The sequence below is a fragment of the Flavobacterium gilvum genome (genome assembly GCF_001761465.1).
Classification (GTDB): domain Bacteria; phylum Bacteroidota; class Bacteroidia; order Flavobacteriales; family Flavobacteriaceae; genus Flavobacterium; species Flavobacterium gilvum.
In genome coordinates this window covers 748,569-979,254 of record NZ_CP017479.1, presented here as the reverse complement: position 1 = coordinate 979,254, position 230,686 = coordinate 748,569, and the positions used below count along the sequence as shown (strand labels likewise).

Genomic DNA, 230,686 nt, shown 5'->3' with positions numbered 1-230,686 from the left:
ATTATGTAATCCGATTCAAAACTCCGGTTGATGAAACATTGCATTTGCAGGACATTATTCGTGGAGAAGTAAAATTTGAAGCCAGTCTTTTGGATGATAAAGTGTTATTCAAAAGTGATGGAATGCCAACTTATCATTTAGCAAATATTGTTGATGATCATTTAATGGAAACTTCACACGTAATTCGTGGCGAAGAATGGTTGCCTTCTATGCCGCTACACGTTATGTTGTACCGCGCATTTGGATGGGAAGCTCCAGAATTTGCGCATTTACCATTAATACTAAAACCTATAGGAAACGGTAAATTATCCAAACGTGATGGGGATAAAATGGGATTCCCAGTATTCCCATTGGAATGGAAAACGGAAGAAGGAATTTCGTCAGGATACAGAGAAAAAGGATTCTTCCCAGAAACCGTTGTAAACTTCTTGGCACTATTAGGTTGGAACGATGGAACTGATAAAGAGCTTTTCAGTTTGGAAGAACTAACAGCAGCTTTTGACTTAAAAAGAGTACATAAATCTGGCGCAAAATTTGATCCTGAGAAAAACAAATGGTTCAATCATCAATATTTAATGAAAACGGATGATACAATTTTGGCAGAAGAATACTTAAAAATTCTTGCTGAAAAGAATATTGCTGAAAAATATTCTTTAGCAGAATTGACAAGAATTGTTTCACTAATAAAAGATAGAGCTCATTTTGTATCCGAATTTTGGGAAATGAGTGATTTCTTCTTTACTGCTCCAACAAGCTATGATGAAAAAGCAAGTAAAAACTGGAAAGCCGAAACACCAACTTTGATGCAGGAATTAATATCGGTAATCGAAGAAATTAGCGATTTTACATCTCTTAACATTGAAACAATCGTAAAAGACTGGATGACCAAAAACGAAATTGGAATGGGAAAAGTAATGCAACCATTCCGTTTAAGTTTGGTTGGAGCACTCAAAGGCCCTCACCTATTTGACATTGTCGAAGTCATTGGAAAACAAGAAACAATTACCAGAATCCAAAAAGCAATTGAAACATTATAAAACGAAAATCCCGATTCACATCGGGATTTTTTATTTTGTAACTTTAAATAAAATCTTACGTATAACTTAGAGTAACTTAAATACTAAAACTATGAGTCCTTTCTTAATTTTTATAATCATCTTCGCGTTGATTATTTTTCTTTCTTCGTTTTTTACGGTAAAACAACAAACGAGCATAATAATTGAACGTTTTGGAAAATTCCTAAGTGTTCGAAATTCGGGATTACAATTTAAAATTCCTTTGATTGATAGAATTGCCGGTCGTGTAAATTTAAGAATACAACAATTGGATGTTTTGATTGAAACAAAAACCAAAGACAATGTTTTTATCAAAATGAAGGTTTCTGTACAATTTAAAGTAATTCAAGAGCATGTTTATGAAGCCTTTTATAAATTGGAGTATCCGCATGATCAGATTACAGCCTACGTTTTTGACGTAGTTCGTGCCGAAGTTCCAAAGCTAATTTTGGACGATGTATTCGAAAGAAAAGATGATATCGCAATTGGTGTGAAACGTGAATTAAACGAAGCGATGATGACTTATGGATATGATATTATCAATACGTTAGTAACTGATATTGACCCAGATATTCAGGTAAAAAATGCCATGAACAGAATAAATGCAGCCGATAGAGAGAAAACAGCAGCTATGTTTGAATCGGAAGCACAAAGAATTAGAATTGTTGCCAAAGCCAAAGCCGAAGCTGAAAGTAAAAAACTGCAAGGACAAGGTATTGCCGATCAACGTCGTGAAATAGCTCGTGGATTGGTAGAAAGTGTCGAAGTTTTAAACAATGTTGGCATTAATTCACAAGAAGCATCTGCCCTTATCGTAATTACGCAACATTATGATACATTACAAGCAATTGGTGCAGATACAAATTCTAACCTGATTTTGTTACCAAACTCTCCACAAGCCGCGAGTGATATGCTAAACGGTATGGTGACCAGTTTTACAGCGTCGAATATGATTGGAGAAGAAATGAAAAAACAGCCAAAAAGGATTAAAAAATCAGATAGCACATCGATAGATTATAATCCTTCGGATACTACAAATCCAACAGAAGATCAATCATAACAAGTGATAAAATTCAATAAAAAAAGAGGCTTAATTGCCTCTTTTTCTATTTAAAAAATAACTCATAACGTATGGAGTAATCGTTTTGAATATAAAACGTAATGAATTTGGGATCTTAATTTTATAAGGCTCCAAAAAACCACTGACAATATTTTCAGGAGTTATAGAATCCTTAGTTCTTTGAACATTGAGAACCAATTTCTGATAACTAATTTGTCGCTCCAATTTTAAAATCTCCAAATCGTTTTCAATCTCAGCATAGGATGAATATTTCTTTTTTTCCATAGTTAATCATTAAAAAAGATTTCTGAAAATTTTTCTAATATTGGTCCTTCTACAACTTTGCTCTTAACAAAAGATAAAAGAATGGTAATAATCAGATAAAAACCGCCCACAGATAAAAAACCGATTGCATAACTGCCAAAATAAACACCAATCGCGAGAGCCGCTCCTACCGAACCAAATAACAAGACCATTGAAAAACACAACAAAATTAAAGAAAACTTCAAAATCATTGTCGTTGATTTCATAGCTACCTTGAAACCCCATAATTTATAATAGGATGCCGATTTTTCAATATAATCGTGAGCCTGCTCCTGAATGTTATCTGTGTTTTCTTTTATATTATCAAAAGCCATAGATGCTGTTTTTACTTCTGTAATTTAGCATTTTTTAATTTAAGATCAGCCAATTTATTTTCTAAAAATGAAATTGCATCTTCAGTCTTATGACTAAATGAGTTAACTATATTTTGATAATTACCGTCAACATCGTCTTTACCAATTAAATCCTTAGCTTTCGTAATCAATTTATCAGACACTTCGTGGTATTTGTCCTGAAAATTATGTTTGGCTTCATCCAAACCATCTTTTATTTTTTCACGGGTTTTCGATCCTTTATCCGGTGCAAACAAAATTCCCAAAGTTGCACCTACAGCAGCTCCTGCTAAAATGGCTACAATTGTATTTCCAGTGTTATTTGACATATTACTTAAATTTTTAAGGTTACTACTTATAAATTTACAACTTTATGAACAAAGTAATGTTAACAAGCAGTTAAAGTGGTAATTATTGAAGAATAATTGGATTTAAAGCCATTATTTAAACTAAAAATTAAAAATAATATCAGAACATACAAAACAAAAATAAATACTTTACAATTGATTTATTAAAGCTAAATTTAATCAATTTTAATTATTATTTTTTATTTTTTAATATTTAAAATAAATAATAACTATAAATTATTATTTTTAAAATTATTATAATAAAAAATAATATAAAATAAAAGACAATCGTAATTTTAAAAAAAGGAATGATAATTAATTTTTAATACTCAAAAGAGACCATTTTTTATAAAAAACTTCAAATAAAGGCTTACACTGAATTAAAATTTTAAAATAATGAATTCATATCAACAAATTAAAATATTAGCTTATAATAAAAATATAAAAGCTGTTTTTTATAAAAAATAATTATTTAAAATTTAATCATAATCAATATTATATATAATAAAAAAAGTGCTTTATATAAAGCACTTTTGATAGATAAAATTTATTTTTTAAATGGAATTTAGAACCTCTAAAACTTTTTCATTTTTCTCAATATTTCTTAATTCAGAAATCTGTGTTTCGAAAACTGAATTATTATTCAAATCTCTTTTTAAATTTAACAATACAAAAATACGTACTGCCGGCATTTGACTTTTCAGAGACATGGAATACAATTTTTGTAAAACAGCAATATCAATATCATTCTCTTTTACTTTATCTGAAAAATGCAAAATCAAATTGGCAAACAACAATGAGTTATTATCATTCTTTACATTTTTGACCAAAGTTTGACAAAGAAGACTAAAATTATTGATCGATTTAATATTGGTAACAATTCCATTTAAAAGAGAAGAAGCTGATTTATCGTCATTTTCTTTTACATATTTATTGATTTCTTTTTGTGTATTCAATAACAAATTTGCCTCTTTTTTGTCTTTTTCTTCCCAGGCATCTTTTAGTCCAACTGTTTTGTTAAATACTAATTTTGAGTCAGTTGCATCTTTGTCAACAACAAAATAACCTAAACGTTGAAACTGAAAATGATCTCCAATTTTAGCTTCAGACAAGCTTGGTTCTACAAAACCTTTTACGATTTGTAACGAAGCAGTATTCATAAATTCAAGGAAACTTTTCTCTTTATGGCTATCTGGAGATTCATCAATAAACAAGCGATCATACAAACGAACTTCGGCGGCAACAGCATGTGAAATTGAAACCCAATGCAATGTTCCGGCTACTTTACGTTTGCTAGCCTCACTCCCACTTCCGCTCAAAGAATCCGTATCGTACGTTACGTGAATTTCGCTAATAATTCCTTTTTTATCTTTTACAACTTTCTCTCCTTTAATGATATAACCATTTTTTAGTCGAACTTCATTGCCAATACTTAAACGGAAAAACTTAGCAGGAGCAACCTCAAGAAAGTCATCTCTTTCTATATATAATTCACGAGAAAAGGGTACTTTTCTGTATCCTGCCGATTCATCTTCCTGATTATTTTCGGCTTCAAGCCACTCCTCTACTCCTTCTGGATAATTGGTAATAACGACTTTTACAGGATCTAAAACAGCCATAACTCTTGGAGCATTTTTGTTCAAATCTTCTCTTAAACAAAAATCCAAAAGGGAAATATCAATAATATTTTCACGTTTTGCAACCCCAATTACCTCACAAAATTTACGAATAGAAGCAGCTGTATAACCACGTCTTCTTAAACCAGAAATAGTAGGCATTCTAGGATCATCCCAGCCGTTAACTATATTTTCCTGAACCAATTGCAGCAGCTTTCGCTTACTCATAACCGTATAATTCAGGTTCAAACGAGCGAACTCATATTGATTTGGTTTTACTTTATTTTCATCTAATATTTGTTCCAAAAACCAATCGTATAATTCACGATGCATCACAAATTCCAAAGTGCAAATCGAGTGTGAAATTTGCTCGATATAATCACTTTCTCCGTGTGCAAAATCATACATTGGATAAATATTCCATTCGTCTCCAGTACGGTGATGATGACGGTGTAATATTCTGTACATCAATGGATCACGCATTAACATATTAGAAGATGCCATATCAATTTTGGCTCTTAAAACATGACTCCCTTCTGGGAAATCACCATTCTTCATTCCTTCAAAAAGAGTTAAATTCTCCTCAATAGAACGGTTTCTATATGGTCCATCTACACCAGGTTGTGTGGGTGTTCCCTTTTGCGCAGCCATATCTTCAGAAGACTGGCTGTCTACATAGGCTTTTCCTTTTTTAATTAACAAAATAGCCCAATCGTACAGTTGCTGAAAATAATCAGAAGCATAACGCTCTTCTGCCCAATTAAAACCCAACCATTGCAAATCTTCTTTGATGGCATCTACATATTCCTGTTCTTCTTTGGCCGGATTGGTATCGTCAAACCTCAGATTTACAGGCGCATTATACCTTAGACCCAAACCAAAATTAAGGCAAATTGATTTGGCGTGTCCTATGTGTAAATATCCATTAGGTTCTGGTGGAAAACGAAAACGTAATTTATCTTGTGGAAAACCGTTTGCTAAACTGTCTTCTATAATTTGTTCAATAAAATGAAGTGATTTCTCTTCTGATGCCATTTTTAAAAATTTTAGCAAAGATAAAAAATAGAACACAGATAATAGACTATTAAGATAATAGACTTTAAAGAAAAAACACTAGTCAATTTTTAATACATTTGTATAAATATTCAACGTTTTGAAGTCAAAAAAAGATTATTATAACGTATAAAGTTTAAATAATTTGGATTCAAATCACGAATTAATTACTACTAAAATGGGAACAATAAGATTAAAAAACATCCGTACTTTTTCATACCACGGCTGTTTAATAGAAGAAGGAAAAATAGGCTCGGATTACAGCGTGGATTTGGAAATAAAAACCAATTTGAAACTTTCATCAGAATCAGATAACTTAAAAGATACCGTAGATTATGTCCATTTAAATAGAATTGTGGTTGAAGAAATGGCAATTCGTTCCAATTTACTCGAACATGTTGCTAAAAGAATTATCAACAGAGCTCTTGCAGAATTAGAAACTGTTTCAAAAATAAAGATTGCCGTTTCAAAAATAAATCCTCCTATAGGTGGTGATGTAGAAGCTGTTACCATAGAAATGGAAGAAGAACGTTATTACAAATTATAGTAATTGAGAGAAAAATAGAAAAAAGTTAACTTTAAACTTTTAAACTTTAAATTTTTAAGTTACTTTTGCCAACCGTTAAAGAATGGCGTCGTGGCCGAGCGGCTAGGCTGGGCTCTGCAAAAGCTCCTACTCCGGTTCGAATCCGGACGATGCCTCAAGAAGAGAGATACAGAAATGTATCTCTTTTTTTTTATGTTTAATTTTTAGAAAAAATTAGATAAAATTATAGTTCGAATCCGGACGATGCCTCAAGAAGAGAGATACAGAAATGTATCTCTTTTTTTTTATGTTTAATTTTTAGAAAAAATTAGATAAAATTATAGTTCGAATCCAGACGATACCTCAAGAAGAGAGATACAGAAATGTATCTCTTTTTTTTATGTTTAATTTTGTCATTCCGAATAAATCTCAACAATGTGAGTAGCAAGGTGAGATTCCTTCGGAATGACAAGTTTGCGGATTATTGGAATGTTGAAAAAACATCATTAGTAGAAAAGAAGCATTCACAATTAAAATAAAAAAAGGAACTCTAAAAGTTCCTTTTGTATTCTTATTTTTTTAAAAAAATTACTTTTCTATTTTTTCAAAAGCATTTTTTACCATTTGTTTTTCCTCAGGAAACCAACCTTGAAAAATTAAAGCAAAACCAAAAATCATCAACACAACACTGATTCCTCGCTTTATTTTATAAATATTAGTCGGCGTCATTTTATGTTTCAATTGTTTTGCCAAGACTATTTTTATACAATCAATTGCCAAATAAGTCAAAATAACTGAAATGAAAAAAGTCAATATTCTTGAGGTTTCCATCTCTAATTTTGGTCCTACCGAAATAATCACGGCCAACCAAAAACCAAGAACTCCGATATTAATAATATTCAAGAAAAAACCTTTGAAAAGGAGTCCAAAATAATTTGTTTTAATAATCTCATTGTCAATTGATCTTGTGTTTATTTTCTTTTCTTTTTTAATTCCAAGAAAAGAAATAAAACCATACGCCATCATGATAAATCCACCAAAAATAAATAATGAAGAATTATCATTTAAACTCTGAATCAATCGATAACTGCCTAAATAAGCAATTGTAATAAAAAAAACATCGCCTAAAATAACACCTAAATCAAATACAAAAGCGGCTCTAAATCCTTTAATTATACTCGTTTCAAGTAAAATAAAAAACACAGGACCAATCATAAAACTAAGAAGAACACCCCAGGGAATACCCGTTAAAACATCGTTTATCATTAAAAAATGACTTTAAAAAATTATTTTATTATTTCTGAACTACAGTTCCACCCATAAGCGTTTCCTGTTTTAGTTCCTTTGGTTTACCATAAACAAAAATGGTTCCTCCGGCTTTTACTTTAGCATCAACAAGTGTAGTCGCATTAACATCAGCGCTTCCTCCTGCAGATATGCTTACAGTTGTTTGAGAAGTTGCCAGTTCTCTTCCTTTAAAAATACCTCCAGAATTAACAATAACACTTTGTGTGACAGCTTTTCCTCTTACAACCACAATTCCTCCGGAAACAGCTTTAATTGCAGTTTTATCCACATCAATCACCACAGTAATCTTTGCTCCTTCCTGTGTGTTTAAATTCAAAGAAGTTTGTTTAAAAACATCAGCGCAATTTACGATACTTCCTTCATTCGCGTCAATAGTATGGATTCTTTTAAAATACAAAGTAACACTTGCTTCGTTTCCCGAAAGTATTTTTGTTAAAGGCATTCTTATTTTCAAAAGTCCATTTTTATTAACAATTTCTACTTTACTTTGCTCAGTCCCTGTAATTACAGCCTTTGTTTCATCAGAAGCTATTAAAGTAACTTTCAATTGATCAAACACTTTTACATCATCAAAATCAGCAAGAGTTATAGTGGTTTGTGCAAAAGTAAAGTGTGCCAGAAAAATAAAAACTACTGAAATTATTCTTTTCATTTTACTAAAATTTAATTGTTTATTATTTATTTAAAAAATAAAATTTTTTCTCTCTTAAAACCATTAAGAAATTAAGGTTCATTAAGACTAAAACTTTATTTTCTTAATTTCTTAATGGTAAAAAAATAATACTTTTTTGGTTCAAATTGTGGACAGTTATTTATTTAAAAATCATTTTCATTTCTTCTAACGAAATTAAAATCCAATTGTTTTTTAACCAAATCGGCATTTTTTACGGTTACATAAATTTCATCTCCAAGTTGTAACAATCGATTCGAATTGGCTCCTACCAAAGCGTACTGTTTTTCGTCAAAAGTATAATAATCCTCTTTAATTTCGCGGGTTCTTACCATACCTTCACATTTATTTTCGATGATTTCCACAAAAATACCATATTCGGTAACACCTGAAATTACACCCAAAAATTCCTCATCATTATGGTTTTGCATGTATTTTACCTGCATATATTTTACAGAATCTCTCTCTGCATTGGTAGCCAAACCTTCCATTGTGGAAGAATGCAAACATTTGGTTTCAAATTCTTCTTCATTAGCCGATTTTCCACCATCCAAATAATGCTGCAATAGTCTATGAACCATTACATCAGGATAACGTCTAATAGGCGAAGTAAAGTGTGAATAATATTCGAATGCCAATCCGTAATGACCAATGTTATCTGTAGAATATTTGGCTTTACTCATAGATCGAATGGCGAGCGTATCAATTAAATTCTGCTCTTTTTTACCATTTACCTCTTCCATCAAAGCATTCAATGACTTTGAAATATCTCCTTTATTTCTAAAATCAATTTTATAACCAAACTTAGCAATAACATTTTGCATCGCTATCAATTTATCTTCATTGGGTTCATCATGAATTCTATAGACAAAAGTTTTCTTTTGTTTTCCAATGAATTCGGCCACTTTTCTATTGGCTAATAACATGAATTCTTCAATCAGATGATTGGCATCTTTGGCTATTTTAAAATAAACGCCTTCTGGTTCTCCGTCCTGATCCAAGTTGAATTTTACTTCGACTTTGTCAAAAGAAATAGCACCTTCATTCATTCTTCTTTTTCGGAAAATTTTTGCTAGCTGATCCATTTTCAAAGTAGCTTCAACAATTGGCTCAGAAACCACATAAGAACTCCCTGTAATCGAAATTTCCTCAGGAATGGTATTGTCTTTGGTTTCTATGATATATTGCGCTTCTTCGTAAGCAAAACGCTGATCAGAATAAATAACAGTTCTTCCAAACCATTGATTTACAACCTGACATTTTTCGGTTATTTCAAAAACTGCCGAAAACGTATATTTCTCTTCCTGCGGACGCAAGGAACAAGCAAAATTAGAAAGGACTTCGGGCAACATTGGCACTACCCTATCCACAAGATAAACTGAAGTTGCTCTTTGATACGCTTCATCGTCAAGAATGGTTCCCTCTTCTAGATAATGTGACACATCGGCAATATGAATTCCTATTTCATAATTTCCATTTTCTAACTTTTTAAAAGACAATGCATCATCAAAATCTTTGGCATCTTTTGGGTCAATCGTAAACGTCAAAGTATCGCGCATATCACGACGCTTTTTGATTTCCTCTTCAGTAATAGAAGTATCTATTTTTTGAGCAAAAGTTTCAACCTCAATCGGAAATTCTGATGGCAAACCGTATTCCGCCAAAATCGCGTGAATTTCGGTATCATGTTCTCCAGGTCTTCCTAGAACTTTTATCACTTTTCCAAAAGGGCTATCTGCTCTTTTAGGCCAATCTTCGATATGAACCAAGACAACATCGCCTTGTTGTGCATCTCCTAATTTATCTTTTGGAATAAAAATATCGGTGTACATTTTTGGATTTGCCGTTGAAACAAAAGCAAAATTCTTTTGAATATCAATAACTCCAACAAAATCGGTTTTGTATCTTTCGATTACTTCAATTACTTCTCCTTCTGCCCTTCTGCCGCTTCTTTTGTTATAAACATACACTTTTACGGTATCATTATCCAGCGCATGATTTAGATTATTGCTAGGAATAAAAATGTCTTCTTCAAAATCAGGACAGATAAAATAAGCCGATTTTCGACCGGTCATATCAATTGTTCCTTCGTAATACTCTTTACTTGCGGCTTTAATTAAATATTTTCCGGGTTCGGATTCAATAATTTTTTTTGATGCTGCCAAAATCTTTAAATCCTTTATGATTTGATTACGGCTTTGTGTGTCATCCACTTCCAATTTAGCTGCTATTTGCTTATAATTAAAGGCTTTATTGGCACTATTCGATAATATTTTTATAATTTTATCCGAGAAATCTTTACCTTTCTTTATCGGCTTTCTTAATCTTTTACCCATGTATCTTTTCTTATAAGGTTTAAAATTACGAAATAGTATTCAGTATTCCCTATTCTCAAAGTGTTTTAAACTAATAATAACTTTATTACATTTATAAAAAATTCAAAATGAAAGGCTTCAAAACAATTGCTATTTTTAATTATCCACATGAAATTGTGGTTCTTAGACATATTTTGGATCAGGAAGAAATTCATTATTTTTTTGAAAACGAATATATAATCTCCATCGACCCATTGGCAAGTTTTGCATACGGTGGAATCCATCTCAAAGTACATCCAAACGATTTTGAACAAGTTCAAGAAATCCTTGACAATTTAAAACCAAAACTTTTCATCGTTTAAAAAGAATTCAGTAATTAGTAAAGAGTAATTAGCTATTTTTTATTTTTAAAAACAAATAACTAATCACTAAAATCTATTCACTAATTACTAAACATTTTTTTCAAATTTAAAAGTTGTCAACATATATTAAATACAACAAAAAGAAATTTTAAAATTTTAAAAAATATTTATTGTTATTATAGCTTGTTAATTGTTGCTATAATTTTTTTAAAAAATGTATTGAAATCAACTTTTAGGTTTTTATCTTGAGTTATTAACAGTGTTATTTATACTTATATTCTTGATTTTTAAGATTTTTTATGAAATAGTTAACAACTGTTGATATTTGAAAAATGAGGTGAATTGTAAATAAGTGTTTTTTATTTTCTTGTTAAGAAATCAAAATATAGTATTGATAACTTTTCTAAAAATTCCTCAAACTTTATTTGGATTTTAAATATCAGTTTTGGATTACTTATTTTTTGTTTACAAATGCAAAAAACTTCTAATTTTTTATTTAAAGTTATAAACATTTCACGTTAATTTAAAGTTATCTGAAAATCAAGTATTTGCATTTTACTATTAACAATACAAAAAATTAACATTTAAATTATATTCTGTTCACTGATTTGCAGTGTATTGTGAATTTATTAAAATGTTAATAAACTTCAAATTTTCTTATAATCAAGGAGTTAAAGTAATTAGTAATTAGTCATTAGTGATTAGTAAATAAAAAAGGTTTTTAAATTTTCAAAGAGGTCAAAAGCTAAACACTAAGGACTAATTACTAATCACTATTTTATGGTTTATATCTAAAATAGTTTGGCTAAATTTGCAACTACAACTAAATTATATAAAAATGAAAATTTCTATAGGAAATGACCACGCCGGACCAGATTATAAAAAAGCGATAGTTCAATATTTGGAATCAAAAGGACATCAGGTAACCAATTATGGAACAGATTCTGATGCTTCTGTAGATTATCCGGATTTTGGTCATCCTGTTGCAAGCGATGTTGAAGAAGGAAAAGCCGATTTTGGAATTGTTATTTGCGGAAGCGGAAACGGAATTGCCATGACTGTTAATAAACATGCCGGAGTTCGTGCGGGTTTGTGTTGGACCAAGGAAATAGCTTATTTAACACGTTTACATAATAATGCCAATATTGTTAGTATTCCAGCTCGTTATACTTCTATTCAACAAGCTATCGAAATTGTTGATACTTTCCTAAATACCGAATTTGAAGGTGGAAGACATCAAACTAGAGTCGATAAAATAAGCTGTTAGTATATTTTGGAGCATCATCACAATCATAATCACGGTCATCACCATCATGTAGAAGGTAAGAATCTGTTGTTTTCGATTGTTTTGAATATTGTAATAACGGTTGCACAAGCTATCGGAGGAGTTATTTCGGGAAGTTTGTCTTTGTTATCCGATGCATTGCATAATTTTTCAGATGTGCTTTCGTTGGTTTTTAGCTATGTAGCCCATAAATTATCCAGAAAAAAAGCTTCGAATGATCAAACTTTTGGTTATAAAAGGGCCGAATTAATTGCTGCTTTTGTCAATGCATTAACATTGATATCGGTGGCTTTATTTTTGGTTTATGAAGGTATTGAAAGGTTTTTTAATCCTCAACCCATTAAATTTGGATTGGTAATTTGGCTTTCCATTTTAGGAATTGTTGCCAATGGTTTATCTGCCGTAATGTTAAAAAATGATGCCGATAAAAACCTAAATATGAAATCGGCTTACCTGCATTTATTTACAGATATGTTGGCTTCGGTTGCCGTTTTAATCGGTGGTTTCCTGATGAAATATTACCAGTGGTTTTGGGTTGATAGTATATTAACTTTAATAATTGCCATTTATTTGATAATTGTTGGATTTGATTTACTCAAAGAATCGACACAAATGTTAATGCTTTTTACACCAAGTCATATTGATGTTAATGAAATTATAAGTGAAGTACATAAAATACCAGGTGTAAAAAAACTGCATCACATCCATGTTTGGTATCTTAATGAAGAGGAATTACATCTTGAAGCACATCTCGATTGTTCTGAAGACATAAAAATGTCCGAATTCAATATCCTTTTGGATAAAGTAGAACACATTTTATTCGAAAAATTCCACATCAATCACATCAATATTCAACCTGAATATAAAAAAGAAGAAGATTCAAAGGATTTTATCGTTCAGGATTAGGATTTTTATTTAGTAAAATAAAACCATCCCATCAAAACTTGTACAATTACAATTATCCAAAATTTTAAAAGATAGCTTTTTTTAACCGTTTTATGTCTAAAAATAAGCATTGCTAAACCCGAACCAATTGTTCCTCCCACAAAAACACTACCCAAAAGAGTACGCTCTGGAATTCTCATTTTTTGAGCTCTTGCCAAATATTTATCATAAGCTATCAGAATAAAAGCAACAGCGTTTACAATCAAAAAATAGTTGAATAAAACTTTCATTTAACTAAAATTAAGTTCCAAAGATATTATATTAGCTGTAAGAAAATTCAAAAAGTAATTTTTATTAATTAAATTATGATCGAAGATGAGTCCAGTGCAATTATTTGAGCAGAAAAAAGTAAGAAGTCATTATGATTCCGAAAAAGAAGTATGGTATTTCTCCGTTATTGATGTAATTCAAATTTTGACAGGAAGTACAATTCCTAAAAGATATTGGACTGATTTAAAAAAGAAATTAAAAAAGGAAGGAAGTGAAGCGTACGATAAAATCGTACAGTTGAAAATGCTTGCTGAAGATGGAAAAAATAGACTTACAGACTCCGCAGATACTGAAACGTTATTGCGTTTAATACAATCTATTCCATCGCCAAAAGCTGAGCCTTTTAAGCAATGGCTTGCTAAAGTAGGGTATGAACGAATGCAAGAATTAGCTGATCCGTCCCAAAGTTTAGATCGTGCTCGTGAAAATTGGCAAAATTTAGGACGTAGCGAAAAATGGATTCAACAGCGAATGACGGGACAGGAGACTCGTAATAAATTAACAGACTACTGGAAAGAATCAGGTGTGGAGAAACAAGATGAATTTGCAATATTAACAAATATTATTCATCAGGAATGGACGGGTTTGTCTGTGAAAAAACACAAAGAAGTAAAAGGGTTAAAATCTCAAAATTTAAGAGATCATATGTCTGAAGCAGAATTGATTTTTACCGCTTTGGCTGAACTTTCTACAAGACAAATTGCTGAAAGCGATGAAGCCAAAGGACTTTTAGAAAATGCAAAAGCAAGTAAAAAAGGAGGCGCAATTGCAAAAAATGCCCGATTAGCTTTGGAAGATAAAACGGGAAAAAGTGTCGTAACAGGGGAAAATTTTCTGCCTCCAAGTAAAAAAAGATTAGAGTAATTAAACACTAAATAAGAACATTTATTTTTGAACAAAAACCCTTGCAAACTTTACGAAAACTTCGCTTCTTTGTGATTAGAAAATTAAAAAAATGACCAATATACAATTCATATCCAAATCCGTTAACACGGTTGCCATAAATATTCAAAACACGGTTCAATTACTACAGGAAGATTGCACGATTCCGTTTATTTCCCGTTACCGAAAAGACAAAACCGGGAATCTCGACGAAATAGTTATTGAACAAATTGCCAAACTTCAAAAGGATTACGAAACTATCGTAAAAAGAAAAGAAGCGATTTTAAAATCGATTGAAGAGCAAAACGCCTTGACGCCCGAATTGGAGAAAAAAATCCAGCAAAGTTTCGATTTACAGGAATTGGAGGACTTTTATCTGCCTTACAAAAAGAAGAAAAGAACCAAGGCCGATGTGGCAAGAGAGAATGGATTGGAGCCCTTGGCAAAGATTATTATGAATCAAGGGAAGGACGATGTTGATTTCCTGGCGACACAATATCTGAATGAAAATGTGATTAATGAAGAAGCTGCTTTACAGGGAGCCAGAGATATTATTGCCGAATGGATTAATGAAAATATTTACGTTAGAAAACAACTCAGAAGATTGTTTGAACGAAAAGCGACCATTACCACAAAGGCTGTAAAATCCAAAAAAGAGGAGGAAGGCGCACAAAAATTCAATCAGTATTTTGATTGGTCGGAACCGCTGACCAAAGCGCCGTCACATCGATTATTAGCCATAATGCGTGCCGAAAATGAAGGTTTTATAAAATTTAAAGTGGATGTCGAAATCGATGATGCCTACGATATTATTGATGAAATAATCATAAAAGGAGATAACAGCACGACACCACACATACAATTGGCGATTGAGGACAGTTACAAACGCCTGCTGAATCCGGCGATTTCGAATGAAACGTTGCAGGAAGCCAAAGCCAAAGCCGATGTTAATTCGATTCAGGTATTTGCTAATAATTTAAGTCAATTATTGTTGGCACCGCCATTGGGCGAAAAACGTATTTTGGCAATAGATCCAGGATTTCGTTCGGGTTGTAAGATTGTTTGTCTGGACGAAAAAGGCGATTTATTGTACAATGAAACCATTTATCCGCACGCACCGCAGAACGAAACCGCAATGGCGATGAAAAAGATAAAATCGATGGTCAATGCTTATAGTATTGATGCAATTTCTATCGGAAACGGAACGGCTTCGAGAGAAACAGAATTCTTTATCAAGAAAATCGCTTTTGATAAACCGGTTCAGGTTTTCATCGTTTCAGAGGCAGGAGCTTCGGTTTATTCGGCTTCGAAAATTGCGCGAGAGGAGTTTCCAAATTTTGATGTTACGGTTCGTGGTTCGGTTTCCATCGGAAGACGATTGTCGGATCCGTTGGCCGAATTGGTAAAAATCGATCCAAAAGCGATAGGAGTGGGGCAGTACCAACACGATGTGGATCAAACCAAATTGAAAGAAGAACTGGATAATACGGTAATTCGTTGCGTAAACTCGGTTGGGATAAATATCAACACGGCGAGTAAACATTTGTTGAGTTATGTGAGTGGAATAGGAGAGAAGCTGGCCGAAAACATTGTTACGTATCGTTCTGAAAATGGTCCTTTTACGGATAGAAAAGAACTAAAAAAAGTGCCGAGATTGGGTGACAAGGCATATCAACAAGGTGTGGCTTTTATCCGAATTTCAAATGCGAAAAATCCATTGGATAATTCGGCAGTTCATCCCGAAGCATACGGAATTGTTGAGAAAATGGCAAAAGATTTGAAACTTTCGGTGAATGATTTGATTGCCAACAAAGAGAAAACAGCTTTGATTAAAGCAGAAAATTACATCACCTCTGAAATAGGTTTATTAACATTAAAAGACATTATCAAAGAGCTTGAAAAACCAGGATTGGATCCTAGAAAATCGGCCAAGGTTTTTGAATTTGACCCAAATGTAAAAACAATAAAAGACCTGAAAACCGGAATGATTCTTCCGGGAATTGTGAACAATATTACCAACTTCGGCTGTTTTGTTGATATCGGTATCAAAGAAAGCGGATTGGTTCATATTTCCCAACTCAAAGCTGGATTCGTAAGTGATGTCAACGAAGTGGTAAAATTACATCAACATGTTGAAGTAAAAGTGACTGAGGTTGATGAAGATAGAAAGCGAATTCAGTTGACGATGGTTATTTAAGACTATTTCTAGAGACTGAATTGACGGAATTTAATTGATTTCCGTCTTGTTATTGACGGAAATCAATTAAATTCCGTCAATACTGAGACGGAATTTAATAAATATGATTATCTTTGTGCTGTTTAAAGAAATCTAAATTTTATGGAAATAAATAGATTGGCACTTGATTTAGTTCTTCAAAAATTACAACCCAATAAAGTGGTTGTACTTTTGGGAGCAAGGCGCGTTGGCAAGACCGAACTGATTAAGAAACTGATGGGAAGTGTGAACGAAAAAGTACTTTTTTTGAACGGAGACGATATTGAATCCCATAACTTATTAGAAATTCAGAGTACGGCAAATTTTAAAAGACTGCTAGGTGACACCAAATTATTGATAATTGATGAAGCACAAGAAATTCCTGCTATTGGAAAAAAACTAAAATTGATGGTTGATACTATTGAAGATCTGAAAGTTTTGGTCACAGGTTCTTCAGCATTTGAAATAAACAATCAGTTGGGTGAGCCGTTAGTCGGGCGGATGAAAACCATAAATTTATATCCTATTGCGCAAATTGAGTATGCGAAGAATGAAAATTATCTTGACACCCGGAATAATCTCGAAGACAGATTAATATTGGGTAGTTATCCAGAATTGAGTCATATTACTAATCGGGAAGATAAAATAAGTTATTTAAAAGAGTTGGTAAATACTCAATTGTTGCGAGATGTTTTTGCTTTTGAAGGCATCAAAAAAAGAGATAAAATTATTGCTCTACTTCAGATTATTGCTTTTAGAACGGGTAGCGAATTATCTCTCGAAAGCGTGGGGCGTGATTTACAAATTAGCAAAAACACTGTTGAAAAGTATTTGGATTTATTTAGCAAAGTATTTATAATCTACAGTGTCTCAGGATTCAGCAGAAATAGGGATAACGAAATAACGAAGATGAAAAAATGGTATTTCGTTGATAACGGTATCCGAAACGCCATTATTAATTCGTTTAATCCTTTGAATACTAGAGAAGATGTTGGCAAACTTTGGGAAAACTATTTAAATTCCGAAAGGATAAAAAAAATGAGTTATGCCGAAAATTTTGTTCATGACTATTTTTGGAGAACTCATACCAAACAAGAAATCGATAGGATTGAAGAAAAAGACGAGCAGTTATCGGCTTTTGAATATAAATACGGAAAAGTAAAAGCAAAAATTCCAACTGAATTTGCAAAGTCGTATCCTCAAGCTACTTTTGAAATTATTAATCAGGATAACTATTTGGACTATATACTTTGATGTATTAAAAAAAAATTTCAGGTAAATAAAAAAGAAAACTCCCAAATTACTACTGTAATTTGGGAGTTTTTGGTTTTGGTTATTTTGTTTTTTTAAAGATCAAAAACTCCTCCTATGTTGAAGCTTGAACCACTGTTAGCTATTTGTTTAGGTGTTGATTTATTAATATTTGTCATACCAGCAAAGCCTTGAAAATCGACTAAAATTCCAAATTTTTGAGTAATTTCAATTTTATAACCAATTCCAAAAGTTAACCCCAATTGAAAAGATTCTATTGAGTTTTTAGGCATTTCCGTATTATTTACTTTAGCATCTAGTAAAAAAGAGGGACTTAATCCAAAATTCAAATTCCATTTACGAGTACTTCCAAAGTGCCAGTTGGCATTGATTGGAATGCTTAAATAATGTAATTTGTCTTCATAATATTGATATTGTTGTTGCGGAGGCGAATACATATCATATATGTAATCGATTGGTGCAGTTGCACTATATTCGCCCCCCATTTTGTCAAAAATTAATCCCGAACGTAAACTCCATCTGTCGCTGAAATAATAATCTGTAGTTACTCCAAATTCTACACCTGAGTTTTGATTTGTATCACCATGATCAGCAACTTCTGAAAATCTTGAGAATCCAATTTTCGGTGTCATTTCAAAAGTTCCTTTTTCTTTTATTTGGGAATTGGCAAAGCCAAAAGAGACCAAAGAAATTAATGTAAGTAATGTTTTTTTCATAAAAATGATTTTTTTTGTACCAAAATAAGGAGTAAAGATTTTGCAAACAATTAAATAATGTTAATGTTTGTATAATCGCAAAATTAAAATGTACACAAATCTAAAATGAAATGTACATTTTTTCACCTAAAACAAGCAAAGCCTGTACGTTACCGTGCAGGCTTTTTAACTACAATTTAAACACCATTTAACCAACGTTTAAATTAAATTTAACCGATTCGCCGCTCAATAGCTCCTTAGTCCCTTCAATATTATTCTCATACACATGAACGTTGCCCAGGAACAACGTAATAGACTTCAATGGCAGCGCAATTTGTTTGCTTATGAGATACAAGTGATAGATGTCCGCGGGTAAGCCTAGATTAGCGTCAGAACTACGTTGGTAAGCACTTACAACGAGCTTTCCTTTCTCTATTTGAAACTGTATTAGGCTAAGGCACGGCTGTTGGTTGCTCTCAGTGTTGTTGGAACCAAGGAACAACACATAGTTCTTTGAGGCGCGCTTTTCCTTATTGATGCGTTCAATAAGCCGTGGCAACTGCTCAAAGTACGTAGGATAGCTATTTACAAGGATAGGCCCGCAATAATCCCACCACGTTACGCCAATATCACGATATGCCTCCGTAGAGCGTTCACCGGCCATAAACAGACCTAATTCATCTTTTAGCTTTTTTCGTGCAACAGCGTGCCCCTCGAACAGCTCCAACAGGTCAATTGGCTTTAGTTCGAGCGGCTGGTTCAAAAGGTAAGTGATTGAACCCTTTTTGTTTTGTTGCACCTTTCCTTTGGTGATAATTTTGTTTAAGATTTGGTGATACTTATTCATTTGATTTTTGATTGATGATTGATTATTCTATATTTGCACCTCTCACGGATTATATAAAATAGCAAAAGCCAGCACTAGAAGACTTATGTCCTCCAACGCTGGCTTTGGTGCTAAAATTAAAATCCGTGAGAAGTTTTTAATTGTTGGAGGACTACTTTTTACTTCCCGTCTCCTGAGAAATACCTTCTAACTAATGGATTTCAAATATTGCATCCAAGCAATGTTTTTCACTCAAAATCCAAACGAGGACTTTCCCTGTTTTGGTCAATGATCCAAGTAGTATGTTTTTACCCAAAGCACTTGAAATCGTTTCTCCTTCCTTGCCGAACTTGTAACCGTTTTTGGTTATTAATTTTTTGTTCCAAAAGGTTCGAAACTCTCTACAGGCAAATATGTCAATTGATTTTGCTGATGAACGGAAATAGCCTTTTTTATCTTCTACAAAAAAGAAGTTTAGCAACGACAACGGCCAAAACAACAGGTAGGCGATTATGAAAAGTAGGAAGCCTAGCATTATTCTGACAACACCCAATTTTCGGGCAACAAATTGTAAATCGTGTGAATATTATCATCAAGTAAATCTGTTTGAACAAATGCTAATAGAGCTAATTTAGCTTTAAGCCATTCTCTTTCAAACTTTGGCATTGAAGCAAAATCAATCTCCAATGTGCTTAAATAAGCATCGAACTGATTTATCTCAACAATCTCTAATCTTTTTTGGCGTGAATTAATTAAGTGTTTTGCGCCACTCTCCAAAATAATTGAATCTTCAATTTCATAAATAGCAAAGTCTTTAAACATTTGCCAGTTTACTATTTCTACTAATAGAGTCCCTGTAAGGGAAACAGCGACTCCTGTGTGCGTGTAGGGGGTATTTGTTTGTATCATAATCGTGGTATTAAAATGATATATTAAAATTTATCTAGTATTTGTTATAGTACATATTGTAATTTGAAGCAGGTAATGTTGATAAATCGGAAGGTATTTGAGCATCAGATCCTATTATATCAGGAATATTAATTTTAGACAATTGCATTATTTGATTAGCCGCCCTCGGCGCAAAATATATTTTACCATTTGGAGCTAAAACACCAAATGCATATTTAGAAGAACTACTATAAATTCCACTTAATAATGATGTTGTATTAGTAGTCGGGTCTAATTGTAAAATTTGCGAAGCTCCATTAAATACAAAATATATTTTACCGTTTGGAGCTAAAACACCACCTGCATATTTATATGAGCCACCATACACACTTCCTATCAAAGAAGTAGTATTTGTGGCTGGGTCTAATTGTAAAATTTGTGAGGCCTGTAATGGCACAAAATATATTTTACCATTTGGAGCTAAAACACCGCCAGTATATTTTTCTACACCAGTGTACACACTTCCTATCAAAGAAGTAGTATTTGTGGCTGGGTCTAATTGTAAAATTTGCGAAGCTGAATATGGTGTAAAATATATTTTACCGTTTGGTGCTAAAACGCCACCTTGATATTTATTCGAGCCACTATACACACTTCCTATCAAAGAAGTAGTATTTGTAGATGGGTCTAATTCTAAAATTTGCGAAGTATCATGTGGCGCAAAATATATTTTACCATTTGGAGCTAAAACACCGCCAATCCATCTTGCTCCACCACCATACACACTTCCTATCAAAGAAGTAGTATTTGTAGATGGGTCTAATTGTAATACCTGATTAGCATTATTTGGCACAAAATATATTTTACCGTTTGGTGCTAAAACGCCACCTGCATATTTAAAAATGCCCATACTAGAATAATTACTTCCTATTAAAGAAGTAGTATTTGTAGATGGGTCTAATTGTAAAATTTGATTAGCCGCCCTCGGCGCAAAATATATTTTACCATTTGGAGCTAAAACACCGCCGTCCCATTTTTCAGAACCACTATACACACTTCCTATCAAAGAAGTATATTTTGATTTTCCAAAATAATATTTCTTTAATCCCATAATTAGAAATCTAATATTATCGTGTTAGTCGAACCTCTACGCATAAAATGACCTACTGTTTTCTCAGGGGTTGTGCTTGGTGTAGTCTCCCAAGTAAACGGAGCGGTAATAGCCCACGTAACGGTTACACCTGCCAATGTTCTAAAGACAAATCCAAGTGAGTTGTTCAATGTTGACGGTACAGTTATAGTGCAATTTGCTGCAAACAATACCGTTTGTCCGTGCCACGCATTAAGAACGTTGCTATTTGCCGAAACTTCTACTTGGTTGTCTTTGTCCTGTTTTAAATCATGTTGAGCCTTGGTCACGGCATGATTTGGCTTCGTTGCCGTTCCAACACCTACAGCTCCCGATCTTTCAATCTCATTATTTTTATTATTACCGGCATCTTTATTTGTGCCATATAAATAAAAAGTTGAAGCTTTTGAAGTAATGGTTTCTGCATCGTAAGTAAAAGTAGTTGCGTTATAAACCCAACTAGATGTATCCAATCCTATATATAAATTATTTACATCCGACTTTAACGAATTATCATTTGTTACCGGAGGATTGTTAGTGTCAAAAATTGTTGCTGTGGTAGGTGTATTTGCATTAACGTAAACTACCTTAGAATAATCTTTCGGAATTTTGGCTGATAGGCTATCAACCAACCCTTTCAACGTTTTTCCCATTTCAGCCGTTAAGGCTTTCGTGGTTCCACCAGTGGTCAGGTCATTCACCAGGATAGTACTAAGTGAAGATTGTACCGTCTCAATCGCATCCACAATCTCCTGGACAGTATCAAGATTAATATTGTCCGAAGTCAGTAAGGTATTGATGGCGTTGATTTGGGTTTTCAGTGTTTTAACGGTTTCGGCACTTGCCAAAGCAGTAGCCCCACCGGTAACCAAATCATTAACAATGGTCAAATATTCCGAAGACAGTTTCACAAATTCGTTGAGTGGTGCATAACCGCCAGCAACGCCTTTTTGAGTCTTATCTTCCTTGTCTTCAAACAATAAATTATGAGCAGTTTCATCTTCTAAATGATTCTCAAACGCTTCGGTTTCAGCTTTACCATTTATCGCTGCAACAACATCGTTAAACTCTCCCGCCATCAAGAAATACTTAGTATCCTTGCCAACGATTGCCGCCAATTTCTCAGGGCTGTCTTCTTTGGTTTCTATAATTAAAGTTCCCATTATGCTTCTGTTCCTACGTATCTGATATAATCAACTACTCTATATGGAGGCATGATTGAAAAAGCTTCGCCTCCTCCTGTTTTACCAGTTTTAGGTCCTGGTATCAATCTTTCGTCAGAACCCGAACTTTCGACAGAGGATTGCATATCGGCTCCACCGCCTCCATCAACAGGGGTTTGGGTATCATGATCGTGTTCCGGCATTTGGGCAATCGTCAAAGTGTGGTCCTTAGAACCTCCAACAGCTCCCACACCTTCCGTACTATCAAAATCAGGATCAGTTAAGTCTTTACCTATTGGCATTTTACCAAACAATGGCGCATGTTCCACCCAACCTGCGGGAATTTCATCCGCTGGTAATCCCCAAATAGCCACCAAACCAATTGGCACATTAGCCAAAGGCCTTTCCTCTAATGCAATAATTCTTTCAATTAAAGTTTGAGTATCTGGAATTCCGAAGTTTGGGTCAGTCACAATACCGTCAGGCTTATCGGCGATATTACCCCAAACCAAATTTTTAACCGTTTGGATTCGTGTAAATGCCGATAAGGCAACACCGTCAACCTCTACAACCATAGCGTTAGTCGCTCTGAAAACAGGCAAACTAGAACCTGATTTAAAAACTAAATTGGTATAGGCTACGTTCTTTTTTATCAAACTATCGGCAGTTCCAGGCGTTTCGGCAAACTCGCAAAGCTCACCATCTATGTACATCATACCGGACGTGATATTGTCACCAACAATCGTACAGCCACTAATAATAAAATTGCCTTCGTCTGGCATATCCAAATGCTTCACAAATGCTTTTAGAATTTCAAAATAAGCAGTCTGCATCTTACGAAGCGTTGCCTGCTTAAATCGATAACCACCCGCCTGTAATAAGTCTATTAAAATCATAATGTATAAGTTTGAATAATGTATTTTTTTCCAAAATATCGGTAGGTATCTACCAAAGCCCTTATGTTGTATTCCTGAAATTCGTAGGTATCTGGTATGTAGATAATGAACGAATAGCTAAGAAATCCCTCGTTGTCGCTATCCAAAAAAATATCATCTTCATTGTCGTCACCGTCATCTTCCAAAAAAATAACTTCGTCCTCTTCGTCCTGATAGATGTAGAGCTTGTCAGGCTGTGGCACATCTTCGATGTAAATAGTTTTTGTAGCATCATGGTTTTGATGATTATATCCAACTACTTGAAAATGCTCGTTAAGCATTTTTTCAAGACTTATCGTTGTGCCATCGTGTTGCATTTTATACAATGTTTCCTTGTATATTTCATCAAGGGGAGTAACTATTGACTGCAAGAACAAAAGCATACGATCATGTCGTAAGAATGTTGGTAGCAATTGTTCTCTGAGAACAAAAAAATTAATTACTTGCCAAAGCATAAGGTAGATAGGTTATAGTTAAGTTTTCGTCCAATAATTTAAAGTAACCTGCATCCGGTATCCTCCATTCACCCGTATCAATAAAAGGAAATCCAGCAAACTTGCTTTGAATGGAATTAATCACTACTAATTCAATTCCCTCCGCTTCTTTTAATGTTGTTCTGAAAAAATCCTTTACAAACGCACCGTCAAATTCCAAATTGGCCAAATACAATTGAATAGCGTCTTTTACAGGGTAAACATCTGTTGTGGCTGATAATAATTTACCTGTGGGTAAATCAATAACCAATGGATTAACATAAACCGTTAAATTGGCTTTTATCAAATCGGCTGTTTGGTTAATCAATGAAAAAGGAACACCAGGCATTTTCTTTTTTATGATATAAGCTTCAATCCTTATTTGTTGTGCAGGAGTTACCGGTTCAAGATTTCCTGCGTTATCGGTGGCAACTTTAAAAACCAAACCCTCATCGCTTTCAAGCACGGCACAACGATCAATAATTTTTCTTTCCTCAGCATCGGCAACACCTGTTAAATCATATTGCCAACCGCCGTTTATCCAAACCAAATCCAAACCGTCGTGATAATCCAACATAGTTTGTTTTAAATTTTGTTGGTTTTGTGGTCGGGTATTATTGGCGTTGGTTTCGACTATCTTTTCGTGAAAAGAAAGAATAAATGCTATAATAGAAAAAATGATGTTTTCTATACTTACTACCGAAAATTGTTGCTCAAAGGTTTGACCAGGCACTAATCCATACATCGCAATAACCGTTTCGTTAGAAATGTATGCCGTTGTAATGCTTAACTTTATATCTGTTGTACTTCTTGCCATATTAAAAACTATAAGGAAACTCTCCTGGTGATGTAAAAACGAATACTGGGTCTGTTGGTATTATAACTGCAACATAAGTCGCAGGTCTGTTATTATCTGTAAAATAGGAAACAACATCATAATCAGTGATTGCACTTTTTTTTAATGTTGTGGCTACTTGTAATTTATCAGTTATGGTTCGTGCGTTGAGTAGGGACATTTCAAAAGCGTTTTCAATATCTCCAGTACATTCAATGATTTTATCAAGAAATGATTGTCCGGCATAAGCGATCTCTTTACTCATAACTCGCATCAATTATTAATGGCTTCCCTTCCGATAATTCAATGTTTTTTACAATTAATCCATCCTTAGCAAAATGCTCTCTTATACGGTGCCTCATTCTTAAATAATCATTGTCCAAAATCAATTCGTCAATAGCAACTCCCAGCGTTGGATTAAACTTGAACTCTCCCGGATTAGCAATTAACATTAAAGCCTGATTTTGGTTCATTATTTCCCCAATCACCAAGCCTTGTGTTATTAATCCGTCGGCATCACGTATAACATCAATTTTTAAATCAATATTTTCAAGGGCGCTTGCGCTATCGTTAAGTTGAATGCCTCTGTTTTTCATTTTTAATCACTGTTTAAAACCGAATTAAATTGAGTTTTCAATTGATTCAGTTGTGTTTTGGTCGTGGCATTAATTGCACCAGGACCGCTTGGAGTATCAATTAAAGCATTTGAAATTGTATCAATGAGATTACCAATTAATTTTCCAAAGTTCACGCTCCCTTTTTTCAGCGTCACTTTTCCTGTAGTCCCATCGATAAGGAACTCGAAAGCTCCTTTTTTGTAAGCGACACTTTCAACAGCATCCATCTTCATAACCATTAAGCCGGAAAGCTTTCCTGTTTGACTCATTAGCACGACTTCAGAGCCAATTTTAGGAGCCATAACAAATAAATCCTCGCTTTGGTTAATCGTGGCACAAAGTCGAACATCGCTAAGAACCAACTCCGAAACAAGCTTCACCGTACAGGTTGTATTTTCAACCGAAACAACCTCGGCGGTAATGGCAAGGTTCGGATTGATCCCCAAAACTTCAATTAATGCCTGTTTTAGTTTGGCTGCTTTATCCATTTACACACTTACTTTAATTCCAAGTTTAACTGTTCTTTTAAATCCACTCTCATTAATTGAAGTGGTTACAGCTTCTACATAATATTTACCGTCCTTTTCAGGATAATCTTCGTCTTTTATTTTTGCCGAGTATGTAGGCTGTACAAATGGTATTGCCCACGTGTCAATTGTTCCCTCGTACATATCGGCAGATCGTCGTATGAGTTCTGCATTGGCAATTTTGGGCAAGTCTCCTGGACTCACAGAACCCACTTTCAAAGTGATTTTTTCGCCTCCAGTGGTTCCGGTTGTGTAACTTTCAACTTTTCCCGCTACGTTGGTGCTTTCAACTATAACCTCGACTTTCCGGTCAATCGCTTTTTTGTATTCCAGAGAACTGTTTTCGATATTTCTTTGCAGGCTGTAAATTACTTCACCTCCTTTTTCTATATAAGGCGGATGTATGTGTAATTCCTTTTTTTCTGTGTTGAAATAAATATTGGCTTTTGTTTCTTCAGCTAGTTTTTTCAAGACATCATAAGCCGTGGCTTGGTGGATGACAAATTTTTCGTAATTGATAGTATAATCACAAACCAATCTATAAGACGAATCTATTTGATTTATTAAAAGCTGTGCAATTTTGGGTACCGATGTGGGTTTCAGTTCTACATCTTTCACACCTTTTCTAAACAGAAAAAGAGCATCCTCACACATAATTTTCAATGAACTGTCATTGGTTACTATATCCTGGACAAAGCCCACAAATTCCGTTTTTAATTCATAATCATAGCCCGCCTTAATAACCACTTCAGAGCCTCGTTTGACCTCGTTGCCTATATTTAAAACTTGGTTCATTACAGCTTCGGGAAGCGTAATTACAGCCGTATCGCTCAAATTGTCAACACTGCACTCAATGTCTATCGAAGCAACAGTTTGCAAGGAGTAATTCACTCCTTCTGTTTTAAATCGTATGTCCCAAATGATGTTGTACATTTTAAAATTCTTCTTTTATCAAAAGGTTATACGAATAATCACTTGTGAGCTTCAATTCATACGCCTGCACATTTTCACCTTTGGTAAATGGAAAACTATAGTCTTCCACAACAACTTTATTGATTCCTAACAATAGCAAAGGATGACAGAATATGTATATTTCTTTGGAATGCTTTAAAAACTCAAAAAGTTGGATAAGCTGATCCTTTGGAAAACAATCCTCCGGCTTTCCCTGCATAATGCTTCCAATTAAAACCCCTGTTACTGTTATATCAAAGTCTTTTCGGCTCCAACGCTCCTTGATTGTACCGATAAGGTTACCTCCTTGTTTGGCAACATTCCTCTTCACAATGTTATTACCAGACGAAATGTTGATCATTGGTTCATAAGGAAACAACCAATTTGTACCAGCACCTCCAGTAAAGGAAAAGCTTAACGGAAAGAACTGCTTTTGCTCCTCTATCGAATCCCTTGTGGTCCAATTATCCTGCAGGTTAATAGCATGTCCTTTTTGAGACAAAACATTGTTTTGGTTTTTCAAAGGCAAAAAAGGAATAACCGGCAATACGCGATTAGCTAATTCATTATTCAGAATATTTGCATTCTGAATTAAATCAACCGAACGGCTTCCCATTAAACTGGCGAATAATATATCTTGATTATCTAATGTCATATTATCTTGTGGCACTTCCTGCCATTGCTAAAGTCCTTAATAGTTCATCTATTACGCCTTCACCTGATTGTTTTGCCGTGTCTTTTCCACCACTTACATTGTCAGCTTTTAAACCAATTAATTCTTCAATTTTGATGGTAATGTAGTTGTGCTTGGTTCCACCTGTGGCTACAGATTCATTGCTCTTTTTCATCTTGTCAGAACCACCACCGCCCAAACCACTGGCACCTCCTTTTCCAAAATCGGTTCCGGGTATTCCAGGTGCTGCAATACCGTTATCAGTTTTGGCTTTCTTTTCCTTTTTCCATTTTACGGAATCGTAAGCAGCCTTAAACTCACCCGCCGCCTGCATTGCGGTGTTACCCGCTTTTTTGTACCCGTCAGTAATTGACTTTTTACGGGCTTCAACTTGGGCGTTGAGCTGTCCTATTTGCGCAGTGTTTTCAGCTTTATTGCCTAAACCAACAACATTCTTAAACTTGTACCAGGCAATCTGAATCTTATTAATACCAATCATAAACCCATTGACCAATAAGTTGAATTGCGCTTTTGCCGTTTGCACATAAGCTGTAAACAAAAGCTTTGCCCCTGTAACCGTATGTTTCCACGCATTGCCCCATCCTTCAGTCTTAGAAATCACCAAGGCAATTGTCCCCACAAGAGCTATAACACCGGCAACAATCAAAACAACTGGATTCATTGCCATAACTGCATTAAAGCCCGCTTGAACTCCTGTCCACACACTTGTAGCTCCTGAAACGATGCCAGTCCATAATGCTTGAAGCTTTGTGGCACTTGTCATAATGGAAAATAATTTTCCGCCACCCTCCAATATTGGCATTAAGTTTGAAAAGTCTCTAGCGGTATTTCCCAAGACATTGGCATAACCTAACCATCCATTGGTACCATTAAATAGCGATATTTTAAAATTATCTATCTGTGCCTGGAGACGTTTATTTTTTTCTTCCGGCGCTTTCATGATGTCCGCCGCCTGACGATACGCATCGTTAGAACCCTGCACGGATTTTGTCAAAGTGTCCATAGAATTTCTTCCTTGGATCAATGCAATGGCAGCCGCGCTATTTTCTTTTCCAAACAACTTGGTAACCAAAGCCTGATCCCCCATTACTTTGTTTAATGGATCTAAGCGTTGTTTCAAAGTTTTGCTTTTGTCGGTTAGTGCATTGACGTCAACACCTGCCGCTTTCAATTCTGCTTTTACGTCTTTTGGCAAAAAACGGCCTTCTGATAATGTGGCCAATACATTTCGTAAAGCGACACCGCCTTCAGCTCCTTTTTTTCCGGCTTTATCCAAAACCTGAATAGCTGCGTTAGTTTCAGCAAATGAGACATTGGCTGTTTTGGCAGCTAATCCTGATTGTTCCAAAGCGCTTTTAATGCTTGGAAGCTCTGCAGAACCATCGGCAGCCGCTTTCGACATAATATTCATCATTGAAGACATGTCTTTGGATGCTCTGATTGGATCATCCAGCGACACTCCATATTGATTCATAGCCGTTGTAAGAACTTCCGCAGCTGCTGCATTGTCTCCTTTCATTTGTTTGGACAACACACTAACAGAATTACCCATAGCCTGTAAAGCTTTGGGTTGTTTTGCTAATTCAGGCGTTAATTGAGAAAGCAAAAGTTTGTAGGATTCGACTCCATCCGCAGCAGAACCACCAAAGGTTTTTGCATTTTGACGGGCGTAACCCTCAATTTCTTTTAAGCCATTACCTGTGACACCTGTAATTGCTTTCAATTCGGCAAGACTAGAACTCAACTTCATTCCAGGATCATTCATGCTATTAATTCCATCAGCGGCCGCACTTACATTTTGTATGAAGGCGTTCATATTGACGGCATTTAGTCGCTTTTGAACTTTGTCAATACTTCCAAGAACGTTATTTGAAAACTTATTAAAGCTATTATTAGCCTTATCAACATTGCTGTTGATTTGAATCATATAGCTTAAAGTATTGCTCATTACAATTGGTTATTTTCTGATTTTCTGATATAGATTAATTCGGCATATTTCGAGGCCCATTCTTCGTCCGTTAAGTCATCAGGATTAAGATGGAAGTAATATCTTAATTGGGCGTTCGCTATTCTGAGCCAGTCATTTTCATTAACTGCCGATGACTCTACAGCTTTTCCAACTCGAACTTTTCAAAGGCACATATTTCGTCCAGCATTGGACAGATTCCTAAAAACAAACTATCGTTTGTCATTATTTCTTCATCTCCGTGTAACCAACAGCTTTTTAAAATTGTGGTGTTAAAATTCAAAGGATCGGTTTCGCTTGCTTTAGTGGCATAGCTAAGTTCCTGACGTGTTGGCTTTCTTAGATAACATATTTTATCAGAGGTCGCAGCTTTTAGCGCATACACATTAATATGTTCTGCTTTCCATGCAGTGATTTGTTCCGGTGTTGCTGTTTTCATTGTTTGTTGTTGTTTTTTATAAAGGCACTCCCGAAAGAGTGCCTTTTAATTATGCTTGATTCACTACTGCCAAAGCGATAAAAGGAATAGTGATTTCCATGTTTTTGTCGCCTTGTTTCATTTCTTTCGCGGCTTCCGTAAAGCTGATTCCAACGATTCTGTCCGTTGTCATGGCATCGCCAAGGCTTGGATTACCATAAGCCACAACCGCATCAACATTAAGACCTATAACAGAACCGTTACCGGCTTTCTCCAGTGCGATCAATTCCGATTGTAAAACAGTGATTTCACCTTCTACGGTTATGTTACCGGTTTGAATGCTGTGAGCGTGTCTCCCTTTGGCAAACAAGGGTTCTTTTTCGCCTTTTTCGGTGTACTTAATTCCACGGAATCCGGTTACATCTCTACCGCCTAGAACGAGCGTCATGTCACCCCATTCGTATTGTCTTGAATTAAAACTCATAACTATTGACCTGTGTTAAATCCGATTGTAAACTCCAAGAATCTTCCGTATCCGTGAGGACGTACTCCAATTCTTCCTTTGATTGTTGAATCCTGTGCAATGTTATTGGTAACATCAATCACACAATTAACTCCTGTATCATTTGCGACAGTAACGTCTGCCGAAAGTTCCCCTTTAGCAGTCATTTCCTGTGCAATTACTCGCTCTACTTCAGCTTCTAATGCTTTTGCATACGCCGCTTGTATCTTACCCTCGTTTGTCAATGGAACGGTGTCCAGGATAAAGTTGGTTAAGGTTTGGTTTGCCAAAACATACGCTTTGTCAATTACACGTCTGCGGGTCAAAAAGTGGTAATCATCCTCCAGCTCACAAGCCAGCATGTCATCGACAAAGTAGTAACCGCTTTTACCTATGTGAGTGGTTAAAGTGATAAATCCTTTGTCATAAAGGGCGCCTACATTTACCTGTTCCACAGGAATGTCAACCACATAAAATGTCAATGGTTTCAATGCACCGTCTTTTACGCGTCCTACGTTTACATGCACTTGATTTTTGGCAATTCTACCCGCCAAAACCCCTACAGCCGCACCTTTTGAGGCAGTCGCTCCAGTTCTTTTTTCAGTATCACCAATCATCACAGCAACCCTGTTATATGTTGTGTCACCAAAACCAATTAAATCAGCCGGTACCCCTGAATAATTGTAAGCCTCCAATATGAAAACTACTGGATGGGTATTGTCAACTGTGAACTGTTCTGCAATTGCCTGAGCCGCTGCACAAGTAGCAGGGAAGCCCTCTCTTAATCCAGCCTCTACGTCTGTATCGGGAACCGATGGAGCATACTTTATCGTCACAAAACGGATTCGTCTGTTTGATGATGTCAAAACCGTCTCACTTGCTGCAACTAATTCATCAAGTGTTTTTGTTTTTGCAAGGCCATAAATCCAAAGCTCCATTCCGTTTCCCGCCTCAGCATAAAACTCTTTAATGGTTTTGTGCAGTTCGTAATTCCCCGCTATCGTGGGAATGATGCCCAAAGCTTCCGCTTCGTTCAACGAATACACCGTATAAGGCGTACTCAGGGCAAAGCCTGCATTGGCAACGGCACTCGAAACAATCACATTCACCCCGTCAGGGCTAGTGGTAACGGTTCCAATGTTGCCGTTTTCAAAGGCTATATTTACATGAGGTTTTCCCATTACTCTTGAGTATTAGCTCCTTGTTGTGCTTTGGCTTTTTCAGCTACTAACAAAGGATAGATTGTGTCTTTTTTCTCGTTTTCTGATTCCAATCCCAAAGCTTTGAACAATTTCAATGCTTCTGGATATTTTGTTGTTTCCGGATCAAATTCGGCTAATGATTTTTCCAATTCTGCTTTTGCCTCATCAGCTTCGTGCTTTGGAGCATCTTCTTTAGAACCTGAATCACCTAGATTCATTCTGTCTGCTGAGGGCACAAACGGAATTGTTTTATTGATTTCCTCTTTTGGTTCGTCATCACCGTCAACATCTTCAGCAATCGTGTCAATTAAAGACGGATTAATAACCAATTCCACATTTTTGTCTTCGAGCGTTTTGGCGTGCATTTTGGCATCGTTGTCGTTGTAAAATGCTTGACCGTCCGAGGTCAGGTGAACCTGCTTTAGGTTTGGGTTTGTTTCAAAAATTTCGTGTTTTTTCATTAGATCAATTTTTTAAAGTTGTATTTAAACACCGTATAAACCACTATTAAAAGCAGTATAACCATGAATCCCCAAAAGCCCTTGATTTGCGTTTGTTGCCACCAAGTCAGTTTATTTACTTCTATGGTTTTAGTAACAGTCAGTATTTTAGCTTCGTGAGTGTTTTTATAATGGGCTAATAGTTCCCGCGCCCTGGCTTCACAATCGACCTGCAGAACATTATCAGCAATCCGAACCCTTGGGCTTTTTAATGTGCGCCCTGGTTCGGACTGGACAATGTTTTTGACGACTACCTTACCGTTTTGGCACTCTAACAATGCTTTTAGCGAAGCGCTGTCTTTTTCAATCTTGAAAACAGTATCATGTACTGTTTGAGTAATGGTCTTGGTTTCATTCTGCACCACAACCGGTTTGTTGCTCCCGCAAGAAACCAGTAACGTGGTGAGAACAAAAAACAAACAACCTAGTTTTATAAAGTTTTTCATAATCTTAAAAATCCTTTTATTGTTGATAATTTTCTAACTCTTCGACAAACTTCATAGCCTTCACGGCTTCCTTCGTCGTTGGTATTCCCTTCAATAGTGTGAACATCGGTTCCGATCACCTTTTCGACTATTCCGGTGTGGCCTAATCCTTTTCCATAATCAAGGATCATTATATCGCCCGGTTGTGGATCAGTTACCACTGAATCCTTTTCTTTGTTGTACATGGCCAATACTCCGGCTGTTTTGAAAAGCGGGTTTTCTACCCCTAAATCTTTTGCTGCCTCTTTAGTACACCAGTAGATAAATGCCATGCACCAAGCGTAACCTTTGCCAAGTCCAACGGACTTTAAATATTTTTCTACCGCTGGCCCTGCATTGCTGTTTTTTGGTATTTCTTGAACTCCCAATTGGGTGATTGCAACTTCAAGTGTTTTTTTTCCTAATGCGATCATTACCCTTTTGTAATTTTTGACTTCACATATACCGAAGCCAGTTTAATTATTTGCTCGATTTCGTCTAAGATGAGTTTTGAGAACACTCCGGACAGACCACATAAAGCGAATACTATATTCTCATTTGTTATTTTGAGATAATCTTTACAAGCAATCCCCACACATACTGAAATGAAAATCGACACGACAACCGATTTAAAAAAAGCAATCCAAGACATCTCCGTTCTCATTCTGTGAATGATGGAACCAATTGCACCCCCTAATATGTATGGGCTGAATTTTTTCATAAAATCGAATGCGTAATCGTATATTTCTTGCACAGTGATAAGTTTTAAAAAAAGGCTACTACATGTTGCAGTAGCCTTTTTGGTTATAATCTAGTTGGGGGACTAGTAAATCGCTCCGATTGCTTTTGAATCAAAAGGCATTGCAATGAAGTAATGTCTGTAATTCAATAAATTGGTTTGCGCTTCTGGGTCGTTTTTCGCTTCTTTGAAGTACTGCTTTGTCATACCTGACTTTTTAGCAATTTGACCAGTCCAGAAAGCAAATGATCCTTGACGGTCTCCTGCAGCTTTAACAGCACCATACGCTTTCTTGGCTCCTGCATTGGTGTACAATGGATTCCCATTGTATTGATACAAGGCAAAACCTGCAATTACTGGCGCAGGCATACCTGTGTTGTAATTCACCAACTTGTCTCCAAAGTTTTTACGGTCAACCAATAGATCATTCCAGTGAGCTGTTGACAACACTAAACGTCTGCCTTCTGTCGAAACTTCAGCTGCATCCAATGCGTCTTTTAAGTTCACGATGTCCTCATAAGTCAATGATGCTGGACCGCCTGCAATTCTTGGCGCACCTGTAGCGGCAATAACCGGAGTAGCAGCAGTATGGGAAGCCGGAGCAATCGCGTGAGCTGCTTTTGTGTATTTTTTGGTGTTGATCGCATTAGTATGTGATTTTGTTGCTGGATCAATAACCGCATACGACGCACCGATGATTTTATCATCAGAGATTGATGTAGGCTTGGTTTGGTATTTATCCAAACTTACCACTGTCTCATCATCTGTATAGGCTTGAACAGCCAAAGGATAAGCAGTATTATTGATTAATACATCTGGGTTGAATGAGGTACGTGGAATGTGAATCACGTTCAATTCAGAAGCGTCACCCGAACCCATTTCCAACACGTTTGTGTCAAGTTCCGGGATTCCGTCCAACCAAGGAGCTACATCTTGTGTAGTTAGGTTCTGGCGCACTCTCGCTAACCAAACCTCTGCAAAATTTGCTGGCATATTTTCTTTTTTAAATTATCCTACTATTTTTTTGTACTCTTCTGGGTTGTCGTTTTTGAACGCTAATTGCGCATCGAATGAAAGTTTTTGGAAATCTTCCATTGTTTTCACTTCGGGTGCTCCATTTCCTGTCAGTGTTTTCACTCCTGCAGAAAAGTTTTGTTTTTCAGGGATCATTGCCAAAGTTGCTTCCAACACTTCTGGCGAAGTGATACCCAACTGGACAAAAGCTTCTTTTTTGTCTGCTGGAATTTTACCTTGGGTGATAGCCAAATCAACTTTTTGTGTAGCCGCCAACTTCGTTGCAGCTTCTTGTGCATCTTTGGCAGTTTTTGCAGCCAATTCCAGCGCTTCGTTTTTTACAGTTAGGTCGTTAACCTGCTTGGAAAGTCCCAACACTTTGGCTTCGACATCCGAAACATCCAGTCCGTCCGTCGGCTGGTCCTTAAAGCCCAATGCCATCAACGTGGCTACGCTTAAAATGATTTTCTTCATGTTATCAATGTTTAGATTTAATTCGGGATTTTTAATACCAGGAATAACAGATAAAGACAGCTCTTGAATTTCTTTCTCTTCCATCGGTTTACCATCGGCGTGCATCAAGCGCACGGCATTGGCATTGGAGGGAACCGGAACAATAGACACCTCCACAAGCTCGCACTTGGTCAAAATGACTTTTCCGGCCACTACAGTAAGATTTTCCCTGTCGAAGATGATGCCCATAGAACAGGCATTGATGTAACCGCGTTCGACTTTGCCGGAAATTGCGGCTGCGTCTTTGTCTTCGGTGTCAAAATCAGGCAGACCAGTTAAAATGGAGCCGTCTTTTTTCACATCAAACCATTTCCCAATAACATTCCAATTCGAATTCCAGTGGTCGGAGAGCATAACTGGATTTTTGCTAAATCGGGTTAAGTCTATTCCTTCGGTAAGGATTGAAAAACCATAGGTGTTCTCGATGGTTTCATCATTAAAAACAAACGGCTTGATTACAGGTGGTTTTGACATCTTCTTTTTTTCGATTTATCCTGGCGTTTTATCGCCTTATGAGATGACAAAGATTAAATGGTTTGGATTCTTAAAAAATTGAAAGCTAAGAAGCCGAACGCCTGTGTTTGCAATACCTACAGAGTTGTAAAGCAAGTAAACGGGTGTTTTTTTAAAAGGCTCTAATCTTTCAACTTTGCTACAAATAGATAGTATATGGCAGTTAAAAAACAAGTTGAAAAGGACCTCGCTAAAATTCTTTTTGTGAATGATAAGCTAGACCGAAAGGAAGTATCTATTCGGGTAAATGTTACCGAAAAAACCGTTGGTAAATGGGTAACAGAGGGGGATTGGGAAAAATTAAGGGTTTCATTATTAACAACAAAAGATAATGTTCTTAAAGACTTATACAGTCAACTTGATAACCTAAACAAGGAAATCGCTACACGCCCCATTGTTCGTGATATTCCTGCTAGTTTACTTAAACCAATCAAGCTAAAAACAAGCTCTGGAGACGAAGTTTTGGAATACCCAAAAATCAATGTATTGGATTACCCGATTAAAATAGGTAACATTCCAAACACACAAGACTCTTTGGTTTCAACACAAATCACCAACAATATTAAAAAATTGGAGACCGAGACTAATATTGGCGAAACCATATCAGTTGCTAAAGCTTTGGTACTGTTTGTTAGAAGTATTGATTCGGCTTTTGCTAATCAATTGACTACTTATTGTGATGCCTACATCAAACAAAAGATGACCGATGGCTCTAAGTAGAAAAGATAAAGAACAATTATTGGCTTGGGATGCTTTTGTAGTCAATCAATATCGTGCAACTCCTGTTGATTTGAACGAAACGGCATCCGAAAAACTTAAAAGGATTGCTCATTTGGAAGCCAATCCCGAAAAGTGGTATAAGTACTATTTCCCAAACTTCTACACCTCGGAACCAGCACCATTTCACATCAATGCCACAAAGCGAATACTTGCCAATCCCGAATGGTACGAAGTCCGTTCCTGGGCGCGTGACTTATCCAAGTCCGGTAGAACTATGATGGACGTTCTTTACCTCACAATGACAAGAAAAAAGAAAACGGTTGTACTAACATCCGCCACCTATGATGATGCTGAAAGGTTGTTAAAACCATATAAAACCATTTTGGAAGTTAATGACCGATTAATAAACGATTACGGCATTCAAAAAGCTTTAAGCGGTTGGGAAGAGGGCGATTTCACCACAAGAAAAGGAATCTCGTTTAGGGCGGTTGGAGCTGGCCAGTCTCCACGTGGTACCCGTAACGATGCGGCACGTCCTGACTTGATTTTGATTGATGATATTGATACGGATATTGACTGTAATAACCCAGATACCATTGAAAAAAAATACCAGTGGATCGAAACCGCATTAATCCCGACACGTTCCATATCTGTGCCGTTGTTGATAATTGCCTGTGGTAACATCATTGCAAAGTATTGCTGTATCACCGAAATGGCTAAAAAAGCCAATATACACGACATTGTTAATATTCGGGATAAGAATGGAGTTTCGACTTGGCCACAACGAAACACGGAGGCACTTATCGATTTAGCCTTTAGAACGATGACGACTAGCGCCATTCAAAAAGAGTATTTCAATAATCCTATACGTGTTGGTAAACTATTCAAAAAAGTGCATTGGGCGAAATGTCCACCGCTTAAGAGTTGTCAACATGTTTTGGTGTATTCTGACCCTGCCACAAGTAATAAAGACAACAAAAACAGCTCACGAAAATTCACGGGTGTTATTGGATACAAAGGTGGGAACTTCTATTTGTACAAAGTATGGCTCGACAATATGACCCAACAAACATTTGTAAACAACCTTTACCATGCTCACGACTGGGTTAAGGAAAGAAAGGTAGATACTTTCAAAAATTGGATTGAAAATAACTCCTTGCAAGAACCTTTTTGGGAGCAGGTTCTAAAACCTTTAATAAAAACAGTCGGCAGGCTATTAAATAGAATTCCTTTATTCATGTCTTTAGACAAACGAAAAAAGGATGACAAATACACTCGTATTGAGGGAACATTAGAGCCAAAATACAAGCAAGGCTGTTTGTATTTCAACGAAGACGAAAAGGACAATCCACACATGCAAAGAATGGAAGAGGAATTTTTGGGAGTTGCACCAAATTCAAAAATGATGGATGGTCCCGATGGTTTTGAGGGTGGTGTTTGGATCATTGAAAACATTGCGAGCAAGGAAAACACGGAGTACGTTGTTGGCCGTATTGATAACCGTAAATATTAACTATTAACTATGAAAAGAATTACATCCTATCAAGTAGGTGTTGATGTATTGGGTTTCCCTGTTTACGCTCAACACGAGATCCACCAGGACAAACCAACCGAAACCAAATTCGAGCCTAAAAAACGATGGTTAAAGGTTATTCAATCAATCATTAAACAGCATTAATATGTTTATAGAGAAAGCAGATTTAGGCAGTGTCCTATACGAATATCAAATAGACCAAATCACAGATGGGAACGATGGTTTAGTGATGCAGGCATGTAGCGCTGCCATTGAAGAGGCTAAAAGTTATTTAACTCCCAATCCCGACAATAAACAGTGGTTAGATGGCAGGTTATTGTATGATGTTGAAACCATTTTCAGCAAAACAGGAAACGACAGGCACTCACTAATCGTTCAGCATTGTTGTACAATGGCCAAATGGTATGTAGCCGAATTATGCAATGCTGATTTCATTTACGAAAAGGCAAAAGAACGCTATGACCGTGCCGTCGATTGGTTTACCAAAGTAGCCAAAGGAACAATTAATGTTTCGTCATTGCCACAATTAGTTAGGGACGAAACAACCGCAGGGGACAAACAGCCCTTTGAATTTGGTTCAAGAGCAAAATTTAATCACGATTATTAAGATGGGAGCAATTAGAAATTTTATCAAAGACCATTTTGGACACAAAGTTGAAGTTACGGAACTGGGAGCGACCCTCACAAAAAAAGGTACAGGTTATATCCAAAATATCGTACCAAAAACCGTTAGTCAAACTCGTCAAGACATCAAGTCGTACACTAATGCCCAAAATTCAGCGCAATTGGAAGAAAATCCAAAATTCTTTCCAATTCAAAACCTGTACGATAACATCTTAAGGGATTTGCACCTGCAGTCACAGGTTAATAACAGGATGCTGAAATCATTGAGCCGTCCTTTCAGTATCAAAAATGCCGATGGCAAAACCAATGATGAACTAACTACTTTACTACAGGATAAAGGTTTTGTGTTTCAGGTCAACAAAGCTATTTTGGAAACTATTTTCAGACGTCATTCTTTGGGTGAGTTTTCATATAAATTGGTAAACAACGAGCCTGTATTAAACTTTGATTGTATCCCAAGACAGAACGTTGATCCTGTAACCGGTTATCTTTATAACGACTATACTGATGACAAAAAAATTAAGTATCGCGAACAAAAAGAGTACGGTTCCTGGTTGATTGAATTTGGAGAAAAAAACACAACTTTAGGCTTATTGGATGGTTGTGTACCTATGGTATTGTTTAAACGTTTTGCTGGAAGTTGTTGGAGTGAATTATGTGAGATTTACGGCATTCCGCCTCGTGTTATGAAAACCAACACCCAAGACAAAGTAATGGTAAACCGTGCCAAGCAAATGATGCAAGACATGGGTTCGGCTGCCTACTTTATCATTGACGATTCCGAAAGTTTTGAGTTTGCCAAAGGCGTAAACACTAATGGTGATGTCTATAAAAACTTATTACAGTTTTGTAACAACGAGTTGTCAATGGGTATCTCTGGAACAGTAGTAGGTCAAGACACCAAAAACGGCTCCAACGGCAAAGAAAAGACATCCATTGGCATTCTTGATGATTTAGTGGACAGTGATTTATCATTGATTGAACAATGTTGGCGCGATACGGTTATTCCTGCATTGCAGGCTTTAGGAATCTTGCCTCCAGGCGTAATGTACAAGTACGATGCAACCGAAGATTTGGAAGTGCTGTGGAAAATGGTAACCGAAGCGGCTAACTTTTTAGAAGTTGATCCGAAGTGGGTAGAGACTAAATTTGGTATTAAAGTGATTGGAACCAAAAAGAGTGATCCGGCCACAAAGCTATCTTTGAATTTGGGCGAAGATTTTTTCGTTTAAGCCCTGATTATTTCAGGGCATTGCACGCCCGATTAGACAGTCTTTATAGTTGCAATTGCGAAGATTGCCAAAAGCAAAACACGGTTTTGAATTTGGGCGTGAGCGACAGTTTTAAACAGCTTTTAAAGGACGGTGAAAAGGCGTTTAAACACCTGCACAAAAAAGGAAGTTATAAGCCGGAAGACCTGAAAACCGAAAAACCGTATCAAAAACTGATTCAATCCACTTTTGATGCGTTTGATTTTGCTATTAAAGACAATGACATGCCTGAAGTGATGCGTGCAGCATTGCAGGAAGATGCGAGACTGTTTGGATCACTAAAAGCCAATGCGCAACTGTTTGAAGCGTCGAAATTGTTATTAAACAACGATGGAAGATTAAAGCCATTTTCTGAAGTAAGCAAGGACTTTGACAAGCTCAATGTAAACTACAACCAAAATTATTTGGAAGCAGAATATGAGTTTGCTGTTGCCAGTTCTCAGGCTGCTGCGCAATGGGCAAATCTTGGAGACCGTTACAATTTACAGTACAGAACCGCACAGGATGAACGTGTGAGAGCTTCACATCAAGTTTTAGCAGACATAACACTCCCAAAAGAAGATGCGTTTTGGGGTTCGTTTTATCCGCCTAACGGGTGGCGCTGCCGTTGTGTGGCGGTGGAGGTTCTAAAAGGAAAGTATGACGAAAGCGATTCGGCTAAGGCAATTACTGCAGGTGAAAAAGCCACCACCGAAATTGGGAAAGACGGCAAGAACCGCCTTGAAATTTTTAGGTTTAATCCTGGCGCGCAAAAAGTAGTTTTCCCGCCGGCACATCCTTATGGCAAAGTGAAAGGGGCTAAGCAAGTTGAAAAGCAATTGAAAACTGATAAAAATAAATTTATTCCAACCGGCATTGATGATTATGAAAATAAAACAGGAGTAAAGGTAAACAGGGCAATTTTCTCTTTTCTAAAAATGGAGACTCCTTTTCATATTGTGAGTCCTGATAGAGTTGGCACAAATGGCGCTTTTTTTCATCCTGATAAAAACTATGTTGTCATACCAATTGACAAGGCTAGGCTAAAAAGCAAATGGAAAGCGGAATCAGTTGTATATCACGAATTCGGTCACGCTGCCGATTGGCAAAACGAATTTAAATTCAATAAATCGGTTACTGATTTAATGAAGAAACATAGGTCTATTTTAAGACAAGATAACGGTTACTCACAAGTTGAAAGAAAAGCTTATGAGATGGGTTACAAATCACAAATGAATGAGGATTGGGATACCGCGAATAAATGTATGGCTGTATCAGACACTATAATGTCGTTAAATTCAAACTACGGACAAGGCCACTCAAAAGCGTATTTTAAAATAAAGGGAATGTCTGAAGCTGAATTTTTAGCTCATGCTTTTGAGAATAAATTTGCGGGGAACGATGTCTTTAAAGAAATAATGCCGGAGTTGTATGATGACACAATCAAGCTAATAGAGGAACTGAAAACTAAACTAAAATAATGTCTTCAATGGTGTATTCATCAACTAACACATCGCTGTTTAAAATTTCAGATTTTAGCGTTAATGTTTTTGATTCTTTGTGGGCAGATTCTAATAAGGGAAATAAGTCCTTACCTAAATGAAGAAAAAGAGACATCAAAAATTGTGCGTATTCATCAGCCGTAGAGCCTGAATAATCACGTTTTACAACCAAAGCGTTATATATGTCTTTTCCTTCCATAAAAACAAAATTACTAAATGTAATTTGAATAACAACATCTTAAGTTTAAAAATATGAATCCAAACGATTTTGTAAAAAACATTCTTTCGGACGTTCGGGTGGATTTAACGGAGGAGTTCGACAGGAATTTCGAGCGTAAAGCTTTCTTTGACAAGAAGTGGCGTGGTACCAACTTACCTAATCAAAGAGGTTCGTTGTTGATGCGTTCCGGTAAACTTAGGCGCTCCGTTATGTCGAAACAAACCGGAACATCGGTCTCCTGGTCCAGTGCTTTACCTTATGCCAGCATCAATAACAATGGCGGTGAAATTGAAGTAACCGCCAAAATGAAAAGCTTTTTTTGGGCTATGTATTACAAAGCGACAGGTGCAGCAGGAAAAGGGAAAAGCGAACGGAGCAAAAGGCTTTCTGCGGAGGCACAGCAATGGAAAAATTTAGCTTTAATGAAAGTCGGCCAAAAAATGAAGATTGAACAAAGGCAGTTTATTGGCGACCATCCTGTGGTTAGACAACGAATTGAAGATGTGATAGGCATCAACTTTAAGGAATTAGAAACGTATTATTACAACCAACTCAAACAAAGATGAAACCTTTTTTAGAAGCAATTCAAACCAAACTAGCCACCATACCGGCTTTAAAATACATTGACGAAGATTCGGGACAAATGGACAGTTACAGCCCCAATCCGCCTGCTAAATTCCCATGTGCTTTAATCGACATTACTGCGATGAATTTTAGCAACATTGGAAAAGACAATACTGCTGATCCAATTAACCGTCAAACAGGTGAAGGAACCGTAACCTTTATCATAGGCAACATGAAGTTAAGCAACACCAGCCAACGTGCGCCGCAATCACAAAAAGATAACGCCTGGAGCATTTGGACCATTATTGATGATTTACATAAAGCGGTACACGGATGGAAACCAATTGCGGAATCAGGGGCATTGATGCGAACCAGCCACAAAAGAATTAGGCGGGATGATGGAATTCAGGAATACCAAATAACATATTCCGTCGGATTTGCGAACGTCTAACTAAACAATTGCGTTTGACGTGCTTTCAACTGATTTTGTTTCTCAATTGCTGCCTCAACTTCTTTTAATTCAGTAGTTATTGAAGTACAAAGAATCTCGTATAAAGTAGTACGGGAAATAGGATAAATTGGAGCTATGTATATTTCCAAAATCTTAGTCGTTGGCGTATAAGGATGCTCTTGTACACTTTTTTGGTACAACTCCTTGATAAGCTTGTATCTTAACAGCTTATTTCTTTGAACACCAAGACTACGATTTAGGGTTACGGACATAAGACAAATGTAAGAAAGTTACTTTTTTTGTGCAACACGACTTTTTTGGACATAAAAAAACCGCTCGATTTGAGCGGTTTTTGTTTTATTACTAATTAAGGATGGACTTTAAAATAGTCATAAAGATTCGAGTTGTTAGTGAGCGTCCAAATCTCACCTTGTTTTTCAAGTTTGTAACGAATACCTACAGCTTTATGAACTAATTCTCTATTATTATAATCATTTAAAGTTTGTTCCAATTGGACATCTGGTCTAAATGTTTTTTGCCAAGTGGGAAATAAGTCCAAATATTTACCTGAAACATCCCTAAACCTATACTTCTTAATTCCTTTTATTTCAAGGTCTTTATTTTCACCCTCAAAATACAATCCAAAATCAACATATAAGCATTTATCACAGCTTTCAATACCTTTTATAATTTTTTCTTTTAAATCGGAAGGTATAGAAGAATCGATATATTTTACACTACAATATCCTTTCTTTTCATCTTCTATTGTCTTTACAAATTCCCATTTCGTTTTACCGGAATTAGCAACTTGATCAGCAAACGCCCTAACAGCGTTTTGATCTAACTTTTCCAGTGAAATAATAAAGTCTTTATTTGGATGGTCAAATATACTTGCTTTTCTGTCTTTTTCGTCTTGAATGGCTTTTCGTTCAGCCTCTCGTTGATTAACTCCCGCCATAATTACTTCAACATTCGTTTGTTGTGCCTGAGTAATAAAGCAGATAATAAGTGCAATAAACAATAATAGTTTTTTCATCGTTGTCATTTTAAGTTATTCAAATGTAGTATTTTTATTAATACCTCAAATCCGTCCAGTGAATAATTTTACCCGTGAAATCCTTATCGAAGTAAGCAAAGAAATCTTCAATAGTGTCGAAGCCGTCGTTTTGGGCTAAGTGTAGCATTTTATAGTTGCCTTCTAGCGAGAAATCTTGCATATACAAGCATTTATCATCGATAAAAACCATTGCTTTGTTTGTTTTGGTGTAGGTAATGAGAATCTTTTGAGTACTCACCACCGGCAGAACCGGAGCAAACCGAAACATAGTTGGTTGACGGCAATTGATAAAGAAATCAATTTTGTTTCCTTCTTTCCATCGGCCGTTTTTATCTTCCCGGATGGTGTGGAGTTTTGGTTTTGGTTTTTCCCATGTTAATAATCCTTTCTGTCCACATTCAATATACTCTTTCGGAAAGGTGAACTGGCAACTTCCTTTTAAATCAGAAGCGTAAAATTTACTCTCAATTCCCTGCCAAATTTTAGATACAAAATTGGTAGGCTTTCCGTTGATCTGTGTGCTAAATGGTAGTATCATAGTTATCGTTTTAAGTGAACTCTAAATGTTCTGATTCTTTTACAATTGTTGTTTTGAATGGAAATTTGTCTTCGGGGACTTGCTTTATCATTTGCATTAAAATGGTTGACCCTGTGAATAAAACGTGTTTGGTGCCTGATTTTTCGAGTTGAAGTATTAAGAGCTTTGTTCCCTGCTTTACTTTGGAATCTTCAATCTTATAGGCTAGTACTGATATTTCGGCGTTTAGTAATCTATCTACTTTTATTTTGTCACCTGTAAAAGTGGATAATTCGGCTTTTATTTTAAAATCTTTGAAATTATTCATTGGGTAGTATTTTTTTTAATAGGTGTTTGGAGTTGCAATGTTTTGCCCATCCGTTATAAGCGGCTATTGTGGCCTTGTTTTTTGTTTTGGATATTGCTTTGGCAAATCGTTTTTTGATGGATTTCCGAAGCAGTGTGTGCGTGTGGTAGAACTTGTAACCCACAAAATCGATTCCGCGAGCTTCAACGGGGAAAACTTGGTAATTATCTTTAACCTGCAGTTTTAAATTGGTGTTTAAATACTGTTTAATCTCAAATAAAACCTCGTGTAAATGGGGTTTGTTATTGGAAAGGATTACGATGTCATCGGCATAACGGAAGTAATATTTTATTTCCTTTTGTTCCTTTATCCAATGGTCAAAATAAGTGAGGTAAAAGTTAGCCAGGTATTGGCTTAAATAATTGCCAATCGGCAAACCGTCGGAGCTGTCAATGATTTCATCGAGTAACCAAAGTAGGTCATTGTCCTTGAACTTTTTTCGAAGTAACGCTTTTAGTATATCGTGATTTACGTTAGGGTAAAACTTGACAATGTCCAACTTCAAACAGTATTTTGTGTTCTCCTGGTCCCGCAATGCAGCTTTGATATTATTGGCCGCTGCATGTATGCCTTTTCTTTTAATGCAGGCGTAACTGTCATTGGTAAACACCTTTACAAATATGGGTTCCAAAACATTCATTACTGCGTGATGGGTGATTCGGTCAGGAAAGTAAGGAAGACGGAAAACAAGCCTTTCCTTTGGCTCAAAAACGGTGAAAGTGGTGTATTCCGATGTTTTATACCCTTTATTCAAAAGCATTTCGTGGAGTTTGAGAATATTGCTTTCGGGTTCTTTGTCAAAAATTTTGACACCGTATTGATTTGATTTGCCTTTTCTTGCTTTGGATTCGGCAATCCTTAAATTATCAATCGAAATGATTTGCTGATAGATATTGTTTAATCTTTTCATTGCTTTGCTTGTATTGGCTCGCTTTCGATTGCTCTACTAACGAACCTATTAAGATTGTGATTTTTTGCCGTGTTGGCAAGGTCTGCGGTGTTTTTTATTTTAAGCTCAGGTGCGAGCTGACATTCGAATTCGTGTTCCAGTTATCGTAGTCGTTGAACGAGAAACTGCCACCTGAAGGAGAACTACAGCAACGACACCACACAACCTGTATTATTATGCTTTTACAAAATAGGTTTTGTATAAGTCCTCAAACTGCTTTCCGGCATATTTTGCTTGATCTCTTGTCTCAAAGCAAAGGCGCGAGCCGACACCCGAATGCGCGCCCCAGCCAACGTAGTCGGCGAACGAGAAACCGCCACCCGAAGGAGAACCCATCTCGAACCAAGGATAGTATTTATACTGATCCCAATCATTCCAGTTTGGTACCCAGTCGCCATTGATGGCTTTGGCTATGATTACTAATTTGGCGTGAGCTATCATCGCCTCCTTATCTGACTCAGGGAACAATGAAAAGTCTGGGATAATAGTTGTTGAATCTAAGTTTAACACTTGGCAAGCGTCTTCGAATGTTTTAATGTCTGTGTACATAATATAGTTTTAGGCTGTTAAAAAATCTTTGTAAATACTCTCAAATAATTGTCCGGCATGTTTAGCTAAATCGGCAGATTTATAGCAAAGGCGCGAGCCGACAAGCGAATTCGCGAGCCAGTAATCGTAGCCGAAGAACGAGAAACCGCCACCCGAAGGAGAACCCATCTTAAACCATGGATAATACTTGCCTTGATTGCTGTTTGTCCAGTCGGGTGTCCAACCTTCGTTAAATGCTTTCACGATTTCCTTGACCATTTTATAAGCCACTTCATCAGGTTCTAAACCTTCACATGATTCCCTGAATTCCTTTTCTGAAATCCCATTTTCTCGAATCACATCACTAAGGTTTTTGATACGCTCCTTAATTTCCGGTTGAAAGGTTTTGGCTCCGAAAAGGTTTTCTAACATTACTTTTCTAGGGGATTTGGCTTTGGAATAAGCCGCTAATACTTTGTCTTTTGGGACTGTTAATGTTTCACTCATTTTTATTGTTGTTTTAATTGATTACTAAAAAAAATAGTCTTTCCCGCTGTCCGTCTCGCTATAATTTAAGAGGATAATGTTACATTACCTTATTCCACCTCTTTTTGACTCACGCATTATAACTAGCTACCTTACCGACCAGTAAAGATTCTTCTTATGGAATAGGCGTTATCTTGTTACTACTAATATTCGTCATTGAATCGTTTTTGATTGATCCATGTTACTAAATGGGCTTTGGCTTGACCTGTTTTGGCTAAAAATTCATCGTATTTTTTAAGAGCATTAAAACATTTAATTTTTTCGACCAGGCTTAACTTTTCGAAGGCTTTTTGTGAAGCTTCTTTTTTGACTTTTAAATTGTATTTAAGCCAAAAAGTTTCAAATGAATAGTCGTCAAGAACCAGCTCTATGGTTACTATGTTTTTATACTTTGTCCATTTTTCCATATCGGGAATGGTACCCGGAAACTGAACGTTTTCCAAAAGTTTCAGAACCCGCACTCCTTTGATGTTAAAAAAAGCGTGAATTACCTTGTCTGTGTCTCGGTACTGAAATACCCATTCGTCAGCCGTCTCCTTGAACGTTACTTTATAAGTTGTGAACTTTTCCATTACTTTAAAAGAAATTTTACTGGTTTGGTATGTTTGAAATTCTTAGCTATTTCTATAGCTTCTTTTTTTAGTCGTGCTTCGGTTTCAAAAATGGTTTCGTTCTTTGTTTCCGGCTTTCGACGTTTTTTATTGATGTACATCAGGCTAATTGTTGGTTAAGGATTGATTGTATCTGTCTGATGGCGTTACGGTCATATTCACTCAATGCCTGTCCACCTACAATTATGGTGAATTGTTCTAAAAAATGAGCTTCGTAGTATTCGAGCGTGAATCCGTGCTTTTTGTTTCGGTTAAAGAGATCGGAACCCTGCTGTACTTCGAGCTGTTTTTTCCTGAATTTCAATATCACTTTGTCAAGAACTGAACGAGCTACTTTTACTGTGCGCTCTTTATTCGGAGTTTTGTCGAAAAATCCAAAGGAATAGACTAAGGAGTTCAATTGTTTTTCAGATAGTTTTAGTTTTATTTTCATATCAACATTCTGTTTTTGGTTTTGATAATTGTTCGCCACATTCAATGCAAACGAGTACGGTTGTTTCGCAGGTGGCAACACTTTCTATTACTCGGGTTTCGGCTATGTCGTGGGGACATACTTCGGTGATGCTGTAAGTAGGTTCCATGTCTTAAACTGAGTTTTTCCATATTACGACACCATCCAAAGCCCTAATTATTTTCGAAACCTCGATAGCTGTCATTTGTTTTAAAGGCTTTTTAACGGGTGATTTATCACTCTTTAAAAAGCGGTCAAACCATCCTAGCATATCGGCTACTTCGCCCCACTTTTCGCTTTTTACAACTATATTGGCCGCTCTCAAATTGGCTTGTATTCGCCTGTGCTGGGTGTTGTTTGTGTCAAATAGCCCCCAGTTTTCGGCTTTTGGCTCATTGATTGGCGTTGAACCTTCCTGTGTCATGATGATTTTCTTTGCCTGAGCTTGGGTGATTGACTTTAAGCTCGAGCGTTTTACATCACCGGTTACCCATTGCACCCATTCGTTTTTGGTTTCCACTTGGTAGTGGCAGTTTTTCATTATCCGGTTGACCTGCCATAAGAGTATAGGGTGATTGTCGCCTATGACTTCGTTTGGTTTTACTTTAGTTTTTGTCATGGGTTATTTTTCTAAAATTCAACCCTCCGTTTAAGACGTGATCTAAGGCAGCTTCTTTGCTTCTCATTTTTAAACATTCGTGAAGCGAAGGACGATACCATTCGATTGTCGGTTGCTTATTAGGCACGATGTCGTTAAAAAATGTACTTCTTGCCCTTTGTCCGCATTTTTCACACGAAAAAAACATAGGTGTCACACCGGCATCAATGTCTTTTGTTTTTGTGATATTTCCACAACTGTCACATACATAGCAGTTCACACGGTTTTCTAAATTCACCTTTGTATAAAAATCGTTTGTTTTTACATCTTGGATTAACTTATAATAAAGCCTCTCGACTTCTCTTTGACTTTTCATTTTGCTTTTTGTTTTAAATGTTTGCTCCCGGAGCGGGATTCGAACCCGCAAGAACCATCGTGTCCAGGAAACCAAATTAACTAACCTTTGTACGTTGCTTTGGTGTGTGTTTTGAATGCTTTATTCTTGATTACTAGCTTTTCGTATCGGTGGAAGGCTTTCCATTCTTTTGCATTCATATCGGTTGCAGAAACATAAAATCCTTTATCGTCTTTATAAACTGCGTGGCCGTTTACGCTATACCTTTTGTGATCTTCCAGTGGAGTTATTGTTATGTTCATAATCTCGTATTTGTTTGAAATAGATTTTTAATTTGAACCGGAGCCACTCGAAATAGTTGTAAATGGCTTTTCCGTTGAGTACTGCCAGCACAATGGCTAGCAGTACGGCTATGGAGCTACTCGGATGCATCGGGCTTTTGAATGGTTTCACTAAAAAAATCAAACTTATAGGCTCCCGAAAATCCTACCGAAGACATAGACAGAGGCACGTTTGTTTTTGTGCCATCTTCGTTGATGATACTGGCTTCGATAAACCAAGACGAACGAACCGGTTTATATGCTGCGGCTATTATTGCCACGCCATCAGTAAACTCTTCGCTGTCGAAATCCTTTGTTAGCTTTTGAAGTTCCAAAACGCGTGAGCCTTTCAGGTTTCCTTTGGCATCTTTTTTCAATAAATTAAAAACGATTTTCACCAGTGCTGCCGTTTCATCGTTGGTGGCTAGCGATGTGATGTAATTTTGCACTTTCTCAATCCCTGCCGTTACGGTATCGTCCCAACCGTCATTGATGCGGTACCCGATTGTGATCTCTTCTTTGTCGGTCGAAAAAGTGTGAGACTGTTGTTTTTCTTTTAGTCCGTACACTTGGTTTTTCAAGTCTAAAATGTTTTCAAAGAATTGGAATGTTTCGGTTTTGGCGTTGCTTATTACTTCGGAAGCTGCGCAAAGTCTGAACATTGCTTTTGGTACCGTTTCGGCCACTAATGATTTATAGGATTCACGGTCTTTGTCTTTTTTGGCTTCGAGTTTTGCCAGGGCTTCTTTTAGTTGTTCCGGCGTTGCCTGACTTAAATCGATCGCTGGTTTTTCTAATGTTTGTGTATTCATGGTCTTACTTTGTTATTAAATGATTGTCTATTACTTTTTTTAGGATAAATTTTATTTTGCTTTCTAATTTGTCATGACATTGGTAGTACCTTTTTTCAGTCGTATGATCTTCGCTAAGTTGACTTAACCATGAACCTCGCTCTTGATTGATTAAGATTCTTTCGGCTGTTGTAAAACAGGGTGTTTTGCCTACTAGTTGTTGATCGGAGCAATACACAAGGACGTTGTGTAAGTCTGCTAGGCGTTGGTATATTTGGTTATTCATACGTTGTAAAAATTATGTTCTCGCAAATCGAAGGTGTCCCGCTCAACGGTTCTTGGGATTGACTCTTCTTTTAGTTTTCTTAAATCGGCTGCTATCTCAATTCGGTTTGGGTGGTTGGGATTGTCGCGTAACCATTGTTCTAATTCAGTTATTTTGTTTTGGCGTCGTTGTGGTGTCATAGGGTTAGTTGTGATTTATGGCGTTAAACATTGGAACTCCTTTGACTTTTGGCTTTACGATATTGGACAACAAAGCCATTGGACGATAATTGAAAAGGGTGTTGACACAATCGCGGTAGCAATTGGAAAAGTCAGCAGTAGTCACATTGGTATTAACATAGCGGTCTGTGAGCTTGTGAAATTCAGCCTCTCGTTTTGACAGTTCCACCAAGAACCATTTATTAATTGCACTGTTGGCTAATACTTGTTGGTACTCTCTTTGAGTAATACTCACGCTTTGACACCATTTGTTGTATAGGTCCCAAATGATAGATTCGTATTGCTCCGGGGTAATGGCTAATTTTTGAATTGTTGTCATGATGCTTTTGTTTTAGTCTTGTTTGCTTTCTCCTCTAATCTTATCGTAACCTTCTTTCCAGATTACGTATAGTCCCCCGTTGGGTCCTATGGTTCTACCTTTGCAGGATGCTAAATACCCCGAACAGAATATTTTTTTATTGGCATCGAACATGATTTTTTCCTCCATATAGGTAAGCGGGTTATTTCCCTTTGCCATTCCTGATATGATTATGATTTTCCTTCGTTTGTATTTCTTAGCAAAATCATAGTACTGCTGTAAGTCTTTAAAAAAGTAAGTTGCTGAATTAATGACCACCACTTTTGCGCTGTCCCTTCTGTCAAGATAAGCGCAAAGCTCATCGTGGTTGTATTGAGCCGTCAGGAAGTTATCTTTTACATCCTGCATGTTCTTAAGCTTCAATCGGTCTATAAAATCAACATCGTCTAAATCCTCTTCGTGTTCTACGTGTATGGCTTTTAAGTCTTTACAGAAAGCTTTTGTGATGTCTAAAAGCAGACTGCTTTTGCCTGAACCCGAACCACCCCACACAAACCAAATACCTTTATTTTGTGGATTTCCAAAGGCTTGGTATAACTCTTTTGCATGATCAGAAAATTGAATGAGCGTTACTTTTTGATTGATAACATTGGCAACCGTTAGGGCTTTTTTTATTACCATACCAAATTGCCCTCTGGTAGGTTAAACACCTTTCTAACTAAATCCAGTGAGAGCGGTTCTCCCAATCTTTCGGCCTCTCGTGATGCAGGCACAAGTACATCGTGCAACTCTCCATAATTTCCGCAATTGTTCAGAAGAAACTTTCTTAAATGACGATCTTCGATGTCTGCCAAAAACAGCTTATAGCTTCTGTCTATGTGTGGCAATAATCGTAGCCCAAATTTGATACGGCGGTGAAATTGCGGGATGCCTGATTTGTTGCGCTTTTTTAGTTTTTCGATGTTTTCAACCAATTGATCTGTACCAATGAAAACCAAAGAACAATAATCGGCTAAGTTGTCGTAGAGCTCTTTCATGGCGCAAAGAGCGGCTTGTTTTAAGTATTCACTTTCATCGATGATAAGTGTTGGTTTGTGTCCGTAGTTCTTAAGGAACTTCATTTTTGTGGCAATTTGTCGGATTTTGACAGACTTGCTTTTACCTGTAGCATGTATGTTCAATTCTGAAACAATTTTATCAATCAAGTCACCTAGCGTGTCGCTGGAACCTGCTGTAACGATAAATGTGTCAATAGGATTTTTGGAAGCAAACATTTTGGAAGTAAACGACTTTCCACACCCCGTTTCACCTATCAATACCACTGTTGAGTGATGGCTTCTTGCGTCTTCCAGGTGCGCTATAATAGCGGATGTTTGTGGGGTAGGTTGTAGGCTCCAATAGGCTTTTTCAATTTGGTAACCGCACATAGTGGCTAAGGCGTGGAAGTGGTGATTTGGGATAAATCCTCGTGTTCCTCCTGCATCATACATGAAATCGCTGTTTTCTTTCAGCATGATTGACAGGTACTCTTTTCTAACTCCTGTTTTGTTGGCAACGTCTGCCTGTTTTAAATTATGTTCCTGCATGTAAGCAGTAAGGCTTTGAATAATTTCTTTTTTAGTGATTTGGTCCATTAGATGTAATTGTTTAGGTCTATTTTGTTATTATGATATTCGTTTTGCTCGTCCTGCCACGACTTTTCAGCCGCTTTTTGTATGGTTCTTTCTTGTTTTAATAGCACCTTTTCGGCCTCCGGTTGTAATCGTTGTTGGCTTTTGTTGTCTTTGTGTTGTCCTCTCGAATCGGTTAGTAGGTGTTTGGCCAGTGTGTCATTGAGTAGAGGGTTTTGATTGAAAAACTGATCTAGCACATTGGCGTTGTCTTCCCTGGTATCGGTTATGAATTTGATAGCCGTATTGTTATACTCTTTCACTCTTTGTCGTTGCCAACCGTCGTCCTCATTATGTTCGGCAATGGCCATAGACTGGATGTATTTATCTTGAAGTACAAATCGGTACTTTTGGTCTGCGGATATTGCTAATACTTCGTTTAAGTTGTTGTCATCATACAGTATATTCCAGTTTTGGTGTGCTTGCTGTCTAAAATCTAATTCGAAGCAATCGTAAGTACGTTTAACACCATTAATTTTGATATGTAATCCTGATCCTTCCAGTTTATTAGTGTCTCCTGTTGTTTTACCTAAAGCCAGTAAATAGTTTTCGGTTGGCATTGGTAAACGGTGTGTTTCTTGTGTGTTTTCCCATTGCTCTAGGTACTGTTTTTGCTTTTTGGAACGTTCCGCTGCTATTATACTTTCCAACTGTTTGCGGCATCCTATTTCGTCAGGAAATGATCTGCTTAACTTGGCTAACATTTCTGAGTTGGGTTGGTTCTTTGAACCAGAACCAACGCCAAAACCACTCCAGTTGTCCATTAGCTTACAGTATGTTTTATTGATGTGGGCGAAATACGGTTCAATTACTTTAGCCTTAGCGTTTTTTACAGCTGCGGGCGTGTAATATTTGGTGCAAGCTTCATATACTGGTGTTAATGCCTTTTTTTGATAATTATCTGACTGCAATTGATACGGTTTGAAACGTTGGCCGAAAAGTTCAGCGGTGTGATTAAATGCATTTCGCAAAGCTTCTTTAATCAGTTCTGGGGTTTCGTGTGTTCCAATTGCATACCCAACAGGGTATTTATTGAAAGGATCAAGAACTACAACCATAGTCAAACGGTTGTGGTAGGTAGTAACGCTGTAGCCTTTTTTGTCGATTGTTGATTTTTGGTATAAAAGTTCCGCATCCCAACCGTCCAAAGTCCAGTATAACATTGGTGATGTTGGAGCCTGTCTTTTATTCTGCATCAAAATGTTATTTGACAAGGCAGACACTCCGTTACGACCGGCATAGATCACTAAGTTTGATTTTTCCTTACGGTTACCTACGGTTTGAGCTGTAATTGTTGGCCAATTCTTTTGTTCAGCAATAGCATTGTAAACCGTCGCAATCAAAGTGTTGTCCAAATTGGTGTGCTTCGCCAAAAGTTCATCAAGTAAAGCCTCTTGCTCACGTTCCTTAATTTTCAAGGCGTTTTGCATTCCGAACTTACCGGAAATCAAACCCGCATAACCTTCTTTAACGTACTTGTTTACTTTGTATCTCAAAGAATCCTTTGTAGTTGGTAAATTGTGGTCCACATCACGAAAAGCATTCACATCACGGCTCAAACTATCCCAAATATCAACCGAAGTATATCCCAAGGCTTTTAAATACTGCTTACGGTTATTTTTCATGATGAGAACCGTGTTTAAAACCGAAGCGTTGTAGCCGTATTGCTCAATAGTATCTAATTCAAGTTTTTTGCTGTTCTTTTCACCGTAACGGTACCCGATGTAGAAATCGAAGGCCTCACGATCGGCCACATAATGTTGCGCGAACCACGATTTTTTAACCTCTTCTTTCGGTTTTCCAAACTTTGTTGTGATTCTATCTTTCCAGTCTTGTGATAAACTGTCGAATACCACCAGAGCATCACAACCCAATGACCCCCTGCGTAGCTGTTTTTCGATGCAGGTGTCCGAGTTCATACGCCAATTAATAGCTCTATAACTAATCAGTTTTAAGCTGTCAACATGGTAATCACGATCATAAATCAAATACTTGATTTTAAATCCTAACTTCTTTTCGTAATACTTGTATGGTGTTTCCATGATTTTTTTTGTTCCCGCAATGGTGTCGAAATTATTCCTCTTTATTCTGATCTATTTCCTGTTGAAGAAGCCCTAAAGCCCTTTTCCGAATGGCTTTTGCTTTGTCTGAATCAAAGAAGTATTTAAGACTCATCGATACGGTTTGCATTGTTACTTTAAATTCTTTTGAGATTTGGGTTTTCATCTCTGGGTGTATTCGTATTTTTTTCATTACTTTGATTCTTGAATTTTGCTCAACAAATATATTACACAATTTGGGATAATACCAAATTATTTTTCACATTTTGGGAAATAAATTTTAATTTTATGGATAAATCTTTGATTTTAAAAGAGATAAAAAAGTATTATAACTTCAAAACTGATGGAGAGTTTGCTGATTTTTTAGGCATTAAGCAGAATACATTGTCTAATTGGGCATCTAGAAACTCAATAGATTATGATAGAATTATCTCAAAATGTGAAAATATTGACGCGAATTGGTTATTGACAGGAAAAGGAGAGATGTTAAAATCTAATAAAGACTCAATTGCTGAACCTGTTGAGAGTTATAGAAAAACTAAAGATCCTATTTACGAAATACAACGTGTGCCATTGTTTAATCTCGAAGCGACTATGGGGTTAGTTCCGTTAGTTGACGGTGATGGGGTGGATGAAGAAAAAGTTATTGATTATATAACCATTCCTAGTATGCCTAGCTGCGATGGCGCTATCTATGCTTCCGGGGATAGTATGTATCCTTTGTTAAAATCGGGCGATATGATTGCTTATAAACGTATTGCTGTTGAGCGTGCTCAAATTTTCTTTGGCGAAATGTATGTAGTCGCAGTCAAATTAGACGAATCCAGCACAATGAAAACCATAAAGTTTGTTCACCAGAGCGAATTGGGAGATGAATATGTAAAGCTAGTAAGTCATAATCAACATCATGCTCCTAAAGATGTAAAACTTAGTCAAATAGCCGCTATTGGACTTGTAAGAGCCTCAATTAGACTACATAATTAACTAAATACCTGATTTTCAATAGTTTATTAATACATAGATATATAAATCATTATATTAGGGGTATGTTAGTCCCCTTTTTTAATACTTTTAAAGGTTAAAATATGTTATTTCGGGGTGTTATTCAAAGTGCTTTTATACACTCAATACGTTACCCATTACGTTACCCATAGCGTTATCCATTACAAAAAAGATGCTTTTTTTGAATTATACAAAACCCTCAATTCATTCCACAAAAAAAGCCCTAATTAAAGGGCTTATTATTCTAGGTTAGTATCTCAAAAGCCTTGTTTTTACAGCTTTTAAGGTAGTATTACGGTATAGTATTGCTCGAAGTAGTAGTTAGTGTATTTAAACCGCCTTTAATTGCTATTTAAACAGTAGTTAAATGGTACTTAAAAGTAGTATAATGAACATTTTATTTTTAAATCTTTTTTGCCCTTTTTAGGTGTGAAACCTTGTATTTATTGGCTTTTTCGACCTTTTTTGGTTGGAGTGGTATTGGTTATATTAATTTATAGGCCGTATTTGTAGTTATCATATTATCAATTGTTTGTAAAGTAAATAATTTTTTTGAGGATATTGAAAAAGAACTCGAATTTGGCTTTTTGAGATGAATAAAATTTTCGTTATAGAAAAGAAATAAATAAAATGTGTAAGTAAAAAAATACAAACAATAAAAAACTACGTATTTTTACGTATTCACAAAGAATTACGAATATCTGAAAAACCCTCAATCTAAGTAGATGAAATGACAATTGAAGGTATTTCTTTGGGTTCATTACTAAAAAATGAATAAAAAAAGCGGCTTTTTTTTAATCTATTGGGTGGTTTATCGAGTTGTGCCAATTATTATTTATTGCGAAAAACGTATACATTTACTTCAAATAAAGATAGTTACAGTATAATTTTTACTGATTTTATAATTTAACCAAAGTTAATTCATTGAATTGAATAATTGGTTTCCGAAGAATTTAACAGAAAAAAACAATAAGCAGCTACAGATGAAAGAGAATCAAGCCATTTGCATAAGTTGTAGCAATGAAAATTGTTTTATCAAAAAGCATATTCATTTGCCCGAGATGCAAAGTTATATAGAGAAGAAGCACAGTTTTACCTGTAAGAAAGCGCAACAATTTATTATTGAGGGCGCGCCAATTCAGGGGCTTTATTTTGTGCAAAAAGGAAAGGTGAAAACCGTGAAAACAGGAATCAACGGCAGAGAACAAATTGTCCGTTTTACGACCAATGGAGACACAGTAGGTTTTAGAGGATTTGGGACTAGCAACCGATATTTAATAGGCGCTTACGCGCTTGAAGATACTGTTTTGTGCAATTTTAACAACGAAGTGATGTTGGATATTCTTAAAAACGTCCCCGAATTCACGTATGACATGATGCTTTTTTATGCCGAGGAATTGAACAAGAGCGAGAACAACATTCGAAAAATTGCCCACATGAATGTGCGAGAGCGCGTGATCGATACCTTATTATATATTCATCGAAAATTTGGTCAAACCAATGATTTAATCAATCTGGATTTGTCCCGAAAAGAAATCGCAGATTTTGCCGGAACGACAGAAGAACAAGTAACGCGAGTAATTTCAAGTCTGAAAAGGGAAACTTTGATAAAAACGGTAGGAAAGAAAATAGGATTGCAACAAATCAACAAATTAAAATCGGAAATTATGGAACATAAGTATGTATAAGTAGTTTTAAATTAAAATTTTGAATTAGTGAGCCCCTTTTTGGGGCTTTTTTTGTGGAAATAGATAGAAAAAGTTTTAAAGACAGTTTTCTAAGTAAGCGGTTTAGGTGAAAATTAAGTAAAGACAATCCCAATAAAAGTGGGTGTTTGCAAAATATACTTGCCAAAACGCAGTAAATAAATTGATTTCAGAATATTTTTTGTCGTAATAAAAAGAGGTTTTAGTTTGTAAAAAGTAAATACTTAAGTATAAATACGTATGTAAATTTGCTTCATACTAATCGAAACAAATTTTATCATGCAAAAGATTTCAACTACAATACAAAAAATAAAGAGACTAAGGGAAGGAAAAAAATCAAGGGCTGTTTTATTGGGAATGGCCATGAGCTTATTTGGATACAATGCGGCGAATGCACAGTTTACAGCATCCGGGCAATTCAGACCAAGAACCGAATTTAGAGATGGTTACAGCACGTTGCAAAAAAAGGATGCCGAAACAGCGGCATTTACTTCACAAAGAACCCGATTGAATGTTGGTTTTACAGGTTATAGATTCAGATTTTTTGTAGCAGTTCAGGATGTTCGAGTTTGGGGACAAGATGCTTCAACGATCAACAGAACTACTACTGCAGAAAATAACGGAATCCAGTTACACGAAGCCTGGGGCGAAATCATATTGAATGACACGGTAAGCAAAATCCAAAATTTATCCCTGAAAATAGGACGTCAAGAAATTTCTTATGATGACCAAAAGGTGATAGGAGGACTAGATTGGCTACAACAGGCGCGTTACCACGATGCGGTGGTTTTGAAATTCGCCAACAAAGGCTGGACAGCCGATTTTGGGGCCGCTTTCAATCAAAACAAAGAGCTATTGGAAGGAACAATTTACAATGGGGTTCCGCCTGTAACTGCCGGTTATACTGCGGGAACCAACGGTTTGGGAACTAATTACAAATCATTGGAATATGCGTATTTGGCAAGAAAGTTTTACTTTGGAGACATCTCCTTTTTATTCTTAAGTGATAATTTTAATAAATACAGTAATGTAACTTCGGGAACGCCTCCGGTAGTGACCAAAGTGAATGAACAAGGAATTTGGACTCGCAACACCACTGGTTTTTACTACAATATCAATCCAACCCGAAAACTGAAATTGGAAGGAAGTTTTTACCACCAATTTGGACATGACAAAAACGGACGCAGTTTGAGCAGTGATTTGGCTTCGCTTACGGCTACAGCTCAAGTGGGAAGAAAATTATTTTTAGCTCCGGGAATTGATTATTTATCAGGAAATGATGGGACAAAAGCCGTTACAGCGACTTCAACAAACAATCAATTTGATCCGCTTTATGGAACGCCTCACAAATTTTGGGGAAATATGGATTATTTCTATGCCTCGAGTGGTTTTGGTTCACAAGGTTTGTTAAACTACTTTCTTAAAACTAAATACAATTTAAAAGACAACCTGACTCTTTTTGCCGATTTGCACGCATTCGAAGCCGCCAATACTTTATCTGACGGAGCAGGAGGAACCCAAAACAGTTATTTAGGAACCGAATTGGATTTGAAAATGTCCTACAATTTCACAAAAATGGTCAATATCGAAGCTGGTTATTCTTACATGAAAGCAACCAATTCTATGGCTTCGGCACAAGTTAAAAATGTTGTCAACGCGAATCTGTCTCCACAATGGGCGTATGTAATGGTAAACATTAAACCTAATTTCTTGAACAAAAAGTAATAGAATCAATCTTTAAAAACTAAAAAAATGATACAGACTAAAAAACATATAAGTCCACTTTTTACCTTGTTGATTATGGTAATGTGCACGGTTTTATTTTCTTCTTTTACAACAAAACCAAACCCTCCCGCCAAAGAACCTGTAAAATTAGGCTTTATTCCGCTAACGGATTGTTCACCAATTGTAATGGCAAAAGAACTTGGATTATTTGCAAAATACGGCGTTGAGGTTGTCGTAACCAAAGAAACGTCTTGGGCGAATGTCCGCGACAAAATCCTAACAGGCGAATTGGACGGTGCGCACTGTTTGTACACCATGCCTTTTTCCGTTTACACCGGAGTAGGAGGAAAGGCCGGTTCCGAAATGAAAATTGCAATGATGCTCAACGAAAACGGACAGGCAATTACCCTATCAAATGATTTTTGCGGAAAAGTGGGATTCAAACAAATGAACAAAGTAACTCCCGTCGTGGCAGCCAAATTGAAAGCCGAAAAAGAAGTCACTTTTGCAATGACTTTCCCTGGCGGAACCCACGATTTATGGTTAAGAAACTGGATGTCCTTGGCAGGCCTAAACCAAAAAGCCGTAAAAATAATTACAATTCCGCCTCCGCAAATGGTGGCCAACATGAAAGTAGGCAACATGGACGGATACTGCGTTGGTGAGCCTTGGGGCGGTGTGGCGGTAAAACAGGGAATTGGGTTTACCCAAATTGCTACTCAGGATATTTGGAAAGACCATCCGGAAAAAGCATTGGTTGTCAACAAAGAATTCAGCGAAAGCCGTCGCGAAGATTTAAAGAAAGTAATGAAAGCAATTTTGGAAGCCTGCATTTGGCTAGATAATCCTGCCAATCGCAAAAAAGCCGCAGCCATTATCGGGAAAGCGCCTTATGTAAACGCTCCTGCCGATGTTATCGAAGGAAGATTGATGGGCGATTACAACTTGGGTTGCAACCAAGGAACCGAAGTTTATGACAATGACTATATGTTGTTTTACAAAGGCGGAACCGTAAATTATCCTCGTAAATCCTACGCCATTTGGGCTATGGCACAATACGTACGCTTCGGATATTTGAAAGAAGAACCCAATTACAAAGCAATCGCCGATAAGCTGATTCTACAAGATTTATACGAAGAAGTCGCCAAAAGCATGAAGATAAAGATCCCTACAGACGACATGAAACCTTTCTCGCTCACGATGGACAAAACGGTTTTCAACCCCTCAAATCCATCGGCATATTTAAAAGTGGTGAAGCATTAATAAAAGTTACTAAGTAGCTAAGTTTCTGAGTTACTAAGTTAAAAAAGCTTAGAATCTTAGCCTCTCAGAAGCTTAGAAACTTAAAAAAAAACAATTTGGGCGTGCCCCTGTTGAGCAAAGGGGCTTACTTATAGTGTCGCTTATACAGCCCCTTAGCTCAACAGGGTCGGGCTATCCGCGCTACTTCGGTAGCTAGCTTCTATCCCTCACGCGCAATGTCATTAAGTTAAGGGAAAATAAAAGTAATTAATACCTAACAGGTTAAAAAAACCTGTTAGGATGAGCGGTTTCCTAACAGGTTTTTTTAACCTGTTTGGTATTAGAATACTTAACTTAATGACATTGCCTTACGTGCTCGTAGAAACTTAGCCTCTCAGCAACTTAGAAACTTTAAAAAAAACAATTATGTCAAATTCAAATGCAGTAACAATAGAAACAGAAGGGGTAGCGGGAAGTTATCCTTATCTAAAAACGTTTGGTAAAGTAATCAAGAAAAAAAACCTTAAAAAAGCATCCAATTATATTTTTGAAAAAGCAAAATCAATCGCATTTGCTTGTATTGGATTACTCATTTTTTGCGGATTTTGGAGCTTATTGAGTTATTATACAAAGGAAGCGCTTCCCGGGCCAACAGCAACTTTAAAGGTATTGTACGAAATGTTGAGCGACCCGTTTTATGATTACGGGCCAAACGACAAAGGAATCGGATTGCAACTGTTTGTTTCCATCAAAACCGTTTTGACCGGATTTTTGTTGGGTTCTTTATTTGCTATCCCATTCGGAATCCTAATTGGGGCGAGTTCTTTTTTCAAAAAAATATTCTATCCTATTGTTCAGTTTCTGAAACCGGTTTCGCCTTTGGCTTGGTTCCCTATTGGTTTGGTAGTCTTCAAAGACACGGGAATGGCGACGATATTTATTGTGTTTATCACTTCTTTGTGGTCCACATTGATTAATACTGCTTTTGGTGTGGGAACTATTCCGCAAGACCATAAAAACGTTGCCAAAGCTTTTGGTTTTTCAAAATGGCGTTATTTATCCAAAGTCGTTTTTCCGTACACTTTGCCTCATATTATTACAGGATTGCGATTGAGTATCAGCGTGGCTTGGCTGGTGATTGTTGCCGGCGAAATGCTGTCTGGCGGAGCAGGAATTGGATTTTTTGTTTGGGACAGCTGGAACGCATTGAGCTTAGAAAAAGTGATTTCGGCGATTATCATCATTGGCTTTGTGGGAATTATTTTTGACGGATTTTTTACAATGATTGAGAATAAGGTGTCTTATAAAGGGTAAAGAACCTGATTTTCTAATATTTGTAAATTAGAATGATTAAATATTGATTATTAAGACTCAATATCACGCTAGTTTGTTCATTCCGAGAAACGAGGAATCACCGCAAGTAGCTCCCCAATCTTTGTCGATTTTGCAACGGGGATGCTTCCTCCGTCAGCATGACAAGTTTGCGGATAATAGGGATGTTCAGAAACTCTGCAACTTAAAAAAACAAAAAGCTGTTTTTTAGCCCCGATTGCAGTGGAAATCCCACGCTTTTGGGCGTGGATTGCAACGGAAAGCGGGAGGATACATCTTAAAAGAACAAATGCCTCTGCTCCAAAAAACTTAGAAACTTAGAATCTCAGAAACTTAAAAAGATGAGTTATTTAGAAATAAAAAATTTAGAAATATCATTTCCAACTCCAAAAGGGAAATACATTGCAGTAAGGGACATAAACCTTTCGATTAAAAAAGGGGAAATCATATCGATTATCGGGCATTCGGGTTGCGGAAAATCGACTATTATGAATGCGATAGGAGGAATGCTAACGCCAACGGGAGGTTCTGTTATATTGGACGATAAAAACATCAAAGGGCCGGGACCGGATCGCGGAATTGTTTTTCAAAACTATTCGTTATTGCCTTGGCTGACGGTGGAGAACAACATTTTTCAGGCTGTGGATTCGGTTATGAATTGTTCCAAAGAAGAGAAAAACGAAATCGTGATTAAAAACCTGAAAATGGTAAATCTTTATCAACATAAAGATAAATTGCCAGGACAACTTTCGGGCGGAATGAAGCAAAGAGTGGCCATTGCGAGGGCTTTTGCTATCAATCCCGGAGTATTGCTGATGGACGAACCGTTTGGAGCGCTTGATGCTTTAACAAAAGGCGCGATGCAACTCGAGGTTTTGAAATTGTGGAATCTGAATAATCGCGAAAAAACAATCGTGATGATTACGCACGATATCGAGGAAGCCTTGTTTCTCTCTGACCGAATTGTGGTTTTGCACAATGGTCCGGCTTCAACGATTCGCGAAATTGTGACAGTAAATTTACCAAGACCGCGAAATAAAATTGAAATCGTAAAAACCCCCGAATACATTAAGCTAAGAGATCATTTGCTGCATCTATTGACGGATCATTTCTCGATTGAGGATATGGGAGTTACGTATAAAAATTAGGTAGAGACGTTGCACTGCAACGTCTCTTTTGTAAAAACATTGCAGTGCAACATCTCTTTTTTTATTTATGGGGAGATAGAGACGTTGCAGTGCAACGTCTCTACGAAACGAATAATCCTAAAATAAAAAATTCCAAACTCCGTATATAAAAATACTGGAGTTTGGAATTTTTGTATTTAGAATTTCTAAAAAAATATTATTCTTTAGTTTCTTCTTTTTTGTCAGCTGGCTGATCGTCTTTGGCTGCGTTTTTAAATTCTTTAATACCGCTTCCTAGACCTTTCATTAATTCTGGAATTTTTTTACCTCCAAAAAGTAATAAAACAACTGCCAATATAACAAGGATTTCTGTAACACCTAATCTTCCCATGATTGAATATTTAATGCCTGCGCAAATTTGTAATGATTCTAATATGCAAATGTATATAGAATAACTCAATGCACATTCATTTTGGCTGATTTATTTGCTTTTGACCGCGTAAAAAAATTTTTAATCTCCGTTGTTTGTGTTTTTTTGTCTCAATTTCTTACGTTTAATATTGGGTGTATTTCAAAAGGCAACGACTAACTTTTATCCTCTAACCTATAAATTATTATATTTGTGAAATAAACAAATAGTATGTCCGGTAATCGATCAAGAAAGGGGAAGTTTTGGAAGAGATTATTAATCAAAAATCGATTGGTAATTTTGAACGAGGATACTTTTGAGGAAATTTTTTCTTTTAAATTGAATATTATGAGCGTTTTTGTAACGCTTACATTGGGCGCTATTATTTTGATTTCGATTACAACTGTTTTGATAGCTTTCACTCCTCTGCGTGAATTTATTCCGGGGTATTCATCTTCAAAGTTAAAAAGAGACGCGACGGTTTTGGCCTTAAAATCAGATTCACTTACCGTTGCCTTAAAGAAAAACGAAGCGTATATAAAATCGATTCAAAAGGTGTTGAATGGTGATTTGGAATATGCTAAATTCAACAAAGATTCGATACTTTCAAGCAGTAGCGAGTCAACAGAACCTGTGGATTTATCTCCTTCCCAAAACGAAAAAGAATTAAGGAACAGAGTGGCAAAAGAGGAAAAAATGGATTCGAAACTACAGAATACAAATTCCAGAAAAAAATAAAATTTGCGCATAACTTAATTCGCATTAACTTTTTTAAATAAAGTCCAAAAGAATGTCATTAAAATCGATTGCAGCAAAATTTTTTGCACAAAGAATATATAAAAAGACACAAGCCTGGGCCAATTCTCCCATTGAAACCCAGAAAGCTGTTTTTCAAAATTTAATACAAGACGCAAAGCAAACACAATTTGGTAAAGATCACCATTTTGATAAGATAAAAGCGTATGAAGATTTTGCCAATGAAGTGCCTGTCCGTGATTATGAAGCTCTGAAATCGTATGTGGACAGAGTAGTAAAAGGGGAAGAAAACATACTCTGGAAAGGAAAACCGCTGTATTTTGCCAAAACTTCGGGGACAACTTCGGGAGCGAAATATATTCCGCTTACGAAAGAATCGATGCCGTACCATATTGAAGCAGCCCGAAATGCCATTTTGCATTATATTCACGAATCAGGTAATGCCGATTTTGTGAATGGGAAAATGATTTTCCTGCAGGGAAGTCCTATTTTGGACGAAAAAAATGGAATAAAATTGGGGAGACTGTCTGGAATTGTGGCGCATTTTGTTCCAAAATACCTGCAAAAAAACCGTTTGCCATCATGGGAAACCAATTGTATTGAAGATTGGGAAACCAAAGTAGATGCGATTGTCGGGGAAACCATCAATGAAAATATGACCGTGATTTCGGGAATTCCTTCCTGGGTGCAAATGTATTTTGAAAAACTGCAGCAAAGAGCCGCTAAACCAGTTGGCGATATTTTCAAAAACTTCAATTTGTTTATTTATGGAGGTGTCAACTACGAACCTTACAGGGCCAAATTTGAAAATCTTATCGGCAGAAAAGTGGACAGCATAGAATTGTTTCCGGCTTCGGAAGGATTTTTTGCCTATCAGGATTCCCAAAAAGAGAAGGGAATGTTGCTGTTGCTGAATTCCGGAATTTTTTATGAATTTATAAAAACAGAAGATTTTTATTCTGAAAAACCCAAAAGATACACCATCGGCGAAGTGGAGTTGGGGGTAAATTATGTTTTGATTATTTCGACCAATGCCGGACTTTGGGGTTACAATATTGGCGATACTGTTCAGTTTACTTCTTTAAAACCGTATCGCGTTATCGTTTCGGGACGTATTAAACATTATATTTCGGCTTTTGGCGAACATGTTATTGGGAAAGAAGTCGAATCTGCTTTGCAGGAAGCAATGGAAGGAACCAATATCCGTGTCAACGAATTTACCGTTGCGCCACAAATTACACCAAAAGAAGGTTTGCCGTATCATGAATGGTTCATCGAATTTGAAAATGAACCGCAGGATTTTGAAATTTTTGCGGAAGCGCTAGATAATGCCATGCGCAAACAAAATATCTATTATGACGACCTGATTGTGGGTAACGTGCTGCGAAAAGTAGTAATTACCAAAGTGGCCAAAAACGGTTTTCAGAATTATATGAAATCCATGGGGAAATTGGGAGGGCAGAATAAAATTCCGAGACTTTCCAATGATAGAAAAATAGTAGATTTATTGGCTTGAAAGACAATAAATAATACACAAAAAACCTTACATTTGGTTTAAAAGTAAAATAAAATGAAAGAAACCAAACATATATCCAGATCAAGAGCACAGGAATCATCGGCAGCCATTGAGAAAATGTACATCACAATGCGCCATCTTTTTAATAGAGGTTTCTACAAACCAATGGGAATTTCGGGGGACACTTTGAGGGAAGCTTTATTGATTCTTAGACCCGAAATTTACGGAAGCATTGCAGATGAAAAAGTAGAATTGAACGGACTTTTATACGTTATTGAGCGACTTCCGATAGGGATTGAAGAATGTCGTTTTATAAATTTGACTTCGGATGAAGGCTATTCGAAATCGCATTTCAAGGCGATAGTTCCGCCAAAAAGACGCCGTAATTGTTATCGAATTGACGAAGAACAAATGAATGTCGAAATCACTCGAGGCCGTTCAGACATTTACGATATTCTGACGCATTTGACGTTTATTTTTATCGAATCACACAAAATAAAAGATAGAGTTTTACTAGATGATGCGGGAGAAGTTTCGCGTGATTGGGTAAAACTGGAAATAGCCGTTTCCCAACAAAAAAAATTAGCTCTTGTTGAAAAAGAAAAAGCCATTTCGCACGCTGCTAATATTCTTGGTAGAACTTTCGAGGAAGTTTTGGATATTTATGATGCATTTGGAACAGAAACAGCTCCAGATCGGTTTTTGCACGTGATTTATTGGTTGGGAAAACTGGCGATAGAAGAGGTTGTAGACAATCATAAAAGAACAATAACGTTCAGTCCTATTTTGAGAGAGCGTTTGGGTCACCACATTCATGGGGAGGTTTGGGCGACCAACATTAAGGAAGTTTTGAAAGCGAATCAGCTTTTGGATCGCCCTATTCACGTGATTAGCGCCAATATGCACTCGGTGATGAATTCTATTTTTGCAGTTCCCGTTTTGAGGACTAAATTCAAAGACAAATCCGATTTCTTTGTTTATGAGGAGTTGAGTAAGTCTGGGGCAAATGAGCTTCGCAATCAAGTAGAAGCTGTTGCATTAAAACAAGGCATGATTTCTTTACCAGATACTTCGGGGACCAATATTGACGTGCAGGTTTTTGACACAGCCAAAATAGATTGGTCAAAAACTTCTTTTCCAAATGCGACATTTGAGGGCAAAAAACCAGTTCTTATCGTGATGGATTATGCTTTTGGGGAACAGGCTTATGAAACCGTAGACGAGTTATTGAGACCGTATAAAAAAGAGATTTTGCTAAACGTAAAATCGGTTTCGATTATGGGGAAAGCTGGAATTCTTGAAGGAGGGAAAGGCGATATTATGATTCCAAATGCCCATATCAACGAAGGAACGGCCGATAATTATTTCTTCGAAAATGAATTAACAGCCGAGATGTTTGAAGGCAATGACATAGCAATTTATGCAGGACCAATGGTTACAGTACTAGGAACATCGTTGCAAAACAGGGATTTATTAAAGTTCTTCCATGAATCAACTTGGGCTGTAATAGGTCTGGAAATGGAAGGCTCTTATTACCAAAAAGCAGTTCAGGCGGCATCCAAAATAAGAAAAAGCGTTCCTCATGATATTAAAGTTCGCTATGCTTATTACGCCTCCGATAATCCGTTGGAAACCGGGAGCACTTTGGCATCGGGCGGTCTGGGAACCACAGGCGTAAAACCTACTTATCTGATTACCATTAAAATATTGGAACAAATTTTTAATATAAAATAAAAAAGTATTGTATTTTTTACCATTAAGATATTAAGAAAATTAAGTTTTAGCCTTAATGAACCTTAATTTCTTAATGGTTTCAAAAGAAAAAAAAACTTTATTTTTTGATAAGTCAACAAAATTTTAGATTGGTATTATAAACGTATAGTCTAAAATAAAATATTAATGTCCGCTTAGTAACCATTAAGAGATTAAGAAAATTAAGTTTTTGGCCTTAATGAACCTTAATTTCTTAATGGTTTAAAAAGAAAAAAACTTTATTTTTTGAAAGAAGATAAGATATAAAAATAGCGTAAGAGCATGGGTAAAAAGAAAGAAAAGAAATCGAAAAATCCTGAAATTGATCTGCTGACTGTTTTTGACAGAATAGGAGATTTCTTCGAATGGATTAAGACCTTGTTGTTCGGGATTATTCATTTTTTTGTGAAAAATGCAATTGTTGTAGTTGTTTTAATTATTCTTGGGTTTGGACTTGGTCTTTTAATCGCTAAAGTTGCTCCTCGTTTTGAACAAAAGATTATTGTGGCGCCCAATTTTAAATCTACCGATTATTTGTATTCCAAAATTGATTTATTGTCATCCAAAATCAGCTCGAATGACACGCTGTTTTTAAAATCTATCGGAATTCAAAAACCTTCCGAAATGGTGTCCATAACCATAGAACCGATTGTAGATGTTACCAATTTGATGAATGGCAATGAAAAAAACACGGAATTATTGGAATTGATGGCACAAAATGGGGACTTAAAATCAATTATCAAGGAGACCACAACCAATAAAAATTTTACACTTCATACTATTGTTCTCAATACCTCGAGCTTGGTTTCTTCCCAAAACATTGTTGAACCACTATTAAAATATTTGAATGCGAGTCCGTATTACGAGGCTTACAATAGAATTAATTCCCAAAATATTCAAAATAGTATTAAAAGAAAAGAAGAAACAATTCTTCAGATAGATGGAATTTTGAATCAGTTTTCGGGAACATACGGAAAGCTTTCTAGTAATGAAAAACTAGTTTATTATAACGAAAATATGAATTTGGATGAGGTTATTAAAACCAAAGATTCCTTGGCAAACGAAATTAATAAATTGAAAATTGAGCAGTACAACACCAGCAAAACGATAAAAGAAAAGGGAATTATTTTGAATGCTAAAAACACAAAAACAATAAAAGAAAAATTGATTTTTACCCTGCCATTGGTGTTTGTTGGACTTTTTGTTTTGTATAGCTTTTGTATATCTTTTTACAAAAAACAATCACTGAAGACAATTTAAAATAAGTTCTATGAGCAAACTATGGTAAAAAAACTAAGGAATCTGCTGCTCAAAACCAGACAAAACCCATTGGTGCAACAAAGTTTAGTCACGCTGGTTTTGAGGATTTTTGGTGTAATTACATTGTTTGGTTTCACTGTGTTTTTAACCAAAACGTATTCGCCCGAAATTGTAGGCCAGTATGATTTTGTACGTTCTTTTCTGTTGGTGGTGGGAAGTATTTGTTTGTTGGGTTGTGACCAGTCGATTTTGTATTTCAAAGGCAGGCTCAGCGGTTCGAACAGTTTGGAAGGAATCAAAAAAATATATTTCAAAATGGTGGGACTGTTACTATTGATGTCTGTTCTGTTTCTTTTTATTTTTTTGGCAATTGATAATGAGTTTGTAAATCATTACTTTGATGATCCCACAGTTTACGGAATTCTTTTGAAATCGATAATGACATTGTTTTTTTACGGGCTATCGACTTTGAATACCGAAGTTTTTAGAGCATTGGATCATTTTCATGTAGCCGAACTTTTTAGGAATATTATTAAATACATACCATTGATTCTTGGGGCAATTTTGCTCTCGTATTTTGATTCAGAAGTGTATTTGGCTGTCGTTTTTTTGATAGGATTTGTGTTTCTTTCGATTATAACAACAGGCCTTCTTTTGTTTTATTTCAGCAAAGCTAAAGTTGAAAAGGAGACTTTGAATTTCACTTATAAAGAAATAGTGGCAAAGTCTTATCCGATAGCCATCAGTGGAATGGCTATGTTTTTATTGATGAGTTTTGATATTTTTTTTCTGAAGAAATATTGGGATAATGCCACTGTGGCTTATTATTCGGTGGCGGTGAAGTTAATGACTATTTTGACAGTAATTATTTTGTCGGTGAACATTACGGTTTCGGCCAAAATATCAGAATCTTTTTTTAGCAAAAGAAAAGAGGATTTGGCCAAAACAGTACGGCATGCTTCCCGTCTGATTTTCCTGATGACTTTTCCGTTGACAGTTCTCATTTTTATTGCTCCTGTTCATCTTTTAAGTTTTTTTGGAAAAGGATACGTAAATGCCAAAGAAGCGTTATTGATTTTGATTGTCGGTCAAGGGATTTGCTCGGCGTTTGGAACCGCGACCGTTTATTTGAATATGACCGGAAGACAGCATATTTTTCAAATAATATTGATAGTTGCCGTGTTTATTAATTGTATTCTAAATAGGGTTTTAATCCCAGAATACGGCATGACTGGGGCTGCGATTGCATTTGTTATCAGTTCATTTTTTTGGAACAGTATTTCGGCACTTGTGATTTACAGAAAGGATAAAGTGAATGTTTTTTTACATTAGTTTTTTGAATTATAATGACCCGTTGATGAAATTGTTTGAATTTGAAAAAGTTACTGTTTTGTCATTCCGAGGTACGAGGAATCACATAATAAATTCACAAAATGCGATTTCTCGTGCCTCGAAATGACAAACCAATAAGTCTTAACCGTACTAGACACAAATTTTTTTGCAAAATTTATTACGTTCAACAGATTAAGAATCTGGATCACGTATAGAAATAACGACATTGTATTAAACGATAATATAATTATGCCCATTTTAATCAAAAGAAGTACCGCCACTTTTATTGTATTATTTGTACTCAATTTATTGGTAACAGTTTCGGCGTTCTATATTTTACCGAAGCGTTTTTTTTACGATGCCGTAATTATTGCCTTTGACAAAGGCAACGAAATAGGTTTTTTTGGCAGTTATCCGCTTACGATATTGTTTTATAAAATAACAGGTTTGCGGTATTTGCCCTTTCCGGTAGTAGGTTTGATTCAGTTTCCCATTTTGATGTATCTTCTTTATAAAATTGGTATTCCAGAGGATTTTGAAAAACTAAACATAAAGAACATTATCGTTTATCTGGGAATTTTTATGATTGCGGTTTATCTATCAATGCCCTCCAAAGAGTTTATTACTTTTCCGTATGTTTCGTTGGTAGTCTTTTTGTTTCTTAATCAAAGAATTGCCTTTCGGAAAGTATTGTATATATCATTATCATTGCTGATTATTTTTGGAATTTTTTACAGACCTTATTTTGTCTTGATTCCGATTATTGCCATCGGAATGTACGTTGCGAGTTTGATGAATTTTAAAAACAAGACCTTGACTGTCATTTTCTACGGATTGGTGCTTGCCATATTGTTGTCATTGTGTTATGGAGTTGTTTCTGGACATTATTTTTCGGAAGTTAGCAGGGAATTGGTCAATAGCCCCCGATTGGGTTCTGCCGATGCCAATTCGATGATAGTATCTCCCGTAAAGCCGGATACTTGGTATGGGGAAACGATAGGCATTCTTTATGGTTTTTTCTCTGTGAATGTTCCGGTCAACGGAATAAAATATATTTTTTCTCCCCAGATTTTGGTCTTTGTGATTTGGCAATTGTTTTTGTTTTACATTCTTTTGGTTCGTTTTTCCAGATGTATTCAGGCTAGAGAGAAATACAAAAAAGAACTTTGGGTTTTGCTTATTTTGTTTGCGTTTTTTATTGTGCAAGGTGTTTTTGAACCCGATTTGGGTTCGGCGGTTCGACATAAAATAGGTGTTTTTCCGTTAATCTATTATGCTTTATACTATGGCCATTTCAGAAAAAAACTTCAATAAAGCAATCAACGGTTTTTTGGCATTAATTGCCGTCATGATGATTTTCAGGAAACCCTGTACATTGCTGATAATTGTGTTTGCTGTTTTTAATTTGTTTTTTATCAAAAAACTGAATTATTCCAAGCAATCTTTGGTATTGGTGTTGCTTATTGCTTCTCCGTTATTGTTGGAAATTGTCATGTTTTGGAACAATGATTCTTTGTTCAAAGGGCTTAAATCATTGGAAAAATACATTTCGCTCTTGGTTTTTCCTTTGTTTATTTTGGGAAATTATCAGCGGATACATTTTTTGAAAATTCTTCGGTATTATTGCGTGACGACGACGATTATTTTGCTTTTTTTCTTTCTCCGTTTTGTGATTTATTTTCCCGAACTGATTCATAAATACATAAAAGGTGACGATTTATGGGAAATAGGATATGCCTTTTCAAACAGTGTTGGGATGCATGCTCCGGCGTTGAATATGCATTTGGCCTTTGTATCGATTGGTTGTCTTTTTTTTGTTTTCAAAGAATTAAGAACAAAAGGCGAATTGATGTTCAAAATGAGCAGTATCATCATTTTTGTTTTATCCTTTTTCTTTGTTCTTTTTGTAAATACCAGAATGGCTTTTTTTAATGTTTTGGTAGGTTTTGGATTGGTTTTTTTATCCGAAGTTATGCAGGTAAACAATTTAAAAAAAGTATTGCTAAACACGTTTTTTTTGACGGTTATACTGGCAGGAGTAATTTTTATTTTTGTTCAAATGAATCCGTATATGAAGGAAAAATATTCTTCGGTCACATTTGCCCATATGGATAAAATTGGAAAATTGGACGAAATTGAAAATCCCGAAGCCAAAGTATTCAATGCATTGGTAACACGAGTTTCCATTTGGAAATCGGGTTGGGAACTTGCTGTGAAAAATCTCCCGTTTGGGGTTGGCGCCTCAGATGGGAAACAGGAATTGGTAAAGTATTTTAAACAAACGAATCAACAGTTTTTGGCAAAATATGAATTCCCAACACACAATCAATTTCTTGATTTTTTGATAAAATTTGGAATATTAGGACCAATTGTGGTTTTGGTTTATATTGGCACTATTGGTTATTTGGGCATTGATTTGAAAAACGCAATTGTGTTTTCGTTCTTTTTTCTCTTTTTCACATCCAATCTTACCGATGATTTTTTGCTTCGTTTTGATGGAATCGCTTTCAGCGGATTGTGGATGTCTATTTTCGGGAGTTACTGGTTGCAACGGAAAATCACTGCTGATAAATCGTAATTAAGTTTTTAAAATTTTGATTAATATCAAATAATCGCTGGCAGCGTTCCAATCCTTTTTTTCCAAAATCGTTTCGAATAGTTTCTTCCTTCAGTATCTCAAAATAAGTATCGAGTTCTTCTATTTTGGTAAAAAGAAAACCAGTTTCATTGTGAACAACGATGTCTTTGTTGCCAATAATATTGGTTGCCAAAACGGGTTTTTGCAGTGCCATGGCTTCTAGAACAGCTATTGGTAATCCTTCCCAAAGCGAGGTTTGGATGTAGATGTCGATAGAGGATAGTTTTTGTAAGGCTTTATTTCGATCCATGAACCAGCCAGTAATCACTATATTTTTGGCAGTTAATTCATGTTTTAATTCTCCATCGCCAATCCAAGCAAAATTATATTGGGGGAAACCTAACGCAATTTCATTAAATAATTTGGGGGTTCTTGCGGTTGTTATTCTGGCAAGAATACCTATTGTCAGGGTTTTATTTTGAGGTTTTGTAAATTGTTGCTGCACAGCTTGAATATTGATACCATTTCGAATTAAATAGGATTTTCCCAATCCTTTGGCAATATTATACTCGGAGTCACCACAAGCAATTGTCGCTCCGCCGAATACCAACTGAAAACTTTTTTCTATAAACCAGTAAATTTTTTGGGTCAAAGGCGAAATATCTGTCCTGAGAAAAGCATAACCGTGAGGAGTGTAAAATATTTTTTTTCTTTTAAATAATAAAAAACAAGCTATTCTTCCTAGAACACCGGCTTTTGAAGAATGAAGATGAATGACATCTGGATTCAATTTTTTGAGTTCTTTTCGTAGTTGAAGTACGGATTTAAAATCCTGAACAGGCGAAATCTTGCGAACCATATTTATTTTTACCGACGAAACTCCTTTTGAAAATTCGGCCTCGATTTTTTCGGGGTCAATTTCTTTGCGATTTCCACTATAGATAATTGTTGTGGAAATGTCTTTTGCTATTTCATCTTCTCCAAAATAATGGGACAAGTCTTTGAAATACGTGTAAACGCCTCCGCCTAATGCTTCGATTATATGGACAACTTTCAAAATGGCCGTTTTTTATTGGAACAAAAATAGAGTAAAGATTATTAAACACCTATTTTTTTCAAGTACCCTCGAGTTATGTCGTTTTAAACTACAAATTAGCACAAATACAATCTGTGAAAATTTGTGTAATTTGTGGTTAAAACTAAGTTGTCCAAATTTGCATAGTTTCAGTTTAGCAAACTGAAACTATGAACTTCAAGTCTATAGTGGTTTATTTGATGAAAAGAAAAAAGAAATCTTCGTCTGTTAATCATTTGCAGGCAAATTAAAAGGCAAAATATTTTAGTACATTTGTACGTATTACAAAAGTTATTTACACCAGCATATATCAATATTATGAAAAGAATACTCATTACTGGAGCGGCAGGATTTTTGGGATCTCATTTATGTGACCGTTTTATCAAAGAAGGTTATCATGTAATAGGGATGGATAATCTTATAACGGGAGATTTAAAAAATATTGAGCATTTATTCAAATTGGAGAATTTTGAATTTTATCACCACGATATAACTAAGTTTGTTCATGTTCCAGGAAATCTGGATTATATTTTGCATTTTGCATCACCGGCAAGTCCAATAGATTATCTCAAAATCCCAATTCAAACCCTGAAAGTTGGTTCGCTTGGAACGCATAATTTATTGGGTTTGGCAAGAAATAAAAAAGCGAGAATACTTATAGCTTCAACATCTGAAGTGTATGGTGATCCTTTGGTTCATCCGCAAACAGAAGATTATTATGGAAATGTAAATACGATTGGACCCAGAGGAGTGTATGACGAAGCCAAACGTTTTCAGGAATCCATAACGATGGCGTATCATACTTTTCATGGAGTAGAGACAAGAATTGTCCGTATTTTTAATACTTACGGTCCAAGAATGCGCCTCAACGACGGGCGTGTTATTCCGGCGTTTATCGGGCAAGCGATTCGTGGCGAGGATTTAACAATTTTTGGGGACGGAATGCAAACGCGTTCTTTTTGCTATGTTGACGATCAGGTAGAAGGAATTTTCAGATTGCTGCATTCGGATTATGTTTATCCGGTAAATATTGGAAATCCAGACGAAATCACAATCAAAGATTTTGCCGAGGAAATTATAAAACTTACAGGAACAACGCAAAAAGTTGTGTATCATCCGTTACCTGTAAATGATCCTTTGCAACGCCAACCCGATACAACAAAAGCAAAAGAATTATTGGGCTGGGAAGCCAAAGTTTCAAGAGCAGAAGGAATGAAAATCACGTATGATTATTTTAAATCATTATCAAAAGAAGAATTGTCCAAAGAAGAGCACAAAGATTTTTCTAAGTATATTTTTTAGAGAATTTTTCTGAAGAATTTGAAAGCCCTCAAGTTTATTCCCGATAAAAAACAACAACTTTCTTTGGATATGGGTTACGAATACTACGATTATATTCCGGTAATTTCGCAGCGAACCATTTCTCTTGGTGATTGGTTTAATAAAATTATTAAACGTAGTTTTGACATCGTTTTTTCATTAGTGATTATTATTGGTTTATTGTCGTGGTTAATACCTATTTTGGGAATTATTATCAAATGGAATTCCGATGGGCCAGTATTTTTTATCCAAAAAAGAAACGGTTTGAACAATAGGGAATTTAAGTGTTTTAAGTTCCGATCTATGCAAGTAAACGAATTGGCAGACATAGAACAAGTATCCAAGAACGATAAACGAATTACCAGAGTTGGCAGATTCATCCGAAAAACGAGTATCGATGAACTTCCACAGTTTTTCAATGTTTTATTGGGAGATATGTCGGTAGTGGGACCAAGGCCACATATGGTGAGTCACACCAATTTGTATGCGGAACGGATAGATAAATTTATGGTGCGCCATTTCATAAAACCCGGCATAACCGGTTTAGCCCAAACTAAAGGATTTCGTGGTGAAATTGAAACCGATAAAGACATTATAAATAGAGTGCGATATGATCTTTTTTATATCGAAAAATGGTCATTATTATTAGATTTCAAAATCATTTTCAATACTATTTTCAACACTTTAAAAGGCGACAAAAAAGCGTATTAAAATGGCAAAAGCAGCTGTATCGATAATCACTCCATCGTTTAATTCTGAGAAATTTATTGCTGATACTATTCGGTCAGTGCAAAATCAAACGTATCCAAATTGGGAAATGATTATTGTAGATGATTGTTCTACAGATCAAACAGCATCTATTATTGAACATTTTGTTGCCAATGATGAACGAATTCGTTTTTTTCAACTGCCCAAGAATTCAGGTGCCGGAATAGCCAGAGAAGTAGCCCTGTCCAAAACCGAAGGCGATTATATTGCTTTCTTGGATGCTGATGATTTGTGGAAACCGTTAAAACTCGAAAAACAACTTCAATTTTTAAAAGACAATAAACAACATTTTACATTCTCCTTTTATGATTGCATGGATGAAGAAGGAAATCCATTAAATAGACGCGTTGAAGCACCGAAAGAACTCTCGTATCGCCAACTGTTTTTTTGTAATTATGTAGGCAATCTTACAGGTATTTATGAGAAGAATTATTTTGAAAAAATTGCCATTTCCTCCACACGAAAGCGTCAAGATTGGTTAGTTTGGCTTAGTATTTTAAAAAAAATAAAAAAGGCAAAACCCGTACCCGAAAGTTTGGCTTGGTATCGTATCAGAGACAATTCGCTCTCGGCCTCAAAAGTGGATTTGCTGAAACATAATTTTGCCGTTTATAGAAGTTTTCATGGTTTTACTTATGTAGTTTCTTTGTTTATTATGATTGGGTTTTTATTCACACAGTTATTGATAAAACCTCGATACATTAAGAAGATTTAGACAATCATTTTTTGTAACCAATTTTTGTTCTTGGTTGTTCATTTTCTTTTTTATCGCTCAATTCATCCAGATAAGAAAAGACCAATTCGATGTTTTTATCATGGTTTTCCAACTTTTTCTGAATCTGAAGAATATCAATTTTAATTTCGGTGTTATCCAAAAGCATTTGTCTTACTTTAGTAAAAATACGCATGATTTGAATGTTGGTCTGAATGGCTTTGTCGCTTTTCAGCACGCTAGACAGCATAAGAACTCCGTGTTCAGTGAATGCAGAAGGTAAATATTTTTGATGTTGTCCTCTTCCATTCTTTAAGATCACAAATTGTGATCTTAAAGAATCGTATTCTATTTTCGAAAGTTCAAACATAAAATCAGCGGGAAATCGAGAAAAGTTTCTTTTAACTGCTTGTTTCAAAACTCTTGTCTCAATTCCATAGAGTATTGCTAAATCAATATCGAGCATCACTTTTTGATTTCTAATAAAGTAAATTTTATTAGAAATCAATTCATCAGAAATCAGTATTTCATTTTCCATAAATTATTTTTTAATTTTCTTTAAGGTCACAATTTGTGACCTTAAACATTTTGAAGTCACAATGCGTGACTTCAAGATTCAATTTGGAGGCCGTAATTTGCGACCTCCAATTCGTAAATATAAAATCAGGGGGAAATAATTTCTTTAGAAAGTAAAGATAGGTCGCTCATCATTTGTTAATTCAAACGACAAACATACGAATTTATTTACGTTGTAAAAATGAAGTGAACTGTTTTAATTTGCCACGATTGGTTCTTTCCAAAACGGATTTTCGTGTAAAATGAAAATTCAAATTGGGTTCCAGATAAAGATCAATGGCTTCTTTAATCTTTTGAATTTGAACCGAATCCAATTCTTTTTCTGAAATATAATCAATTTCAAAAGAATCAATTTTTGTTTGTTTAATGACAAATTCTTTTACGTTTCCATCGTCTTCGATGATGCTTTTGGTCACATAATAAAAAGTCAAACCGGGCGATTTTTTGCCACTTGGTAAAATAGCAACATCATTGGTACGACCAATTAATTTTTTGAGAATAGGTATTTTTGGTGTGCTTTTTTCGTCCAAAATTCCAATATCTCCAATTTCGTATCGAATGAATGGATGCGCTTTGTTGAAAAGCGAAGTAATAACGACTCGTCCCGAAGTTCCGTTTGGAACAACTTGATTGTTTTCGTCCAGAATTTCGACAAATAGTGTTTCTGAATTGACCTGCCATTCTCCGTTGGGATTTTGAAACGCAATCAAATCCAGTTCCGAAGCTCCGTATTCATTGACGATGGGAATGCCAAATTGCTTTTCTAATAGCAGTTTATCTTTTTCAAAAAGCATTTCGGAGGTAACCATGCATACTTTTAGAGTGGGGCAAATGGTTTTTAAAACGATGTTTTTTTGCTGTAAAAATTTGGCAAACAAAACAATGGATGAGGTATAACCATTGATATAATCGAATTTTTTGGTTTTGAATTTTTGCAAAAATTTCTCCAGAATTTCATCAGATAAATCAAAAACAGGAAATCGATACCGATGGCTCAAAAAATCCTTGAAACGTTCTTTTCGTTTTCCGATAAAATCCAATGGAATACCATAAAAACGCGCTTGATAGGAAGAGTTAAAATCGATTCCGTACCACCCAAACCGATAAATATTGGAAGCCCAAGTCAAAGCATGGCAAAATTTATCTTTTGCAAAAATAAAAGGATGTCCACTAGAACCCGAAGTTTTGTTGAGGTAAACAGCTTTTTCAGTGCAGCCCAAAGAAAGCCTTTCTTTCAAGGGTTTCTGCAAATTTTGTTTGTTCAAAATGGGTAAATCATTCCAGTTTTGAAAAGATGCTGTCTGAGCCAATTCTTTGTAAAAAGGATTGTTTTTTAAATGAAAATTGACGATTTCTCTTTTTTTCTGTTCGATAAAATCTTCAAAATTTTCCTCAGGAATGGCAAGAATCTTTTGCAATTCAGCTTTGGCTTCCTTCATTGGGAAACCATTAATTTGAAGCGTTAAGTCAAATAGTTTGAGCATTTGCAAAAATAAATTTTCTCAAAAATACTATTTAGCTGTCACTATTAAGGCTCAAACGTTAACTTTTTAGAATATAATTATTTTTTACGTTCAAAACGGATTATTTTTGCACGACAATTTTATAAAACTACGCCATGAATATTTTACTATTAGGATCAGGAGGAAGAGAACATGCCTTTGCATGGAAAATGATTCAAAGTCCGCTTTGTGACACCCTTTTTGTAGCACCAGGAAATGCGGGAACTGCTCAAATTGCAAAAAATGTTGATATAAGTGCCACCGATTTTGAGGCTATAAAAGCATTGGTTATCAAGGAAAATATTAAAATGGTGGTGGTAGGACCAGAAGATCCATTGGTAAAAGGAGTTTATGATTTTTTCCTGAACGATCAGGATTTAAAAGAGATTCCGGTAATTGGGCCTTCAAAAATTGGAGCAACATTGGAAGGAAGTAAAGAGTTTGCCAAAGAATTCTTGATGAGACATAAAATCCCAACGGCGGCATATGATAGTTTTACTGCCGAAACGGTGGAAAATGGATGCAAATTCCTTGAAACATTGCAATCTCCCTATGTATTGAAAGCAGATGGATTGGCCGCTGGAAAAGGAGTTTTGATTATTCAGGATTTGGCTGAAGCACAAACCGAATTAAGAAATATGCTGGTAAACCAAAAATTTGGTGCCGCCAGTTCCAAAGTGGTTATAGAAGAATTCCTTGACGGAATAGAATTGAGTTGTTTTGTTTTGACAGACGGGAAAAGCTATAAAATTTTGCCAACGGCCAAGGATTACAAACGTATTGGTGAAGGCGATACCGGATTGAATACAGGCGGAATGGGAGCGGTTTCTCCGGTTCCTTATGTGGATGCTGTGTTGATGGAAAAAATTGAAACCCGAATTGTAAAACCAACTATTGAAGGTTTTCAAAAAGATGGAATTCCATATAAAGGTTTTGTATTCATTGGATTGATCAACGTAAATAACGAACCGATTGTTATTGAATACAATGTGAGAATGGGTGATCCCGAAACTGAAGTCGTTGTTCCAAGACTAAAATCGGATTTGGTGGAATTGTTTTTGGCGGTAGCCAATGAAAAATTAGGAGATTTCAATCTTGAAGTAGATCCAAGAAGTGCAACGACAGTAATGATGGTTTCTGGCGGATATCCGGAAGATTTTGAAAAAGGGAAAGTAATTACTGGTTTGGAGAATGTTGAAAACTCTATTGTTTTCCATGCAGGAACCAAACTTGATAATGGCAATGTAGTTACCAATGGCGGAAGGGTTATGGCGATTACTTCGTACGGAGACAATTTCCAGGAAGCTTTGAACCAATCGTATCAAAATGTGAGCAAAATACATTTTGATAAAATGAATTTCAGAAAAGATATCGGATTTGATTTAATCTAAGACATAAAAAAACACGAATTGAAAACTATTCAATTCGTGTTTTGGTTTTATTTTGATACTGTTATTATTCCAAAAAAGAATGAGCAGTAGTATCTTGAAAATCTTCTCCGTTTTCCTTGTGCAATTTCAATTGTTTTGTCCAATAAACGATCGCAACAGCACAGATAATCATGAAAATCCAGTTGATGGTATTGGCACCAAACCAGGTTTTTAGTTCTAATGAACGTAAAAAATCTAAAGGAGCGAATAAAATGTTTACAAATAAGTATTGAATTCCTTCAAAAAATGATGTCATAACGTATCTCTTTTATTTTTAGTTATTTTGGTTTTGGAATTTTAGACGTCAAAAAAAACAAATTTCTATTGAATCTTTTTTAATCTTGTTCTATTCCTTTTTAAACAAGTATTATATTTACAGTCACAAAAGTATAAAATATCCTTATGATAACAAGTGTTTTTAAAAAATCTACACCATTTAATTTTTCTTTGGTGGTAATTTTAATGCTGGTTTTCTTTTTTCTTTACCAAATCCAGGATGTTTCTTGGGCAAAATCAATTATTTCTATTTTGCAAAGGACTGGATTGTTATTGGTTTTATTGGCAACAATTTTCCTTGACAGTTTTATTTCAAAACGCAACGGATTGAGTAGAGACAGTACTTATACTGCTTTTTTTTATTTTTTATTTTTGCTTTTTTTTCCAAAAATATTGAATAACTCAAATCTGATTTTGTCTAATTTCTTTGTTTTATTAGCCATCAGACGATTAGTTTCTTTGCAAAGTTTGAAAGAGACCAAAGAGAAGCTTTTTGATGCTTCATTATGGATTTTTGTTGCGGCCTTATTTCAGTTTTGGAGTATTTTGTACATTCTTTTGGTTTTTATATCGGTAATATTCCACGTTTCCAGAGATTATAGAAACTGGGTTATTCCTTTTATAGCCCTTTTTGCAGTAACCATATTATTTGTTTCTTGCTCTTTAATTTTGGATTTTCATAGTATAGCTTTTTTGCAAAAGACCAGCAAAATAAGCCTGAGTTTAGATTATTTTACAAATAATTATCAAAATGCTGCCTTTTCTATTTATGCGACAGTTGCTTTGTTTTTTTTGGTATCAATGGTTTCAACTTTATCCAGCAGACCGTTGGTTTTGCTTTCTTCTTATAAAAAAGTGATAGCTTCGTTTTTTATTGGAATTTTGGTTTTTGTTTTATCAGCCAATAAAAGCAACGAATTACTGGTTTTTACTTTTGCACCACTGGCAATAATGGCTACAGCGCATATCGAAATATCGAAACCGCAATTGAAAGAGGAAATCGTTCTATTTGTTCTTATGGCCTGTAGCGTTTTTACTTTCTTTTCGCAGTTATAATTTAGAACCGTAAGCCAAATCTCCGGCATCTCCAAGTCCCGGAATAATATAACTTTTGTCGTTGAGTTTTTCATCAAGATCGGCAACCCAAAGATGACAATTTTCGGGTAAGTTCTCTTGTAGGTATGCAATGCCTTCGGGCGCAGCAATAGTCACGGCAATATGAATTTCTTTTGGAGTGCCTCTTTCCATTAGTCGATTAAAAACAGCTACCAGGGATTGTCCTGTTGCTAGCATAGGATCCACCAGCAAAAGATTTTTTCCATTAATATCTGGGATAGCTTGGTATTCAACCAATATATCAAAGAAATCATCATTGTTTGGATGATGCCTGTAGGCAGAAATGAATCCGTTTTCGGCGTCGTCAAAATAGTTCAAAAAGCCCTGGTGTAACGCTAAACCGGCTCTTAAAATAGAACAAATGACCAATTGATCGGCAATTTCTGTCGTTTTTTTAACACCTAGCGGAGTTGTTATTTCAATGTCTTTGTAGACAAAAGACTGACTCATTTCGTAAGCCATAATTTCGCCAATACGTTCAATGTTTCTACGAAAACGCATGCTGTCCTTTTGGACATTGACATTCCTGATTTGACCTAGAAAGTGATTTAAAACACTATTCTTTTCTGACAAATAATGTACTTCCATAATTTTAATATTAAGAACTTAATATGTGAAGTTTTTTTTATGCCATAAAAGTATAAAAAGTATCTTTGTATTTCTAAAATCATTAAAGATATGTTTTCAAAATTAGCTTATTCTGTATTTGAGCAAAGTATAAAAGATTATCATCAGTTTGATAATGTAGATCAACCGATAAACAATCCTTATCCAAAAGATAAATTTGAACATTTGTTGTATCTAAAAAATTGGATTGACACTGTGCAATGGCATTTTGAAGATATTATCCGTGATCCGAACATTGATCCGGTGGCTGCTTTGACTTTAAAAAGAAGAATCGATGCTTCAAATCAGGAGCGTACAGATATGGTTGAATATATCGATAGTTATTTTCTTCAAAAATACAGCCATATTGTGGTAAAAGATGATGCCAAAATCAATTCTGAAAGTCCAGCATGGGCATTCGATAGATTGTCTATTTTGGCCTTGAAAATTTATCACATGAATGAAGAAGCAACTCGTGCCGAAGCTTCACAGGATCATAGAGATAAATGTCAGGCAAAATTGAATATATTGTTGGAACAAAGAAGCGATTTATCTACAGCAATCGAAGATTTATTGAAGGATATCGAAAATGGTGATAAATTCATGAAAGTGTACAAACAGATGAAAATGTACAATGACGATGATTTGAATCCTGTTTTGTATCAAAATAAAAAGTAATTTTTGGAAACAAATTTGTCTTCAAAAATTCAACATATAGCCGTCATGAGACTATCCGCAATGGGAGATGTCGCCATGACGGTTCCTGTTTTAAGGGCTTTTGTACAACAAAATCCAAAAATAAAAATCACAGTTGTTTCCAGACCTTTTTTTAAACCTTTTTTTGAAGGAATTCCCAATCTTTCTTTTTTTGCTTTTGATGAAAAAGAACGACACAAAGGTTCTTTGGGATTACTGCGATTGTATCAGGATTTGAAAACATTAAAAATTGATGCTTTCGCCGATTTACATAATGTTTTACGTTCCAAAGTCGTTCGGACCCTTTTTGCTGTAAGCGGAAAAAAAGTGGCTTCGGTTGACAAAGGAAGAAAAGGGAAGAAGGAATTGACGCGTCCCGAAAACAAAATTTTCAAACAACAAACCACAATGTTTGAAAGACACGTTAAAGTCTTTGAACAACTTGGTTTTGTGGTCGATTTAACCAATCCAATATTTCCGAAGAAAGCAGATTTAGACAATGAAATAATTACTTTGATTGGTGAAAACAACCAAAAATTGATCGGAATTGCACCTTTTGCTCAATATGATTCCAAGGTTTATCCTTTGGATTTAATGCAACAAGTCATCGACCAATTAGCATCAATTAAAACGAATAAAATTTTGCTTTTTGGAGGAGGTAAAAAGGAAATTGAACTTTTAAATTCCTTTTCTGACGACAAAGAAAATGTGATTGTTGTGGCAGGAAAAATCAAGTTTCAGCAAGAATTACAACTCATCAGTAATCTTGATGTAATGCTTTCTATGGATTCCGGGAATGCACATATCGCTGCGATGCTTGGTGTAAAAGTGATTACACTTTGGGGAGCAACGCATCCTTTTACCGGTTTTTCGCCGTTTAATCAGCCATTGGAAAACGCTTTGGTTTCGGACAGAAATTTGTATCCAAAATTACCCACATCCGTTTATGGAAATAAAAAGGTGGAAGGTTATGATGATGCCATGCGGACGATTACTGTTGACAAAGTGGTTTCAAAAATTTAAGCAGTTCAAAAAAATAAAGCATCATACTCCAAGAGGTATAATGCTTTCAATTGTGATTTTTGACAAATGCTTAAATTTTACCAAAAGAGTCTAAGCCACTAAGTCATATTTTCCATCTTGGTCAAGAAGATAATGACCCATTATTTTCTTTTTCTTTTTGTCTACGACAATTACAACAAAATTATTTTCTTTTTCTGTAGATAGTAGAACGTGTTCGAATTCTTGAGTAGAATCTCTATAGACTTTATGAATCAATTCGCGTTCTTTGATTTTGTTCGATAGAACTTTGTTCGTTTGTAAATTACTTACATACGGCCAAATATTAAAAATACTTGTGTCAATTCGTGCTATTTCTAGCATTTTCCCAATCATTGTTGATTGATATTTCTCTTTTGTAAGCTGTTTTGTCTTTTTCTGTTTTTTCGTTATTTGAATTAAAACGAGAGTACATAGTAAAGCAGTTGTTACAAAAAGCAAAATAAAATGGAGATGAACGTAGTGAAGGATTTTCATGGTTTTTGGTATATTAGTTAGTGTATTATTATCAAATGCGATTCAATTAAATTTATCCTTAATAAAGAAGAATAGGATTGCTGTAAATGCACTACTAATATAGTAAAAATCAAGATATTTTAAAACAAAAAACTCCACTTTTCAGCGGAGTTTTCGTTTATTATTTAGATAGTTTTTTAAACATCATCATAATCCACACGTATTGTTGGAGTCGTAGGATGAGCCTGACAAGTAAGGATTAGTCCTTCTTCAATTTCGCTGTCAGAAAGAATAGAATTTTTCCTCATCAATGCTGCACCTTCTGTAACACGAGCGAGACAGCTGCTGCAAATTCCGCCTTGGCAGGAATACGGAGCGTCTACGCCTTGTTTTAATGCTGCTTCAAGAATGGTTTGTTTTAATGACATTTCGAAAGTCGTTTCTTCATCATCGACTAGAACGGTGATTTTAGAATGTCCTACTAATGCTTCCTGAATAGTGTTTTCGTGTGAAGAGGTTTTGAAAAGTTCAAATTTTATTGCCGAGTCTTTCACATTTTTTTCTTTCAAAACACTCGAAACAGAATTAATCATGTCTTCTGGACCACACAGGTAGAATTTTTCAAAATCCAATGCTGCGTGTTTATTGTTTAAGGCAAAATTCACCACAGATTTATCAATTCTGCCAAACAAAGCATTTTCGACATTAGCTTGACTATAAACATAATGTATAAACAAGCGACCTACATATTGCTGATGTAAATCGTGTAGTTCCTGATGGAAAATGGTTTGCTCTGGTGTTTTATTTCCATAAACCAAAACAAATGAACTTTTAGGTTCGTTTTTCAAAACCGATTTCAGAATGGACAAAACAGGAGTAATTCCGCTTCCGGCCACAAAAGCAATATAATTTTTTTGACGGTCGATTTCTGGTTCAAAAGTGAATTTTCCTTCTGGTTTTCCCACTTCAAGCACATCACCGGCTTTTAATTTATTGTTTGCAAATTGTGAAAAAAGACCATCTTTTACAGCTTTTACCGCAATTCGCAATTCACTGCTTCCGGGAGCCGAACAAATAGAATAGGCACGACGGATTTCGGTATTGTCCAACGTCAAACGTAAGTTTACGTACTGACCGGCTATGAAAGTATAATTGGATTTTAATTCTTCGGGGACATTAAAAAGTATCGAAACGGCATCATTGGTTTCGCGTTTTACTTCTTTTACAATCAGTTTAAGAAAATTTGGCATGAGACTGTTTTTTTTGCAAAAGTAATAAAACTATTTAGGATTGAAAGAATTTGATATAATTCACTTTTATTCGAATATATTTTGTAACATTTTCCTACTTTTAACTACTTATTTGAAAATCAAATACTAAACGATGATTGCAAAATTTATTTATCTAGAATGGAAATCTTTTACGCGATCGGCGTCTTTCGCGCAGAGTTTGGCCTTGAAAATTCTGATTGGATTTCTGGTAGCTTATTTTACGTTTGTTTTTCTGGCATTGGGAATAGGAAGTTTTTATATTCTAAGAGAAATGGGCTTGGAACCATTGGTTACGGTAAATAAATTTCTGGTGTATTATTTTTTGATAGACTTGATTATTCGGCTTTTGTTGCAGGCAATTCCGGTTATGAATATTCGGCCTTTATTGGTTTTACCATTTAAAAGAACAACAATTGTACATTTTTCATTGGGCAAAACGGCATTGTCATTTTTCAATTTGGTGCATGGTTTTTTCTTCCTTCCTTTTTGTGCCGTTTTGATGTACGAAGGCTACGATGTGATTAGTGTTCTATTATGGGGGATGGCTCTTTTTGCATTGGTTTACTGCAATAATTTTTTGAACATTATACTGAATAACAAAGACAATTTATTGGGAATTTTTCTTGGGATAATAGTCATTTTGGGAGCTTGTCAATATTACAGACTTTTTGATATTACCTTTTATACTTATCCATTTTTTGAGGGTTTATTCCATACCAAATGGGTTTTTATGATTCCGGTTTTGGTGTTGTCGGGATTGTATTTTTGGACGTATAATTATCTGAAAGGTGATTTGTATTTGGACGCAGGATTATCTGTGAAAAATGATGTTGCCAAAACAGAGAATCTTACTTGGCTGAATCAGTTTGGAACATTGGGAACATTTTTGAAAAATGACATCAAATTAATTAAAAGAAATAAACGTTCAAAATCTACTGTTGGTTTTAGTATAATGTTCTTGTTCTATGGGCTGATATTTTTTAACAGTCATTCACATCAGCCGCCGGTTATGCAGATTTTTGCAGGGATTTTTGTTTCGGGCGGATTTTTATTCACTTTCGGTCAGTTTGTTCCAAGTTGGGACAGCTCGTATTATCAGTTGATGATGACACAGAATATTCCGTATCGTGGCTATTTGAATTCAAAATGGTGGCTTATTGTTATAGGTACATTTATTTCCACAATTTTGGCATCTTTTTATCTCTATTTTGGATGGCAGGTATATCTCACAATAGTCGCAGGAGCCATTTATAATATTGGAGTAAACTCCCATTTGGTGTTGTTGGGCGGGGCTTTTACGAAAACGCCTATCGATTTATCAATGTCCAAAGGGGCTTTTGGAGACAAAAAAAGCTTTAACATAAATACAATGTTACTTTCTTTACCAAAATTGGTTTTGCCATTAGTATTATATTGGTTGGGATCCCACATAATGAATCCAAAACTGGGCTTGGCTTTTGTGGCATTGGCAGGTGTATTGGGGTTTATGTTCCGAAATATAGTTTTTTCGATGATAGAAAAAATTTATTTAAAGGAGAAATACAAAACTATTGAGGCTTACAAACAAAAAAGTTAATTAGATAAATTGACCGAATCAACAAATTAACGATTAAACTTAAAAAAATGATACAAGTAAATAAGCTTTCCAAAGTATATAATGTGACCACCGTATTGAAAATAGAATCACTGGAAATTCCAAAAGGACAAAGTTTTGGGTTGGTGGGTAATAACGGAGCGGGGAAAACCACTTTTTTCAGTTTATTATTGGATTTAATTCAGCCCACAACAGGACATATTTTAAATCATGGAATTCAGGTAAATAACAGTGAATCTTGGAAACCTTTTACAGCTTCTTTTCTGGACGAGAGCTTTTTGATAGGTTATTTAACTCCCGAAGAATATTTCTATTTCATCGGCGATTTGAGAGGTCAAAACAAAGCCGATGTCGATGCGTTATTGACTAAGCACGAAGAATTTTTTAATGGCGAAATCCTTAAAAACAAAAAATATTTACGTGATTTATCCAAAGGAAATCAAAAAAAGGTGGGAATCATTGCAACATTAATAGGGAATCCCGAAGTTGTTATTCTGGATGAACCTTTTGCCAATTTGGATCCAACAACGGTAATTCGGTTAAAAAAAATAATTAAAGAATTGTCCGAAAACCCAAACATTACAATATTAGTTTCCAGTCATGATTTGCAGCATACAGTTGATGTTTGCGACAGAATCGTTGTACTCAGCAAAGGAGAATTGGTCAAAGACATGATGACTTCCAAAGAAACGCTACAGGAATTGGAATTGTTTTTTGCTGTTTAAATTAATATTTTACAAAAAGAAACGTATTTTTACAAGTCATTATACTAAATTCTTTTTTTGCAAGTTTAATGCTTAAACGTTTTCCTTTGAAAAGAACTACTTCAAAATACATTTTAGTCACAGTATCAGTGTCTTTCTTGATAGCATGTTCTACCAAGAAAGATACTTTTTTGGCCAGAAATTCCCATGCGTTAAGCACAAAACTCAACATATTGTATAATGGACAAATTGCTTTGGATAAAGGTGTAAAAGAGGTCAATGACAATACAGTCGAAGATTTCTGGAAACGGCTGCCTGTTGAGAAAATGCAGTCTAATGAAGATGTACCCGTTGACGGAAAAACCAAAAATGCCAATTTTGAAATAGCCGAAGGAAAGGCAACCAAAGCCATTCAAAAACATTCGATGAACATTGGTGGCAACGAAAAAAATTACCAAATCGATGAAGCTTATTTATTGCTTGGAAAATCAAGATATTATGATCAACGATTCATACCGGCTTTAGACGCGTTTAATTATATTCTATATAAATATCCCAACAGCAGTAATATTTACAGTGCTAAAATTTGGCGTGAAAAAACCAATGTCCGTTTGGGAAATGATGCTTTGGCGATAAAAAACACCTCAAAACTCATCAAAGACAACGATTTAAAAAAACAAGAATTTGCCAATGCAAACGCAATTTTGGCAAGTGCTTTTTTGAATTTAGAACAAAAAGACAGCGCAATTGTTAAGTTAAAATTGGCGAATGATTTTACCAAAATTAACGAAGAAAAAGAACGTTATTCTTTTTTGTTGGGGCAATTGTATGAAGAAGCAGGCCAAAAAGACAGCGCCATTTATTTTTATCAGAAGGTGATTGATATGAATAGAAAGGCCGAAAGAAAATTTGTTATTCAGGCTTACGCCAAAAAAGCAAAGCTTAATAATTATCAGGGGGAAGACTATGATTTATTTGTCAAAAAATCCAAAAAAATTATGGAAGACAGAGAAAACAGACCCTATCTTGACGTGATTTACCACAGTATCGGAATTTTTTACGATAATAATAATGATAAGGAAAAGGCATTGGAGTTTTATAATGCTTCTTTGGACACCAAATCCAAAGACTCCTATTTGAATGCTTCGAATTACAGAAATATTGGGAATTTATACTTTAAGCATACGGATTATCCTTTGGCCGCCAAAAGCTATGACAAGTGTTTGGAATTGCTGAATCCAAAGACCAGAGAATACCTTCAGATTTCAAAAATCAGAAAAAATCTTGATGAAGCTATTGTCAATGAAACCATTGCCAAACGAAACGATAGTATTATTTACGTTGCTTCCTTAAACAACTCGGACAGAGTAATTTATTATGAAAATTATATTCAAAAATTAAAAAGCAGTGATGAACTGAAAAAATTGCTTGAAGAAAAACAAAAGAAAATAGAAGGGAATATTGCATTAAATACAGCGGGTAAAATGCAAAATGATGCGACTCCAACTCAAAATGGCCAAAAGATAAACCCGCCAGCTTTTGCACTACCTTCTAATAATAGTCCGACAGCAGCTTCGAATGTATTTTATTTTTATAACCCAAACACGGTCGCTTATGGGAAATTGGAATTTCAAAAAATATGGGGGAACAGATCACAAAATGGGTATTGGAGAGTTTCAGCAGCAAACACTTCAGATACTAATTTAGCAAATACCGATGCAGTTCCACAGCAGGATGCCAGTAAGGAAGTTGCGGTTTCTGAAGTAAATGAAAAGTACACTACAGATTATTATTTGAAACAATTGCCAAAATCACAGACAGCCATTGACAGTATCGTTAAAGAGAGAAATGAGATTTATTATCAATTAGGGGTTATTTACAAAGAAAAATTCAAGGAATATGATCTTGCCGTAGACCGATTGGAAAAACTGCTGACATTCCATCCAGAAGAAAAATTAATTCCACCTACAAAATACAACTTATATAAGATATATGAGATAAACAATCCGAATAAGGCTGCCGCAATCAAGAGCGAGATTGTGAGTCAATATCCGGATTCCCGTTATGCACAAATTATCACGAACTCAAAACTTCAGAAGGTTACGGCCAGTGATTCTCCCGAAGCGGAGTATGAAAGACTGTACCGATATTATGAGCAGGAAAATTTCGGTTTGGTTTCGGAGAGAATAGATGGTTTGATCAGCCATTTTGCAGGAGAAGCCATAGTGCCAAAATTTGAGTTGCTGAAAGCGTATAATATCGGAAAAACACAAGGATTGGATGCTTATAAAAAAGCGATAGAATATGTGGCTGATAATTATGCGAACAGTAAAGAAGGAAAAGATGCGATGGAAATTCTTAAAACGCAGATTCCGCTTTTGGAAAAAATGAGTTTCAGCACGGTTGATAACAAAAATTGGAAAGTGGTTTTCAGGATTGATAAATATGACACCAAAACTGAAGCTGCAATCGAGAAAAAATTGCTTTTATTTTTGGCCAATGAAAATGTAGAGAAGCTAAAATACAGTTGTGAATCTTATACTGAAAAAGAAAGTTTCATAACAATACAAGGCATTCATTCAGAATCGTATGCGCAATTCATAGTGGCGCTTTTTGCCGAAAATGAGAAATATAAAATAAACCAGCCTGGAGTTGTTATTTCAAACGAAAATTATAAAATCGTCCAGATTAAGAAAAATTTTGATGAGTTTCTTTCACTAAAAAAATCGTAATTATGTTTGATAAAAAACCAAAATCCTACACAGATCTTTTAGGAAAAACCAACAGAATTGTAGAAGGAACCACTATTCATGGTGATATAGTTTCCCCAGCCGATTTTAGATTGGATGGTGAACTGATAGGAAATTTTACTTCAAAAGGTAAACTGGTAATTGGGCCAGCAGGTAGTATCAAGGGCGATATTATTTGCAATACGGCAGATATTGAAGGAAAATTTGAAGGTAAAATTCAGGTAGAGGAAATTTTAAATGTTAAAGAATCAGCCAGTATTATTGGCGAGGCGGTTATTGGCAAACTATCTGTTGAACCCGGAGCCACTTTTAATGCAACTTGCGTTATGTTGACAAATAATTCTAAAGGGACAAAAAGTGCCAACGAATAAAGATCCCCAAAAAAACAACTATAATAAATGGTTGGCATTAATTAATATCCCAATCCAGATGGGTGCTATCATTTTCCTCTTTTCTTATTTAGGAAACTGGCTTGATGAAAATCATCCAAGCCCAAAAGTATATTATGTAAAAATACTGGTGTTGGTAGGGGTTTTTGTGGCATTATATAATGTAATTCGGCAAGTAAACGAAATCAATAAAAAACTATAATGATTCTTAAAAAAATTCTCCCATTTTTAACTTTATTGGGAATTGCATTCCTATTGTACGCTATCCACAAAACGGTTTTCCATAGTTTAGGCATCAACCAGGAGTCTTTTCATTATTCATTGGAAATGCTTTATTTATTTTTCTTTTCTTTTTCTGCAATTATTTTCATGGTTTTATTGATAGTCAAAAAAAGGAGTTTTGACAATGTTGGAATGTCATTTATGTTGGCTACAAGTATAAAGATGATTTTTTGTTATTTGATTTTGCGACCAATATTACACGTTCAAAAATCAGCAGATCCAACCGAGAAGATAAATTTTTTCATCCTATTTATTGTTTTCTTAATAATTGAGACTCTTTTTACGATACACTTGGTGAATGAAAAAAGGTAAACATTTTTTGGGTGTACCCAAATCTTAAAAAAATACTTTTTTTTTGCTTTTGAGTATTAATAAAAAATGTACCTTTGCGCCAAATTTTAGAATCGTTAAAAAATAAGTTATTCAAGAGATATGGTGATTTCCAACAAAGCACTTAGATTTATTATAGCGACTTTCGTTATATGTCTTCCTTTTAAAAGTATTGCGAATACTGAAACTGATACTACGGCTGTAGAAAAAGTAGTAGCACACGAAGGGGCTGAAGCAAACCATGAAGCACATGCTGAACCAACAGATGTGAAGTCTAAAGTAAAAGCATTTGTAAAACACCACGTTTTAGATTCTCACGAATTTTCTTTTTTCCAAGATGACGTTACAGGGGAACATTATGGTTTTTCATTACCAGTTATTCTTTGGGATAATGGATTGCAGGTTTTCTCTTCTTCAAAATTTGAACACGGAGAAGCTGTTGTTGAGTCAAACGGAAATTACTACGTATTAAATCACCACGACGGGAAAATATATAAAACAGATGCAGCCGGTACACTTACCGAAGACGAAGCAACAGGACATCCTACAAACGTGCGTCCTTTGGATTTTTCAATTACAAAAACTGTTTTGTCAATCATGATTGCGGCTGTTTTGATGTTTTTAATTTTTACAAGTTTAGCAAAATCCTATGTAAAAAATAATGGAATCGCTTCTGGAGCTTCCCGTATTTTTGAGCCGCTTGTATTATTTATCCGTGACGAAATTGCAATACCAAATATTGGCGAGAAACATTATAAGAAATATATGAGTTATTTACTGACTATCTTTTTCTTTATTTTGTTTTTGAATATTTTTGGTTTAATGCCTTTTGGTATTAACGCTACCGGAAATATTACAATTACTTTTTCATTAGCAATCCTTACTTTTTTAATCACAAACTTTACTGCCAACAAAAATTATTGGGGACACATATTTTGGATGCCTGGTGTACCAAAAGTGATGCGTCTGGTTTTGGCTCCAATTGAGTTATTGGGAGTTTTAATCAAACCTTTCTCATTGATGATACGTTTGTACGCTAATATTTTTGCAGGACATATTGTATTGATGAGCATTATTGGACTAATGTTTATTTTCAAAAGTTGGATAGGAAGCCCTTTATCATTTGGATTGTCATTTGCGCTTTCTATTCTTGAGATATTAGTGGCATTTTTACAAGCATATATTTTCACGATGCTGTCTGCTTTGTACTTCGGTTCAGCAGTAGAAGAACATCACCATGAGGAAGCTCATCACTAAAATGTTTATTGTTTGTTGTTTAGAGTTTGTTGTTTCGCAACAATAAACCATAGACAATAAAACATAAACCCAACAAAGAATTTTTAATTTTTAATACATATTTATTATGACAACTATTCCAAACATTATTGGTGCAGGTTTAATCGTTATCGGAGCAGGTTTAGGTATTGGTAGAATCGGTGGTTCAGCAATGGACGCTATCGCTCGTCAACCAGAAGCTTCTGGAAAAATCCAAACTGCTATGCTTATCGCTGCTGCACTTATTGAAGGTATTGGTTTTGCTGCGTTATTCGCATCTTAATTAAAACTAAAAAAACAATAGTTGCAACGGTTGGTTGTAACTATTGTTTTAATTAATTATTGAAAATTATAGTAAACAGATTAAATTTTATTTTTAAAATACAATTTACAATTTATAAAAAATGGAAAAGTTAATAAATCAGTTTGAGTTCGGTTTGTTTTTCTGGCAAGTATTGATATTTGTTGGGTTAATATTGTTATTGAAAAAATTTGCCTGGAAACCTATTCTTGATGCCGTAAACGATAGAGAAGAAGGAATTAAAAATGCATTGCTTTCTGCCGAAAACGCTAGAAAAGAAATGCAAAACTTGCAAGCTGACAACCAACGTATTTTGCAAGAAGCAAGATTGGAGCGTGATAACATGCTTAAAGATGCTCGTGAAATGAAAGATAAAATGGTTGAGGATGCAAAAACTGAAGCTCAGGCTCAAGGTCAAAAAATGATCGACCAAGCTAAAGTTGCTATCGAAAGCGAAAAAAATGCAGCTATGGCTGAATTGAAATTACAAGTTTCAACTTTGTCTTTAAGTATTGCTGAAAAATTATTAAAAGATGAATTGTCTAACAAAGAAGCTCAAACAAAATTGGTTGAGAAATTGTTAGGTGACGTAAAATTGAACTAATCATGGCAAGTACTAGAGCAGCAATTCGTTATGCAACCGCAATTTTAGATTTATCCAATACAAAAGGGGTATCTGAAGCTGTAAATAATGACATGAAATCTATTGCTTCGACGATTAAAGGTAATGAGGAATTGAGTACTTTTATTCAAAATCCAACCATTAAAGTAGAAGTGAAAGAGAAAGCACTTTTAGAAGTTTTTGCTGGTGTTGATAATGTAACCAAAGGTTTGCTTCATTTGTTATTTGAAAACAAAAGATTCGAAATCCTTGATGTTATCGCTGCAGAATACAGCAAATTGTTTGATATCAAGAATAATGTTGAAGTAGCAAAAGTAACTACAGCCGTTGCTATGGATGCGGCGCTTGAAGCTAAAGTTTTGGCTAAAATAGCAACACTTTCTGATAAAAAAATAACAATCGAAAATACTGTAGATCCTTCAATTATCGGTGGATTTATATTAAGAATAGGCGATCAGCAATACAATGCTTCTGTTGCCAACAGATTACAAATATTAAAAAGAGAGTTAAGTAATTAATTAGTTTTATTACACATAAGTGTCTAAATTATAAATTAAGATGGCGGAAATCAAACCAGCTGAAATTTCAGCAATATTAAGAAAGCAAGTAGAAGGTTTTGAATCTGGTGCTACACTAGAGGAAGTGGGGACAGTGCTTCAAGTTGGAGATGGTATTGCTCTTATTTATGGGCTTTCAAATGTTCAATATGGTGAGTTAGTTGAATTCGAAAACGGTTTAGAAGCAATCGTTTTGAACCTAGAACAAGACAATGTTGGTGTAGTACTTTTGGGACCTTCAACAGGAATCAAAGAAGGATCTACAGCAAAAAGAACACAACGTATCGCTTCCCTTAAAACAGGAGAAGGAATCGTTGGACGTGTTGTTAACACTCTTGGTCAGCCAATTGATGGTAAAGGTCCAATCACTGGAGAATTATACGAAATGCCTTTGGAAAGAAAAGCTCCTGGAGTTATCTTCCGTCAGCCAGTAACTGAGCCTTTGCAAACAGGTGTTAAAGCAGTTGATGCTATGATCCCAGTTGGTCGTGGACAACGTGAGCTTGTTATCGGTGACCGTCAAACAGGTAAATCTACCGTTTGTATTGATACCATCTTAAATCAAAAAGAATTTTACGATGCAGGAAAACCTGTATTTTGTATCTACGTAGCTATTGGTCAAAAAGCTTCAACTGTTGCTGCTATCGCAAAAACATTGGAAGAAAAAGGAGCTATGGCTTATACAGTGATTGTTGCTGCAAATGCTTCTGATCCAGCTCCAATGCAAGTTTATGCTCCTATGGCAGGTGCTGCAATTGGAGAATATTTTAGAGATTCTGGTCGTCCAGCTTTGATTGTTTATGATGATTTGTCTAAACAAGCAGTTGCTTACCGTGAGGTTTCTCTTTTGTTAAGAAGACCACCGGGACGTGAGGCATATCCTGGAGACGTTTTCTACTTACACTCTCGTTTATTAGAAAGAGCTTGTAAAGTGATTGCTGATGATAGTATCGCTAAAGACATGAACGACTTGCCAGATTCTTTAAAAGGAATTGTAAAAGGAGGAGGTTCTTTGACAGCTTTACCAATTATCGAAACACAAGCGGGTGACGTTTCTGCATATATTCCAACAAACGTAATTTCGATTACTGACGGACAGATTTTCTTGGATGGTGACTTGTTCAACTCTGGGGTTCGTCCAGCTATTAACGTAGGTATTTCTGTATCTCGTGTTGGAGGTAATGCTCAAATTAAATCAATGAAAAAAGTATCAGGTACATTAAAACTTGACCAAGCTCAATTCCGTGAATTGGAAGCGTTCGCTAAATTTGGTTCTGATCTTGATGCTGTTACTTTGAACGTGATCGAAAAAGGAAAAAGAAACGTTGAAATCTTGAAACAAGATTTGAACGATCCTTATACTGTTGAAGACCAAGTTGCTATTATCTATGCCGGTTCTAAAAACTTATTGAGAAATGTCCCTGTGAATAAAGTGAAAGAATTTGAGAAAGATTACTTGGAATTCTTGAACAATAAGCATAGAGATACTCTTGATGCTTTGAAAGCAGGAAAATTAACAGACGAAATTACAGACGTACTTGAGGCTGTTGCAAAAGAAGTTTCAGCGAAATATAACTAATTAGATAATTCGTGAATTAGATAATTAGAAAAGGTTTTACTTATTCTAATTATCTAATTCTCAAATTATCACATTTTCTAATTAACAAATGGCAAACTTAAAGGAAATCCGTAATAGAATTACTTCCATTTCATCTACGATGCAAATTACATCGGCAATGAAAATGGTTTCTGCAGCAAAGCTAAAGAAAGCACAAGATGCAATCACGGCAATGCGCCCTTATGCCGAAAAATTAACGGAATTATTACAGAATCTTTCTGCTTCACTTGATGGTGATGTTGGAGGAGAATTTACTACACAACGTGAAGTAAAAAAAGTTTTAATCGTGGCCATAACTTCAAACAGAGGTTTGTGTGGTGCTTTTAATGCGAATGTAATTAAGGAAGCTAAAAACCGTTCTGAATATTATGCCGGTAAACAGGTAGATGTTTTTGCTATAGGAAAAAAAGGAAACGATATTTTATCTAAAACGGCTACTGTAATAGATAATCAAAGTTCAGTTTTTGATAACTTAACATTTGAAAATGTTGCCGATATCGCAAAAACGTTAACTCAAAAATTCCTTGCTGGAGAATATGATAGAATAGAATTGATTTACAATCAATTTAAAAATGCTGCAACACAAATTGTACAAACAGAACAATTTTTACCGTTAGCACCTGTTCAATCAGATAAAGCTTCTGCAGGAGATTATATTTTTGAACCTGCTAAGGAAGAAATCGTGTTGACTTTGATTCCAAAAGCATTGAAAACGCAATTGTACAAATGTGTTCGCGATTCATTTGCTTCAGAGCACGGAGCTCGTATGACTGCGATGCACAAAGCAACTGACAATGCTACCGAATTAAGAAATCAATTGAAATTGACTTACAACAAAGCACGTCAAGCCGCTATTACTAATGAAATCCTTGAGATTGTTGGTGGAGCTGAAGCCTTGAAAGGATAAGTTTTAAAATAACAAAACAGAAAAAGAGCCTTTTGGCTCTTTTTTTATGCTTTGTTTTAAAAGGGAAAAATAGTTTTATAATTGCTTGTGCTTTTCACTAGAGGGTATTAGCTTTTTGTTTTTTCTTTTTACTTTGCATCAACATCTGCTGTCAAAGTTTTCAGAAAAGCTACCATATCGTTGGCGTCATTATCAGAAATGTCTTTATTCAATTGTAACTTGCCCATAATCTGAATAGCTTCCTTTAGCGAAGCAACGGAACCATCATGAAAGTAAGGAGCAGTTTTTTCAGCGTTTCTTAAACTTGGAACTTTGAACATGAATTGGTCTCCGTCTTGTTTGGTTCTGTCAAAAAGACCTTTGTCAATTTTGGTACTATGGGTTAGCTTGGCATATTCGCTGTAAATCCCGAACTTTTGGAACATTTGACCTCCCACCGCCACACCACTATGACAGGTAACACAACCATTGTCTATAAAATTTTCCAATCCTTTTTTCTCCTGTTGGTTCAAGGCGTTTTCTTTTCCTTCTAGGTAGTTATCAAATTTGCTTTTGGGGTGTAACTTGCTTTCAAAAGCCGCTATTGCTTTGGCAAGGTTGTCAAAAGTGATAGGTTCTTTGTCGTTGGGAAATACCTTTTTGAACATAGCTTGATATTCTGGTATTGCTCTTAATCTTTTCTCCAAAAATTCTTTGTTAGGAATTCCGTGTTCAACAGGATTAAGTAAAGGTCCCTTAGCTTGTTCTTCCACGTCTTTGGCACGTCCGTCCCAAAATTGCATAGAATGGAGAGAAGCGTATATCACCGAAGGGGAATTTCTCCCGCCTAGTTTCTTAGTGTCTCCCAAGGAAAATGATTGATTATCAACACCAAATGCAGCTAAATTATGACAAGAATTACAGCTGATGGATTCATTTTTTGATAAAGCTTTATCATAGAATAACTTCTTGCCCAAATCGATTTTTTCTTGTGGTATGTTATCTTCTGTTAATGTTGAAACTGATTTAAAGAAATTGGATGCTTTGACAGCTAATTCCGATTTATTAACTGTTGGAACTTTTGAAAAATCATTGTCAGCAGATTCTTTTTTGCAGGATACAAAAGCTAAGCCTGCTAAAATTAGTGTAATTTTTTTCATTTGAATATAAATTTAGTTTTTATAAAAATTAATATTTGAAATTCAAAATAGATTCATTTTGATTCTTTTCAACTTTTATAAACGAATGTGTAAAATTATACCTCAAATTTAAAGACATGGGCGGAAGATAAAACCGACTTTTATCATAAATTAAGTTTTTTTTGACAAAAAATACAGAATATATAAAAAACGAAAAAGAGCCAAAAGGCTCTTTTTTTATGCTTTGTTTTAAAAGGAACAAATAGCTTTATAGTCCTTATGCTCTATTTTTTAAGGGTAATATTAGCTTTTCCCCGAGGCTTTGTTATTTTTTTTGAGGCAACAATTAGCTTTATAAATCCCTATGCTCTGTTATTTTTTGGTAAAACTTAGCTTTGACCGTGTTTTGTTTTAGAAGGACAAATTGACTTTATAATCTTTGTTTATCTTTAACTTTGCAAATATCAGTCATTCAGTAAGTTCTCACAATACCCACTTTTGGTGATTTTTTTAATTATTCTAAAAGGATTAATTTTGCTTTTACAATTTTAAATTTTAAATATTTGAAAGTCGTCGAACTCGCCACTGTTACCGAAATGTTGGATCAAATAGGGACAATGAAACATTTGTACCCCAATATCACTTTGGAAAAGTATGAGGAATATTTAAATGAAATGGTCCCACACAATTACAAACAAGTAGCCGTTTTTGATGATGGAATTTGTATAGGATTAACCGGTTTTTGGACAGCTATCAAACTTTGGACAGGAAAATATATAGAAATTGATAATTTCATTGTCCATTCAGAACATCGTTCCAAAGGAGTTGGAAAAATGATGACTGATTATATTGATGCCAAAGCCAAAGCCGAGGGCTGCAATGCGATTGTTTTAGATGCTTTCACCGGAAACTTTACGGCACATCGTTTTTATTACAATCAAGGTTATGAACCAAGGGGATTTCATTTTGTAAAAATGTTGAACGAAGAGGGCCTGACATAGCATCTTTTATTTAGAAACTTTATTCAATTGCAAAAGACCGAAAATAACCAAAGAATTGGTTATTTTTGTTTTATAATAACTAACAGAAAAACATTTTGGGATTATACAAAAAGCTTTTACAACAGACTGCCATTTATGGGATTGCTACTGTAGTACCAAGAATATTCAGTTTCCTTTTGACGCCACTTTATACCCATATGCTTCCAAAAGATGAATATGGTAAAGTCTCCATCATTTTTGCCTGGATGATTTTTTTCAATGTTATTCTGGCTTATGGTATGGAAACCGCTTTTTTTAGATTTTATAATTCAGAAAAGAATAAGGAAAGCGTAATCGAAACCACGATTATTTCTATTTTCTGGTCCACAATACTTTTCGTTTTTTTGGCATTAATGTTTAGAAATACCTTGGCGGTTTGGTCGGGGGTAGATACGCAATATGTCACGTATTCTATTTGGATTTTAGCGCTGGATGCTTTGGTTATTGTCCCTTTTTCCAAATTAAGGGCTTACCAAAGACCAAAATTTTATGCCATGATAAAAATTGGAAATGTGGTGGTTAATTTGATATTAAATTTATTCTTCCTACTCTATTTACCGAGCATTTCAGAGTCGCAGCCAGACAGTTTCCTTAGCTCAGTTTATATCGAAAACTTTCAGGTAGGTTATATTTTTCTTGCCAATATCATTGCTAGTTTTATAACTTTTGTGGTACTTTTTCCTGATTATTTTACAATCAAATGGAAATTTGATTATGAACTCTGGAAACGAATGATGCGTTATGGATTACCTATCATGGTGGCAGGAATTGCCTTTGCAATAAACGAACAGTTTGACAAAATCCTTTTGGGAAAATTATTGCCAGATAATATTGCCGATGAACAAGTTGGGGTTTACTCTGCCTGTTACAAATTGGGGCTTTTTATGGTTCTCTATAGAACAGCTTATACCCTTGGGATTGAGCCATTCTTTTTCAGTCACGCTTCCAATGACAAAGCGCAGGAAACCTATGCGACGGTTACTAAATATTTTGTCATTTTCGGTTCTTTCATTCTATTGACTGTAATCGTTTTTGCCGATCTTTTGAAACAAGTCATGATTCCAAATTCATCCTATTGGGAAGCCATGAAAGTAGTTCCACTGATTATATTGGCCAATTTCTTTCTTGGAATCTATACCAATCTTTCCGTTTGGTACAAACTCATTGACAAGACGTATGTTGGCGCCTATATTTCGATAGTTGGAGCTGTTGTAACACTGATTTTAAATTATTTACTAATTCCAAAATACAGTTATTATGGTTCTGCGATTGCAACCCTTTCGGCCTACGGAAGCATGATGTTCATTTCCTATTATTTGGGGAATAAGTATTACCCGATTCCCTACGACAAGAAAAAAATAGGAGGCTACCTGTCTTTATCTACCGGGTTTTCATGTATTTCTTTTTATGGTTTTAACGGGAATTATTATATCGGAATTTCACTTTTGGCTATATTTTTAGGGTTTATTTATTACAATGAAAAAGCCTTACTTTTGCAAATTTTGAAAAGGTCAGCAAAAAATTAGGAGCTATTTCCTGCTATCCGTTACAATCTTGTTGACCGAACCCCGGTTAACAAGGATTTTCACTACACACGAGCGTAGCGAACTGGCGAAGCAATCAGGGCTAGGGCATACTAGAATCAACATCATTTTATATTAAAAAAATAATGACAATAAACATCATCAACAAATCACAGCACGCATTGCCAAATTACGAAACCATTGCGTCTGCCGGAATGGATTTAAGAGCAAATTTGGTCGAACCGATAACTTTGCTACCATTGGAAAGAACCATTGTAAAAACAGGGCTTTTCATTGAATTGCCAATTGGTTACGAAGCACAGGTGCGCCCAAGAAGCGGATTGGCTGCCAAAAACGGAATAACCGTCCTTAATGCTCCCGGAACCATCGATGCCGATTACAGAGGCGAAATAGGAGTAATTCTGGTAAATTTATCCAACACACCATTTGTTGTAGAAAATGGAGAACGTATTGCCCAACTTATTATCGCCAAACATGAGCGAGCAGAGTGGAACGAAGTCCATGAATTAACCGAAACGTCAAGAGGCGCAGGCGGATTTGGAAGCACAGGAGTAAAATAAAATTTAATAATTCAAATAGTTAATGATTAAAGATTTAGCCCCCCTAAATTTTTCAATCTTTTAATTTTTAATCTTTAATAAAATAAAAATGAAAATAATAGTACCTATGGCAGGACGTGGATCACGTCTTCGTCCACACACATTAACCATTCCAAAACCATTAATTCCTGTTGCAGGAAAACCAATTGTACATCGTTTAGTAGAGGATATTGCAGGAGTTTTAAATCAGCCTATAGAAGAAATAGCATTCGTTATTCACGAAAGTTTTGGAGCAAAAGTAGAAGAAGATTTAATTGCAATTGCCCAAAAATTAGGCGCCAAAGGAACTATCTACTATCAAAACGAAGCATTGGGAACGGGTCACGCAATTATGTGTGCCAAAGATTCTTTGAGCGGACCAGCAGTAATTGCTTACGCCGACACTTTAATCCGAGCCAATTTTGATTTGGATACCAATGCCGACAGCGTGATTTGGGTGAAACAAGTAGATCAGCCGGAAGCTTTTGGTGTGGTAAACTTAAATGAGGCAAACGAAATAATCGAATTGGTTGAAAAACCAAAAGAATTCGTGTCGGATCTTGCCGTTATCGGAATTTACTATTTTAAAGATGTTGCCGTTTTAAAAAATGAATTGCAATCAGTATTGGATAATAACATTATTCATGGCGGAGAATATCAAATCAACGACGGGATAAAACAAATGATGGCCAAAGGCATGATATTTGTTCCCGGAGAAGTTGATGAATGGATGGATTGCGGAAACAAAGATGTTACTGTCGAAACCAATTCCAGAATGTTAGGTTTCCTTCACAACGATGGAGAGCAATTGGTCGGGAAAAATGTAAAATTAGAAAACTCGACTATTATTCCTCCTTGCTATATTGGTGATGATGTGGTATTGATTAACGCTAATGTTGGTCCAAATGTGTCTTTGGGTAACGCATGTCATGTGCAAAACAGTTCTATAAAAAACAGTTTGGTACAAACGCATTCCCATATAAAAAATGCCAATTTGGACAACGCGATGATTGGTAACCACGCTAGTTTTGATGGGAAATTCACAAGTATAAGCATAGGTGATTATTCTGTTTTGGAATAATTAAAAACATAGCCCATTTGGTGAAATACGGTTTAAATAAAAAATGAAACACATAGATTAGCTATGTGAGAAGTAAAACGACTATCAAGTCTTTTTAAACATAATAAATTCTATGTTTCTATGTGTTAAAAATAATTCACCGAACGGTTAAAAACATAATTTAAAAACACAAAGCAGCATTATTTACGTTAATATTATGCTGCTTTGTCGTTTTTTTAATTTATTTTGCAAAGGGGAACCTTTAATGTTGATTTTGTTCCCAAAGACTTCCTTTTCGATGAAAAAAAAATGGGCTTTTATATTCGTTTCGTCAGTTTTGCTTTGCAATGCAACTATTGTATTGGCACAAACAGAACCGGAGGAAATCAAAGTAGATGGGGACAAATTTCAAGACCTTTTCTATGAGTCTATTTTTCAGAAGAGCATCGAAAATTATGATAAATCGCTCGTTGCTTTGGAGCAATGTTTAAAATTACAGCCCAATAATTCCACCATTTATTTCGAAATGGGTAAAAATTATTTGTACTCAAAAGATTATAAAAATGCCTATTCCGCTTTTGAACACGCCACTCAGATTGATTCCAATAACAAATGGTTTTGGGTAGGATTATATGATGTGTGTTATGAAACCAAAGATTTCAATCAGGCGATAAACATTGTCAACAAAATAATTCCTTTTGATGCCGAATACAAAGAAGATTTAGTTTCTCTTTACATGGCAACCAAACAACAGGACAAGGCTTTGGCGTTAATCAATGAGCTGAACGAGAAGGTTGGGAAAACGGAGAGAAGGGAAATGTATAAAATGGAAATCCTTTCAGAAGGGAAATATGAAAATTCGGAGGCAGACAATTTAAAAGTGCTAATTGACAAAAATCCTAAAGAAGAGTCTAATTATATTGCTTTGATATTTTTGTATTCTAATAATAATGAAGAGGATAAAGCACAGGAAGTTGCCAAAAAATTAGAAAAAGAAATTCCGGAATCGGTTTGGGCACAAGTGAGTTTGTTCAAAAATTATCTTGATAAAAACGATGGTGCCAATGCCGTAAAATCGATGAATATAGTTTTGGCAAGCACCAAAATTGATTCAAAAATAAAACACCGAATCCTGAATGAATTTTTGCTTTTTGCCAATGCAAGTCCGCAGTTTGTTCCCGATTTGGATAAAGCAATAGATTATTTTAAAAATGATCCCAAGGTAAATGTTGCCAAGGAAATAGGTAAATTTTACCATAACAAAAGAGAATGGGAAAAAGCAATTAAGTATTATAGCTTATCGGAGAAAAACAGTTCCGAAGTCGATTTGGAAACCAGTTTACTTTGGCTTCAAGCCAATACCGAATTAAAACAATTTGAACCTGTTGCCAAAAAAGCAATGGCATTGATTGATACTTATCCTGCAGAACCTCAATTTTATTATTATGCAGGTATGGCAAATAATCAGTTGCAATTGTATAAGAAAGCCAAGGACATTCTCGAAATGGGCATGGATTATGTTGTAGAAAACAAAAATTTAGAAATCAATTTCAATATACAATTGGGAGAAGCCTATAGTGGATTGGGGGATGCTTCCAAAAAAGAATTATATTTCAATAAAGCCAATCAATTATTAAAAGAGAAAAAATAATGAAACGATTTTTGGGAAGAGGACTTTTTATTTTCACGATGTGCCTGTGTACTTCTATGTCATTGGTATCTTGTAAAGCAAAGGGAAAAGTTGTAAGTGGTGAGAATAAAAGTGTAGATGAAAATCGCATGACGGCAGGAAAAATTATTAAAAATCATTATGCCAACAAAAATGATTTTAAAACATTGTACATAAAATCCAGCGTAAAATATAGTGACGAAAAACAGAATCAAAATTTAACCGCTGAAATTAAAATTAAGAAGAATGAACAGATTTTGGTGAGTATTCGTTTTCTTGGAATCACTATGGCAAAAGCGTTGATAACACCTTCGTCAGTAAGTTATTATGAGAAGTTGGGCGGAACCTATTTTGAAGGTGATTTTAGTACATTGAGCAAGTGGTTAGGCGCTGATTTGGATTATACCAAAGTACAAAATATATTGATTGGTCAGGCAATGGATGATTTGACAGTTGGCAATTATAAAGATTCGTTGGTTGACCAAACGTATCGATTGGAGGATATTTCGAAAAATAACATCAAAAAATATTTCTTTTTTGACAAAGATAAATTTCTTTTGAATAAACAAGAGATTTCACAAATTACCGAAAACAGAAAAATGGAGGTCTCTTATTCTGATTATAAAATCTATAATGAGTCTTCAATTCCCTCGGATATTGCCATAAATGCTGAACAGGATAAAGGGAAAACAGCCATTAATTTGGGGTACAATACTATAACTGTAAATGAGGAACTTACTTTTCCGTACAGTGTTCCAAGTGGTTATAAAAAGGTTTTAATTAAATAAATTTGAATAAAAAAGATTGTAAGATGCAAAAATTTCTCATAGGCTTATTTTTTTTATGCACGACCTCAATAATGTGGGGACAAGAATCGCAACAAGAAAAATTGGAAAAGCGAAAAGCCGAGATTCAACAAGAAATTCGTGATAATGAAAGGTTATTGCAAAGCGTTAAGAAAAAAGAAAAATCGGCAGTTAATGTAATCATTTTGCAAAACAATAAAATAAAGCTGAAAGAAAAACTGATTCGGACTACGGAGAAACAAACGAAGATCCTTAACAACGATATGTACATCAATCAGATGAAAATAAATAAGTTGAATAAGGAATTGGCAGAGCTTAAGGAAGATTACGCCAAGATGATTGTCAAGTCCTATAAAAGTAGATCCGAGCAAAGCCGGGCAATGTTTTTATTGTCTTCGGAGAATTTTTTGCAAGCCTACAAGCGAGCCCAGTATATGAAACAATATACGAGTTTCAGGAAAATGCAGGGTGAGGAAATCAAATCCAAAACGGATGAGCTTTTAGGATACAATGAAAAGCTGAATACTCAAAAGATAGCCAAAAAGAAATTGTTGGTCGAAAACACCAAAGAAAAAATGTCCCTTGAGCAAGAAAAGAAAGAACAACTAAAATTGGTGAATTCAATCAAAAAAGACAAGAAAAAAATCACAGCCGATATTAAGAAAAAGCAACAGGAGTCGAGAGCGATAGAACGTCAGATTGAGCGTTTAATCAGGGAAGCAATTGCCGAAGCCAATAGAAAGGCAGCAAGTGAAAATCCAAATGCTGCCGCCGGAACATACTCGTCGGCAAGAATTGTTTTAACAGCCGAAGCCAAAATATTGGCTGATAATTTTAGAGCAAACAGAGGGAAATTACCTTGGCCAGTTGAAAAAGGATTTGTGTCGTTAGGTTTTGGAAAACAACCACATCCTATATATCCAGATCTTGAGATTCAAAACAGCGGGGTGGAGATTACCACCGAGCAAGGTGCAAATGCAAGAGCGGTTTTTGAGGGCGAGGTGACCAGAGTTATGATTTTCTCACCAGTAAATAAGGGAGTCATGATTCAGCACGGGGATTACTTTACTGTTTATCAAAATTTAAGTTCGGTTTATGTGACCAAAGGAGAAAAAGTGAGTACCAAACAAAGTTTGGGAAAAATAAGAACCAATGGAGAAGGAAAGACCGTTCTGAAATTCACAATTTCTCAAAATACAACCTACAACAATCCGGCAAGTTGGCTGTATAATATGTAGTTAACAGGAAGAAAAAAGCGGTACTTTTTTTACCATTAAGATATTAAGAAAATTAAGTTTTTAGACTTAATTAACCTTAATCTCTTAATGGTTTGAAAAGAAAAAATAACTTTATCTTTTTAATAAACCAACTAAATTTTTAATTGGTGTTATAAATGGATAGTCGTTAAAAATAAAATAGTACCGCTTTTTAAGAAAATGATTCATTAAGTTTGCACTTTATTTAATTTGCGATGCTAAAAAATTTTCTGAGTTTAATTTTTTTAATTACAACGGCCTTAGTTTGGGGTCAGGACAACCAAAAAAAATTAGAAGAACGTAAAGTAAAAATCCAACAAGAGATTCGGGAAAACGAAACCAAACTTCAAGAAGTAAAGAAGCAGGAAAAAACAGCTACCAAAGCGATTGTCTTGCAAAGCAATAAAATCAAACTTAAGGAAGAATTGATTGCTACCACCGAAAAACAAACGACACTGCTTGGAAATTCAATTGCCACCAATCAAACCCAAATAGAAAAATTGGAGCAAGAGCTAAAATTGCTCAAAGAAGATTATTCCAAAATGATTGTCAAATCCTATAAAAGCCGTTCGGAAGAAAGTCGGGCGATGTTTTTATTGTCATCCAATAGTTTTTTGCAGGCCTACAAAAGAGCACAGTATATGAAACAGTATACGAACTACAGACGCATGCAAGGAAAAGAAATCCAATCAAAAACCAATGTGCTTTATGGTTTTAACGCAAAATTGGATGTTCAAAAAAGCGCCAAAGAGCAACTCATAGCCGAGAAAGAAAAAGAGCGATTGTCATTGGAACAAGAAAAGGTAGAACAAGAAAAATTGGTAGCGTCTTTGAAGAAAGACAAAAGCAAAATCATCGCAGATATCAAGAAAAAACAGCTTGAAGCCAAAGCCATCAATAGAAAAATTGACAAATTAATTCGCGAAGCCATCGCCGAAGCCAATAGAAAAGCAGCGATTGAAAAGGCAAAACGAGAAAAAGCCAAAGCAGATGCAGCGGCCAAAGCCAAAGCCGAAGCGCTTGCCAAAGCCATAGCCTTGGAAAAAGCAAAAGCTCTAGAAAAGAAAAAAGAAATTGAAAAAGCTAATGCATTAGCAGCAGCAAAAGCTAAAGCTGAAGCAAAGCCAGCACCAAAACCGATTCCGATTCCGAAAGAAGTCGAAAAAGCTATTGCCAAAGAAGTGCCAGTCGCCGTTAAGGAAGAATCTGTTGAAACGTCTAGCAAAGCAGTTTCGACCACAAAAATTGATTTGTCACCTGTAGGAAAAGTGGATTCGGATAATTTTAAAGCCAATAAAGGAAAACTACCGTGGCCTGTAGAACGAGGATTCATCTCCATGGGATTTGGTCTTCAAGCGCATCCAGTTTATAGAGACCTTCAAATTCCAAACAGCGGATTGGAGTTCACCACTGATTCAGGATCTAGTGCTAGAGCTGTTTTTGACGGAATTGTAGCGAGTGTTATTATTATTTCTCCAGTGAATAAAGTGGTTATGTTGCAGCACGGAGACTTTTTTACCTTGTACCAAAACTTAAGTTCCGTAAGTGTAAGCAAGGGAGATAAAATAGGAATTAAACAAGTCTTGGGTAAAATCAAGACAAATGGTGAGGGCAAAACAATATTGAAATTTGCGATAACCCAAAACACGACTTATACCAATCCAAGAGCGTGGTTGTCGGCGAGATAACCAAAATAAATTATAAAAATATAAACAGTTCTTCTAAAAAATATAAGTTATATTTGATAAAATTTAAATCAGAAAAATCATGAATTCGAATAACCCTTTTTTAAACAACAAGACATTTTCAAATGCTGTTTCAAGAAGAGACGAAGTGCATCAAGCCACTGTTATTGATCAAAATCAAGACATGACCTTGGCGGGAACAATCAACAGAAGTTTAATTTTGTTTTTATTGCTTGTTGCTTCAGCAACCGTAATCTGGTGGGCTACTTTCAACGGAATGAACCCAATAATTCCAGCATTTGGAGGAGCAATAGTTGGATTGATTTTGGTTGTAATTGCATCGTTCAAACCAGAAGCTTCACCTTATTTGGCTCCGGGATACGCCCTTTTTGAAGGATTGTTCATTGGTGGAGTTTCGGCCATTTTCGAAGTACAGTATCCGGGAATCGTGACTCAGGCCGTTGGTGCAACATTTGTAACTTTCGGAGTTTGTCTAGCTTTGTATAAGTATCAAATCGTAAAAGTAACAGAGCAATTCAAATCCGTTGTTGTAGCCGCAACATTGGCCATTGCTACTTATTATTTAATTTCGTGGTTGTTTTCACTGTTCACCAGTTTCACGCCGGTACACTACGGAAACTCCATGATGAGCATCGGAATTAGCGCATTTGTAATCATCATCGCTGCATTAAACCTGTTCCTTGATTTTGACAGAATCGAAAAAGGAGTAGAGCAAAAAATGCCAAAATACATGGAATGGTACGGAGCCATGGGATTAATAATTACATTAGTTTGGCTGTACATCGAATTTTTGAGATTACTTTCAAAATTGAACAAAAAATAATATTCAAATTTTTTATAAAAAAATACCCTTCAGAAATGAGGGGTATTTTTTTGATTAATACTTTTTAAAATCAATATATTAGTAGCATTCGAAGATTTTTAGAAAAAATCATAACTCACTTGATTAGATAGTTCAGTTTATACAAAGTATTTAACATAGGCTAATTAAAAAGGGCTCCGATTTTACAAAACGAAGCCTTAACTTTTCATCTCACATATTTTTTGTGATAGTGCCTTTTAAGATTTTAAAAGACCGGAAGAGGGAACTAAAAGCCCTCTCTTTCGAATCCTTTTCCATTAGCATAATCGATATTCCGCCAATTAATAATAATTATAATCCCCAAATCTGTCAACGATAACCCATTTTCCTTTCTCTTTTTTCATAATGACTAAGCAAATAGAGCTACCTCCATAAAGTAATCCCTTTTGGTATGTAAACAGAATGTATTTTTTATTCCAATAATATATTGGTTTCGAAATCCATATTACTTCATCATTAACTGAATAGGTATAATGAAAATTTTGAGTAAAAATGAATTTGTCACTTTCTAAAACAAAATTGTATTCTGGAAAATCTTCTTTTACCCAGTAACCAATAGTATCTTTTATATGTTTTTTATATAATTTTCTCCAATGTTTATCCTTATGTAAACCTTTTGTAAAATCTATAGGATCTAGTGGATCCATAATATGTTCAGCCCCGTCACCACCGTTAAAAATTCTTAAAGTAATTTTACTGCTTGTTTGTTCCTTTTGAAGAATGTATTTTTTGGTTTTATCAATTTTTTCTGTTTCCAGAAAAACTCTTATTGCTTCATAATTTTCATTACGCAAAGACTTGCATGAAAAGAGAGTCAGTGTCAATAATAATAAAATACAACTTGTTTTCATCTTGTTTATTATTTAGTGCAAGGTTTTCCTTTTACTGTTTGTCCACCATACGTGACACCCAATTTTTCAGCGTTAAATCTATTTAATATTCTTTTTCGATCTTCAAAGTTTTTATGTGTTTTGTCATTTGGATATATTTTATTAAAATAAGCTGTTTCTGACAGTCCTGCCCAAGCCATATCTAAATAGAGCTGATATGGATAATCTGAGCCAACGGTCGTGCCTGTATCAAATTGTTGGATGGTTTTGGCTATTTCATTAACATATTTCTCAGCCATTTCCTTATGAATTTCAGCTGGGACTATGTTGGGATTATTTGTGATTTTTTGTTGCACATAAGCCTCATAAACTGTTGGAAAATCACATATCCCTGAAGCTCCACAAGCTTGATTTTCACCCATCAGGTTTATTAAGTAGCCATGGATTATTTCATGGGCCATAGTTGTGGCAACAGATAAATCTGTAGGGCGAGAAGTATTACCAATTCCCTTAATATAATTTTCATCAAAAACCATATTAACAACATAATAGGAAGTTGCAGATCTTGTTGTTTCGGCTAAATCACCAGGGTACTTCATTGATCCTATGCTCATTTTAATATCATAAATTGATCCTTCAGGACTAAATCTTTCTAGCATATTCAAAATATCACCTTCATTAGTCAAATTTTCTAATTTATGTAAAACATCTTTGGTGCAATTATCCAAGTCGGTTTCATCAATCCTTTCTTGAAGCCTTTCAGCTATGGTTGGTGTAGGATAATATCCTCCAACTCCGCCACCACCGCCACCACCATTATCTCCATAGCCTCCTAAATAGCCACCTCCATAATCTTCACCGGTACCCGTGCAATATAGTAAAAATAGTGGTTTAAAAGTACCGTCGTCAAGCCACCACCCTAAATAGGTACAGTCTGCAGACTCATCCATTCGATCAGTCAACTTGTGAATTGGACGTTTCCCGTCTTTAAATTCTTGGGAATTTACTTTTTGCTTCGAGGGGTCATAAATAGTTACAAATCCATTAAAATCACCTTTGATGCTGTAATAATTGAAATTTTTATCAAGATTATCAAAGTTGTTTTCATTTGTTAAAATTTGAAGATCAAAGCATTTATAATTTTTATCATCAATTTTGGTAAAAAGCAACCTATGGTAGTCGTTTAATTTTGTTGAGTCATCGTCGCTGTTTGATTTTTTAGCTTTTTTATTAGTAGTAGTTATATAGTCTAATAGGGTTATTGGAACTTCAATAATTTGACCTTTTTCACCATTTGTTACAATCGCATCATTCCATCGAATTTCTTTGACGTAATCAAGAATTTTGAGATTTGTTTTGTTTAAATCGGTTTCAAACCAATTTTTAGTATCATTGACAGTTTGATTTGTTGATGATTGAGTCATGCTTTCTTCTGCGCTGCAGGCAGATAAAAGAAGTGCAACGAAAAATGTCACACCAACTAAAGTGGAAAGTTTTGTCATATTTTTAGTTTTAATAATTTAAGTTTTATCTAATTAATATAAGCTGCTAGTTAAGTTCGATTACTTACTATTACAATTGTACGGCTTAAATAATTAAGGCTTTGTAGTACAATCTACTAAAAAAATGTAGTGCTAATTCTATGGTTTATCTGTTTTGCTTCAAAGTCTATTCTATAAGGGGGAGTTTAATAGAAATATAAGATTTTATTTAGATGGCAACTTTTGTTGTTTTTTCAGCGTATTTATACTAGCAACTTGGGTTAATTAGGTTCCATTTAACTTTTTTGTAAAAGTTCTTTTTTATACAGTCATTAAAAGGATTGTAGCTGTCAAATCATTAAATTTGCATTCTTATTTAGAGATATGTTAGAAAAGGAAACAATAAATTTTGAAAAAACGGCCATCGTTGGGATAATTACCCAAAACCAAAGTGAAGAGAAACTCAATGAATATCTTGACGAATTGGAGTTCCTGACATTTACGGCAGGAGGCGAAGTGGTAAAACGTTTTTCGCAAAAAATGGATCGTCCAAATCCAAAAACTTTTGTAGGGACAGGAAAACTCGAAGAAATTTGTCTTTTTGTAAAAGAAAACAATGTTTCAACTTTGATATTTGATGATGAATTATCGCCTTCCCAACAAAAAAATATTTCAAGAATCATTGATTGCAAAATACTCGACCGTACGAATCTTATACTGGATATTTTTGCGCAAAGAGCCGAAACCTCATATGCAAGAACTCAGGTAGAACTAGCGCAATGCCAATATTTACTACCAAGACTTTCCGGAATGTGGACACACTTGGAACGTCAAAAAGGGGGTATCGGAATGCGTGGACCAGGAGAAACGGAGATTGAAACAGATAGACGTATCGTTCGTGACCGAATTTCGTTATTGAAAGAAAAGATTAAAACCATAGACAGGCAAATGGGCGTGCAACGCAGCAATCGTGGCGCAATGGTTCGTGTGGCGTTGGTGGGTTATACGAATGTGGGAAAATCGACTCTGATGAACGCAATCGGAAAAAGTGATGTATTTGTCGAAAACAAACTTTTTGCGACATTGGATACAACAGTTCGTAAAGTGGTTATCAAAAACTTACCATTTTTACTTTCGGATACCGTTGGGTTTATCAGAAAATTGCCTACTCAGCTAGTTGATTCGTTCAAGAGTACCTTGGATGAAGTTCGTGAAGCCGATTTGTTATTGCACATTGTCGATATTTCGCATCCCGAATTTGAAGATCATATTGAGTCGGTAAACCAAATTTTGCAGGACATTAAGGCTCATGATAAACCGGTTATAATGGTTTTCAATAAAATCGATGCCTATAAACATTTGACGATTGACGAAGATGATTTGATGACCGAAAAGACGCCAAGACACTTCACCTTAGAAGAATGGCAGCAAACCTGGATGCACCGTTTGGGAGAATCGAAAGCATTATTCATTTCGGCTTCCCAAAAGCAAAACTTCGAAGAGTTCAGGGAATGTGTGTATGAAGCAGTTCGACAAATTCATATTACTCGTTTTCCTTACAATAAATTTTTATACCCGGACTATAAAGATGCTGTGGAGAAAGAAGAAAATGAATAATCAAAAAGACCTTTTAGAATTTTCTAAAAGGTCTTTTTGATTATATTTCACAAAAAAAGAGATTAGTTTTTTGGCGATTTATACAAAGGCACTGCCGAACACGCTTCTCCATACATGATGCTTTTGGCGTAAGGTTGCAAGTATTGTGCTGCCAAAACATAAGCCCGCATAGGGACTGGTTTTCTGGAGCATCCTTTTATAATAACAGGCTTATCTTTGTAAACAGAATAATCAATTTTAGGGAGCAATTCTTCGTACAAAGAAGCATCTAAATCTTCGATGTTACCATTTATAATTTTTTTGGTAAAAGGAGCCAAATGCATCGTAATCAGAATCATTGCCCATTTTGGAACAATAGCATCTGTGCTACATAAAATGGCAACATATTGGTCTTGGTATTGTGACCAATCGTGATTTTTGAGCTCTTCCCTAAAGTCTTTTTCTTTTAACAAAAAACCTTCCAAAAGCCATTGTGAGAGATCAATTTGAATACGACTTCCCGCCGGATAGTAATCTTCAAGATCAAAAACTTCCAGAACGCTGTTTGCCACTTTATTGACTATTTCTTCCATTTGAAAAGTTTTTGGTTTGTTGTTTATAGTTTATTGTTTTTGGTTTATAGTTCGAAAACAACAAACCAAAAACAATAAACTATAGACTAATTTAAAGCATTCCTAATTCTAATTTTGCTTCTTCGCTCATCAAATCTTTGCTCCATGGCGGATCAAAAGTGATTTCCACTTCGGCATCTTTGATGTGTTCGATTGATTTCACTTTTTCTTCTACTTCTCTAGGTAAACTTTCCGCAACAGGACAGTTTGGAGAAGTTAGGGTCATTAGAATTTTTACTTCATAATCGGTGTTGACCATTACGTCATAAATCAATCCCAATTCGTAAATATCTACAGGAATCTCCGGGTCGTAAATGGTTTTTAATTTTTTTACGATTGATTCTCCTAATTCTTCGGTGTTTATTTCTTGTTCCATTTTTGTATTTGTTTTTCACCTTTGGGGTGATATTTTAAACAGCAAGCTTTTTTATTATTTCACCATTAAGATATTAAGGTCATAAAGTTAATTGTAAACTTAATTTTCCTTAATATCTTAATGGTTTAATTTTTTTTATTTGTTCTTAGCATCAAATGCCAAAGCATACATTTTAATATTTTTTATCATCGAGACTAAGCCATTGGCTCTTGTTGGCGAAAGATGCTCTTTCAAACCAATTTCATCAATAAAATCCGTGTCGGCATTTAATATGTCAATTGCTTTTTGGTTTGAAAAAGCGCGGATTAAAATTGCGATTATTCCTTTGGTCAAGATGGCGTCGCTATCTGCAGTGAAAACAATTTTGTCCTCGTTTTTTTCTCCCTGAAGCCATACTTTGGATTGGCATCCTTTGATTAAATTTTCGTCTGTTTTAAATTCTTCCTTAATTAAAGGGAGGTTTTTGCCTAATTCAATGATGTATTCATACCGTTGCATCCAGTCGTCAAACATGGAGAATTCATCAATGATTTCGTTTTGTACTTCTTTTATTGTCATTCTTCTTTTTTTGAAAAGGATAGTATTTTGTTTACTAAGTTCTTTATTTTTTCGGGGGGAAATCCATTGTCAAAAGTCTGACTTTCATAGTTTTTCCCTTTGTATGTTATTTTCAAATTGGCCATTGCCGCACCATCGTGGAAACGTTTTTTTGTAGGTGCTTTCAAACTCGGAATTTCCTCCAGATTTACTTTTTGAAATTCTTTTATCAAAGCATTCCATTGGGCATCGGTGAGAGAATTTGAAACAGGTTTTCCGTTTCGAGTATTCGTGACAAAAACTGTTTTATTCTCTACAACAATATTATTGTACAAACCTCTTGAATTGGCAGTATATTCTATTTTGGCGGAAGCCGAATCAATATTTTTCTGCCCCTGACAATTATTGCCAAGGATTATCGTCAAAAACAAGAGTGCTATAGCTTTCATATTTTCTGAGTTTAAGACAACATCATTTGCGCTTTTTTTACGGCTTCAACCATCGAGTCAATTTCTTCTTTGGTATTGTAAAAAGAAAAAGAAGCTCTTATCGTCCCCGGAATTCCATAGAAATTCATAATCGGTTGCGCACAATGGTGACCAGTTCTTACTGCGATTCCCAATTTGTCGATGATGGTTCCAATGTCATACGGATGAATACCATCAATATTAAAAGAGATTACCGAAGTTTTTGCTTCTGAAGTTCCAAAAATTCTCAAGCCTTCAATTTCTAATAATCTTTTTGTGGCGTACTCCAATAATTCTAATTCCTGCTTCTGAATGTTTTCAAAACCAATTTCATTCATATAATCAATGGCAGTTCCCAAAACGATTCCACCGGCAATATGAGGAGTTCCCGCTTCAAATTTATGTGGCAAATCGGCATAAGTAGTTTTTTCGAAACTCACTTCTTTAATCATTTCGCCGCCACCTTGGTAGGGAGGCAATTTATTGAGCCAAGCTTCTTTTCCGTATAAAATTCCGGTACCTGTTGGCCCACACATTTTATGTCCCGAAAAAGCATAGAAATCACAATCCAAAGCCTGAACATCGGGTTTTAAATGCGGTACCGCCTGAGCACCATCAATCAAAATCGCAGCTCCAACTTCGTGTGCTTTGTCAATCATATATTTGATAGGATTGATTGTTCCCAATGCATTCGAAATATGGTTAACCGTTACGATTTTAGTTTTTGACGAAAGCAACTTATCGTATTCGCTCATTATCAATTCTCCTTTTTCATTCATCGGAATTACTTTGAGCGTGGCGCCTGTTTTTTCGCAAAGCATTTGCCAAGGCACAATATTGCTGTGGTGTTCCAAATGGGAAACAATTACTTCATCACCTGGTTTTAGAATAGAAGCAAATCCGTTGGCTACTAAGTTGATGCCAAAAGTCGTCCCCGAGGTAAAAAGTACTTCGTGAGGGAACTTGGCGTTAATATGGTTTTGCACTTTGGCACGGGAAACTTCATATGCATCAGTTGCCAATTGGCTTAATGTATGAACTCCTCTGTGAATATTTGCATTTATTTCTTGATAATACTTCTCAATTGCATCAATAACCACTTGAGGTTTTTGAGAAGTAGCTCCATTATCAAAATATACTAGAGGCTTTCCGTTTACTTTTTGTGAAAGAATAGGAAAGTCGGTTCTTATTTTCTGAATATCTAACATTGTTTTATTTAGAATTTTTCTAAATACAAAAGTAATACAATTGATTTAGTTTTCTAAGAAACAATAGTTAATAATTGTAAAATTAGTACAGAATATACTCGTTTAAGTATAGTGAAAAATGAAATTTCAAATAGGCCACGGATAACGCAGATTAAACGGATTGAGACGGATTTTAATTTAAAACTTTTTTTTAAAATTTAATATCTGCGGAAATCTGCGAAATCTGCGTGAAAAAAAATCAAAATAGCTCTATCGTTGATTTTGGGTCAGAGTAAACGTATGAGATTTTAAAATAACCGCAGATTCGCAAATTTTTATAAAAATACTATTATAAACTAACCGCTTTCAGCGGAATTTCAGCGGATTAGTTCTTCTAAAATTACAAAATTCAAGTTTGTAAGGAATAAATCTGCGAATCTGCGGTTATTTTAAAAACTCATGCGTTTTCCCTGGATTTTAGGTTTAATTGTTTGGAGTTGGTGTTTCTTTTTTCACTAAATTGGTGTAATTATGTCTGTTATGAAAAAATATTTCAAAATAGGTGTTTTTCTTCTATTCCTGCTTGTGGGATATTTTGCTTTTACGAATTATTTAAAGTTGGAATTGATATCGGGCTTTTCGGCCAAAAGTACTGCTTCGGGATATTTTGTAGCCAATCGTTCGTTGGAAAGTATCGAAGAAAATGATAATAATTTTGATGTAATATCATGGGCATCAGATGGAATAGACAAACAAGGGAAATCTGCGACAGCGTCTGTTTTGGGTTTGAAAAAACGAAAAGCGATTTATAGACCTGGTTTGGGAGCGACTTTAATTGATGCTGATTTTGATGCTACAAAACCTTATGAAATTCCAAAAAGAATAAAATTAAACAATAATCTTCCTTTTCCTTATGGAGATGCAGAACCGAAAGATTCAATTTTTGAAAATATTGATTATGTCAAATTGAATCAGGCTGTCGCCAATGCGTTTGATGTCAAAGGGTATAATGATAAAAAAACACGTTCGGTTTTGGTTATTTACAAAGACAAAATCATCGCCGAGAAATATGTTGATGGTTTTACCAAAAACAGCGTTCTTCTGGGCTGGTCTATGACTAAAAGTATTACGGGAACTCTTTTTGGAATACTTCAAAAACAGGGAAAATATAATATTTACAAACCCGCTCCGATTACCGAATGGCAAAACGACGACCGTAAATACATTACGACCAACGATTTATTGCACATGAATTCGGGTTTGGAATGGGATGAGCATTATGACAGAATTAGTGATGTGACCAAAATGCTTTTCAAAACCGAAGATATGACTCGGTCACAGTTGCTAAAACCTGCGATTTACAAACCCAACACCCATTGGAGTTACTCTTCAGGAACAGCCAATTTACTTTCTGGAATTTTGCGGAAGCAATTCAAGACGCATCAAGAATATCTCGATTTTTGGTATTCGGCATTGATTGATAAAATCGGGATGAACTCAATGCTTGTCGAAACCGACATGGCGGGGAATTATGTGGGTTCGTCCTACGCCTGGGCAACGACAAGAGATTGGTCGAAACTGGGATTGCTCTATTTGCACAAAGGTAATTGGAACGGAGAACAATTATTTGATCCAAGTTGGGCAAAGTATGTTGCCACACCAGCAAGTACTTCCAACGGAAGATATGGTGCACATTTTTGGCTCAATGCTAGTGGTCATTTTCCGGATGTTCCAAGAGATATGTACTATTGCAGCGGTTTTCAGGGGCAAATGGTAGCCATTATTCCGTCGAAGGATTTGGTAGTTGTGCGATTGGGTTTGAAAGAGGAATTTGATTTTAATGGGTTGTTGAGTGGGGTTGTGGGGAGTTTGAAAAAAAAGTAACCGCAAGGTTCGCAAAGAATTACGCAAAGGGCGCTATTCTACGTATTTTCACTATTGACAGATGAGTTGATATTTTTAACTAAAAAAGTTCGCAAAGTTTATTATGAAACTTTGCGAACTTTGCGTAATTCTTTGCGAACCTTGCGGTTAAAAACTACAAATCAAATCCCAATTTCACTCCCAATTTCATAGCGATGATTTTGGTGATTCGTTGTTTCAATTCTGGTATTCTAATGTTTTCGATTACTGCGTTAGAGAAAGCGTACATCAATAATGCTTTGGCTTCTTTTTTCGGAATTCCACGTTGTTGCATGTAGAACATGGCTGTTTCGTCCAATTGTCCGACGGTACAACCGTGTGAACATTTTACGTCATCAGCAAAGATTTCCAATTGTGGTTTGGCGTTAATTGTTGCTTTGTCGCTCAAAATAATGTTATTACTTTTCTGGAAAGCATTTGTTTTTTGAGCTTCTCTTTCCACATATACTTTTCCGTTGAAAACTCCAGTAGAACGATCGTTGAAAATTCCTTTGTAATCTTGGAAACTTTCGCAATTTGGCGCAGCGTGGTTTACCAAAGTATAATGGTCAACGTGCTGGCTTTCGCCAATAATTGTGATCCCGTTCAAAGTACTCGTTAGTCTTTCCCCAAAATGATAGAAATTCAGATTGTTTCGGGTTAAGTTTCCTCCGAAAGAGAAAGTGTGAACTGAAACGTGACTTTCTTGTTTTTGTGAAACATACGTATTGTCAATTAAATTGGCTCCCAAGTTGTCATTCTGAATTTTGTAATAATCCACAATGGCTCTTTTTTGTGCAAAAATCTCGGTAACCGAATTGGTTAAAACCGGATTGTCATTCAAACTTTGATGACGTTCAATGATTTGCACATGTGAATTTTCGCCAACGATAATCAAATTTCGAGGTTGAACCAAAAGCGCAGTTTCGTTTCCTGTAGAGAAATACATGATTTCGATAGGCTTGTCGGCCACTTTGCTTTTCGGGATATTGATATAAGCTCCTTCATTGGCGAAAGCCGTATTCAACGAAGTCAAACTCTCGTCTTTACTGGCAATTTTATTGAAGTAATTATCAATAATCATTTTGTATTTTGGTTTGTTCAATGCCGATGACATCAAGCAAACATCGATACCGTCATGAGTTGTTGAAGATAAATGTGAGCTGAAAACGCCATCAACAAAAACTACTTTGTAAGTGTCTATTTCGTGTAAAAAATATTTTTTTACATCACTGTATTGAATGGCACTTTCGGTTTTTGGAAAAACGCTATAGTCATTTTTTAAGATAGCGTTTAGCGAAGTGTATTTCCAGCTTTCTTCTTTTTTGGTTGGAAATCCTTTATTTTCGAAGTTTTTTATAGCCGCTGTACGTACGTTGTGAAGTTCGGAATGAACATCGATACGCTCTTCAAAAGCCATAAAAGACGATAGTAATTTTTCTTTTAATTCCATATTCTCTAATTGTTTAAAGTTTAAGGTTTAAAAGTTTAAAGTTATATAGCACAACTTTAAACTTTAGACTTTAAACAAATTTTAATTATCTCCTTTAATCCAGTCGTATCCTTTTTCTTCCAATTCGTGAGCCAATTCAGCTCCACCAGATTTTACAATTTTTCCGTTGTGAAGAACATGAACAAAATCAGGAACGATATAATCCAATAATCTTTGGTAGTGAGTAATTACGATGACAGCGTTTTTGTCACTTTTCAATTTATTTACACCATTGGCAACAATTCTCAAGGCGTCGATGTCAAGACCAGAATCGGTTTCGTCAAGGATGGCCAGTTTTGGTTCCAGCATCGCCATTTGAAAAATTTCATTTCTTTTTTTCTCGCCACCGGAGAAACCTTCATTAAGGGAACGAGAAAGGAACTTTCTGTCGATTTCCAATAATTCTGATTTTTCACGAATTACTTTCAACATTTCGTTGGCAGGCATTTCTTCCTGTCCGTTGGCTTTGCGAGTTTCGTTGATAGCGGTTCTCATGAAGTTGGTTACCGAAACTCCTGGGATTTCCACAGGATATTGGAACGAAAGGAAAACTCCCTTGTGTGCTCTTTCCTCAGGAGCAAGATCTGATAAATCTTCACCATCCAAAAAGATTTCACCATCGGTTACTTCATAATTTTCGTTTCCGGCAATAACAGCCGAAAGGGTACTTTTCCCGGCACCATTTGGTCCCATTATCGCATGAACTTCTCCAGCTTTTACTTCAAGGTTTATTCCTTTTAATATTTCTTTGTCACCTATCGCGGCGTGTAAATTTTTTATGCTTAACATTTGTTTCTTTTTGTTTAAAGTTTAAAGTGTAAAGTTTGTTTGCTGAAACTTAGTGCCTTTAAAATCTTTCTTGTTTAAATATGTTATAAAATTGTTTATTTTTCCACTTAAATTCTCGTAACCTATTCTTAAAGCAGTAAATTTTTCTTCGTTAATATAATTGAAATCTAAAGCTCGGTATAATTGTGATCGAGATTCACCAGCTGAACCTTTAGCAATTGACAAAAATTGTCTAAACTCTAAATTTCCATTCCGTTCAAATCCTTCAGCAATATTGTCCATTACTGAACCAGATGATGCTTTTATTTGATCTCTAAATCTAAAATCATTTTTTAAATCGGTTTCAATACTAATTATATAAATTTCTTTAGCAAGTCTTCTAGCTTCTTGCCAAATTTCTAAATCTTCAAATCGTGTAATTGTTGCCATTATTTAAGTTTAAAGTTTCTTTATCTAAAGTTAATAATCGATTCCGGTTAAACAACTTTTAAACCTTAAACTTTAAACAATTTTCTATCCCACAGAGCCTTCCAATGAAATTTCCAATAATTTTTGTGCTTCCACAGCAAACTCCATTGGCAATTTGTTCAACACGTCTTTGCTGAAACCATTTACGATAAGCGCGATTGCTTTTTCGGTTGGGATTCCACGTTGGTTACAATAGAAAACTTGGTCTTCACCAATTTTACTCGTTGTAGCTTCATGTTCTACTTTGGCAGTTGGGTTTTTGCTTTCGATATATGGGAAAGTATGTGCACCGCAATTATTTCCCATTAACAATGAATCACATTGCGAAAAGTTTCTTGCGTTTTCGGCTCTAGCTCCAATTTGAACCAAACCTCTGTAACTATTTTGCGATTTTCCGGCTGATATACCTTTGGAAATAATGGTCGATTTTGAGTTTTTACCCAAATGAATCATTTTGGTTCCTGTATCGGCTTGTTGGAAATTATTGGTAACGGCGATGGAATAAAATTCTCCAATTGAGTTGTCTCCTTTTAAAATAACCGATGGATATTTCCAAGTAATTGCAGAACCAGTTTCTACTTGTGTCCAAGAAATTTTGGCATTATTCTCGCAAAATCCTCTTTTGGTTACAAAATTGAAAACCCCACCTTTACCTTCTTTGTTTCCAGGATACCAGTTTTGAACGGTAGAATATTTAATTTCGGCATTATCCAAGGCGATTAATTCTACAACTGCGGCGTGCAATTGATTTTCGTCACGCGTTGGTGCTGTACAGCCTTCCAAATAAGAAACGTAACTGCCTTCATCGGCAATTAATAATGTTCTCTCGAATTGTCCTGTTCCTGCTTGATTGATTCTAAAATAGGTAGAAAGTTCCATTGGACAACGAACGCCTTTTGGAATATAACAGAAAGATCCGTCTGAGAAAACAGCGGAATTCAATGCCGCATAAAAGTTGTCTCTTTGAGGAACGACAGAACCAATATATTTACGAACCAATTCCGGGTGCTCTTTGATGGCTTCGGAAATACTCATGAAGATAATTCCTTTTTCGGCCAAAGTCGCTTTGAATGTTGTTGCTACCGAAACAGAGTCAACCACGATATCCATAGCAATATTGTTCATCTTTTTTTGTTCGTCCAAAGAGATGCCTAATTTTTTGTACATCTCCAAAAGTTCCGGATCTACATCATCCAGTGTTTTGTTTGGATCGGCTTTTTTAGGGGCTGAGTAATAAGAAATGGCTTGAAAATCTGGTTTTTCATATTTTACATTAGCCCATTCCGGTTCTATCATTTCTTCCCAAGCGCGAAAAGCCTCAATGCGCCAATCGGTCATCCATTGTGGTTCTCCTTTCTTTTGAGAAATGGCTCGAACAATATCTTCATTTAAACCAATAGGAAACGTCTCCGACTCCAATTCGGTGTAAAATCCGTATTCATATTCTTTGGTCTCTAATTCGATTTTTAAATCGTCTTCGGTGTATTTTGACATTTTTTTTAGTATTGAAAGATTTAAAAATTGAAGGATTTAAAAATTAAAAACACTTCCGTAATCTTTAAATCTTTAAATTTTTGAATCATTTAATTGTTTTATAGCGAGAAACTTTCCCCGCAACCGCAGGTTCTATTGGCATTTGGATTGTTAAAAACAAATCCTTTTCCGTTTAAACCTCCAGAAAATTCCAATATTGTTCCTGCTAGATAAAGGAATGATTTTTTTTCGACAGCAATTGTTATATCGTTGTCTACAAATATTTTGTCGTCTTCGTTTTTATTTTTGTCAAATTTCAAATCATAAGACAAACCAGAGCAACCACCGCTTTTTACGCCGACTCTCACGAAGTCAACGGCGGCATCAAAACCATCGTCTTTCATCAAATCGATGATTTTCTTTTTGGCAGTATCAGAAACTTGTATCATGTGTTTGTAATATTTATTTTATTTTTTGGAGCTAAATGATTAATAATGAATCTGCAATAAAAGGAGCAGATTACAAAAACCACAAATAGACCCTATCTTTATTTCGTCTAAATTAACTGCAAAGATACGACATAAAATGCTTTTTTCCATAAATGATGACATTTATATAACTGATGTCAAAATAGAAATTTGTTATATAAGTGTAGCTAAGCCATAGGATTTTGTTAAATTGCAGTTTTATAAAATTAATTTAACAATGAAACTTTATCCCATAGAAACAGGCAATTTTAAACTCGATGGCGGAGCAATGTTTGGCGTGGTGCCAAAAACCATTTGGAACAAGACCAATCCAGCCGACGAAAATAATTTGATTGATATTGCCGGACGCTGTTTGCTGATTGAAGAAGGAAACCGATTGATTTTAATAGACACCGGAATGGGGAATAAGCAATCCGATAAGTTTTTTGGGTATTATTCGCTTTGGGGAAATTTTTCGATGGATAAATCATTGGCAAAATATGGTTTTCATCGTGATGATATTACCGATGTTTTTATGACGCATTTGCATTTTGACCATTGCGGCGGAAGTGTGCAGTGGAATAAGGACAAAACGGGTTATGAGCCTGCTTTTAAAAACGCTAAATTCTGGAGCAACGAAAATCATTGGGAATGGGCGACAAAACCAAATGCAAGGGAGAAAGCTTCTTTTTTATCCGAGAATATTTTGCCAATGCAGGAAAGCGGGCAATTGCACTTTATATCAAAACCAGGAAGCGATTTTGAAGTATCAAAAGAGTTGGATTTTGGAATTTTTTATGCCGATGGTCATACCGAGAAGCAAATGATTCCACATATTCAATTTCAGGATAAAACCATTGTTTTTTGTGCCGATTTATTGCCAACTGCCGGTCACCTGCCTTTGCCTTACGTAATGGGATATGATACGCGACCGTTATTGACCATGCCAGAGAAAGCTAAATTCTTGAACGCCGCCGCCGACAATAATTATTATTTGTTTTTGGAACATGACGCTCATAATGAAATCATAACCGTCGAACATACAGAGAAAGGTGTTCGTTTGAAAGAGCGATTCAGTTGTTCGGATATTTTTTAAAATAAGTATAAACAAATTTCATTTTAGCTAATTTGAAATGAAGACTTTATTATGTACAATCATAAACGTAACGAAATTACAATAATAACTACATATTGATTGTTCTAAAACTTAAATAAAAACAGCTTTGACGGTAAAGTTTTAATTCATAAAAAACCGTTAATAATAGCTTAATATCTAATAAACTTCCATTATTTTTGAGGCTTATTAGTAAAACTACAGACAGATGAAAAAAACTAATTTGACGGCATCGGCATTATTTGTGGCTTTGTCTTTATGCCTTTCGGCGAATGCGCAAACATCGGCAAACTATGTTGCGAAAAAAGGAGAATTGAGTGAGTCCGAATTGCAAAGATGGTCGCATCTGGATTTGGCCAAAGATAGTATTCCGGGAATGAGCGTGGATAAGGCTTACGCCGAATTACTAAAAGGCAAAAAAGGGGTCAAAGTCATTGTTGGAGTTGTTGATTCTGGGGTTGATATTGACCACGAAGATCTGAAATCGGTAGTTTGGACCAATAAGAAAGAGATTCCAGGAAACGGAATAGATGATGACAAAAACGGTTTTATAGATGATATTCACGGTTGGAATTTTCTTGGAGACGCTGTGCACGAAACGCTGGAAATGACCCGTATCATAAAAAAAGGAGATGACGGATCAGAAACTTACAAAAGAGCGTTGGCTGCTTACAATGAAAAAAATGACAAGGCATTGAAGGATAAGCAACAGGTTGATTTCTTGATTGCTGTTGATAAAGCCATTCAAAAACATTTGAATAAAGAAAATTATACGGTTGCGGATTTGAACGGAATCTCAACTACAGATCCTGATTTGAGCAAAAGCAAAATGATTATGACCCGCATCTTGAGCAATGCCGGGCCAGGTTTCAGAAGCGAATTAGAGGATTATAATAAATATGTTTACGATCAGCTTAATTATAATTTGAATAAAGAATTTGACGGGCGAAAAATATTGGGCGACAATCCCGAAGATATTACCAAAACCAAGTACGGAAACAATGTTGTTTACGGGCCAGATAAAGAAGAGGCACTACACGGAACCCACGTTGCTGGAATTATCGCTCAGGTAAGAGGTAACAATATTGGTGGCGACGGTGTTGCAGACAATGTTGCGATTATGGCCGTGAGAGCAGTTCCGGATGGTGACGAGTACGACAAAGATATTGCTTTGGCTATTCGCTATGCCGTAGATAATGGGGCAAAAGTAATCAACGGTAGTTTTGGAAAAAGTTATTCTCCTCACAAACAATGGGTTTATGATGCCATAAAATATGCCGAAAAGAAAGACGTATTATTTGTTCATGCTGCAGGGAATGATGGTGAGAATATTGATTTGAGTGAAAACTCAAGCTACCCAAATGATTCTGATGATAACAAAAAAGAATTTGCTTCGAATGTGCTAACTGTTGGAGCTTTGAATAATCATTATGGAGAAGGCGTTATCGCCGAGTTTTCAAATTATGGTAATTTCAACGTAGATGTATTTGCTCCTGGTGACCAAATTTACGCAACCATTCCAAACAACAAATACAAATATTTGCAAGGAACTTCGATGGCTGCACCAAATGCTGCTGGAGTTGCCGCTCTGATTCGTTCCTATTACCCAAAATTAAAAGCCTATCAAGTAAAACAAATCTTGATGGAATCAGGAACTCCTCTTCCAGCTGAAGTGGATTTGGGCGAAAGCCAAGATCCAAATCAAAAACCGGTACCGGTAGCTTCTGCTAAATCATCAAAATCAGCTAAAATGGTCAATGCATACAATGCATTATTGATGGCCGAAAAAATGTCTAAGAAATAATTTTTTACATAATTAATGCCCATGGAAGAGTTTATGGCTCTTCCATTTTTTTATTTTAAATACAATGCGCAAACTTTTTTTATTCGTTTTCCTCTCTCTAAATATTGGGAGTTTATTTGCCCAAAAACAAGGTTACTGGCAACAACATGTTGATTACAAAATGGACGTCACTATGAATGTCAAAACCTATCAGTATAAAGGAAAACAAGAATTGATTTATATCAATAATTCGAACGATACGCTAAAGAAAGTATTTTATCACTTATATGAAAATGCTTTTCAGCCGGGAAGCGAAATGGATGCTAGACTTCAGGCCATAAAAGATCCAGATGCCCGAATGGTTACCAAAATAAAAGTCGACGGAAAACACCTAAAAGAAAGTCGAATCAAAAACCTGAAACCAAATGAAACAGGATATTTGAAAATTTCAAATTTTAAACAAAATGGTGTTGCTACTGTTTCCAAAGAGGTAGGGACAATTCTGGAAGTGACTTTAGCAAAACCCATTTTACCAAAGTCAAAAACAACTTTAACTTTAGACTTTGAAGGGCAAGTACCTGTGCAAATCCGTCGTACTGGTCGAAATAATGTAGAAGGAATCGAATTGTCGATGGCGCAATGGTACCCGAAAATGGCCGAGTTTGATTTTGAGGGCTGGCATGCAGATCCCTACATTGGCAGAGAATTTCATGGAGTTTGGGGGAATTTTGATGTCAAAATCACAATCGATAAAGATTATACTCTAGGAGGTACCGGTTACTTGCAAAATCCAAACCAAATAGGACATGGTTATCAGGATACTGGAGTTAACGTAGTTTATCCCAAAAACACAGAAACCTTGACTTGGCATTTTGTGGCACCAATGGTACATGATTTCACTTGGGCTGCAGATAAGAATTACGTACACGATATCGTTAAAGGACCAAATAATGTCGATTTACATTTCTTGTACAAAAATAAACCAGCAGTAACCGAAAACTGGAAAAAACTGGAACCTTTGATGGTAAAGGTGATGGATTATTACAATACAACAGTTGGAAATTATCCATATAAACAATACTCGTTTATTCAGGGAGGCGACGGCGGAATGGAGTATGCCATGTGTACTTTGATGTTGGGTAACGGAAAACTAGAAGGACTTTTAGGGACTGCAACACACGAAATGGGACATTCTTGGTTTCAACATATTTTGGCTTCCAATGAATCAAAGCATCCTTGGATGGACGAAGGGTTTACAACTTATATCGAAGACTTAGCTTTGAATGAAATGAAAGATAAAAAAGAAGTAAATCCATTCAAGGGGAACTATGCCACCTATTATAAATTGGTAGAATCAGGGAAGGAGCAGCCATTATCCACTCACGGAGATCGTTATGACGAAAACCGTTCGTATAGCATTGCATCCTATGTAAAAGGAAGCATATTTCTTTCGCAATTGATTTATGTTATTGGTCAGGACAACGTGAACAAAACCTTGAAAAAATATTATCAAGATTTCAAATTCAAGCACCCATCTCCAAACGATATCAAGAGAACTGCCGAACGAGTTTCTGGAGCCAACCTGGATTGGTACTTGGTAGACTGGACCGAAACATTAAACACCATAGATTACGGAATCTCATATGTTGAAGAAAATGGAGACAAAACAACCGTAACGTTAGAACGCTTTGGGAGAATGCCAATGCCTATCGATCTTTTGGTAGAATATGCAGACGGAACCAAAGAAAGTTTCTACATCCCGTTGCGAATGATGAGTTTTATAAAAGAGAACCCAACTCCGGCCATTAAAAGAACCGTTCTTAATGATTGGGCCTGGGCGTATCCTACTTTTGAGTTCAATATTTCAAAACCTAAGACTGCTATCAAGAAAATTATCATAGATCCAAGCGGTTTAATGGCCGATATTAAACAAGATAATGATGTTTACGAAGTGAAGTAAATTTTTGTAAAGAATACTAAAAAGCTCTTTTAAAATGTTAGGTTTTGAAAGAGTTTTTTTGTGAAATTTTTTTGACCAAATCCAATCTCCGCAACGTTGTCATCCTGACGAAGGAAGGATCTCAACAAGTTGCTCCAGAATCTGAATCATTGGACAAGATAAAGCGAAAAGCCTTTGATAAATTTGTAGTTATTATTTTATATATTTGGGAAAATAAACCATTAATTGTCAGACCTATCTACCCGAATTGAGCGAATTGGAGTGATTTTATCAGACATATTAAAAGTTAGCCACAATAATGAAAAAACTACTCAATAAAATATTAGGAACTAAAGTACTATCTGAAAGTGAATTTACAGAAAAATATTTGGCGACTATTTCAAAAAGACATCCAAATGTAACTTATGAAATTATGGAACCATTAGTTATAAAGGCCAATTTTGGCGAAAATGGTGAAATAACTCATTTTTTGGATAATTCGTATCGGGAATATAAACTTGGACCTAAAGAATTAAACGAAACCATAGAAAGATATTCAAATGCAAGTACTAATCTATATAAAAAAAATGAACAAATTAACATCGATAGAATTGTTCCTGTAATAAAGCCAAGTGATTACTTTGAGCAGTTAAAAAATCTTGGTAGTTCAACAAAGGATTATAAGATTCCTGAATTAGTTTGGGAAAAATATAATGAAGATTTAATCATAGTTTATGCAGAGGATAGAGATAAAGACATTAATTATTTTACTCAAGACGAATTTGAAAAGTTAAATATTGATAGAATTACTTTACTAGAGAATTCTATAGAGAATCTCAATAATGTTGTCCCGAAAATAGAAAAAGTTGGAGAGAATGGAAATTTTGGACTAATTGCTGGCGGGGATTATGAAGTAAGCCTTATCTTGATGCAAAATATTTGGACTAAAGAAAATTTCGATGTTGATGGAGATATAGTCATTGCAATACCAAATAGAGATTTAGTTTTTATAACTGGTTCAAACGATGAAAAATCAATCGAAAAACTACAAAAAACTGTTCTGAAAAGTTATGAAACTGGAAACCATTCGATATCAACAAATTATTACAAATGGAATGGAAAAAAATTTGAAATAATATAATTACTGTTGTTAACTACTTAGAGCAAGTGAGGCGTTTTCATTTCGTAAAAAAAATCACCGATTAAAGTTTAAAACTTTAATCGGTGATTTTTTTTTATTCATTTTCGCCATGCAAATGCCGGATAATTTCTGAAATGAGTCCTGTCCATCCCGTTTGGTGGTTGGCGCCAAGGCCTTTTCCAGTATCGCCGTCAAAATATTCAAAAAATAAATGGTTTTTATTAAAAAGCGGATCTTCCTGAAACTTTTTGTATTCACCATACATTGGAATTTTTTTATTGGCATCAGAAATAAATAGTTTTAATAAGCGCTCTGCGACTCCCTCTGCAGCTTCCTGTAAAGTCGTCAATTTACCAGATTGACTTGGAAATTCTACTTTGAAATCTTTGCCATAATAGCTGTGGAATTTTTCCAATGAGTCCAAAATCAAATAGTTCATCGGGAACCAAATAGGCCCTCTCCAATTGGAATTTCCTCCAAACATATCGCCTGTGGCTTCTGCTGGTGTATAATCTACCTGAATAGTTCCTCCATCATGCTTAAATTTATACGGATTTTCTTTGTGATATTTGGACAGGGAACGAACTCCAAAATCAGACAAAAATTCCTTTTCGTCAAACATACGCTTGAGAATCATTTTCATGCGATGTCCTCTTAGTGTAGAGAGCAATCTAGTTTCGCCTTTCCCCGGAGTGTACCAGCTGGAAACCAAATTGGCAAGATCAGGACGATTTTTTAAAACCCATTCTACACGACGTTTAAAAACAGGAAGTTTTTCGAGTAAATCAGGCGTTAATACTTCTACGGCAAATAACGGAATTAATCCGACCATCGAACGGATTTTTAGTAGTTCGGCATCTCCGTTTTCCTTATGGAGCATATCGTAATAAAACTGGTCTTCTTCGTCCCAAAGATTGACTTTATTGTCTCCTAAAGCCTGCATTGCCCCCGAAATATGAAGAAAGTGTTCAAAGAATTTGGAAGCCATGTCTTGGTAAACAGGATTTTTTAGAGATATTTCACATGCGATTCGCAGCATGTTTAGGCAATACATTGCCATCCATCCAGTTCCGTCAGCCTGTTCCAAATGGCCTCCCGTTGGTAAATCGGCAGAGCGGTCAAACACTCCAATATTATCCATCCCGAGGAATCCGCCCCCGAAGACATTATTTCCATTGGTATCTTTTAGATTTACCCACCACGTAAAATTGAGCAATAGTTTGTGGAAAATACGTTCCAAAAAAACGGTGTCACCAATACCATCATTATTTTCTTTGTCAATTTCATAAACTTTCCAAGTTGCCCAAGCATGTACCGGCGGATTTACATCCGAGAAAGACCATTCATAAGCAGGAATTTGTCCGTTGGGGTGCATATAGTATTCCCGAAGGATGACCGATAATTGCCTTTTGGCAAAATCAGGATCTAATCTTGCCAGAGGCAAAGTATGAAAGGCCAAGTCCCAAGCGGCAAACCAGGGGTATTCCCATTTGTCCGGCATGGAGAGAATGTTGGAAGTGTACATGTGCTTCCAAGTACTGTTTCGCCCTGCATTTCGATTGGCATCGGGTCTTGGTGTCGATGGGTCTCCTTTTAGCCATTCAAAAACATTGTAGTAATACCACTGTTTGGTCCATAGCATTCCGGCGTAGGCCTGGCGTTGAATGGATTTTAAGGTTTCGTCTTTTATTCCTTTTTGGATGGAATCATAAAATTCGTCAGCCTCCTCAATTCTTTTTTCGAAAATGGCATCAAAATCTTCAAAAGCGTCGTTTGGTTTGGTGTTAGTAAAACGGATGCGATATTCTTTTTTCCCCAATGCAGGAATGATATCGTCGTAATGTACCGATGCTTTGGTTCCTATTTTCTCAGGATTTATGCTACTTTGTTTTTGGTTAATGATATAATCGTTGATTCCGTCTTTGGCATAAGCAGATTGGGCGGGCGATTTATATAATTTTTCAAAATTGGTTTTGTTGTCACAAAACAAGAAATCTTTGGGATTTTCGGCATATAGATTGAAGTGTCCCACCAGTTGGTGATTGACTTCTATATGCGAATTGTCGACTCCAATTAGCGTTGGTTTGTGTTTGTAGTTTTCATACCCCCAGCTCCAGGTATTTCTGAACCAGACGGTTGGTAATACCGTAATGGGCGCGGGTAGTTTGGAACGGTTTTCGACTGTAATTTTGATTAAGATGTCTTGTTCGGCATCTTTGGCATATTCAATGGTGATATCAAAATATTCGTCTTTGTCAAAAATACCAGTGTCGAGTAATTCATATTCGGCTTCCTGACGGCTCCGTTTTTTACTTTCCTCAATCAGCTTTTCATAAGGAAAAGCAGCATGAGGATACTTGTAAAGCATTTTTTGGTAGGAATGCGTTGGCGTAGAATCCAGATAGTAATATATTTCTTTGACATCCTCACCATGATTGGATTCGGCGGGAGTTAACCCAAAAAAACGTTCTTTGAGGATGCGGTCTTTGTGATTCCAAAAAGCAAAGGCAATACATACATGCTGTTTGTTGTCACTAATTCCCCCAATTCCTTCTTCGCCCCATCGATACGCCTTGGAACGAGCCATATCATGCGTGGTGCTGCCCCATGCATAACCGCTTTGAGAATAATCTTCCCTTACGGTTCCCCATTGTCTTTCGGATAAATAGGGACCCCATTTTTTCCAGCCTTTGTTGTCGGTTCTTAAAAGTAAACGCGTTTTTTCTGCGTTTTTTTCCGGATTTTTTTCTGGCATACCCTTTTATAATAATTTGTTTCTAACTGCAATTTAGTTAAAACACCTTTAAAAACAGGTATATAATTGGTAAAAATCTGAGGAGATAATTAATGAATAGTTATTTAAGAATTGTTTTTTTTATGGAAATGGTTTAGTCAAACGATGTAGTGCTTGGGTGTACTGAAGTTGCGTGAGGGTAAGAGATTTTAGATTTTTGATTAACGATTGTCGATTTCAGATTTGGTGTGACTAAATAATTAGACGCTCTGTTTTGTGTTTTTTCCTACTTCTTAAATCAAAAATCGTTAATCAAAAATCAGCAATCTTTTATTTAATGACATTTTGGGGTCACGTCCAATTTGTATTTATTGTAAATCGGTATTGTATTGTGGGGCTAGATTTTTTAGCATATCGACGGTCATCATTTCCAGGTCAAATTCATGGTTCCATCCCCAATCTTCACGGGCACAGCTGTCGTCAATACTTGAAGGCCAGCTGTCGGCAATTTTTTGACGGAAGTCAGGTTCGTAAGTTACCTCGAGTTCTGTGATGTGTTTTTTGATTTCAGCTGCAATTTCTGTTGGGGTAAAACTCATGGCAGCAAGATTGTAAGAAGAACGAATCTTGATTTGTTCAACTGGGGCTTTCATAATGTTGATGGTCGCGGCAATGGCGTCGTCCATGTACATCATTGGCATTTTGGTTTCAGAGGTCAGGAAACATTCGTATTTTCCTTCAGAAATGGCTTTGTGGTATATGTCTACGGCATAATCTGTTGTTCCTCCGCCTGGTGGTGTGGTCCAACTGATTAATCCTGGGTAACGCACGCTTCGTACATCGACGCCAAACATATTGTGGTAGTATTCGCACCATCTTTCGCCCGCTTGTTTGCTGATTCCATATACGGTGGAAGGCTCCATAATGGTGTATTGCGGGGTGTTTTCTTTTGGGGTGTTTGGGCCAAAAACAGCTATACTCGAAGGCCAAAATATTTTTTTGATTTGTCCGGCTTTCGCCAAATTAAGAACATGAAACAACGAATTCATATTAAGATCCCAGGCAAAGGCGGGGTTTTTCTCAGCAGTTGCAGAGAGCAGAGCAGCCATCAAATAGACATCTGTAATTTGGTGAATTTCTACAAGGTGTTGAATTTGGTTAAAATCCAAAGCGTTGACTACCTCAAAATGCCCTGAGTTTACAACTTCATTATTTAATTTTCGAATATCGGAGGCAATAACGTTGTCTGTTCCATAAATGGCACGGAGTTCATGGGTCAATTCGGTTCCAATTTGCCCACAGGCACCTATTATTAATATTTTTGGATTCATTTTTGATGATTTTTGAAATACAAATATAACGATTTCGCAAATTATAGGATATAAATTTATTGTTTTTTATGAATATTGTAAAATTAACAACCTTATTTGCGTAAGGTCGTAAATTTTTACATTTCGATTTTGTTATTGATATTGTGATTTTCATTATTATTACAATTGAAATTGATATTGTCATTGAAATTGTCATTGTAAATTTACTTTGTAACTTTGTGGCTCAAATAATTTAGGAGATGAACAATAGAGTACTGTTGATTTTTTTGGTGGTTTTGGCGCAGTTTTCTTGTAAAGAAAATGATGAGCGCCTTGCCGATAATATAAGGGATGCCAAAAAGAAAGAATTAATTTTTAAGACCATCGATAAAGGGTGGATTTTTTTTGACAGCCCAATCAACACTACTTCAGAAGCTACTTTGAAGACTTGGCCCGAATGGCGTGATTTTATGGATGAATTGGCTATTAAGCCCAAGAAAACCATTACTGCTTTTCAAAAGAAAGCCAAAACACTATCAACAAAAGTGATGGCTTTGAATAGTAATGTGCCATCTCAATTTGATACTCCGCCGATACGAAGCCGCATTGCAGCTTTGATCACACAAGTCCGAATGTTGGATTTATATATTAATCTTGATAAAGTTTCGGATAAAAAAGTGACTGAGATTGTTGCCGAAATTAATCTGGAATTGGTTTCCCTAGAAAGACAAATGGATAAAATCGTGGAAAAAAACAAAATCCCGATGGAAATTGGGGAGTCAGAATTATTAATGATGCTCGATACCACACGAGCAATTCAGGCGGGAAGTCCAGTTATGCCTGGAAATCCTGCACCACAAGTGAATCAGGCAACACCGGTAAATCCAGGAAGTACACCGAGTCCAAAAAACCAAAACGAACCACGCGTTGAGTAAGGCTACTATATATTCGGTTTATGATTCTTCTCCAAAAACGACTCAGATTGCAGCCCGTTTGCAGGAAAATAATCAGGTAAAAATACAATTGGAAGGTTTGTTGGGATCAGCGACCTCTTTTGTAATTCAGTCGGTTTTTAAAAAAGCAGAACTTCCTTTTTTGGTAGTTTTGAACAATAAAGAAGAAGCGGCTTATTATTTGAACGATTTGGAACAAATGATAGGCGAGCAGGATGTGTTGTTTTATCCCGGATCTTTTCGTCGTCCGTATCAAATTGAGGAAACCGACAATGCTAATGTTTTGCTTCGCGCTGAGGTTTTGAATCGAATCAATTCCCGCAAGAAACCCGCAGTTATTGTTACGTATCCGGAGGCTCTTTTTGAAAAAGTGGTGACACGCCAAAATTTGGATAAAAATACGCTCAAAGTTACCGTAGGCGATAAAATTTCGATTGATTTCCTGAACGAAGTACTGTTTGAATACGAATTCAAAAGGGTTGACTTTATCACAGAACCCGGTGAATTCTCCGTTCGTGGAGGAATTGTCGATGTGTTTTCGTTTTCGAATGACAATCCGTATCGAATAGAATTTTTCGGAAATGAAGTTGAAAGCATCCGAACTTTTGACGTTGGAAGCCAATTGTCATTGGACAAAAAGAAAAAAATCACCATTATTCCGAATGTCGAGAATAAAGTTTTTCAGGAAAACCGAGAGAGTTTCTTGGATTATATAGCCGAAAGCACGGTTTTGTTTTTTCAAAATACCGAGAATCTTTTATACGAATTGGATAAGCAATTTGGCAAAGCCGAAGAAGCTTTTGAGAAATTGTCCAAAGATATTAAGCACGCCACGCCAGAGCAATTATTTTTGGGTCAAAAGGAATTTGTCAAGCGGGCGTTGGATTTTTCGATTGTGGAATTCAATTCCAAGCCGGTTTTTAAAACGACCAAGAAATTTGAATTTCACATTCAGCCACAACCGTCGTTTAACAAGCAATTTGATATGTTGCTAAATAATTTGAGCGACAACCATTTTAACGGCTACCAAAATTATCTATTTTGTTCGAATGAGGCGCAAACTAAACGTTTTCACGATATATTTGAATCTTTGGATGAAGCCAATTCCGAGAATATCCGCAAGCAATACAACACCATTGTTTTGCCACTTTATCAAGGATTTATCGATCAGGAAAACCAGATTTGTTGTTATACCGACCATCAGATTTTTGAACGCTATCATAAATTCAGCATCAAAAACGGTTATTCGAAGAAACAAAATTTAACATTAAAGGAACTCACCACTTTGTCCGTAGGTGATTATGTAACGCATATCGATCACGGAATAGGGAAGTTTGGTGGTTTGCAAAAAATTCAGGTCGAAGGAAAAACGCAGGAAGCCATCAAGTTGGTGTATGCCGATAATGATATTGTGTACGTGAGTATTCACTCGCTGCATAAGATTTCGAAATACAACGGAAAAGACGGAACGCCACCCAAAATTTATAAATTAGGTTCTAGTGCGTGGAAGACTTTAAAACAGAAAACCAAAGCAAGGGTTAAACACATAGCATTCAATTTGATTCAATTGTATGCCAAGCGCCGACTGGAAAAAGGATTCCAATTTGCTCCTGATAGTTATCTGCAAAACGAATTGGAAAGTTCGTTTATTTACGAAGACACTCCTGACCAAATCAAATCAACTCAGGAAGTCAAAGCCGACATGGAAAGCGAGCGTCCTATGGATCGTTTGGTTTGTGGTGATGTGGGATTTGGTAAAACCGAAGTGGCTATTCGTGCAGCTTTCAAGGCTGTTGACAATAGTAAACAAGTCGCAATTCTCGTCCCCACGACTATTTTGGCCTACCAGCATTATCGTACTTTTAGCGAAAGGCTAAAAGATATGCCGGTTTCTATTGGCTATTTGAACCGTTTCAGAACTGCAAAACAAAAAACGGAAACCTTAAAACAACTCGCCGAAGGAAAACTTGATATTGTTATTGGGACACATCAATTGGTCAACAAAAATGTGGTTTTCAAAGATCTTGGTTTGTTGATTGTTGATGAGGAACAGAAATTTGGGGTTAATGTAAAAGACAAATTAAAAACGATAGCGGCCAATGTCGATACCTTGACTTTGACGGCAACACCGATTCCGAGAACGTTGCAGTTTTCGTTGATGGCAGCGCGTGATTTATCGGTGATTACAACGCCTCCGCCCAATCGTTATCCTATAGAAACCAATGTAGTTGGGTTTAATGAAGAACTGATTCGGGATGCGATTTCGTATGAAATTCAGCGCAACGGACAGGTTTTCTTTATCAATAACCGAATAGAAAACATCAAGGAAATTGCCGGAATGGTTCAGCGTTTGGTTCCTAGCGCGCGCGTGGGAATTGGACACGGACAAATGGATGGCGGTAAATTGGAAGAATTAATGCTCGCCTTTATGAATGGCGAATTTGATGTTTTGGTGGCAACAACAATCATCGAAAGTGGTTTGGACGTTCCGAATGCGAATACTATTTTTATCAATAATGCCAATAATTTCGGCTTGTCTGATTTGCATCAAATGAGAGGCCGTGTGGGTCGAAGCAACAAGAAAGCGTTTTGTTATTTCATCTGTCCGCCGTATTCGCACATGACCGATGATGCCCGAAAACGAATCCAGGCGTTGGAACAATTCAGCGAATTGGGAAGCGGTTTGAACATTGCGATGAAAGATCTGGAAATTCGTGGTGCAGGAGATTTATTGGGAGGAGAACAAAGTGGTTTCATCAACGACATAGGTTTTGATACGTATCAAAAAATCATGAACGAAGCCATCGAGGAATTGAAGGAAAACGAATTTAAGGATTTATATCCCGAAGAAAATAATATCGAGACCAAAGAATATGTAAAAGACCTGCAAATCGACACCGATTTTGAGTTGTTGTTTTCAGATGAATATATCAATAATGTCACGGAGCGTTTGAGTTTGTACAACGAATTGGCCGACGTGAAAAACGAAGAAGAACTGATTGTTTTTCAAAACAAACTGATTGACCGTTTTGGCCCAATGCCACCAAGAGCACTTGCTTTAATGAACAGCATCCGCATCAAATGGATTGCCACTCGCGTTGGAATTGAAAAATTGGTGATGAAGAAAGGCAAGATGATTGGCTATTTTGTTTCCGATCAGCAATCGGATTTCTATCATTCAAAACGTTTCCATAAAGTAATTCAGTTTGTGCAAACGCATAGTAATATTTGTGTGATGAAGGAAAAACAAACTCCAGCCGGACTGAGACTTTTATTGACTTTTGATAATGTTAAGAATACTAGGACGGCTTTGGAATTTATGCAGTTGTTGGGAGGGGAGTAGGGAATCTTTTGTTTTAAAACTCCCTACCTCGTCACTTCCTCAATCAGATAAAAAATAGATTTAAAATCAATGCCACTCATTTTTTCGAGTCCGATTTCACAGGTTCGGCTTGTAGAAAAACCTTCTTTACAATTGGCAGGAATTTGAGCTTTTAATTCACGCAATCCGTGTTCGTTCAATTCCGGAATCAGGAAACCTCTATCTCCTGCAAAACCACAGCAATTGCTGTCAATAAGGGTAACTTTATCAGCGCACAATTTTGATAAGGCAACCAATTGTTCTGTTTTGCCAATTTTTTTCACAGAACAAACAGGGAAAATTGTAACAGTTTCTTTTTTGTTTTTTACAGTCAATTGCGGCATGACATAATCAAGCATAAATTCGATGGGATCTACTATTTTCAGAGTTTTGGAAAATTCTTCTTTCGAATGGTAAAAACACGGACTCATGTCGTACAAAACAGGATATTTTCCGTTTTCGGAAGCTTTTAGTAATGCAGTTTCCAATGCTTCAGATTGTGCATGATTGGCTTCGGCAAAACCTTTACTCGAAAAAGGCATACCACAGCAATGGCTGTCTACGGATTCGGGATAAATTATGGTAAATCCGGCACGAATCAATAATTGATGAGTAAGCGCAGTTAATTGCAAATCGTCTGAATTTTGAAAACTATTTTTGCCCATGCTTCTGTTGATGCAAGATGGGAAGTAAACTACTTTTAAATCAACTGTTATATTCATTGCTTATTAATTGAAGGTTTGACCGCAGATTGTTTTTTAAAGTTACCGCAAATTCGCAAATTACTTTTTGAACCGTATCTAAACTTTTCAAGTATTTTAAATTGAAAATTTGCGAATTTGCGGTTAATTTATTTTTCGACTTATCGTATAAAAATTAGAACCATAAAAAATCAATTTTTAGTGTTAATTTTATTAGCACCTTTTGGCATTTCGGGAATCCATTTTGGCACTTTTCCAAATGAAATAAAATGGAATCCGTTGGACAATGTTGTCATGATTTTAGTTCCAAATAAGGAATGAAAAAAGGAAACCATTTTTAGTCCAGTTCTCATAACTGCAGTGGTTTCTGCCATGTGTGAACCAATGAAAGCACCTGCTTTTTTGTTACTGTCATTTAGCTCATTGGCACGCCAGGTTTTTACAAATTTTCCGGTATCGATATGTACGGGACAAGCCAAGGCACAAAGTCCATCTGTAGCACAAGTTTCGTCCAGTTGATAAGTGACATCTTTTCGGATGTCGGCCAGTCGTTGAGGGTTATCATGTGATTCTTCCAATCGGCTGATTTCTCGTGCAATCACGATGCGTTGTCTTGGCGATAATGTCAATCCTTCGGAAACGCAATGTGGTTCACAAAATCCACATTCCATGCATTTGTCCACAATGGCGTGGGATTCGGGCATTGGTTTTAAGTTTTTGAGATGTGCTTTTGGATCGGGATTTATTAATACGTCTGGATTGATTTTATTGTTTGGATCAAATATATTTTTGATACGTTTCATGATTTCGTAAGCGGTAGCTCCCCATTCTTTTTCCACAAATGGAGCCATGTTACGACCGGTTCCGTGTTCTGCTTTTAAGGAACCGTTGAAACGATCGACCACCAAAACAGCCAATTCCGACATTAGTTTTTCATATCGATCGACTTCGGCTTGATTCGAAAAGTCTTGCGAGAAAACAAAGTGCAGGTTTCCTTCCAACGCATGACCAAACAAAACCGCATCATGATATTCGTATTTCTTGAATAAATCCTTCAATTCCAAACAGGCATCGGCTAGTTGTGGTAGGGGAAAAGCAACATCTTCAATGATTACTGTTGTTCCGTTTTTTCGTAAACCACCTACTGTTGGCAACAAGCCTTTTCGGGCTTTCCAGTTAAAATAATATTGTTTGGGATTGCTAGTAAATTCGTAATTGGTGTATGTAGGGATGGACTGAATCTGCAGTCTGATGGCATCTTGTTTTTCTTTTAAAACAGTCACATCATTGTCTCTGCATTCTACCAATAAAGCACAGGCTGATTCGGGAAGTGTTTTGAAATATGCGGGCGCATCATCATCATTTTCGACAGAGCGAATGGATTCACGATCTAACAATTCTACTGCTGCGACCGGTGCCGATTTCAGTAAAATAGTGGCGTTGCAAGCATCCTTAATTGTATTGAAAAAAATCAAAGAACAGGATTTGTGTTTTTCGTCAATGATGGTTTTGAAAGTCACATTTGAAATAAAAGCCAAGGTCCCCTCAGAGCCCACCATCAAATGTTTGATGATTTCGATAGAATCCTGATAATCGACCAGAGCATTGATGCTGTAACCCGTTGTGTTTTTTATTTTAAATTTATTTTTGATTTGGTTATAAAGCGTCTCATCACTTTTAATTTGATCTCTAAGATTTTCTATTTCCTGAATTAAATCAGTTTGATTTTTTTTGAAAGCATCTACACTTTTCGCGTCGGCGGTGTCAAGAACAGTTCCGTCGTGCAATACAATTCGGATATCGGCGATGGTCTGATATGAGTTTTGAGCAGTTCCGCAACACATTCCGCTGGCGTTATTGGCGACAATTCCGCCAATCATACAAGCACCAATTGAAGCAGGATCAGGCCCAATTTTCAATCCGTGCGGAGCTAGAAAAGTGTTGGCTCTTGCTCCTACAATTCCAGGTTCCAATTTTATTTTTTTATTTTCCTCTAAAAGTTCAAAGTTTTTCCAGCCGTGTGTGGCTACTACCAAAACCGAATCGGTAATGGCCTGACCGGATAAACTGGTTCCTGCAGCACGAAAGGTCAGAGCAATGTCTAGCTTCTTGGCTTGTTTTATAATTTCGATAACTTCGGCTTCATTGTGCGCGAGGATGACAATTTTCGGAATTAGTCTGTAAAAACTGGCATCAGTTCCATAAGCAAGAGTTTGCAAAGGATTTGTCAAAATACGTTTAGAATCAATAGTGACGGATAAAATGTCTTTTAACTTTTGATAAGAAGGAGCTAACATAGCAATAATATTTTAAATGTTTATTTGCCAAAGAAATACACCATTAAACCGGCGACAATTATATAAAAAATGGCATAAGGTAATGCTTTTTTCATAATATCTCCTTCTTTTCCCTGCTGATTACAGGCCGAAGTTGCAATGGCAATACTTTGAGGCGAGATGATTTTTCCACCTGTAGCTCCCACTGTATTTGCTGCTGCAAACCAACTGGGTTCGCCTCCAATTTGTTGGGCGACATGCGCCTGAAGTTTACCAAATAATATATTGGAAGAAGTGTCACTTCCGGTCAAAAATGCACCCAGACAGCCTATAGCCGGGGCAAATAGCGGGTAAAATGCACCTGTTGTAGCGGCAATTGCAGTACCCAATACGACAACCATACCCGACAAATCCATTATGGTAGAAAGCACAATAAGACTGATTACGGTTATATAAGTTTTTTTTAATTGCAAAAGTGTTTTTCCAAGAACCTGAAAAAGCTCTTTTAATTTTGCCCCTTGTAATAATCCCCCAATAACGGAACCCAGAAATAATAAAAGACCACCATCGGTCAGCCAAAATATTTTTATGGTTTTTTCAGATCCGTTAATGGTTAGGTTTATTGGAGTTGCAGCTATAGTTTGAAGAAAAGTTCTGAAGCTGTTGAATAAAGGACTCGTACCAATAATAAACAGCAGAATCAATCCATAGACAGCCCATGCGTTCATTATTTCTTTTGTGCTTTTGGTTTCCAAGGGTTTTTCGTCAGTCTTTTTGGCGGTTAATTTTGCCCAAATCACAATTACAATAATAGAGGCTATGCTTCCCAACACTGCTGGTGTTTCTATCCCGATATAGATAACCGAGAAATATTGCACGGCGATAGATACTACTCCTACAACCAAACTTAAAGCAATGTTTTTCGACAATGATTTTAAACTTGGATCTGTTAGAGTAACAATGATAAATGGAATAATAATCATCAGCGGAATCAATTGAAAAACAACTTCGCTTCCTAAATGCTGTAAATCAGGATGTCCAATTTCTATGGCAATCGCTTTTACAGGTATTCCAACGGCACCAAAAGCAGTGGGAACACTATTGGACAGCAAACTGACCAATGCTGAAAACAACGGTTTGTATCCCAAACCAATCAGAATAGCTGCAGGTATCGCGACTGCTGTCCCAAAACCAGCCATACCTTCAAGTAATCCTCCAAAACCCCATGTCAGTAGTAAAACCTGAATGCTTTTGTCTGTGGAAATATTTGAAAACTGAAATTTTAGTACCTCCATTTTTTGGGTAAAAACCAAAACATTATAACTGTAAATGGCCATTATTATGATTAAAATGATAGGGAAAATTGCCTTTAAGGTTCCATATAGTATTGAAAGTCCTATTGAAGGTGTTGAAAAATTAAACCCAAATATTGCCAAAAGTATAGTGACTATTAAGGTATAAAAAGCACTTTTGTCTCCGGGAATTTTTAGAAAACCAAGTAAAATTATTAAAAGAACAACAGGAGTCAAGGCAAGAAAAATAGCTAAATAATCCATAGTAGTAAATTTTAATAAAAAATTAGCCTCATAAATTTAGTGAAAAAAATTATACAATTGCCTCATTTTTTTTGAGTTACCAAAAAATTATAAATAAAAAGGCGAAACTTTTCGGTTTCGCCTTTACTTCATTAATATATTTTATTTACTCCTAGTTTTTCAAATCTTTAATCACTTTGAAAGCAACGTCTACTTCATTTTCGCTAACCATGATTGTAAATTCATTAGATGTAGAAATTACCTCATTGATAATGATACCTTCCCACGCCAAACGTTGGAAAATGAAATAATAAATTCCTGGAACGACAATGTTTTCTTTTGGCAATTTAACAGTAATTGAAGCCAAATTTTCCAGTTTTTGAATCAGTTTTTCAGAAGCAAAATGTTTTTCAACCAAATGGTTTACACTGTTGCTTACTACGATATTGGTTTCATTTACTCCTTTGGATGAGGTATAAAAAATATCTGGTAATGAATTAATATCGGTAATCAAGTCGGCTTGTTTGTTCAATACAGTTTCTGATACTGCAAAAGTATAATCAGTCAAAGCAGAACGTACAGTGATTTCGCCAATGTTTTTGATTACTTTATTGATTTTATGGTTTAAACGAAAATCAAGTTCTTCGGTCAAACGTTTCAAGGCCATTACCACTGCTCCCTGTTTTACTTCTTTTCCAAATTCACTTTCCAGTTCGGTCATGATATTTCTGGACAAAGATGTTAAGTTGATGATACCCAGTGATAATGCATTCAATAAAAAAGGCTTTGTTTTGATGTAGTTTTCTACTATCGATGATACAGTTTTCATAGTTAAATGTGGTAGTTTTTCAGTTGTATATTTTGTTAGATAATTGGCTTTTGAGTTAAAAACCGATGCAAATATAGTCAAAAAAACAATTTGTTACAAATATAACATTGTTAAATTTCTTTAAAAATGAAAAAAAGCATTTATAAGGTGTTCTATTACAAATGATTTACTTTCCTTGTGGATAGCAACGATATCAAAGCGGACATCAAGATCCAAATTTTTATGGTTTACGTAGGCATCTACTGCTTTTACCAAAAGTTGAATTTTTTTTGGTTTCACAAAATCCTGTGGTAAACCAAAATCAATTGACGAACGCGTTTTCACTTCTACAATGGCAAGTGTGTTTTCTTTTTGGGCAATAATATCTATTTCTGCTTTTTGAAAAGTCCAGTTAGTATCAAGGATTTTATAGCCTTCTTTCTGAAGAAATTCTACAGCTAATTCTTCTCCTAGTTTTCCCAGTTCGTTGTGTTCGGCCATAAAATTTTAGATTTTAGAGTGAAGATTTTAGATTTTAGAAGTAGAAAATAAAAGAATTAATTCCAAATTTCCGTTGCAACAAATCTGAAATCAAGAATCGTTAATCAAAATTCATCATTCAAAAACCACCGTATTACAATTCTCATTCACATTCATAGTGACAATATTCCCCATAATCAGGGCTCTGTTGTCGTGAACGTGTCCTGCCGGAAAATTATAAAGTATCGGAATATTGTATTTTTGGGTTACGTCCTGAACAATTTCATTGGCGTCTTTTCCCCAAGGAATATCATTATCTTTCATTTTTGTCATTCCGCCCACGATAATTCCTTTGATGCTTTCCAGACAACCATTGCGTTTTAGATTCATCATCATTCGGTCAATATGGTACAGATATTCGTCTAAATCTTCGATGAACAAGATTTTATCGGTACAATCAATAGCCGATTTTGATCCCAGTAAACTGTATAAGATAGAAAGGTTTCCTCCAACTAATTCTCCTGTCGCTTTTCCGAAACGATTCATTGGGAACGGATCGATTTGATAGGATAATTTTTGACCAAATAAAGCTGATTTTAAAGTTTCTATCGATTCAGGAGCGGTTCTTTCAACACTGATAGGCATCGTTCCGTGAATCGATTTGTAACCCATTGTGTTCAAATGATTGTGCAAAACCGTAACATCGCTAAAACCTACAATCCATTTTGGGTGCTGTCTGAATTTGGTAAAATCCAATAAATCAATCATTCGTACCGTACCGTAACCACCACGTGCACACCATATTGCTTTGATGTTTGGATTATCCATTTGATGCTGAAAATCGGCGGCGCGCTGTTCATCTGTTCCTGCCAATTGATTTAGGTCTAATCCGATGGTGTTCCCTATAACGACTTCTAAACCCCAGGAATGCAATAAATCGATAGTGGGTTTCAGGTTGTTATCAACGTTTTTTCGGGCGGTTGCCACAATAGCAATGGTATCTCCTTTTTGTAAATAGGGTGGTGTGATCATTTTAGTTTGAGCTGAACTGTTCATAGATTGTAAAATAAAAATAAGCAATAGCATTAGACATAAAATACCTTGTTTTTGGATAAAAGAAAATGGGTTGGTATTCATGCTTTATTTTTTGAAAATAATGGTTATTAGGGTTAGAAGCAAAGATAGGCATTTCTTGAGTATCACAAATAATTGTAATCAAATTACTATATTTACAAATAAAAAAAACAGTTGGGTGAAATTCTGCTAAATAAATGAACCACATAGATACATAGATTTTATTTTTAACCCGTAAAGATGAATAGAAATAGCACTATTTTTCACATAGATATTGCTATGTGAGAAGTGAAACGGTTAATGAGCTCTTTTAAAAAACTATAAATTCTATGTTTCTATGTGTTTAAAAAAATTCACCTAACGTATTTAAAACTCTTTTTTTTTTAAATGATGATTACAAAAAACACCTGTTTTTTCCTGATTTTATTTCTTTTTATGTCAAAAGGCAATGCACAAACCAAAGCCTTTTCGATTCACACTGTAGCATTTTATAATTTCGAAAATTGTTTTGATACCATTAATGACCCAATTACCAATGATGAGGATTGGATACCAAATGGAGCCCAGCATTGGAACACCAAAAAATACCGTCAGAAACTAGAAAACCTCGCACGGGTTCTGTCCGAAATCGGTACGGGCGAGAATCCAAATTCTCCAACTTTAATAGGCGGTGCCGAAATCGAAAATCAAGGCGTTCTCGAAGATTTAATCAAACAGCCCAAGTTGGTTGACAAAGAATATGGGATTATTCATTTTGATTCTCCCGACAAAAGAGGAATTGACGTGGCTTTATTGTATCAAAAAAAGCAATTTCAGCCCACGAGTTATATTAATATTCCGTTGTATGTTTATAAAGAAGCGGCTGTAATTGAAGAAAAATCTCAAACAGAAACTTCGGAAGATGTTGAGACTGGAGATGTAATCCAAGTTAATTCCAAAAACCATCGGATTTACACCAGAGATCAATTGCTGGTAACCGGTTTTCTGAATGGCGAAGAAATTCATATTATTGTTAATCACTGGCCTTCTCGGTCGGGTGGCGAAAAGAAATCAAGTCCATATCGCGAAGCCGCCGGAGCTTTGAACCGAAAAATTATCGATTCGCTACAACGCATAAATCCTAATGCCAAAGTGATTACGATGGGAGATTTAAACGACAGCCCATTCAATAATAGTGTCAAAAAAGCGCTTGGCGCGAAAGGGAAAATACAAGATGTTGGCGAATTTGGAATTTACAACCCATTCGAAGAAATGGCTAACAAAGGACTCGGGACAATCGCTTTTCGCGATTCATGGGATATTTTTGATCAGGTGATGGTTTCTCAATCGCTATTGCAAAAGGATTACAGCTCTTATCAATATTGGAAAGCAGGTATTTACAACAAACCTTTTTTAATTCAAAAAAGCGGAAAGTATAAAGGTTATCCGTTACGACATTCGCTTACCGAAGTTGGTTTCAGCGACCATTTTCCGGTTTATATTTATTTAATTCGGGAGAAAAAATGATGTATTTTTTAACCGCAAGGTTCACAAAGAATTACGCAAAGTTCGCTAAGCTTTGCGTAATTCTTTGTGAACCTTTCGGTTAAATTCTTCACAATCCAAAACGTTTCCCCTGTTCCGGAAAAATAAGTTGCACTTCCAAATCATTTCCTTTTTTCAATTGCTCTTTAATTTTTGCAATTTTTTGGCTTGGTGGTTTCAGGTGGGTAATGATAATTTTGAATTTTTTCAAAGTTCCTTTTCCTGCCAAATCTTCCAATTTGTGTAGTTCTGTCATCAAATGATTGGGAGTTAAATGTCCAAATAATACAGTGTCCGGTTGTTCATTAGGAAAAGAAACTTCAATGAAAATACCTCGTAATTTTTTTTGCTGAAGCAAAGGAGCAACAGCTTTCCATAATTCGCTTAAATTATTACTTTTTTCCACAGAATCTGGACCAGTATCACCCAAATACAAAATCGCATCATTGCCATTTTGGATTAAAAAAGCGGTACTTTCAAAAGGATTTACATGGCTTAGCGGAAAAGCTTTTACCGTCATTGTCGTATTTTCAATTTTGGTTTCTTCCCCAAAAGAAAGAGTTTGGAAATGGTATTTTTTCAGTTGAAATCCCGGGCCTTCATCACCAAAATTAGCCCAAGTTTCCCCGTTAAAATAATGGTTTTCCATCATTTCCAAGCATTTTTTGGTGGCATAAACCGTCTTGGAAGAATCGGCTGGTGAGTTAATGATTAAACCAGAAACATGGTCAAGATGAGCGTGTGAAATGCAATACCCTTTGATATATTTTTTTAAAACTTCGCTGGTTGAAACACGGAAAGTTTTATTCGCAATGGCTTTTTCGATCCCTGCATTAATGGTTCCTGCATCGAGACAGATATAATCGTTGGTATTTATTGGAGCAACCAAATAGGCCGAAAGATTTTTTTCGTCAACACCTCCTTTTACGCCTAAAGGGACTACATCGAAAGCCGCTTTTTGAGCAAAAAGTTGTAAGGATATCAAAAAGAAAAAAATGAGGTTTCTATTAAAAAGTGTCATATTCTGAAGTGTATATTTTTAACGATATAAAAGTACTTTCTTCTTTTTTAATGAAAGTCATTTTTTGTAAAAATCGAAAACAAGCCATCGAATTTTAATAAAAATCTGTGTGAATCCGTTTAATCTGTGTAATCCGTGGCCTATTTCGGAATGATGGATGAATCCTAATTTCTTTTTTAAAATAAAAAGTCATCTTAAAAGAATACCTTTACAGAATAATACAACAATTTCAATCAATAAAGTTACAATGACAACAATGACTAATCAATTTGGTATTAAAGAGGCATTATCACAATTAGGCATTAAAACCTTAAACGAAGGAACTTCGACAGGACTTGATTGTTTTTCAAACGGAGCAATCTTGGAAAGTTTTTCTCCGGTAGATGGTCAATTAATTGCTTCTGTAAAAATGAGTACTGGGGCAGATTACGAAAAAGTAATACAAACCGCTGCCGAAGCTTTCAAAACATTTCGATTGATGCCAGCACCACAACGAGGTGAAATTGTACGCCAGTTTGGTGATAAATTACGAAAAAACAAAGAGGCTTTGGGTAAATTGGTTTCCTATGAAATGGGGAAATCTTTGCAGGAAGGTTACGGCGAAGTGCAGGAAATGATTGATATCTGCGATTTTGCAGTTGGACTATCGCGACAGTTGCATGGATTGACTATGCACTCGGAGCGCCCGGGGCACCGAATGTATGAGCAATATCATCCGCTGGGAATTGTCGGAATTATTTCTGCATTTAATTTTCCGGTTGCAGTTTGGTCTTGGAATACGGCATTGGCATGGATTTGCGGTGATGTATGTGTTTGGAAACCATCCGAAAAAACACCTTTGTGCGGGATTGCCTGTCAAAATATTATTGCCGAAGTAATCAAGGAAAATAATCTTCCAGAAGGGATTTCCTGTTTAATAAACGGAGATTATGAAATAGGAGAATTGTTGACAAATGATAAACGTGTACCATTAATTTCTGCTACGGGTTCTACTCGTATGGGAAAAATTGTGGCTCAAACAGTAGCAGGTCGCTTAGGAAAATCATTATTAGAATTAGGAGGTAACAATGCCATTATCGTAACTCCAGATGCCGATATCAAAATGACCGTTATCGGGGCTGTTTTTGGGGCAGTGGGAACCGCAGGGCAACGTTGTACTTCGACACGTCGCTTGATTATTCACGATAGTATTTATGATACGGTAAAAGATGCCTTGATTTCGGCTTATGGCCAACTGAGAATTGGAAATCCATTGGACGAAAAAAACCATGTCGGTCCATTAATCGATAAACAAGCGGTTGAGTTGTATGAAAAGGCTTTAACCAAAGTGGTTTCCGAGGGTGGAAAAATCCTTGTGGAAGGCGGTGTACTTTCCGGGGCAGGATACGAAAGTGGCTGCTACGTAAAACCCGCTATTGCCGAAGCCCAAAATTCATTCGAAATTGTACAGCATGAAACTTTTGCGCCTGTTTTATATTTAATCAAATATTCGGGCACAGTGGAGGATGCGATTGAACTTCAAAATGGTGTGGCTCAGGGATTGTCCTCGGCAATTATGACCAATAATTTACGTGAAGCAGAACGTTTCTTGTCTGCAGTTGGTTCAGATTGCGGAATTGCCAATGTGAATATCGGAACTTCCGGAGCTGAAATAGGTGGCGCTTTTGGCGGAGAAAAAGAAACCGGAGGCGGAAGGGAATCTGGCTCGGATGCTTGGAAAATCTATATGCGCCGTCAAACAAACACTATAAACTATACTACGAGTTTGCCATTGGCACAAGGAATAAAATTTGATTTGTAGTTAATTTTAACCCAAATTGTGCAATGGCACACAGATGACACAGATTGAACAGATTCATACGGATTTTTAGATTGTTTTAGAATAAAATCTGCGATAATCAGTTCAATCTGTGTCATCTGTGTTCTAAGAGTAATCTAGATTTAATTCAAAACAAAAAGCGTCTTGTTTTCATGAACGAGACGCTTTTTCATTTTGATTCAATTCGATTTACATATTGAAAGTAGCACCGATATTGAAAGTAAATTGATTATTCAAGTGGTCAAAACCAGTTGTGTTTTGTTCGTACTTTGCAATAGGAAAGCCCGCTTCACTAAAAAGTCCAAAACCTTCGGTAAACATATAACGAAGACCAACGTGTCCTCCAAAGTTTTTTAAACCTAAATTTAAACCTGGATAGATATCCAGTTTTGGGTCTAAGTTAATCACGCTTCCTAAATTGGCGTTTACTCTAAATTTGGCATCAAAGCGATCGTGAAATTCAGGAGAAACTCCAGCAATTTCGTTAACTCCCAATAAATAAGAAGCAACGAATCCATAAGATAAATTTTCACCAATTCCGAAATCTGATGATACTTGAATGCCGGTACCTCCGTCTTGAAAGTTTGCCCCAACATTAAATTTGGCATCCCCTTTTCCTTTAAATGCTTGTTGTGCATTTGTTAAACCAATGGTAAACAAAAATAATACTGTAATAATTTTTTTCATAAATAAAATAGGTAATAAAATTTTTGCAAATATAAGCTTTAGATTTTATTTCTACCTTTTTCATATGGATATAAAGTTGGGAGGGGTTCGCTTTGCCAAAATTCTTTGGTATCCACATCCATAATTGTTAATGGTCCCTTGAAGGCCGCACTGGTGTCTATGTTCCAAACATTTGCTTTTTGAACAGGAACGGTTTTTTGTATGCGTGAAACCGGAGTGTGCCCGATGTAAATTTCGCTATACAGAGTAAGTCGTTTTGGGTAGTGAAGATGATCTGGTTTTAATTTTGGGTCCAATGCCAGAGCCGTTTCCCAAAGAGATCGATCCCAGTAAAACATCTTACTGAAATATTCAAAATTAACCCCGTTCATATTGGTGAAACCTGCGTGTATGAACATTCTGTTTTGATCATCGATGTAATAATCCTGTAGAGATTTTAAGAATTTTACGTGCTTTTTTTTGGTTTCAGCATTTACTTTTTGATACGCCAAAACAGTTGCTTCACCGCCATGTTGGTACCATTGTAAGTTTTCTTTGTTGTCTTCGAGCCATTCTCTTAATAATTCATCATGGTTTCCGCGAATGCAAATGATATCGTGAGTTTTTTTCATTTCTATCAAAAAATCAATCACTTGTGGAGATTGACTCCAGCCATCCACATAATCTCCCAGGAAAATCAGTTTATCTTTTGTAGTTACATTTGCTCTTTCCATTATTTGGTGTAAAGCTCTTAAACCACCATGTATGTCACCAATTACTAATGTTCTCATTTATCCTTTATTTGTTCTTTTACAAAAATAAGGGAAAAGATGTGTTGGGCTGTCATTTTTTTGAAAGTGATAAAATAAAATAGTAGAATTAAAATAAGTCTGATAATCAAGATTGAGATTTCCCGAAAAATTGTGATGCTGTTTTTTTAAGTTTTTATTAAGAATAAAATCGTTGAAAGACCATTTATAACTGTCAAATTTCAATGTGATGCCTTACCAAAATTTATTATTTTTCAGTACTTTTGAGTTTCAAAAAACACTGTTTTTGGTGATTGTTTATTTAAGAGAAACGGTGTAATTTTACTAAAAAATATAAAATGAATGCACTTCTGACTTTATTGCTTTTGATGACCAATTTTATTTGTGAGGTCATAAATAATGTTGTTTCCTGGCTTACAGCTTTGTTAAGCTAGCATCAAATAAAAATGTGTAAAAAGGTTATTGCACATCATATTTCATTTTCCTTAGGATTCGCAATGCTTCTTTAAATGAAAGATAGACTTGCGGAAATGGTTTTAATAATTCTTTGGCATCAATTAATTTTTGTTTGGCATCTTCAAAACTGTTGAGGTAACAAATCATAAAAGTAGATGGTAAATGATCTAGATCTTTCCTCTCCCGATCAGATAATTTGATGTTTTTTTCCAGTTTATTGAGTAACGCCATATTCGAATTATAAATGTGATACAACATTTTCTTATTGTATTCGGGCGGTTCAAAAAGCATTTTCCGGTCAATTTTATAATAACCGTTATCATGAAAACGAATGGTTTGCAGTTCAAGAGGATAGTAACTGGTCCTATCATTCAAGCCCAAAGGAACATATTCGATAATTGTAAAGCTATCATCGTCATAGGTAATTTCTACCACATCCTGCGCAGAATAAAATAATTTGATTTGTTCGTTAATCAACTCAATGTCAACCCTAGACAGAAAGGTTTTGTTTCTTGATTTTTTTTCGATTCCGGCCCAGCAAATGACAAATAATTCTTTGAAGACATTATATTTTGGCGCCATGTCTTTGTGTCGAAAATTCATAAAATCAATCACACCGTCAAGAGTATGTTTGATGCTGTTTCTAGAATTGTTTTCGATGCCGATAACGGTTTCAGTATTTTGATGGCTTTTTTCGACTTCATCTTCGACAGGCATTGTATTGCTGCCGCGGCGGATGAAAACTGTATTAATAGGAATGGTGTGAATTCCTTTTTTAAAATAAGAAGTTTTACTGTTTGGTTTTATGGTTACCAGTCCTACGACTTTGTCTTTTGGCAAATTAGGGAAAGGAACGTTTTCATATTGGATTTTGGGTGGATTCTCAAGAAAAGCATTTACCAAATTCTGAATCCTGCTGTCATCAAAAAAATCATCTCCTACTATTTGATTGCTTTCGTCTTCGACCCCCACAACTATATAGGAGTTATTGGTTGGGTTTGAATTGGACAGGGCACAAATGTGCTTCAGAAACTTGGCTTTTCCTTCTCTCGAATGCAAATTAAGCTGTCTTTTTTTGTCATAAAAACTACACTCATCATTATGAGCTAGTAAATTTTTTATAAGAAGACGCTTGTTAATCATTGCTGTGAATTTTTATGTTCTAAATAAAAGTTAAATAGTTGTGTTTCAAGTATTTAATCATTAATTTCAACTAGTCCTTTAACAAGTCTAAAAAATGATATAAACGTATCATTTTTTGAATTTTGTAGCAATATGTTCAACTAAAATTATGGTTTTTTGTTCAATTTAACTTTTAAATATATGAAAAATATTAAAGGTTATACGTCTATTTGCCCCATAATTATATTGTTAATTTTGTTCCTTACCGCTTGTGACAATAGCGATGAATCTTTTTCTGGTCTTCCTGCTCAACCAACTGCAGGAAATTCAAAAATTGAAATTAGATTAACAGATGCACCAGGAGATTATGACGAGGTCAATCTGGAGGTGGTTGATGTTTTGATAAAAAGTAACTTAGATCCGAGTGATGATGGTGGATGGGTAAGTATAGGTGTTGCTACTGAACCGGTTATGTACAACATTATGAGTCTTACAGGTGGTTTTAGCGCATTGGTTGCCGATACCTTAATTCCATCGGGTCGTTTGGGTCAAATTAGATTATTGCTTGGAGAAAATAATACTATTGTTAAAAATGGAGTTACTTACCCGTTGAATACTCCAAGTGCAGATCAATCTGGTCTAAAATTAGTAGTTGATGAGTTATTGGAACCGAATACATCCTATGATTTTACCTTGGATTTTGATGTTGACAAATCGATTGTGAAAGCAGGGAATTCGGGAAATTTTAATCTTAATCCTGTGATTAGGGTCTTTGCCACTGTCAGTTTGGGTAGCATAACAGGAACAGTCACCCCTTTGGGTTATAAAGTTAAGGCATCAGTAATGTTCAATAATAGTGAAATATCGGCTTATGTTAATGAACAAGGTGTTTATCAAATTAATGGAATTCCTGCTGGTATGTATGATGTTAAATTTACTCCCGACCCTTTATCAGGTTACATTGAAGTTACAATTCCGGATATTATTGTAAGTGACGGAAAAACCACTAATGCAGGTAATACTATTTTGCTTCCAAGTCAATAAAAAATTATCTTAAAAAATATCAACAGCTCCTACATTTGGGGCTGTTTTCATTTTAACTAATTCTGTTTTGAAAGCAAACATTCATCAGCTAAATCATTTGAAATGTTTTACGGTTTTTGCCCCAGTTTTTCCAAGTCATTGTGCCTAAATAATTTTGAAAAATGGAATTTTTCTGATGGTTTTATTTTGGTAGTTTCGCTTTTAATTTTTTAGGGAAATCTTCCTATTTAATTTTTGTATTAAATTGTTCTTAAAAATAGGCAAATACTATCATAATTCGTCCTTAAAATTAGTTTGTTGACAGAAGTTTTAACCATTTTTTAACATCATACGTCTAAAAAAAAATTCAATTTGCACCGTTAAATAAACCAGACAAAAAAACTACAGCATAAATATAAACAGATGGAAGAAAATACAACGACTTTAGACATTAGAGCAATCAATGAAAAAATAGAAAGAGAGAGTGCTTTTATAGACCTCCTCACTATGGAAATGAACAAAGTTATTGTGGGGCAAAAACATATGGTCGAGAGACTGTTGATCGGATTGTTGGGCCAGGGACATATTTTGTTGGAAGGGGTTCCCGGATTGGCAAAAACGTTAGCCATCAATACGCTGTCACAGGCTATTCACGGATCTTTCAGCAGAATCCAGTTTACTCCCGACTTGTTGCCAGCCGATGTTATTGGAACCATGATTTATAATATTAAGCAAAACGAGTTCTCAATCAAAAAAGGACCAATTTTTGCCAATTTCGTTCTTGCTGATGAGATTAACCGTGCTCCTGCCAAAGTACAATCAGCTTTGCTGGAAGCGATGCAGGAAAAGCAAGTGACCATTGGTGACAGCACCTTCAAATTAGACAAACCTTTTTTGGTACTAGCAACTCAAAACCCAATTGAGCAAGAAGGAACTTACCAATTGCCAGAAGCACAAGTCGATCGTTTTATGTTAAAAACAGTTATCGATTATCCAAAAATGGAAGACGAGCGTTTGGTTATTCGTCAAAACCTAAAAGGAAGCTACGACAAAGTAAATCAGGTAGTTTCTGTAGATCAAATTTTGCGTGCCCAAGAAGCGGTTCGTGAGGTTTACATGGACGAAAAAATCGAGAAATACATCTTAGACATTATATTTGCCACACGTTACCCAGAGAAATATAAATTGGCAGATTTAAAACCTTTAATCAGTTTTGGAGCATCACCACGTGGAAGTATTAACTTGGCGACTGCTGCAAAATGTTATGCGTTTATTAAACGTCGCGGTTATGTAATTCCTGAAGATGTACGTGCCGTAGTTCATGATATTTTACGTCATAGAATCGGTGTTACTTATGAAGCCGAAGCCGAAAATATTACATCTGTTGACATTATCAATAAAATCATAAACGAAATCGAAGTACCTTAAAAATTTGTTTAATGTTTAAAGTTTCAAGTTGTTTAAAACGGACTTGAAACCTTAAACTTTTAAACTTTAAACAAATTAAAAATGGATACAAAAGAGCTTTTAAAAAAAGTACGCAAAATAGAAATCAAAACCCGAAGGCTGAGCGATCATATCTTTTCGGGAGAATACCATACTTCGTTCAAAGGGCGTGGAATGACTTTTAGTGAGGTGCGTCAGTATCAGTTTGGTGATGATATTCGTGCTATCGATTGGAATGTAACCGCACGTTACAACGAAGCGCATGTCAAAGTTTTTGAGGAAGAAAGAGAATTAACCATGATGTTGATGGTTGATATTTCGGGTTCAGAAAGTTTTGGTTCCAAGAATCAGTTTAAGAGAGAAATTGTCACCGAAATAGCTGCGACAATGTCTTTTTCGGCTACTCAAAACAATGATAAAATTGGATTGATTTTGTTTTCGGACCAAATAGAATTGTATATTCCGCCAAAAAAAGGAAGGTCGCACGTGTTGCGTATCATACGGGAATTGATAGAATTTGAACCCAAAAGTTACAAAACAGATATCGCACAAGCCTTGAAATTTTTGTCGGGAACACAAAAAAAGAAAGCCATTGTGTTTGTTATTTCCGATTTCATGTCGGGAGATTACGAACATACATTGAAAATAGCTTCGAAGAAACATGACATTACAGGTATTCGTGTCTATGATATTAGAGAGCAAAAAATGCCAAACTTAGGGATGGTGCCGATGCTTGATGCCGAAACCGGAGAAACCCGATTGATTAATACGGGCTCCAAATCGGTTCGAATGAATTATGAAAAATTCTACCATGATAATGTTCAATATTTCAAGGAAACTTTCAGTAAATCGGGCGCAGGAGTTGTGAATACAAGAGTGGATGAAAGTTATGTGACCAAATTGTTAGGCTATTTTAAATCGAGATAATGATTTGTGATTTCAGATTAACGATTTTTGATTTCAGATTTGTTGGAACTTATAAAAAGGTTTGATTTTTGATTTCAGATATTTTGGGATTAACTTCAGAAAATGAATTTTGATAAATGATATTAAATGAATAAACAAGAGCTTGAAAACAGATTAATAGATTTTGCAGCTAATATAATAATCGTGGCAAGTATGTTTAAAGGAAACTACGCTGGCAATCATTTAGGAGGGCAAATCATTCGATCTGGAACTTCGCCTGCATTAAATTATGGTGAGGCTCAGAGCGCAGAAAGCACAAAAGACTTTATTCATAAAATGGGTATTTGTTTAAAAGAATTAAGAGAAACTTTCGTGTGTCTAAGAATAGTTGAAAAATCAAGTTTAACATCTGATTTAAATAATTTAATGATGGCAAAAACAGAAGTAAATGAGTTGATTTCTATTTTCGTGACAAGTATAAAAACAGCAAAAACAAATTTGAAATAATGTACTTTTTGGATTAAAAAACAATTTTCGTTCGAAGTAAAATCTAAAATCTAAAATCTAAAATCGTTAATCCGAAATCTAAAATCAAAAATAAAAATTCCCCGTAATTAATGTTAAGAAAAATACTGATATACCTACTGTTTACTACTGCTGTTTTTGCACAGCAAAAAGTAGTTACCAGCATTGATACTACAAAGAATAAAATTGGAGCCGAGTTCAAACTGACTTTAAAAACGTCTGTTGATACCTTATCCAAAGTTGTTTTCCCAAAACTAAGAACCATTGGCGCGCTTGAGGTAATCCAATCATATCCTGTTGATACTGTAAAAAAAGACGACCGATACGAATTGATTAAAAAATATGGTTTGACCCAATTTGATTCGGGAAGATACACCATTCCAAGCATTAAAATTTTAATAAACAATAAGGAGTTTTTATCGGATTCGATAAAAGTTGAGGTTGCCAATATTCAGGTGGATACGTTGAAACAAAAAATGTTTGACATCAAGGATATTGTCAAAGTTCAGGAATCCAGTGATTGGTGGAAATATCTTTTAGCAATCCTATTGATTTTAGGAATTGGAGCTTTTATTTATTGGTATACCAAAATCCGTCAAAAGAAAAAAATCGAAGAGGAAGTTTATAAAACACCTATCGAAAAAGCCACAAGTTTACTCAATACTTTAGAGAAAAAAGAACTTTGGCAACACGGAGAGGTGAAGGCTTATTACAGTGAATTGACAGATATTACTCGAAATTATATTGAAGAAGCCATTGAAATTCCAGCGATGGAAAGCACCACTTCAGAATTGATTGAAGGACTTAAAGCAGCTTCGCAAAAGAAAAAAATGAAGCTTTCGCAAGAGACAATCGATAATTTATTTACCGTTTTGAAACAGGCCGATTTAGTGAAATTTGCCAAGTCAAAACCTTTGGAATTTGAAATCACCGAAGATAGAAATAAAATTCAAAAAGCGATTTTGACACTTGATGAAGCCATTCCTGTAGAAGTTCCAATTGAGGAAGATTCCATATTGAATGAAGCTCAAAGACAAAAGCAAATCCAAATCATGCTTAAGAAAAAAAGAAACCAACGTATAGCAATTGCTGTTGGTTCTGTTGTTTTCTTATTGTTTGCCACTACATTTTTCTTTGTTGTAACCAAAGGATTTAATTATGTAAAAGATAATATTCTTGGACATCCGACGAAAGAATTGGTTGAGGGAGAATGGGTTAAAAGTGAGTATGGAAATCCAGGTGTTGTCATAGAAGCGCCAAAGGTTTTAAAACGAATCGATTTAACCAAAACATTACCAAAAGACGGAATGGCACTTATAAAAGAGATGCAGTCTTTTGGGTATGGAAGCCTGTTGGATAATTTTTACATCATGGTTTCTACAATGAAATTCAAACAGGAGACAACACTTGATTTGTCCAAAGGTATTGAAAGTTCTTTGAAAATATTGGAGACTCAAGGCGCACAAAATATGATTGTAAAAGAAGAGGATTTCCAGACCAATAGTGGTATAACGGGTAAAAAAGGATACGGAACTTTTACAAGAATTGACGGGAATAGTCAATCCAGCACCAAAATGTATTATGAAATTCTGCTTTTTGGTCAAGCAGGCGGATTACAGCAAATTATGATTCTTCATGAAGAAGGGGATCGATATGCAACGGAATTGACGGACCGAGTGATGAATTCTGTAGAACTTAAATTAGCAGGTAACTAATGGAAAAAATAACCTTTTTAAATCCGGAATTTTTTTGGTTGTTTCTTTTAATACCATTGGCTATTGTTTGGCTTGTTTGGAAAAGAAATCAACAATCGGCGACACTAAAAATAAGTTCGCTTCAAGGATTCAAAGGATCAGAATCTTTGTTGACAAAATTAAAACCAGGATTGGACGTTTTACGATTATTGGCATTGTCTTTTTTGATCATAGCATTGGCAAGACCCAGAACGGTTGACATTAGCAATAAAACAAAAACTACGAAGGGAATCGATATCGTTTTAGCAATTGACGTCTCTGGGAGTATGTTGGCTAGGGATTTTAAACCAGATCGAATGCAAGCGCTAAAAAGTATTGCAGCCGATTTTGTGGATGAACGACCAAACGACAGAATAGGATTGGTGGTTTATGCTTCTGAAGCATATACCAAATCCCCGGTTACAAGCGACAAAGCCGTTATTCAGGAAGCTATCAAAAGTATAAAGTATGATAATATTTTGGTGGATGGAACGGGAATCGGGATGGGATTGGCCACCGCCGTAAACCGTCTGAAAGACAGTAAAGCCAAAAGTAAGGTGATTATTCTGATGACAGATGGTGTTAATAACGCCGGATTTATCGAGCCAGACACTGCTTCGGACATCGCACAGCAATTCGGAATCAAAGTGTACACTATCGGAATTGGAACCAATGGAATGGCAGAATCACCGTATGCACTTGGGCCAAACGGACAATTGATTTTCCGAATGATGAAGGTGGAGATTGATGAACAACTAATGAAAAGCATTGCCAGAAAAACAGGTGGTAAATATTTTAGAGCCACGAGCAATGATAAATTAGCACAGATTTATCACGAAATCAATAAATTGGAAACCACCGAAATAGAAGAATTAAAATTCTATGATTATGACGAAAAATTCAGACCTTTTGCTTTAATTGCCGGGTTTTTACTATTATTGGAAATAGGTTTACGCAACACTGTGTATAGAAGTTTTTTATAGGCTTAAACACAAAGTACACAGAGAATGCGCAAAGGGCACAAAGTAAACGAAATAAAAAGCCAAAATAAATATGAGCGAAAACGATATATCAAAAATTGTTTTTGAAAGTGCATTAAAAGTTCATCAGGTTTTGGGGCCAGGTTTATTGGAAAGTGCTTATGAAGAATGTTTGTTTTATGAGTTAAAAAAGCACAATTTAAAAATTGAGAAGCAAAAGCAATTACCTCTGGTTTATGAAGATGTGAAACTGGATGCAGGATATAGAATAGATATTATTATCGAAAATAAATTTATTGTTGAGATTAAATCTGTTGAGGCCTTGAATGATGTTCATTTGGCTCAGCTGTTAACTTACTTAAGATTGTCAAATTGTAAATTAGGATTGTTAATTAATTTCAATGTTAATTTATTGAAGAATGGTGTTAAAAGAGTAATAAATGGAACTTTATAAAAGATAGTTTTACAATTAATTTTGTGAACTTAGTGAAAACTTAGTGACCTTAGTGGTTAAATAAAATGGAATTAGACGAATCAAAATATTTATACCTTCTTTTTATATTGCCAGTTGTGGCGGTACTTTTCCTGTTTAATTTATATTGGAAAAGAAAGAAACAACGTGAGTTTGGAGATTTAGAAGTAATCAAAAGACTAAGCCCTGAACGCTCTGTTTTTAAGCCTTTTTTGAAATTGACCGTTTTGCTTTTGGGATTAATAGCCTTGATTTTAGGATTGGTAAACCCTAAAATTGGTACCAAGGTGGAGACTGTAAAAAGGGAAGGAATCGACATTGTATTTGCATTGGATGTTTCCAAAAGTATGCTTTGTGAAGATGTTGCTCCAAGTCGTTTGGAAAAAAGCAAACAAATCGTATCACAAATTATTAATCAGTTGGGGAATGACAGAATAGGAATTGTGGCTTATGCAGGAAACGCTTTTCCGGTGCTGCCCATCACGACTGATTATAGTGTTGCCAAAATGTTTCTACAAAGCACAAATACCGATATGGTTTCATCCGTAGGAACATCACTTGATGAAGCCATCAAAACATCGGCTACTTTTTTTGATGACAAAAAAACGAGCAAGTTGTTGATAATGATTTCAGACGGAGAAGACCACTCTGAAGGAGCCGAAGCCGCTGCCGAAGAGGCCAATAAGCTAGGGATAAAAATTATAACCATAGGAGTTGGAACCGAAAAAGGAGGCACTATTCCTTTGAAAAGAAATGGAGTTGTCGAAAGTTATAAAAGAGACAACGAAGGAAATATTGTTGTGACAAAACTCGATGCCAAAAATTTGGAGGCAATCGGGAAGGCGACAAAAGGAGGTTATGTATACGGAAATAATACCAAAGAAGTTTTGGAATATATAAAAGCGGCATTGGATAAAATTCAAAAAACAGAATTTGAAGCTACGCAAATGGCCGATTTCCAATCACAATTTCAATGGTTTTTAGGATTTGGGTTTGTATTGTTGTTTGTGGATGTTTTCTTCCTGGAAAGAAAAACAAGCTGGGTAAACAAACTGAATTTATTTAACGAAAATAAATAAAAAGAAAATCAAGATAACTAGTGATGTATTTGTTAGTTACTACTTTGAAAGGAACATCTTAAAGAAAATGAAAAATAGAATTATATACCTACTACTATTGCTTTTAACTTTTGTGGCCAACGCCCAAGAGAAAGATAAAGTTTTGCCAAAAGCAAATGAAGAATATGTAGCCAAAAATTTTGCGGATGCCGAAGCAGATTATAGAATTTCACATTCTAAATTCCCAGGCAGAACAGTGTCTTCATATAATTTGGGAAATTCTATTTACAGACAAAATCAATTTTCGGAATCCAAATTTGCGTATGCGAATGCTTTGAAAAGCCTGAAAACAAGACCCCAAAAACACAAAGCGTTTCATAATATGGGGAATGTTTTCATGAAAGAGAAAGATTATACCCAAGCTGTAGAAGCCTATAAAAATGCTTTGCGAAATGATCCAACAGATGAAGAAACACGTTACAATTATGCTTTGGCCAAAAAAATGCTGAAAGATAATCCGCCACCAAAAAACGATAAGAATAAAGATAAAAACAAAGACAAAGATAAAGACAAAAATAAGGACAAAAAAGACGACAAAAACGATAAGAATAAAGACAATAATAAAGATAAAAAGGACGACAAAAAAGAGGGTGATCAAAATAAAAAAGAAGATAAACCTAAAAATGATCAGGGACAACCAAAACCAAAACCTAGTGATATATCGAAACAACGAACAGACAATCTTTTGGACGCCGTTAATAATGAAGAAAAGAAAATACAAGACAAGGTAAATGCCAATAAAATGAAAGGTTCTCCAGTGAAAACAGAGAAAGACTGGTAAGAAAAAAGGTTTAAACTTTAAACAACCTTAAACCATTTTAAACAACATTAAAGAATTTCAAAATCCCCCCAAAAAGTTAAAAATAAGTAATGAAACGATATTTAATTTTATTCCTATTATGTTTTCAGGGACTTTTGGCTCAAGTGCAGTTTGAGGCAAGGGTGAGCAAAACGACGCTTGGACTCAACGAGAGACTTCGTATCGATTTTGTGATGAATATTGATGGAGATAATTTTGTGCAACCCTCTTTTGAAGGCTTTAGAATTATTGCCGGCCCAAGTCAGCAGGTAAGTCAGTCTTGGATAAACGGAAAAACTTCTTTCGAAAAAAGCTATTCTTATTTTTTGCTGCCAAATCAAAAAGGATCTTTGGTAATCAAACAGGCAATGATTGAATATAATGGGCAGATTTACAAGACACAACCCATCAGAATCAATGTGACAGCAGCTACAGAACAGCCAAGAGATCCAAATGATTCGCAGATTTCTGCCGATGACAACTTGTATTTAGTTGCCGATATCTCAAATACAAACCCATATATAAACCAACCTATTACGGTGGTGTACAAATTGTATTTCAACAATATAGGAATTACAGGTTTTAAGGAACTGGCTAAACCAAAATACAATGATTTTTGGAACCAAAATATTGACATCAAACAATTGGTTGCCGAAGAGGGAATGTTCAAAGGGGAACAATATCGTTTTGTGGTTTTACGCAAAACCGTTTTGTATCCTCAAAAATCCGGGAAGCTTCTTATTGAGCCACTTTCGTTAGACATTGGTGTGCAATTGCCAACAAACCGTAGGGACATGTTTGGAAGAGTTATCTTGACAGAAGACAACAAAAGGGTTTCTGCGGGATCTAAAATGATTAATGTAAAACCGTTGCCAGAAACCGGAAAACCAGTTGATTTTACAGGAGCTGTTGGGAAATTTGACTTCAGGGCAATTCCATCCAAAACAACGTTGAAAAACGGAGAAAGTCTGGATTTGGTTTTGAGCGTGACAGGGACAGGTAATTTGAAACTATTTAATTTGCCAAAACCCGAAGTGCCAAATGCTTTGGAAATGTATGATCCAGTACACGACGAAAAAGTGAATACGCCACTGTCTGGGATGACGGGTAAAATCTCGGATTCTTATACTATTATCCCACAATACAAAGGAGATTATATTATAAAACCGATGCATTTCTCGTACTTTGATTTAGGTACAGGAAGCTATAAAACAATAAGTTCTAAGGAAATCAAAATAAACGTTCTGGGCGGACCTGCACAAACAGCTGGAACTCCAACAACAGCAAGTAGTGGGAAAAACAGAATCGGAGGGGTGGAACAGTTTCAGTTTATTGACTTAAAAACAGATCTTGTTGCAAAGAATGAACCAGTATTTTTTGGTTCCAATAAATTCTATGCATTATTATTCCTGCCGTTTTTATTGCTTCCGATAATTGTTCTTTTCAAAAAGAAAAAAGAAGCAATAGAAAGTGATGTTTTTGGTAACCGAATCAAAATGAATAATAGATTGGCGAAGAAATATTTATCAGAAGCCAAAAAGCAAATCAACAACAAGGAGCCTTTCTATGTTGCTTTGGAGAAAGCGATGCATAATTTCTTAAAAGCCAAACTGCATATCGAAACTTCGGAAATGAGCAAAGACAATATTCGTGAACTGCTGTTGTCCAGAAAAGCAAGTCCAGAAGCGGTAAATCATTTTATTGCTCTTACCGAAAATTGCGAAATTGCCAGATATGCACCATCATCGAGTGCAACGATACAGCATGATTTTGATAAAGCCGTAGCTATCATTTCAGAATTGGAAAAACAAATCTAAGTTGCTGAGAATCTAAGTTTCTAAGATGCTAAGAAACTTAGAATCTCAGAACCTCAGAATCTTAGTGTCTCAGAATCTTAGAAACTAAAAAAAATGAAAAATATTTTTTACATACTATTATTAACCACACAGGTTTTCTTTGGGCAATCTGGTTTCAAAAAAGGAAACGATTTGTACCAAAATGCAAAATACGCCGAAGCAGCCCAAGCGTATGAAGCTGTTTTGGAAGGCAACCAAGAATCGGCTGAATTGTATTTTAATTTAGGAAATTGTTATTATAAGTTACATCAAATTGCTCCGGCAATCTATAATTATGAAAAGGCTTTGGTTTTGGATCCTTCCAATAGAGAAGCTTTGAACAATATAAAATTTGTCCAAAAACAAACGATAGATGAAATCAAAGTGGTTCCAAAAGTAGGTTTTGCAAAACTGCTTCGGGATTTTACAGGAATCTATCCCTTCGACACTTGGGCATGGATTTCTATTGGGTTTGCATTTTTGTTTCTGTCGTTCTTTATGGGATATTATTTTTATCAGACAGTAACCGTAAAAAGGATTTTCTTCGTGGGAATGTTTGTCATATTATTGTTTCTTTTAATGAGCGTTTCGGCAGCTTTTTTCGAAAAAAGCCATTATGACCACGAAAGACCAGCTATTGTTTTTGCCGAATCTGCCGAGGTAAGAAGCGAACCGCAAAAAGGAAGTTCTACGACTTTTGTCCTTCATGCGGGAACCAAAGTATATGTGGACGAAACATTAGGAAATTGGAAAAAAATTCAATTGACCGATGGAACCGAAGGTTGGATAGATAGACTGGCGATTAAAGAAGTGAAGGATTAGTTTTGTGGAAAGCAGAAAGCAGAATTCAGATGCAGAAGGCATTTGTTACTATTTAGATAAAATACAACAGCCCATAGTTTCAACTATGGGCTGTGTGTTTTGAAACTGCAATCTGCCAACTGCAATCTAAAAACTACTTCCTCGCTTTATCATACCATTTTTCAATAGACGGAAAAATAAAGCCAGCAGTTTTTTGAATAGGGTTAAAGAAAATGGAATTATCCAGCGTTTCTTTTTTTGCCAAAAAATTATGGTAGTTGATTTTTTCAAAAATCGTAAAAAACACACTGATGATTAGCACGGTTTTTAACACCCTGAATAAACCGCCGCCAAGAGTGTTCATCCAACCCAAAAAGGCAAAATCGGCCAATCCGGTCAGGAATTTTCCCATCAGATAAATTCCGATAACCACCACTATGAAAGTTAGGATAAAAGCAAATACCTGAATAGTGTAAGGATTCCAATGTAGCCAACCCGATAAAACATCTCTTAAAACATCCGAAAATTTTATGGCAACGTAAATTCCTAAAATTAGAGAAACAAAGCCGGCCAATTCTACAAAAAGTCCGTTGCGAATTCCTTTATATAAAGAATAACAAAGGAATCCACCAATGATAATATCAAAAAAGCTCATTTTTTTGGTTTAAAATTAAAGGTGCAAAGATATAAGAATTGAGATGAATGGTGAGAAGAGAATCGAAAATTAGCCAATAGAAAATAGAGAAGTCAGAGACACAGTTGTTATCTTTGCTGAAATAATTTTAGATTTTAGAGTTCAGATTGAAACAATTTAAACCCTAAACCTTAAACTCAAAACTTAAGATGTCAAGAGACACACAACTGAAAGAACGCTGGGAACGGCTTGTCGATATACTTTCCAACCAATTTTCGCAAGGCGAGGATTTGGATTTGGATGCTATTATTTATTTGATTGGAGTACAGGAACTTGGTCAGATTCATCGAGAATTCAAAAAAGATGAGAAACTCAACCTGATGCACATCGCCATCTGCCGGTTATTAGAACCTTACGGGTTTTACGAATTCGACTATTTTGACGAAGACGGTTGGCCTCATTATAAAGTAAAAGAGCAATTACCAGCATTGAAGGCCGGCGAACAATCTGTTTTGATGAAAGAAGCCATAGTTAATTATTTTCTGGAGAAAGAAGTCATAGATTAGTGATTAGTGAAAAGTAATTAGTAATAAGCTCTATTGCTAAAATTTTTTAGCCTAATCACTAATTACTTTTTACTAATCACTAAAAAAAACTAAATTTGCACTCTCAATTACGGAATGAAAATGATAGATAAGATAAAAGAATATAATTATGTGTTTTTCATTTATTAAGTCATATAAAAACAATTGTAAATAAAGAGATTATAAAATTAACTCAGTAATGTTTTTTTTATTTTAGATTAAAAATTACCCCACTATCACCCCACCTTCCAAAATTACTTACATAAACTAATTTGCTTTTAGCTTGTTTAATCAACTTTGAAAAACTTTGTTTATTAATTTTATTCTTTTGTTATTAAATCAATACTAGATATAAGAGAGATGTTTGTACCAACAAAAGTAAACTCGGTCACCCAAAATGAAGTTGACCAAGCTAAAAGTTTATTTGAGAAAGGGCTAAATGTTCTAAACGGTGTGATAGACTAAAAAGACACATCTATTCTACTTTCATTCATCTACTACCACCCCCACTTTTGCATTATCTATCACTTCCAAGAGGTATGATTGTTCTAATTCATTTTTCATTGTAAGATCAAAGTCTTTTTTTTCTGCTAAGGCTTTTGGAACTGTTCCCGAAAATGAATTAAAAGACAAATTAAGATTTTGCAATTTTTCTAATTTAACCATATTAAAAGGAATTTCACCATTCATTTTATTATTTGAAAGAGTTAAATTTTCTAATTCTTTCATGTTTTCAATACTAGGACTGATACTTCCTGAAAATTTATTATTACTTAATAATAAATCTTTTAAGTTTTTCAATTGATATAACGAAACTGGAAGTTTACCCGATAATCCATTATATAGTAAAGAAAGAATTTCTAGCTCTTTTAAATTACCTATTTCACTAGGCAATTCACCAGAAAGATTATTCGTAAAAATACATAATACTTTTAAGTTAGGGATTTCACAAATAGAATTTGGAATCGTGCCCGACAACATATTAAATGATAGATTTAATTCTTTTAAACTTTTCAAATTTCCAATCGTTTCCGGAATTGTCCCTGAAATCTGATTTATGAACAGATCTAATACTTCTAAATGTTCTAATTCAGTTAACTCCACAGGCAAAGTACCAACAAGATTATTATTGGAAAGATTGATACCTACCACATGGTCGTGCTGAATTTTAATACCGTGCCATGAGGAAATTGGAGCTTTCAAATCCCATTTCACTCTCCATTGGTTGCCATTTGTACTTTGATATAATTTTATCAAAACACTCTTTTCAGAATTCGGAATGATATGTGCTGATATTGAAATTGAAAAAGCAACGATAAGAAATAATGCAAAGATATTTTTCATGGTTTTCCTTATTGAGCTAAGTTAGTAAAAAATAAATAAAAACTCGCTATAATGCAATAATAACCGTTGAATTGCAATATATAAATTTTTTAACACTATTTAGATTGCTTTTTTATAGATTGCCACGGTTTGAATAGGAAAAAATTTAGATTAGCAATAGAAGTTTTGGATGGGGAATTAGTTTAAAATGAAATTGACATACTAGAGGAAAATGATATTGAAGTTGTATAAATTTAATCCGACTATGTTTTAAAAAGTGTAGTTTGTCATTCATTCAGTTAAATATGAAAAATGTTTTTGAAAAATTATCTTTTGAGGATAATAGAATTGAATATCGGAATACAAAACAGTATAGTATCATAAAATGAAAAGCGTGCAAATCATCATCTTTATTCTTTGTCTGTAAAATTACTTTCTGTGTCATTTTGTTATAATTTAATTATCTTTGTGCAATAAATATAGAGTTTGTAATTCAATTTTTATAAAAATCACCCACTTTTAACCCCACTAATTTTAGTAAATGTTGTAAAGTATTGATAAGATTATAATATAATGATAGATAAGATAAAAGAATATATTGGTGAGGCTCAGGCATTCTCCACGCAAAATACTGCAGAGCTAGAAGCATTTAGAATAAAATTTCTAGGAAGTAAAGGGCTGTTGAAAGATCTTTTTGCGGAGTTTAAAAACGTGCCCAACGACCAAAAAAAGGAATTTGGGCAAGTAATCAATTTACTTAAAACGTCAGCCGAAGACAAAGTAAAATCCATTCAGGAAGCCTTGTCCGACAAAGAAGAAGCCAAAGGAATCTACGGAGATTTGACCCGCACTGCCGAGCCGTCAATTATAGGTTCGCGTCATCCTATTTCGTTAGTAAAAAACCAAATTATCGATGTCTTTTCAAACATCGGATTCAACGTTTCCGAAGGTCCTGAAATTGAGGACGATTGGCACAATTTTACCGCATTAAACTTGCCAGAATACCATCCGGCACGCGATATGCAGGACACCTTTTTCATTCAGACGAATCCTGATATTTTGTTGCGTACCCACACTTCATCCGTGCAGGTGCGCTACATGGAGAACAACAAACCGCCTATTCGTACGATTTCTCCAGGGAGAGTTTTTCGTAATGAGGCCGTTTCGTCTCGTTCTCACTGTATTTTCCATCAGGTAGAAGGATTGTACATTGACAAGGATGTTTCCTTTGCAGATTTGAAACAAACACTTTTATATTTTACCAAAGAAATGTTTGGGAAATCCAAAATTCGATTGAGACCTTCCTATTTTCCGTTCACCGAACCAAGTGCCGAAGTGGATATTTATTGGGGTTTAAAAACCGAAACCGATTACCGTATCACCAAAGGAACCGGTTGGTTGGAAATTATGGGTTGCGGAATGGTAGATCCAAATGTGCTTAAAAACTGTGACATTAATCCAGACGAGTACAATGGTTTTGCATTCGGAATGGGAATCGAGCGTATCGCGATGTTATTGTACCAGATTGGCGACATCCGTATGTTTTATGAAAATGACGTGCGTTTCCTGGAGCAATTTAAGGCAAGTATATAATTTATAATTTAAGTCGAAAGTGAAAAGTCGAAAGTTTCAATGTGGGACTTTCGACTTTTGGTTTCATAATTTTTGATTACAATGAAAAAAGATATTATTGTTCCCAAAGTAGAAAACGTATTCCTAGCCGCCGTTCAAGAATGGAGCGACGATTTTATGGAAAAAGTATGGTATGCTTATTTGATAAACGACAGTGATTTTCAACTTGACAGCGTTATGGTGGTTTCCAAAGCCTTTGGAACAATCGATGGCGAAATGAAAAAGACATCATTGTTGCGTCACGCGTTTGTTGAAATTCCAGCTGTTTCTGTAGTAAAAATTGAAATGATCGAGAAAAGCGTATTGGCACTCAACAATGAGTTTATGGTGACTTACTTTATCGGAAATACTTTATATGATAAAAAATTCATTTTTAAAGCCAATAGCATCAATGAAACCGATGTGGAAGAAGTACCGCTTTTATTCGTTGATGGGGTTATTGTGAAATAAGTAAACAGTATTCAGTTTTTTAGTATTCAGTGATTAACTGGAGTAAATAGAACAAAAAAGGCATTTTCCAATTCAAGAAAATGCCTTTTATTATTATTTGTAGAAAAGTATTTTCAGATTCGGTGCCAACTGAACACTAAAAAACTGAATACTGATTACTGCTATCTAATCCAATTCCTCAGTCAGTTTCTTAAACACCGCTTTTGCTTCTTTTCCTTCATACAAAATACTGTAAACAGCATCGATGATAGGGGTTTTTGCGCCGTAACCCTGATTAAGTTTGTAGGCGCTTTTGACGGCATAATAACCTTCGGCAACCATGCTCATCTCCATTTGTGCCGATTTTACCGTATAGCCTTTCCCAATCATATTTCCGAACATTCGGTTTCTGGAAAAAATAGAATAACCCGTAACCAATAAGTCACCCAAATAAGCCGAATCATTAATGTTACGCTTCATTTTGTGTACTTTCTTGATGAATTTTTTCATCTCCCGAATCGCATTACTCATAATCACCGATTGGAAATTATCGCCATAACCCAATCCGTGGGCAATCCCCGCTGCAATAGAATAAATGTTCTTCAGCATTGCGGCATATTCCGTCCCAATAATATCGTCAGAGATTTTGGCTTTGATATAGTTGCCAGACAAATTTCCGGCAACGATGCTGGCTTTGTCGGGGTCACCACAGGCAATCGTTAAGTACGAAAGTCTTTCGAGAGCAACTTCTTCGGCGTGGCAAGGCCCTGTGATTACGCCAATATTGTAATAAGGAATATCATATTTGTAATGAAAATGCTCTCCAACAATCAAACTGGTTTCCGGAACAATTCCTTTTATGGCAGAAAAAATTATTTTGTCTTTTAGGGAAACTGTTAGTTTTTCTAGCTCACTATTCAAAAAAGCAGAGGGAATTGCAAATATGATGTAATCGGCATAAGCAACAGCTTCATTGATATCGTTGGTAAGTTTGAGTTTAGTATTGTCAAATTCTACAGAACTTAAATAATTTGGATTGTGTTTGTGGGCTTTAATGTGTTCTATAGCGGCGTCATTACGCATATACCATGAAATTTCAGGAAGATTTACGCACAACATTTTTGCTATAGCTGTAGCCCAGCTTCCGCCACCAATCACTGCAAATTTTAAATTTTCGGACATTTTTTTATTAAATTTCACCAAAAGTACTTAAAAATATACCAATAACACAAATTAAATTTTTTGATAAGCCTTGAATTTATTGAAGTTTTTAAAGATTTTGCCAAAAGAACATATTATGTGTAACTTTTTTAGAATTTATACAATATTAATGCAAAACATGCGTTGTAAGTGATTATGAATAAATTGTTTAGGATTTAAATATGAATATTGAGTTAGTTAGTTTTGTTTTAGTATTTTGAATGGCGTTCACTGTGGTTAAGTGAACGCCTTTTTTTTGGTTCGAAATTAGTAACTCAACAACACTATTTCTTTTACTTTATCCAAAGTAATATTTTGTTTTTCCCCCAATGCTTTCCAACCTCTTTTTTCAAAACGATCGACAATAAAGTCGGCAGTTTTATCAAAGTTTTCGGCATTTTCAGAAAGCAGGGTTTTCATTCCCATAGTATGAAAAAAAGCTACAGTCTTTTCAATTGCCTGCGTGGCAATTTCATTATCCGTTCCTTTTAAATTAAATACCCGTTTTCCATATTGAGCTAGTTTTTCTTTTTTGGTTTCAAACATCACTTTGTATAGGTTTGGACCTATTATGGCCAGAGTCCTTGCATGATCGATTCCATGAAGGGCGGTTAATTCATGACCAATCATGTGGGTGGCCCAATCTGTTGGAACTCCTTTTTGGATTAAACCGTTGAGAGCCATTGTACAACTCCACATAAAATTAGCAGCCAAATCATAATCTGATGGATTATCAACTACATCGGGACCTATCTGGATTAAGGTTTGCAAAATGCTCTCTGCAATTCGGTCTTGTAAAAAACCCTTGTGTACGTAAGTTAAATATTGTTCTAAAACATGGGTATAAGCATCAACAACCCCATTTTGCAATTGTCTTTTAGGTAAAGACTGAATGACAGTTGGGTCGCAAACAGAAAATTTTGGAAATAAAGCCGAGCCTCCAAAATCTAACTTTTCTTGAGTCGATGCTATGGTAATTACTGAGCCCGAATTCATTTCGCTTCCAGTTGCGGGCAACGTCAAAACGGTACCAAAAGGAATTACTTTGGCAGCATCTTTGAAAAGAATCCTCTTTTTGAGAATGTCAATTGGGTCTCCTTCAAAAGGAACGGCTGCCGAAATAAATTTCACCCCGTCAATAACACTTCCGCCTCCAACAGCAAGGATAAAATCAATATTTTGTTCTCGAATAATCGCAACTGCTTTCATTAAAGTTTCAAAATGCGGATTGGCTTCAATTCCTCCAAATTCAATAATAGTATATCCTTCAAGACTTTTTCGGACTTGCTCGTGGATGCCATTTTTAAAAATGCTCCCGCCTCCATAAGCCAGAAGGATTTTGGCATTTGAAGGAATTAATGTTGGTAATTTTTCTATTTGTCCTTTCCCAAAAACCAATTTGGTGGGATTGTATAATTCGAAATTTAGCATAATGTGTTTTTTGAGATATTAAGTTGCTAAGAGTCTAAGCTTTAAAAATTAGAAACTTATAATCTCAGATTCTTAGCGACTTTCTGTTATTTTTTTGAATTTAATTGAACCAATAATTTTTCAGCGACCAGTTTGGATGACGCTGGATTTTGTCCGGTAATTAATAATCCGTCTTCCACCGCGTACGGGTGCCAATTTTCTACTTTACTATAAATTCCTCCATTTGTTTTTAGCGCATCTTCCAATAAAAAAGGAACAATTTTGCTTAAGCCAACAGCTTCTTCTTCGGTATTGGCAAATCCGGTAACTTTTTTACCTTTTACCAAAAATTGCCCGTTAGTTTTTACATTTTTTAATACGGCAGGAGCGTGGCATACAAAGGCTACAGGTTTTTTATGCGTATAAAATGACTCAATCAAAGCGATCGAATTTTTATCTTCAACCAAATCCCAAAGCGGGCCATGGCCGCCTGGGTAAAAAACTGCATCGTAATCTGCTTGATTGACATCGGATAGTTTTTTGGTGTTTTTTAGTTTTTCCAATAAAACGGCATCGGCATCAAATCGTTTGGTGTCTTCGGTTGCTGATGATGGATCAGAGCTTTTCGGGTCAATAGGCGGTTGTCCTCCCTTTGGCGAAGCAATATCAATAGTAACACCTTTATCCAATAAAGCATAGTAAGGCGCAGCAAATTCTTCTGTCCAGAATCCGGTTTTCTCTCCAGTGTTTCCCAGTTGATCGTGACTGGTAACCACAAATAATACTTTTTTCATCTTTTTATTATTTTGTTTTTGCGCGGTTGCCACAAAGCCACTTATGGCTAATGCTAGAATCGCTAATACAGTTATTTTTTTCATGATTTAATTTTTTTAGTTCAACAAATTTATGGCGAATGTGTTATTAGCAAAAATAATTTAAATTATGTTTGTGATAAATATATTTATATCATGGTTAATCTGGAATGGTATCGAACGTTTAAATCAGTTTATAAAAACGGAAATTTTTCTTTGGCAGCCAAAGAATTATTTATTAGTCAACCAGCTGTAAGTCAGCAAATAGTGATGTTGGAGGCGCATGTAGGTTACAAGCTTTTTAATCGAAAGTCCAAAGGGGTTGAACCAACAGAGTACGCTAAGTTACTCAATAATCTAATTATTGATGCCTTAGACCGATTGGAAAATGTTGAAAATGGATTTCGTGCGAAAGCTTTCAATGCAAATCGGTTATTGTCTGTTGGCATTTCAAAGCATTTAATGAGCAGTATAGGGAGTGCATTGGTCGCCAAATTTGATTTTGTCGATTTTACATTCCATACAAATGATACGCTGTTTGATTTGGTAAATTCCAAAAAATTGGATTTTGCGGTAGTAACCAAGAAGTTCGACACTTTTGATACCATTCAAAAAAAGGCGGGTGAAATCAAGCAAGTTGTTGTGGGTTCTAGCGATGTTGATCTTTCGGAAGTAAAGCCAAATATTAAAATCAAAAATGATACCGCAATCGAAAATTGGCTGAATGAACAAAAATGGTACAGCCATGATGCCGAAATTCCGCATATTAAATTATTTTGGCTTCATGTTTTTGCTAAAAAAAGACCTTCGATTATTGCCAATTATATTATTCCGTCAGAATATGAAATGCTGGAAATTCTCAGCAAAAATACGGGAGTTGCGGTTACTTGGGATATTAATGCTAAAAATTTGATTAAAGAAAAGAAATTGCAGTTGGTTTGGGACAGCAAACAAATGCCAAGTACAGAAGTATTTTTGCTATCGGGTAAAAATGAAAATTTGAGCCCTATTTTTCAGGATATAATGGCTGAATTAAAGTTGGTTTTGAAATGATTATTTTTTGTAAAAATTATTATGATCAATATAGTCCCAGACTTTATAAGGTAAAAGTGGTTGTACGTTTTTCCCTTTTTTGATGGTTTCCCGAATTGTCGTCGATGATATTTCAACAATAGGAGCATCTATCAAATGAACATTAGGATGATTTTTTAATTCCAGATTTTCTACCTCTGATGAAATGCGGGGATAAACATAAATGTCATGGTGTTCTAGAATCGTATTGTAATTTTTCCATTTATGGAGCGATTTTATATTGTCCTCTCCCATAATTAATGAAAATTCGTGTTGCGGAAATTTATCCTGCAAATGCGCCAAAGTATTCACGGTGTAATTGGGCTGTAATAATTTGAACTCAATATCGGATGGTTTTATTTTTGGAAAATCCTCTGTGGCGAGATGAACCATTTGCAAACGATGGTAATCATCGAGCAAAGTGCTTTTCTTTTTGAGCGGATTGTGAGGTGTTACAACCATCCAAACTTGATCCAAATCAGAATGCTCTGCCATGTGGTTGGCAATGATGAGATGCCCAATATGAATGGGATTGAACGTTCCGAAATATAGTCCGATTTTCATGAATTTAATTGAAAGATTTAAAAATTGAAAGATTTAAAATTAAAATCACTTTTCATAATTTTTCAATTTTTCAATCTTTCAATTCTTCAATTTTATTTATTTACAAAATCCTTCACCAATTGATGTGCTTCTTCCAAAGCCACAGGCAAATCATAGTTTTTAATAATCACATCAAATTGAGGAGCGGTTGCTAGTTCGACCGAAGCTTTTGCAATTCTCATATTGATTTTGTCATCACTTTCGGTAGAGCGTTCTTTTAGTCTTCTTTTGAGTTCATCGACACTTGGCGGTTTTACAAAAACGGCTAAAGTTTCTTCGGGGAATTTTGATTTAATTCGCAATCCTCCGGCAACGTCAATGTCAAAAATCACATTTTTGCCCAAAGCCCAAATACGTTCCACTTCACTTTTTAAGGTGCCGTAGAAATTGTCACGATAGACTTCTTCCCATTCCACAAAATCTTCGGCCTTGATGTGGTTTTTAAAATCTTTCAAAGACATGAAATAATAATCCTTGCCGTTTATTTCTTCACCGCGTGGTTCACGAGTTGCTGCGGATATGGAAAATTCAAGATTCAAATCTTCCTGTCCTAATAAATGTCTTACTATAGTGGTTTTTCCAGACCCCGATGGCGCCGAGAATACGATTAATTTTCCTTTATTCATCCCCTCCTAGCCTCCCCGAAGGGGAGGAATTTTTAAGTTAATTGATAATTATTGCCTCCTAATATAGTTTCCCCCTTCGGGGGTTAGGGGGATTACAATACGTTTAGAACCTGCTCTTTAATTTTCTCCAATTCATCCTTCATCATCACGACTAATTTTTGCATTTGTGCGTGGTTCGATTTGGATCCCATCGTGTTGATTTCGCGTCCCATTTCCTGAGTGATAAAGCCTAGTTTTCTGCCGTTGGCTTCTGTTCCGGTGATGGTTTCAAGGAAGTAATCGAGATGATTGGTCAATCGCACTTTTTCCTCGGTGATGTCCAGTTTTTCAAGATAATAAATCAATTCCTGCTCAAAACGGTTTTCATCCACATTCACTTTCAATTCAGAAATTGCGGTTTGTAAACGGTCTTTTATTGCTTGAACACGTTCCGGATCCAGTTCCAAAGCTTCGTTCATAAACTGACGAATATTGCCAATTCGCAATTGAAATTCATTTTCCAGAGATTGCCCTTCCGCTTTTCTGAAATTCAGGATATTTTGCAACGCTTCTTCAACTACAGTTTGGATTTGAGCCCATTCATTTTCGTCTATTTCCTCACGTTCAATTTTCATGGTATCAGGCATGCGCACCGCCATTTTCATCAATTCGGTTTCATCGGCATCGCTATATATTTCCCTCAATTGGCTGATATAGGCTTTTACGATAGGCACATTTACCTTGGTCGAAGTCTGCTCTGCGGTACTTTCGACAAAAACAGAAAAGTCCACTTTGCCTCTTTCCAGTTTCACAGCGATTTGGTTGCGTAAACCCAATTCCATTTCGCGGTAAAGAGCAGGCATTCGTACATTTAAATCTAAACCTTTACTGTTTAAAGATTTTACTTCTACTGTAATTTTTTTGGTTGGCAATTGCAAAGTAGCTTTACCAAATCCAGTCATCGATTGTATCATATAGTTGTATAAAAGTGTTCAAAGATAAGAAAAAAGAGGAAAGCCTTAAGCATTCAGTGTTTCCGCAAAAACAATTTTTAACCTAAGTTCGATTATTAATTTTTTGGAGCAGAAAGATTTGGTATTTTAGGAGAGATGGGTCCCGCTTTTCGTTGCAATCTTGTATGCCGAACCCCGGCACACAAGGATTTCCACTTCAATCGGGGCTAAAGAGAGCGATTTGCTTGGCCTTTTCACAATCGTTTAATGCCATTAAGTTAAGCACTGTATTTTCTCGAGAAGACGGAAAGGCGCAAAGTTCACAGCTGATTTCTTTACGTCTTAGCGACTTTGCGAGAGCTATATTTAGAAAAAGCTTATCAAGAAATCCTTAACTTAATGACATTCCGCTATCGACCGGGTAGCTTTTTCCATCATCCCAAAAGGAAAAATTACAATAATAGATTTGCCAAAAAATTATCCCAAAACTTTCATTACCTGATGAATATTTTGTTGACTGTTGCCAATGTATATTTTGTCATTGATGATAAAAACAGGGCGGCTTAGAAAAGTATAATGTTCCAGAATATATTTTTTATAATCATCTTCCGTAAGGGATTTGTTTTTTAAATCCATCGATTTATACAATTGTGCTTTTCTGCTGAAAAGCGACTCGTAGCTTCCCGAAAGTTTGTGCATTTCCTCCAGTTCTTCAATACTGATTGGGTTTTGCTTGATGTCGTGAAAAACCAAATCGTGGTTTTGAGGCAACGATTTTATTATTTTTCGGCAAGTGTCGCAGGAAGCGAGATAGTATATTTTGTTCATTTTTTTTCGATTTTCTAATTGCAAAGGAAAACATTTGATAGGTAAAAATGTTTAATTTTATACAAAAATTAAAATTATGCAAGATACATTTGAAGTTGCCAGAACAGGAAGAAGAATGCTGAATTCTTATTTTGAAAATTACACATTGGAACAATTGAATAAAATTCCGGAAGGATTCAACAATAGCTTATTTTGGAATATCGCGCACGTCGTGGTGACACAACAATTATTGGTTTATAAATTAGCAGGATTGCCAATGGCGGTTTCTGATGAATTGGTCGAAAAATACCGAAAAGGAACAAAACCCGAAAAAGACGCCACCCAGGAAGAGGTAGATTTGATAAAATCATTAGTGTTTTCAACCGTTGATCAATTGGAAGCTGATTATAACAATGGCGCTTTTGCAAACTATCAAGAATATCCAACTTCGACAGGATTTATTTTGAAAAGCGCAAAAGGAGCGATTAATTTCAATAATTTTCACGAAGGTTTACATCTTGGAGTTCTGATGAGCATCAGAAAGTATGTTTAATCATTCAGGAAAATAATAATGATTATCCGTTAGTGAGACCAATCCAAAATTTTAAAAAACAAAGTTGTTTTTTCTTTTAAAACCATTAAGAAATTAAGGTTCATTAAGATTAAAAACTTAATTTCTTAATGGTTAAAAAATAGAATTCTTTTTTGTAAGCTTTGCGGACAGTCATATAAATAATTAAAAAAGTAAACGATGAAATTCAATACCAAAGTAATTCACGGAGGGCAGCATCACGACCCAAGTACCGGGGCTGTAATGCCGGCAGTTTATCAAACATCGACCTTTGTGCAGACGAGTCCGGGGAAACCGCTGAATCCGGAGTATGAATACAGCAGAGCGTCAAACCCTACGCGAACAGCTTTGGAAAACGCTTTGGCCAGTATCGAAAACGGAACGCGCGGATTGGCTTTTTCATCGGGACTTGCGGCTACAGATTGTATTTTAAGATCCTTTAAAGCAGGTGACGAAATCATCGCCATGGACGATTTATACGGTGGAACGTATCGTATGTTTACCCGTATTTATAAAGATTCGGGGATTAAATTTCATTTTGTAGACATGAATGATTTAGACAATTTCAAGTCGGTTATAAATGAAAACACAAAATTAGTTTGGGTCGAAACCCCAACAAACCCTTTAATGAAATTGGCAGATATTGAAGAAATTGCCAAAATTACCAAAGCCAATAATATCCTCTTTGCTGTGGACAACACTTTTGCAACACCATATTTACAAAAGCCATTAGATTTAGGTGCCGATATTGTGATGCACTCGGCTACCAAATATTTGGGAGGACATTCAGATGTAATTGCGGGGGCTTTAATTGTAAAAGACGAAGCTTTGGGAAAACAATTGCATTTTCAGCAATTTGCTACAGGGGCAACTTTGGGGCCAATGGACAGCTTTTTGGTATTAAGAGGAATAAAAACCCTGCATTTGAGAGTGCAAAGACATTGCGAAAATGGCGCCAAAGTAGTAGAATTTTTGAGCAATCATCCAAAAATAAAAATCGTTTACTATCCAGGTTTGCCCAATCATCCGTATCACGAAATTGCCAAAAAACAAATGAGCGGTTTTGGTGGGATGGTTTCTTTTACATTTATTTCGGGAAAAAAAGAGGAAGCAATACAATTTTTAGAAAAACTGAAAGTATTTACATTGGCAGAATCGCTGGGAGGAGTAGAGTCGCTGGCGAATCATCCTGCGTTAATGACACATGCCTCTATTCCAGAAGATAAACGAAAAGAAGTCGGGATTACCGATGATTTGGTTCGGCTGAGTGTAGGAATAGAAGATGCCGAAGATTTAATAGCCGATTTGCAACAGGCATTGGCATAAAAAAACTCCCAGCTTAAACGAGTTGGGAGTTTTTTTGAATTTTTTAATTGTCCAAATAAATAACATAACCTAGTCCAATAAAAGTAAGCCAGTCATTATTCTTGTTTTCTTTGAATAAATCTTTCTTGGGGTTAAGACCATCAACCCAATCTGAGGTAAAAAATTGTGCCCTAATATCCAAAACAAGATCGGTCAATGGTGTTAATTTATATCGAGTTCCAATATTCAATGTCGCCGAAAATACGGTTTTGCTTTCATTGGAATATCCGTTAGGATGCCCATTCGATGGAATCAAGTATTTGAGAGGAGTAGTAAGTGAAGTTCCAATTTCTCCCATGGTTGACCAAGCTTTGGCATCATAATAACTAAATTGGGGACCAATAGAAACATAAGGGGCAAAACTACCTATTTCTCTTTCAAAGTCATGTAGGTTTTTAAGGCTGTATTCAAGCTGACAACCTACGTTAAATAATTGGGTTGATCCTCTCATTGCCTGGAGTTGTTTTGAGGTCAAACTGGTTTTTCCAACCCATTCTCCATAGTGTTGCATCTTGGTTTTGCTATAGGATAGCTCAGACCTCACTTTGAAATGCTCTTTAAAATATTCATTCAAATTATCAAAATAGGAAAAACCTGCATAGTGAACAAGCGCAATTCCAAACCCCATATTATTAATGTTACTTTTGGTTTCGCCTCGCTGTCCATAGTCGGATCTCATTTCTGATACTCCTGCTATAATACCAATATCATTTGTAACCTTAGGTTGCGCAAAAGAACAATGGGGTAAAATTATAAGTAGCAATATAGCTACTATTTTAAGTTTGGTCATAGGTTGGGGGATTTTCTAAAAAACAAAGATATAAAAACTAGCAGTACAGAGAATTGTAATATTAAAATAAAAATAAGCAGGAATATTATTTCAATATTTGTCAATACTATATCGATTTCGTAAATACATTAAGCAATATGTTAGATTCTTTATAAATAACCAATAAAAAGATAATTTTGTTATAATTGAATGTCAAAAAAGTTAAAATGTTTTTAGAACCTGTATCTTTGTAAGACTAACGGAAACGTTTTTTGAACGTTTATAATTTAATAATCATGTCACAAAGCATTGCAGATTTTATAGAATTGGTTGCAAAAAAAAACCCCAATGAACCAGAATTTCTTCAAGCAGTTACCGAAGTAGCAGAAACAGTAATTCCATTCATTGAAGAAAATAAAAAATACCAAAACAAAAAGATTTTGGAAAGAATGGTCGAGTCAGATCGTATCATTATGTTCCGTGTAGTTTGGGTAGATGACAAAGGAGAAACTCAAGTAAATAGAGGATACCGTATCCAAATGAATTCGGCTATCGGACCTTACAAAGGAGGGATTCGTTTTCATCCATCCGTAAATTTAAGTATATTGAAGTTCCTGGCTTTCGAACAAACCTTCAAAAACAGTTTGACTACACTGCCAATGGGTGGTGGAAAAGGAGGATCTGATTTTGATCCAAAAGGAAAATCAGACAACGAAGTAATGCGTTTTTGTCAATCTTTTATGACCGAATTATCAAAACACATTGGTGCTGATACTGATGTACCCGCAGGAGATATTGGAGTTGGAGCCAGAGAAGTAGGATATATGTTTGGCCAATACAAAAGACTAGCCAACGAATTTACTGGAGTTTTGACAGGTAAAGGAATATCTTTTGGAGGTTCATTAATCCGTCCGGAAGCTACAGGATATGGCGATGTATATTTTGCACAAAGTATGTTGGCGACAAGAGGAGAAAGCTTTACAGGAAAAATTGTGGCAATTTCCGGATCTGGGAATGTAGCGCAATATGCCGCCGAAAAAGTAATTCAGTTGGGTGGTAAAGTAGTGACATTATCTGATTCTGCAGGTTATATCTATGATGCCGACGGAATTGATACAGCCAAATTGGCTCACGTAATGGAAATCAAAAACGAGTTGAGAGGAAGAATTAGCGATTATGTTGCAAAATATCCAAACGCAAAATACTTTGAAGGAAAGCGTCCATGGGAAGTAAAATGTGATGTTGCCTTGCCTTGTGCGACCCAAAACGAATTGAACGAGGAAGAAGCCAAATTGCTTGTGGGCAACGGATGTGTTTGTGTTGCCGAAGGAGCAAACATGCCATCTACGCCAGAAGCTATTCATGTTTTCCAAAAAGCTAAAATTTTATTCGCTCCGGGAAAAGCTTCGAATGCTGGAGGAGTTGCGACTTCAGGGCTTGAAATGTCTCAAAACTCATTGCGTTTAAGCTGGACTTCTGAAGAAGTGGACGAAAGATTGAAAATGATTATGAAAGATATTCATGCTTCCTGTGTGAAATATGGAACCGATGCAACCGGTTATGTAGACTACGTAAGAGGAGCCAATATCGCAGGATTTGTAAAAGTAGCCGATGCGATGCTTGCGCAAGGAGTGGTGTAAAGATTGCAGACCCGAGCGATAGCGAATTGGCGAAGCAATTCAGATTTTAGATTTGAATCAATAAATAAAGTGAATGCCTTTTTTCTGTAAAGATTGAAGGCATTTTTTTGTTGTAAAGGTTATCGAAAATTTGCAATTTTATTTTTTTTACCACGGTTTAGTGTAATGAAAAAATTTGCGAATTTGCGGTAAAAAATATTTTTTGTAAACTTTACAGATTATCAGACGCAATTAAAACAAAATCACAATAAATGGAATACCAATTTAGAAAAGCTGAAATTACTGAAATCCCACAAATTTGGGACATTTTGCAATCGGCTATAAAAAGGAGAAAAGAAGACGGAAGTGACCAATGGCAGGACGGTTATCCAAACCCCGAAGTGGTGAAAAAAGACATTGAAAAAGAGGCAGGATTTGTTTTGACCGAGGGAGAAAACATAGTTGGTTATTGTTCAATTTTGATTAATGACGAACCAGAATATGCAAAAATTGAAGGCAATTGGTTAACCAATGATGATTTTGTGGTGTTTCATCGTGTGGCTATTTCTGAACAATATTTGGGAAAAGGCTGTGCGAAAATAATGATGGGATTCATTGAGGATTTTGCACGAAAAAATAATATCTACAGCGTAAAAGCAGACACGAATTTTGACAATTTTGCAATGAAGAATATTTTTGAAAAATTGGGTTATGAGTTCTGCGGTCATGTGTATTTCAGAGGAGGTCAAAGAAAAGCGTATGAGAAAGTGTTGCAAAAATCTAAAATCTAAAATCAGCAATCTAAAATCTCTTTTCCTTTGTGCTATATTTGTGGATCAAAACCGATTCGATGCGAAAAAGGCTTGTATACCTACTTTTTTTATTTTTGTTGCAATTTACTTTTGCTCAAACGAATATGTCTTGGCAGGGTTATTTTTCTTTCACACAAATCAAAGCCGTTTCCGAATCGCCTTCGACAATTTTTACCGCTTCCGAAAATGCATTGTTTTCCAAAAATGTAACTACAGGCATTATCAAAACAACCACTACAATTGATGGGCTTTCGGGTGAAACCATTACAGCGCTTTATTACAGTCCAACTTTCAATAAGACGATTGTAGGTTATCAAAACGGATTATTGATTGTCATCAACCAAGCCGATGGCTCGATGCTCAAAGTGGTTGATATCATCAATAAAAATTTGCCAAACAATAGTAAACGAATCAATAATTTAATAGAGTTTGGCGGAATCCTATATGTTTCCACCGATTTTGGGATCGTACAGTTCAATTTGTCTTCTTCAAAGTTTGGTGATACCTACTTTATAGGCGATAACGGAGCAGAAATCAGAGTGTCACAAACGGCAATTTATAACGGATTTATCTATGCCGCGACTTCTAGCGGAATTCGGAAAGGCGATATAAGCAATCCTAATTTAATCGATTTCAATCAATGGCAAGTCAATGCTGTGGGTGATTGGTCTGGCATCACGGCTTTTGGGGCCGATTTGTATGCTGTAAATACTTCGGGTTATGTTCACAAATACGATTTGGGTTCCAATACTTTTAACGGTTTTTTACCTTTGGCGGAAGCCGTAACAAATTTTCGTTCAACCAAAGATTATCTCATTATAACAACAGCCAATACCGTTTTTATTTATAACAAACAAATGGCTTTGCAGCGTCAAATAAACAGAAATCAGGTTCCGAATATCAATTCTGCTTTTAGCTGTGCAACTATAATTCAGGATTCTATTTACATTGGTACCGTTGCAAATGGATTGATTGTTACTTCGTTTTCCAACGCTTCAACTTATGAAAATATAACTCCAATTGGTCCTTCTCGAAATAGTGTTTTCGCCATCCAAGCCACACCTAGTCAACTTTGGGCGGTTTATGGCGATTATGATATTTACTATAATCCGTATCCGTTGGATGATTTTGGGATCAGTAAATTTTCGTCTTCCGGTTGGTTGAATATTCCTTTTGAAAAGGTTTTTGGAGCCAAATCGATGTCTCGAATTACCATTAATCCAACCAATGAAAAGGATGTGTATGCGAGTTCTTTTTTTTCGGGTTTATTGAAAATTGAAAGCGATGTACCAACAATTTTATACAATCAAACCAACAGCAGTTTGGAATCGTTGAGCATCAGTCCGCCAGATCCCAATTATATCGACATTAGAATAAACGGAACGGCTTTTGATAAATCCGGAAATTTGTGGATAACGAATTGTAGGGTTGTCAATGGCTTAAAAATGCTAAGTCCCAACGGACAATGGAAAAGTTATGCGATGGACAAAATACTTTCGGCTCCATCCGAAAATGATTTTGGAACGATGGTTATTGATAAATACGGAACCAAGTGGATGGCGACCAGTAAAAACGGAGTAATAGGATTTAACGAAAATAGCAATACATTCAAAAAAATTACTTTTGGAGAAAATCAGGGGAATTTACCCATTCAGGATGTTCGAACGGTTGCGGTAGATAATAAGAACCAACTTTGGATAGGGACAACCAAAGGGTTGCGTGTTTTGTCTAATGTGAATGACTTTCAGACCGAGAGCCAGTTGACCTCGGAAAATATTGTTATAATGGAAGATGGCTTGGCGCAGGAATTACTTTTTGAGCAATTTATAACTGATATTGAAGTGGATGGTGCCAATAATAAATGGATAGGAACGGCAGATGCAGGAGTATTTATGGTCTCGCCAAATGGTCAGGAAACGAAGTATCATTTTACAACAGCCAATTCACCGCTGCCGAGTGACGTGGTAAACGATATTAGCATCAACAGCAGTACGGGTGAAGTTTTTATAGCGACATCCAAAGGGTTGATATCGTTTAAAGGAATTGCAACATCGGCGAGTGAAAACTTAAATAATGTCTATGTTTATCCCAATCCCGTTCGGCCAGAATACATTGGAACGGTAAAAATAAACGGACTGCTCGACAAAGCCAATGTAAAAATAACAGATGTGTCTGGGAATTTGGTTTACGAAGCCATATCCGACGGCGGAACAATAGAATGGGATACTACGGCTTTTGGTAAATACAAAGTGGCATCGGGAGTGTACATTATTTTTGTTTCGGCTCAAGATGGAACAGAAACCAAAGTCAAAAAAGTGATGATTATACGTTGAATTGTTTAATCGGTTAATTGTTTAACCGATTAAACAATTAACCGATTAAACAATTAAAATGCTAGTTAAAACCAAAGCCATCGTAATTTCGGCATTAAAATTTCAGGAGAAAAGCTTGATTGTAAAATGTTTTACATTATCAAGTGGCTTGAAATCGTACTTTGTTCGTGATGCTTTTTCGTCCCGAAAAGCGAGCCAGAAAATGGCTTATTTTCAGCCTTTGACGATTATCGAAATTGAAGCGGTACATAAAAACAAAGGAACTTTGGAAAACTTCAAAGAAGTAAAAATTTCGTCCCCTTTTCATTCTATCCATTCGGATATTTTCAAAAGCACGATTGTTTTGTTTCTTTCCGAAATTCTGTATCATTCGATACATGAAGAAGAAAAAAATGAAGCTTTGTTTACCTTTCTGGAAACAGCTTTGCATTGGCTCGACCAACATGATGAAATTTCCAATTTTCATTTGATTCTAATGTTGGAAACCACAAAATACCTTGGTTTTTACCCCGATATTTCGGATATGGATATGCCTTTTTTTGAAATGGTTGAAGGTGTTTTTACTCCCTTTCATGCCATTAGTTCATTGACAGAACACGAAACGCAGTTGTTTAAAAAACTGATTCAGATGAAACTCGATAACGGCCAAAAAACATTTCATGTTATTGAAAGACAAATACTTCTCAAAATTCTAATCGATTATTACAGTTTCCATCTCGACGGTTTCAAAAGACCAAAATCATTGGATGTTTTGAAGGAAGTGTTTTCTTAAGTAAATCAAATAATTTCAATTTCCTTTTAACCTGTGTTTGATTAATTAAACATGGATATGTATTGCTTCTTTCCTAAAATTTTTCCTGTTAATGGAATTTGACATGATATTTTTTGTAGAACTAATATTACTTTTTTTGAAGACATTATACTACAGCTCATTAATTATTTAGGCCATAATATTGTCGAGACCTGGTTAATTTGCATTTAACCAGCATTTTGAACCAAAAATCAAAAAAAATGAAAAAAATGAAATTATCAATACTGTTGTGTCTATTTGTTGTCATATCAGTGTTTTCGCAAAGAAGTTATGATGAAGTTATTAAGACTGATGGCAAAATTCAGGATTTAGTGCAAAATGAGATTACTGGAGTTATTGTATTCAAAGGGGAAGGAAAAATTAGCGGAATAAATCCTGAAACCAAGAAAATAATTTGGACACTGACCAAAGAGGATTACGGTAATGCATCGACAATGGAGCTTTTGGACGATGCTGATTTAGACAAGATGTTTAAAGAAAAAAAAGCATTAAAAAGTGTACCGAATAGCCCTTATGTGGAAGTCAACATCAATTCCAAATTCCTAATCGTTAATACCGATACAGGGAAAATAGTTTATAATTCCTCCAAAGAACCTTTTTGGGTTATACAATCTGATTTTCTTCCTGAGACCAATGAATATTTGCTTACATTAAAGGAGAAAGGGAATATGAATATTGCCTTAATTGATTTGGTATCAGGAAATATCAAATGGAAAACTTCTGTTGATAAAGCAAAATCCATATTTAGTTTTTCTCTAAAGGATGTTGGTAATGTAAATAAAGCTCAGGTAAATGGTGCTACAATTTATTACTTACTTTACGGGAAACTGTATTCTTTCAATAGAGATTCTGGGAAATTAAACTGGAAATCCGAGGAAGATTATACAAAATTTTTTCCAACGCAAAACGATAATAATGTTGTTGTGATTAATTCAACTGGAACTTTTTCGACAAAGGATTATTTAAATGTTTTAAGTACAGAAACAGGGAAAAGCATCTGGAAAGAGTCAATAAAAACAAAAAGTATTGTTTATCTTGAAGATTGGGGGACTAAGTTGTTGATTGCCCATTTCAGTGGCTTTAATTTCTTTGACCTTAAGACAGGTGAAAAAATATGGAAAAAAGATGCTCGCGGTGATGGATTGAAAAAAGTCATACCTATTGATAAAGATTTTTTATATGTAGCCGAAAATGAAATGATGCTGATTAACAAAGACGGGGAAAAACTTTGGAAAAACTTTATTGAAATCGCTGATGACAAAGCAGACCCAATTTTTTATTTAGGAAAAGTTCGAGAAAAAGTAATGTATCTTACAGGGACTTATGGCAATATGGTGGATTACAAATCCGGTAAAAAATTATGGAAACGCAATATCAAATTTGATAAAGACCGTCCGGTATTGCCAACTTATGATGAGTCGACCAATTCATATTTAGTATATAATGACGAAAAGCTTTACAAGTTTAATCCTTCAATAGATGATAAACCAGAGCCATTTGCCAAAGTAGACATTAAAAGAGAGAAAGAATTAAACAGCATAGAAATGTTCCCTTGGGGAGTTTCCCTTTCTGGACCAGTTGAGGTAATGGGAGTTGGGCTTGATGGTTCTGTAAAATACCATCTTACTTACAGCCAACCAGGAGAAACAGGGAGACAACTTCTAAAAGGTGTCGCCACAGCAGGTAGTATTGCTCTGAGTGCAGCTTCGGCAGTGACTGGAATTCAGGGTTCTGAATGGACTATGACTACGCGTGATGAAGATGGTAACGTAACATCCTCTGTTGTTAAACAAAAAGACAAAGCGAAACTTAATCAGTCTGGTGCTGCTGCCGAAGGCGCTGCTGCAATGGCAATGGTAGCTGCAAAGTTTGGCTCTCGTTTTAATGCAATGAAGCAAAATAGAGATTTTTCGTATATTTTTGCAAAAGCAGAAACCGGTGAAAAAATGTTGGTAAAAGTTAGAAAGTCCGACGGTGTTGAAGTTGATAAATTAGTTTTTAAAAACAATCACCCGATTTATGAAATTGACCCAGCTACACAAAACATATTTTATGTACTGGATGATTCAATTGAAATTTTTAATAAAAAATAAAAATTTAAGAGCCATCAAAATTCACATTGATGGCTTTTTTTTTTGAAAATTTTACAAAAAACATTTATCCACCCCTTTTTAATATTTCTATTTCTCCATCGTTTTACGAACGAATACAACTACAATTCGTCACATGCAAAAACTCAATAACTCATAACTCATAATTCATAACTATTTCTTACTTTCGCACCACGATTTAGAAAAGGATAAAATGAGTACAAAATTTACTGAATACAAAGGACTTGACTTGCCAACAGTGGCGTCAGAAGTGCTGAATTTTTGGAAAGAAAAAAACATTTTTGAGAAAAGTGTAACCACTCGCGAAGGAAATGAGCCTTACGTGTTTTTTGAAGGGCCGCCTTCGGCCAATGGATTGCCTGGAATTCACCACGTAATGGCACGTGCGATTAAGGATATTTTTTGCAGATATAAAACCCAAAAAGGATTCCAAGTAAAGCGTAAAGCCGGTTGGGATACCCACGGATTGCCTGTGGAATTGGGTACCGAAAAAGAATTGGGGATTACCAAAGAAGATATTGGGAAAAAAATAACCGTAGAAGAGTATAACGAAGCCTGTAAAAAAACAGTAATGCGTTATACCGATGTATGGAATGACTTGACCGAAAAAATGGGATATTGGGTAGATATGGAAGATCCGTATGTGACCTACAAATCCAAATATATGGAAACGGTTTGGTGGTTGTTGAAACAAATCTACAACAAAGATTTGATGTACAAAGGCTACACCATTCAGCCGTATTCTCCAAAAGCGGGAACAGGTTTGTCTTCACACGAAGTCAACCAACCGGGAAGTTATAGAGACGTTACCGATACTACGATTGTGGCGCAATTCAAAGTACTTGAAGATCAAAAAGAATCGGTTTTTAATACTTTTTACAATTATATAAGTTCCAATAATTTAAAACATTATAAGCTTGAAAGATTGGATTTGGACGAAATCCATTTCCTCGCCTGGACGACTACTCCTTGGACATTGCCAAGTAATACTGCCTTGACAGTTGGACCAAGAATCGAATACGTTTTGGTAAAAACATTCAATCAATATACTTTCCGTCCTTCCAATGTGATTTTGGCTAAAAACTTAGTTGGAAAACAATTCGGAAAAGGATTTTTTGAAAGCAACGATCCATCCGATTTTGAGAATTTCAAAGAAGGAGACAAAAAAATACCATTCCACATTCTTGCGGAATGCAAAGGTTCTGATTTGGTAGGAATCCGTTATGAGCAATTATTGCCTTTTGCATTGCCTTATCAAAATCCGGAAAATGCGTTTAGAGTAATTTCTGGAGATTTTGTTACTACCGAAGACGGTACAGGAATCGTGCATACAGCGCCCACTTTTGGTGCCGATGATGCCAAAGTAGCCAAAGAAGCTACGCCTGAAGTTCCGCCAATGTTAGTTTTGGACGAAAATGGAACCCCAGTTCCTTTGGTGGATTTGCAAGGAAAATTCACTTCTCACATGGGTGAATTTGGGGGTAAATACGTTAAAAATGAATACTATAACGATGGTGAAGCACCGGAACGTTCTGTAGATGTCGAGCTTGCCATTCGTTTAAAAGAAGAAAATAAAGCCTTTAAGGTTGAAAAATACGTGCACAGTTATCCACATTGCTGGAGAACAGACAAACCGATTTTGTACTATCCGCTGGATTCTTGGTTTATAAAAATAACGGAGGTTAGAGACCGTATGTTTGATTTGAACGAAAGTATCAACTGGAAACCAAAAGCAACCGGAGAAGGACGTTTTGGGAATTGGTTGAAAAATGCCAACGACTGGAACTTATCCCGTTCAAGATATTGGGGAATTCCGTTGCCAATTTGGAGATCCGAAGACAAACAGGAAGAAATCCTGATTGGTTCTGTAGAAGAATTGTACAACGAAATTGAAAAATCTGTTGCTGCCGGTTTTCAAACAAATAATCCTTTCAAAGGTTTTGAAATTGGAAATATGGCTGAATCCAATTATGATTTAGTCGATTTACATAAAAATGTAGTGGATGGAATTACGTTGGTTTCGCAATCAGGAAAACCTATGAAACGTGAAAGCGATTTGATAGACGTTTGGTTTGATTCGGGTGCGATGCCTTATGCACAATGGCATTATCCATTTGAAAACAAAGAATTAATAGATAATAATCAATCGTTTCCGGCTGATTTTATTGCTGAAGGTGTGGATCAAACCCGCGGATGGTTTTACACTTTGCATGCAATCGGAACTTTGGTTTTTGATAATATTGCGTATAAAAATGTAGTTTCTAACGGATTAGTATTGGACAAAAACGGACAAAAAATGTCCAAACGTCTTGGGAATGCTGTAGATCCGTTTGAGACTTTAAAAGAATATGGCCCAGATGCTACGCGTTGGTATATGATTGCCAATGCGAATCCTTGGGATAACCTGAAGTTTGATATTGAAGGAGTGGCTGAGGTAAGGCGAAAGTTCTTAGGAACACTTTATAATACGTATTCGTTCTTTAGTTTGTATGCCAATATTGATGGATTTAAGTTTGTTGAAGCTGAGGTTCCTTTGGATGAAAGACCAGAAATAGACCGTTGGATTTTATCAGAATTGCATACATTAATCAAATTGGTAGATGAAGCTTATGCTGATTATGAGCCTACGAAAGCAGCTCGTGCAATATCCGAATTTGTTCAGGAAAACCTAAGTAACTGGTACGTGCGTTTATGTCGTCGTCGTTTTTGGAAAGGCGATTATGCACAGGATAAAATCGCAGCTTATCAAACACTTTATACCTGTTTGCTTACTATCAGTAAATTGAGTGCGCCTATCGCTCCGTTCTTTATGGACGCGCTATACAGAGACTTGACAAGGGCTACACAAACTGAAAATTTTGAGTCTGTACATTTGGCTCAATTCCCAATTTCAGTTGAAAAGTATGTTAATAAAATGTTAGAGAGTAAAATGCAGAAAGCGCAGACTATCTCTTCTCTCGTTTTATCACTTAGAAAAAAGGAGATGATTAAGGTGCGTCAACCGCTGCAAAAGGTAATGATTCCGGTACTTGACGCGAATCAGAAGCTCGAAATCGAGGCTGTTTCTGATCTAATAAAAGCCGAAGTAAATGTGAAAGAAATCGTACTTTTGGATGATGCTTCCGGTATTTTGATTAAGCAAATTAAGCCAAATTTTAAGTCTTTAGGCCCGCGTTTTGGAAAAGATATGGGATTGATTTCCAAGGAAATACAAGGTTTGTCTGCAGAACAAATCTCACAATTTGACAAAGAAGGCTCCTTAACTGTTGTAATTGCTGGAAAAAGTGTAATTTTATCTTTAGAAGATGTAGAAATATCATCACAAGATATTGAGGGATGGTTGGTTGCAAATTCAAACGGAATAACAGTGGCCCTGGATATTACAATTACTCCCGAGCTGAAACAAGAAGGAATCGCTAGGGAATTGGTAAATAGAATTCAGAATATCCGTAAAGATACCGGTTTTGAGGTTACGGATAAAGTTAAAGTTCATTTGCAAAATAATGATACTTTGAAGCTGGCAGTTAAAGCCAATGAAAGCTATATAAAATCAGAAACATTGACAGAAGTACTTGTTTTTGAGGAAAATATAGAAAATGGCACGGATATTGATTTTGATGGAATAACGACAAAAATAACAATTACAAAAAATTAGTATTATGGTAGATGAAGTTGCAAGATACTCTGACTCTGATTTAGCAGAGTTCAGGGAAATCATTCAGAATAAAATCGTAAAAGCTCAAGCTGATTTGGATTTGATTAAAAGCGCCTACATGAATGACCTTAACAACGGTACGGATGATACTTCCCCCACGTTTAAAGCATTTGAAGAAGGTAGTGAAATTATGTCAAAAGAAGCCAATTCACAACTTGCAATACGTCAAGAAAAGTTTATACGAGATTTGAAGAGTGCATTGTTCAGAGTAGAAAATAAAACATACGGAGTTTGTAGAATCACCGGTAAATTAATCGGAAAAGAAAGATTAAAAATTGTTCCTCATGCCACAATGAGCATCGAGGCCAAAAACTTACAAAGATAAATGTCCTACGAGACAATAATTAACGCTCCATTTGGGGCGTTTTTTTTGGTTAATTTATTACTTTTACGCCTTTAAAAATTTAAAAATGTCATTATTCAAAGCGTACTTTCTAATTGTTCTTATATTGTTGGTAGATCAGGTGTCTAAAATATATGTAAAAACAAATTTCATTTTAGGCGAAGAGGTTCACGTATTCAATTGGTTTCAAATTCATTTTATAGAAAATGAAGGAATGGCCTGGGGAACCAAAATACCGGGAGCTTATGGTAAATTAATTTTAACTGTTTTTCGACTTTTTGCAGTAACAGGAATTGGTTATTGGTTGTGGGATGCTGTAGAAAGAAAGAAAAGTTCCAATTATCTGATTGTAGCGATCGCTTTGATATTGGCGGGGGCATTTGGAAACATTATTGATTCTGTGTTTTACGGAGTAATTTTTAATGACAGTCATCAACAATTGGCGACATTATTTTCGGACACTCCTTATGGAACTTGGTTAAACGGGCAAGTGGTCGATATGTTCTATTTTCCATTTATAAAAGATTATCCTATGCCGGAATGGATTCCTTATTTTGGCGGACGCAATTTTACGTTTTTCAATGCGATTTTCAATGTTGCCGATGTTGCCATTTCAACAGGAGTTGGGATTTTAATTGTATTCAACAAAAAAGCGTTTCATAAATAGTATTCGTTTTTGTAGAAAAATATAAGGGATGACTTTTTTAAAAGTCAGCCCTTTTTTGATTATTTATTGTGACCAGGTGCATAATTTTTGGCGCTTTTTTCACCGGTTATTTTTTTTGCTTGTCCAGGCGGAAGCGGTTTTGCTTTGACTGTGGTATGATTTGTTCCTACTCTAACAGCGCAGTTTGTCAATGTAAAAGTAAAAAGTATAATTGTAATTTGAGTAATAAGTCTTTTGTTTTTAAGTATTTCCATGATTTAATTGTAGGTTTATAAATGCAAAAGTACCACTTATAAACTAGAACGCATAAATTATATCGGGACTAATACAATAATCGAGAATAACATCACTTTCAAAAACATCCGAAATGAGTTCTTCGGGTTCAAAGAATGACAAACCAATTTTGATGGTTTCGGGTTTACATTGCGAGAGGAATTTATCATAAAAACCCTTGCCGTAACCCACACGGTTTCCTTTTTTGTCAAAAGCCAAAAGCGGAACAAAAACCACATCGATTTTTGTAGCCGGAACTTCGAGTCCATCAATAGGTTCAGGAATGTTGTATTCGTTTTTCCTTATTTTGGTATTGTCCGTCAACAGAAAATGAGTCATGTTTCTAGTCTCAAAATCACTTTTTGAAACTACAATTTCCTTATCTTTTCCCGATAACAGGTGAAGAATAAACTCGGTATTGACTTCTTTATGTTCTTCTATTGGCAAAAAAACATGGAAATAGGTTTTGTCCCAAAGTGGAAGTTTCAGAATGTTATTGGCAATAGCCAAACTCTTTTCTTCAATTTCAATTTCGGAGAGTTCGTTGCGTAATGTTTTATACTTCGTCCGTAATGTTTTTTTCAACATAAAGTGATGCTTTTAGATCGGTTATAAAAGTACTCAAATGATCTACTTCTACATGATCCATAATCACAATTTTGTACCATGAATTATCACCATTGTGTTTTTGGGGAACCAAATCAAATTTTTTGACCAATTTTTCATTTATGTACTGAGCCTGAATTGTAACAATATTCATAAACGGATCTCTAAAATAGGCTACTTTCAATTTGTCCAATTCATCACACAACCATTGTGTTCTCATTTGCAATATGCGTACTTTTTCGGACCAGCCAAAAGGACCGTAAGTAAACAAAATCATCCATACCGCTACAGCATTAGAGCCGGATCTGCTGCCACAAAGAGTTAAATCCATTCCTTCCACATATTCGGCTTCTTTGGTCAGAACGTTTTCTATTAAACCTTTTCGGCAAAGAAAAATACCCGTGCCATAAGGAGCTTGCAACATTTTGTGCGCATCTATAGTTATGGAACTAATTTTTGGATTTTCAAAATTAAGTTCAGAATGCTCGTTGCTAAAAGGATAGATAAAGCCGCCATAAGCACCATCCAGGTGTATTTTATAAATCAGGTTATGTTCTTCTAAAATTTGAATATAATCATTGGGATTGTCGATGGAACCAAACATCGTCGTTCCCACATTGGAGATGACTATGAAATATTTTTTTCCTCTCTTTTTGGCTTTAAGGATAATGTTTTCTAACTGAAAAGTATCTATTTCCCGGGTATGAAAATCAACAGGAACTTTCAGCAAGTCGAGCATAAGTATATTGGCAGCTTTTGGGACAGAATAATGCGTGTCCTCGGAGGCTAAGATGGCTATGTCATAAGGGTTTGCACCCATTTTGTAACTGAAATAATTACGGTACATCCAAATAGCCTGAATATTGGCTTCGGTTCCGCCGGGAGAAATATATCCGTCGTATGATTTGGGTTTTGCTTTAAAAAAATCGACGGCCAATACATCCAGAACTTCTCGTTCTATTTCCTGAGTTCCCTTAAAAGCTTTTTCCGAAGCACCCAAAGTATGACAGCCGATATGATTTGGATTGGCTACATAGGTTTTCAAAGTGGGAGCATCGGCCAGAAAAGAAACTTCTTCATTATACACTTTGCTGTCTAGTTTTGAAGCGGGATAGCCCAAAGAGGTATCCAAGGTGAAATTAACATTTTCCTCCAAGGCGCTCTCAATTCGGGTTTGTCTTTCTTTTTGGGACAACTTTTTCCAGTACAACATAGTCTTATTTTTTAATCAAAAATAAGCATGTTAGAGTTTTGAAAACATGATAATAGTCAGTTTTACTCGCTGTCTTCTTCGGCCGTGTTCGAAAGATGATAAATGGCATCTCCTTGATACACAATGGGTGAGTGGTTTGCATTGAGAACATAACCGTCGTTTGGCGCTTTGATTTTTCGTTCAAATTTCCCAAAAGGATCAGTTATCATGCCCAATGTTCTTCCTTTTTTTACAAATGTTCCAACTAGATTATTATCGATTAATAAGCCGGAACATTTGGCTCGAAGCCAACCCGATTTTTCAATATAAATGGTTGGTTTTTTTTGTGAAGGAGCGTATTGTTTGGAATCCAGCATATCCAGATGTTTCAAAAGGCGTTTGACACCGTTGATACCTTCCTGAGCCACTTCGTGATTGATGTCCAATGATTTTCCTCCTTCAAAAAGAAGCATTTTTACTTTCATTTTTTCGCTCGAACTCCTGAAAGAGCCTGCAATGTTTTTTGAAAACAAAGTAAATGGAGCATTAAAAGCATCGGCTAATATTTTTACCTCGGGATTATTTGGCGTAAGCCTGATTTGGGGAGCATTAAATCGGCCGGCTCCACCTGCATGAAAATCTACGGCATAATCCACCAGCGGCATGATGTCGGTAAGGATGTGATAGGCAAACCGGCTTGCCAATGAACCCGTTTTGCTTCCCGGGAACACACGGTTCAAATCTCTTCCATCAGGAAAATCCCTTGACCTGTTGATAAAACCATAGATGTTGATGATGGGAATACAGATGATAGTTCCTTTTTTGGGCTTGTTTATTTTTTTGGTGATGATTTGCCTTACGATTTCGATTCCATTAAATTCGTCTCCATGTATTCCTCCCGAAAAGAGCACAACCGGCCCTTCAATTTTGGATCTTTTTATAATAATCGGAATGGTTAATTTGGTGGTGGAATGTAATCGGGCAATTTCCAGCTGAATAGTTTTACTTTCTCCAGGCAAAACACTTTCTCCAAAAATCACTAAAGGTTTTGTGTCTTTCATCTTTATAAAATATAAAGCATAAATATAGAAATTATTTATTTGGTATAAATTAAGATGGCGACTTATTCGGGCTAAATTGAATTCGAAGAAAAATCCACGTTTTCTTTATGGCAAAATTGCTGTATCGTTTTAAAAATTGCTTATTACTTCAAACTCTTTGGTTTTATCTTTTTTATCAGATACCGATTTTAAAAACAGTTCCAATTCATTAGTCAATGGCAATTGATTTTGATTCGTCCAAAACTCTTTAGAATAAGGGAATTTTGCTCTGAAAATATCTTTGTTGACTGCAAAATTGGAGTTTATTTTTTCGTTTATAGGACGGTTGGTAACAAAAAAGTCCATAGTGAAATCAAAATTAAAAGGATTTTCGGAGATTTTGTACACTATTATATCTACTTGATTATCAATTTTTACATTGCTTTGATAATATTTGTTTGACTTTGAGTCTTTGGTAAATTGGACAAATTTTTCCAATTTGGTTGTTCTGTATTTTCCTCTAGAAACGGTTTTATAAGGAACTTTTTCAGGGTCTTCAATGAATGATAAGGAGTATTCAACTATCGCATAATCTTTACGATTAATAATGAAATAGCCTCTCTGGATTTGTCCTGATTGATCTTTTTCATTGTACTCAAATAATATTTTCTTAAAATCGCTGTCATTAAAAGGTGTTTCTGTAAAACTGCATTTGTCAATTTGTGGAAGCCCATTGGATAATAAGCCATCAAAATCTGGAAATCCGAAATTGATTTTGTCGTTTTTTTCAAAAAAGCTCGTTTTTCTCATATTCAAAATCTCAATAGTTAAGTTCTTTTTTTGACCTTTGATTTGATTTTTCCGAGCATAAATATCTTGTAAAAGAATGTTGACCTTGTCTTTTTTAAATACGTTTCTTAGAAAAAAGTCTATTGTGTAATTTTGAAGGAGATTATCTTGAAATTTGTCATACACTTTTTTCATGTATGGACCAGCATTGCCCACAACAACTTCCCGCAATTGTGTTGCTTTACTTTCCATAAAAACAGTATCCTTTTCAGTCTTTAATCTGTCAAAAGTTGTCTTTATTGGTTCATAGCCTAATAGATTAAGGTTGATTTCATTTTTTTTGGAAACAAAAACAAATTTTCCCTCAGCATTTGTGGTAGAGAAGTCACTTTCATTAAAAATGGTTACATTTTCCAAGGGAATTTTAGTGTTTTTATCAACTACTATTTTACTAATTTGGAAGTTCTGTGAATATGAAAATCCACAGATAAAAAACAATTGTAATATTACTATATGTTTCATGTTTTTTTTATTACTGTTGCATCAAATGATGTTATACTGTAAATATATAAATTTTAACTTGTAAAAAAATAACTACACTAATCGAGTTAGATTTATTTATTTGGTATTAATAAAATCGAATAGGTTTGCGTGAATGTAATTTGTAAATTTGAGAAAATGTTGCTTTGGAATTTTCAATCAGCAACTGCTTAATTTTCAGAATATTTTTTAAAAATGACCAAGCCAGATCTAGCTTTGCAAATACAAACCCTGCCCGATGGTCCCGGTGTATATCAATATTATGACAAGGAAGGGAAGATTCTGTATGTGGGCAAAGCCAAAAATCTAAAAAAAAGAGTTTCTTCGTATTTTAACAAAATTCATGATACCGCCAAAACCAATGTGTTGGTTAAGAAAATAGTAACCATAAAACACATTGTTGTTCCTACTGAAACCGATGCTCTTTTGCTGGAAAATAATCTGATAAAAACGCTGCAGCCAAGATACAATGTGTTGTTGCGCGATGACAAAAGTTATCCGTGGCTCTGTATCAAGAAAGAGCCTTTTTCCCGGATTTTTGCCACCCGAAGAATGGTCAAAGATGGGTCGGAATATTTTGGTCCTTATACCAATTTTAAGACGGTGCATACGATTTTGGATTTAATAAAAGAATTATATCCGCTGCGAACTTGTAATTATGATTTGAGTCAAAATAATATCGACAGCGGGAAATTCAAAGTGTGTTTGGAATACCATATTGGCAATTGCAAAGGTCCGTGCGAAGGTTTTGAAACATTGGAACATTATCAAAAGCAGGTCAATGCTATTCGCGAAATTTTGAAAGGGAATTTCAAGGAAAGTATGAAGGATTTCAAGCGGCTGATGATGAGTTTTGCCGAACAAATGAAATTTGAGGAAGCGCAAAAAATAAAGGAAAAGATAGAAGTTCTGGAGAATTACCAATCGCGTTCTACGATTGTAAACCCGAAGATTACCAATATCGATGTTTTCTCTATTGTTTCTGACGAAAGTGCCGCTTTTATCAATTTTCTGCAAATATCTCACGGATCGATTATTCGTTCGCATACGTTGGAAATAAAGAAAAAGCTCGAGGAAACCGATGAAGAACTCTTGGAATTGGCGATAATAGAATTGCGGGAACGTTTTCAGTTATTGTCCAAGGAAGTGATTGTCCCTTTTGAAGTCGATTTGGGACCATCGATAAAAATTACCGTACCACAATTGGGCGACAAAAAACAGATTTTGGATTTATCGATTCGTAATGCCAAATTTTACAGAATAGAACAGCTCAAACAATTGCAAATAGTCGATCCGGACCGTCATACCAACAGAATTATGGCGCAAATGAAAAGTGATTTGCGATTGCCTGTAGAACCAAGACATATCGAATGTTTTGATAATTCGAACATTCAGGGGACAAATCCAGTTGCGGCTTGCGTGGTGTTTAAGGACGGAAAACCAAGCAAGAAAGATTACCGCCATTTTAATGTCAAAACCGTGGTTGGGCCTGATGATTTTGCTTCGATGGAAGAAATTGTTTATCGTCGATACAAAAGGCTTTTGGACGAAAACGAACCCTTGCCCAATTTAATTATTATCGATGGTGGAAAAGGTCAATTGTCATCGGCATTGAAAAGTATTGATGCCTTGGGATTGCGAGGTAAAATTGCCATTATAGGAATTGCCAAAAGACTGGAAGAATTGTTTTATCCCGGAGATTCGATTCCTTTGTATTTGGATAAGAAGTCTGAAACGCTGAAAGTTATTCAGCAATTGCGAAACGAGGCACACCGTTTTGGAATTACTTTTCACAGAGATAAAAGAAGCAAAGCAGCATTAAATTCTTCGATTGAAAGCATTCCTGGAATCGGCGAAAAGACGATGCAAACACTGATTCAGCATTTTAAAAGTGTTAAAAGATTAAAATTAGCAACCGAAAAAGAAATTTCTGACGTTATAGGTGTATCAAAAGCCAAAAAAATTACCGAATTTTACAGTAAAAATAGTTAACATGAGAATTGGGGTAAAACCAATAAGCTATAAACCAAGTGTTAAAATAAACATTGTCGGTAATAATTCGGCAAGGGTTGGCGGTGGCTTTTTTTCTATTTTGGTTTTCCTGTCGTTTTTTTCTTTTTTTCTTTTCCCTTTTAGTTCAAAAGCTCAGGACAGAACCAAAAAGCCACCAAAAATTGGATTGGTTTTGAGTGGAGGCGGAGCCAAAGGGTTTGCGCATATAGGGGTTTTAAATGTACTTGAGGATGCTGGAGTAAAAATTGATTACATAGGAGGAACCAGCATGGGAGCCGTAATTGGCGGACTTTATGCAATGGGATATAATGCCAAACAAATCGATTCCATAATTGACCAAACAAATTTTAGTAATGTCATTAACGATTATATTCCACGGTCTTCCAAGAATTTTTATGAAAAAAGAAATGACGAATTATATGCATTGACCTTGCCTTTCAATAAGTTTAAAATTGGTGCTCCAGAGGCTTTGTCGAAAGGAATGTACAATTTCAATCTCTTGAGCCGATTGACCTTGCCGGTTCGTCATGTTCGTGATTTTAATGAACTCCCAACTCCTTTTGTGTGCGTTGGAACCAATATTGCTGTTGGAGAGCAAGTTGTTTTTGATAAAGGGATTTTGGCGCAAGCCATAACAGGAAGTTCTTCTTTGCCCTCCATATTTGCACCAATAGTAATTAATGACAATCTCATTATCGATGGAGGGGTACTCAATAATTATCCTATTGATGAGGTGCGTAAAATGGGCGCCGATATTATAATTGGGGTAGATGTACAATCAGGTTTGCTAGGTAAGGATGAATTAAGAAGTGCTTCAAAAATTTTCTTTCAAATTACCAATTTGCAAATGATTGAAAGAATGAAAGTCAATGCAAATCAAACCGAAGTCTATATTAAACCAGATGTAAAAAATTATGGTGTAGTAACATTTGATAAAGCTGCCGAAATTATCAAAAAAGGGGAAGACGCGACTTTTGCGGTTTATGAAAAAATAGATGCTTTGGTGGATAAAACCAGCCCGTATCACAAACCAAAATTAAAAGTAGACTCGGATAGTTTGACAATTGTCGATATCAAAATCAATGAACTGAAAAATTATTCCAGAGATTACATCATCGGTAAACTCAACTTTAAACCGGGAAGTAAAATAAGCTTTCATGACCTGGAAACCGGAATAAACAATCTTAATGCCACTCAGAATTTTAGTGCAGTGAGTTACTATTTTGATAAAAACGGAGCCCATGATGATTTGATTCTCACATTGACTGAAAGTCCGGTGACAACAAATCTAAAGTTTGGTCTACATTATGACGGACTTTATAAAAGTGCTATTTTGGCTAATATTACCAATAAGAAAACATTTTTTAAAAACGACTTTTTATCTGCAGATTTGGTTTTGGGAGACAATATCCGGTATTATTTTGATTACTACATCGATAATGGATTTCAGTTAAGTTATGGTTTTAAGTCGCAATTGCATCAGTTTAACAAAAACGTTCCTGTTAGCGTTATAACGTACAATACCGAAGGCACAAATGCTATAAATATCGATTACCTTGATTGGTCCAATCAATTGTATATTCAGTCTGTATTTGCGCAAAAATTCCTTATCGGGGTTGGAGCCGAATTTGAATATCTGGACATTAGCTCAGAAACACTAGAATTGGATCCGGTAATTACCAAAAGCAATTATTTCAGCCTTTTTGGTTATATAAAATATGACTCTTATGACAATAAATACTTTCCTAAAAAAGGATGGTATTTCTCTGGTAATCCACAGTTTTATATGTTTTCCTCCGAAAGTTCAGCTCATTTTGAACCTTTTTCCATTCTTAGTGCCGAAGCTGGTATTGCAAAAACGGTTTTCAGGAATGCGACTATAAAACTTCAGGCTGAGGCGGGAGCTTCGATTGGTAATAAAACCCTGCCTTATTTTGATTTTATGTTGGGAGGATATGGATATAACAATACCAATAATTTTAAATATTTCTACGGATATGATTTTTTAAGCATTTCTGGGAATAGTTATCTGGAAGCCACTTTAACACTGGATTACGAAATTTTCAAAAAGAACCATCTTAATTTTTCGGCCAATTATGCCAATCTGGGAGACGATCTTTATAATTCGCTGGATTGGATTTCATTGCCAAAATATTCCGGATATGCATTGGGATATGGATTGGAAACCGTCATTGGTCCTGTTGAAGTGAAGTATTCCTGGTCTCCGGAAATTGCAAATTCCTACCTTTGGTTTAGTGTCGGATTTATATTTTAATTTACATTTTTTTAAATAAAAATTACGATATTTGTAATTATGAAAACAAATTGGATGGGTTTGTTAGAATATCTTCAATTCTTGATTAAGAGAAATCCAGAGTGATTTTTTAATTAGATAATTTTTTAGAATTAGATAATTAGAGAATTCGTGAGCAAATCTCAAAGGTGAAATTCAATAGGTTTCATAAGACTAAACCAGCCAAATTTATTCGCTATTTGCCAAATTATCTAATTATCTAAATTCCAAATTGTTTAATTTTCTAATTTGAAAAATCATGCCAATATATCATAAATTAGGAGTTTTTCCTCCGAAAAGACACGTTCAGTTCGAAAAACCGAATGGAGGCTTCTATTATGAGCAACTATTTGGTACAGAGGGATTTCATGGAAACTCTTCTTTGTCTTATCATATTTACAGACCCACTCAGGTCAAAGAAATACTTAAATCATATTCGGTCGAACCAAAAATAGCGATTGGGAAAAACATAAAATCCTTATTGCTGAAAGGTTTTGAATTAAAACCCGAAGACGATTTTTTGGATAGCCGCAAACCCATGTTGGTCAATAGCGACTGTATCATAGGATTGGCAGCGCCTAGAAAATCATTGACCAATTATTTCTATAAAAATGCCGATGCAGACGAAATGATTTTCATCCACAAAGGCAAAGGAAAACTGCGAACCATGTTGGGGAATATTCCTTTCGAATACGGAGATTATTTGATTATTCCCAGAGGAATTATCTACCAAATAGAATTTGACTCGAGCGATAGCGAACAGGCGAAGCAAAGCGAAGATAATCGGTTGTTTTATGTCGAATCTCATTCGCCATTTTATACTCCAAAAAGGTACAAAAACCCATCGGGGCAGCACTTGGAACATTCGCCATTTTGCGAGCGAGATTTTATTTTGCCAAATGAATTAGAATCACACGACGAAAAAGGAGATTTTATTATCAAAATAAAAAAAGAAGGAATGATGCACGAAGTGGTTTACGCCACGCATCCTTTTGATGTAGTAGGTTGGGACGGTTATAATTTTCCGTACGGATTTTCAATTCACAACTTCGAACCAATAACGGGCCGTGTGCACCAGCCGCCACCGGTTCATCAAACTTTTGAAACCGGGACTTTTGTGGTTTGTTCTTTTGTGCCAAGGTTGTACGATTACCACCCAAAATCGATTCCGGCACCCTACAATCACAGTAATATAGACAGCGATGAGGTATTGTATTATGTAGACGGCGATTTTATGAGTCGCAATAATATCGAGCAAGGTCACATTACGTTACACCCCAAAGGGATTCCGCACGGCCCGGCTCCGGGAGCAATGGAACGTAGCATTGGTCTGAAAGATACTCAGGAATTGGCGGTGATGATCGATACTTTCCACCCGCTTATGGTGACCGAAGAAGCCATGGGGATAGACGATGGTCAATATTATAAATCTTGGGTGGATTAATTTTTTAATGTGATAATGTGTCAATTTGAAAATTAAATATCGTAATTTTAAACTTACAAAATAAATTATCTAATTATCCCATTTTCTAATTATAAAATTAAATAAAAATGACTTTCAACGAAAAATACAAAGACAACGCTCTTTTAATAAAAACCTTCAATTTTGCATTAAAGATAATTGATTATACAAGTGAACTTCAGGAACAAAAGAAATTCGTAATTGCTAATCAACTACTAAAAAGTGGGACTTCAATTGGGGCAAATTCAAAAGAATCACAAAATGCCGAAAGTAAAGCAGATTTTATTCATAAGTTAAAGATTGCTATCAAGGAAGCAGACGAAACTGAATATTGGCTGTTCTTATGTGATGCTCACAGTGAATATCCAAATTGTAAACTTTTATTAAATGATCTTTCAGAAATTCTAAAAATTTTAAACAAAATAATATCAACGTCAAAAATGAAATAATTAGATAATTTGTAAATGTGTCAATTAGATAATTATCGAATTATCTCATTTTCAAATTATCTCATTTTCAAATTATCCCATTATGAAAAAAATAAAACCAGTAGAATACGGCTTAGAGAAAATATTTGAAGGAGCGCAAGATTTTCTTCCGCTTTTGGGAACAGATTACGTCGAATTCTACGTAGGCAATGCAAAACAATCGGCACATTATTATAAAACTGCCTTTGGTTATCAGTCATTGGCATATGCCGGATTAGAAACAGGAATCAAAGACAAAGCTTCTTATGTGCTGAAACAAGATAAAATCAGGCTTGTTTTAACCACTCCATTAACGCAGGATTCTCCGCTTCATGATCATTTGAAAAAACATGGTGATGGAGTAAAAGTAGCAGCGCTTTGGGTAGAAGATGCCAAAAGCGCCTATGAAGAAACCATGAAACGTGGAGCGCGTTCCTTTATGGAACCAACTATCGAAAAAGATGAATTTGGCGAAGTGGTACGTTCCGGTATCTATACGTATGGAGAAACCGTTCATGTTTTTGTCGAAAGAAAAAACTACAACGGAGTTTTCTTGCCTGGATACAAAGAATGGAAATCCGATTATAATCCGGAACCAACAGGGCTGAAATATATTGACCACATGGTGGGAAATGTAGGTTGGAACGAAATGAACATTTGGGTAAAATTCTACGAAGATGTGATGGGATTTGTAAATTTCCTGTCTTTTGATGATAAACAAATCAACACAGAATATTCGGCATTGATGAGCAAAGTAATGTCCAACGGAAATGGAAGAATCAAATTTCCAATCAATGAACCTGCCAAGGGAAAGAAAAAATCGCAAATAGAGGAATATTTGGATTTTTATGGTGGACCCGGAGTACAGCATATTGCCATCGCCACAGATGATATTGTGAAAACCGTTTCGCAGTTGAAAGGAAGAGGAGTCGAATTTTTGTCTAGACCACCACATACCTATTATGATGCAGTTCCGGAACGATTGGGTGCGCACATGGATGTCATGAAAGAAGATTTGAATGAAATTGAAAAACTAGGTATAATGGTTGATGCCGATGAAGATGGTTATTTATTGCAAATTTTCACCAAACCGGTACAGGATCGCCCAACCTTGTTTTTTGAAATTATTCAGAGAATGGGAGCCAAAGGATTTGGTGCCGGAAACTTTAAAGCGCTTTTTGAGTCAATTGAACGGGAACAGCAATTGCGAGGAACGTTGTAAAATTTCATTTTTTTTGCATTATCAAAAAAAATAATAGTTAAAGAACCCTTAAAGGTGTAAATGTTGTGTTAAACTTGGTTTTTTGTATAAAAAACATGGTTTTATGCGGTAATTTTGCCAACGCAAATAAGGAGGGGGTGGTTTCCTTCCAAGTTTCATATAAATTTTCATAATTTATAGTTTTTTGGTTAGTTAATAGCATAAAAACTCAGTCATTAATTTGACTGAGTTTTTTTGTTTTAATAAATTTGAGGTTACCTTTATTGAAAATGTATCGAAAACATGAAAAAAATTATAATTTTCTTACTGGTAGTTCTTACTTTAGGTTTCGATACACAGAAAGAGGAAGCCTTTTCGGGCGGGGAGTATCTAAAATTTCGAGTTCATTACGGTATTATTAATGGGGGTTACGCCACGCTCGAAGTCAAAGATGAGGTTCTGTCCGGAGAACCTGTTTACCATGTGATAGGGAAAGGTTATTCTATAGGTATGACTAAATTCTTTTTTAACGTCGAAGATGTTTACGAAAGTTATATCGATAAAGACACCCGAAATCCTTATCGATATGTTCGAAAAATAAACGAAGGGGGTTATATAAAAAATCAGGAGGGGTTTTTTAATCAAAAGACCAATAAGGTTTTGGTGAAAGACTACAAACACAAAACCGAAAAAACATTTGACTTTACAAAAAATACACAGGACATATTGTCGTCGTTTTATTATTTGAGAAATTATCCCAATATTAATAAAATGAAAGCGGGAGATTCGATAGTTATTAATATGTTTTTTGACAACGAGACTACAAAATTTAAGTTAAAATTGGTAGGCAGAGAAGATATTAAAACTAAATTTGGCATTGTCTCTTCCATGGTTTTTAGGCCTTTAGTGCAGTCTGGACGGATATTTAAGGAAGAAGAAAGTTTAACGATTTGGATTTCAGATGACTATAATAAGATTCCGCTTCGAATAAAAGCGACTCTTTTGGTAGGTTCTCTCAAAGCCGATCTGGAAGAATACAAGGGATTGAACAATCCGTTTAAATTAAAGGCAAAATGACAATAAACGATACCCCCGCATCGATATTGAATGAAATCGATGAAAAATTTCGGAAGATAAACCAAAAGACAGAGACTCATCTCGAAGGATTGCTTTGGTCAAAACCCATAACTTATTGGGATTATATTCAGACGGATGCGTTATTGAATTTGCAGATTCAAAGAACGACACTTCCAGACGAAATGGTTTTTATCATGTATCATCAAGTCAATGAATTGCTTTTTAAAATGGTGCTCTGGGAAATACACCAGATTTCCTATGCCGAAAAATTAACCGCTGATTTTTTTACCGAAAGATTAATGAGAATCAGTCGTTATTTTGATATGCTGACTACTTCTTTTGATATTATGGGAGACGGTATGGAAGTAGAACAATATTTGAAATTCAGAAATACGCTAACTCCTGCCAGCGGTTTTCAGAGTGCACAATATAGAATGATTGAAATTGCTTCGACGGACTTAATCAATCTTATCGATTACCGTTTTAGGGAGACAATTGACAGGGAAACTCCTTATGAGCACGCTTTGGATAATATGTATTGGCAGGCTGCTGGGAAAGATCATGTAACGGGTGAAAAATCGTATTTATTATTGGAGTTTGAACGAAAATATAAAGCGGCTTTTTTGACCCAAATGCAGGAATACAATACCATAAATCTTTGGCAGAAATTCAAACAATTACCCGAATCAGATCGTCAAAATCCAGAATTGGTAAGAGCCATGCGTCATTACGATCATACGGTAAACATTACTTGGGTTATGGGACATTTGAATGCCGCCAGAAAATATATTGATAATGCGAAAACCGATGGAGAAGCGACAGGAGGAAGTGATTGGAAAAAATACATGCACCCAAAATACCAAAGAAGGATTTTCTTTCCTGAATTATGGAGTGAAGAGGAATTAGCAAATTGGGGAGTAGAAAATTAAAGATTAAAAAGAGATAACTTGAAGCAGGTAATTGTAATTTTAGCGGTATTATTTTCCTTGGCGTCCTGTAATAAATCAGAAGATGTCGTGGAAGGGCAAGTAATTCCAAAATCCAAAAAAAGTGATTTTGGATTCAAATTTTCCGATTTTAATGTTGTACAGGATACTGTGAAATCGGGTGATACATTTGGAAGTATTTTGCAAAATCAAAATATTGGAGACAAAAAAGTATTCGATATTGTGGCGCAGGTCAAAGATACTTTTGATGTGCGAACCATTAGAATAAATAAACCCTATACGCTGCTTCGTTCCAAGAATAAAACCAACTCGCTGAATGTTTTTATATATCAGCCAGATGCACTGCATTATTATGTTGTCGATTTGCGGGATTCTATAGCAACAGCTTCAAAGAAAACAAAACCATTAACCTTAAAACGCCGAACAATTGGGGGGATATTGAAAGGTTCGCTTTCTGAAACGTTGGAAGGCGCAAAAGTAGAAGGAGCTTTGGCTTCCAGAATTTCAAAGATTTTTGCCTGGTCTATCGATTTCTTTAAAGTAAAAAAAGGAGATCGTTTTGGACTGACTTTTACCGAGAGATACATCAATGATTCTATTTATGATGGTGTTGACAGTCTCGAAGCTGCCTTTTTTGAATATAAAGGAAAGATTATTTATGCTTTTCCATTTGAACAAAATCCTGGCTCCGGAAAAATTGATTATTATGATGAAGAAGGGAAAACGCTGAAAAATTTCTTTCTTAAAACGCCAATAAAATTTAGCCGAATTACGTCTCGTTTTAGTTCCAATCGTTTTCATCCCGTTCAGCAAATATGGAAAGCCCACAAAGGAACCGATTATGCGGCACCGTATGGAACCCCAATTTCGACAACGGCTTCTGGAATTGTAGAACAGACGGGTTACACCGCCGGAAACGGAAACTTTGTAAAAGTAAAACACAACAAGGAGTATTCGACCCAATATTTGCACATGTCCCGAATACTGGTAAGACGCGGACAGCATGTCAATCAAGGACAAACTATTGGATTGGTTGGAAGTACGGGATTGGCAACTGGGCCACATGTATGTTACCGTTTTTGGAAAAATGGTGTGCAGGTCGATGCCTTGCGTTTGAAATTGCCAACCGGTGAAACAATGAGTGGAAAAAGCAAAGAACGGTTTTTAAGACAAATCGAACCGTTGAAATTTGAATTGGACAGTGTTTCTAATTTGTAACCGCTATCAAGACTGTCTATTTCAGGTTGCGGGGCAAACTTGCGAGTTATTTTTACCGCAAATTCGCAAATTATTTTTTTTAGAAATTCAAATTTTATAAAATTTAGAGAAACTAATTCGTGTTAATTCCGCTTAAATCTAGTAATTTAAAATAGAATTTATTAAAAAAATTTGCGAATTTGCGGTCATTTCAATACTCATAAGTTTGTCCTGTTCCAAGTGGATTTATTCTTCATTATTTTATATTTAATTGTTATATAATGTACTGATTTTAGTTCAATCAAACTTATTTCAGTAATTTTGCGTTAAACAAAAAATGAGGATTAAAATGGCTTTAGATACAATAAACCCAACCGAAACCGCTGCTTGGAAAAAACTACAAGCACACTATAATGAAATACAATCGGCATCGATGACTTCAATGTTTCAATCCGATGCTTCTAGAACTGAAAAATTCCATTTGAAATGGAATGATTTTTTAGTTGATTATTCTAAAAACAGAATTACTCAAGAAACAATTGATTTATTGCTTGAATTGGCAAACGAAACCGGTTTGAAAAATGCAATTTCAAATTATTTTGGAGGAGCACTTATCAATCAAACGGAGGGACGTGCCGTTTTGCATACTGCTTTGCGTGCCAAAGAAACGGCTGTAATTAACGTTGACGGAATCAATGTGATGCCAGAAGTTTATGCAGTAAAAAACAAAGTAAAATCTTTTACCAATGAAGTAGTTTCGGGTAAAAGAACTGGTTACACAGGGAAACCATTTACTGATGTAGTAAACATTGGAATCGGTGGATCAGATTTGGGGCCAGTGATGGCTGTTGAAGCTTTGCAATATTATAAAAATCATTTAAACGTGCATTTTGCATCCAATGTTGATGGAGATCATGTAAATGAAATTATCAAAAAACTAAATCCTGAAACAACCTTATTTGTAATTGTTTCTAAAACCTTTACTACTCAGGAAACTTTGACAAATTCAGAAACCATCAAAGCTTGGTTTTTAGAATCGGCGAGACAGGAAGATGTTGCCAAACATTTTGTGGCAGTTTCTACCAATATTCAGAAAGTAACCGAATTCGGAATTAATCCAGACAATGTATTCCCAATGTGGGACTGGGTTGGAGGACGTTTCTCATTGTGGAGCGCCGTAGGGCTTTCTATCAGTTTGGCGGTTGGTTTTGACAATTTTAATGATTTGTTAAGCGGTGCCAATGAAATGGACGAACATTTCAAAACTGCTGATTTTGACAAAAACATTCCGGTAATATTAGCCTTGTTAAGCGTTTGGTACAATAATTTTTTTGGTGCCGAAAGTGAAGCTTTGATTCCTTATACTCAATATTTGCAAAAACTAGCTCCTTATTTGCAACAAGGAACAATGGAAAGTAATGGTAAGAGTGTAGGTCGTGACGGTAAACCTGTTAATTATGAAACGGGAACTATTATTTGGGGAGAACCAGGAACCAATGCGCAACACGCATTTTTTCAGTTGATTCACCAAGGAACTAAATTAATTCCTTCGGATTTCATTGGATTTGTAAAACCGTTATATGGAGATGACAATCATCACGATAAATTGATGTCTAACTTTTTTGCCCAAACGGAGGCTTTAATGAATGGAAAATCGGCTGAGCAGGTTCAGGCAGAATTTGACAAGCAAGGGCTGAGTGCAGAAAAAGCAAGTGTTCTTTTGCCGTTTAAAGTATTTACAGGAAATAAACCGACCAATACGGTTTTGATTCAAAAACTGACACCAAAATCATTGGGTTCTCTAATCGCGATGTATGAGCATAAAATTTTTGTTCAAGGAGTTATCTGGAACATCTTTAGTTTTGACCAATGGGGAGTTGAATTAGGTAAACAACTTGCGAATTCTATATTGGATGAAATCCATACTAAACAGGTTAAGGATCACGACAGTTCGACAAGGTTTTTATTGAAACATTTTTTGGATAACAAATAATTTTTGAAACTAAAAAAAGTGAGCTCTGATTTTTAATAATCAGGGCTTTTTTTATTGGGTAAAAATTACCATTTGATCACGTAGTACTATTTCGACTATGTGATTAAAACTTTTTTTTTGTTATAAATATAAAAATAAAAAATGCACTTTTTGAAAGGTTGTTAAATTCTTGTTTTTTTGTGAATAAAACACATAATTAGTCAAAACAATGGCAATAAATTTGTAAAAATAACTTTAAAGCCTTCAATATTGATTAGACTTTAATTTTTTAATGATTCTTTAACACATATTGAACTGAATGTTATAATTTTGCCAAAAATATTTAAACTAACAAAATGAAAACAATGAAAAATTGGTTACTCTCTGGATTACTGTTTTTGATGGTATCGACCGTATTTTCGCAAGGAAAAATTACTGGGACAATTACAGACGGGCAAGGTCCACTGCCTGGGGCAAATGTTACTGTAAAAGGAACATCAGAAGCTGCTTCAACAGGTTATGATGGTAAATTTACCATTAGTTCTTCTACTAAAGCAGGGCAGTTAATTGTCTCTTACATTGGTTACCAAAACCAAACAATTAATTTTACAATTTCAAACGGAACAGCCAATTTGGGGAACATTGTTTTGGTTGCAAATTCAAACGAATTGAGCGAGATTGTTGTTAAATCATCTGTTGTAGACGTTGCAAAGGATAGAAAAACTCCAGTTGCGGTTTCAACAATTAAAGCATCAGAAATTCAACAAAAATTGGGGACACAGGAATTTCCTGAAATCCTAAAATCAACACCTTCTGTATATGCTACAAAAAGTGGTGGTGGTTATGGAGACTCAAGAATCAATATCCGTGGATTTGACCAAAAAAATATCGCGGTGATGATTAATGGAATGCCAATTAATGATATGGAAAATAGTGCTGTATTTTGGAGTAACTGGGCAGGATTGTCTGATGTTACATCTGCGATGCAGGTACAAAGAGGATTAGGTTCATCAAAATTGGCAATTTCGTCAGTAGGAGGAACTATCAATATTGTTACAAAAACTTCAGACCAAAAAGGAGGAGGTTCTATAGGTTCTTCTTTTGGTAATGCTAACTACTTGAAAACACAGGCGTCTTACAGCACTGGAGTTTTAGAGAACGGTCTTTCGGCTTCTGTATTATTCAGCCACACTCAAGGAGATGGTTATATTGATGGGACACAGTTTGCTGGAGATAATTATTTTATTGGTTTGGGATATCAGACGAAAGATAAAAAACATGATTTTCAGTTTACAATGACTGGAGCACCGCAATGGCATAACCAAAGAAGTACTTTTATCACTCTTGCAACTTACCAAAAATATGGTACTGCAGATGATCCTAACACAAAATACAACTCTGATTGGGGAACGTTAAATGGAGAAGAGTATAACATGAAGAGAAACTTTTTCCACAAACCAGTTATGAGTGTAAACTGGGATTATACAATAAACGAAACCACAAAACTTTCGGCTATTGTTTACGGATCTTGGGGACGTGGTGCAGGAACTGCTGCTACTGGAGGTATCAATGGTAAATTTTCTACAGATGCTTCTTTCAGAAAAGCAGATGGGACCATAGATTTTGATAAAATTTATGCATACAACACAGGATTACCTATTCAATATAATACAAATGGTGTTCCTACAGGAGCTTTCGTTACAAGAACCAAAATTAATGGCCAATATGTGAATTCTGCCAATGCAGGAGCTATTGCAAACAGTGCTACTGGTATTCCTGGTGGAGCGCCTGCTACATCTGCCGGTATTTCAAGAATTATGTCTACAAATGAGCACAACTGGTATGGTGGTGTTATTAACTTGGACAAAAAAATTAGTGAACACTTAACTTGGGATATTGGACTTGATGCAAGAACTTATTTTGGTCGTCATTACCAAAACGTAAATGATTTATTGGGAGGAAATATTTTCTACGATAACAAAAATGTTAATTTCCAACCACAAGGAAGATATTTAAGCGAGACTTATTCTGCAGCTGCGCCATGGAATGCTTGGTCAAATTCAGACAATGTTGAGAAAATAGGTTTCCACAACGACAGTAAAGTAAATTGGATTGGAGCATTTACTCAAATGGAATATTCTAATGATAATTTAACTGCCTTTATTCAAGGAGCGGTTTCTAATCAAGCTTTCCAAAGAATAGATTCATTCATTTATTTGACTTCAGATCCTCTTTCAAAAACATCTTTTGAAAAAATTCTTGGAGGAAATGTAAAAGGGGGAGCAAACTATAACTTCGACGAGCACCATAATGTGTTTGCCAATGCAGGTTATTATTCAAAACAACCTTTCTTCAACGCGGTTTATCCAAACAACAAATCAGTTGTAAATCCAAATTTGAAAAACGAGAAAGTATTAGGTATTGAAGGTGGATATGGTTATCGTTCTAAAATAGTTAACTTAAATCTTAACTATTACTACACTACTTGGAAAGACAGAAACTACCGTTTTAATGATGGAGCTGCTGGAAATCCAAACGGATATTTTGATTTTGAAGGAATCAATGAAATGCATACCGGTGTAGAATTGGAAGCAAATTCAAGAATAACTAATAGATTGAGAGTTAACGGAATGTTCTCCTATGGAAACTGGGAGTATGCAGGTGAAGCAAAAAGTACTCGATTTGACCAAAATAATGTGGCTTTAAGTACAAGTACTTTGTATTTGGATAAAGTAAAAGTAGGGGATGCTGCTCAACTGACAGCTGCTCTTGGTGCTTCTTACGAGGTTTTGACAAGAGTTACATTAGATGCAAACTACAACTATTATAACAATTTGTATGCTTCTATTGACCCAACTAAATTCAGTGCTCAAGATAATAAAGGTTCATTAGAATTACCTTCTTATGGATTGTTTGACGCCGGATTCTCTTACAAAATGCTTGTAGGTAAGAACAAAGATAATTCAGTGAATTTCAGATTCAATTTGAATAACGTTTTTGACAAAACTTATATTGCTGAATCTAAGACTAATATTTTTGCAAGTGATAACATAAATGCTTCAAATCCAGCATTAGGGACTTACGAATCTACAGGACAAGTTTACAATGGTGTTGCTACAGCAAACCAAGTTTGGTTCGGATTTGGAAGAACGTATAGCTTTAGTATGCGTTTCGATTTCTAATAAAGAATCAGTATAATCTTTAAAAAACCCCATCGCTTTTTGGCGAATTGGGGTTTTTTTATGTCTTTTTTGCTTATATTTGTTTAAATTAAAAATTTATTTATGTACGCTATTATACAAAAATTTCATTCCGGTTGGGCTTATATTGCACTGTTAGTCCTTGTTATTGCGGTTGTTAATGCCATATTAGGAATGGCTTCCAAAAAAGAATTCACAGCAAAAGATAGAAAAATTGCATTGTTTGGATTAATTGTAACACATATTCAATTGTTAATTGGTTTGGTTTTGTATTTTGTGTCTCCGCTTGGATTGGCATCTTTGGGCCAAATGTCGGATAAATCATTGCGTTTGACTTCGTTAGAGCATCCATTTGTTGTTATTATTGCAATCATTTTGATAACTATAGGATGGTCTAAACATAAAAAATTAACAACAGACGAATCAAAATTTAAAACCTTTTCAATATTTTACGGTTTAGGGTTAGTGCTTATTTTGAGCAGGCTCCCATGGTCCTTATGGTTTTAATCCATACTAAAAAGTCCTGAAAAGGACTTTTTTTTACCAATATTTTTTTTGCAGTTCAAAAGTTTCACCTAATAAACTATAAATGAAAAAAGTAATCACACTTTTAATTTTACTAGCTAATATTGGTTTTGTAAGTGGTCAAAGTTCAATTATAAACAGCAAAAAATTTTCAATTAAAAAAGATAGTGTAAAAAAAACAACTAAGGTTGTCGAAAAAGAATTTACACCTGCAACAGTTGTGCCAGCCCCGGATACAGCAGCTGTTGAAACAGGAAAGTTTGTCATTTTCAAAAAAAATGCGCACGCTTCCTATTACCATGATAAATTTAATGGTAGAAAAACAGCAAGCGGGAAACGATTTGACAACAGTAAATTATCCGCCGCTCACAGGAAATTTCCGTTTGGTACCAAACTCAGAATTACCAATGAAGAAAATGGAAAATCAGTAATAGTAGAAGTGATTGACCGTGGACCTTTTGCAAGAGGAAGAGAAATCGATTTAAGCAAAAAAGCATTTATGGATATTACTTCTAATAAAAATAGTGGTGCCGTAAATGTAAAAATTGAAGAATTGCAAAAGTGATTTTTTTCAAGTAATTAGCTTTTAACCTTTGAGGTAATTTCTATTTTGGATAAAAAATCGAACTTTTAGCTTTTTCAATAAGAATAGAGTCTAAGTTGTATTTTGCTTATTACTCTTTAGTGATCACTCTAACGCCCAATTCCTAAAAGGATTATTACTTAGGTACGCATTGTAATATCTTTTGTCGTTCGTCACTTCTTCGCCCAACCACACAGGTTTTTCATAAGATTCTGTTTCAGACTTTAGTTCAATTTCGGCCAAAATGAGTCCCTCATTTTCGCCATAAAACTCATCTATTTCAATAATGTGATTGCCAGATCTGACTTCAAATCGGGTTTTGTCAATTACACCAGATTCACACAAAAGCAATAATTTTTCAGCCTCTTCAACCGGAATCTCTTTTTCCCATTCAAAACGGGTTAGCCCTGATTCGTTGGAGATTCCTTTTATCGTCAAAAAGCCTTTATTTCCTTTTATACGCACACGAACTGTTCTTTCTGGAACCGAACTCAAATAACCTTGTTTTATTCTGTTTTGGGTAAAAGATTCCGCTTTGAAAGCATTAGATGTAACCAAAAATTTTCTTTCTATTTCTACCATTTTAATGTTTTTTGGTTAAAAGTGTTTTCTTCTTTTTTAAAGGAAAATAAAAAAGTAATTTGGCTAATCATACCAGTGTTTTTTGTCAAAGATATTCATTTATTTTTTTAACAGTTTCAGCGTTTCTTTTTTTTCACAACGTTTCTAAATTTGTTTCATGCCTGAATCATTTTCACATAGAAAAATAATTCACATCGACATGGATGCGTTCTATGCATCGGTGGAGCAAATGGACAATCCGGAATTGAGGGGAAAACCTATTGCGGTTGGTGGGGCAGAAAATCGTGGAGTCGTTTCGGCGGCAAGTTATGAAGCCAGGAAATTTGGTGTTCGTTCAGCTTTAAGTGGAGTTTTGGCCAAAAAAAACTGTCCCGAACTTATTTTTGTACGACCTCGTTTTGACCGATATAAAGAAATATCCAAAAAGATCCATAAAATATTCCGTGAATACACAGATTTGGTTGAACCTCTTTCGCTTGACGAAGCTTATCTGGATGTTACCAATAACAAAAAAGGGAATCCTAGTGCTACTTTATTGGCAAAAGAAATTAGGGAAAGAATATTCAATGAAGTTGGATTGACGGCTTCGGCGGGGATTTCGGTCAATAAGTTTGTAGCCAAAATTGCGAGCGATTATAATAAGCCAAACGGACAAAAAACGGTCAATCCAGATGAAGTTATTTCCTTTTTGGAACAGTTGCCCATTCAAAAATTCTATGGCGTTGGAAAAGTTACCACCGAGAAAATGTTTCAGCTCGGAATTTTTACGGGTTTGGATTTAAAAAATAAAACCTTAGAGTTTCTTGAAAAGCATTTTGGGAAGTCTGGTGGGTTTTATTATAATGTTGTCCGGGGAATTCACAACAGTGAGGTGAAATCAACGAGGATTGCAAAATCTGTAGCGGCCGAACATACTTTTGACACAAATCTTTCCTCGGAAATTTTTATGTTGGAAAAGCTCGAAAAAATCGCAGCAGAATTGGAACGCCGACTAAAAAAGCATCAGATTTCCGGCAAAACCATTACTCTCAAAATAAAATACAGCGATTTTACCCAGCAAACAAGAAGCAAAACAATGCCTTATTTTATTTCGGATAAATCACTGATTTTTGAGACCGTTAAGGAGCTTTTGTACCAAGAAAAAATGAAAGACTCCGTTCGACTCCTAGGAATATCTTTAAGTAATCTTAATACCGAAATCAAGAAAACGGTAGTTGTACAGCTCAAATTTGACTTCTGATTTTGTAGATTTCAATGCAATTGCAGCCAATTTTTGGATATACTAATCCCTGAAATCCATAAAATAAGAGTCAAACGGAGCTGGCTTTAATCCGATTATTGTGCCTTTAGCATTTGCTTATAATGGGTTCGATAATCGTTTCTATTAATGATTCTACGATAGGGGTTTGAGCTGTAATTGAGACACTTGCTTTCATAACATTATATTTTAAAGGTTGAAATTAATTAGGATTGATTTTATAGTTTTCAATAAATTTTATTGTTCTTTCCAGAATAGGTATCAAAAAAAGAATCCAATTCTGGAATTTCAGGATCAGCAGATATGTTTACTTTATGGACAATGGGTTCAATAGTTGGTTCTTCGATTATAAATTCAGTCGGTTTTGCATGGTTTAAGTGTTCTAAAACCATTTCTGGCATAAAGGCAAACATATTGATGTTATTTTCTGTGTTTGGTGTTTTTGCTTCCATTTTGATTTATTTTAAAAATTAAAGCGAAATTACTTAGTTGAATTATAGACTCTATTATTCTATGGTTAAGAAAAAATTGTGGACTATTAATTTTTTTGAAAAATATTAATCTGTTTTTTAATCTCAATTTTATTTTATTGGTAATCGAAAAACGTAAAGAACTATGATTAACAAGTTGTAATTTCAATAATCTTTGTTAAACGTTGATTGTTATTTTATTCGTTGTTTGAATACGTTAACAAATCTGAAAATTGCTTTCTTTTTTTTGTGTTTGAAGGGTTTGGTCGCAGCAGTTACGTGCGTCTTCGATAAAGAGGTCTTTATGACTTTGTGTAGGCATCAATGGTTTCATATTCATCGGTATTAAAAAATTAATTTTGGTTTTAATATGAGGGTTTTTGATGTTGTTTGAGACTAAATTATTAAATTATTTTCATTGAATTTGACTTTTGTATGGCTATTTGATAATTTATGTCAATTTCGTTTTTAGGTCTCTTTTTTTTAAAGTTCTAATTTTTTTTAGGGGAATTTTTTTTTGAATTCGTATTCAAAGAATTGCTTTTTCAGATCGTTTTAGTTTGAGATTGAGTGTTTTGTGGTTTGTAAATTTGAAGTAGAAGAATTTTTTTGATTGAAATAATTGTGATGGAATAAGTTTTTCAACCCAAAACCTGTGCAATTGAAAATAAACCAAGCTCAATATATATAATGTTGAAAAGAGATATTCCCCATAAGGATGCAGAATGTAGGGGGTGTATTACTTTAAATCCTAGGATTGATCCTTTTGAATCTCAAAATTGGTCATTTTTTTATTTTTTTACTCAAAAGTGCGCTTACTTCTGAATGTGCCTATTTCACTTGACTTTAGCGCAAAAAAAAAGACCTTACAAATGTAAAGTCTTTTTAATAAGCTCCCCAAAACATTGTTTTTTCGAACCGATTTAAGAATGATTTAGAGAAATTATATATGTTAAGTTTAGAATATCAAAACCCAAATTCAAATGCTAAAAGAATTATAAAAATGTAGCTTAGCTTTTTCTCTACTTTTGGTTTGCATATAGAGTCAATTAATCAGTATACATCGCTCGTTAAATGATCAAAATTTAGGTTCCTACTTGTCCTTTATTTTTAATATAGTCACTAGGGGTAATCCCATATGTTTTTTTGAATTCACGACCAAAGTATTTGGCATCACTAAATCCAACTTGTGAGGCAACCAAATAAATTGAGGTTTCTCCTTTTTGGAATAGCGCTACAGCACGCTTTAAGCGTTGAGTCTTAATAAATTCGTTTAAGGACAGGTTTGTAAGAGCATTAAATTTATTGTATAAACTCGTTTTACTCATACTAATTTCTGTAGTAATAAAGTTGAGATCTAAACTGGTATTGGAAATATTGTCTTCAATAATTTGTTGCAGTTTTTGTAGGAATATCTCTTCCTGAGACGATTCGGCAGTTGTAATAATCGGTAATTCTAGCAGTTGTTCGCTATATTTTTTTTGCAATGCCGCTTTTAAGGCTAAGAGATTGCGAATATTAAGTTGTAGAATTTGATCATTGAAAGGTTTGGTAATATAGGCATCTGCACCGTGTTGTAAACCGTGTATTTGATGAATTGGAGCCGATTTGGCTGTTAACAGAATTACAGGAATATGTGAAGTTCGTATATCGGTTTTGAGTTTTTTGCAAAGTTCCAATCCATCCATAACAGGCATCATAACATCGCTAATAATAAGATCCGGGAGGGTTTGAATGGCATTTTCCCAGCCTTCTAGTCCGTTTTCTTTTTCATAAATATGGTATTGGCCTTCTAAAGATTGTTTGATAAATTCCCTTATGTCATCGTTATCCTCAACAATTAAAATTGTTGCACTTTTACTTTTATCTTCCATAATTGGGGTATCAACAAAGTCTTCCGTCGAATAATCATCAACTTCTTTGTAAATACTGTTCTGAACTGCAGGTACAAGAGCAATATCACTCTCAGTTATATGATTTTTGCCCAGTTGTAATGTTACCGTAAAAGTAGTTTCTCCTATTTCTGTCGGCGTAGTCGGTTTGCTGGTCACCGTTATTTTTCCTTTATGGAGTTCAACAAGGCTTTTTGATAGTGCCAAACCAATACCTGTCCCTATATTTTGCCCAGCCTGATAAAAGTTTTTGAAAACATCATCAATATTGTCAACGGCAATACCTTTGCCGTTATCTGTTACTGTAATTTCCACATGTTGATTTTTTAAGACAATGCCCAAAGTTATACAGCCGCCATTTTGTGTAAACTTGAAAGCATTTGACAACAAATTAAAAAATACTTTTTCTATTTGGTCTTTATCAAAATAAACCAAAATAGAATCATGACTATTTTTAAAATTGTACTGAATGTTTTTTGCCTCGGCAAGTGTTTGAAAATTTTCAAAAATTTCTTTTAAAGGACTTACGATATCTTCTTCAAAAAAATAAAGGCGCATATTACCAGAATCTGCTTTCCTGAAATCTAATAGTTCGTTTACCAATCGATACAAGCGTTCGGTATTGTTTTTAATAGTAAGAGCATATTTATGAGCTTGTGTGTTTTTAGGCGTTAATTGCTCCAATTTTTCGATAGGACCTAAAACAAGCGTTAATGGTGTCCTGATTTCATGTGATATATTAGTAAAGAAATCCAACTTCATTTTTTCAAAATGAAGTTCTTGTTTAAGGTCTGCTCTAGCTTTTAAAAACTTTAAGATGTAATAAGTTATTGTAAAAGCTACAACAAAATAGATAAGATACGCCCACCATGTTTTCCATAGAGGAGGAAGTATCACAATCTCAATTTTTTTGATATTCTTACTCCAAATATTGTCATTATTGGCCGCTTTGACTAAAAACTGATAATGTCCTGCTGGTAAATTGGTATAGTTTGCCGATGGAATTTCTACATAATTCCAGTTTTTCTCAAAACCATCAAGCTTGTAAGCATATTTGTTTTTATTGGATTTAATAAAATTTAACGCCGAAAACTCAATTGTAAAATTGTTTTGGTCGTGATTAAAAGTCAAGGTATTGCTAAAATTGATATCCTGTTTTAAAATACCGCTCTCATCGTTTATTTTAACAGAGACGTTAAACAATTTGAGATTAGATAGAACAACATCTGGTGGCACTGTATTTTTCTGAATTCTTTCAGGAATAAAGCTTACTAAGCCACTGTATGTCCCAAAAAAAAGCATTCCCTGATGGTCCTTTAAAACAGATTTAGTATTGAATTGATTATCTGGCAGACCATCAAGTATGTTGAAACTTCGAAAAGTATTTAAAAGGGGGGTATATTTAACCAAACCGTTATCTGTGCTTATCCACAAGTTGCTGTCTTTGTCTTCTGTAATGGCTAATATATTGTCACTGGGTAACCCATTGGTAGTATTAAAAATTTTAAAGCTATTATTTTTTAGATTCAACAATGCCAATCCGTTATGGTAGGTTCCTACCCACATATTACCTTGACTATCTTGATGAAAGCAGTTGATGTTGTATTTGAATGGATTGTTTAGGCTGTCTTTAAAAGTTTTATACTCAATTCTTGAATTTTGATAATGATGGATTCCATTTGGAGTTCCTATCCAAATAATGCCTTTTTTATCTTCAAATAGTGCATTTATAGACTTATCAATGTATGTTTTTCCCTTGGGTGAAATAAAACTAAATTTTTGACGATTAATATCATAAATGTTTAATCCTATATCTGTTCCAATAAACAAGATATTATGTTTATTGATAATTAAAGTGTTAATATCATCGGAAGCAATGCTACCGCTATTGTTGATATTTCGTCTGAAAGTTGTAAACTTCGATGTTTTGGTATCAAATAAATTTAATCCTCCAAAATCACCTGTACCAATCCATAAATTTTGGTTTTTATCAATGACAATGGCCTTAACCAGATTAGAACTTAAACTGTTTTTATCGGTAAGGCTATTTTTATAACTGATAAACTGTTGGGAACTCCTATTATAATAATTTAAACCGCCGGCTTCTGTTCCAATCCATAAATTGTGGTTGCCGTCTTCAACCATTGCGCTGATTATATTGCTGCTGATACTGTTTTTGCCAATACTGTTTTGATAAATAGTGAAGGGTGTATTTACGGAGTAGACAACATTAATACCTCCAAAAAAAGTAGCAATCCAAACAGAGCCATTTTTATCCTGGAAAATGTCATAAATAGAATTTTGGCTTAAACTGTTTGGGTTTGTTGGATCGTGCTGGTAATTGACAAACGTTTGAGTGTAGGGATTTAAAATAGATAACCCATCTTGGGTACCAATCCAAAGTGAACCATTTTTATTACATAAAATTTTACGGACACTATTGTTTATTAATGAGTTTTTATCATTGTTGTTTTTTACAAAATGAGTAACCTTCATTGTTTTTTTGTCAAAAAGATAGAGACCGTTTTTTTTTGTCCCGATCCAGTATTTTAAATTTTGGTCTTGAACAATGGTGTTAATTCGATCGATATTTTCACTGTTTTTAAATAAGGAACTTAAATGTCTTTTTATAACCAGTTTTTTGTTGGTAAAAAATAGTTCAAATAATCCCTCAGAAGCTCCCACCCAAATGTGCTGTTCATTATCTTCATAGAGTTCTGTAACGTTTATATCTCCTTTTGCAATTTTGATTGTGACAATTTTATTGCTGTTGGCAGTTTTAAGTTTTAATTGGGTTTTTGTGCCAATCCAGAAATTGTCCTTTGTGTCTTGCAGTATTTCATTAACCCCTTCTTTTTGAGGAATAATGTTTTCAAAAGAATTGTCATTCGAATGATACAAATCTACCCCATTAATTTGTATCAACATTTTTCTATTTTTAATTACTAAGATCCTCCCTATTATACTATTTGAAGATATGCTTGTTTTGTCTTTAGGGTCATTTTTAAAAACTTTAAAGGAATGCCCGTCATAACGATTTAAACCATATTTGGTTCCAAACCACATGAAACCAGTGGAGTCTTGATTGATACACATAACCGTGTTATTCGATAGTCCGTTAGTGACGTCCAAATGATTAAATGACAATGAATTTTTTTGGGCAAAGACATCAGTGTCTAAAAAAAATAAACTCCAAAAGAAAATACACAAAAAGAAAAATTTGGAATTGTAATTTTTAAAGTTCATAGAAAATTTTTAAGGTTTATATAATTAGCAACATGCGATGTTATTTGAATATTCAAATTTTAGGACTAAGAAGATAAAACAGTCCTGAAAAAAATGTCTAGAAGACATATTGTATGATAATCATAAATATATGTCAAAAATAATATAAAATTTAAAAGCCCAATCTGTTGGTTAAGCAATTTATTCCTTAGCCTTATTAAATCGTTATTTATTTAATCAGAAATCTTTTTTAAAAAAATAAAAATGATAGGCAATTATAAAGAATACTTCGAAGGAAGACTATTAAAATAATATTATAAAGTCTGTTAATAAAGGGGGTTGGAATATTCTGGTCCAAAATTGGAAAAATTTCCGCCCAGAAAAATCTATTCCACTGTAAATTTGGAACCTTAATTTTTTATGAAAACGTTTTCGTTGTCTAAAAAATGCTTAAAACATATTTAGTTTGAAACCATATGAAACCAGAGGAGTCTTGGGTGATGGGCATAAGAGTGTTATTTGATAGTCCACTAGTGACATTTAAATGATTAAATAATAATGATTTATTTTGGGCAAAGACACCAGTGTCTAAAAAATAAACTCCAAAAGAAAATACTCAAAAAAAGAAATCTCGGACAGTGATTCTTAAAAATGATAAACGATAATAAAAAAACACACTTTAAAAAAAGACTGTTAAAAATAAAACGATGCATTAATAAAAAGGAGGAATTTATTCTATAAAGGGAGAAATTTAACCTTTTGATAAGATACTCCAAAGTACATTTGAAATTATATTTTTTATGAAAACGTTTTCGTGTTGAATAAATTATTAATAACATAAAAAAGGATGCTTATAAAAATATCTTTTTCAAAAAAAAGGTTTCGTGAATTAGAAAAAAACAAATAATAAAAATGAACCAAAAATTAATTTATGTAAAAACAACCAACTATTTTCCAAAAACAGATTTAAAGAATTAACTAAAGAACTAAAAAAAATAATTATGAAAAATTTGAATTTAAAACACCAGCCTTTTACTAAGGTTTTCAGACATTTTCTTGTCGGTGTTTTTATAATGATGGTATCCGTATTTGCGCAAGCGCAAAATAAAACAGTTAGCGGACAAGTGTATGATCAAAATAAAGTAGGACTCTATGGGGTTACTGTTACCGTAAAAGGAACAAAAACAGCAACGAGTACTGATTTTGATGGAAAATTTAAAATTTCGGCGTCACCAAGCGATCAATTGGTTTTCTCTTATATTGGTTTTGAAACCAGAACCTTAACCGTTGGGAGCTCATCAACGATGAATATATCTCTAACAGAAGCCAACTCAAAATTAAATGAAGTTATTGTCGTTGGATACGGTACAAAGAAGAAATCCAATTTAACAGGTTCAGTTTCTACAGTAAGTGCAAAGGCAATAGAAAACCGTCCGGTTGCCAATTTAGCCACTGCCTTGCAAGGACAAGTGCCAGGAATGAACGTAACACGTACAAGTGGGCAACCAGGAAAAGAAAGTATAGGTATTCAAATACGTGGGGCAACTTCAGCTAATGGGGCTATAAATCCACTATTGGTTGTTGATGGAGTTCCTACTGATATGTTTATGTTGCAAACAATCAATCCAAATGATGTAGAAAGCATGAGTGTTTTGAAAGATGCTGCAGCAGCATCTATTTATGGAGCTCAAGCTGCGGGAGGAGTTATATTAGTGACTACTAAGAAAGGGAAAGAGGGTAAGACTATTTTTGAGGCTTCCTCAAATTTGGGTATTGAAAAACCAATGTTTATTCCAAAAAGGCTGAGTTTGTTGGATGAAGCTAACTATTCCAATTTGGGAAGAGTAAATGCTGGGCAGCCGCTTGAATATCAGCCTTATGAAATAGATAATATTAAAAACGGAGTTTATACCTACTTTCAACCAGGTGGTACTACCTTTCTTTATCTTAATCAACGTGATTTTACCAAAGATATATTGAGTGAACAATCCATAATACAAACGTATAATGTAAGTGCGCGTGGAGGTACTGAGAAAATGAATTATTTGTTTTCCGTAGGGTATTTGGATCAAGACGGGTATTTAAAAGTGGGTCCGGATCATTTTAAGCGTCTTAATATGCGTATGAATGTGGGAACAGAATTAAATAAATACATTTATTTGGATTCAAAAGTGACCTATACTAATTATGTTACTAATGCTCCATCTGGAGGAAATGCACCAATAGGGGCTATTTATAAAGCCAGATTAAGAAATCCAATTTTTAATCAAGCAGGTAGTGTAGAAGGGGGATCGGATATTGGAGGAATATATGGGAATTTATTGTACGGAGGATATAATAATAGAATTGTTGACGATATCAATTCGACATTTCAAGCAACAATAAAAGATTTAGCAAAAGGATTGAAATTTAGATTAATTTATGGCCATCAAATACGGTCTGATGATACTGAAGATTTTAAAAGAGGTTTTACTTTGCCAAATAGGAATAATATTGCGCAATCCGTTTTTAATAATCCTAATTCATACAACTTGAACCAAGGAGTACAGAAAACAAATAACTTTCAATTCTTGACAAATTATGATGTTACCATTGCAGAAGATCATAAGTTTGCATTTCTTGCAGGTTACCAATGGGATGATTATAGAGCTTCTGCTCTTTCTGCTGGTGCAACTAATTTGGCGAGCAATGAAATTCCTTCTTTAAATTTAGGTGATACTACAACGAGAACAAATAATCAAACTATTTTTACATTCGCAAATCAATCTCTTTTTGGTAGTTTAGATTACAGCTATAAGGACAAATATCTTTTAGGATTTACTATCAGATCAGATGAAAGTTCGCGTTTGGCACCGCAATCACGTACAAAAACATTCCCGGCTGTTTCAGCGGGTTGGAACATGCATAAGGAAGAATGGTTTTCAAAAAATTTACCTTTTATTTCAGAATTTAGACCTAGATTTTCATGGGGTCAGTTAGGGAATTCTTTAGGAATTGGTTATTATGATTATTTGAGTATGCTTGGTAATGGATCTGCTTTGGTTTTAGGAAATCCTGAAACAAAAACAAGTTACTTCTTTCAAAATTCAGTAGCATCTTCAAATTTATCTTGGGAAACAGTTGAAGAATACAATTATGCTTTAGATTTTGGTTTTTTCCAAAACAAATTGACAGGTAAGTTTGATTATTACACCAAAAAAAATAAAAATATGTTGACTCCATTAACCTTACCGGCTACTTTTGGTGTGGGATCTCCAAAAATTAATAACGGCGTATTGGAATCTTGGGGTTGGGAATTTGAAATGAATTTTAGAGATAAAATTGGTGATGATTTTAACTATAGTATTGGGTTTAATTTATCTAATAATGAGAATAAATTGAAGTCATACACAGGTAAAACTGTGGTGGGAATTGGAACAAATACATTGATTGAAGGAGAACCATTAAATACAATATGGGGATATAAAACACAACCTGGTTTCATCAATAATCAGGCAGAACTAGATGCAGTAAAAGCAACAGCTTTCTATTCAGCTAATACCGGAATTGGGGACGTAGCTTACATCGATCAAAATGGGGATGGGAAAGTTAATGCAGGAGCAGGATCTGTAAAGGATCATGGAGATTTAGTAAAATTAGGTACGGATCAGCAACAGTATTTATTTGGAGTTAATGGTAGTGCCAATTGGAAAAATCTTGATTTTAGTTTCTTTATTCAAGGTGTTGGTAAAAGAGCTTTTATGCCTAGCACTAATCTTCTAGAACCATTTGCTGCTTCCTTTCTTCCGCCAACATCCATTCACATGGACTATTGGACGCCAGACCATCATGATGCTGCCTTTCCAAGACCTTATTATATCAACGCTGTAAACCAAAATTTTGCTACTTCAGACAAATGGATTATGGATGGAGCCTATGCAAGACTTAAAAATATTCAATTGGGTTATTCTTTGCCAAACAGTGCGTTAAAACAAGGATTCTTTACTAGAGTGCGATTCTATGTTTCGGCTGAGAATGTAGCTACTGTTTCTAAATTAGGTATTTGGAAAGCGACATTAGATCCAGAACAACCTAATGGTGCTTATGATCAATACCCATTATTAGGGACTACTTCATTAGGAGTTAATCTTACATTTTAATTTACAAACTTGATATTATGAAAACTAAAAATAAAACCCTGTTTGCTGTATTGTTTTTGATAACAGCCATGATTTCGTGTGATACGGATCGACTTCCTGAAACAGCCATTGCGGATGCTAGCTATTGGAAGAGTGAGAGTGATTTAAAAATGGCTGCAAATTACTTATATACTTCTTTGCCAAATGTTTCTATTAGTGCTGATCTTATGTCTGATGATTCTTTTGGAACAGCTTCAAATTCAATTAGTGATGGATCGCGAAATGTTCCTGCAACAGATGGTAATTATAATAACAATTATGGCTTTATAAGAGCCGCTAATAAACTGATAGAAAATGCACCTAAAGTACTAGCGAATGGTGTAGCTGCAACTAATGTAAATTGGTATGTTGGAGAAGCTAAGTATTTTAGAGCAAGGGCTTATTATAATTTATTACAACGTTATGGTGGTGTTCCATTAATACTAAAAGTATTAGACGAAAATTCTCCAGAGTTGCAGGCTCCACAAAACACAAGAGACGAAGTTGTTAATGCTATATATGCTGATTTAGACGATGCTGTTTCAAAATTGAGGACTGCCTCAGTTTTGAGTTCAACAACATATGCAAGTTATGGTAGAATTTCACAAACAGCAGCCTTGTCTTTGAAAGCCGAAGTGGCACTTTTTGAAGGAACACGTTCCAAGTTTCATGGATATGGCGACCCTATTAAGCACTTGACAATTGCAAGAAATGCTGCAAAAGCAGTTATGGACTCAAAAGAACACAGTTTATTCAATACTGCTTCAGGGGGTAATACTGCTTATTTCAATTTATTGCAATATGCAGGTGAAGGAAGTGGTAATAAAGAAAATATATTGGTTAATCAATATGGGAAAAGTGTTGCCGATGTTGTGGTATCGCACAATACTATAGCGGAGATTGATAATGGTCGTTATGGTCAAACGCAATCTTTGGTAGATGCTTATTTGATGAAAGACGGTTTGCCTTATACTAAATCGCCATTGTATGTAGCACCTAATGCTACAACTACTAAGGCGAAAGATCTTTATACCAATAGAGATCCAAGGATGAGTGATCGATTTTTTAAAACAGGAGATCCTTATAATATTGGTGTAGCTTTTTCAGTACCTAATAGTTTTATGGTATCAAAGTATGCGTATAGAGGATATTTCAATGACGTAGATAGGGCTGCTGGAAGGTCATTTATTGATTATCCAATTACTAGATATGCTGAAATATTGTTAATTTATGCAGAAGCTAGTTTTGAATTGAACGGAACGATTAGCGATGCAGATTTAGATCTTTCTATTAATTTATTAAGAGCAAGAGCTGCTATGCCAAAATTAACAAACGCTTTTGTGACAGCTAACGGTTTGGATATGAGAACAGAGATCAGAAGAGAACGTAGAGTTGAACTTTCTCTGGAAGGTTTCCGTTATTGGGATTTAATTAGATGGAAAACAGCTGAAATAGAATTGCCAAAGACAGTTTTGGGAAGTTACTGGTATGCTGAATTTGGAAAAGCTCCAGCAACATTGGATAGTAATAGCTATATAATATTGCAAGCCAATACTAAAAGAAAATTTGATCCTGCTAGAGATTATTTATGGCCTTTTCCAACTAATGAATTAGGTCTAAATCCTAACTTAAAACAGAACCCTAACTGGTAATTTAAGTAAAATAATAAAAGAGTTGGCTAAAATACATATCCATTTTACCAACTCTTTTATCTTATAGAAAAATAATGAAAAGAGTTAAGTACTACTTAGTACTATTATCTTTGAGCGGCTTATCTGTTTTTGCCCAAAAAGATAATAGCAAGGATCATTTTGCGATGCAAAAACTGATTCATGACAATTTCGCATTTGCCGAAAAGCAATATCAGTATTTGGAAAAAGCAACTCCACAAGATTCGATGCCCAAAACATTTGAACACAACAAAAATGTTAGTTCCAATGTCTGGTGGTGGTGTAGTGGTTTTTATCCCGGAACACTTTTGTATATTTATGAATATACCAAAAAGCCATTAATACTGGATGAAGCCAAAAAAAGACTGGCGATATTAGACACGGTAAAATATTACACCAAAAACCATGATTTGGGTTTTATGATGTATTGCAGTTTTGGGAACGCTTATCGATTAACGAAAAACGAAGAATACAAAAAAGTGATTCTGCAATCGTCTAAATCTTTGGCAACAAGATACCGTCCTGATGCCAAGGTGATTCAGTCATGGGAGGTTACTGAAGGTGCTTTGAAACAAAAAGGTTTTGCTGGTCCGGTTATCATTGACAATATGATGAATCTGGAGATGCTGGAATGGGCAAGTCATAACAGTAATGATCCAACTTTTGCAGATATAGCCGAAAATCATGCCAATACAACGATCAAAAATCATTTCAGACCGGATTACAGTAGTTATCACGTGTTGGATTATGATTTGAAAACTGGGCAAGTTCTTAAAAAAGTTACGGCTCAGGGCTATGCAGATTCCAGCGCATGGAGCAGGGGACAGGGATGGGCTTTGTATGGTTACACGATGATGTATCGTTTTACCAAAAATCCTGCTTATTTAAAACAAGCGCAAGGAATTGCAAAATTTATTTTGAACAACCCTAATTTACCGGCGGATAAGGTTCCGTATTGGGATTTTGATGCTCCGAATATTCCGAATGCTTTGCGTGATGCGTCGGCTGGGGCACTTTATGCCTCTGCATTGTTGGAACTGGGTCAATACACTTCAGGGAAAGAGAAACAGAATTATGTTGATGTTGCCAAAACCATTTTGAAGTCATTATCAACACCAAAATACAGAGCAAAATTGGGTTCAAATGGAGGTTATTTGTTAATGCATAGCGTAGGTTCTATTCCTCATAACGGAGAAATCGATGTACCGCTTACTTATGCCGACTATTATTTCCTCGAAGCATTATTGCGTTATAAAAAATGGTATTTATAATCTCTTTGGAGATTATGATTTCAACACGTAGCACACAGTTTTCGGTTAATCAGCAATCAAGTTAAGTAATGGTGATTGGATTAATTTTTAATTAGTATTCTACGTGTTTTTTTATTTTAGGAACAAATCAGCGTCACAATTCGAGTCATATCCTATGAATGAACTTCTTTGTATGAAACAATTGCACTTTAATTAGATTAAGTATGAAAAAAATTATTATTCTATTAATTAGTTTAAATACTTTTTTTGCTTTTGCAAAAGAATACCATGTATCTGTAAAAGGAAATGATAACAATGATGGGTCTTTTAAGAAACCATTAAAAACGATTATGGCAGCAGCTAATAAAGCGATGCCTGGTGATATAATTACCGTTCATGAGGGGATTTATCGTGAAAAAATTGCACCACCCCGAGGCGGTACATCTAAAGAAAAATGTATTACCTATCAGGCGGCTCCTGGCGAAAAAGTTGTTATTACGGGATCAGAATCAGTTAAAGGATGGGAGAAAGTTGAGAGTGATACTTGGAAATTAACACTTTCAAATTCATTTTTCGGGACAAACAACCCATTTGAGGAGCAGCTTTACGGTAGTTGGTATATGGGCAATGGCAAGCCTAATCATACAGGCAGTGTTTATTTGAACGGGAAAAGAATCAGGGAAACATTTTCTCTTTATGACGTTTTTAAACCTACAGGTGACCAACCTTATTTTTATACTGAAGCTGATGGCAATGGTGGTCCGGTGTTGATGAATATTGAATGGGTACATCCAGCAGGAGGCAAACAAATGACTTATGCAGATTCATCTGTTGAAGGTGGTGATCAGGCGGTTGTCCTCCCAGGTGATCACTTTCCTTTTGGTTATTTGAAGGATGGATCAATACTTCATTTTGATGCGGTTGACTTTGGGTCTGGTACCGATATTTTGTTTTTTAATGCAGCAACATTGGCTAAAGGTGGAACAGTAGAGGTGCACCTTGGAAATCCATCAGGAGAATTGTTGGGTTCTTCAGTTGTAACCAATACCGGCGACTGGACAAAATTTTCTCCTTTTAATATCAAGTTATTGCGTAAGCTTTCAGGGAAACAAAATATTTGTCTTGTTATTAGAGCACCTAAATTAAACTCAGACGGCAAAACAACAATCTGGGCACAGTTTCCCAATGGGATAAACCCAAATACAGAATCGGTTGAGATCTCCGTTCGACCACAAGTATTCTATCCAGAGAAAACAGGCATCAATTATATTACCGTTAGAGGATTTATTCTTGAAAATGCGGCTACGAACTGGGCACCACCATCGGCTGAGCAACCAGGACTTATAGGAACTCGTTGGGGAAAAGGATGGGTTATTGAAAATAACATCATTCGTAATTCACGTTGTTCTGGTATTTCGCTTGGCCGTTCAACATTCGGACATGCGCACCATTATCAAAAATTACCTCCAAGGGTGTATCCTGAACCAAATGCTGGTCAAACAGAGAAGCAACTGATCGATTATTTCGAAAATGCATCATGGACCAAAGACGAGACAGGCTTTCATACCATTCGGAACAATCAAATCTATGAATGCGGTCAGGCTGGTATTGTAGGTTGTAGTGGTGGAGCCTTTAGTCTCATTGAAGGAAACGACATTCATGACATTTGCATAGGCGAAATATTTTCAGGATGGGAACAGGCAGGTATCAAACTACATTTTGCTATGGATGCGGTGATAAGGAATAACCATATTTACCGTACCATTCGTGGAATTTGGCTAGACTGGGGAGCTCAGGGCGTACAGGTTGTTGGAAACTTGTTTCATGACAATGGTTCTGCGAAAGGGATGTTTGAGAATGATGTATTTTTAGAAGTTAATCATGGTCCACTGCTTATGGCCAACAATATTTTTCTTTCCGAACAGGCAATTTATCAAAAATCACAAGGTGTTGCCAATGTGCATAATCTTATCAGTGGTACTGTAGCCGGAGGTAAAGATGCACGTAAAACGTACTATTATAAACCACATGAAACTGTTTCTTTGGGAAAGACACTTAATGTGGGTGGAAATTGGAGTTGGTATAATAACCTAATAATAAACAAAGCTTCCTTTAAAAAATGGGATGAACCGAAACTCCCGATAAATTATGATGGTAATGTTTATACAAAAGAAACACAGCGGGACTCAAACGATACTACTGCTATATTTGATTCCAATTTTGATTCTGATGTGAAACTTATTCACAAAGCGGATGGCTGGTATTTATCGATGCATGTTTCTTCTGATTGGGTAAATAAATCTAAGAGAAAATTAGTTACAACTCAGGTTTTGGATAAAGCGACAATTCCTAATCAAGAGTTTACTAATCCTGATGGGTCACCTGTGAAGATAGACTATGATTATTTTAGCCATAAACGAAACGTTAACAATCCATTCCCGGGCCCAATTGAATTTGGTAACATTGGTATGCAGGAGATAAAGGTTTGGCCTAAATAAAAGTATAAAACAATAACATTATTCTTAATTAAAGATAAACTTACAATCTGGATTAATTAATAATAACTTACAATAAATGAAAAATAGATTAAAGGGGATTATTTTGTTCTTAGCATTTTTAATAGTCACAAATTTATCTTTTGGACAAAAAAAAATAGGCAATGAAACGTCAGAACAGAAAGCAAAAAGAATGGAGTGGTGGACAGATGCCCGTTTTGGGATGTTTATCCATTGGGGGTTGTACGCCATGCCTGCACGTCATGAATGGATAAAGAGGAGGGAAGCAATGACTAATGAACAGTATCAAAAATATTTTGATATGTTCAACCCCGATCAGTTTAACCCCAAATTATGGGCAAAGGAAGCAAAGGCTGCCGGTATGAAATACGCAGTACTTACTACCAAACACCACGAAGGGTTTTGTTTATTTGATAGTAAATACACTGATTATAAAAGTACCAATACTCAAGCAAAGAGAGATTTGGTAAAGGAATTTGTGGATGCTTTCAGGGCAGAAGGAATCAAAATAGGGTTTTATTATTCTCTTCTCGATTGGCACCATCCAGACTACCCAATCGATTATCAACATCCTCAGCATCTGCCAGAGGATGGAAGTGTGAAGGATCCCGTGGCTGCATATGCGCAGTTGAATAAAAATAGAAATATAGCTGAATACCGAAAATACCTTCACAATCAGGTTACCGAATTGCTTTCAAATTATGGCAAAATAGATTTATTATGGTTGGATTTTTCGTTTGCCACAAACGAAAGAGGACCGGGAAAAGGTAAAGACGATTGGGGATCAGTTGAGTTATTGAAACAGGTAAGAAAATTGCAACCCAATATTATTATAAACAACAGGCTGAATTTGGATGAGTATGAAGATGGAGCCGATTTTGAAACACCAGAACAAGTAAAGCCCGGTGAATTAAGCAAATACAAAGGAAAGACATTCGAAACCTGTCAGACTTTCTCGGGATCATGGGGTTATTATCGAGATGAAGATTCTTGGAAATCACAAAGACAGTTGTTGGATTTACTGATTTCGTCCGTGAGCAATGGAGGTAATTTGATTTTAAATGTTGGTCCTACTGCCCGAGGCGAATTTGATTATCGAGCAGACAATGCTTTAGAAAGTCTTGGTGATTGGATGCATGCCAATAGTAAATCTATTTATGGATGCACGTTTGCACCAGAGCAATTTAAAGTTCCTGAGGAAACGAAACTTACCTATAATCCGACCACTAAAAAAATGTATGTGCATTTATATGATTATCCATCAGATGGGAAATTGCTTTTGCCGGGTTATAAAAGTCAGTTGAAATATGCACAGTTTTTACATGATAATTCCGAATTGAAATTTGAAATAAAAGGAGAGGATGCTATTCTAAAACTGCCCGCTAAAAAGCCTATGTATGAAATTCCGGTAATAGAGTTATTGCTGAATTAATCGAGATGCTTATCAATTAGGTATTTCTTTGTTGCTGAGAAACAAGTTTATTCTCTTTTTACGGCTGTGGACAGCTTGGACAATTTTGAATTTGACACACCCTTCTGAAATGTTAAAATATATTTTTAAAAGTAAAACGAAATTATTGATAGATAAAAAATAAGAGTATGAAAGAACTGAAGTTACTAGCTTTGATGATATGTGCCATACTATTTTACCCATGTCAGGCTCAAATACAAGTACCATCTACCCAACCCAATCTTGCCCAACAGGAAATGATGAAAAGAGGTTATGGTATGTTTATGCATTTTGGTTTGAATACATTTAACGATGTAGAGTGGAGTGATGGGACATTACCTGTGTCGTCTTATAACCCCACAAATCTAGATCCGGATCAATGGGTGCGTGTGGCAAAAGAAGCAGGATTTCGCTATGTATTACTAATTACTAAACATCACGATGGTTTTTGTTTGTGGGACAGTAAATACACCGATTATGATGTGGCGTCATCACCCGTAAAAACAAATGTGGTAAAAGCAGTATCAGATGCTTGTAAAAAATATGGAATTAAATTTGCCTTGTACTATTCGTTGTGGGACAGACACGAACCTTCTTATAAAGACAAAGATCCGCAGAAGTATATTGATTATATGAAGAACCAGTTGACAGAACTTTTTACAATTGATAAATCGGTTTGTGAATTGTGGCTTGATGGTGGCTGGGACAGAAAACCACAGTATTGGGGAATTGATCAGTTGTATTCTTTGGTTAAAAAAATGAATCCCAACTGTGCGGTAAGCGTAAATCACACTATTGTGTATGAAGAAGGTAAAAGAAAATTTGCACTTCCATCAGATATGACAGAAGACAACAAATATTTCTTTCAGTATTTTCCATCCGATTTTCGTTTGTGGGATCCCAAGTACATTACCAAGTTTGATAAAAAACAATACCTGCACGAAGGGAAATCCTATTATCTTCCTTTTGAGCATACAATCTGTATCAGTAAACGATATAATTGGTTCCAAAAATCAGTTCAGTTGCCTGTGAGAGACCTTGATGAAATGGAAGAATTGTTTTATTGGTGTACCGATAATAATAATTCATTGGTAATGAACATACCTCCTGATCAAACCGGTAGAATTAGAGAATATGAAGCTAATGCTGCTATTGCATTGGGTAAACGATTGGGGTTGTCTCTTGGAAAACCATTACCAAAAAATGGACAATTTATTTCTTTCAATAAACCTGTAACTGCATCAAGTGTATGGAAAGATGATAAAGGCAAAGTTTACGAAGGCAGTGCAATAAATGATGGAAAACTGGACAGCCATTGGACAGCGGCTGATACATTGGCAACCGTAGAGATGTCATTGAATGAAAAGGAGTCGTTTAACAAGATTAGTATTTTTGAAGCGCAGGATGAAAAGAATTTGCCCGATAATTTTTCGCAAATACGCATACCACGCATTCAGCAATACAGTATAGATATTTTACAAAACGGTAGTTGGGTAACAATTTTTCTAGGCGATGAACCTATGGGAGATTGTAAAGTAATTCGTTTCCCGCATCCTTATAAAACAAGTAAACTTAGATTTAAAGTAATAAAGGCAACAGCCTTGCCTTCTATTAATGAAATTTGCGTAATTAATGTACCCGAAAAGAAATAACATTTTAATTAACCTATAATGGCTGAAAACCAGTTTGTAAAAGGCTGTTTGTGGGCAGTATTATTAATCACAAGTATTTGGAAGAGTACAATACGATTAAATTCGCTAAGTTTTACATAGTATTCTTATTTTGTTGGAATTCGTTAAAATTAAAAAATGTAAAGTAGTTGTTTCTTGCAAGGAATAATAGTCATTAGAAAATAATATAATATATGAAGAAAATAATTATAATGAATTTGGTTGTATGTTGTTTGTTTACTTTACAAGTAATCGGGCAACAAACAACAACAACAAAGGAGAAATCGCTGGCCTATTACGTTAATCCATTTATCGGATCAAGTAATAACACTGCATTGGCTGGTAGCTATCATGGTTTGGGAAAAACCTTTCCGGGTGCAGTTACACCATTTGGGTTAACCCAACTCAGCCCCAATACAATTACCGGAGGAGATAACGGAGCAGGTTATAGTTATGAGCATAAGTCTATAGAAGGTTTTGCTTTTACACAAATGAGTGGAATTGGCTGGTATGGTGATTTGGGTAACTTTTTGGTGATGCCCACTACAGGTCAACTTAAAACCAATTCGGGAAGAGAAAAAGAAGGTATCAGTGGCTATCGTTCTTTGTATG

Annotated in this window: 216 protein-coding genes, 1 tRNA gene and 2 pseudogenes (2 of these 219 only partly in view); 114 read left to right on the top strand and 105 right to left on the bottom strand. The window is 35.4% G+C overall.

All coding sequences use genetic code 11. From position 1 onward, the window contains the following. Together gltX and EM308_RS04250 are read left to right on the top strand one after the other, a co-directional pair. On the top strand, positions 1–1,037 hold the 3' portion of the coding sequence (gene gltX / locus EM308_RS04255; RefSeq protein WP_035639893.1) for a glutamate--tRNA ligase. 475 nt of this gene lie to the left of the window's left edge; the window shows 1,037 of its 1,512 coding nt (coding positions 476–1,512); its start codon lies beyond the left edge, outside the window; it ends in the stop codon at positions 1,035–1,037. A gap of 91 nt (positions 1,038–1,128) precedes the next feature. Beyond that, the gene (locus EM308_RS04250; RefSeq protein ID WP_035639892.1) at positions 1,129–2,115 is read left to right on the top strand and encodes an SPFH domain-containing protein; all 987 of its coding nucleotides are present in this window, start codon (positions 1,129–1,131) and stop codon (positions 2,113–2,115) included. 30 nt (positions 2,116–2,145) lie between these two features. Here the strand turns inward: EM308_RS04250 and EM308_RS04245 are convergent, their stop codons facing one another. From EM308_RS04245 to EM308_RS04230, 4 genes are all read right to left on the bottom strand, one after another. After that, positions 2,146–2,400, bottom strand: coding sequence for a DUF6327 family protein (locus EM308_RS04245; protein WP_035639889.1), 255 nt, complete (start codon positions 2,398–2,400; stop codon positions 2,146–2,148). 2 nt (positions 2,401–2,402) lie between these two features. Then, positions 2,403–2,753: a hypothetical protein gene (locus EM308_RS04240; protein WP_035639885.1), complete on the bottom strand. Its 351-nt coding sequence runs from the start codon at positions 2,751–2,753 to the stop codon at positions 2,403–2,405. A gap of 11 nt (positions 2,754–2,764) precedes the next feature. Continuing rightward, positions 2,765–3,100 carry a YtxH domain-containing protein gene (locus tag EM308_RS04235; RefSeq protein ID WP_035639882.1) on the bottom strand — a complete coding sequence of 112 codons (336 nt, stop codon included), beginning with the start codon at positions 3,098–3,100 and terminating at the stop codon, positions 2,765–2,767. A 572-nt stretch (positions 3,101–3,672) separates the two neighbouring features. Next, the gene (locus tag EM308_RS04230; RefSeq protein WP_035641473.1) at positions 3,673–5,769 is read right to left on the bottom strand and encodes a glutamine--tRNA ligase/YqeY domain fusion protein; all 2,097 of its coding nucleotides are present in this window, start codon (positions 5,767–5,769) and stop codon (positions 3,673–3,675) included. Positions 5,770–5,965: 196 nt separating this feature from the next. Here EM308_RS04230 and folB point away from each other — a divergent pair, with 196 nt between their 5' ends. Beyond that, positions 5,966–6,334, top strand: a complete 369-nt coding sequence (folB, locus tag EM308_RS04225) for a dihydroneopterin aldolase (protein ID WP_035641470.1) — start codon at positions 5,966–5,968, stop codon at positions 6,332–6,334. 84 nt (positions 6,335–6,418) lie between these two features. Next, positions 6,419–6,489 (top strand) — tRNA-Cys (locus EM308_RS18010). A gap of 412 nt (positions 6,490–6,901) precedes the next feature. Here EM308_RS18010 and EM308_RS04220 read toward each other — a convergent pair. The 3 genes from EM308_RS04220 to rnr form a co-directional block, all read right to left on the bottom strand. Further along, positions 6,902–7,579: a LysE family translocator gene (locus EM308_RS04220; protein ID WP_035641330.1), complete on the bottom strand. Its 678-nt coding sequence runs from the start codon at positions 7,577–7,579 to the stop codon at positions 6,902–6,904. A gap of 28 nt (positions 7,580–7,607) precedes the next feature. Continuing rightward, complete coding sequence (locus EM308_RS04215) at positions 7,608–8,273, bottom strand: head GIN domain-containing protein (RefSeq protein ID WP_035641327.1); 666 nt, start codon at positions 8,271–8,273, stop codon at positions 7,608–7,610. Positions 8,274–8,437: 164 nt separating this feature from the next. Beyond that, entirely contained in the window at positions 8,438–10,627 is a 2,190-nt protein-coding gene (rnr, locus tag EM308_RS04210) for a ribonuclease R (RefSeq protein ID WP_035641324.1), read from the bottom strand. 107 nt (positions 10,628–10,734) lie between these two features. On the opposite strand from rnr, the gene EM308_RS04205 reads away from it, so the two are divergent. The 3 genes from EM308_RS04205 (at position 10,735) to EM308_RS04195 (ending at position 13,159) form a co-directional block, all read left to right on the top strand. Next, a complete protein-coding gene (locus EM308_RS04205; protein ID WP_035641322.1) occupies positions 10,735–10,968 on the top strand; it encodes a DUF2007 domain-containing protein in 234 nt (77 codons plus the stop codon). Positions 10,969–11,806: 838 nt separating this feature from the next. After that, the gene (rpiB, locus tag EM308_RS04200; RefSeq protein WP_035635667.1) at positions 11,807–12,235 is read left to right on the top strand and encodes a ribose 5-phosphate isomerase B; all 429 of its coding nucleotides are present in this window, start codon (positions 11,807–11,809) and stop codon (positions 12,233–12,235) included. A gap of 6 nt (positions 12,236–12,241) precedes the next feature. After that, complete coding sequence (locus EM308_RS04195; RefSeq protein ID WP_035635662.1) at positions 12,242–13,159, top strand: cation diffusion facilitator family transporter; 918 nt, start codon at positions 12,242–12,244, stop codon at positions 13,157–13,159. Between the two features lie 5 nt (positions 13,160–13,164). Here the strand turns inward: EM308_RS04195 and EM308_RS04190 are convergent, their stop codons facing one another. Next, positions 13,165–13,428, bottom strand: coding sequence for a DUF1294 domain-containing protein (locus EM308_RS04190; RefSeq protein WP_035635660.1), 264 nt, complete (start codon positions 13,426–13,428; stop codon positions 13,165–13,167). 85 nt (positions 13,429–13,513) lie between these two features. On the opposite strand from EM308_RS04190, the gene EM308_RS04185 reads away from it, so the two are divergent. The 3 genes from EM308_RS04185 to EM308_RS04175 all read left to right on the top strand — a co-directional run bounded on the left by EM308_RS04185 (position 13,514) and on the right by EM308_RS04175 (position 17,819). After that, positions 13,514–14,332, top strand: coding sequence for a BRO family protein (locus EM308_RS04185; RefSeq protein ID WP_035635652.1), 819 nt, complete (start codon positions 13,514–13,516; stop codon positions 14,330–14,332). A gap of 91 nt (positions 14,333–14,423) precedes the next feature. Next, positions 14,424–16,547: a Tex family protein gene (locus EM308_RS04180; protein WP_035635648.1), complete on the top strand. Its 2,124-nt coding sequence runs from the start codon at positions 14,424–14,426 to the stop codon at positions 16,545–16,547. A 141-nt stretch (positions 16,548–16,688) separates the two neighbouring features. After that, the gene (locus EM308_RS04175) at positions 16,689–17,819 is read left to right on the top strand and encodes an ATP-binding protein (RefSeq protein WP_035635645.1); all 1,131 of its coding nucleotides are present in this window, start codon (positions 16,689–16,691) and stop codon (positions 17,817–17,819) included. Positions 17,820–17,911: 92 nt separating this feature from the next. Here EM308_RS04175 and EM308_RS04170 read toward each other — a convergent pair whose 3' ends face one another. The 24 genes from EM308_RS04170 to EM308_RS04055 all read right to left on the bottom strand — a co-directional run bounded on the left by EM308_RS04170 (position 17,912) and on the right by EM308_RS04055 (position 35,362). Then, positions 17,912–18,553 (bottom strand): porin family protein, encoded by a 642-nt coding sequence (locus EM308_RS04170; RefSeq protein WP_035635642.1) that lies wholly within the window; start codon positions 18,551–18,553, stop codon positions 17,912–17,914. A gap of 187 nt (positions 18,554–18,740) precedes the next feature. Continuing rightward, positions 18,741–19,379: a thymidylate synthase gene (locus EM308_RS04165; RefSeq protein WP_035635639.1), complete on the bottom strand. Its 639-nt coding sequence runs from the start codon at positions 19,377–19,379 to the stop codon at positions 18,741–18,743. Positions 19,380–19,569: 190 nt separating this feature from the next. Next, positions 19,570–19,893: a hypothetical protein gene (locus tag EM308_RS04160; RefSeq protein ID WP_035635636.1), complete on the bottom strand. Its 324-nt coding sequence runs from the start codon at positions 19,891–19,893 to the stop codon at positions 19,570–19,572. After that, positions 19,893–20,267, bottom strand: a complete 375-nt coding sequence (locus tag EM308_RS04155; protein WP_035635634.1) for a hypothetical protein — start codon at positions 20,265–20,267, stop codon at positions 19,893–19,895. Before EM308_RS04155 ends, EM308_RS04160 begins: the two co-directional genes overlap by 1 nt. Before the next feature lie 34 nt (positions 20,268–20,301). Beyond that, entirely contained in the window at positions 20,302–21,357 is a 1,056-nt protein-coding gene (locus EM308_RS04150; protein ID WP_051877696.1) for a Vgb family protein, read from the bottom strand. A gap of 2 nt (positions 21,358–21,359) precedes the next feature. Then, positions 21,360–22,538: a hypothetical protein gene (locus EM308_RS04145; RefSeq protein WP_070261783.1), complete on the bottom strand. Its 1,179-nt coding sequence runs from the start codon at positions 22,536–22,538 to the stop codon at positions 21,360–21,362. Further along, positions 22,538–23,434 (bottom strand): phage baseplate protein, encoded by an 897-nt coding sequence (locus tag EM308_RS04140; protein ID WP_051877717.1) that lies wholly within the window; start codon positions 23,432–23,434, stop codon positions 22,538–22,540. The genes EM308_RS04145 and EM308_RS04140 overlap by 1 nt, the downstream gene beginning before the upstream one ends. Beyond that, positions 23,431–23,928 carry a hypothetical protein gene (locus EM308_RS04135; RefSeq protein WP_035635894.1) on the bottom strand — a complete coding sequence of 166 codons (498 nt, stop codon included), beginning with the start codon at positions 23,926–23,928 and terminating at the stop codon, positions 23,431–23,433. Before EM308_RS04135 ends, EM308_RS04140 begins: the two co-directional genes overlap by 4 nt. Next, positions 23,909–24,763, bottom strand: a complete 855-nt coding sequence (locus EM308_RS04130) for a hypothetical protein (protein WP_035635897.1) — start codon at positions 24,761–24,763, stop codon at positions 23,909–23,911. Before EM308_RS04130 ends, EM308_RS04135 begins: the two co-directional genes overlap by 20 nt. 1 nt (position 24,764) lies before the next feature. Then, positions 24,765–25,046 (bottom strand): hypothetical protein, encoded by a 282-nt coding sequence (locus EM308_RS04125; protein WP_035635901.1) that lies wholly within the window; start codon positions 25,044–25,046, stop codon positions 24,765–24,767. Next, on the bottom strand, positions 25,039–25,377 hold the full coding sequence (locus EM308_RS04120; protein ID WP_035635904.1) for a hypothetical protein: 339 nt from the start codon (positions 25,375–25,377) through the stop codon (positions 25,039–25,041). Before EM308_RS04120 ends, EM308_RS04125 begins: the two co-directional genes overlap by 8 nt. Positions 25,378–25,379: 2 nt before the next feature. Further along, entirely contained in the window at positions 25,380–25,886 is a 507-nt protein-coding gene (locus EM308_RS04115) for a hypothetical protein (protein WP_035635907.1), read from the bottom strand. Then, positions 25,887–26,858: a hypothetical protein gene (locus tag EM308_RS04110; protein WP_035635910.1), complete on the bottom strand. Its 972-nt coding sequence runs from the start codon at positions 26,856–26,858 to the stop codon at positions 25,887–25,889. It lies immediately after the preceding gene. 1 nt (position 26,859) lies between these two features. Next, positions 26,860–27,531 (bottom strand): DUF6046 domain-containing protein, encoded by a 672-nt coding sequence (locus EM308_RS04105; protein ID WP_051877718.1) that lies wholly within the window; start codon positions 27,529–27,531, stop codon positions 26,860–26,862. 1 nt (position 27,532) lies between these two features. Next, on the bottom strand, positions 27,533–29,518 hold the full coding sequence (locus EM308_RS04100) for a phage tail tape measure protein (protein WP_081907241.1): 1,986 nt from the start codon (positions 29,516–29,518) through the stop codon (positions 27,533–27,535). 157 nt (positions 29,519–29,675) lie between these two features. Further along, on the bottom strand, positions 29,676–29,975 hold the full coding sequence (locus EM308_RS04095) for a hypothetical protein (protein ID WP_035635913.1): 300 nt from the start codon (positions 29,973–29,975) through the stop codon (positions 29,676–29,678). A gap of 49 nt (positions 29,976–30,024) precedes the next feature. Then, positions 30,025–30,438, bottom strand: coding sequence for a hypothetical protein (locus EM308_RS04090; RefSeq protein ID WP_035635916.1), 414 nt, complete (start codon positions 30,436–30,438; stop codon positions 30,025–30,027). Positions 30,439–30,440: 2 nt separating this feature from the next. After that, positions 30,441–31,637 carry a DUF2586 family protein gene (locus EM308_RS04085; RefSeq protein WP_035635920.1) on the bottom strand — a complete coding sequence of 399 codons (1,197 nt, stop codon included), beginning with the start codon at positions 31,635–31,637 and terminating at the stop codon, positions 30,441–30,443. Continuing rightward, positions 31,637–32,119, bottom strand: a complete 483-nt coding sequence (locus EM308_RS04080) for a hypothetical protein (protein WP_035635923.1) — start codon at positions 32,117–32,119, stop codon at positions 31,637–31,639. The genes EM308_RS04085 and EM308_RS04080 overlap by 1 nt, the downstream gene beginning before the upstream one ends. Continuing rightward, positions 32,119–32,604, bottom strand: a complete 486-nt coding sequence (locus tag EM308_RS04075; protein ID WP_035635926.1) for a hypothetical protein — start codon at positions 32,602–32,604, stop codon at positions 32,119–32,121. Before EM308_RS04075 ends, EM308_RS04080 begins: the two co-directional genes overlap by 1 nt. Beyond that, positions 32,601–33,056, bottom strand: a complete 456-nt coding sequence (locus EM308_RS04070; RefSeq protein WP_035635929.1) for a CHAP domain-containing protein — start codon at positions 33,054–33,056, stop codon at positions 32,601–32,603. Before EM308_RS04070 ends, EM308_RS04075 begins: the two co-directional genes overlap by 4 nt. Beyond that, on the bottom strand, positions 33,056–33,376 hold the full coding sequence (locus EM308_RS04065) for a phage holin family protein (RefSeq protein WP_035635932.1): 321 nt from the start codon (positions 33,374–33,376) through the stop codon (positions 33,056–33,058). Before EM308_RS04065 ends, EM308_RS04070 begins: the two co-directional genes overlap by 1 nt. A 69-nt stretch (positions 33,377–33,445) precedes the next feature. Beyond that, on the bottom strand, positions 33,446–34,354 hold the full coding sequence (locus EM308_RS04060; RefSeq protein ID WP_035635935.1) for a phage major capsid protein: 909 nt from the start codon (positions 34,352–34,354) through the stop codon (positions 33,446–33,448). A 15-nt stretch (positions 34,355–34,369) separates the two neighbouring features. Beyond that, positions 34,370–35,362, bottom strand: a complete 993-nt coding sequence (locus EM308_RS04055; RefSeq protein ID WP_035635938.1) for an HK97 family phage prohead protease — start codon at positions 35,360–35,362, stop codon at positions 34,370–34,372. A 195-nt stretch (positions 35,363–35,557) separates the two neighbouring features. Here EM308_RS04055 and EM308_RS04050 point away from each other — a divergent pair, with 195 nt between their 5' ends. Genes EM308_RS04050 through EM308_RS04030 form a run of 6 tightly spaced genes read left to right on the top strand, consistent with a single transcriptional unit; the run spans position 35,558 to position 41,010 of the window. Continuing rightward, the gene (locus EM308_RS04050; protein ID WP_051877720.1) at positions 35,558–36,121 is read left to right on the top strand and encodes a hypothetical protein; all 564 of its coding nucleotides are present in this window, start codon (positions 35,558–35,560) and stop codon (positions 36,119–36,121) included. Continuing rightward, a complete protein-coding gene (locus EM308_RS04045; protein WP_035635940.1) occupies positions 36,108–37,634 on the top strand; it encodes a hypothetical protein in 1,527 nt (508 codons plus the stop codon). Before EM308_RS04050 ends, EM308_RS04045 begins: the two co-directional genes overlap by 14 nt. Before the next feature lie 9 nt (positions 37,635–37,643). Then, positions 37,644–37,799: a hypothetical protein gene (locus EM308_RS18005; RefSeq protein WP_156101329.1), complete on the top strand. Its 156-nt coding sequence runs from the start codon at positions 37,644–37,646 to the stop codon at positions 37,797–37,799. 1 nt (position 37,800) lies between these two features. Beyond that, positions 37,801–38,262, top strand: coding sequence for a phage protein Gp36 family protein (locus EM308_RS04040; RefSeq protein WP_035635942.1), 462 nt, complete (start codon positions 37,801–37,803; stop codon positions 38,260–38,262). A gap of 1 nt (position 38,263) precedes the next feature. Further along, positions 38,264–39,511 (top strand): phage portal protein family protein, encoded by a 1,248-nt coding sequence (locus tag EM308_RS04035; RefSeq protein ID WP_051877721.1) that lies wholly within the window; start codon positions 38,264–38,266, stop codon positions 39,509–39,511. 20 nt (positions 39,512–39,531) lie between these two features. Further along, a complete protein-coding gene (locus EM308_RS04030; protein ID WP_051877722.1) occupies positions 39,532–41,010 on the top strand; it encodes a phage head morphogenesis protein in 1,479 nt (492 codons plus the stop codon). Here the strand turns inward: EM308_RS04030 and EM308_RS04025 are convergent. Then, a complete protein-coding gene (locus EM308_RS04025) occupies positions 40,997–41,230 on the bottom strand; it encodes a hypothetical protein (RefSeq protein ID WP_035635943.1) in 234 nt (77 codons plus the stop codon). The genes EM308_RS04030 and EM308_RS04025 overlap by 14 nt on opposite strands. A gap of 53 nt (positions 41,231–41,283) precedes the next feature. Between EM308_RS04025 and EM308_RS04020 the strand changes: the two genes are divergently transcribed. Both EM308_RS04020 and EM308_RS04015 read left to right on the top strand, forming a co-directional pair. After that, positions 41,284–41,817, top strand: coding sequence for a hypothetical protein (locus tag EM308_RS04020; protein ID WP_035635945.1), 534 nt, complete (start codon positions 41,284–41,286; stop codon positions 41,815–41,817). Further along, positions 41,814–42,266, top strand: a complete 453-nt coding sequence (locus EM308_RS04015) for a hypothetical protein (protein ID WP_035635947.1) — start codon at positions 41,814–41,816, stop codon at positions 42,264–42,266. The genes EM308_RS04020 and EM308_RS04015 overlap by 4 nt, the downstream gene beginning before the upstream one ends. Here the strand turns inward: EM308_RS04015 and EM308_RS04010 are convergent. The 20 genes from EM308_RS04010 to EM308_RS03915 form a co-directional block, all read right to left on the bottom strand. Next, complete coding sequence (locus EM308_RS04010; RefSeq protein ID WP_035635949.1) at positions 42,263–42,538, bottom strand: hypothetical protein; 276 nt, start codon at positions 42,536–42,538, stop codon at positions 42,263–42,265. The genes EM308_RS04015 and EM308_RS04010 overlap by 4 nt on opposite strands. Positions 42,539–42,633: 95 nt before the next feature. Beyond that, on the bottom strand, positions 42,634–43,302 hold the full coding sequence (locus tag EM308_RS04005) for a hypothetical protein (protein WP_035635951.1): 669 nt from the start codon (positions 43,300–43,302) through the stop codon (positions 42,634–42,636). Positions 43,303–43,339: 37 nt separating this feature from the next. Next, complete coding sequence (locus tag EM308_RS04000; protein WP_035635953.1) at positions 43,340–43,861, bottom strand: hypothetical protein; 522 nt, start codon at positions 43,859–43,861, stop codon at positions 43,340–43,342. Positions 43,862–43,871: 10 nt separating this feature from the next. After that, positions 43,872–44,168, bottom strand: a complete 297-nt coding sequence (locus EM308_RS03995; protein WP_035635955.1) for a hypothetical protein — start codon at positions 44,166–44,168, stop codon at positions 43,872–43,874. Continuing rightward, positions 44,161–45,117, bottom strand: coding sequence for an RNA-directed DNA polymerase (locus tag EM308_RS03990; protein ID WP_035635956.1), 957 nt, complete (start codon positions 45,115–45,117; stop codon positions 44,161–44,163). The genes EM308_RS03995 and EM308_RS03990 overlap by 8 nt, the downstream gene beginning before the upstream one ends. Positions 45,118–45,330: 213 nt before the next feature. Further along, positions 45,331–45,597 (bottom strand): hypothetical protein, encoded by a 267-nt coding sequence (locus EM308_RS03985; protein WP_156101330.1) that lies wholly within the window; start codon positions 45,595–45,597, stop codon positions 45,331–45,333. Between the two features lie 117 nt (positions 45,598–45,714). After that, the gene (locus EM308_RS03980) at positions 45,715–46,191 is read right to left on the bottom strand and encodes a hypothetical protein (protein WP_051877724.1); all 477 of its coding nucleotides are present in this window, start codon (positions 46,189–46,191) and stop codon (positions 45,715–45,717) included. A 182-nt stretch (positions 46,192–46,373) separates the two neighbouring features. Continuing rightward, complete coding sequence (locus tag EM308_RS03975; protein WP_035635958.1) at positions 46,374–46,802, bottom strand: hypothetical protein; 429 nt, start codon at positions 46,800–46,802, stop codon at positions 46,374–46,376. 139 nt (positions 46,803–46,941) lie between these two features. Next, positions 46,942–47,274, bottom strand: a complete 333-nt coding sequence (locus tag EM308_RS03970; RefSeq protein ID WP_156101331.1) for a hypothetical protein — start codon at positions 47,272–47,274, stop codon at positions 46,942–46,944. 1 nt (position 47,275) lies between these two features. Continuing rightward, positions 47,276–47,422 carry a hypothetical protein gene (locus EM308_RS18000; RefSeq protein WP_156101332.1) on the bottom strand — a complete coding sequence of 49 codons (147 nt, stop codon included), beginning with the start codon at positions 47,420–47,422 and terminating at the stop codon, positions 47,276–47,278. Positions 47,423–47,425: 3 nt separating this feature from the next. Beyond that, the gene (locus tag EM308_RS03965; RefSeq protein ID WP_035635963.1) at positions 47,426–47,911 is read right to left on the bottom strand and encodes a hypothetical protein; all 486 of its coding nucleotides are present in this window, start codon (positions 47,909–47,911) and stop codon (positions 47,426–47,428) included. Next, the gene (locus EM308_RS03960) at positions 47,898–48,266 is read right to left on the bottom strand and encodes a hypothetical protein (protein WP_035635966.1); all 369 of its coding nucleotides are present in this window, start codon (positions 48,264–48,266) and stop codon (positions 47,898–47,900) included. Before EM308_RS03960 ends, EM308_RS03965 begins: the two co-directional genes overlap by 14 nt. Before the next feature lie 80 nt (positions 48,267–48,346). Further along, positions 48,347–48,547: a hypothetical protein gene (locus tag EM308_RS03955; protein WP_035635969.1), complete on the bottom strand. Its 201-nt coding sequence runs from the start codon at positions 48,545–48,547 to the stop codon at positions 48,347–48,349. Positions 48,548–48,663: 116 nt separating this feature from the next. Next, on the bottom strand, positions 48,664–49,377 hold the full coding sequence (locus tag EM308_RS03950; RefSeq protein ID WP_051877725.1) for a DUF3164 family protein: 714 nt from the start codon (positions 49,375–49,377) through the stop codon (positions 48,664–48,666). A 261-nt stretch (positions 49,378–49,638) separates the two neighbouring features. Beyond that, positions 49,639–49,821 carry a hypothetical protein gene (locus EM308_RS03940; RefSeq protein WP_035635973.1) on the bottom strand — a complete coding sequence of 61 codons (183 nt, stop codon included), beginning with the start codon at positions 49,819–49,821 and terminating at the stop codon, positions 49,639–49,641. A 4-nt stretch (positions 49,822–49,825) separates the two neighbouring features. Then, positions 49,826–50,179 carry a hypothetical protein gene (locus EM308_RS03935; RefSeq protein ID WP_035635974.1) on the bottom strand — a complete coding sequence of 118 codons (354 nt, stop codon included), beginning with the start codon at positions 50,177–50,179 and terminating at the stop codon, positions 49,826–49,828. 12 nt (positions 50,180–50,191) lie between these two features. Next, complete coding sequence (locus EM308_RS03930; protein ID WP_035635977.1) at positions 50,192–50,839, bottom strand: hypothetical protein; 648 nt, start codon at positions 50,837–50,839, stop codon at positions 50,192–50,194. Then, entirely contained in the window at positions 50,833–51,792 is a 960-nt protein-coding gene (locus tag EM308_RS03925; RefSeq protein ID WP_035635979.1) for an ATP-binding protein, read from the bottom strand. Before EM308_RS03925 ends, EM308_RS03930 begins: the two co-directional genes overlap by 7 nt. Next, entirely contained in the window at positions 51,792–53,870 is a 2,079-nt protein-coding gene (locus tag EM308_RS03920; RefSeq protein WP_051877726.1) for a hypothetical protein, read from the bottom strand. The genes EM308_RS03925 and EM308_RS03920 overlap by 1 nt, the downstream gene beginning before the upstream one ends. A gap of 31 nt (positions 53,871–53,901) precedes the next feature. After that, positions 53,902–54,081 (bottom strand): hypothetical protein, encoded by a 180-nt coding sequence (locus tag EM308_RS03915; protein ID WP_035635981.1) that lies wholly within the window; start codon positions 54,079–54,081, stop codon positions 53,902–53,904. A 95-nt stretch (positions 54,082–54,176) separates the two neighbouring features. On the opposite strand from EM308_RS03915, the gene EM308_RS03910 reads away from it, so the two are divergent. From EM308_RS03910 to EM308_RS03885, 6 genes are all read left to right on the top strand, one after another. Then, positions 54,177–54,872 carry a LexA family transcriptional regulator gene (locus EM308_RS03910; RefSeq protein ID WP_035636114.1) on the top strand — a complete coding sequence of 232 codons (696 nt, stop codon included), beginning with the start codon at positions 54,177–54,179 and terminating at the stop codon, positions 54,870–54,872. 1,001 nt (positions 54,873–55,873) lie between these two features. Next, a complete protein-coding gene (locus EM308_RS03905; RefSeq protein ID WP_035636116.1) occupies positions 55,874–56,578 on the top strand; it encodes a Crp/Fnr family transcriptional regulator in 705 nt (234 codons plus the stop codon). Positions 56,579–56,875: 297 nt separating this feature from the next. Next, positions 56,876–58,321 (top strand): alginate export family protein, encoded by a 1,446-nt coding sequence (locus EM308_RS03900; RefSeq protein ID WP_197056122.1) that lies wholly within the window; start codon positions 56,876–56,878, stop codon positions 58,319–58,321. 27 nt (positions 58,322–58,348) lie between these two features. Beyond that, the gene (locus EM308_RS03895; RefSeq protein ID WP_035635983.1) at positions 58,349–59,584 is read left to right on the top strand and encodes a CmpA/NrtA family ABC transporter substrate-binding protein; all 1,236 of its coding nucleotides are present in this window, start codon (positions 58,349–58,351) and stop codon (positions 59,582–59,584) included. A 405-nt stretch (positions 59,585–59,989) separates the two neighbouring features. Continuing rightward, a complete protein-coding gene (gene ntrB, locus EM308_RS03890; RefSeq protein ID WP_081907242.1) occupies positions 59,990–60,877 on the top strand; it encodes a nitrate ABC transporter permease in 888 nt (295 codons plus the stop codon). Positions 60,878–61,236: 359 nt separating this feature from the next. After that, positions 61,237–62,043: an ABC transporter ATP-binding protein gene (locus EM308_RS03885; RefSeq protein ID WP_035635986.1), complete on the top strand. Its 807-nt coding sequence runs from the start codon at positions 61,237–61,239 to the stop codon at positions 62,041–62,043. Between the two features lie 196 nt (positions 62,044–62,239). On the opposite strand, the gene tatA is transcribed toward EM308_RS03885, so the two are convergent. Then, on the bottom strand, positions 62,240–62,413 hold the full coding sequence (gene tatA, locus EM308_RS03880; RefSeq protein WP_035635989.1) for a twin-arginine translocase TatA/TatE family subunit: 174 nt from the start codon (positions 62,411–62,413) through the stop codon (positions 62,240–62,242). Positions 62,414–62,779: 366 nt separating this feature from the next. Between tatA and EM308_RS03875 the strand changes: the two genes are divergently transcribed. The 7 genes from EM308_RS03875 to EM308_RS03845 all read left to right on the top strand — a co-directional run bounded on the left by EM308_RS03875 (position 62,780) and on the right by EM308_RS03845 (position 71,625). Continuing rightward, complete coding sequence (locus EM308_RS03875; RefSeq protein WP_394332824.1) at positions 62,780–63,169, top strand: peptidase; 390 nt, start codon at positions 62,780–62,782, stop codon at positions 63,167–63,169. A 52-nt stretch (positions 63,170–63,221) separates the two neighbouring features. Beyond that, entirely contained in the window at positions 63,222–64,703 is a 1,482-nt protein-coding gene (locus tag EM308_RS03870) for a GH3 auxin-responsive promoter family protein (protein WP_035635994.1), read from the top strand. Between the two features lie 54 nt (positions 64,704–64,757). Next, positions 64,758–66,437: a DUF6909 family protein gene (locus EM308_RS03865; RefSeq protein ID WP_035635997.1), complete on the top strand. Its 1,680-nt coding sequence runs from the start codon at positions 64,758–64,760 to the stop codon at positions 66,435–66,437. A gap of 300 nt (positions 66,438–66,737) precedes the next feature. Continuing rightward, positions 66,738–67,715, top strand: a complete 978-nt coding sequence (locus tag EM308_RS03860; RefSeq protein WP_035636000.1) for a hypothetical protein — start codon at positions 66,738–66,740, stop codon at positions 67,713–67,715. Between the two features lie 21 nt (positions 67,716–67,736). Then, complete coding sequence (locus EM308_RS03855) at positions 67,737–69,047, top strand: MATE family efflux transporter (RefSeq protein ID WP_035636003.1); 1,311 nt, start codon at positions 67,737–67,739, stop codon at positions 69,045–69,047. A gap of 249 nt (positions 69,048–69,296) precedes the next feature. Further along, positions 69,297–70,361 carry a hypothetical protein gene (locus tag EM308_RS03850; protein ID WP_035636007.1) on the top strand — a complete coding sequence of 355 codons (1,065 nt, stop codon included), beginning with the start codon at positions 69,297–69,299 and terminating at the stop codon, positions 70,359–70,361. Beyond that, positions 70,333–71,625, top strand: coding sequence for an O-antigen ligase family protein (locus EM308_RS03845; RefSeq protein WP_035636010.1), 1,293 nt, complete (start codon positions 70,333–70,335; stop codon positions 71,623–71,625). The genes EM308_RS03850 and EM308_RS03845 overlap by 29 nt, the downstream gene beginning before the upstream one ends. Here the strand turns inward: EM308_RS03845 and EM308_RS03840 are convergent. Next, positions 71,606–72,682: a glycosyltransferase gene (locus EM308_RS03840; protein ID WP_035636013.1), complete on the bottom strand. Its 1,077-nt coding sequence runs from the start codon at positions 72,680–72,682 to the stop codon at positions 71,606–71,608. The genes EM308_RS03845 and EM308_RS03840 overlap by 20 nt on opposite strands. 336 nt (positions 72,683–73,018) lie before the next feature. On the opposite strand from EM308_RS03840, the gene EM308_RS03835 reads away from it, so the two are divergent. The 3 genes and pseudogenes from EM308_RS03835 to EM308_RS03825 all read left to right on the top strand — a co-directional run bounded on the left by EM308_RS03835 (position 73,019) and on the right by EM308_RS03825 (position 75,503). After that, positions 73,019–74,002, top strand: coding sequence for a UDP-glucuronic acid decarboxylase family protein (locus EM308_RS03835; RefSeq protein WP_035636016.1), 984 nt, complete (start codon positions 73,019–73,021; stop codon positions 74,000–74,002). Between the two features lie 15 nt (positions 74,003–74,017). Beyond that, a pseudogene (locus EM308_RS03830) lies at positions 74,018–74,731 on the top strand (exopolysaccharide biosynthesis polyprenyl glycosylphosphotransferase); the annotation flags it as partial. A 1-nt stretch (position 74,732) separates the two neighbouring features. Beyond that, on the top strand, positions 74,733–75,503 hold the full coding sequence (locus EM308_RS03825; protein WP_035636019.1) for a glycosyltransferase family 2 protein: 771 nt from the start codon (positions 74,733–74,735) through the stop codon (positions 75,501–75,503). A 4-nt stretch (positions 75,504–75,507) separates the two neighbouring features. On the opposite strand, the gene EM308_RS03820 is transcribed toward EM308_RS03825, so the two are convergent. Both EM308_RS03820 and EM308_RS03815 read right to left on the bottom strand, forming a co-directional pair. After that, positions 75,508–76,038 carry an ORF6N domain-containing protein gene (locus tag EM308_RS03820; protein ID WP_035636022.1) on the bottom strand — a complete coding sequence of 177 codons (531 nt, stop codon included), beginning with the start codon at positions 76,036–76,038 and terminating at the stop codon, positions 75,508–75,510. Between the two features lie 202 nt (positions 76,039–76,240). Beyond that, complete coding sequence (locus EM308_RS03815; protein WP_035636025.1) at positions 76,241–77,560, bottom strand: phenylacetate--CoA ligase family protein; 1,320 nt, start codon at positions 77,558–77,560, stop codon at positions 76,241–76,243. 134 nt (positions 77,561–77,694) lie between these two features. Between EM308_RS03815 and purD the strand changes: the two genes are divergently transcribed. Next, complete coding sequence (gene purD / locus EM308_RS03810; protein WP_035636028.1) at positions 77,695–78,969, top strand: phosphoribosylamine--glycine ligase; 1,275 nt, start codon at positions 77,695–77,697, stop codon at positions 78,967–78,969. A 64-nt stretch (positions 78,970–79,033) separates the two neighbouring features. Here the strand turns inward: purD and EM308_RS03805 are convergent, their stop codons facing one another. Beyond that, positions 79,034–79,264, bottom strand: coding sequence for a DUF6341 family protein (locus EM308_RS03805; RefSeq protein WP_035636030.1), 231 nt, complete (start codon positions 79,262–79,264; stop codon positions 79,034–79,036). Positions 79,265–79,410: 146 nt separating this feature from the next. Here EM308_RS03805 and EM308_RS03800 point away from each other — a divergent pair, with 146 nt between their 5' ends. After that, positions 79,411–80,340 (top strand): DUF6427 family protein, encoded by a 930-nt coding sequence (locus tag EM308_RS03800; RefSeq protein ID WP_035636033.1) that lies wholly within the window; start codon positions 79,411–79,413, stop codon positions 80,338–80,340. Here the strand turns inward: EM308_RS03800 and upp are convergent. Beyond that, positions 80,335–80,988 carry a uracil phosphoribosyltransferase gene (gene upp, locus EM308_RS03795; protein ID WP_035636036.1) on the bottom strand — a complete coding sequence of 218 codons (654 nt, stop codon included), beginning with the start codon at positions 80,986–80,988 and terminating at the stop codon, positions 80,335–80,337. The genes EM308_RS03800 and upp overlap by 6 nt on opposite strands. A gap of 90 nt (positions 80,989–81,078) precedes the next feature. Between upp and EM308_RS03790 the strand changes: the two genes are divergently transcribed. Further along, positions 81,079–81,684, top strand: a complete 606-nt coding sequence (locus EM308_RS03790; RefSeq protein WP_035636039.1) for a DUF4254 domain-containing protein — start codon at positions 81,079–81,081, stop codon at positions 81,682–81,684. Between the two features lie 45 nt (positions 81,685–81,729). Beyond that, positions 81,730–82,725: a glycosyltransferase family 9 protein gene (locus tag EM308_RS03785; RefSeq protein ID WP_035636124.1), complete on the top strand. Its 996-nt coding sequence runs from the start codon at positions 81,730–81,732 to the stop codon at positions 82,723–82,725. Positions 82,726–82,815: 90 nt separating this feature from the next. On the opposite strand, the gene EM308_RS03780 is transcribed toward EM308_RS03785, so the two are convergent. Continuing rightward, the gene (locus EM308_RS03780; protein ID WP_035636042.1) at positions 82,816–83,238 is read right to left on the bottom strand and encodes a hypothetical protein; all 423 of its coding nucleotides are present in this window, start codon (positions 83,236–83,238) and stop codon (positions 82,816–82,818) included. Between the two features lie 176 nt (positions 83,239–83,414). Continuing rightward, positions 83,415–84,467, bottom strand: a complete 1,053-nt coding sequence (locus tag EM308_RS03775; RefSeq protein WP_035636044.1) for a ferredoxin--NADP reductase — start codon at positions 84,465–84,467, stop codon at positions 83,415–83,417. Positions 84,468–84,600: 133 nt separating this feature from the next. Between EM308_RS03775 and EM308_RS03770 the strand changes: the two genes are divergently transcribed. The 12 genes from EM308_RS03770 (at position 84,601) to atpG (ending at position 95,817) form a co-directional block, all read left to right on the top strand. Continuing rightward, complete coding sequence (locus EM308_RS03770; RefSeq protein WP_035636046.1) at positions 84,601–86,064, top strand: DUF5687 family protein; 1,464 nt, start codon at positions 84,601–84,603, stop codon at positions 86,062–86,064. A 47-nt stretch (positions 86,065–86,111) separates the two neighbouring features. Beyond that, the gene (locus EM308_RS03765; protein ID WP_035636048.1) at positions 86,112–86,807 is read left to right on the top strand and encodes an ABC transporter ATP-binding protein; all 696 of its coding nucleotides are present in this window, start codon (positions 86,112–86,114) and stop codon (positions 86,805–86,807) included. 86 nt (positions 86,808–86,893) lie between these two features. Next, on the top strand, positions 86,894–89,518 hold the full coding sequence (gene porW / locus EM308_RS03760; protein WP_035636126.1) for a type IX secretion system periplasmic lipoprotein PorW/SprE: 2,625 nt from the start codon (positions 86,894–86,896) through the stop codon (positions 89,516–89,518). Between the two features lie 2 nt (positions 89,519–89,520). Beyond that, positions 89,521–89,907: a bactofilin family protein gene (locus EM308_RS03755; protein ID WP_035636050.1), complete on the top strand. Its 387-nt coding sequence runs from the start codon at positions 89,521–89,523 to the stop codon at positions 89,905–89,907. Beyond that, positions 89,894–90,127 (top strand): AtpZ/AtpI family protein, encoded by a 234-nt coding sequence (locus EM308_RS03750; RefSeq protein WP_035636053.1) that lies wholly within the window; start codon positions 89,894–89,896, stop codon positions 90,125–90,127. Before EM308_RS03755 ends, EM308_RS03750 begins: the two co-directional genes overlap by 14 nt. Next, positions 90,127–90,519 carry a DUF6168 family protein gene (locus EM308_RS18215; protein ID WP_035636055.1) on the top strand — a complete coding sequence of 131 codons (393 nt, stop codon included), beginning with the start codon at positions 90,127–90,129 and terminating at the stop codon, positions 90,517–90,519. The genes EM308_RS03750 and EM308_RS18215 overlap by 1 nt, the downstream gene beginning before the upstream one ends. A 120-nt stretch (positions 90,520–90,639) precedes the next feature. Beyond that, entirely contained in the window at positions 90,640–91,794 is a 1,155-nt protein-coding gene (gene atpB / locus EM308_RS03740; RefSeq protein ID WP_035636057.1) for a F0F1 ATP synthase subunit A, read from the top strand. 106 nt (positions 91,795–91,900) lie between these two features. Then, positions 91,901–92,095 carry an ATP synthase F0 subunit C gene (atpE, locus tag EM308_RS03735; protein ID WP_007808444.1) on the top strand — a complete coding sequence of 65 codons (195 nt, stop codon included), beginning with the start codon at positions 91,901–91,903 and terminating at the stop codon, positions 92,093–92,095. Positions 92,096–92,216: 121 nt separating this feature from the next. After that, the gene (locus EM308_RS03730) at positions 92,217–92,717 is read left to right on the top strand and encodes a F0F1 ATP synthase subunit B (RefSeq protein ID WP_035636059.1); all 501 of its coding nucleotides are present in this window, start codon (positions 92,217–92,219) and stop codon (positions 92,715–92,717) included. Positions 92,718–92,719: 2 nt separating this feature from the next. Continuing rightward, entirely contained in the window at positions 92,720–93,253 is a 534-nt protein-coding gene (gene atpH, locus EM308_RS03725) for an ATP synthase F1 subunit delta (RefSeq protein WP_035636061.1), read from the top strand. A gap of 40 nt (positions 93,254–93,293) precedes the next feature. Beyond that, a complete protein-coding gene (atpA, locus tag EM308_RS03720; protein ID WP_035636063.1) occupies positions 93,294–94,871 on the top strand; it encodes a F0F1 ATP synthase subunit alpha in 1,578 nt (525 codons plus the stop codon). Between the two features lie 88 nt (positions 94,872–94,959). After that, positions 94,960–95,817, top strand: a complete 858-nt coding sequence (gene atpG / locus EM308_RS03715; protein WP_035636065.1) for an ATP synthase F1 subunit gamma — start codon at positions 94,960–94,962, stop codon at positions 95,815–95,817. 128 nt (positions 95,818–95,945) lie between these two features. Here atpG and EM308_RS03710 read toward each other — a convergent pair whose 3' ends face one another. After that, positions 95,946–96,956 (bottom strand): cytochrome-c peroxidase, encoded by a 1,011-nt coding sequence (locus EM308_RS03710; RefSeq protein WP_035636066.1) that lies wholly within the window; start codon positions 96,954–96,956, stop codon positions 95,946–95,948. A 575-nt stretch (positions 96,957–97,531) separates the two neighbouring features. Between EM308_RS03710 and EM308_RS03705 the strand changes: the two genes are divergently transcribed. The 9 genes from EM308_RS03705 (at position 97,532) to EM308_RS03665 (ending at position 107,417) form a co-directional block, all read left to right on the top strand. Beyond that, positions 97,532–97,936, top strand: a complete 405-nt coding sequence (locus EM308_RS03705) for a GNAT family N-acetyltransferase (protein WP_051877729.1) — start codon at positions 97,532–97,534, stop codon at positions 97,934–97,936. Positions 97,937–98,031: 95 nt separating this feature from the next. Beyond that, a complete protein-coding gene (locus tag EM308_RS03700; RefSeq protein WP_035636070.1) occupies positions 98,032–99,501 on the top strand; it encodes a lipopolysaccharide biosynthesis protein in 1,470 nt (489 codons plus the stop codon). A 143-nt stretch (positions 99,502–99,644) separates the two neighbouring features. Beyond that, positions 99,645–100,079 carry a dUTP diphosphatase gene (gene dut, locus EM308_RS03695; RefSeq protein WP_035636073.1) on the top strand — a complete coding sequence of 145 codons (435 nt, stop codon included), beginning with the start codon at positions 99,645–99,647 and terminating at the stop codon, positions 100,077–100,079. An 88-nt stretch (positions 100,080–100,167) separates the two neighbouring features. Then, entirely contained in the window at positions 100,168–101,178 is a 1,011-nt protein-coding gene (locus EM308_RS03690) for a sugar phosphate nucleotidyltransferase (protein ID WP_035636075.1), read from the top strand. 277 nt (positions 101,179–101,455) lie between these two features. Then, positions 101,456–102,808 (top strand): tetratricopeptide repeat protein, encoded by a 1,353-nt coding sequence (locus tag EM308_RS03685; protein ID WP_035636130.1) that lies wholly within the window; start codon positions 101,456–101,458, stop codon positions 102,806–102,808. Next, positions 102,808–103,614, top strand: coding sequence for a DUF4292 domain-containing protein (locus tag EM308_RS03680; RefSeq protein ID WP_035636077.1), 807 nt, complete (start codon positions 102,808–102,810; stop codon positions 103,612–103,614). The genes EM308_RS03685 and EM308_RS03680 overlap by 1 nt, the downstream gene beginning before the upstream one ends. Before the next feature lie 23 nt (positions 103,615–103,637). Then, a complete protein-coding gene (locus EM308_RS03675) occupies positions 103,638–104,870 on the top strand; it encodes a murein hydrolase activator EnvC family protein (RefSeq protein WP_035636079.1) in 1,233 nt (410 codons plus the stop codon). A 233-nt stretch (positions 104,871–105,103) separates the two neighbouring features. Continuing rightward, a complete protein-coding gene (locus EM308_RS03670) occupies positions 105,104–106,576 on the top strand; it encodes a murein hydrolase activator EnvC family protein (RefSeq protein WP_035636082.1) in 1,473 nt (490 codons plus the stop codon). Positions 106,577–106,655: 79 nt separating this feature from the next. Then, positions 106,656–107,417, top strand: a complete 762-nt coding sequence (locus EM308_RS03665; RefSeq protein ID WP_035636085.1) for a Bax inhibitor-1/YccA family protein — start codon at positions 106,656–106,658, stop codon at positions 107,415–107,417. 320 nt (positions 107,418–107,737) lie between these two features. Here the strand turns inward: EM308_RS03665 and EM308_RS03660 are convergent, their stop codons facing one another. Beyond that, positions 107,738–108,307, bottom strand: a complete 570-nt coding sequence (locus EM308_RS03660) for a hypothetical protein (RefSeq protein ID WP_035636088.1) — start codon at positions 108,305–108,307, stop codon at positions 107,738–107,740. A gap of 8 nt (positions 108,308–108,315) precedes the next feature. Then, a complete protein-coding gene (locus EM308_RS03655; protein WP_035636091.1) occupies positions 108,316–109,788 on the bottom strand; it encodes a hypothetical protein in 1,473 nt (490 codons plus the stop codon). Positions 109,789–110,151: 363 nt separating this feature from the next. On the opposite strand from EM308_RS03655, the gene hflX reads away from it, so the two are divergent. Then, complete coding sequence (hflX, locus tag EM308_RS03650) at positions 110,152–111,384, top strand: GTPase HflX (RefSeq protein WP_035636092.1); 1,233 nt, start codon at positions 110,152–110,154, stop codon at positions 111,382–111,384. 62 nt (positions 111,385–111,446) lie between these two features. Here the strand turns inward: hflX and EM308_RS03645 are convergent, their stop codons facing one another. From EM308_RS03645 to EM308_RS03625, 5 genes are all read right to left on the bottom strand, one after another. Then, complete coding sequence (locus tag EM308_RS03645; RefSeq protein WP_035640547.1) at positions 111,447–111,956, bottom strand: DUF2480 family protein; 510 nt, start codon at positions 111,954–111,956, stop codon at positions 111,447–111,449. A 91-nt stretch (positions 111,957–112,047) separates the two neighbouring features. After that, entirely contained in the window at positions 112,048–112,371 is a 324-nt protein-coding gene (locus tag EM308_RS03640; protein WP_035640545.1) for an SUF system Fe-S cluster assembly protein, read from the bottom strand. A gap of 135 nt (positions 112,372–112,506) precedes the next feature. Continuing rightward, positions 112,507–112,929, bottom strand: coding sequence for a SufE family protein (locus EM308_RS03635; RefSeq protein WP_035640543.1), 423 nt, complete (start codon positions 112,927–112,929; stop codon positions 112,507–112,509). After that, complete coding sequence (locus EM308_RS03630; protein ID WP_035640541.1) at positions 112,926–113,357, bottom strand: hypothetical protein; 432 nt, start codon at positions 113,355–113,357, stop codon at positions 112,926–112,928. Before EM308_RS03630 ends, EM308_RS03635 begins: the two co-directional genes overlap by 4 nt. A gap of 11 nt (positions 113,358–113,368) precedes the next feature. After that, on the bottom strand, positions 113,369–114,583 hold the full coding sequence (locus tag EM308_RS03625) for an aminotransferase class V-fold PLP-dependent enzyme (RefSeq protein ID WP_035640539.1): 1,215 nt from the start codon (positions 114,581–114,583) through the stop codon (positions 113,369–113,371). Positions 114,584–115,102: 519 nt separating this feature from the next. Between EM308_RS03625 and EM308_RS03620 the strand changes: the two genes are divergently transcribed. Then, a complete protein-coding gene (locus tag EM308_RS03620) occupies positions 115,103–116,446 on the top strand; it encodes a serine hydrolase domain-containing protein (protein WP_035640538.1) in 1,344 nt (447 codons plus the stop codon). Positions 116,447–116,600: 154 nt separating this feature from the next. Here EM308_RS03620 and sufD read toward each other — a convergent pair whose 3' ends face one another. From sufD to EM308_RS03595, 5 genes are all read right to left on the bottom strand, one after another. Further along, positions 116,601–117,917 (bottom strand): Fe-S cluster assembly protein SufD, encoded by a 1,317-nt coding sequence (gene sufD, locus EM308_RS03615; protein ID WP_035640536.1) that lies wholly within the window; start codon positions 117,915–117,917, stop codon positions 116,601–116,603. An 81-nt stretch (positions 117,918–117,998) separates the two neighbouring features. Beyond that, positions 117,999–118,745 carry a Fe-S cluster assembly ATPase SufC gene (sufC, locus tag EM308_RS03610; protein ID WP_035640534.1) on the bottom strand — a complete coding sequence of 249 codons (747 nt, stop codon included), beginning with the start codon at positions 118,743–118,745 and terminating at the stop codon, positions 117,999–118,001. A 21-nt stretch (positions 118,746–118,766) separates the two neighbouring features. Beyond that, complete coding sequence (locus EM308_RS03605; protein ID WP_035640530.1) at positions 118,767–119,174, bottom strand: four helix bundle protein; 408 nt, start codon at positions 119,172–119,174, stop codon at positions 118,767–118,769. An 84-nt stretch (positions 119,175–119,258) separates the two neighbouring features. After that, a complete protein-coding gene (gene sufB, locus EM308_RS03600) occupies positions 119,259–120,707 on the bottom strand; it encodes a Fe-S cluster assembly protein SufB (RefSeq protein WP_035640527.1) in 1,449 nt (482 codons plus the stop codon). Positions 120,708–120,805: 98 nt separating this feature from the next. Next, positions 120,806–121,135: a HesB/IscA family protein gene (locus EM308_RS03595; RefSeq protein WP_035640525.1), complete on the bottom strand. Its 330-nt coding sequence runs from the start codon at positions 121,133–121,135 to the stop codon at positions 120,806–120,808. Positions 121,136–121,391: 256 nt separating this feature from the next. Between EM308_RS03595 and EM308_RS03590 the strand changes: the two genes are divergently transcribed. From EM308_RS03590 to EM308_RS03570, 4 genes are all read left to right on the top strand, one after another. Further along, positions 121,392–122,249: an MBL fold metallo-hydrolase gene (locus EM308_RS03590; protein ID WP_035640524.1), complete on the top strand. Its 858-nt coding sequence runs from the start codon at positions 121,392–121,394 to the stop codon at positions 122,247–122,249. Positions 122,250–122,475: 226 nt separating this feature from the next. After that, on the top strand, positions 122,476–124,071 hold the full coding sequence (locus tag EM308_RS03585; protein ID WP_035640523.1) for a S8 family peptidase: 1,596 nt from the start codon (positions 122,476–122,478) through the stop codon (positions 124,069–124,071). 64 nt (positions 124,072–124,135) lie between these two features. Continuing rightward, positions 124,136–126,010: a M1 family metallopeptidase gene (locus EM308_RS03580; protein ID WP_035640521.1), complete on the top strand. Its 1,875-nt coding sequence runs from the start codon at positions 124,136–124,138 to the stop codon at positions 126,008–126,010. 298 nt (positions 126,011–126,308) lie between these two features. Continuing rightward, a complete protein-coding gene (locus EM308_RS03570; protein WP_035640519.1) occupies positions 126,309–127,130 on the top strand; it encodes a DUF1444 family protein in 822 nt (273 codons plus the stop codon). 94 nt (positions 127,131–127,224) lie between these two features. Here the strand turns inward: EM308_RS03570 and EM308_RS03565 are convergent, their stop codons facing one another. Together EM308_RS03565 and EM308_RS03560 are read right to left on the bottom strand one after the other, a co-directional pair. After that, positions 127,225–129,885 (bottom strand): MGH1-like glycoside hydrolase domain-containing protein, encoded by a 2,661-nt coding sequence (locus tag EM308_RS03565; RefSeq protein ID WP_035636414.1) that lies wholly within the window; start codon positions 129,883–129,885, stop codon positions 127,225–127,227. A gap of 347 nt (positions 129,886–130,232) precedes the next feature. Beyond that, positions 130,233–131,195: an L-threonine 3-dehydrogenase gene (locus EM308_RS03560; protein ID WP_035636412.1), complete on the bottom strand. Its 963-nt coding sequence runs from the start codon at positions 131,193–131,195 to the stop codon at positions 130,233–130,235. A 239-nt stretch (positions 131,196–131,434) separates the two neighbouring features. On the opposite strand from EM308_RS03560, the gene EM308_RS03555 reads away from it, so the two are divergent. Beyond that, positions 131,435–132,109 (top strand): hypothetical protein, encoded by a 675-nt coding sequence (locus EM308_RS03555; RefSeq protein WP_070261781.1) that lies wholly within the window; start codon positions 131,435–131,437, stop codon positions 132,107–132,109. Further along, positions 132,102–135,470, top strand: a complete 3,369-nt coding sequence (gene mfd / locus EM308_RS03550; protein ID WP_035636410.1) for a transcription-repair coupling factor — start codon at positions 132,102–132,104, stop codon at positions 135,468–135,470. The genes EM308_RS03555 and mfd overlap by 8 nt, the downstream gene beginning before the upstream one ends. A 23-nt stretch (positions 135,471–135,493) precedes the next feature. Here the strand turns inward: mfd and EM308_RS03545 are convergent, their stop codons facing one another. From EM308_RS03545 to EM308_RS03520, 6 genes are all read right to left on the bottom strand, one after another. Continuing rightward, positions 135,494–136,210, bottom strand: coding sequence for a (Fe-S)-binding protein (locus EM308_RS03545; protein WP_156101335.1), 717 nt, complete (start codon positions 136,208–136,210; stop codon positions 135,494–135,496). 170 nt (positions 136,211–136,380) lie between these two features. Then, positions 136,381–138,486: an FAD-binding and (Fe-S)-binding domain-containing protein gene (locus EM308_RS03540; RefSeq protein WP_051877739.1), complete on the bottom strand. Its 2,106-nt coding sequence runs from the start codon at positions 138,484–138,486 to the stop codon at positions 136,381–136,383. A gap of 20 nt (positions 138,487–138,506) precedes the next feature. Then, entirely contained in the window at positions 138,507–140,021 is a 1,515-nt protein-coding gene (locus EM308_RS03535; RefSeq protein WP_035636404.1) for an L-lactate permease, read from the bottom strand. A 151-nt stretch (positions 140,022–140,172) separates the two neighbouring features. Next, positions 140,173–140,829 (bottom strand): aspartate kinase, encoded by a 657-nt coding sequence (locus tag EM308_RS03530; RefSeq protein ID WP_035636427.1) that lies wholly within the window; start codon positions 140,827–140,829, stop codon positions 140,173–140,175. 120 nt (positions 140,830–140,949) lie between these two features. Next, on the bottom strand, positions 140,950–141,309 hold the full coding sequence (locus EM308_RS03525; protein WP_035636401.1) for a YraN family protein: 360 nt from the start codon (positions 141,307–141,309) through the stop codon (positions 140,950–140,952). A gap of 114 nt (positions 141,310–141,423) precedes the next feature. After that, positions 141,424–142,320: a S66 peptidase family protein gene (locus tag EM308_RS03520; RefSeq protein ID WP_035636424.1), complete on the bottom strand. Its 897-nt coding sequence runs from the start codon at positions 142,318–142,320 to the stop codon at positions 141,424–141,426. Between the two features lie 429 nt (positions 142,321–142,749). On the opposite strand from EM308_RS03520, the gene EM308_RS03515 reads away from it, so the two are divergent. Further along, the gene (locus tag EM308_RS03515) at positions 142,750–143,868 is read left to right on the top strand and encodes an endonuclease/exonuclease/phosphatase family protein (protein WP_035636398.1); all 1,119 of its coding nucleotides are present in this window, start codon (positions 142,750–142,752) and stop codon (positions 143,866–143,868) included. An 88-nt stretch (positions 143,869–143,956) separates the two neighbouring features. Here the strand turns inward: EM308_RS03515 and EM308_RS03510 are convergent, their stop codons facing one another. Next, positions 143,957–144,907 carry an MBL fold metallo-hydrolase gene (locus EM308_RS03510; RefSeq protein ID WP_035636394.1) on the bottom strand — a complete coding sequence of 317 codons (951 nt, stop codon included), beginning with the start codon at positions 144,905–144,907 and terminating at the stop codon, positions 143,957–143,959. 247 nt (positions 144,908–145,154) lie between these two features. Between EM308_RS03510 and amaB the strand changes: the two genes are divergently transcribed. Next, on the top strand, positions 145,155–146,708 hold the full coding sequence (amaB, locus tag EM308_RS03505) for an L-piperidine-6-carboxylate dehydrogenase (protein WP_035636422.1): 1,554 nt from the start codon (positions 145,155–145,157) through the stop codon (positions 146,706–146,708). A gap of 207 nt (positions 146,709–146,915) precedes the next feature. Here the strand turns inward: amaB and EM308_RS03500 are convergent, their stop codons facing one another. The 3 genes from EM308_RS03500 to EM308_RS03485 all read right to left on the bottom strand — a co-directional run bounded on the left by EM308_RS03500 (position 146,916) and on the right by EM308_RS03485 (position 149,761). Then, the gene (locus tag EM308_RS03500) at positions 146,916–147,413 is read right to left on the bottom strand and encodes a DUF6646 family protein (protein WP_035636391.1); all 498 of its coding nucleotides are present in this window, start codon (positions 147,411–147,413) and stop codon (positions 146,916–146,918) included. A 38-nt stretch (positions 147,414–147,451) separates the two neighbouring features. Further along, the gene (locus EM308_RS03495) at positions 147,452–148,183 is read right to left on the bottom strand and encodes a metallophosphoesterase family protein (RefSeq protein ID WP_035636389.1); all 732 of its coding nucleotides are present in this window, start codon (positions 148,181–148,183) and stop codon (positions 147,452–147,454) included. Between the two features lie 438 nt (positions 148,184–148,621). After that, entirely contained in the window at positions 148,622–149,761 is a 1,140-nt protein-coding gene (locus EM308_RS03485; RefSeq protein ID WP_035636385.1) for an ATP-binding protein, read from the bottom strand. Between the two features lie 180 nt (positions 149,762–149,941). Here EM308_RS03485 and EM308_RS03480 point away from each other — a divergent pair, with 180 nt between their 5' ends. The 11 genes from EM308_RS03480 (at position 149,942) to EM308_RS03430 (ending at position 161,399) form a co-directional block, all read left to right on the top strand. Further along, on the top strand, positions 149,942–150,784 hold the full coding sequence (locus EM308_RS03480; protein ID WP_035636383.1) for a DUF4382 domain-containing protein: 843 nt from the start codon (positions 149,942–149,944) through the stop codon (positions 150,782–150,784). A 402-nt stretch (positions 150,785–151,186) separates the two neighbouring features. Beyond that, complete coding sequence (locus tag EM308_RS03475; protein ID WP_035636381.1) at positions 151,187–152,191, top strand: AAA family ATPase; 1,005 nt, start codon at positions 151,187–151,189, stop codon at positions 152,189–152,191. Between the two features lie 81 nt (positions 152,192–152,272). Further along, positions 152,273–153,136: a DUF58 domain-containing protein gene (locus tag EM308_RS03470; protein ID WP_035636379.1), complete on the top strand. Its 864-nt coding sequence runs from the start codon at positions 152,273–152,275 to the stop codon at positions 153,134–153,136. Positions 153,137–153,262: 126 nt separating this feature from the next. Further along, on the top strand, positions 153,263–153,622 hold the full coding sequence (locus EM308_RS03465) for a four helix bundle protein (RefSeq protein ID WP_035636376.1): 360 nt from the start codon (positions 153,263–153,265) through the stop codon (positions 153,620–153,622). Between the two features lie 110 nt (positions 153,623–153,732). Next, the gene (locus tag EM308_RS03460) at positions 153,733–155,355 is read left to right on the top strand and encodes a hypothetical protein (protein ID WP_035636373.1); all 1,623 of its coding nucleotides are present in this window, start codon (positions 153,733–153,735) and stop codon (positions 155,353–155,355) included. Beyond that, positions 155,355–156,356, top strand: coding sequence for a vWA domain-containing protein (locus EM308_RS03455; RefSeq protein WP_035636370.1), 1,002 nt, complete (start codon positions 155,355–155,357; stop codon positions 156,354–156,356). Before EM308_RS03460 ends, EM308_RS03455 begins: the two co-directional genes overlap by 1 nt. A 70-nt stretch (positions 156,357–156,426) precedes the next feature. Further along, entirely contained in the window at positions 156,427–156,807 is a 381-nt protein-coding gene (locus tag EM308_RS03450) for a GxxExxY protein (RefSeq protein WP_035636367.1), read from the top strand. 65 nt (positions 156,808–156,872) lie between these two features. Then, the gene (locus EM308_RS03445; protein WP_035636363.1) at positions 156,873–157,904 is read left to right on the top strand and encodes a VWA domain-containing protein; all 1,032 of its coding nucleotides are present in this window, start codon (positions 156,873–156,875) and stop codon (positions 157,902–157,904) included. A 67-nt stretch (positions 157,905–157,971) separates the two neighbouring features. Beyond that, positions 157,972–158,724: a tetratricopeptide repeat protein gene (locus EM308_RS03440; RefSeq protein ID WP_035636361.1), complete on the top strand. Its 753-nt coding sequence runs from the start codon at positions 157,972–157,974 to the stop codon at positions 158,722–158,724. Between the two features lie 89 nt (positions 158,725–158,813). Then, on the top strand, positions 158,814–160,559 hold the full coding sequence (locus tag EM308_RS03435) for a BatD family protein (RefSeq protein ID WP_035636358.1): 1,746 nt from the start codon (positions 158,814–158,816) through the stop codon (positions 160,557–160,559). A gap of 93 nt (positions 160,560–160,652) precedes the next feature. Continuing rightward, positions 160,653–161,399 (top strand): tetratricopeptide repeat protein, encoded by a 747-nt coding sequence (locus EM308_RS03430; protein WP_035636356.1) that lies wholly within the window; start codon positions 160,653–160,655, stop codon positions 161,397–161,399. Positions 161,400–161,532: 133 nt separating this feature from the next. On the opposite strand, the gene EM308_RS03425 is transcribed toward EM308_RS03430, so the two are convergent. Next, positions 161,533–162,033, bottom strand: a complete 501-nt coding sequence (locus EM308_RS03425; protein WP_035636354.1) for a CvpA family protein — start codon at positions 162,031–162,033, stop codon at positions 161,533–161,535. A 188-nt stretch (positions 162,034–162,221) separates the two neighbouring features. Between EM308_RS03425 and EM308_RS03420 the strand changes: the two genes are divergently transcribed. Then, positions 162,222–162,578: a hypothetical protein gene (locus tag EM308_RS03420; protein ID WP_035636352.1), complete on the top strand. Its 357-nt coding sequence runs from the start codon at positions 162,222–162,224 to the stop codon at positions 162,576–162,578. Positions 162,579–163,082: 504 nt separating this feature from the next. On the opposite strand, the gene EM308_RS03415 is transcribed toward EM308_RS03420, so the two are convergent. Then, positions 163,083–163,940: a leucine-rich repeat domain-containing protein gene (locus tag EM308_RS03415; RefSeq protein ID WP_035636350.1), complete on the bottom strand. Its 858-nt coding sequence runs from the start codon at positions 163,938–163,940 to the stop codon at positions 163,083–163,085. A 552-nt stretch (positions 163,941–164,492) separates the two neighbouring features. On the opposite strand from EM308_RS03415, the gene pheS reads away from it, so the two are divergent. Then, positions 164,493–165,512, top strand: a complete 1,020-nt coding sequence (gene pheS / locus EM308_RS03410; RefSeq protein WP_035636348.1) for a phenylalanine--tRNA ligase subunit alpha — start codon at positions 164,493–164,495, stop codon at positions 165,510–165,512. Positions 165,513–165,593: 81 nt separating this feature from the next. Further along, positions 165,594–166,001 (top strand): hypothetical protein, encoded by a 408-nt coding sequence (locus EM308_RS03405; protein ID WP_035636345.1) that lies wholly within the window; start codon positions 165,594–165,596, stop codon positions 165,999–166,001. A 165-nt stretch (positions 166,002–166,166) separates the two neighbouring features. Here EM308_RS03405 and EM308_RS03400 read toward each other — a convergent pair whose 3' ends face one another. From EM308_RS03400 to EM308_RS03390, 3 genes are all read right to left on the bottom strand, one after another. After that, the gene (locus EM308_RS03400; RefSeq protein ID WP_035636343.1) at positions 166,167–167,162 is read right to left on the bottom strand and encodes an NAD(P)H-dependent glycerol-3-phosphate dehydrogenase; all 996 of its coding nucleotides are present in this window, start codon (positions 167,160–167,162) and stop codon (positions 166,167–166,169) included. 285 nt (positions 167,163–167,447) lie between these two features. Further along, positions 167,448–168,611, bottom strand: a complete 1,164-nt coding sequence (locus EM308_RS03395) for an iron-containing alcohol dehydrogenase (RefSeq protein ID WP_035636341.1) — start codon at positions 168,609–168,611, stop codon at positions 167,448–167,450. 86 nt (positions 168,612–168,697) lie between these two features. Further along, the gene (locus EM308_RS03390; RefSeq protein ID WP_035636339.1) at positions 168,698–169,468 is read right to left on the bottom strand and encodes a type 1 glutamine amidotransferase domain-containing protein; all 771 of its coding nucleotides are present in this window, start codon (positions 169,466–169,468) and stop codon (positions 168,698–168,700) included. 90 nt (positions 169,469–169,558) lie between these two features. Between EM308_RS03390 and EM308_RS03385 the strand changes: the two genes are divergently transcribed. Continuing rightward, positions 169,559–170,455, top strand: a complete 897-nt coding sequence (locus EM308_RS03385; RefSeq protein WP_035636336.1) for a LysR family transcriptional regulator — start codon at positions 169,559–169,561, stop codon at positions 170,453–170,455. On the opposite strand, the gene nadD is transcribed toward EM308_RS03385, so the two are convergent. The 4 genes from nadD to EM308_RS03365 form a co-directional block, all read right to left on the bottom strand. Beyond that, entirely contained in the window at positions 170,456–171,037 is a 582-nt protein-coding gene (gene nadD, locus EM308_RS03380; RefSeq protein ID WP_035636334.1) for a nicotinate (nicotinamide) nucleotide adenylyltransferase, read from the bottom strand. A 92-nt stretch (positions 171,038–171,129) separates the two neighbouring features. Then, positions 171,130–171,702, bottom strand: a complete 573-nt coding sequence (gene gmk / locus EM308_RS03375; protein WP_035636332.1) for a guanylate kinase — start codon at positions 171,700–171,702, stop codon at positions 171,130–171,132. Positions 171,703–171,794: 92 nt separating this feature from the next. Then, positions 171,795–172,655, bottom strand: coding sequence for a YicC/YloC family endoribonuclease (locus EM308_RS03370; RefSeq protein WP_035636330.1), 861 nt, complete (start codon positions 172,653–172,655; stop codon positions 171,795–171,797). Between the two features lie 456 nt (positions 172,656–173,111). Then, entirely contained in the window at positions 173,112–173,462 is a 351-nt protein-coding gene (locus EM308_RS03365) for an arsenate reductase family protein (RefSeq protein WP_035636328.1), read from the bottom strand. A 76-nt stretch (positions 173,463–173,538) separates the two neighbouring features. On the opposite strand from EM308_RS03365, the gene EM308_RS03360 reads away from it, so the two are divergent. Both EM308_RS03360 and EM308_RS03355 read left to right on the top strand, forming a co-directional pair. Then, positions 173,539–173,994, top strand: coding sequence for a DinB family protein (locus tag EM308_RS03360; RefSeq protein ID WP_035636326.1), 456 nt, complete (start codon positions 173,539–173,541; stop codon positions 173,992–173,994). Between the two features lie 198 nt (positions 173,995–174,192). After that, on the top strand, positions 174,193–175,338 hold the full coding sequence (locus tag EM308_RS03355; RefSeq protein ID WP_035636324.1) for a cystathionine gamma-synthase: 1,146 nt from the start codon (positions 174,193–174,195) through the stop codon (positions 175,336–175,338). A gap of 43 nt (positions 175,339–175,381) precedes the next feature. Here EM308_RS03355 and EM308_RS03350 read toward each other — a convergent pair whose 3' ends face one another. Next, positions 175,382–176,167, bottom strand: coding sequence for a THC0290_0291 family protein (locus EM308_RS03350; RefSeq protein ID WP_035636322.1), 786 nt, complete (start codon positions 176,165–176,167; stop codon positions 175,382–175,384). A gap of 275 nt (positions 176,168–176,442) precedes the next feature. Here EM308_RS03350 and gdhA point away from each other — a divergent pair, with 275 nt between their 5' ends. From gdhA to EM308_RS03310, 8 genes are all read left to right on the top strand, one after another. Further along, the gene (gene gdhA / locus EM308_RS03345; RefSeq protein WP_035636319.1) at positions 176,443–177,786 is read left to right on the top strand and encodes an NADP-specific glutamate dehydrogenase; all 1,344 of its coding nucleotides are present in this window, start codon (positions 176,443–176,445) and stop codon (positions 177,784–177,786) included. A 251-nt stretch (positions 177,787–178,037) separates the two neighbouring features. Beyond that, complete coding sequence (locus tag EM308_RS03340) at positions 178,038–178,556, top strand: GNAT family N-acetyltransferase (RefSeq protein WP_051877738.1); 519 nt, start codon at positions 178,038–178,040, stop codon at positions 178,554–178,556. 59 nt (positions 178,557–178,615) lie between these two features. Continuing rightward, positions 178,616–180,910, top strand: a complete 2,295-nt coding sequence (gene porZ, locus EM308_RS03335) for a type IX secretion system anionic LPS delivery protein PorZ (protein ID WP_035636317.1) — start codon at positions 178,616–178,618, stop codon at positions 180,908–180,910. Positions 180,911–180,968: 58 nt separating this feature from the next. Next, entirely contained in the window at positions 180,969–181,682 is a 714-nt protein-coding gene (gene recO, locus EM308_RS03330) for a DNA repair protein RecO (protein WP_035636314.1), read from the top strand. Positions 181,683–181,930: 248 nt separating this feature from the next. Next, positions 181,931–183,814 carry an outer membrane protein assembly factor BamB family protein gene (locus EM308_RS03325; RefSeq protein WP_231560002.1) on the top strand — a complete coding sequence of 628 codons (1,884 nt, stop codon included), beginning with the start codon at positions 181,931–181,933 and terminating at the stop codon, positions 183,812–183,814. A 211-nt stretch (positions 183,815–184,025) separates the two neighbouring features. After that, complete coding sequence (gene ileS / locus EM308_RS03320) at positions 184,026–187,487, top strand: isoleucine--tRNA ligase (RefSeq protein ID WP_035636307.1); 3,462 nt, start codon at positions 184,026–184,028, stop codon at positions 187,485–187,487. A 4-nt stretch (positions 187,488–187,491) separates the two neighbouring features. Next, complete coding sequence (locus EM308_RS03315) at positions 187,492–187,872, top strand: TraR/DksA family transcriptional regulator (protein WP_035636304.1); 381 nt, start codon at positions 187,492–187,494, stop codon at positions 187,870–187,872. Positions 187,873–187,957: 85 nt separating this feature from the next. Next, a complete protein-coding gene (locus tag EM308_RS03310; RefSeq protein ID WP_035636300.1) occupies positions 187,958–188,557 on the top strand; it encodes a lipoprotein signal peptidase in 600 nt (199 codons plus the stop codon). A 59-nt stretch (positions 188,558–188,616) separates the two neighbouring features. On the opposite strand, the gene EM308_RS03305 is transcribed toward EM308_RS03310, so the two are convergent. From EM308_RS03305 to EM308_RS03285, 5 genes are all read right to left on the bottom strand, one after another. Then, positions 188,617–188,811 carry a hypothetical protein gene (locus EM308_RS03305; RefSeq protein ID WP_035636297.1) on the bottom strand — a complete coding sequence of 65 codons (195 nt, stop codon included), beginning with the start codon at positions 188,809–188,811 and terminating at the stop codon, positions 188,617–188,619. Between the two features lie 43 nt (positions 188,812–188,854). Further along, positions 188,855–189,418 (bottom strand): 5-formyltetrahydrofolate cyclo-ligase, encoded by a 564-nt coding sequence (locus tag EM308_RS03300; RefSeq protein WP_035636418.1) that lies wholly within the window; start codon positions 189,416–189,418, stop codon positions 188,855–188,857. Further along, positions 189,387–190,649 carry a pyridoxal phosphate-dependent decarboxylase family protein gene (locus tag EM308_RS03295; protein WP_035636294.1) on the bottom strand — a complete coding sequence of 421 codons (1,263 nt, stop codon included), beginning with the start codon at positions 190,647–190,649 and terminating at the stop codon, positions 189,387–189,389. The genes EM308_RS03300 and EM308_RS03295 overlap by 32 nt, the downstream gene beginning before the upstream one ends. Before the next feature lie 62 nt (positions 190,650–190,711). Further along, on the bottom strand, positions 190,712–191,689 hold the full coding sequence (locus tag EM308_RS03290; protein WP_035636291.1) for a succinylglutamate desuccinylase/aspartoacylase family protein: 978 nt from the start codon (positions 191,687–191,689) through the stop codon (positions 190,712–190,714). Between the two features lie 129 nt (positions 191,690–191,818). Then, positions 191,819–192,979: a peptidase associated/transthyretin-like domain-containing protein gene (locus EM308_RS03285; protein WP_035636288.1), complete on the bottom strand. Its 1,161-nt coding sequence runs from the start codon at positions 192,977–192,979 to the stop codon at positions 191,819–191,821. A 213-nt stretch (positions 192,980–193,192) separates the two neighbouring features. On the opposite strand from EM308_RS03285, the gene uvrC reads away from it, so the two are divergent. The 12 genes from uvrC (at position 193,193) to EM308_RS03225 (ending at position 209,916) form a co-directional block, all read left to right on the top strand. Further along, positions 193,193–194,989 carry an excinuclease ABC subunit UvrC gene (gene uvrC / locus EM308_RS03280; RefSeq protein WP_035636285.1) on the top strand — a complete coding sequence of 599 codons (1,797 nt, stop codon included), beginning with the start codon at positions 193,193–193,195 and terminating at the stop codon, positions 194,987–194,989. A gap of 1 nt (position 194,990) precedes the next feature. Beyond that, positions 194,991–197,285 (top strand): patatin-like phospholipase family protein, encoded by a 2,295-nt coding sequence (locus tag EM308_RS03275; protein ID WP_081907246.1) that lies wholly within the window; start codon positions 194,991–194,993, stop codon positions 197,283–197,285. A 277-nt stretch (positions 197,286–197,562) separates the two neighbouring features. Further along, the gene (locus EM308_RS03270; RefSeq protein ID WP_070261780.1) at positions 197,563–198,747 is read left to right on the top strand and encodes a homogentisate 1,2-dioxygenase; all 1,185 of its coding nucleotides are present in this window, start codon (positions 197,563–197,565) and stop codon (positions 198,745–198,747) included. Positions 198,748–198,854: 107 nt separating this feature from the next. After that, on the top strand, positions 198,855–199,214 hold the full coding sequence (locus EM308_RS03265; RefSeq protein ID WP_035641444.1) for a four helix bundle protein: 360 nt from the start codon (positions 198,855–198,857) through the stop codon (positions 199,212–199,214). Positions 199,215–199,296: 82 nt separating this feature from the next. Continuing rightward, complete coding sequence (gene hppD, locus EM308_RS03260) at positions 199,297–200,454, top strand: 4-hydroxyphenylpyruvate dioxygenase (protein WP_394332823.1); 1,158 nt, start codon at positions 199,297–199,299, stop codon at positions 200,452–200,454. Positions 200,455–200,736: 282 nt separating this feature from the next. After that, complete coding sequence (locus tag EM308_RS03255; protein ID WP_070261778.1) at positions 200,737–201,510, top strand: DUF3108 domain-containing protein; 774 nt, start codon at positions 200,737–200,739, stop codon at positions 201,508–201,510. Continuing rightward, a complete protein-coding gene (locus EM308_RS03250) occupies positions 201,507–202,439 on the top strand; it encodes a tryptophan 2,3-dioxygenase family protein (protein ID WP_035640086.1) in 933 nt (310 codons plus the stop codon). The genes EM308_RS03255 and EM308_RS03250 overlap by 4 nt, the downstream gene beginning before the upstream one ends. Positions 202,440–202,457: 18 nt before the next feature. Beyond that, complete coding sequence (locus tag EM308_RS03245; protein WP_035640087.1) at positions 202,458–203,675, top strand: M23 family metallopeptidase; 1,218 nt, start codon at positions 202,458–202,460, stop codon at positions 203,673–203,675. Between the two features lie 328 nt (positions 203,676–204,003). Further along, positions 204,004–205,647, top strand: a complete 1,644-nt coding sequence (gene pgi, locus EM308_RS03240) for a glucose-6-phosphate isomerase (RefSeq protein ID WP_035639336.1) — start codon at positions 204,004–204,006, stop codon at positions 205,645–205,647. Positions 205,648–205,982: 335 nt separating this feature from the next. After that, entirely contained in the window at positions 205,983–208,808 is a 2,826-nt protein-coding gene (locus EM308_RS03235) for a TonB-dependent receptor (protein ID WP_035639295.1), read from the top strand. A gap of 102 nt (positions 208,809–208,910) precedes the next feature. Continuing rightward, complete coding sequence (locus tag EM308_RS03230) at positions 208,911–209,333, top strand: hypothetical protein (RefSeq protein WP_035639298.1); 423 nt, start codon at positions 208,911–208,913, stop codon at positions 209,331–209,333. A gap of 82 nt (positions 209,334–209,415) precedes the next feature. Further along, positions 209,416–209,916, top strand: coding sequence for a septal ring lytic transglycosylase RlpA family protein (locus tag EM308_RS03225; protein WP_035639301.1), 501 nt, complete (start codon positions 209,416–209,418; stop codon positions 209,914–209,916). Between the two features lie 123 nt (positions 209,917–210,039). Here the strand turns inward: EM308_RS03225 and EM308_RS03220 are convergent, their stop codons facing one another. Then, on the bottom strand, positions 210,040–210,516 hold the full coding sequence (locus EM308_RS03220) for a CYTH domain-containing protein (RefSeq protein ID WP_035639303.1): 477 nt from the start codon (positions 210,514–210,516) through the stop codon (positions 210,040–210,042). 157 nt (positions 210,517–210,673) lie between these two features. Between EM308_RS03220 and dinB the strand changes: the two genes are divergently transcribed. Continuing rightward, positions 210,674–211,756, top strand: a complete 1,083-nt coding sequence (dinB, locus tag EM308_RS03215; protein ID WP_035639305.1) for a DNA polymerase IV — start codon at positions 210,674–210,676, stop codon at positions 211,754–211,756. 245 nt (positions 211,757–212,001) lie between these two features. On the opposite strand, the gene EM308_RS03210 is transcribed toward dinB, so the two are convergent. The 3 genes and pseudogenes from EM308_RS03210 to EM308_RS18380 all read right to left on the bottom strand — a co-directional run. Then, a complete protein-coding gene (locus EM308_RS03210) occupies positions 212,002–212,226 on the bottom strand; it encodes a hypothetical protein (protein WP_035639307.1) in 225 nt (74 codons plus the stop codon). A 1,103-nt stretch (positions 212,227–213,329) separates the two neighbouring features. Continuing rightward, positions 213,330–217,064, bottom strand: coding sequence for a hybrid sensor histidine kinase/response regulator transcription factor (locus EM308_RS03205; RefSeq protein WP_231560032.1), 3,735 nt, complete (start codon positions 217,062–217,064; stop codon positions 213,330–213,332). Positions 217,065–217,190: 126 nt separating this feature from the next. Next, a pseudogene (locus EM308_RS18380) lies at positions 217,191–217,382 on the bottom strand (two-component regulator propeller domain-containing protein); the annotation flags it as partial. A gap of 980 nt (positions 217,383–218,362) precedes the next feature. On the opposite strand from EM308_RS18380, the gene EM308_RS03200 reads away from it, so the two are divergent. The 7 genes from EM308_RS03200 to EM308_RS03170 form a co-directional block, all read left to right on the top strand. Next, the gene (locus EM308_RS03200) at positions 218,363–221,500 is read left to right on the top strand and encodes a SusC/RagA family TonB-linked outer membrane protein (RefSeq protein ID WP_035639310.1); all 3,138 of its coding nucleotides are present in this window, start codon (positions 218,363–218,365) and stop codon (positions 221,498–221,500) included. A 17-nt stretch (positions 221,501–221,517) separates the two neighbouring features. Beyond that, the gene (locus EM308_RS03195) at positions 221,518–223,170 is read left to right on the top strand and encodes a RagB/SusD family nutrient uptake outer membrane protein (RefSeq protein ID WP_035639312.1); all 1,653 of its coding nucleotides are present in this window, start codon (positions 221,518–221,520) and stop codon (positions 223,168–223,170) included. A 74-nt stretch (positions 223,171–223,244) separates the two neighbouring features. After that, on the top strand, positions 223,245–224,459 hold the full coding sequence (locus EM308_RS03190; protein ID WP_035639314.1) for a glycoside hydrolase family 88 protein: 1,215 nt from the start codon (positions 223,245–223,247) through the stop codon (positions 224,457–224,459). Positions 224,460–224,662: 203 nt separating this feature from the next. After that, positions 224,663–226,936, top strand: coding sequence for a carbohydrate-binding protein (locus tag EM308_RS03185; RefSeq protein WP_051877862.1), 2,274 nt, complete (start codon positions 224,663–224,665; stop codon positions 226,934–226,936). A gap of 76 nt (positions 226,937–227,012) precedes the next feature. Further along, entirely contained in the window at positions 227,013–228,386 is a 1,374-nt protein-coding gene (locus EM308_RS03180) for an alpha-L-fucosidase (RefSeq protein ID WP_035639317.1), read from the top strand. A 167-nt stretch (positions 228,387–228,553) separates the two neighbouring features. Next, positions 228,554–230,056 (top strand): crotonobetainyl-CoA--carnitine CoA-transferase, encoded by a 1,503-nt coding sequence (locus EM308_RS03175; protein ID WP_035639320.1) that lies wholly within the window; start codon positions 228,554–228,556, stop codon positions 230,054–230,056. 212 nt (positions 230,057–230,268) lie between these two features. Next, positions 230,269–230,686 carry the start of a GH92 family glycosyl hydrolase gene (locus EM308_RS03170; protein WP_081907338.1) on the top strand. Its footprint extends 1,910 nt past the window's final position, so the window shows 418 of its 2,328 coding nt (coding positions 1–418); it begins with the start codon at positions 230,269–230,271; the stop codon falls past the right edge of the window.

Excerpts from the sequence above, each read along its gene's own strand:
- EM308_RS04145 (WP_070261783.1), bottom strand. The coding sequence starts at position 22,538 with ATGGGAACTTTAATTATAGAAACCAAAGAAGACAGCCCTGAGAAATTG.
- purD (WP_035636028.1), top strand. The coding sequence starts at position 77,695 with ATGAATATTTTACTATTAGGATCAGGAGGAAGAGAACATGCCTTTGCA.
- EM308_RS03230 (WP_035639298.1), top strand. The coding sequence starts at position 208,911 with ATGTACGCTATTATACAAAAATTTCATTCCGGTTGGGCTTATATTGCA.
- EM308_RS03510 (WP_035636394.1), bottom strand. The coding sequence starts at position 144,907 with ATGACACTTTTTAATAGAAACCTCATTTTTTTCTTTTTGATATCCTTA.
- EM308_RS03875 (WP_394332824.1), top strand. The coding sequence starts at position 62,780 with ATGAGCGTTTTTGTAACGCTTACATTGGGCGCTATTATTTTGATTTCG.
- EM308_RS04205 (WP_035641322.1), top strand. The coding sequence starts at position 10,735 with ATGAAAGGCTTCAAAACAATTGCTATTTTTAATTATCCACATGAAATT.
- EM308_RS03630 (WP_035640541.1), bottom strand. The coding sequence starts at position 113,357 with ATGAAAGCTATAGCACTCTTGTTTTTGACGATAATCCTTGGCAATAAT.
- EM308_RS03660 (WP_035636088.1), bottom strand. The coding sequence starts at position 108,307 with ATGAAAACAAGTTGTATTTTATTATTATTGACACTGACTCTCTTTTCA.
- EM308_RS03965 (WP_035635963.1), bottom strand. The coding sequence starts at position 47,911 with ATGACAAAAACTAAAGTAAAACCAAACGAAGTCATAGGCGACAATCAC.
- EM308_RS03820 (WP_035636022.1), bottom strand. The coding sequence starts at position 76,038 with ATGGAAAATGAAATACTGATTTCTGATGAATTGATTTCTAATAAAATT.
- EM308_RS03865 (WP_035635997.1), top strand. The coding sequence starts at position 64,758 with ATGAAAGAAACCAAACATATATCCAGATCAAGAGCACAGGAATCATCG.
- EM308_RS04150 (WP_051877696.1), bottom strand. The coding sequence starts at position 21,357 with ATGGGATTAAAGAAATATTATTTTGGAAAATCAAAATATACTTCTTTG.
- EM308_RS03520 (WP_035636424.1), bottom strand. The coding sequence starts at position 142,320 with ATGATCACACCACCCTATTTACAAAAAGGAGATACCATTGCTATTGTG.
- EM308_RS03435 (WP_035636358.1), top strand. The coding sequence starts at position 158,814 with ATGAAACGATATTTAATTTTATTCCTATTATGTTTTCAGGGACTTTTG.
- EM308_RS03500 (WP_035636391.1), bottom strand. The coding sequence starts at position 147,413 with ATGAAAAAAATTATTACAGTATTATTTTTGTTTACCATTGGTTTAACA.
- EM308_RS03895 (WP_035635983.1), top strand. The coding sequence starts at position 58,349 with ATGATACAGACTAAAAAACATATAAGTCCACTTTTTACCTTGTTGATT.
- EM308_RS03480 (WP_035636383.1), top strand. The coding sequence starts at position 149,942 with ATGAAAAATATTAAAGGTTATACGTCTATTTGCCCCATAATTATATTG.
- EM308_RS03250 (WP_035640086.1), top strand. The coding sequence starts at position 201,507 with ATGACAATAAACGATACCCCCGCATCGATATTGAATGAAATCGATGAA.
- EM308_RS04110 (WP_035635910.1), bottom strand. The coding sequence starts at position 26,858 with ATGTACAACATCATTTGGGACATACGATTTAAAACAGAAGGAGTGAAT.
- EM308_RS03800 (WP_035636033.1), top strand. The coding sequence starts at position 79,411 with ATGATAACAAGTGTTTTTAAAAAATCTACACCATTTAATTTTTCTTTG.
- EM308_RS03765 (WP_035636048.1), top strand. The coding sequence starts at position 86,112 with ATGATACAAGTAAATAAGCTTTCCAAAGTATATAATGTGACCACCGTA.
- EM308_RS04070 (WP_035635929.1), bottom strand. The coding sequence starts at position 33,056 with ATGATCGCATTAGGAAAAAAAACACTTGAAGTTGCAATCACCCAATTG.
- EM308_RS03300 (WP_035636418.1), bottom strand. The coding sequence starts at position 189,418 with ATGTTGAAAAAAACATTACGGACGAAGTATAAAACATTACGCAACGAA.
- EM308_RS03525 (WP_035636401.1), bottom strand. The coding sequence starts at position 141,309 with ATGGCCGAACACAACGAACTGGGAAAACTAGGAGAAGAATTAGCTGTA.
- EM308_RS04095 (WP_035635913.1), bottom strand. The coding sequence starts at position 29,975 with ATGAAAACAGCAACACCGGAACAAATCACTGCATGGAAAGCAGAACAT.
- EM308_RS03470 (WP_035636379.1), top strand. The coding sequence starts at position 152,273 with ATGGATACAAAAGAGCTTTTAAAAAAAGTACGCAAAATAGAAATCAAA.
- EM308_RS03475 (WP_035636381.1), top strand. The coding sequence starts at position 151,187 with ATGGAAGAAAATACAACGACTTTAGACATTAGAGCAATCAATGAAAAA.
- ntrB (WP_081907242.1), top strand. The coding sequence starts at position 59,990 with ATGTCAAATTCAAATGCAGTAACAATAGAAACAGAAGGGGTAGCGGGA.
- EM308_RS03530 (WP_035636427.1), bottom strand. The coding sequence starts at position 140,829 with ATGAAAACTGTATCATCGATAGTAGAAAACTACATCAAAACAAAGCCT.
- EM308_RS04185 (WP_035635652.1), top strand. The coding sequence starts at position 13,514 with ATGAGTCCAGTGCAATTATTTGAGCAGAAAAAAGTAAGAAGTCATTAT.
- EM308_RS03655 (WP_035636091.1), bottom strand. The coding sequence starts at position 109,788 with ATGACAAAACTTTCCACTTTAGTTGGTGTGACATTTTTCGTTGCACTT.
- EM308_RS03425 (WP_035636354.1), bottom strand. The coding sequence starts at position 162,033 with ATGAGCTTTTTTGATATTATCATTGGTGGATTCCTTTGTTATTCTTTA.
- atpH (WP_035636061.1), top strand. The coding sequence starts at position 92,720 with ATGGCAAGTACTAGAGCAGCAATTCGTTATGCAACCGCAATTTTAGAT.
- ileS (WP_035636307.1), top strand. The coding sequence starts at position 184,026 with ATGAGTACAAAATTTACTGAATACAAAGGACTTGACTTGCCAACAGTG.
- EM308_RS03310 (WP_035636300.1), top strand. The coding sequence starts at position 187,958 with ATGTCATTATTCAAAGCGTACTTTCTAATTGTTCTTATATTGTTGGTA.
- EM308_RS18005 (WP_156101329.1), top strand. The coding sequence starts at position 37,644 with ATGAAAAGAATTACATCCTATCAAGTAGGTGTTGATGTATTGGGTTTC.
- EM308_RS04075 (WP_035635926.1), bottom strand. The coding sequence starts at position 32,604 with ATGAAAAACTTTATAAAACTAGGTTGTTTGTTTTTTGTTCTCACCACG.
- EM308_RS03185 (WP_051877862.1), top strand. The coding sequence starts at position 224,663 with ATGAAAAAAATTATTATTCTATTAATTAGTTTAAATACTTTTTTTGCT.
- EM308_RS03815 (WP_035636025.1), bottom strand. The coding sequence starts at position 77,560 with ATGCTCAAACTATTTGACTTAACGCTTCAAATTAATGGTTTCCCAATG.
- EM308_RS03980 (WP_051877724.1), bottom strand. The coding sequence starts at position 46,191 with ATGAGTGAAACATTAACAGTCCCAAAAGACAAAGTATTAGCGGCTTAT.
- EM308_RS03220 (WP_035639303.1), bottom strand. The coding sequence starts at position 210,516 with ATGGTAGAAATAGAAAGAAAATTTTTGGTTACATCTAATGCTTTCAAA.
- atpA (WP_035636063.1), top strand. The coding sequence starts at position 93,294 with ATGGCGGAAATCAAACCAGCTGAAATTTCAGCAATATTAAGAAAGCAA.
- EM308_RS04040 (WP_035635942.1), top strand. The coding sequence starts at position 37,801 with ATGTTTATAGAGAAAGCAGATTTAGGCAGTGTCCTATACGAATATCAA.
- EM308_RS03950 (WP_051877725.1), bottom strand. The coding sequence starts at position 49,377 with ATGAATACACAAACATTAGAAAAACCAGCGATCGATTTAAGTCAGGCA.
- EM308_RS03390 (WP_035636339.1), bottom strand. The coding sequence starts at position 169,468 with ATGAAAAAAATAACTGTATTAGCGATTCTAGCATTAGCCATAAGTGGC.
- EM308_RS03780 (WP_035636042.1), bottom strand. The coding sequence starts at position 83,238 with ATGAAAATCCTTCACTACGTTCATCTCCATTTTATTTTGCTTTTTGTA.
- EM308_RS04180 (WP_035635648.1), top strand. The coding sequence starts at position 14,424 with ATGACCAATATACAATTCATATCCAAATCCGTTAACACGGTTGCCATA.
- EM308_RS03385 (WP_035636336.1), top strand. The coding sequence starts at position 169,559 with ATGGTTAATCTGGAATGGTATCGAACGTTTAAATCAGTTTATAAAAAC.
- EM308_RS03675 (WP_035636079.1), top strand. The coding sequence starts at position 103,638 with ATGCAAAAATTTCTCATAGGCTTATTTTTTTTATGCACGACCTCAATA.
- EM308_RS03970 (WP_156101331.1), bottom strand. The coding sequence starts at position 47,274 with ATGAAAATAAAACTAAAACTATCTGAAAAACAATTGAACTCCTTAGTC.
- EM308_RS03755 (WP_035636050.1), top strand. The coding sequence starts at position 89,521 with ATGTTTGATAAAAAACCAAAATCCTACACAGATCTTTTAGGAAAAACC.
- EM308_RS03450 (WP_035636367.1), top strand. The coding sequence starts at position 156,427 with ATGAGCGAAAACGATATATCAAAAATTGTTTTTGAAAGTGCATTAAAA.
- EM308_RS18000 (WP_156101332.1), bottom strand. The coding sequence starts at position 47,422 with ATGGAACCTACTTACAGCATCACCGAAGTATGTCCCCACGACATAGCC.
- EM308_RS03990 (WP_035635956.1), bottom strand. The coding sequence starts at position 45,117 with ATGAAAAGATTAAACAATATCTATCAGCAAATCATTTCGATTGATAAT.
- EM308_RS04170 (WP_035635642.1), bottom strand. The coding sequence starts at position 18,553 with ATGAAAAAAACATTACTTACATTAATTTCTTTGGTCTCTTTTGGCTTT.
- EM308_RS04000 (WP_035635953.1), bottom strand. The coding sequence starts at position 43,861 with ATGATACTACCATTTAGCACACAGATCAACGGAAAGCCTACCAATTTT.
- EM308_RS03210 (WP_035639307.1), bottom strand. The coding sequence starts at position 212,226 with ATGGAAGCAAAAACACCAAACACAGAAAATAACATCAATATGTTTGCC.
- hppD (WP_394332823.1), top strand. The coding sequence starts at position 199,297 with ATGAAAAAAATAAAACCAGTAGAATACGGCTTAGAGAAAATATTTGAA.
- EM308_RS03540 (WP_051877739.1), bottom strand. The coding sequence starts at position 138,486 with ATGTTAGCTCCTTCTTATCAAAAGTTAAAAGACATTTTATCCGTCACT.
- EM308_RS03790 (WP_035636039.1), top strand. The coding sequence starts at position 81,079 with ATGTTTTCAAAATTAGCTTATTCTGTATTTGAGCAAAGTATAAAAGAT.
- EM308_RS04005 (WP_035635951.1), bottom strand. The coding sequence starts at position 43,302 with ATGAAAAAACTATTATTGTTTATTGCACTTATTATCTGCTTTATTACT.
- upp (WP_035636036.1), bottom strand. The coding sequence starts at position 80,988 with ATGGAAGTACATTATTTGTCAGAAAAGAATAGTGTTTTAAATCACTTT.
- EM308_RS03595 (WP_035640525.1), bottom strand. The coding sequence starts at position 121,135 with ATGATACAAGTTTCTGATACTGCCAAAAAGAAAATCATCGATTTGATG.
- EM308_RS03975 (WP_035635958.1), bottom strand. The coding sequence starts at position 46,802 with ATGGAAAAGTTCACAACTTATAAAGTAACGTTCAAGGAGACGGCTGAC.
- EM308_RS04250 (WP_035639892.1), top strand. The coding sequence starts at position 1,129 with ATGAGTCCTTTCTTAATTTTTATAATCATCTTCGCGTTGATTATTTTT.
- EM308_RS04050 (WP_051877720.1), top strand. The coding sequence starts at position 35,558 with ATGGCAGTTAAAAAACAAGTTGAAAAGGACCTCGCTAAAATTCTTTTT.
- uvrC (WP_035636285.1), top strand. The coding sequence starts at position 193,193 with ATGACCAAGCCAGATCTAGCTTTGCAAATACAAACCCTGCCCGATGGT.
- EM308_RS03985 (WP_156101330.1), bottom strand. The coding sequence starts at position 45,597 with ATGATAGCTCACGCCAAATTAGTAATCATAGCCAAAGCCATCAATGGC.
- EM308_RS03690 (WP_035636075.1), top strand. The coding sequence starts at position 100,168 with ATGAAAATAATAGTACCTATGGCAGGACGTGGATCACGTCTTCGTCCA.
- EM308_RS03855 (WP_035636003.1), top strand. The coding sequence starts at position 67,737 with ATGGTAAAAAAACTAAGGAATCTGCTGCTCAAAACCAGACAAAACCCA.
- EM308_RS03730 (WP_035636059.1), top strand. The coding sequence starts at position 92,217 with ATGGAAAAGTTAATAAATCAGTTTGAGTTCGGTTTGTTTTTCTGGCAA.
- EM308_RS03195 (WP_035639312.1), top strand. The coding sequence starts at position 221,518 with ATGAAAACTAAAAATAAAACCCTGTTTGCTGTATTGTTTTTGATAACA.
- EM308_RS03545 (WP_156101335.1), bottom strand. The coding sequence starts at position 136,210 with ATGAATATAACAGTTGATTTAAAAGTAGTTTACTTCCCATCTTGCATC.
- EM308_RS04115 (WP_035635907.1), bottom strand. The coding sequence starts at position 25,886 with ATGGATAAAGCAGCCAAACTAAAACAGGCATTAATTGAAGTTTTGGGG.
- amaB (WP_035636422.1), top strand. The coding sequence starts at position 145,155 with ATGACAACAATGACTAATCAATTTGGTATTAAAGAGGCATTATCACAA.
- EM308_RS03940 (WP_035635973.1), bottom strand. The coding sequence starts at position 49,821 with ATGACACCACAACGACGCCAAAACAAAATAACTGAATTAGAACAATGG.
- EM308_RS03845 (WP_035636010.1), top strand. The coding sequence starts at position 70,333 with ATGGCCATTTCAGAAAAAAACTTCAATAAAGCAATCAACGGTTTTTTG.
- EM308_RS03920 (WP_051877726.1), bottom strand. The coding sequence starts at position 53,870 with ATGGAAACACCATACAAGTATTACGAAAAGAAGTTAGGATTTAAAATC.
- EM308_RS04135 (WP_035635894.1), bottom strand. The coding sequence starts at position 23,928 with ATGCTTTGGCAAGTAATTAATTTTTTTGTTCTCAGAGAACAATTGCTA.
- EM308_RS04230 (WP_035641473.1), bottom strand. The coding sequence starts at position 5,769 with ATGGCATCAGAAGAGAAATCACTTCATTTTATTGAACAAATTATAGAA.
- EM308_RS03705 (WP_051877729.1), top strand. The coding sequence starts at position 97,532 with ATGTTGGATCAAATAGGGACAATGAAACATTTGTACCCCAATATCACT.
- EM308_RS03995 (WP_035635955.1), bottom strand. The coding sequence starts at position 44,168 with ATGAATAATTTCAAAGATTTTAAAATAAAAGCCGAATTATCCACTTTT.
- EM308_RS03305 (WP_035636297.1), bottom strand. The coding sequence starts at position 188,811 with ATGGAAATACTTAAAAACAAAAGACTTATTACTCAAATTACAATTATA.
- EM308_RS03405 (WP_035636345.1), top strand. The coding sequence starts at position 165,594 with ATGAAAAAAGATATTATTGTTCCCAAAGTAGAAAACGTATTCCTAGCC.
- dinB (WP_035639305.1), top strand. The coding sequence starts at position 210,674 with ATGCCTGAATCATTTTCACATAGAAAAATAATTCACATCGACATGGAT.
- EM308_RS03180 (WP_035639317.1), top strand. The coding sequence starts at position 227,013 with ATGAAAAATAGATTAAAGGGGATTATTTTGTTCTTAGCATTTTTAATA.
- EM308_RS03785 (WP_035636124.1), top strand. The coding sequence starts at position 81,730 with ATGAGACTATCCGCAATGGGAGATGTCGCCATGACGGTTCCTGTTTTA.
- EM308_RS03445 (WP_035636363.1), top strand. The coding sequence starts at position 156,873 with ATGGAATTAGACGAATCAAAATATTTATACCTTCTTTTTATATTGCCA.
- EM308_RS03825 (WP_035636019.1), top strand. The coding sequence starts at position 74,733 with ATGGCAAAAGCAGCTGTATCGATAATCACTCCATCGTTTAATTCTGAG.
- EM308_RS04240 (WP_035639885.1), bottom strand. The coding sequence starts at position 2,753 with ATGGCTTTTGATAATATAAAAGAAAACACAGATAACATTCAGGAGCAG.
- EM308_RS03400 (WP_035636343.1), bottom strand. The coding sequence starts at position 167,162 with ATGTCCGAAAATTTAAAATTTGCAGTGATTGGTGGCGGAAGCTGGGCT.
- EM308_RS03900 (WP_197056122.1), top strand. The coding sequence starts at position 56,876 with ATGCAAAAGATTTCAACTACAATACAAAAAATAAAGAGACTAAGGGAA.
- EM308_RS03925 (WP_035635979.1), bottom strand. The coding sequence starts at position 51,792 with ATGGACCAAATCACTAAAAAAGAAATTATTCAAAGCCTTACTGCTTAC.
- EM308_RS03355 (WP_035636324.1), top strand. The coding sequence starts at position 174,193 with ATGAAATTCAATACCAAAGTAATTCACGGAGGGCAGCATCACGACCCA.
- EM308_RS18215 (WP_035636055.1), top strand. The coding sequence starts at position 90,127 with ATGATTCTTAAAAAAATTCTCCCATTTTTAACTTTATTGGGAATTGCA.
- EM308_RS03515 (WP_035636398.1), top strand. The coding sequence starts at position 142,750 with ATGATGATTACAAAAAACACCTGTTTTTTCCTGATTTTATTTCTTTTT.
- EM308_RS03560 (WP_035636412.1), bottom strand. The coding sequence starts at position 131,195 with ATGAATCCAAAAATATTAATAATAGGTGCCTGTGGGCAAATTGGAACC.
- EM308_RS04140 (WP_051877717.1), bottom strand. The coding sequence starts at position 23,434 with ATGATTTTAATAGACTTATTACAGGCGGGTGGTTATCGATTTAAGCAG.
- porZ (WP_035636317.1), top strand. The coding sequence starts at position 178,616 with ATGCGAAAAAGGCTTGTATACCTACTTTTTTTATTTTTGTTGCAATTT.
- EM308_RS04090 (WP_035635916.1), bottom strand. The coding sequence starts at position 30,438 with ATGAGTTTTAATTCAAGACAATACGAATGGGGTGACATGACGCTCGTT.
- EM308_RS03605 (WP_035640530.1), bottom strand. The coding sequence starts at position 119,174 with ATGGCAACAATTACACGATTTGAAGATTTAGAAATTTGGCAAGAAGCT.
- EM308_RS04160 (WP_035635636.1), bottom strand. The coding sequence starts at position 19,893 with ATGCTAGGCTTCCTACTTTTCATAATCGCCTACCTGTTGTTTTGGCCG.
- EM308_RS03205 (WP_231560032.1), bottom strand. The coding sequence starts at position 217,064 with ATGTTGATACAAATTAATGGGGTAGATTTGTATCATTCGAATGACAAT.
- EM308_RS04105 (WP_051877718.1), bottom strand. The coding sequence starts at position 27,531 with ATGACATTAGATAATCAAGATATATTATTCGCCAGTTTAATGGGAAGC.
- EM308_RS03265 (WP_035641444.1), top strand. The coding sequence starts at position 198,855 with ATGACTTTCAACGAAAAATACAAAGACAACGCTCTTTTAATAAAAACC.
- EM308_RS03460 (WP_035636373.1), top strand. The coding sequence starts at position 153,733 with ATGTTAAGAAAAATACTGATATACCTACTGTTTACTACTGCTGTTTTT.
- EM308_RS03645 (WP_035640547.1), bottom strand. The coding sequence starts at position 111,956 with ATGGAAGAAATAGTCAATAAAGTGGCAAACAGCGTTCTGGAAGTTTTT.
- folB (WP_035641470.1), top strand. The coding sequence starts at position 5,966 with ATGGGAACAATAAGATTAAAAAACATCCGTACTTTTTCATACCACGGC.
- EM308_RS03535 (WP_035636404.1), bottom strand. The coding sequence starts at position 140,021 with ATGGATTATTTAGCTATTTTTCTTGCCTTGACTCCTGTTGTTCTTTTA.
- EM308_RS03960 (WP_035635966.1), bottom strand. The coding sequence starts at position 48,266 with ATGAAAAGTCAAAGAGAAGTCGAGAGGCTTTATTATAAGTTAATCCAA.
- EM308_RS03870 (WP_035635994.1), top strand. The coding sequence starts at position 63,222 with ATGTCATTAAAATCGATTGCAGCAAAATTTTTTGCACAAAGAATATAT.
- EM308_RS04215 (WP_035641327.1), bottom strand. The coding sequence starts at position 8,273 with ATGAAAAGAATAATTTCAGTAGTTTTTATTTTTCTGGCACACTTTACT.
- EM308_RS03635 (WP_035640543.1), bottom strand. The coding sequence starts at position 112,929 with ATGACAATAAAAGAAGTACAAAACGAAATCATTGATGAATTCTCCATG.
- EM308_RS03685 (WP_035636130.1), top strand. The coding sequence starts at position 101,456 with ATGAAAAAAAAATGGGCTTTTATATTCGTTTCGTCAGTTTTGCTTTGC.
- EM308_RS03955 (WP_035635969.1), bottom strand. The coding sequence starts at position 48,547 with ATGAACATAACAATAACTCCACTGGAAGATCACAAAAGGTATAGCGTA.
- dut (WP_035636073.1), top strand. The coding sequence starts at position 99,645 with ATGACAATAAACATCATCAACAAATCACAGCACGCATTGCCAAATTAC.
- EM308_RS03420 (WP_035636352.1), top strand. The coding sequence starts at position 162,222 with ATGTCAAGAGACACACAACTGAAAGAACGCTGGGAACGGCTTGTCGAT.
- EM308_RS03225 (WP_035639301.1), top strand. The coding sequence starts at position 209,416 with ATGAAAAAAGTAATCACACTTTTAATTTTACTAGCTAATATTGGTTTT.
- EM308_RS03325 (WP_231560002.1), top strand. The coding sequence starts at position 181,931 with ATGAAATTATCAATACTGTTGTGTCTATTTGTTGTCATATCAGTGTTT.
- sufD (WP_035640536.1), bottom strand. The coding sequence starts at position 117,917 with ATGGAATTAAAAGAAAAATTACTATCGTCTTTTATGGCTTTTGAAGAG.
- EM308_RS04080 (WP_035635923.1), bottom strand. The coding sequence starts at position 32,119 with ATGAAAAAACACGAAATTTTTGAAACAAACCCAAACCTAAAGCAGGTT.
- EM308_RS04100 (WP_081907241.1), bottom strand. The coding sequence starts at position 29,518 with ATGAGCAATACTTTAAGCTATATGATTCAAATCAACAGCAATGTTGAT.
- EM308_RS03860 (WP_035636000.1), top strand. The coding sequence starts at position 66,738 with ATGGGTAAAAAGAAAGAAAAGAAATCGAAAAATCCTGAAATTGATCTG.
- EM308_RS04025 (WP_035635943.1), bottom strand. The coding sequence starts at position 41,230 with ATGGAAGGAAAAGACATATATAACGCTTTGGTTGTAAAACGTGATTAT.
- EM308_RS03465 (WP_035636376.1), top strand. The coding sequence starts at position 153,263 with ATGAATAAACAAGAGCTTGAAAACAGATTAATAGATTTTGCAGCTAAT.
- atpG (WP_035636065.1), top strand. The coding sequence starts at position 94,960 with ATGGCAAACTTAAAGGAAATCCGTAATAGAATTACTTCCATTTCATCT.
- EM308_RS03770 (WP_035636046.1), top strand. The coding sequence starts at position 84,601 with ATGATTGCAAAATTTATTTATCTAGAATGGAAATCTTTTACGCGATCG.
- EM308_RS03640 (WP_035640545.1), bottom strand. The coding sequence starts at position 112,371 with ATGGAACAAGAAATAAACACCGAAGAATTAGGAGAATCAATCGTAAAA.
- EM308_RS04155 (WP_035635634.1), bottom strand. The coding sequence starts at position 20,267 with ATGATACAAACAAATACCCCCTACACGCACACAGGAGTCGCTGTTTCC.
- hflX (WP_035636092.1), top strand. The coding sequence starts at position 110,152 with ATGTTAGAAAAGGAAACAATAAATTTTGAAAAAACGGCCATCGTTGGG.
- atpB (WP_035636057.1), top strand. The coding sequence starts at position 90,640 with ATGGTGATTTCCAACAAAGCACTTAGATTTATTATAGCGACTTTCGTT.
- EM308_RS03930 (WP_035635977.1), bottom strand. The coding sequence starts at position 50,839 with ATGGTAATAAAAAAAGCCCTAACGGTTGCCAATGTTATCAATCAAAAA.
- EM308_RS04035 (WP_051877721.1), top strand. The coding sequence starts at position 38,264 with ATGGGAGCAATTAGAAATTTTATCAAAGACCATTTTGGACACAAAGTT.
- EM308_RS04235 (WP_035639882.1), bottom strand. The coding sequence starts at position 3,100 with ATGTCAAATAACACTGGAAATACAATTGTAGCCATTTTAGCAGGAGCT.
- EM308_RS03680 (WP_035636077.1), top strand. The coding sequence starts at position 102,808 with ATGAAACGATTTTTGGGAAGAGGACTTTTTATTTTCACGATGTGCCTG.
- gmk (WP_035636332.1), bottom strand. The coding sequence starts at position 171,702 with ATGAATAAAGGAAAATTAATCGTATTCTCGGCGCCATCGGGGTCTGGA.
- EM308_RS03295 (WP_035636294.1), bottom strand. The coding sequence starts at position 190,649 with ATGTTGTACTGGAAAAAGTTGTCCCAAAAAGAAAGACAAACCCGAATT.
- EM308_RS03290 (WP_035636291.1), bottom strand. The coding sequence starts at position 191,689 with ATGAAAGACACAAAACCTTTAGTGATTTTTGGAGAAAGTGTTTTGCCT.
- EM308_RS04060 (WP_035635935.1), bottom strand. The coding sequence starts at position 34,354 with ATGCCAGCAAATTTTGCAGAGGTTTGGTTAGCGAGAGTGCGCCAGAAC.
- EM308_RS03275 (WP_081907246.1), top strand. The coding sequence starts at position 194,991 with ATGAGAATTGGGGTAAAACCAATAAGCTATAAACCAAGTGTTAAAATA.
- EM308_RS03885 (WP_035635986.1), top strand. The coding sequence starts at position 61,237 with ATGAGTTATTTAGAAATAAAAAATTTAGAAATATCATTTCCAACTCCA.
- EM308_RS03370 (WP_035636330.1), bottom strand. The coding sequence starts at position 172,655 with ATGATACAATCGATGACTGGATTTGGTAAAGCTACTTTGCAATTGCCA.
- sufC (WP_035640534.1), bottom strand. The coding sequence starts at position 118,745 with ATGTTAAGCATAAAAAATTTACACGCCGCGATAGGTGACAAAGAAATA.
- atpE (WP_007808444.1), top strand. The coding sequence starts at position 91,901 with ATGACAACTATTCCAAACATTATTGGTGCAGGTTTAATCGTTATCGGA.
- EM308_RS03285 (WP_035636288.1), bottom strand. The coding sequence starts at position 192,979 with ATGAAACATATAGTAATATTACAATTGTTTTTTATCTGTGGATTTTCA.
- EM308_RS03775 (WP_035636044.1), bottom strand. The coding sequence starts at position 84,467 with ATGCCAAATTTTCTTAAACTGATTGTAAAAGAAGTAAAACGCGAAACC.
- EM308_RS03415 (WP_035636350.1), bottom strand. The coding sequence starts at position 163,940 with ATGAAAAATATCTTTGCATTATTTCTTATCGTTGCTTTTTCAATTTCA.
- EM308_RS03440 (WP_035636361.1), top strand. The coding sequence starts at position 157,972 with ATGAAAAATAGAATTATATACCTACTACTATTGCTTTTAACTTTTGTG.
- pheS (WP_035636348.1), top strand. The coding sequence starts at position 164,493 with ATGATAGATAAGATAAAAGAATATATTGGTGAGGCTCAGGCATTCTCC.
- EM308_RS03670 (WP_035636082.1), top strand. The coding sequence starts at position 105,104 with ATGCTAAAAAATTTTCTGAGTTTAATTTTTTTAATTACAACGGCCTTA.
- nadD (WP_035636334.1), bottom strand. The coding sequence starts at position 171,037 with ATGAAAATCGGACTATATTTCGGAACGTTCAATCCCATTCATATTGGG.
- EM308_RS04165 (WP_035635639.1), bottom strand. The coding sequence starts at position 19,379 with ATGAATAAGTATCACCAAATCTTAAACAAAATTATCACCAAAGGAAAG.
- EM308_RS04125 (WP_035635901.1), bottom strand. The coding sequence starts at position 25,046 with ATGAGTAAAGAGATCGCTTATGCCGGACAATCATTTCTTGATAAAATC.
- tatA (WP_035635989.1), bottom strand. The coding sequence starts at position 62,413 with ATGGGAAGATTAGGTGTTACAGAAATCCTTGTTATATTGGCAGTTGTT.
- EM308_RS04175 (WP_035635645.1), top strand. The coding sequence starts at position 16,689 with ATGGAAATAAATAGATTGGCACTTGATTTAGTTCTTCAAAAATTACAA.
- EM308_RS03270 (WP_070261780.1), top strand. The coding sequence starts at position 197,563 with ATGCCAATATATCATAAATTAGGAGTTTTTCCTCCGAAAAGACACGTT.
- EM308_RS04045 (WP_035635940.1), top strand. The coding sequence starts at position 36,108 with ATGGCTCTAAGTAGAAAAGATAAAGAACAATTATTGGCTTGGGATGCT.
- EM308_RS03175 (WP_035639320.1), top strand. The coding sequence starts at position 228,554 with ATGAAAGAACTGAAGTTACTAGCTTTGATGATATGTGCCATACTATTT.
- EM308_RS03565 (WP_035636414.1), bottom strand. The coding sequence starts at position 129,885 with ATGCCAGAAAAAAATCCGGAAAAAAACGCAGAAAAAACGCGTTTACTT.
- gdhA (WP_035636319.1), top strand. The coding sequence starts at position 176,443 with ATGTCACAAAGCATTGCAGATTTTATAGAATTGGTTGCAAAAAAAAAC.
- EM308_RS03710 (WP_035636066.1), bottom strand. The coding sequence starts at position 96,956 with ATGAAAAAAATTACACTAATTTTAGCAGGCTTAGCTTTTGTATCCTGC.
- rpiB (WP_035635667.1), top strand. The coding sequence starts at position 11,807 with ATGAAAATTTCTATAGGAAATGACCACGCCGGACCAGATTATAAAAAA.
- EM308_RS03910 (WP_035636114.1), top strand. The coding sequence starts at position 54,177 with ATGGATAAATCTTTGATTTTAAAAGAGATAAAAAAGTATTATAACTTC.
- EM308_RS03200 (WP_035639310.1), top strand. The coding sequence starts at position 218,363 with ATGAAAAATTTGAATTTAAAACACCAGCCTTTTACTAAGGTTTTCAGA.
- EM308_RS03190 (WP_035639314.1), top strand. The coding sequence starts at position 223,245 with ATGAAAAGAGTTAAGTACTACTTAGTACTATTATCTTTGAGCGGCTTA.
- EM308_RS03585 (WP_035640523.1), top strand. The coding sequence starts at position 122,476 with ATGAAAAAAACTAATTTGACGGCATCGGCATTATTTGTGGCTTTGTCT.
- EM308_RS03590 (WP_035640524.1), top strand. The coding sequence starts at position 121,392 with ATGAAACTTTATCCCATAGAAACAGGCAATTTTAAACTCGATGGCGGA.
- EM308_RS04220 (WP_035641330.1), bottom strand. The coding sequence starts at position 7,579 with ATGATAAACGATGTTTTAACGGGTATTCCCTGGGGTGTTCTTCTTAGT.
- EM308_RS04015 (WP_035635947.1), top strand. The coding sequence starts at position 41,814 with ATGAAACCTTTTTTAGAAGCAATTCAAACCAAACTAGCCACCATACCG.
- EM308_RS03340 (WP_051877738.1), top strand. The coding sequence starts at position 178,038 with ATGGAATACCAATTTAGAAAAGCTGAAATTACTGAAATCCCACAAATT.
- EM308_RS03255 (WP_070261778.1), top strand. The coding sequence starts at position 200,737 with ATGAAAAAAATTATAATTTTCTTACTGGTAGTTCTTACTTTAGGTTTC.
- EM308_RS04010 (WP_035635949.1), bottom strand. The coding sequence starts at position 42,538 with ATGTCCGTAACCCTAAATCGTAGTCTTGGTGTTCAAAGAAATAAGCTG.
- EM308_RS03620 (WP_035640538.1), top strand. The coding sequence starts at position 115,103 with ATGAAAAAATATTTCAAAATAGGTGTTTTTCTTCTATTCCTGCTTGTG.
- EM308_RS04020 (WP_035635945.1), top strand. The coding sequence starts at position 41,284 with ATGAATCCAAACGATTTTGTAAAAAACATTCTTTCGGACGTTCGGGTG.
- EM308_RS03235 (WP_035639295.1), top strand. The coding sequence starts at position 205,983 with ATGAAAACAATGAAAAATTGGTTACTCTCTGGATTACTGTTTTTGATG.
- sufB (WP_035640527.1), bottom strand. The coding sequence starts at position 120,707 with ATGTCAAAATACACCGAAGACGATTTAAAAATCGAATTAGAGACCAAA.
- EM308_RS04190 (WP_035635660.1), bottom strand. The coding sequence starts at position 13,428 with ATGAAAGTTTTATTCAACTATTTTTTGATTGTAAACGCTGTTGCTTTT.
- EM308_RS03665 (WP_035636085.1), top strand. The coding sequence starts at position 106,656 with ATGAATTCGAATAACCCTTTTTTAAACAACAAGACATTTTCAAATGCT.
- EM308_RS04120 (WP_035635904.1), bottom strand. The coding sequence starts at position 25,377 with ATGAAAAACAGAGGCATTCAACTTAACGATAGCGCAAGCGCCCTTGAA.
- EM308_RS03350 (WP_035636322.1), bottom strand. The coding sequence starts at position 176,167 with ATGACCAAACTTAAAATAGTAGCTATATTGCTACTTATAATTTTACCC.
- EM308_RS03395 (WP_035636341.1), bottom strand. The coding sequence starts at position 168,611 with ATGCTAAATTTCGAATTATACAATCCCACCAAATTGGTTTTTGGGAAA.
- EM308_RS03455 (WP_035636370.1), top strand. The coding sequence starts at position 155,355 with ATGGAAAAAATAACCTTTTTAAATCCGGAATTTTTTTGGTTGTTTCTT.
- EM308_RS03580 (WP_035640521.1), top strand. The coding sequence starts at position 124,136 with ATGCGCAAACTTTTTTTATTCGTTTTCCTCTCTCTAAATATTGGGAGT.
- EM308_RS03365 (WP_035636328.1), bottom strand. The coding sequence starts at position 173,462 with ATGAACAAAATATACTATCTCGCTTCCTGCGACACTTGCCGAAAAATA.
- EM308_RS03430 (WP_035636356.1), top strand. The coding sequence starts at position 160,653 with ATGAAAAATATTTTTTACATACTATTATTAACCACACAGGTTTTCTTT.
- EM308_RS04085 (WP_035635920.1), bottom strand. The coding sequence starts at position 31,637 with ATGGGAAAACCTCATGTAAATATAGCCTTTGAAAACGGCAACATTGGA.
- EM308_RS03915 (WP_035635981.1), bottom strand. The coding sequence starts at position 54,081 with ATGAAAAAAATACGAATACACCCAGAGATGAAAACCCAAATCTCAAAA.
- EM308_RS04055 (WP_035635938.1), bottom strand. The coding sequence starts at position 35,362 with ATGTCAAAACCACCTGTAATCAAGCCGTTTGTTTTTAATGATGAAACC.
- EM308_RS04130 (WP_035635897.1), bottom strand. The coding sequence starts at position 24,763 with ATGGCAAGAAGTACAACAGATATAAAGTTAAGCATTACAACGGCATAC.
- pgi (WP_035639336.1), top strand. The coding sequence starts at position 204,004 with ATGGCTTTAGATACAATAAACCCAACCGAAACCGCTGCTTGGAAAAAA.
- EM308_RS03935 (WP_035635974.1), bottom strand. The coding sequence starts at position 50,179 with ATGACAACAATTCAAAAATTAGCCATTACCCCGGAGCAATACGAATCT.
- EM308_RS03485 (WP_035636385.1), bottom strand. The coding sequence starts at position 149,761 with ATGATTAACAAGCGTCTTCTTATAAAAAATTTACTAGCTCATAATGAT.
- EM308_RS03805 (WP_035636030.1), bottom strand. The coding sequence starts at position 79,264 with ATGACATCATTTTTTGAAGGAATTCAATACTTATTTGTAAACATTTTA.
- EM308_RS04245 (WP_035639889.1), bottom strand. The coding sequence starts at position 2,400 with ATGGAAAAAAAGAAATATTCATCCTATGCTGAGATTGAAAACGATTTG.
- EM308_RS03835 (WP_035636016.1), top strand. The coding sequence starts at position 73,019 with ATGAAAAGAATACTCATTACTGGAGCGGCAGGATTTTTGGGATCTCAT.
- EM308_RS03315 (WP_035636304.1), top strand. The coding sequence starts at position 187,492 with ATGGTAGATGAAGTTGCAAGATACTCTGACTCTGATTTAGCAGAGTTC.
- EM308_RS03495 (WP_035636389.1), bottom strand. The coding sequence starts at position 148,183 with ATGAGAACATTAGTAATTGGTGACATACATGGTGGTTTAAGAGCTTTA.
- EM308_RS03360 (WP_035636326.1), top strand. The coding sequence starts at position 173,539 with ATGCAAGATACATTTGAAGTTGCCAGAACAGGAAGAAGAATGCTGAAT.
- EM308_RS03555 (WP_070261781.1), top strand. The coding sequence starts at position 131,435 with ATGAACAATAGAGTACTGTTGATTTTTTTGGTGGTTTTGGCGCAGTTT.
- rnr (WP_035641324.1), bottom strand. The coding sequence starts at position 10,627 with ATGGGTAAAAGATTAAGAAAGCCGATAAAGAAAGGTAAAGATTTCTCG.
- recO (WP_035636314.1), top strand. The coding sequence starts at position 180,969 with ATGCTAGTTAAAACCAAAGCCATCGTAATTTCGGCATTAAAATTTCAG.
- EM308_RS03850 (WP_035636007.1), top strand. The coding sequence starts at position 69,297 with ATGCCCATTTTAATCAAAAGAAGTACCGCCACTTTTATTGTATTATTT.
- EM308_RS03570 (WP_035640519.1), top strand. The coding sequence starts at position 126,309 with ATGAAAAAACTACTCAATAAAATATTAGGAACTAAAGTACTATCTGAA.
- EM308_RS03625 (WP_035640539.1), bottom strand. The coding sequence starts at position 114,583 with ATGTTAGATATTCAGAAAATAAGAACCGACTTTCCTATTCTTTCACAA.
- EM308_RS03905 (WP_035636116.1), top strand. The coding sequence starts at position 55,874 with ATGAAAGAGAATCAAGCCATTTGCATAAGTTGTAGCAATGAAAATTGT.